Source organism: Paenibacillus xylanexedens, from assembly GCF_017874615.1.
Lineage (GTDB): Bacteria > Bacillota > Bacilli > Paenibacillales > Paenibacillaceae > Paenibacillus > Paenibacillus xylanexedens.
This window is the reverse complement of sequence record NZ_JAGIKV010000007.1, coordinates 1-230,686: the sequence shown is the minus strand read 5'-3', so window position 1 is coordinate 230,686 and position 230,686 is coordinate 1. Positions and strand designations below refer to the sequence as shown.

Below are 230,686 nucleotides of genomic sequence, written 5' to 3'. Positions count from 1 at the left end.
GCAGGGCTCGCATAATGACAACGGTTTGCTTTTGGCCTCCCGATAATTGCATAAATTGCTTGTTCAGATGTTCCGAGAAATCCAGATACGTACTTAATTTGTCAATCTGGTTTGAAATCTCTTGTTTGCTAAGTCCAGTAAGTCTTCCAAAGAATATCAAGTTCTCTCGAACAGTTAATCTCGCATAAGCAGAGCGTTCAGTATCTTGACCCACGTATCCGATTAATCTCCTGATGATGTTCGCATCGGTATCCAAATCGTAGCCGCCGATATTGACAATTCCGGAGTCCTTGGTCAACAGAGTCGCCAGAACTTTAATAAATGTTGTTTTACCTGAACCGTTGGTCCCCAGAATTGTGTGGATCTCACCCTTGCGAAGCTCAAAGGACATGTTATCTAACGCTAGGTGTTTACCATAGGACTTAGTTACGTTCTCAGCGGATAGTACCCTCACTTGTTCTCCCCCTTTATGTATTGCCTGTATTGCTGAATTCATGGAAGGGCGAATACGCTATTGCAGCGCATTTCGCCCCTAATGTAATCACTTTACGCCGACAGCTTCGTGTACCAGATACTCCGCCAGTTCGTAGTGATGTCCAGTATCATCAATGATATGATTCATCCACTGATTTCTTTCTTTAACAGGTAACTTTTTGGTTTCAAAGATGCCCTTGAGCAGTTCCAACGCTTCTATCATTTGCTCTTTTGAGGGTTTGTCCCCCGCATTTTCAACCTGCTCCTGAATTGCCTGGATTCGTTTGTAACGCTGAACAACACCTTGTTGATACTCTGCTTCATCCCAATTCTGGTTCGGTGTTGCCACTGCAATTGCTAAACATTTAGTTATGACTGTGGGTACTCCTTTTTTCTTCTTGCCATCCGATTGAAACATGCTGATCAATTTTTGACGTTCCGCTTTTTCGCCAAAGCAGAGCGAATTGATATCAGGACAGTTCGTTTTGGTCAATTTGTTCAGTACATTTTTGGGTCCCATTTCGATGGCAAGTGTGACACCAAAACGCTCAAGGTATTGAAGAATCCGTGTCCATTGCACAGGTTTGACCATCTGATCTGACAGCAATCCCGGAATTCGCTCCACATCACCATAAGGTTGACCTGTAACATTGGATAGTACCGGCCATTTGAACATATTGTACGAATACTTTGCCAGTTCTTGGCCGAGCCGCTCTGCATCTTCCGCCATCAGCGAACTATGAATGGGTGCACTCGACATTAGGGGAGTAACCTGACCATCGGCATCCAATACAGCTGCTTCGATCTCCTCCAGTACGTATTGATGACCGGATACGGCAGCTTGTGTTGGCGAATTATAACAGGAGACTACAGCTACACCCTGCTCGCCGCTGTATTGTTCACAGAGTTGCTCCACGATGGATGCGTCAATACCGTCCATAATGGTCATTGATCCTGTGCCCCGATCAATATGAATCTGCATCATTGCACCACGCAATTTGGTGATTCGAACAGCATCGGAAAATGTCATGGCGCCTGAACATACCAACGCCGAATATTCACCCATACTGTGACCTGCACAGAATTGTGGTCGAATCCCCACTTCTTCCATATACACTCTGAATGCCGCTACATTCGTTGCCAGAAGAGCAGGTTGCATGTTCTCATTCTGATTCAGTTCAGATAGACTTCCTTCAAAACATAGTTTTGCCAGATCCACACCTGCAACGTCACTCGCTTCCTCGTACGTTTGCTTGGCAATGCTATATTGATCATAGAAACTCTTTCCCATACCTACATACTGAGAACCTTGTCCCGGAAACAGCAGTGCTATTTTTTCCATGTCGTAACCTCCATTAATAGGGTTGGTGTATTAATTATTAATAATGTTCAGTTCCACATATGAAGGAATTTTCTGAATATAGCTCATGTCATGTTCAAAAATGACAAGGTCCTCTTCCTGATGGATTTCTTTGAATCCGCCAAATTTATAGGTCAGATACATCATCCGATTACGATCGGTCATTTTGAATTCAGCCCGTATCTTGACCCCGGCTTCTTTCGCCTGTTCCAGGATATAATTCATGAGAATCGTGCCTACCCCTCGTGACATTACACGGCAAGACATCAGCAGCAGCTTCACGGTCCAGTACTCCTCTTCCATCTCAAGCAAAGCGAGTCCAATTTTTCCATATGCTCCATACTTGTCTTCCAGTCCTGTAATGAGAAGTATGTGATTAGGAGATTGACTGAGTTGTTCCAGATCTTCATAGGAATAGGTATACCCTGTAGTGTTCAGCTGATGAGTCCGCACCGTCAACTCTTCTGCACGCTGCAGATCATCTCCCTTGAGGGGTGAAATCGTAAATGTCATGCCAAGTGAAGCCAAAAAGTCATCTTTGGGACCTGTGAATTCATCTTCCGCCTTATTACGGATCTCATCGCTTTTGTACATTAAACGGCGAAGTCTGGAGTCCTCCGTAATAAAACGGGGATTCATCATCTCCATGTCGGGAATGTCCAGGTACTGGGCAGCATCTATGCATCGAACTTCAGCATGCTCAAACTGTACCTCTTCCAGCTCAAACATCTGATCATCCACAAAAGCAACCGTATTCGCTCCAATATTAATGGAAGTTATGATGGATTGAATGGAGCTCGACTTGGAATTCCAGTGAATCTGGGGGTATAGGAAATACTCATGAATTCCGAATTCCTCAAGCTTCTCCATGGCTGTCTGATGGTCATTTTTACTGGCGATGGATTGCAGGACCCCACGCTCGTCCAGTGTCCGGATCACATCAATAATTCCTTCTCTCAAGACAACATTCTCATCTTCCAGCAGGACACCTTCCCAGATTGTATTATCCAGATCCCAGACGACCAGCTTCACCTTCTCTTGTTTTTGCTTGTCCATTACCGAACTTACCGATGGATCACCCATACCTGAACCCCTCCTTGGCATATTGTTCCAAACTATTGCTTCAAGCCCGTCAGGCAGTCTATGCTGTCTTTCGTTCAATCAGTTCATTAATCTTGTTCAAGGTACGGAAGTTGCTCAGATCCATATCCTGGGTCTCAATCCGAATGTTGAATTCTTTCTCCAGAAACATCACCATCTGCATCGCAAACAGGGAATTGGCAAAACCCAATTCAAAAATATCCTCATCATCCTGAATTTCACGTTTGCGATAGAAACGACTCAGAAATGTTTTTACTTTGACTTTGGACTCCATGCACAGTCACCTCGTATAATTTATAGTCGATACACTTACAGAATCACGTGCTCAAAGAAGCCTTGACCGCTTTTTGCTCCTAACAATCCGGCATCCACCATCTTGCGAAGCAAGGGACATACTCTGTATTTCGGGTCCTGATAACTCTCATAGAGTACATCCAATGAATGAACCACAGTATCCAAACCAATCAAATCCGCTGTGTGAAGCGGGCCCATCTTATGTCCGAAACATTTGACGAATATGTCATCAACCTCTTCCGGTGAAGCTACCTGATCCTGAACGACAAAGGCAGCTTCATTCATGAGCAGATGGGATATTCGATTAGATACAAAACCGGGAAGATCTTGTACCAGTATGGCTTCTTTGCCCATGGTATGGAGCAAGGATCTGGTCGCTTCAATCGTTGTCTCCGAAGTGTGATAACCCTGAATAGCTTCGACTACGGGCTTTAATGGGACCGGATTCATAAAATGTACACCGATGACCTTGTCAGGCCGTCTGGTGTTGGAACCAACTTTTGTAATCGAAATGCATGATGTATTGACCAAATAAATACAAGAATCGGGGCAATAGTTTTCAAGCTGTGCATAGACCTCTTTTTTCACATCCCATTGTTCAGGCACGTTCTCAATAATAAAATCAGCATCGCTGAGCGAATCGTAATGTGTCGTAAACTCCACACGCGAGAGCACAGTTTCCGGGTCTTCGGCCTCGGTATCCTTGTTGTAGAATCCCGAAAATCGGATATTGGTAAACAAGGCTGTTCTCGCCTGATCCAAAACTTCATCACTCACATCGATCAAAACCACGTTGTGCCGGGACTGGGCAAGGCTCTGCGCAACCCCTTTTCCCATGACGCCTGCTCCGATTACACCAACCTTCATTCCTATCAACGCCCCTCTGTGATCTGGCTAGAAATTGAAATTCACTTCTTCATCCACAACTTCATCCGTGATATCCGTGACACGATCAACTTCAATATCATAGATCAATGTATCCGGCTGCTCTGAAATTATCTCAAGAATTTTCACAAAATCTTTGGCGACATATTCAGCTGTGCTAGGCAAGAACAAGCTTGTATTATATTCCAGAATAAACTCGATCGTACCGTCCCGCTCAATCGCATCCAGTGCCAGATCAAACCTTGAAACTCCACTGTCATAATCGATTAATGTGCCTTTGAAAGCCTCAATCTCTCCGGTGTACATCCCAACATTTTGCAGTGCAAAATACACATCAAACAGCGGATTTCTGCTCGGATCACGTGTACTATTCACAAGCTGTACAATTCGGTCGAATTGACAGTCCTGATGCGCAAAAGCCGATAACGTACGCTGCTTCACGTCCAGAAGTAACTCCCTGAATGAGTCATCAGGCACAGGTTCGTTTCTCAGGACGATTGTATTCACAAACATGCCAATGGTGGCATCAAAGTTACCCTGTTGGCGACCCGTTACAGGTGAACCAATGAGTATATCACTCTGGTTCGTATATTTATGCAATAGGACATTTAAGGCGGATAAGAGCAACATGTATAGCGTGGTTCCTGTACGTGCTCCGAGCTTGCCTATACGAGTAGTGAGTACTCCGTCGGCATAAAAAGTCATTTTGGCTCCATCATAGGTTTTTCGATCAGGCCGTGAAAAGTCTGTTGGAAGTTGCAGTGTGGGCAATGGCCCCTTCAGCGTTTCCAGCCAGAAGGCTTCCTGTGATTCAATCGAATCCGATTGCTGATAATGGTTGCTCCACTCCGAGTAATCCCTGTACTGATAAGGAATATCAGGTAGAGGTGAACCACTGTACATTGACGTGATTTCGTGCATCATATTGTCCATCGACATACCATCTGTAACCAAGTGATGCACATCGAACATCAACAGATGACGACCGTCATCCAACGAACCGACAATCATGCGAATCAACGGTGCCGCTTCCAGATCAAACGGTCGGACAAACTGCTTCACTACATCTTCCACTGCTTCCGTTCCACGAATGACATCTGGCAACGTTTCGATCGAAAAATCCACGTTCTCGTGAATTCTCTGAATCGGCTCTCCTTGTTCCCAGTGAAATGATGTACGGAACGATTCATGGCGCTGAATCAGAGTGTTCATATAACCGTTCAACGTGAATGGGTCAAAATTCCCCTCCATAATCAACGCTTTGTTCAGGTTATAGCTGATGTTGTCCGGGTCCTGAGTGCAAAGGTAGAATATCCTTTTTTGAGCTGATGAAAGTGGATATTTTTCTTTGGCTTCTGCATGAGGGATAGACTGTTGTCCGACTGTTGCATTCTCCACATCGACCAGAGATTGCAGGTGAACTCCCAGTCCCCAGATCGTCGGATATTGCAGCACATCCGAGGGATTAACCTGTATCCCCGTTTCCCTGTATATATCCGATGCCATCTTGAGCCCAATAATGGAATCTCCACCATATTCGTAAAAATCATCATACAGATCCATTTCTGTCAGTCCCAAATGAAGTGACCAAATCCGGGATAACATCTGTTCCATGGCTGTATATTGACCATCATTGCGGCCGTGTAACAAGACTTCTTTGTTCAGCGTTGCCTTTCTCATCTCCACTTCAGCAATCACGCTGGCACTTTGATCCTGAATCGTGTTGTATACTTCCTCCGACATCATCATTGGCATGTCACCTACGTAGGCCATATATTCCGAATCATAATTCAGTTCGCCGATGATAGATCGAGGCACTTTACGCTGAAAAGCCTGGTCAAAGGCCTTTAATGCAGACTTTGTTAAAACAGACTTGAACACCATGTCATCATTTACGCCAAAATCTTTGGCCATCCCGGTCTCTTTCCAGGCCACCCAATTGATCGTTAACGTTCGTCCGCCCCTGCGATTGCGATACGCTGCATAAGCATCCAGATAACTATTCGCTGCTGAATAATCTCCTTGACCCGGAGAGCTGAATAATGTTGAAGTAGTTGAGAACAGAACAAGAAAATCCAGAGAGTCGTGGGCTGTTGCCTGATCCATATTCCAGGTTCCCTGGACTTTCGGAAGCAACACACGGTTAAAGGTCTCCGCATCCTTGGACGCAAGGAATCCTTCACCGGCTACCCCTGCTCCATGAACAATGCCATCCACTTTGCCGTACTGCTCTCTGATGTTCTCCATGAGTCTTGATACTTGTTGAAGATCACCTGTATCCACGCTGTAGAGACCTACTGTGGAACCTTTGTTCTCAATCGAATGTATCCATTTAATTTTGTTGCATTGCTCCAGATCCTTGTTATCCTCCAAAATGGCTGGCCATGTTTTCCGATCAGGGAAATCCGATCTGCCTGCAAGAATCAAGGTAACGTTGTGTCTGTTGGCAAAATGTTCTGCGAATGCTCGGCCAATGCCGCCCATTCCACCGGTGATGAGATAGACCCCCTGCTCCTTAATGGTTACATCAGAGAGCTCAGCTCCCAACAGATCTGTTTTCCTAAACTCTTCCACATATCGTTGACCCTTCCGATAAGCAGTGGAGTAGAAAACATCATCTGCATTCATTGCATTGAGCAAAATAGGAATAGCGGTGTCATCATCTATATCCATGACCTTGCATTCCAGCTGAGGATGCTCTTGTCCAATCGCTTTGCCCAGGCCAAACATCGTTGCATATTCAGGAGCAAGGTGCAATTCGTGGCCGCTAACTTCGTGAATGTACTGGGATAACAGCACAATGCGTATTCGATTTCGCAATCCTGCACCTGCAATGGCTTTTGTGAGGTAAAACAAGCTATGCACACCTCGGCATAAGGCATCCTCCAGTTCCTTCGGACTCTCGGGTGCTGTATGACCATTTATGGTAAAGGTGTGAATAATCTGATCTATTCTGTGGTTCTTCGTAGCGTTCAATAATTGCAGATACTGATCCTCAGAACCATCGATCTGATAATGAACCGGAGAGATCTTCGCATATGTTGCACCAAGAGTAACTTCAATTACATGTGCTCCACGTTCAGTAAGTTCCCGGGAGAGACTGTCACATAACGGAATTGTCCCCTTCAAAAGCAAGACGGTTTGCGGATTCGGAATGAGCCTCTCAGGATTAGTCGCTTCCACCCAGCCAATGGTGTAATGCATCGTTGGTTCTTCCTTCTGCACAACGGATGGTTGAACCGCAACTCGTTCGGGAATATCAATCCAGCAACGATTGCGCTCGTAAGGATACGTTGGAAGATGGAGCCGGAAGGTTTCCTCTTCTGCGTACAATCTTGACCAGTCAATATCGGCTCCCTGTGTATAAAGAATCGATATTTCCTCCAGGTGCTGATCTTCCCATCCATGCTCGTTAATGAGCTTCAGTACCCTATCTGCTTGCTCGTTTAATTCACGAAGTTTTTGTTCCGTCAATTCGCCAACACCTGGCTCCTTCGTCTCGGGAACCATTCGATGTTCAGATGCATAAGCAACGGGCGGTTTAATCTCGCTAAACGGGCATCCACGCAGCTTGTCCAATCGGGATACCAGCTCTTCTTTGTCTTTAAAAGCAATGGCGATACGCAACTTGTAGTGTCCTCTTCCCTGAGCGGCTGTTCCGCACAGGCTTAACAAATCCAGTTCATCGTAACTATCGAGATAATCACGATAAGCTGCGATCAATCTGGACAGAGAGTCTTTACTTTTGGCGGAAAGAGGCAGAATATAAGGTCTGCGTTCCTCTGCTTGGACAAATGTCTGTACCGGGGCCTCTTCCAGGATAACGTGACAATTGGTTCCACTAATCCCGAACGCGCTGATCCCACAACGTCGCGGTCCTTCCTCGGAATGCCAAGTACGAAGACGGGTATTCACAAAGACCGGTGAATTGGAAAATTCAATAATTCGATTAGGTCGATTAAAGAACAGTGTCGGAGGCAGCTTCTTCTCACGCAGCGCCATAACCGCCTTCACCAAACTAATCACTCCTGCAGCCTCCGAAGAATGCCCCAAGTTGGTCTTGATGGAACTCACCGCACAGAATTGCTTGCGATCTGTGTAGCTCGACAGTGCATCGGATATGCCCTTAATTTCAATCGGATCTCCCAATGTCGTGCCCGTGCCATGTGTTTCAATATAGGTGATTGTCTCCGGTTCGACTCCTGCATCCTCCAAAGCAGATATAATTACCTCTGTTTGAGATGCCGGATTAGGTGCCGTGATGCCTATTGAACTGCCATCCTGATTCACAGCCCCGCCTTTAATTACAGCATGGATCGAATCATGGTCATCCAATGCCTGCTGAAGTGATTTCAGCAGTACCACTGCAACCCCTTCTCCAATACCTGCTCCATCTGCTTCATCATCAAAAGCTTTGGAGCGATGATCTGTAGACTCGATGCCAAGTTTCATATTTTCATCATCCACCGGGCACAGGTTAATCTTGATTCCGCCAGCCAGTGCATAATCAATTTGTCCGCTACGAATAGCTTTGCAAGCCATGTCTACAGACACCAATGAAGATGAACAGGCCGTATCAATAACCATACTTGGACCCTTTAGATCCAATAAATATGAGATCCGGGCAGACATCATTGCTGTCAGATTACCCACCATGGAGCTTGATCCGCTCCCAGGATCAACTTCATATAAGAGACGTGCATACAGATCTCGCAAGGTTGCCGCATATCCCAGATATACGCCTGTTTTACTACCACTCAATCTGGTACCGCCATACCCTGCATCCTCAATTGCAGTCCACGCAGCTTCAAGAAATAATCGCTGATTGGGATCCATAAGACTTGCTTCCTTGGGTGATAACCGAAAGAAACCTGCATCAAACTTGTCTATGTCCTCCAGATACGCGTTCTCGTTGTATTTCATCTGTACAAGGTCATGACCTGTGAACGCAAAATGCTTGTCAATATCCACTTTTCTCGATTCCGGAAACGACCGAACCAGATCCGTGCCGTTGACGAGATGTTCCCATAGCTCCTCAGGTGTGGACGCAAGCGGCACATTCACAGCCATGCCGATAATCGCAATATCTCCATCTCGTTCCGCCGCAGTACGCTTCTTGAGATGCATCGCGGGAGAAGGATGCTGTTCCTCCTTCTTGTTTTTTCCACCGATAAATTTTGCGAGATGATGAACATTGGAGTATTCGAACAGGTCCGTAACATTAATGGCTCCTGGAAAAATCCGTTCAATCTCACTTTGAATTTTCATCAGCAGAATAGAGTCCGCACCTAGTTCAAAGAAGTTGTCGTGAATATCAATTTGATCAAAACCCAATATTTTTCTGCAACATTCGGCCACACGTTTTTCCGTATCACTAAACTCTTCGTTGAGATTTCCTGTCAGACTTACTTCTCCTGCTGGATTTGTCGTTACACTCTTTGCTTTGTTCGCTTTTTCCTGCTTCTTTTTTTCCTTGAATAGTTCAATTTGTGCAGTCAGCACAGGAGATAGCATCACCCCTGATTTTTCGAGCAGGAAGACTCCACCGTTCTCATAATTGAGATAACCTACAAGTGCTTTCGGTACATTATGGGATAACACCTGCTCAAACCCTTCAAGAGCCTTACCCGTTGGCAACGTCTTAAAAATGGTATCGATTGTGAAACCACCTTCAAGGGCCATGCCGGTTTCTTTCCAGGTCGTCCAGTTCACCACATGTGTCCTTCTGCCAAGCTTGTTCCGATATTCACCGTAGGCATCCAGATAAGCATTGGCTGCGGTATAATCTCCTTGAACGGCTCCGCTAAACATCGTTGCTACCGAAGAAAACAGAATAAAGAAGTCCAGATCATCCGAATGGGTAACTTCATCCAAAATACGTGTACCCATCACCTTCGGGTTGAAGATGCTTTTAAACTGGTCATCCGTACGATTCATCAATAAGTCGGATCTTCCGATTCCCGCACCATGGATAACCCCCCGGATCTTCCCATGACGTTGACGCAGCTCTTCTACAATTGGAACTACCTCTTCTTTTTTGGAAATGTCAGCGCTGTATATTTCAACGATAGCTCCCATATTTTCAATATCAAGAACTCCCTGAATCTTTCGGCATAACGACTGATCCTGCTGTGCTTCCAAAATTGCTTCCCATGTTCTCCGGGGTGGAAAGGCAGTACGATTAATCCAGGCCAGATGTACCTTGTCCCTGCCAGCCAAATATTTGGATACTTCAATCCCGATACCTCCAGCTCCACCAGACACAAGATATATCCCTTCTGAATGAAGAGCCGGAAATTGTCCATTGTTACTGTCCGACTCTGCAACAGGCTGGAATGTACCGAATGACTGAACATACCGTTTTCCGGCTCGAATGGCGGTAAGGAAGTGATCTGTTTTTCTGAAAACAGACTCTGCACTCCCCTTGCTCCATAGCATATCTTCCAGGTCGATAACTCGACATTGTATGTTCAGATGCTCCTTGCGTATGACCTTGGCAAGACCTTCTAGCGGTGCGAGCTCGGGTCTAAGAACCTGTTCTTTGCCTGTGACATGATGGACACATTGGGTCAAAATCACCATATCCATATCATAATCAATACCATGTCTGGTCAATGAACGAACCAGATACAGCAGGCTGTAAACGCCGCGTTCCTGTGATTCATTCAACTCCACCAGATTCTGAACAGAAGTGTCCGAAGCAAAGGTAGGTGCGTAGATGACCTGTGACCATGATTTTGAATCCAAAGCATTGACTAAAGAATCAAAATCGACCTCTTTTGAACCAATTCGAAAATCACTATCGTGTCTCTGTTCAAAGCAATCTCCCGGGCAAACCATAATGACGTCCTTACCCGATTGTTGCAAAAGCAATGCAAGGTCAGCCCCACCTTTGTCATCAGCCGTAAAGAGTACAACTCTCTCGCTTGAATGAACTTCGTTATCCTCGTACTCTCCCTGAAGCTCATGCCACGTGAGAGAAAACAATCCGTTGTCCTGGTGGACACTCTCTTCTGCAGGTCTGCTTCCCATGTCAATCCAGCATTTCTGTGGATCAAAGGGATAACCCGCCAGAGGTACGGTCTTCGTAGACTTGCCCTCATACAGACGCCACCAGTCCACGGATGCCCCTTGCACGTAAAGAGTACACAGGCGCCCCCAGTCGAATGTAGCCTCATTCATCTGGTTCAATTCATGCCGGACCTCTTCACTTAACGCACGAACGTTTTTCTGGGTAATATCATGTCCCCCTGAAACTTCCCGATTGTCGCTGATCAGTCGGTGTTCCCCATAATGAAACCAAGGTGCTGTGAACGTGTGAATGTCTCCAGATATAACCTGGGTCAACTTAATGCGCAAATCCTCCAAATGTTCAGCCAAAATGATCACTCGGTGAGCATAATGTCCGCGACATGCATTGGCTGTTCGACACACATCCAGTAATGAATACCTGTCGGAGAAGGCAGATACTCCGTCCAGATACTGTTTCATCAGAACTTGAATTCCATGATCTGATCCCGCAGACAACGTGAATGGATGAACACCCGTATGCCCATCATGCGTAACGGTCAAAGTGGCCTGTACAGGAGCTTCTTCCAGCACGATATGACAATTTGTTCCGCTCAAACCAAATGTACTTATCCCGCATCTACGCGGATCAGCACCTCGCTCCCACTCTCTTAACCTTGTATTGACATAGACGGGTGAATTCCCGAAATCAATATTCAGGTTTGGATAATTAAAATGAAGGGAAGGTGGGAGTTTCCGATGATACAATGATAAAAGTCCTTTGATCAGACTGGCCATACCTGCTGTTTCATACAGATGCCCAACATTGGTTTTCACCGAACCAATTGCACAAAATTGCTTTTTATTCGTATATTTTCGAAAAGCACGTTCCAGCCCCTGAATCTCGATAGGGTCACCCAGATTCGTTCCCGTTCCATGGGTTTCAATATAGGCCAGGGATTCCGGGTGGATGCCTGCTCGCTTCCACGCTTCCTCGATTACTTCGGATTGAGCAACCGGATTGGGGGCCGTGATGCCCATGGATGTTCCATCCTGATTCAAGGCGATGCCTTTAATGACACCATAGATGTGGTCTCCATCCTTCTGAGCCTGACGAAGCGGCTTCAAAATTACTGCAGCCACACCTTCACCCATACCGGACCCATCTGCTTCTTTATCAAAAGCTCTTGTCCGGTAGTCGGTGGATTCAATCCCAATCTTCAGAAAATCATTATCCACTGGCAAAATATCCAGCTTAACTCCTCCGGCAATCGCCATATTGCAATCCCCGTTCATCAGCGATTTACAAGCCAGATAAACGGATACTAACGAGGACGAACAAGCAGTATCCACTACCATGGTCGGTCCTTTTAGATTAAGCAGATACGAGATGCGGGTTGGAAGCATTGACGCGATATTTCCAGTCATCGCAATAGACAACTCTTCCGGGTTGGTATCCTTGATCATTTCCTTGTAGTTGTTGCTATTGGCAAATCCGGTAAAGACGCCGGTATTGCTTCCTGCAAGCCTTTGCCCGCCGTAACCGGCATCTTCGATGGCATGCCATGCCGTTTGCAAAAATAAACGATGACAAGGGTCCATCAGACTGGCCTCTTTTGGCGAGAGACGGAAGAACTTATAATCGAATTGATCCACTTCATCCAGAAAAGCACCATCCAGATATTGAAGGAATTCGTCTGAATATCCGCTTAGTCTGAGGTACTCATCCGTTACAGATTTTCGATCAGATGGATAATCACCTATGCAATCAATCCCCTGCTCAACAATGTGCCAGTATTCCTCCGGACGATTCGCATGGGGAAATTTAAGGCTCATGCCTATGACTGCTATATCCTCTTGATGATTTGCTTCTTCCTGCTTCAGCAGATTGATGACCTGAATCCCCGTCACTTTGTCAATTTTGCCGGAGGCTATGTTTTCAACAACATGTTTGTAGACTTTCTCCACAAGCTCACTCCCCTGGCCGTATTTCATCCAAACGATGAAGAATGTCTTCGACAGATACTTCCCCGTCCTGCAACTTGTCCAGCATATGGCTTAATGAGTCATTCCAATCTCCGTCCTGCTCTTCTGATGCGGATGTTATCGGTGCAGCTTGCAGGATATGTTGCTCATTGCCTGCAATGTAATTGCTGAGTTTGTCTACAGTTGTATATTCGAACAGATCTACCAGTTTGATCTTATTGGGGAAATGCCGATCCAATAACTCATGCATCTGGCCCAACATGATCGAATCTCCCCCTAATTCGAAGAAACTGTCATAAATATTGATTTCACCGAACCCTAGTACCGAACCGAAGATTTTGGCAATCAGATCCTCAGCATCGCTATATGCTCCTTCTCCTGTCCTGCCATCCAGAGTAACTTCTGCATAACCGGTCTGGTTCTGAGTTTCAGTAAACACAGTTTTCTCATCAGTAGCCAGGGATCTCAGGTCATCAGATAGTCTCACAGCAACACTTGACATCATGCCAAGCAATTTGCTTTCACGATTGATCTCGCCGACGATTACCCGATTCAAGGTCATTCCCATCGCACGATCCAGCCATTCAATGCCCTGCTCCGTAGGAATGGCAGAGAATACGCCATCCACATTGATGCCGTAACGAACGCCCATACCCGTATCTCTCCATGTGTTCCAATTCATAGTTAGTGTTCGTTTCCCGAGCTTGCTTCGATATGCAGCAAACGCATCCAGGTATGCATTGGCAGCAGCATAGTCCCCCTGGCCAGGAGCAGCAAACACCGAAGAGATCGTGGAGAAGAGCAGGAAGAAGTCAAGATTATCCTCAAGCGTGACCTGATCAAGCGCCCATGTTCCATGGACTTTGGGACCTATCACCGCTGAGAACTGTTCCTCCGTCTTGCGCATCAGCATGCCTTCACCAGGTACACCGGCACTGTGGACTACGCCACGAATGGAACCGTAGTTTTGTCGAAGTTCATCAAATACCTCACGTAGCCTATCCAGATGACCGATATCCACTTGATAAAATGAACATGACGTTCCCTTCTTCTCCAGATCCATCACCCGGTTTATCGTCTCGCACACTTCCCTGTCTCTGTTCTGATCAAGCCATTCAGTCCACTGGTCACGCGGCGGAAAAGGTGAACGGGCAAGCAAAGCAACATGTCCTGCTCCCTTGTCAGCCAAGTACTGGGCAACTTCCAGTCCAATGCCTTTCGTGCCGCCAGTAATCACGTATACACCGTCATTTTGAATTGCTGGCGCATGGCCGATCACCGTCGTATCGTCCAAAGTCTCGAACTGTTCCTCATAACGAGTACCTTCCCGGTAAGCAACAAGATACAAATCAGACTTTCGGCCGATCTCTTGTAACACATCTTCAGCAGAGACAACATCATCAACGTCCAGAAACTTGCAGGATATGCCCATCAATTCCTGACCTACAACTCGTCCCATTCCCATAAAAGGAGCTTGTTGTGGCTGAAGGACACGTTCATTGCCTGTCACTTCGTTCACATAATCAGATATCAGCGTAAGGCTCAGTCCGCGCTCATAACCCACATGTGCCAGTGCCTGTGTAAGATACATCAGGCTGCGAGCCCCACGTTGCTGGGTCACCTCTAATTGCTCGATACTCTCGGGAAATACTGCTTGTTCAGTCGTTGACATATGGATAATATGTGTGAATTGATACTCGGATTGAAGATCTGTTAACAAATCCTCGTACGCCTGTTTATTTGAATCAACGCCATACCATCCATCACCTGGAGTAGAATCCTTTTGAAGTCCAACCTCTACTCTTACAACCTTCCGACCCGCAGCTAGTAATCTCTCATAGATCGATGCCGAAAGAGCGGTTTTTCCTGTGAACAATAACACATCTCCAGATTCGGAGGACACCCATGATGTCCCATCGTTGGATGGCGTGTTAACCCAACGAATAACATGAAATGGTTGTTCCATACGTTCCACTTTTACAGGGGTGACGTCGGGTATGTCCAGCCAGTGTGTCTTACGCTCAAAAGCATACACCGGGAGCCGCACTTTACGAGGTGCCTGTCCATCATTCCATAATAATGGTGGCAAATCTGCGCCCGCCGAATACAACTCACTAATTTTGACCTGCATGGATTCGTCCCTGTACAGGCCGTCCCTCCACGCTAATGACACTTCTTGAATTTCGGCGTTCAAACTTTCCTTCTGAACCAGAGTTAGATCATCCGGACGTCTAATCCCATCCGTACCTGATACCAATCGGTGTTCTCCATAACGATAGAAAACCTTGCCGGTGTCACCCAGTTCTGACTCCCAAAAGTAGAGCCGGTTCAATTCATTCAAACGGGAAACAAGCTCCATTGTCGTATTCACTGCAAAAATTAATCGATGCGGATAATGACTGCGCCCAGCCTGGACCGTGTAACAAATATCCTGCAGATCCATTTGTAATAATTGCGGACCATATGCAACGTACCTCGTAACAAGTTGCTGCAAGCTCTCACGTGATTTGGCCGAAAGCATGAACAACTGTGGCCCACCGTGAGGATCATGGTCAGGCAGTTCTTTATGGGTATACTCTGCAGGTGGCTCTTCCAGCACAATATGGGCATTGGTTCCGCTCATGCCAAACGCACTGACGCCAGCTCGCCGCGGATGGCCTTCAACCTCCCACTTACGAGTAACGGTGTTGACGTATATGGCAGAATCGTAAAACGGGATATTTTCATTCGGTCGATTAAAGTGAATCGTTGCAGGCAATTCCTTGTTTTTAAGTGCCAACGCTACTTTGATCAACCCGACGATTCCCGCTGCCTCAAGCAGATGACCCATATTGGCTTTGACAGATCCAATCGCACAGAAATTTCGTTTGTCGGTGAACATACGGAATGCATTCGTCAAACTGTTTACTTCAATCGGATCCCCTAAAGGTGTACCCGTCCCGTGGGCTTCCACATAACCAATGGTCGCAGGATCAATGCCAGCATCATCCCATGCCTTGCGAATCACGTCTTCCTGAGCTGCAGGATTTGGTGCTGTCATCCCGGCAGAACTGCCATCCTGATTGGATGCTGATCCCTTAATGACCGCATAGATTTGGTCGCCATCCTGTTTAGCTTTTTCGAGTGGTTTGAGCATGATTACACCAATGCCTTCGCCAAATCCGGTTCCTTCCGATTCCTCATCAAATGCACGCGTGATTCCATCCATGGATTCCATGCCTATTCCCATACGTGTATTCGTGTGATGAATTGGCATGGTATGGATTTTAATCCCACCAGCTATAGCCATTTCACACTTGCCGCTACGAATCGATTGACATGCTGCATCTACAGCAACGAGGGAAGATGAACAGGCTGTGTCTACGACCATCGATGGCCCCTTCAAGTCCAGCATATAAGATACTCTTCCAGAGGTAACTGCTGCTGTGTTGCCCACCATAGCGCTGGATAGCAGAGTTGGATTGGTTTCATAAATGAGTCGTGAATACATATCGCGAATATTCGGCGAGTATCCAACAAATACCCCGGTATAACTTCCACTAATGTCATCTACACAACCGGCATCTTCAACTGCTTCCCAGCATGCCTGCAGGAAGAGACGCTGATGCGGGTCCATCAGGCTTGCTTCCTTGGGAGACAAACGGAAAAAGGTACTATCGAACTTATCAATCTCATCAATATACGACCCTTCCACAAGAGCAACGCTGCCCTCAGGAAACTGTTTATATCGAATATAGCGATCAATGGCATCCTTTCGTTCTGCAGACAATGCGGTCCTGCAATCCAACCCGTTACGAATATTGTCCCAGAATTCATCAGTGTTGTTGGCGTTAGGCAGTTTGACGGAAATGCCAATAATGGCTATGTCCTGTTCCGTTCCTTTCATCGTTGCATGATGTGTCATGTTGTTGCTTCCCTGGCGTTTATCTACCAGAAAACGGGCCAGTTTATAAACTGTTGCGTGCTCAAACAAATCCGTAATCATAAGTGAACCTGGATCAAGCAGTTCCAATCTGGCATGCATCGTTTTTAACAAGAGGGAATCGGCTCCCAGTTCAAAGAAATTTTCATGGATGTTAATTTCCTCGAAACCCAATACCTGTCTGCAAACATCAGCGACACGTCGTTCTGCTTCGGTGTAATCCTCTTTTTCTTTTCCCGTGAGGATCACCTGTCCCGTGCCATGTTGTGAAAGTGATCGGGTAGAAGCCATATCTGCTATAGACCTGATCGTAGACTTCAATCTCTTCAATCGTTCGAGCAAATGTGGAGCAACCCGAATCCCTGAACGTTCGAGTAAAGGAATGCCCCCACCATCTATGTTTAATTCCCCGATAATAACGCGGTCTACTTTTTGAGTAACAACGTCTGCGAGAGTATGGATCGCCTGTTCAGGCAAAATGGCCTTAAATATAGTATCCGCCGTAAAACCCGAACGTGCTGCCATTCCCCTCTCCCTCCAGGTCACCCAGTTAATGGCGAGTGTGTGAAGTCCCTGCTTGGTTCGTTGTGCAGCGAACGTATCCAAGTAGGCATTGGCTGCAACATAATCTCCCATAGTCAACGTGCTGAATGTTGTAGCAACAGAAGAACATAACAGCATAAAATCAGGCTGATCTTGTCGGGTAAGTTGATCAAGAAGCCATGTCCCTCTGATCTTGGGAGCCAACGTGCGCTTGACGTCATCTTCACTCTTCTGATCGGTAGACAGATCACTGCCCGTTCCTGCACAATGCACAATTCCACGTATAGAACCAAACGTTCTTCTGATATCATCCAACGTATGAGTAAGACGCATTTCATCAGATACATCTACGCTAAAATAAGTTACCATTGCTCCGAGACTTTCCATGGCATCTATTTCACGAATAATCTGCTGAACAGCAGGTTGGTCTTTCCCATTCTTACGAAGCATTGGCCATTGCTCTCTGTTGGGTAATTCAGTCCGTCCCAGTAGGACAATTCGTACCTTTGCCTGACCAGCCATCCATCTCCCAATCTCTGAACCTATCCCCCCTGCTCCACCCGTTATGATGTATACTCCATCTTCAACTAGTTGCCAGTCCCTATTTTCCTGAGTCTCTGTGTTCCATTCATCCAGCTGTTCAACATAACGAATCCCATTCCGATAGGCAAAATTCTCGTTGGAGATGCCTATACCACCAACCAACTCCGGAATAGATTCAAGTGAACTATGTTCATCTCTGTCAATGCACTGACAACGGATATGCGGATATTCCTTTCCTATAACCTTAGCCCAGCCGATCAAGGCAGCGTGCTCAGGATACAGTTCCACTTCGTCCCCAGTCACTTGATAAGCAGTTGTCGTAGCAATTGATATGTCTACAGGGCCAGACACTGCTCGCTGCACAAGGGATTTGACCAGTCTGAACAGACTCAGAGGACCCTCTATTTCCGCCTGAGAAAGATCCGCCAGATTATGCACCTGCTTTCTGGGCGTTGAACTCAGTAGATGAATAATCCGGGTTACATCATTGAAAGGCAGTGCACCAAGCAGGTGCTCATAAACATCTTCTGAAGAAAGTTGCACTAGACCTGAGAGTCCTTCCATAACGGCAACATCTCCGTCAAATGTCACGGATACCAGCTTTCGTCCCAGATTACGCAAGGTGGTTTCGAGCCTTTCGCCTTCAAGGTCCTTATCTTTTCGCAATATCAGGACGATCCCATCATCAATTGGCTGCTGCGCCTCATCGGGTTTGGGCGGTTCCAAAGAATCCGCGATCCAGCGTGTTCTATACATGCTCCGATACATGTCATCTGTCTGACGTTGATCCATGTCCGATTTCCAGTCCAGCCAGCATATGTTCGGTTCAAACTGGTATGACGGAAGTGGAATCCTGCGCACAGACTTTTCTCTGTATAGATCTTCCCAACTCACATCGGCTCCCTGAACATACAAATCACAAATGGCCTCCAACAGTACGGTCCTCGGGTGAAGATGCGCTTCCGAAATCAACCCCAGTGCCTTCTGGCCAAGTAGCTTGACCTCCTGCTCCGTTATCTCTCCCGTACTTCGCGTGGATTCCCCTGCACCCGCTGTTATAATCCGATGCATGCCTGTGCGTACTCCGTTTATCTCAAGATCAGGACCAAAATTTGCGTCTGATACAAGCTTCAATTTTCTTTCCAAATCCTTGCGATCACTGTAAGTGATCGCAAGCCTTTGAGTATAGTGCCCTCTTCCGGTATTAGCTGAAAATGATAGATCTGCCAGCGAAAGTTCAGGATCTGAAACGAGCAAGGCCTGATAGGCTTGCACCAGCTTTGTTAAGCTGGCAGCACTTTTGGCAGAGATCGTTAAAATTTGCATATCTGGGGTCACTGCGGTATCTGCCCTGTGATAACGTGGCGGCTCTTCAACTACAATGTGACTATTGGTTCCACTTAGACCAAACGCGCTGACACCACATCTGCGTGGAGCTCCTTCGGCATGCCATATTCTAGGGCGTATGTTGAGATAGACTGGAGAATCTTCAAAGTTGATTTTTGAGTTTTGACGCTGAAAATGAAGTGTGGGTGGCATCATGCCTTCACGCATTCCCATAATGACCTTGAAAAGCGAAGCCATGCCAGCTACACAATCCAAGTGGCCCACATTTGTCTTCACTGAACCGATAGCACAGAATTGTTTCTTATTCGTAAACTTTTGGAACGCTCTTCGAATGGCCTCAAACTCAATGGGATCTCCCATATCTGTCCCTGTGCCATGCGTTTCAATGTAATTTAGCGTCTCCGGGTTAATCCCCGCATTTTTCCATGCTTTCACCAGCAAATCTGTCTGTGAAGCGGTATTCGGCGCTGTGATGCCTACGGAAGTTCCATCCTGATTCACAGCACTTCCTTTAATTACTGCGTAAATATGGTCTCGATCCCTGAGTGCTTTGTTCAAAGGTTTGAGTATAATAGCGGCAGCGCCTTCACCCCAGACCGTCCCATCCGAATCTGCATCGAACGCCTTCACTTTGCCATCTGGCGCTTCCACACCAAGCTTGTTCCCTTCATCCAGGGGAAACAAACGTATCTTTACGCCACCAGCGACAGCCAGATCACAATCCCCGTTTCGAATGGCCTGGGACGCGAGATGGATGGCTACGAGAGAAGATGAACATGCTGTATCAAGACAAAGGCTCGGCCCCTTCAGATCCAGCAAATAAGAAATCCGGCTAGCCAGAATGGAGGCCAGATTACCTGGAACTGCGCTGGGATCTGCCTGAGGTTCCAAGTCAGTGATTAATCTTTTGTAGTCATATACTTCATCGTTACGAAACCCAACGTACACACCTGTGTTGCTTCCTTTAAGTTTCCCGCCTCCATATCCCGAATTCTCAATGGCGTGCCAGGCCGTTTCAAGAAACAACCGCTGATTGGGGTCCATGAGAGAAGCTTCACGAGGAGACAGGTTGAAGAAACGATAATCGAATCGGTCAATATGATTCAAAAACCCTGCTTTGGTATACGCGACCGACTCTCCCCGTGTCTTCATATAATAATCTGTGAAAGATTGTCGTTCTGCAGGAAAATCGCTGATACTGTCCACACCGTTAACCAGATTGCTCCAATATGCCTCGAGTTCCTCTGCACCAGGGAATCTGCCGGACATTCCAATAATGGCAATGTCCTTAGTCGAAACACTTTCGATATCGACCGATTCTGCCCCGGATTCCAGGAGATCATCCAGTTTAATACTTCCCATTAATCCTTTTCTCATTTTGCTCTCCTTTACAGTCGGCTTGAGATCATTCGAGTATCGGGTTCAGTAGTTTAAAGTAGAGTTGCAAGAGTGACTCGACCTTGCTCTTCCGCCATTTCATTGAACGGAATCCACATACAAAGTGTAGGCTTTCCTCCTGATGAACCACTTGTAACGTTAAGTCGTACAGTTCAGACACCGGCACTCCCGAAGCAACTGCACCAGCGTTATAGAACAAAGGTAATGTTCCTGTACCGGGCTCCTGCAAGAGGGTACTAACATGCTTGGTGTGGAATGTCTCCATGCCATCTTGATCCTTGGATTGATGGATAAGCTGGAATAATTCATTAAATTGTTCCAACGAGCCGAAGTCCAGATCAAATACTTGAATATAGTCGGACTGCCCAATGGCTGCATGCATACTCATCCGATCACTGTTGGATGTCTGTGCGAGAAGGTACGCAAAGCCCGCAAATAAAATATCATCCACCTCTACGTCCCACCTGCTGGCAGCATTCACCACACGATCATAGAGTTCTGCTGATAAGGCAAACTGCAACTCTTCTGTTTCGTTCGATGTTGAATCTTCTTCCACGAAATAATCCATGGACAAGGGAATGCGGGATCGTGATACATGGATTACATCCATCTCGTCCAACTGATTCTCGATAAATGCGGTAATATCCGAAATAGTTGGCAAATTAAACATGTCGGTTATTTTCACAATTCCCGGATATTGGTCATCAAGTCTGGCATGTGCTTTGATCATCAGAACAGAATCGCCGCCGATCTCAAAGAAATGCTGATTCACACCAATGTGAGCATTGCCAAGTACTTCGCTCCATATCTGTACCAATTGTTTCTCAATATCATTGGCGGGAGCCTTGTACTGGATCTGAGCCGTGTGTAGAGCTGTTGGTTCAGGTAGTGCATTACGATTGATCTTTCCATTCGCTGTTAGAGGGATGGCTTCCAACCGGATAAAGAAAGCAGGCACCATGTACTCCGGCAATCTGGATATCAGAAACTCTCGCAATTCAGCAATGGAAACTTCTTGATCAGAGACATAATAGGCACACAGATATTTTTTCTTTTGCTCGTTCTGCCTGTCCATTACATACACACGCTTCAAGGCGTGGTGCTGAATGAATATGGCTTCAATTTCACCAAGTTCCACGCGATGCCCCCTGATTTTGATCTGGTTGTCCTTTCTGCCCAAAAATTCAATGTATCCCTCTTTGCGCATGACGCCATGATCTCCCGTTCTATATAATCGACCAAGGAGCGGATGCTGAATGAATGCTTTCTCCGTTTTATCCAAGTCATTCACATATTGATTTGCAAGACCCACTCCGCCGATAAACATCTCACCTGGAACATCAACCGGACATCGACGCAGTTTATAATCGAGCACATGGAATGTTTGATTCGCCAACGGATACCCGTAAGGGATACTGTTCCACGCATCAGATATTGAATTAATAGGGTAATAAATGGACCAAATACTAGCCTCTGTTGCACCACCGAGACTCACAATGCTTGCATCAGGACACAGATTTCTGACTTTGCCCGGTAACGATAGAGGTATCCAGTCGCCGCTGAGCAGTATAAGACGAAGACTGCTTTGATGGTTACCCTCGTTTGTGATGTTTACTGCTCTTTCTATATCAGAACTTTGGACATTTAACTTAGCCAGCGGAGCGGTCTGTGCACCCAGGACTGCTACGGAACGTTCCGATAATAGGGAACGGTCAACAACCATTGGATTTTCGTCATAGGATACCGTTACGCTTGGACTTTGTCTGATATAATTTCTGCTGCTCCATTCTTCCGTAGAAGCCATTTCATCGTCTGGCTTCAATCCTGCTTCCACCGTGTGAAGCCAGATCTGATTTTCATTTAAATTGAATAACGGTTTTACTTTATCAAAAGGCATATCTCCGATCGAACACATCCCAATGCCCAGCATCTCTCCAACACTGTTTAGTGTGGATACCATAATTCCGGTATCAATAAGGGAGTATAAATAACCTTGCGCACCATATTTCGGCATGGTTGCTTCCGCGTTGTAAATGAAGAAAACAGTAAACGCTGAAGACTGATAAATGGACCTGTTCGTGTAATAGTGCATTTCATCTGAGAATGACTGGTTCCCATGAATAAGGCGTACCGTGTGATCCACTGGACTAAAGTAGTACAAGCCCGCCTCCATTCCCGCAACTCTTCCTTCCTTCACATACACAAACACATCTATCGGGTATAGTCCTCCCGCAGAAGGATAGTAATACCGAATTTCCTGTCCTTGATCATACTGACCCAGTACTCCCATCAGATCAGAGAACTGTTTCATGGTGACAGGCTGGTCCTCCTTAAAGGAACGATGAGAACGTCGCTTGGAGATGAAATCAGGATATTCAACACCACGCTCCAGTGAGACCTCAAGTGTGGTGTTCTCACCGAAATTACGATGCAACTGTATTTTTTTGAATGCCTCATATGCCTGTGCATCGTATGCCACCTTTTCGTCATACGGATTGCGGAATAACTGCGTCTGCTTCTTGAAAATTTCCGTTGGCTCCATAAGTCCGCTGACCAAAGCACGTTTGCGAATGAGCAGTTCCATGAGCGAATTCACTTCACTAGCAGGTACATTCCGGAAGAAAGAAGCAATCTCGGATTGCCGAATCCCCTTTTGTGCCAAGAAATACAGTTCAGGGAACATACCTGTTGCATATTCAGGGCATTTGAACTCATCCACGTAGATATGCTTTCCATCCATTCGCCACAGCGTGGAGAATGACCAGTGGTACACCGATTCTACTGACTCTTTCTCCACAGCCAGTTGGGTTGACGCCTGAATCTCTTCATCACTTGCCCAACGGTAGCTTCGTCCAGCATCGGATTCCAGTCGATCCATGAACATATCCATAATCGCTGGAACCGAATTCCAGATTGTAACCTGATGGCGATCAACGGCCTCTTTCATCATTCGGATATCTCTTTGGTCGGATACAATTACGAGAGCTGCACCCGAGGAAAGTGCACCGAACACGTCATATACGGATAAATCGAAACACATGGAAGATACGCCAAGCATGCGATCCTTCTCATGAATACCGAACTTTCTGTTCATATCCTGAATCGTATTCGTTACAGCCCCATGAGTAATGGCCACACCCTTCGGTCTACCCGTACTTCCCGAGGTATAGATTACATATGCAATGTCAGCAGGTGTTCCAGATGGCTCACCTTCGAGTAGAGGATAACCTGAAGCCGAGACCTGATCATAGGCATCCACGTCCAATACAATTCGGCAATCACTATTCTTAAGCATGTAAGCTTGCCGATCTTCTGGATAATCCGGATCAAGTGGTACATATGCCGCACCAGAACGAAGTATAGCCATTACATTTACAATGGTCTCCATGCGGCGCCTTGCTACAACGCCAACTCGATCCCCTCGCCCGATCTCCTGTTCAAGTAAATATCCTGCCAGTTGACCGGATCTTCGGTCCAGCTCCGAATACGTCATCCGCTCATCCTCAAACAACAATGCATCCTGATCTGGATAATGTTTGGCCATACGATCAAACAAATGTTGCAATGTTGTTGGCATGATATTTTCTTCTGATTGGTTATACCTTTCCAAAATGCTGCGATCGACTGAAGGAATGTCAGGCCCCGTAATCGTTTCTCCCGCAATTAGGCCATCCAGCAGTGCAATATATTGCGCAAACATCGTTTCGATCACCTGTTGGTCAAACAAGTCATCCACGTAATCCCAGGTTAGCGTTAGCTGCCCTCCCGCATCCGAAGCCTGATGATCCAGATATACCTGCGATGTTTGGCTGACCCCAGTTCGAACCTTTCCAATCAGTCCCTGGGTTGCTTCAGATGTCTCACGTTCATTAAAGATCATACTTGTGAAGACAATTGGCATTACGGTCTTGTTCCCCATTTGATGATGCTTGGAGAGATCACGTATGAATTCGATGCCTTCATAATGCCTGTGCTCCAGCGCCTCCAGTATACTGTTCTGAACATGGCGCACATGACCCATAAAATCATTCCCTGAAGTCATATCCACATCAATTAAAATCATGGAAGTAAAGTCCCCAATGATATCCTGTATGCTTGGGTTGAATGGATAACGATTGAAGACTGTCAGATTCAGTGCAATCTTCTGTTGATTGCTCCAGTACGATAAGATCTGGGCATAGGCTGCACAGAGAAGCGCTGAAGGTGTTAGCCCGTGTCCATTAGCAATTTTTTTCAATATCTCCCAACGCTGTGGTTCAAACACTTCATTAAGTCGCTTGAATTTTGGTTCGCTGATCTGTGCAGGATCTGTCTTCAATGGGAGTGCAGGTGCTGCTGGGAAATCCTCTACTCGGGCACGCCAGTATTGTTTGTCAGCCAGGTACGTATTCGATTTACGGAATTTATTGTAAGCAAGAATATAATCGCGGAATGTAAATGGATTAGGCTCCGGCTCAATCTCGGGATGATGATAGAATTTCAGTAGATCATTATTGAAGATCTGGATGCTTGCCCCATCAGCAATGAGCAGATCATATCCAAACAACAGCAGGTGTGTATCCTTAGATATTTTTTTCGCACGTATCTCAAATAATGGCCATTGCTCCAATTCAAAAATATGATGAGACATGCGTTCTCTTTCGGCTATGATCACCCGTTCCATCTCGTCAGGACTCAAACCGCTGATATCTTCAATATCCATCCGGTATACCGGTACATGTGGCAGGATTCGTTGCTCTCCGGTAGGCAGGATAATTGCCCGCAGCATAGGATGATGTTCAATCAGCTTGATTAGTGCTTCATTGAAGCGCTTCATCTCCAATTGAGTTTCGAATTCAAGGTACCCGTGTGTCGAAGTGCCTCCCATTTCAAAAGCCTGACTTCTTCCTGCGACATAAGCCATCTGTACCTCAGTCAGCGGGAATGGTCGGCCTTCAGGATCAGGGCATGGATCATGCTGCGGATAATGAATTGTTCCCACTGACTCTTCATTTTCCACAGAGCTCTCCAGCAGAGCCGCCAGTTCATAAATATCTCTCAGGGCCATAAATTCCTTGAAGCTGAGACGTTGATTGAATTCCTGCCCAATCCGATTCACCAGCTGCACCATTAGAATTGAATTGATCCCCATCTGGAAGAAGCTGTCGTGAGTTCCTATTCCATTCATACCAAATACCGATTCACAGAGTTCAATTAGCTTTTGCTCCGTTGGGCTTTCCGTTCCTGCAAGTGCACTGGACTGTTGTCCAAAGGTTGGTTCCGGTAACGCTTTCCGATCAATCTTTCCATTGGGTGTAAGTGGAAATTCAGGCAACTGGATTAAATGCTGAGGAACCATGTAATCCGGAAGTGCTTTTGCCAAAAGACGCTTCATCTCCAATTCGTCATAGCTGCGCTCCGCTGAGTAATAGGCTACCAGTACCTTTGTTCCTTGCATGTCCACTTTATCTATAACGACAGCCTGCTTCACGCTTGGAACTGTAGATAGTCGGCTTTCAATTTCTCCAAGTTCAACCCGATAACCCCTGATTTTCACTTGGGAATCCCGTCTCCCAAGGAATTCAATGTACCCTCCTCTTCGCAAGACTCCAAAATCACCTGTGCGGTATAAGCGTCCCCATTCCGGATGATTAAAAAATGCATTGTCGGTCCTCACTGGATCATTAAAGTATCCTTGAGCCAATCCTGCTCCACCGATACAGAGCTCACCAATGACATCGACTGGACTCAGGCAACCCGTGTAGTCAAGCGTATAGAATGTCTGATTCGCAAGTGGTCTTCCATAAGGAATGCTCTTCCAATCAGACTTGACAGTATCAATGGGATAATAGATAGACCAAATGGATGCCTCTGTCGCACCTCCCAAGCTGATAACCTGTGCCGAAGGAAAACGCCCATGTACTTGCTCTGGCAATTTCTTTGGTATCCAGTCCCCACTGAGCAGGATGAGTCTTAATTGTTCATTGGTTTGATCGGTTACGTAATCTGCCATCAGCTGCATAATGGCTGGAACTGAATTCCAGATGGTTACTTTATGCTGTTGTATCACGTCGTACATGTCATGAATATCACGCTGATCAGCAATGATCACAAGTGCTGCACCCGTCGCAAGTGCACCGAAAATATCATAGACTGACAGATCAAAGCACATTGAAGAGATACCAAGCATCCGATCTTGATCCGTGACTTCAAACTTCATATTGATATCCCGAATGGTATTCATTGCCGGGCCATGGGCAGTAGCTACCCCTTTTGGAGTTCCCGTGCTGCCAGACGTATAAATAATGTAGGCAAGATCGTCAGGTGCTGCGTTATTTTCCAGTGGCTCCACCGGCAATTCAGCCAGTCCCTCAAACGTATAAAATTCGGGTAATAACAGCATTTTGCAGTTACTATTTTGTAAAATGTATTGCTGACGATCTTCAGGATAATCGGGATCAACAGGCACGTATACCGCTCCTGCTTTGAGAATGCCGATGGTATTCACAATTGTCTCCATACCACGTTTGGCTAACAACCCCACCCGGTCTCCCCGTGTTATTCCTTGTTGCGTCAAGTAATGAGCGAGCTGATTGGAACGTTCATCCAGCTGTTGATAAGTCAATTGCTGATTACCGTAAATCAATGCTGTCTGATAAGGAGTCTTGGTCGCCTGCTCTATAAAAGACCCATGCAGTGTAGATATAGGAAATGATTGTGCTGTTGCATTAAATGCATTCCAGATGGCCTTATCCTGTTCGGGCAATTCTGGTACAAACTCGATATTCTCTTGCTCACACAGATGAGTAATTATCGCTGTATAATCATCGAACATGGCGGAAAGTGTATCGTAATGAAAAAGATCCTGAATATAGTCCCAGTTAATGGTCAGTCTCCCGCCAGTCTCCATTACCTGATTATCAAGGTAGACTTGAGAAGTCTGACTGATACCCATTTTCAGATCTCCGATATGCTGCCAGCTTCCGATGGCATCCACAAATAATGTGCTGGTATATACAATCGGCATAATGGCGGAAGTACCCGCTTCTCGATGACGGGCCAGTTCTCGAATGAACTCCACGCCGTCATAATGTCGATGTTCCAACATATTGAGCATGCCACTCTGCACGTCTCTTGCTTGTTCCCAAAAAGGCTTGTTTTTTTGTTCGTTAATTTCGAGCAACATGATGGATGTAAAATCACCGATAATTTGATTGGTTTCTTCATGAAATGGAAAGCGGTTGAACGCCGCCAGATTGATGGCAAGTCGATCCTGATTGCTCCAACGGGCCAAAACTCGAGCAAAGGCAGTACACAGAAGCGCGGAAGGTGTTACATTTTTTTGCTGCGCCTTATGCTTTAATTGCTCCCACGGATCTTGTTCCAATATCCAGCTTAGCCGTGAAAATTGCGGTTTCTTGATATGTCTGGGCTCCTGCTTCAGCGGAAGTGCTGGAGCGGAAGGAAATGTGTCCAACTGATCCATCCAGTACTTCTTGTCACGTGCGTACATCTCACCCTTTTTCAGTTCTCCGTATGCCATCATATAATCCTTGAACGAAAACTTGAGTACAGGAAGTTCCTTTTCCGGCTCACGGCAATAATGCACCAGGTCCTCTCCAAGGATCTGGATACTCGCACTATCACAGATCAGCAGATCATAACCGAATAACAGGTAATGCCGTGTATCATCTATTTTAAAAGCTTTGAATTCAAACAGCGGCCATTGGCTCGGTTCAAACACATGATGGGACATTCGATCCCGTTCCACCTCAATGTGTTTCCACTTTTCCTGCTCATTCAGATGGCACACATCAACGATTTCCAGTTGATAGTCTGGTACCTGTGGCAATATTCGTTGTATGCCCTCCGGCAATATGACCGCTCGCAGCATTGGATGGCGCTGAATCACTTTTTGCAATGCAGTCTGGAAATGCGTCATGTTCAATTTGGTTTCCAATTCCAGATAATAGTGAGTGGATGTTCCCCCCATCTCAAACCGCTCGTCTCGACCTAACAGATAAGCCATCTGTACTTCTGTCAAAGGGAAGTCCTCATACAAGGTCGCCGGTTCCGGCTCTTGCTGGGGATACTCGGATATCGCTCCGGTTTCCTTGAGTGCACCAATCAGATGAATTGCAAGCTTCGCCAGATTCATACCTTCAAAGAACGTGTGATAGTTTAGGTGAACATGGTAGCGTACCCGTATTTCAGTAATAATGCGCATCATTGATATTGAATCAACGCCGAGTTCAAACAAGTTGTCGTATACATCTAACCCGGTAAACCCGAGAACATGCCCCACCAGTTGAGCAAGTTCCTTCTCCGTAGTTGTATATATACCGTTATCTCGTCCGTGCAGTTCAACCTTCTGTTCATATTCAGTTCTCGTCAGCTGGTTGTTATGATAATTCAAATGATTACGTTCCTGTTGAATTCGAGCTGTCATGGCTTCCGAAAATTGGATAACCCTTGACGATTCTAGCAACGGTAGGAGTTCACTCGCATAATTGGGCTCACCGATCAACACTCGGCGTATACGACGGCTCAATACCATGTCAAAAGCACTGATCGCTTGATGAGTCGCTAACGTCTTGAATGCTGTATCCACATTCAGACCAAATCTGGCAGCCATCCCGGTTTCCTTCCAGGCAGGCCAGTTAATGGTTAGCGTTCGGCCCGATCCATTTGCACGGTAAGACGCAAAGCTATCCAGAAAACAGTTTGCAGCAACATAATCGCTCTGACCCGGTTCTCCTAACATGGATATGCCAGAAGAAAACATAACGAAGAAATCCAGTGGTTCCTGAGCTGTTACTTGATTCAAAACCCAGGTTCCCTGAACCTTCGGTCGCAGAACCTCTTGGAATGTAGTCTCTTCCTTACGGATAATCAAGCCATCATTGGCAACACCAGCGCTATTAATTACCCCATAGATTTGCCCATATTTTGTTCTCAACCTCTGCACAACCTGAGTCATCTGCTCCAGATCGGAGATGTCTGCACTGATTAATTCAACACTTGATCCTCCGGCTTCAAGCTCCATAATGGTTTTCAATCGTTCAATCATTTCTATGGATATTATCTTTGGATCTTCTTCTTGAATAAGCTTGTCCCACACAGTGCGATCAGGCATCGCCGTACGACTGATTAGTGCCAGACGAATGCAGCGTTCATCAGCCAGATGCTTCGCGAATTGCAAGCCAATTCCGCCTGTTCCACCAGCAATAAGATATAGACCGTTCTCACGAATAGTCACTTCCTCATGACTGGCTTCCAGAATATTGGCAATATCCAATTCTTCTACGTATGACTGATTATGTCGATACGCCACTTGGAAACGGTCATGGGAGCTATTCAATTCTGCATAGATCGTATCCGCATCGGTATCTGAGTCCACATCAATGAATCGGCAGGATATTTCCGGATACTCCTGTTCAATGACTTTCGCGAATCCGTTAAGCGTTGCATTCTCCGGTCTTACCTGATTTTCATAACCCGTAACTGCATTCGCTAGAGAGGATATGAATTGAAGCTGAAGTCCCTCTGTCATATGATGATGTAGAATCGCACGGGTCAAGTAGAATGCACTCTGAATTCCACGGTCCTGGCTTAACTTCAATTGTTCCTCGCTTTGTAAATAATCATCTGAATCATTCTCTGCCAGAGTAAACCCGTGAATAATACGGGTTAGCCCCTGACCCTTAATATCATCCAATAACTGAATGTAGTCACTTTCATCGCCACGAATCACATAGTGCGAATCATCATACTTCTCGTAACGATCCCCCCAGGCTACCTGAATGACTCGTGCTTCGGGCTCACGCTCTAATCGGACCGTCAGGGCAGCACTGACTTGATCGTTTCCGCGGAAGAGAAGTACGGTGCCTTTCATTTTTGAGACGACAGAATCTCGAGATACAGACGTGTATCGTTGCCATACAGCTTGATAAAACATGCCCTCTGCCTGTACCTTTTCCGATCTTCTGTTACGTTTTGGAATGTCGATCCAACATCTGTGCGTCTGAAATGCGTAGGATGGCAAACTGACCTTGAATACGCTCTGATTCGCATAAAGCGCTTCCCAGTCAGCATCGCCCCCAGAGACATAGAATGAAGCAGCCTGATGTAACGCATTGACGTCTTGCCGCCCACTGTTCATGAATTCTCCAAGAGCTTGTCCCAGCGATACGCTCATCTCATGCCTGGATGAGAGCGACATTCTGAATTCCTGATCCGCTGCCTCCTCATCTTGAACCAGCTTGTGAAAACCGGTATAGATGTGCGAACCATGTGAAGTACCAAATAGCTGTTTTGAACGCTCCAACTGGGTAAGTTTCTGATGCAAATCGATGTTGCTGTTCATTATGATTGCTACCCGATATGGAAATTTCCCTCTTCCCGTGTTGGCGGTATAACATATATCTTGTAATGTTGGCAGTTCATATTTTTCAAGAAAAAAGATATACTTACCGATCATCTGACGCAGCGATTCCTCAGTCTTGGCGGACAACGTCAGAATGGATGGATCTGTTACAGAAGTGTTCGCTTTATGCTCTGCAGTTGCCCGATCCGGTGCTTCCTCAAGCACTAGATGACAGTTGGTTCCCCCAATGCCAAAAGAGCTGATACCACACCGTCTTGGAGTTGTGCCATCCGTGGTCCACTCTCGCAGTGTAGTATTCACGTAAACGGGCGATCCACTGAAGTCAATGGCTCTATTTGGCTTTTCAAAGTTCAAGGTTGGAGGGAGTTTTTTATTTTTCAGCGCCAGAATTGCTTTAATTAAGCCAGCAGTTCCAGCTGCTTCGTACAGATGACCGATATTGGTTTTAACCGAACCGATCGCACAAAATTGTTTCTTGGAAGTATATTTCTTAAATGCATTCTGAATTCCCTTAATCTCAATGGGATCCCCCAATTCCGTCCCCGTACCATGCGGTTCGAAGTACGAGATCGTTTCGGGATCAATGTTACCGTCCTCCCACGCTTTTACAATTAACTCTGCCTGAGTGGACGGGTTCGGTACAGTCAATCCGCCAGAACTTCCATCCTGATTGACGGCCAAACCTTTAATTACCGCATAGATCTGATCACCATCACGCATTGCAGCGTCTAGTGGTTTCAGCAATAAAGCAGTGACTCCTTCGCCCATTCCCGCCCCATTTGCAGAATCATCAAATGTTTTGGTCCGGTAGTCTGGAGACTCCATCCCGATTTTCTCATTCTGATTCTCGCGTGTCATGAGATGAAGTTTCACACCGCCCGCAATTGCCATATCACATTCCTTGCTCCGGATAGCCTGGCATGCCATGGCGACAGCTACGAGCGAAGAGGAACACGCTGTATCAACAACAATACTGGGTCCCTTCAGATTCAGAAGATACGAGATTCGATTGGATAATATGGAAGCCAAATTGCCAACGATGGACAGTGCACTTGTCTGCATCGTTTCGGTAATATATCGCATATACATATCTTTGATATTGTTGGAAAAGCCCACATAGACACCTGTGTTGGTGCCCGATAATTTATCGTTACCGTATCCTGCATCCTCCATGGCATCCCATGCCGTCTCCATAAACAAACGCTGATTAACATCCGTTAAACTGGCTTCTTTGGGAGGCAAACGAAAGAATTCATGGTCGAATTGGTCAATATTGTCCAGGTACGCCGCTTCGTAATATTGAATATCTCCCTCAGGAATATCCATATAAGAGAGAATAGCATCCATATCCGATTTTCGTGTCTTGGGAATGGGACGTATGCAATCTACACCACTCTGGATATTATCCCAGTAGTCATCCAGTGTTTCCATATTGGGCAACTTGGCTGAAATACCGATGATGGCGATATCCTTGACGGGTTTCTTTTCCCCTTCTTTTAGCATTTTCACGATCTGAGCCGCCGTTGTTTTGTTCATCTTCTGGTCCTTGACACTCTCTACCAGGAGCTTCAGAATTTTCTCCACGCTTCACGTCCCCCTACATCTTTTGAAGGTTGATGATTGCTTCATCCAGATCCATTGCTCCACGTTCGATCTCATCGAACAGATTCTCAAGATCTGTATCCCGTTCCTCTTCGAAAGTTTCCTTTTGAGGAGACTGGTGAGTCTTCTGCTTTTCTGTGGTGCTCATATAAGTAGTTAGTCTGGAGATACTTGGATATTCAAACAGATCGGTCAGTATGAGTTTTCCAGGGTAAGTTTTGTCCAATTTCAAGAAAATCTGCTTAATCATAATAGAGTCTGCACCGAGTTCGAAAAAGCTGTCATGTACATTCATCTCTTTAATGCCTAAATATGGTCCAACTATATTCGCAATAGTCCGGTCCATCTCCACGCAAGATTCCAATTCAAGTTCATACTCTTCCGTTGGGATCTGAACAGAAGAAGCGGATTCCTTCTTCATTGATATTTGTTTTGCTCTCTCCGGCATTCTCATCCATTTTTGTAACCTTTGTCCGATGCTGGCATCAAGATGAAAGTGGTAGTTATTCAAAATGTTTAAATAGGGTGAATTCCAGTTCATTTCCCCCACCAGCAGACGGTCGGTCTGTTTTCCCATTATCTCGAACAATCGATCCAATGCCCACTCTTTGGGCATCGCTTTGAATAAGGTGTCAAAATCAAACCCGGCTCTGGAAGCCATGCCTACCTCTTTCCAGGTCGTCCAATTCAGCGTTATCGTACGCATTCCTTTGCGGTTCCGCATTGGGGCATAGGCATCCTGATATGCATTCGCGGCGGCATAAGCAGCCTGTCCAGTAGAACCGAATAACGTAGCGACGGACGAGAACATGACTAGAAAATCTGGCTGATCTTCGGCTGTCAGCTGATCCAGCAGATGAGCCCCCTTCACTTTCGGAGCCAGCATTGCTGTAAACTCTTCCTCAGTCATCTGGTCAGCATGCTGTGTACTCCCAACGCCTGCTGCATGGATGATGCCACGTATACAACCAAATCGACTTCTTAATTGTTCAATGGCTTGACTTAACTGATCCGCATCGGCAACATCAGCTCCAAGATACATCATCTGTCCGGCCCGTTTCTCCATATCAAGCAACCGAAGAAGCTTACTTTTTAGAACTGGTGAAGTATTTTTCGCATTTAGAATGATGTCCCAATTGTGACGTTTGGGCAGTGGCGTTCTTGCAATCAAAGCCAGATTCATACGTCCAAATGATAACAAGCGTTCAGCAATCTCCATCCCCAGACCACCAAGTCCACCTGTAATAATGTATACGCCGTCTTCTTTCCAGTTCATATCAACATCAGGCAAGGAACCCACATCAGCAGGGGCGAATTCAGCTTGATATGCTTGTCCATTTCTAATCGCCAAAGACTTCTTCTCCAACGGCCCCAAAATGTAACGCAAATACTGAGAGGTATCCCAATCTTGGTCAACATCTATACAGAAGCATTCGAGATTCTGAATCTCACGCTGTACCGTATGTCCGAAAGCCAGCATCGCCGAATTCTCCGGATACAGAACTTTCTCGTCACCCGTCACTTCATTAGCAAAGCTTGTCACCAAAATCATCTCAACCTGCTCTGCAAAGATGTGTGAGCATGCCTTGGTAAGTCTCCATACAGACATAAGACCTTTGTCCAGCGTGTTTTCCTTATTTTCTACATGGTCAAGTGATGCTATATGCACGATCCGATAGGGACCTCCAAAGGACACTTCCTGCAAAAGTTTGATATAATCACTCTCGTTATTTCGAATTACATATGTCTGTGCATCCTGTTGAAGGTAAGATGTTCCCAATATAGCTTCGATAACTGCTACTCCAGCTTCACGAATTTGGTTCACCAACTGGGTTGCATGTAGCTGTGTATCATCTCGTATTAATAAAACACGTTCAACATTATGGATGCTGGATGAGTTAGTCTTGCCGATCTCGCTCCAAGGCTTCCATGACAATGAATAATACATCGCTTCTTCCTCAGTCTGTACCGAATTATCGGGATGAGTATCAATCCAGCACTTACTCTCCTCAAATGAATATGTGGGCAAGCTCAACTTGTTATAGGTCACATCTGGATAGATTCTTGACCAATTGATCTGAGCACCGCCTTGATAATGTGTGCACAACTCCTCTAGCACGGTTGCTCTATCGCATCCTTCGATATGCCAGTTCGAGATAAGTTCTTCTGTAGTGAATAACTGATTCCTTTTCCTGAATGTATCTTGTTCATATTTACCGGTCTTGGGTTCTACAAGAAAGTCGTTTAAATGCTGCAGCAATTGATCCAACGAATTGACCACCCACACCGCTCGGTGTGCATGATGCTGTCTTCCAGTAGCTGCTGTGCAGCATACATCCCTCACATCGGCCTTCGGGTTCTCTTTGATCCACTTCACATATGATTGCACCTGACTGGAGAGATTTCCGGATGATACGCTGGAGATCAAAAAGGGATAATGGTCATCGCGCCCCAATTCCACTGATATGTTTGGAGCTTCTTCCAGTACAACATGACAATTGGTGCCGCTTAACCCAAATGAACTAACTCCACATCTTCGAGGAGTGGCCGCTCCTTCCCACTCTCTTGAAATGACATTGACATAGACTGGTGATTTATCAAATTCAAATTTTGGGTTTGGCTTATTAAAATGAAGTGTAGAGGGAATACGTTTGGATCTGAGTGCCATAATCGCCTTCAACAGACCCGCTAACCCTGCACTGTCGTATAAATGGCCCACATTGGACTTAACCGATCCTATCGCACAGAATTGTTTTTTGTCCGTAAATCTGCGAAAAGCCGATTGGATACCTTCCAGTTCAATCGGGTCCCCAATGAGTGTACCTGTTCCATGTGCTTCCAGATAGGAAAGACTCTCTGGATGAATTCCAGCATCACGCCAAGCATGAGTCAGTACTTTTTCATGAGCTACCGCATTGGGCGTTGTGATCCCTGCCGAATATCCATTCTGATTCACAGCTGTGCCTTTTATGACTGCATACACATGATCATGATCCCGCAATGCCTGTTCCACAGGTTTAAGTACAACACTTACTACACCCTCACCCATTCCCGATCCATCGGCATCTTCATCAAAGGTTCTTGTTGTTCCATCACTGGATTCAATACCGATTTTGTAATACTCTTTATCCAGTGGAATCATATTCAGCCTGATCCCTCCAGCGATAGCCATATCACAACTTCCTTCACGTAACGCACGTACTGCCATATCCAGAGCAACCAGCGAAGAAGAACATGCTGTATCTACAACCATAGCTGGCCCCGTCAGATTAAGTAGATACGCAATTCTCGCAGGAATGATAGACGAAAGGTTGCCTACGGTGGCGATTGGTAACATGTCCGGACTTAATTCCTCGACCATCTGTTTGTACTTGTAACCTTCTTGATCTCCGATTACACCCACATATACCCCTGTTGAACTTCCGGCCAAGCGGTCACCACCATAACCTGCATCCTCAACCGCACGCCATACCGTTTGCAAAAACAATCGTTGGACCGGACTCATCAGCTTGGCTTCCTGTGCACTCATACGGAAGAAGGAATAATCAAATTCATCGATTTCGTCCAGATAAGCTCCGTTCAAATAACGTACATGCTCCAATGAACCTTGCTTGTGAAGCAAGTATTGATCCAACTGGCCCTTTCGATGATTGGGCAATTCCCGTATGCAATCAATTCCATAATCAAGCATCTTCCAAAATTCATCCAGCGACTCTCCGGTCGGCAACTTTGCACCGATACCTATAACAGCTATATCATGTCTATTATACGTTGTTATATCCAGTTCATTAGTGGTATCCTGGTCATCTTCTTCTTCCCATTGCTCTCTGTCGAACAATTGATCAAGCATGGCCGTCCCCCTATGAAATCTCATTTCAATTCCGGTTGTACCAATAGTTGAAGTCCTCTCACATAATTGGCAATAAGACGCTTCACACGGCTCTGTTTTAATTTACGTCCATTAAAACGACAATTGCACTGCAGAATATCACCTTCGTCCGACACTAGGATAATCAGATCATAATAGTTCAGTACATCGTCCGATGCCTTGAACAGATGCTGTTCACCATATAAAGGAATAATTGCCCACTCCGTGCTGCTTGTTCTGATCTGGCTCATCTGCTCGACGGGAAACACTCGATCCGAAGGCGTGGTTATGATCTGTTGATGAACATTTTGAAAGAGCTCTTTCATTGTCTTGTATTGATCGAAATTCAATCGTACAGGTGTGATCATTCTCGCTGTACCATAGGATACGTGCATATCAATAGAGGGTTGTTCTGACAAAGTCTGTAACAAGTAAGCATACATAGCTGATGCCAATACATGAATACTGATCGCTTCAGATTGTGCAATCAGTCGCATATCCTGTACCAATGAAGCTGGGAGAGTGAATTGATACGACAAGGCTTCGTAACCTCGATCCGTATGGAAAAAGCTCCGATCCATCCGTACAGGCTCCAGTTCCACTCTGTCTTGTCTGATCAGATTCGCCCATGAGACAATAGAGGTATGTGAATACAAGCTGGAAATTGCCATTTTGTCTGGAAATGCATCATCGATTGCCTGATGAATCTGCGTTACTTTTAGCGAATCGAATCCAGCTTCAGCCAGGTTGTCCGTTACTCCGACATTCCTAAGTCCCGCTACGGACTCAACAATCTCAATCAGCTTTTGTTCGATATGATCACTGGCTGGTTGTACTTCTTTGATCTCCTGCATATGGCTTAATATGCTCTGAATGGATTGTTCCATTTCACTAAATTCTCCTGATTCGTACCGCTCCTGAAGCCTGTAACGTTGAAATTTTCCACTCGTCGTTTTAGGAATTTGCTTAATGGGTAGCACAGACTTGAGTTCAATCCCCATCCGCTGCTGAATATGTGCTTTGGCTTCTCCAACTCTTGGAACAAAAGATGGCAAGTCCTTTTTATACAGTACAAACATTACAACGCTTTCCGATCCTGTAAGTGGATTGGAGACACCACATACAGCGACTTTCCCCAGATCAAACTGCTCCAGCTCCTCCGTTACACGTTCAATATCATGCGGATATACGTTTTGACCATTGATGAAGATAATGTCCTTGGTTCTGCCCGTAATGACTATTGCGCCATCATTCATAAATCCAATATCTCCAGTACGAATCCATCCATCGGCTGTACTTGCTTTTTCCGTAGCTGCCGCATTGTTGTAATAACCGCTCGTAACACTCAATCCTTTAATTTGAATACTGCCCAGCACCAATTCCTCGACCGGCTTATCATAATCATCACATATTCGTACATCACAGTATTGAACCGGTTTGCCTACTTCCACAAAAGAAACAGCATGTTCTGAGCCCGGTTCAACTTCTATGAATGGTTTCCCGGTCACCAAATATCTTCTGTCCAGTACATAACAAGTCAAATCACCGACGTTACCAAAGGAAACACCAACGGTTGCTTCGGCCAAGCCGTACGCCGTCAGCATTGTATTGGAAGCCAGTCCATAAGGACTCATCGCCTCCAAAAATTTGAAACAAAGTGCCGGAGATATCGGCTCAGCACCGTTCATAATAAAACGTACCGAAGACAAATCGGTTGATGAAAAGGTTAGTGGATTATATGAATCCAGAAAATATTTATAAGCAAAATTCGGAGCATATAGTTGGGTGACACGGTGTTCAGAAGTTTTGGTTAACCATAATGTAGGGTGACGGATGAATAAGGAAGTCGGCATAATAAACTGTTGCAGACCTTGGAAGGTACTTGTAAGATGAAACGCAATCAGACCCATATCATGGGTCAGGGGTAACCAACTCAAAGAACGGTCGTTAGAGGAGATTTGGGTTGCTATATTCATAGCTTGTATATTTATCATGACATTGCGGTGTGTAATTACTACACCCTTGGTTTGTCCTGTAGAACCTGAAGAAAATTGGATAAAGGCTATGTCATCCGGCTGGATGCTAGCTTCAATTCCCTCAACAATAGGTTCCTCTCGTACGTTCGAGATGCCCTGTACTATAAAGATTCGGGCATGCATTTCGCGGACAACCTCTTCCAATCCATTCTTCCGGGCAAACTTGTCCAAGCTTTCCGTGAGATCCTGATCAGCAGCAATAAACGGATGGTTCAACGTTCTCCACACATTGTAAAGCTTCATTCTTTGCTCCTGATTTCCGCCTACGGTAATCGGAACCGGTATGATTTTTCCAAGCGTGCAAGCCCAAAAGGTGACAATAAACTCTTCTTCCGAGTTCAGTTGGAAGATCAATTCATTACCCGGCTGCATCCCAAATGCTTGAAGTTCTCCTAATCGGATTTTGGCTGATTGCAGAAGGGTTTGGTACGATACAACCTTTTCTTCTTTGCTGCCATTCAGAAAAGTAATACCTCTGTCTGTGACTGAACCAAGGGAGTTAAATAATTGAGCCAAGTTATCCATGCTCATAACTGGAACACACTCCTTGTCAACTAGATTACGTAAGGTTGCAGCTTTTCATTTATAATTCTCGTTGTTTCCTGAATATTTTCCTGGATATAGAAGTGCCCTCCATCCAATTTGACAATGTCACATTGTGAACCAGCGTACTTTTTCCATCCGATCAGATCGCTAGATTTCACTCGGGTATCGCTTCTGCCAGTTAACACGGTAATATCACTCTGAACCTTGAAAGGTTTAGGCTGAAAACGATAGAGTTCGACAATCCTGAAATCGGCTCTAAGTACAGGTGCAAATAACGAAAAGAGCTCTTTATTAGTAAAGACCTCATCCGACGTTCCACCCATGTTCTGAATCGTCTCTCTGAACTCTTCGTCTGGTAATGTGTGAATATTCTCATCCTTGAAAATATGGGGTGCACGATTGCCTGAAAGCATCATATGTTCAGGCAATTGTTTCGTTGACTGTGCAAGTCGGTAATATAGTTCGAGCGCCATCCAGCTTCCCATGCTATGTCCGAAAATAGCATAAGGCCCATGAATTAGTGAGGAAACCGTGGGGTAGATATCTTCAATCGCTTCTTCAAAGCTTTCATAGAATGGTTCCCCCACCCGAGCGCCTCTTCCTTTTAATTCGATCGGTATTACGTCAATAAAAGGGCTTAAAGATGATTTCCAGCGATGAAAAATCATGGCTGATCCACCTGCATGAGGCAAACAAAAAAGTTGAATTTTCTTCATTAGCCCTATCATTCCTCGTATTCTTATTTTTATCGTAATTTATCATTTTACGTAAAAAAATACAATATTTTCTGTGTTATTGAATACATTATGTAGATTGAATAGATAGGGGCAAATCTCCCTTGTTGCTTCTGAATTGATTGCGATGTTCGGTCGGACTTTTGCCTACTTTTTTCTTGTACATTGCACTAAATTGTGTACTAGAACTGTACCCTAGCTTCGTCGTAATTTCAGAGATTGGAAGATCCGTCTTGGTTACGTACTCCTGTGCCTTATCCACCCGAATCTGCTGAAGATACTTCAGTGGCGAAACATTGAAAACCTTAGAAAACAGATTACACAGATACACTGGATTATAACCAACCATATCCGCCAGAAATTGCAGAGTAATTGGCTTCTCATAATTGTTTTGGATATACTTGCATATCATGACCAAGTTCCGTTTGACCGAGTCCTCCCGATCCGTTTCCGGTCGCATCATATTAGCCAGATTCGTCTGATAGTAACTGGAGTATACTTCAAGAAAATCTCTTTCAGCTATTTCGATGTCCTCTCTACTCTCTACCGTTCGGTTCAACAGACTTACAGCAAGATCATAGTGTTTACTACCATTCTCACTTAATATGTGACAGCTTGGCAGTCGCTCAAGCAGATCCGATCCAAAAATAATACCTCTCATTTTCAGAACAGGTTTATCGTAGTTTTGCAGTCTTATTTTATTTGCCAGCAGCACAGCCCCTGCCTTAACCTGTACCGTTTTGCTAAACACACTGATTTCCAATGCATCCATAACCTCAAATATGGCAATCTGTCTTCTGAGAGACAAGTCAAATAGATGTTTTTTTTCACGGACGACCATATCATAAGAAACAACAGAACGTAGTTGGAAATCCATTATCGTTAACCTCCTGATTGTTTTTCGGACGGTTTTGACAAGTACTGTGCTATACATTCATTCCAAATCTTAATCTAAGTTGTATTAAATTTTTTAAGCTGATTACGAATGTAATCCAATAAATCTTTTTTCTCCTCAGGTGGTATCCACTCCGTTAGTCTGGCTGCAGCAATGGGAAGAACCCATCGGTGTATCTCGCGAATGTCCATGCCTGAGAGGGACAAGTAATACTCGATATACGCTTTACTCATCCTGCTTTTGATTATCTTCAGCAGAACTTTCATCATCAATGGAGCTCCTTTGGGCAAATTTCCGTATTTTAATAACACTAGCGTCCTTGCCACATCTGCTGCTGGACAGCCCGATGCGCCTGTCATCCAGTCTATGATCCAGGATTCTTTGCCTGTAATCACATTATTGGGATGGAAATCCCCATGACATAGAGATCTGCCTTCCGGCAAACTATGTACATAGTCCATAATCTGTTGCTTCTCAATGTCCGATAGATCACTTGCGCTTGATATATTCTTCTCTAATACAGTCTTATGCTTTTGTTGAATCCGTTCACCCGATTGCTGGTGTATTTGATGATGAAGTGCTGCCATCTGCCTTGCTCTGCGCTCAATGGACCATGGTTTAATAATCATCTCTTCCAAAAGTGTCCTTCCACTAGCCAACTCAAATATGATACCTTTACGATTATTGATCGTCACCATATCAATTGTTTGTGGGCATTTAACTCCAAGTTCCAAAACGATTCGAGTATTATCAAACTCATGCTGAATCGCTTCCGCAGAGAAATCTTCTCTGAAAAGTTTCAAAATTGAAGTTTCACCATGTCTGAATATTTCCGCTGTCTGTCCCTGCCCAATCCGTTTCAATCCTAATCAACTCCGTATCTTTCCTAAATCAATTATGGTAAAACATCAAAGAACCTAATGATCAAGCCCTTTTTTCATAGCATAATGAATGATCCTGCCTAATGCAAAAAAAGGGCTCTTCCTTAGGTCCTGCAATGCAAAATCTAAACGTTTCGATTCGCGCTATCCTTAACTTTTTCTGCTTTATTTGAACGTCTTATTTCACGGCGGTGTGTTACAACCTCCTGTGTTGCGATTAAAATTTCATGCATTTGAGTCGTGCCTTCGATAATCTCATTGATTCGGGCATCCCGATAATATCTCTCTACGGGATAGTCTCGATGGCAACCATTGGCACCATGAATCTGCACCGCATCACTGGCAACTTTATTCACCATGGTTGAAGCAAAATATTTGGCAGTCCAAGTTTCCATAATGCTCTCTGGATCACCCACATCTCTTAAATATCCTGCTCTGTAACACAGCATCCGTGCCGCTTTCATATTCACTGACATTTCAGTGATCATTTTTTGTATCATTTGATTCTCGCGTATAGCTCTTCCGAATTGGATTCTGGAATTGGCATAATGTACCGATGCATCCAGACACGCCTTGGCTAAACCGACACAGCCACAAGCGATTGTGTATCTTCCATAATCCAGACAAGGTAAAGCAACATGTGATAACCCTGTACCGACTTGACCCAGGAGGTTTTCCTTGGGAATACGACAAGAATCCATTTTCAGTTCAGCAATCATCGATGCTCTCGCTCCAAGCAACCCGCTCATAGGTTCAACGCTAAACCCAATGGAATCTCTCTCCACGATAAACGCTGTCGGCTTGTTCTCACATTGGGCAAGAATCAAAAATACGTCTGCAAGCTGCCCCATGGTTATCCATTTTTTATGACCGTTAAGTATGTATTCGTCTCCGTCTAATACGGCCGTTGTTTCAATGCTTTTGGCATCGCTTCCAACACTCGGTTCTGTCAATCCGAATGAACCCAAAGTTGTCCCCGTAGCTAATGCAGGCAACCAGTACTGTCTTTGTTGCTCCGTTCCCCAACGCAAGATCGCTAAACCCACCATCCCCTGAACGGTTAACAAACTTCTGACAGAGGAGCACCCACGTCCAACCTCTTCGTTAAGAATCCCGATAGTGATATTGTCCAGTTCCATCCCGCCATATTCTTTTGGCAACATGGAGCCCAGATAACCAGCCTCTGTTATTTTCGCAAGGAGTTCCGGGTGAATTCGTTCTTCGCTGTCATTTAAACTAGCATATGGAATAATCTCGCTGTCTACAAAATCCTTGAATTGTTCCTGCCACATCAATTGCTCCGCATTCAGTTCAACTTTCATCACATATCACTCCTGATTTTGAGGTTATAAGTCCAATAAACGGAACTCGATGCTGTGATTGTCTGATATGAGCTTGTGTCGTCATTTTCCCTTTATGACTCATTGGGAATCTCATAATTGATGCACTTACGCAAACTGTCTTTCAGATGTTGCAATGTTGTGAAGTTCTCCAATTCAAGATACTCATCGTCCATCTCAATATTGAATTCGTTCTCCAAGGCAATGATCAGTTTAATAAATGAAATGGAGTTTAATCCAAGAACTCTTAAATCCTCATCCAACGCACTTACATCCAGCTTTTGTTCAGAAAACATTTCCACGACCTGATAGAAATGAATATCAAACTGATCATAAGCCACAGGATATTCTTGCAAAAAGATTCCTCCTCCATATGAGACATGTAATCTTTGAAAATCCATTTTTGTGACACCATTTCTGTGATCAGAATCTGTTCGAACGTTTGCCTAAGAGTATAGGAATAGGAACAAAAAAAGTCCTACATTTTGTAAATATTCCATATATTCTCTGACTTCGATACTATCATAATCTTCCTGAGTCAAGCAATCACTATTGCCATGTATTCACAAATATTTAATAGGTTTCCACCTTCGAGATGATATCCCTATCTTGCGACAAGGATTCATTCTCTCCAAGGCGCTTTGACATAAATACATCGACCTCATCTTCACTGTCCAATATAAATCCAAATCGTTCATACAATCGCCGAGCAGGGCTTCCCTGCAAAACATTTAAAATAATCCGTTTCCCCTGAACTTCATCCTGTTCCAGCAGCATGTTTAGTACCTGAGTTCCTATTCTCTGGCCTTGATAATCGGGATGTATATAGAAATGTTCCAATAGATATGCCTCAGACTTGGGCTTCAACGCTACACAACCTACCATTGAACCCTCCACTTCAATAATCTGTGTCTGGGCAGGTTTGAATGTATTCCGGAAACGTTCACGCACCTTCACATCATCGTATCTTCCCAGTCTGGTTAGATCATCGTATAATACCAAGGCTCGCAAATCAGCGAGTTGCTCTTGATCTGCCTGTACAGCTTGACGCATTGTTATTGGGTTCATTTGTTGAATTCCTTTCCAGTGGAGACACGTTAATTTTTGAATGTCATATCGCACTATAGAACACTAAAAATCATACCTTTGGCAGCTCACTTGAGCAACACCGGATTTTAGAACGCACTATTTTTTTTCAAACCTATTGAACTCCTCAAAAAAATAAAAAAGCCCAAAAAGGACGGTGCAGTCTTGCTTATACCAATAAGCGAACCCGCAGCCATCCCTTCCGGGATGTAGATTATTTAAGAGAACTATGAAACATGTGAAGCTTGTGCTGTATGTTGCAATGCTTCCAGACCCAATGCTAGCGAACCACATAGGCCTGCATGCTGGCCCAATCCGGGCTGCACAATATATTGGTCGATATGTTGCGTGATTGGGGTTGCATTTACATAACCATTGAGATTCCGGACTACCTGCTCCCGGATCATAGGAAACAGATGATCTTGCTGCATCACACCACCGCCCAGGATGATCTTCTGCGGCGAATGAAGCAAGATGGCCGTAGTAATCGACTCCGCAATGTAAAAGGATTCGATCTCCCACGCCGGATGATCTGCCGGCAATTCACTGCCAGGGATCTGCCAGCGAGCTTCAATGGCTGGACCTGCTGCCATTCCCTCCAGGCAATCGCCATGATATGGGCATAATCCGGCAAAGTGATCGTCTGGATGGCGTCTTGTGCGAATATGTCCACCCTCGGGATGTAACAATCCGTGTACTCGTTTGCCCCCTGCCACAAGTCCGACCCCAACTCCTGTACCAATCGTGTAATAAACACAGTTGTCCAGTCCTTGCGCCGCTCCCCACGTTGCTTCACCGAGCGCGGCAGCATTCACATCCGTATCCCATCCAAAAGGAACCGGAAATTCATGCTTCAAGGTTCCAACCACATTACAGTTTCCCCACCCAGGCTTAGGTGTGGTCGTAATATAACCATAGGTGGGACTATCCGGTTGCAGATCAATCGGACCAAAGGAGCCGACCCCTATGGCTTCCACATCTTTATCCCTGAAATAGTCGATCACCTTGGCAAGAGTGGTCTCCGGATGTTCTGTTGGAAAGCTGATCCGATCTTCAATCTGTCCATGCTCATTACCTACACCACATACAAACTTCGTTCCGCCCGCTTCTATGGCTCCAATACGCATCGTTTTGGGCTCCTTTCCTTCATTACAATTAACCTTTAGCCTTGGTTGGTGATATCTCATAAATATGAAGTGAAGAGAAGACCAGATCGGTATTTTCCGCATGAGCAGAGATGCCTTGGCAATCCGCATCCGGATAGATCAGATCCGTAATAACGGCCTGACCATCATTTGCAAATACCTCAACAGATGAATGATCTACAAATATACGCAAACTTTGATTTCCGTTCACTTCTTTTAACTCAGCTGTATGACGGCTCAGGAAAAGTTCATGAAAATTGCCGATGCCCGATCGACTACGATCAACGTACACTTCACTTCGGATCGAGTCTACACCAACGACCGTCTCGTGATTTGCACCGCTTCTTAGCGCAAAATGGAACGACTGATCCTGAGCCCACTCTGCATCGATCTCATAGTTCACGAGTTGCAAAGCGTTCAACTGCTCACTCACTTGCTGAATCGAAGCATCCTGTAAGGACAATACTGGCGTACGGGCTTGCTCAAGTTCACGTGCAGGACGTTGAATCAATATAACTTCTCCCGCTCTTGTCTCCAGTGTCAACTCCCGGGCAATGGTCATTGCTCCACGGTAATTATTGGTTGGCGTCTGATTGGCATACATCCAGTTGCTCATCCAGCCGATAATGAGGCGTCTTCCATCTTCCTCAGGAACGTCAGACCAACTAACTCCTGCGTAGTTATCCCGACCATAATCAATCCAGCGAACCGTATGGGATGCCTCGTCTGGGACAAATGTAGTTCCATCAAAATCTCCGGTAAAATATTGTGTTCTGGAGCCTTCAATAAAAGCAGGATCTGCACCGATGCTAACGAGCATCACCCATTTCTCCTGCCCTGATTCTCCATCCACTGCAAGCGGGAACAGGTCGGGGCATTCCCATACGCCATCGTGTGAACCAATCCCGGCGCCAAATTCACTTCCTAGCGTCCAATCCTTCAGATTGGGGGAACGATACAGACATACCGTTTGACCACAAGCGATAATCATAACCCACTCCTTGGTCTGCTCATGCCAGAACACTTTGGGATCACGGAAATCAACAAAGGACTCATGCTTTAATACCGGATTACCCTCGTACTTAGTCCAGGTTCTGCCGTTGTCTTTGCTATACGCCAGACTCTGGGTTTGTATGGCATCATGGTTTTTAACTTCAAGATGATGGGTGAAAATAGCAACCAATCCTGGCTCACCCTCAAAGAATCCGGTCGTATTATTCCAATCCACTACGGCGCTTCCCGAGAATATAGTGCCATTCTCATCGGGGAGTAAAGCTATCGGAAGTTCCTCCCAGGAGATCAGGTCCCGGCTCACTGCATGACCCCAATGCATGGGGCCCCATTTGGTTCCATGTGGGTGATGCTGATAGAACAAGTGATACTCCCCATTGAAAAACACCATGCCGTTCGGGTCGTTCATCCACTTCTCTTTCGGCGAAAAATGGTATTCATTTCTGTAATCTTGTTTAAGAATTGTCGACATTATGGTTTCTCCTCCGTACTTTTCTTTATTTGTTATTACGGTCATATCCCGCTTGTTTAATCTGTAGCCATTCTTGCAATCCAAGGCGATCCAGCTCTTTCAAGTAAGCATCCCATTCCTGATCTACTTTCCCGTTTTGATACCATTCTGTACGCAGACGTAACACGTAGGCGAAGAGATCGGTCTCAATCGTGGACAATCGATCCAGTTCATCAATGGAGAAGAACACACTTGGATATACATTCTCCGCTTTCATATGCGGAACCATTACCTTGTCGAGAAGTTCCATCCGCCAAGCCGCATCTTCCGGTTTGGTTGTGTATTTGTCATAATAACTGTCGAGAATGGCCAATGGTCCTGCGATACTGGTTTTTTGTCTGAGTTCCACAGGTGCAGATCCTTCCAGCGGAAGATGCTTCAGCATCCCTTTGGCTTCATCGAATTCAAAAATATTTTGCTGACTCTCGTCTCCATAGGTACCCCAGTTGTTCTGCACAGATTGGAGCGGATCATACAGTTGGTCTACCCACTTCGCTGTGGATTCCAGGTTTTTATTGCTGCTGGTAATGACCATGCGACCACGATCAAGCCCAATTCCGTTTGTTCTTGTGACATTGACCTCTCCGTTAGGCCCGGCAACCGGAGGCAGAACATCATACGTATCATTCATGCCTGTAATGTTAGCCTTATCCCAGGTGAAGTACATGCCGTACTTGTTGTCCTTGCCTTTCGCCAGGTACGTGTTCCAATCCTGCTGATACGACTCCACATCCACGAGACCTTCCTGAACCAATTCATGAATGTATTTAACCGCTTCCTTGTAGCCTTCATCAGCTGCCGTGAAGACCACTTTCCCATCATTGGTTACCACGGTATGATCCCAGTTCTCTCCGAGTCCAAATGCCGCAAAGAGAAATGTCAGATCTTCTCCGCCCGGTTTGTTAATGAAAGATAACGGAATTTCGTCGGCCTTACCATTGCCGTTTGGATCTTGAGTTTTGAACGCGATCAATACTTCTTTCAGTTCTTCGGTTGTCGTTGGCATCTTCAGTCCAAGCTTGTTCAACCATTCCATATTAATCCAGGGTAAGTTATCCACTGCCTGAATCCGTTGTTTGCCACTTCCGAGTTCTTCAATCCATGGGAATGAATAAATATGTCCGTCTGGAGCCGTGATCATGCTCTTGTATTCGGGAGCTTCCTCCAGCACCTTTTTCAGATTGGGCATGTGTTGTTCAATCATGTCCTCAAGCGGAATGATCGCCCCGTCCTTCGCCAGTTTCAGGAGATCATAGTCCCCGTAACCTGCATCAAAAATGGCATCCGGCAAATCACCGCTGGCAACCGCCAGATTTCTTTTTTCTGCAAACACATCACTCGTATAGTTCTTCCAGTTGATATGCACATTGGTTTTCTCTTCGAGTCGCTTGTTAATCAGCTTGTCGTTCGGATCAGCGGGAGCCAGCGGAGAGCTCTGTGTTATAAAATTCAATGTCACCTTGCCATCAGGGGATTGCGCCTCACTTGCCGCGCCTCCTCCACCTCCGCCACAGGCGGTTAGAAAGAGCATTGCAGATAACATGGAAATGGATGCCGTTGTAACGGCTTTTTTGGACTTGTTCACTTTTTTCATAATAATGACCTCCATGAGTTGGATTGGATCAACTTACTGTATCGCAGGCTGTTCACTATTTGAGGGAACCGACCATGACACCTTTTTCGAAATACTTCTGGAAAAACGGGTACATGATGATGAGTGGCAGACTCGAAATGACAATCGCTGAGTATTTAATCATCTCGGAGAGCCGTTTCAGTTCTGCCATCGCGAGCTGATCACTGATCATGCCCGGTGCAGCCTGATTCTGAATTAGAATGGAACGCAGAACGAGCTGTAACGGATGCAGGTTCGGATTATCGAGATAGATCATTGCATCAAAATAGGAATTCCATTGCCCAACGAACGCATAAAGTGCGAGTACAAAAATGATCGGTTTCGACAACGGAATGACGATCTGGAAGAAAATCTTCATCTCAGAGGCGCCATCCACGTTTGCAGCTTCTTTCAGTTCTCGAGGGACTCCTTTGAAAAAGGTTCTGGAGAGAATGATGTTCCAAACGTTAACGGCTCCAGGGATAATGATCGCCCACACCGTATCCAGCATGCCGAGATTACGTATGAGTAGATAAGTAGGGATTAATCCCCCGCCGAAGAACATGGTAATGATAAAGATAATCATGAAAAATCCACGTCCCGCGAGCCTATCATCCGACAATGCATAACCTGCAAATATGGATACGGTCACGGTGATCAGTGCAAAAGAAACCGAGTACAATACCGCATTTGCAAACCCCCGGATCATGGCTGGATTGGACAAGATCATCTGATATCCGTCCAGACTCCAGTCCGATACATTAAAGGACAGTCCACGATTCAGTAGCACCGTGGGGTCCATGAATGAGGCGATAACAATATAAATCAGGGGAACAACCACAACCAGTACAGCACAGGTGAGAAAGATGGCATTGAGTGTGAGGATCAACCGATCCATTCCCGTGTGTTTAACAACCATGGATAATACTCCTTTCCTAATAGAGGCCTTCGCCTTCATTCAATTTCTTCACGATCAGATTCACCGTCACCAGCAAAATCACATTGATAACCGAGTTGAACAATCCAACTGCCGCAGAATAAGCGTAATCTCCAGACTGTAACCCCACCTTGTAGACATACGTGGCAATAATCTCGGAGGAAGGCAGGTTCATGGACGTCTGCATCAGATAGGCCTTCTCAAATCCAATGGACATAATCCCGCCAGCTGCAAGGATAAAGACGATGGCCATAATCGGACGAATCGTTGGAAGGTCAATGTGGCGAATACGCTGAAGGAGATTGGCTCCATCCAGATTAGCCGCATTGTGAAGCTCCGGATCAACATTGGCCAAAGCCGCGACGTATATAATGGAAGCCCAGCCCGCTCCGGTCCAGATATCGGACAAAATGTAGATCCAGCGGAAATATTCCGGTTCAGACATAAACATGATTGGCTGACCTGTAATCCATGTAGCTAATTGATTAACCGGCCCTGTCGGTGAGAGGAAGATGAACAGCATACCCACAACAACAACAACCGAGATGAAATTGGGTGCGTACAGAAACAATTGAATATTTTTCTTGATGCCAGCTTTGCGTACCTGATTCAGCATGAGTGCCAGTAAAATGGGCACCGGGAAACTGAATATCAATCCCAAAAAGCTGAGTTTAAGCGTATTCATTAAAATGATATCGAAATTGGGTGAAGCTATAAATTTCTCAAAATGCTTCAGTCCTACCCAATCACTGCCCATGATGCCTTTGATCGGACTGAAATCCTTAAACGCAATGATGGCTCCGTACATCGGAATGTACTTGAAGATAAGAGTCAAAATTAAGGCTGGTGCAAGCAACATATATAAAAAGTAATTTTTTTTGAGCTGCTGTAACCTATGACCGCTTGTCGTCCTCACTTTCAGTACCCTTCCTTCGCCCTTTTTGCTGTCGGCTATGTTATCCAACACGATACCCCCGTTCATTCTAGAAGTTGACAATTGTTTTCAGTAAGGGCTTTCAATATTTACAATTGCCTATTTAATAATTTACAATTTATCAGGTTTCAACGGATTTAGTCAATACATTTTGTAAAAAAACATTTGTGCATTTGATCATTTTATCTTTGCGTTAATGTAACTAAAGAGGATTAAATTTGCATATATACAGCACTGAATCGTTAATACCCGCATAGATATTTCTATATTATTACTGTAATAGATCATCATTGTTACACTAGTCAACGAAACTTCTGGAACAATTATGAAAATAGAATTCGACTATCTAAATGTAAATGCAATTGTGCATTTGTAAAACAGAGATTGCTATTTGTCCCGTTCTATTATACATTTGACTTAGAGAAGAATATGGATAACTATTGAGGATTAGAGGTGAAGCATTAGATGGCAAAGGAAAAAGTCACGATACAAGACATTGCTGATGCTTTGGGGATCTCCAGGAATACGGCTTCCAAAGCATTAAATGATAGCGGAAACATCCCGGATGAAACCCGAAATCGTGTAATTAAAAAAGCAATTGAACTTAAATATAAACAGTTTGCCTATATGGACAATGAGCATGTTCTAACCAAGGCTCCGGGCAATATCGCCCTGTTAACTGAAAACCTGCCTAATACATCTCACTTTGGTTCGTTGTTAATCAGTGGTTTGGAGAAAAGAATCAGTGCGGAGGGATACAATCTCTCGATTCATATCGTGCGTGAAGACGATCAAGATACACTTACACTTCCCAACAATTTTGATATAGCCAAAGTAGACGGCATCATTTGCATTGAATTATTTGATCTGGAATATACACAGCTGATTACCGATCTGGGCATTCCCACCATCTTTATCGATTGCGCTTCCAACATATGTTATCCCGAATTCCAAGCAGATCTGCTACTCATGGAGAATGAACATAGCATCTATCAGTTAACCACAAAATTAATTGAGAGCGGCTACACAAGTATTGGATTCGTCGGAGATTACAATCACTGCAAGAGCTTTAATGAACGATGGGTTGGATATCAGCGTGCTATGCTGGAGGCGGGGTTGCAGGTCGACCTGTCCCATTGCATCGTAGATAATGATCGCCTGTGTTTCTCCAAGCCAGGATGGTTGAACCAGCGAGTGGCAGAGCTGGCCTCCCTACCTTCCGCTTACGTATGTGCTAATGACTTCATTGCAGTTGATCTGATCAGGGCGTTAAAAGACAGAAATGTCGCTGTGCCACAGGATATTGCAATATGCGGATTCGATAATGCACCCCAATCTCGAATTATTGAGCCAGCATTAACGACGGTTCATATTTATAGCAATGAGATGGGCATTAAGACTGCGGAGATGCTGTTATCCCGGATTAATAGCCCGACACAGCCGTATCAGGTCTCACACATTGTGACCAAACCCATCATCAGGGAGTCCACACCAGCAATCATGGCCGATCATTCTCAGATGGTTCATAGTTCTGCAAAATAAAAAAACGTATGTCTCACGAGTAACAACTCGTGAAACATACGTTTTTTTGTGGTTTCGATTTGGTTGGATGAAAACTCTATCCTATCCATCGCGGCCTAGATAAAAATCATCTCGTGATTAGATCTCTTTCAAAATGCCTTTTACAAGTCCGATAAAGGTTGTTTTCACTTGCGCAGCCACTTCAATAACTTCATCATGACTTAACGGCTGATCCAGAATACCACAGGCCATATTGGTCAGACAGGAAATGCCTAGTACCTTCATACCGCCATGAATGGCAACAATGGCTTCAGGTACTGTGGACATCCCCACTGCATCCGCACCCATCGTACGAATCATGCGAATCTCCGCTGGTGTCTCATATGCCGGGCCACTCCACCATGCATAGACACCTTGCTGCAGGCCAACATTCTGCTCTTCTGCAACCTTAAGGGCAATGCTGCGCAATTCGCGATTGTATACCTGTGATACGTCTGGGAAACGAACACCCAGTTCAGCATTATTCGGTCCCATCAACGGGTTATTGCCTACCAGGTTAATATGATCTGTAATGAGCATCAGTTGACCCGGCTCAAAGCTTGTGTTGATGGCTCCGCAGGCATTGGTGATAAGCAATTGCTCGACACCCAGCGCCTTCATGATCCGAACGGGGAAAGTCACTTCGTCCAATGTAAAACCTTCATAATAATGAAGGCGGCCTTTCATCGCTACAACCGTTTTGCCCATGAGTTCACCAATAACCAATTCATTGGCATGGCCGATAGCCTCCGATTGAGCGAAATACGGAATATCTGTATACGGGATAACGGTCGCATTTTCAATCTCGTCCGCGAGCGCTCCCAGTCCCGAACCCAGAATCATGCCTACGGCAGGTTTGGTATGGATTCGGTTTAATATGTAATCTCTTGCTTCCTGAATATGTGCGGATTGATGCATAATGATATCCTCCTGATGATCTGAAGTGATTTAACGAAAACTGAGTTAATGAGGTGTTACTCATCAAGTGTAATGAACAATGGTCATGATGTAAATGGAAGCTGTTCTATATACAATAAAAAAACGACCCTATGCTCCAGAATCGTTTAAAAACATGGACATGTCCTAATCCAATGTATATTTGTTTCTACTTTTCATGTAATCGATTGTCATGAACAGCAACAGCATCAATGTTGCAAACATCAGCGGTTTGGCCAAAGTACCTTCTTCAAAGATATAATAACTAAATATAAAATTTCCGGAAAAAGTAATTAAATAGTTTCGGATGCAATCCATCTTCTCATCTCATTTCAGGAAAGAATTTGGTTCACCATTTCTTCAACCCTATCACAAAATTCCATTTTGTACCATATTTTTATCATCCACACAAATCAACGCCTCAATCACGAACGAGATAACCGTACTGTATAATCTATATTGAGTACAGCAAAAAATCGGCCACATCGTGACCGATTCTCTCCACTTCCCTGATGTTCAGGACATAGGGTTAATGATACGCCAAAATGATTCCTTAGGCTGCAACTGCTGATCAAAAACAAAGGGCCAATTTTTGCGTCCGCGTACCGGGAAATGGTCTAACCAGGTATAATTGTCCGCTACTCCCCAGAACGTCACAGAGGTAATGGATGATTTATACTCACGGAACAAATTAAAGATTTCTTCATATCGACGCTCCTGTAGCTCAGCCATCTCCGAAGTTGGCGCGGTGAGGTCCGTTCGACGATCCTCATGACGAAACACGGACATATCCAGCTCCGTAACATGCAACTGCACATCCAGTGAAGCATAACGCTCAATAGCCATTCGGATCTCCTCAATTGAAGGACCATGAATATTCCAATGCCCCTGCAACCCAATCCCGTGTACAGGCGCTCCCTTGTCCAGCAAAGAACGAACCAGATTGTAGATTTTCTCCCGTTTGACCGGATCCGTCTCATTGTAGTCATTATAGAAAAGAAGGGCATTCGGATCAGCTTCATGAGCCATACTGAACGCTTGCAGCAAATAATCTTCCCCCACCAGCTCTAACCACTTCGTGTCCCGCATGAACAGGTCGGTCTTATCTTCAACAGCTTCATTGACGACATCCCACGCATATATTTGCCCCTTATACCGACCTACTACCGTATCAATATGTTGCTTCAAGCGAGATAATACCAGCTCTCTGGAAGCGGGAGCACCTGAGGTATCCTCAAAGACCCATTTTGATGTTTGATTATGCCAGACCAAAGTATGTCCGCGAACCCCAATCCCTTGGGCAGCAGCAAAATCAACAATTTTATCCGCCGCCTCAAATGTATAACGATCCTCTTCCGGGTGAATTTCTTCAAATTTCATCTGATTTTCAGCCGTGATACTATTGAAGTGTTTGGCGATAAATTCCCCTTCGGACTGCAACATTCTGGTATGTACAGCAGCACCTATTTTAAACGTATTAGCGTACGCAGCATGTAGTGATGGAATTTCGGTTGACATTTACAATTCCTCCCTGCCATTTTCTATCCATCATATCGTTTGTTGAATACGCTTACAATGAACAAATTATACTTCTTGCCCCTCATATTTAACTATTTATGATCCCGGGCCCTGTTCACGCAACAAAAAACACCTCCACGTATGTTCCACTGCTCATCGCAACAGAACATTCCTCGGAAGGTGTTTGTGATCGTGATGGTTATTTAAATCATCTCATATACAAGAGGATATGAAGCGTTACAGCTTGTCTACCTGTAACAAGGTCACCTGTTTCACGGTGCATGCCGGGTTAATTTGCTCCTCGGACAGAATGTTCAGCTTGATGAGGCTTTTCAGCTTATGGCTGTCTACCTTGGACAACAATCGCCAGATGTCCGGGTCTGGAAGAGAAGCATACAGCTTCTGATCATCGTATTCCTTCCGGTTCTGAAGCACTGTTTTCACGATGTAACCACCAACCTGCGTCTCATACACCCCTTGTTCTGCACAATACGCGACAATCTCATCTCGTAGTACAGACAACTGCTGCTCAATATCTTTTTGCTGCTGTTTCAGTTCAAAGTAAGTTTGCACTTTTTGCTCCATATCGATCACGCTCCTCTACTATCATAGGTATGCGAGGATCGATAGTTTAGGACTGGCTGTTTATATTATTTGAAAAACGCTGCCTTACTATGGGTTAATCGTATACTGTTGTCATTGTATATCCTCGTATTACGATTACAGCAGATTCTCATGCAAATATGGATTATGGACAGCCATGTTGTGAACCCTTTCCATTACATTTGACCCCATGGGTACATCGCCAACGCGCCTTAACAGAATCCAGCGAAGACAAGCTACAGCTTCAAAAATCTGTTCCTCTTCCAGCGTGTACGTATAACTTGCAGAACGTGCAAATTGAGCGTGATATATCTCGCCATAACTTTCCCCATTATAGACGGTGATCAGAAACACAGACCATGCCAGATCGTACCTTGGATCACCATATTGCCCATTAGTCCAATCGATGATGGTGTAATCGTCGTCCATCTCAAGAATGTTTCCCAGATTATAATCGCCATGAATCAAGCGATCCTGTCTGATCTGGACCTGCTGAATCAAGTTTGCCAGAAGATCATTTATATCGTCATGTAACTCAATTTGTGGAAAAAAGTATTGAACAAAATCGTACCTGAATATGTATTCTTCATCTGCTCCAGTACCCACTTCATTCACCGGATAACGATGGACCTCCATTAATCGCTCAGCCAAATGTGTCAGTTTGGTTGGTGTTAATTGGTTAACCGGCTTTCCATCATAGCTCGTTAACAGCACTTGATTCTCTTGCTCGTCTAATCCCCAACCGTAGGGTTTGGAAACGCGAATTCCACTTTGATAAAGCTTGGACAATAATCGATATTGTTTGGCGATATCCGGTTTAGAATCCTTGTCCCAGACTTTCAATACGTACCGCTGATCTTCCATTTCGATTCTCATCACACTCGCTTCCAGTCCGGGTGGCAAGGGAATGATCTGATACTCCTGTTCCATCACCTGCTGAATACGTTCATCCAGTTCTACCCAATTCACCTGGCTAAGTTGAATCGTCATCGTTCTCCTCCTTCCATGATACACAAGATTAGATTATAATCGTTTATCAAATACCTTCTGCCATTTCTTCTCTTCATATCCGATAGCTATATAAAACCGATGTGCAGATTCCCTTTTCCCGTTACAACGTACCCGAATGTTATCAAAGCCGTTAACCCGAGCCCATTCCTCGCATTCGCTCATGATTATCTTACCAATCCCCATCCCTTGATGAATCCCATCCACAACTAGTCCACCAATCTCGGCAAAAGATGGACTCTCAATGGAGTGCCTTCCCTGTATATGCCCCCAGCCTACAACCCCCGAATCAATCTCAGCCACACATACATAATGGTCTGGTAAGGAAGAGAGACGAGTTAATCTCTCCTTGATTTCTTCAGTTGTGCTGACATAACCCAGTTGATGGGATAATTGGCTCATCACTTCGCCATCCTCAATCGTAGCTCTCCTGCAATGAATCATACTTCTCCTCCGTTCATTCATCTCATACCGCTATCTCCCTGTTAGTCAGGTATAATAAGTCCTTTGCCAATGACATTGGCGGATACTGGCTGTTTGCCCAATTCTCTGGCCCATACCGACAGCTGGCCCATATGGTGAATCTCATGGGCGATCACATGTCGCATAACTTCTCCCCATGAATATGTACTGGTCTTGCCAGCTGAGCGATGATCAATATAAGCTCTTTTTTCCATACTCGAGTCCCATGCTGTAACAAATACCTCCACATCAGGACGTAACTTACGATCGAATCGCCTTACCGCCTCAAGATTCTGGTAGTTTGCAAAATCTTCCGCATCATCCGGTTTGCCCTGAAGTAACTGAACCCAGCTCCACTCTACATCAATGATATGAAATAATGTTTGTAATATGTTGCCTACTCCGCCCATGCGAGGCCGAAGCAATTCTTCAAGCGGTACATCCTCACACCACACATACCATTGCTCACGCACCATCCAGTTATAACGAAAGAATGTTTCCATTGGTATATTCCCCTATATCGGCTATATTTTTCAGAGAGATTTGATTAATTCTGTATGGGCAAAGGTATCCTCCGAATGTTCAAGATCACCATAAATTCTACTAATCTGATTGAATCCGGATTTGATCCAGAAGCGTAATGCAGTCCAATTTTTGAGCGCTACGTTGATTCGAATTTCCTTGTAACCAAGTTCGGAAAAGTGACGCGTCAACGCCTGAATTAATTCTTGTCCATATCCCTGCTTCTGGATCTCGCTCTGGATATATAAAAATTCGAGATAGATTGAATCCTCGGAGGGATACCCATGGTACACACTTAACAAACCAATATAGCGGTCATCCTCATTCGTGCGAATGGATTGAATTCGATAATTCTCCAGCCTGCCTCCCGGCGGAAGGTGGCCTTCTTCAAAACATTCTTTCACATAATTCCGATCATGCTCTTGTCCATCCCATTGATGCAAGTACCGACTGGTCTCATATATGGACTCGAGTTCAGGAATATCGGATTCTTCCACATTCGAGATAATAAGTCGGTCTGACTTCCATTCTACTGGAAGTTGTTTCATCGTAATCACTCCGTCTTGATATTCTAAATAAATTAAACTATTGAATATTTACACTGGCCACTCCGATGACAGAACAACCTTCCGATCGCTGTTATCCCCAGATTTTTTTGATTCATTTTATAATGGGAAACTCCGGGGATAAAGGCGAACACTTCGCTTCTTCAGGTTTTTTCTGTCCTCTCCGTTCCGTGTAAATATTCTGTTGAATTTATTTAGTTAATTTCTTTTTTATATACAAGATTACATGAATTCCTGCATAAATAAACAGGACATTGAACAAATATAGAAGTACATTTAAATAGATACCAGATATAAACCAGATTGTTCCATCCGAGTTGGCATAATGATAATCCGTAAAGAATCGGAGCGGGAAACCATACTCTGTTCGGAGCGGTCCATCTTCAGTATGTAAAGTTCCAGGAATACATAGGATGGCTATTACAGCAAGCCAGGCTGATAGATTCATTATTCTTTTGTTAATCGTCAATACATCTCCCCCTTATTCAACACTAACGGTATCTTCACCAAACAATACTATGCTCATCTCTGTGCTTATCACTTGATTTCTCGAGATCGGCTTATTGGGATCAGGGTTACTCGTGATTAAAAATACAGAAACAGGATTGCCGCACCTATGAAAAACCAGAATCGCCTACGTTTTCCTAGCATTACAGCGCATTCTCCGTATCCACCACATTGGCAAACAGTCTCAGTACCGTATTGTGATGTGCAATAATCTGCTCTGCTTGAAGCGTCTTTGAATTCCATGTGCTGTGCGCATCTTGAACCAGATTGACCATGTAACCCAGACTGAACGCTCTGCGGCAAGTCGTGTCTACACATACCTCAGTCTGCATACCCGTGAGAATCAACTCCGTCACGCCATCTTCTTGCAATTTCAGATGCAGATTGGTTTTGTGAAACGAATCCGGTGTCTCTTTTTCGATAACGAGGTCACCAGCTATAGGTGCAATGGACGGATGGATGTCCCACCCCAGAGTTCCTCGTTCCAGTGGACTGCCTGACCCTTCGCTGTGCTGGATATATATGATGGAATGGCCTGCTTCACGGGCCCTGGCAATTAACACCTGGATCTTCTGAAGCAATCGTTCCCCCTGATAGACGGGATCTGCTTCATCAAACATCGCTACCTGTACGTCAATGATTAGAAGTGCACAATGCGTTGTCATCTTGCTTTCCTCCTGACAAATCAATTTAATTCAAATCTTTCTTCTTCGTACCTTTAACAAAACTTCCAATCCCATATCAATCAGTACAAATAGGATAGCGGCAAGAACGCCAAATAAGGTCAGAACTAACGTCTCTTTGAAATCCAAGATTGCTTCTCCTGCGCCCATGACCAGATAATAGATGTACATGCCTAAAACTCCAGCACATGCATAGCCTAATATCCTCGTACTTAGATACAACACATGATTAGGGAATTGTATTCGGCTGAGCAGATAGTCTAGCAATATCGATAAAGGTAGCCCAATCAATACGATCAGGGGAGTCGCGTATACCAGATAAATAAGAATGTAAAAATCAAAACTATAGGATTCATTCATCGATATGATACTTGCAGCCAAAGTAAAACCAATGATGGTTAGAACGGTTGTCATCAGCTTTCTTCCCATGTTCATCTCATCACTCCAATACAGTTATCTCTATTCATTGGATGTGCTCATGCGTCAGATTTTGCCGGCTGCCATCCGATTTCTTGAGACCAACGATGTGCTCTCTTTAATATGCTCCACACCATTGGCCCTTTTCCTTCAACATATTTGGGACGCTCATCTTTATACAATGACATGAGTCTGTGCTTTTCTTCTGCATAGTTCAAACAATCTTCTGGATGCTCCCTTAAATAGTCTCTGAACAGCAAGGTCATCTGCTCGGAGAAACTGCCTGCCTGTCTAACGTGTATATGTATCCTTCTGCTTCCGGGCTCTTCACGAAAGTAACGTTTAGTCTTATCTGGATTTTCTGCTCTGAATACAAATCCGACTGTTTCGATCTCATGTTTGTAGTCCAACAGATTCTCATGATTAGAAACAGATATTTGTATATCTATGATGGGTTTGGCATCTATTCCAACAATTGAAGTGGACCCAACATGGTCAATCCGCACGGCCTTTTTTCCTAACGCTTCTCTTAATTTCGAACCCGTTTCGAGAAACAAATCACGCCATGCCGGGTCATACTTTGCGATTCTCCATTGATCCTCCATACAACTCCTCCTTGTTATCCAATCAAGCTATATAATTAAATAACACGTTCTTTTAACCTTTTGTTACATGTAGATTATTTAGTGATGCCATATAGATAACAGCAGCTTTTTCCAAGTTTAAATCTCTGTCGGCATTTATTAATATATCTATATTTTTACACAAATTAAAAAAAAGAGAAGGACCCTTAGGCCCTTCCCTTAACTTCTCAGTGATAATCACACTTGAAATTTGTAAACTCAGCTGAAGTATCTTGCCCGCTCGCGTATAACCCAATAAGTACGCCTGTAAAACCTCCTGCCACCTCCGAGGATAGGTATCTCGTCTGTGCCGTGCCTAGCAGAATCTCTTCACCATCTGTTTGAAACAGGAAACTGTAGCGTTCCTGACTTGAGCGGATCACCAGCGTTGCATGCTGTTTATTTCCCAGATCCACTTCATGTTCTCTCGATTTGATATCACCGATATTTAGACGCTCGATCACCTTATAACCGTCCTGTTGCCCACGAATAGCCACTTCATAATGATGATTCTCATCCATGTAGATCGTGATCCCGGCTTCTCCACTCGTCAGACTGACATCGACTGAAATTGTTGCATTAAAATCTTTTTGACGTAACCCAATGAACGTTGGGGATGCCGGAACGTCCAGCGTTACATCGGTTCCTGTTAGCGTAAGCTTATCTGATTCAAGCTGATAATGCTCTGCATTTGGATGACGAAGATAACACCAGTCGAGGTTCCAGTCTGTATTTGCAAACGTATAAGTCTTCTTATCCTGCTGGATCACCGTATCTGGGATACGATTGGTCTCAAAACTCGTCAGCGTTGTGCCTTCATGCCCGGCTGTAAACCATCCGTCTTCACCAAACGTAATTGGAGTCAGAAATACTTCTCGACCCAGATGATGGTACGTAGCCCATCTGCCGATCTGTCGGAATCCCAAGTGGAAGAGCCACCAGTTCCCCAGATCATCCTGAACCAGATCACCATGCCCCACACCCTGGAGCTCATACCCGCCCAGATTACGGTTGGTTAGAACCGGATTGTGCGCATAGGCTTCGAACGGTCCTGAGTATGAATTTCCCCGGGCATACGTTACCATGTGACCATATTCGGTGCCGCCTTCAGCTGCAAGCAGGTAATAATAACCGTTCATTTTATAGAGATGCGGACTTTCCAGATATCGTCCACCTGTTCCGTTCCATATCGAACGACTCGGGGTCAGTTTGCGGCCAGTTTCAATCTCAAGCTCACACTGGACAATTCCGCCAACGCCTTCATCATCCACGCCATTACTCATAAACAATGTTTTTCCATCTTCAAAATACAAATCCGGATCAATTCCGCCTTGATCCACATAGATAGGCTCAGACCATTCTCCGTAAATATTATCCGTCCAGACATAGAAATTCTGATGCGTCGTATCATTCGTTGTGACCATGTAAAAACGCCCGTCATTATGCCTGATGGTTGGGGCAAATACACCCCCGGAGCTGTTCACCGTCTCGAGCTGAATCTGGCTTTTACGAGTCAGGCAGTGACCAATCTGCTTCCAATTCAGCAGATCCTTGCTTTCAAAGAGCGGTGCGCCCGGAAAATATTGAAAAGAACTGCACACCATATAGTATGTATCGTGCACCTTAATCACACTAGGGTCTGGATAAAAACCTTTTACAACAGGGTTATTGTATTTCATTACTCCACTCCACCTCTTATTATAAAATTCACAAATATAAGAATTCAACTTCGTAACAACTAAAAAAATTAAACACCATTGAGTGTAAACTTGCAATGAATTTGGATTGCATCTTGGAGTTAATTTTATTAAATTAATATATATGTGATTTTAGGAGATTGAGGGTAGGGAGTTGTACAGATGATTAAAGCAAATGGGGAACCCCAGTTCCTTCCTTTATATGAGGCACTTGCAAGCGAAGTCAGATGGAGAATCATGGATATGATTGCAGATCGCGAAATGAATGTGAAGGATATTGCCGCAGCCTTAGAGCTTAGCCCCTCTATTGTCACGATGCATATTCGCAAACTGGAGGATGTGGGTCTAATTGGGAGCAGGCGAGTTCGGATCAACGGAGGGACGCACAAATTATGTTACCTCAAGCAAGATCAGATTGAGATCGAGCTGCCATCCGCAAGCCAAACTTCACGAACCAGAGAGCAGACAATATCCGTAGGACACTATACTGCTTTTGATATCCACCCCACCTGTGGGCTAGGGACACTTGAGAAAGAAATCGGTGTATGGGATGATCCGCGTTACTTCCTTGATCCTGAACGTGTTCACGCCGCTATCTTGTGGTTTGGGAAGGGCTATGTTGAATATAAAACACCCAACTTTGTCCTTCCTGACCAGACAACCGATGCTATTGAAATTTCGATGGAACTGGCGTCTGAAGCTCCGGGATTGCGAGATCATTGGCCTTCCGATATTCGTTTCACCTTCAATGGCATTTCACTTGGAACGTGGACAAGCCCTGCCGACTTTGGCAGAGCAGCACGCGGCAAATATACACCAGAATGGTGGCATCGTAATGTGAATCAGTATGGTTTATTGAAGACCATTCGTATTGATGGTTCCGGTACCTATATGGATGGTGAGTCGATGTCAGACATTACTCTCGCGGATATTAAGCTTAGCGAACCGTTCTGGACGCTACGCTTCACAGTTGACGAGGAAAGCCCCAACGTAGGGGGATTAACGATCTATGGTGCCGGTTTTGGTAACCATGATCAGGATATTGTTATTCGTGTATTGGGTTAAAGTGGCTAGCTGCGCTGCACAAGAATCCTCCCTTTCCTGACCTACAGGAGAGGGAGGCATCCGAAAATGCTGCTCCTCAGCTAATTTTGAAGCACAAGCCTAATCAATCTTTACCTTCGCTCTTTCAACAGTTCCTTAATCTCCCTTAACTCTGATAATATTTCTTTGGTGTGCTGGCTATTTTTGGAGTTATCTATTCCAACTTTCACAACATAAATACCGAGGAACAGATACACCACCAACATAATGATCATTCCCATGACATCTCTCCTTTCCAAAGTAGCAGCACATTGCTACGAACGTTCACTGTCCTCTCTTTCCAACTGATTTCCATGGAATGCCTTCAAAATAAAAGCCCGATCCGGAACGTTCAACCGTTCATACGATTGTAGATACTCTCTATTGTCATATGGAACGCCAATGAATTTCACATTCAGTTTGCCCTCTTGGAGATCCACGATCCCGTATCTGGCAATAGCAAGATCGTTACAGCCTAAAGCGCCCGGATTCATATATACTCTTTGATCTGTCTTATAATAATGAAGAATATGATAATGACCAAAACAAACCAAATCATGGGCCGTCCCCTGATATATTGCATCCAATTTGGTTCCGGATGGTTCTTTATCGATGACATCCAGCTTGTCGTTGTTCATATGATAGTGAGTCAAAAGGAACCGATGTCCTTCTACCTCTTTTTCAACAAATTTCGGTAGAGCTTGTATTCTCTTGATCGATTCTGCACTTAGATGTTGACCAATCCATTCGTGATGTTCGGCTATGCCTTTATGCCCTTCTAATGGCCCCTTATTTTGGAGCAAACTCAATACGGCCTCTTCGTGATTCCCTGAGATCGCTATCATATTTTTACGACTGTACAACATCTCGATTACTTCATTGGAGTAAGGGCCAATACCGATCATATCCCCCAAGCAAAATGTATGCTCAATGTCTTCTCTGGAATCGATATCAGCCAATACCGCTTGAAGCGCAGGAAAATTCCCATGAATATCGGTTAAGATGGCAACCTTCATTGTGATTCCTCCTCAGGAATATACATCGTCTGAATCTCCTGCACACCCGGAATAAAGCCCAGATTCAGATACACGGACTCCGCATCATTTCCTTGCATCACATACAATCGCAGCACGGGATACTGACCCTTAAGCGCATTCAAAGCTCTCTGTAACATCAGTGTAGCAAGCCCTCTTCCTCTATATGCCGGCCGAACCCCTATGCTATATACGGCAGCCTGATTATCCTGCAGACAAAGACGACAGTTGGCAATAAGCTGCCCCGTTTCCTTATCGTATACAAGTGTAGATGCCTGAGTTAGAATCTCATTCGTATAATTAGGGTCATCATTTGGAATAAAATCTGCAAGCGTGGTATGTTTTCTTCGTGTAGCTTCAAGACTTCCTGCAAAACTCTCCAGGTCACATTGAGCAATCTCATCTTCATTCACATATTTTCTATTGCCGGTTTCACTTTCAATAATCTCTGGACTCTTCACGGTTACCCTGCTGTCCCATTCGATTTCAAAATGATCTGTAGGCCGCTGCATCCAGCGACATCTGAACTCTACTGGCCAGAATCCAGCTCTTGCGTATAGATCAACTTGGTCTGGAAGAATCTCAAAGGTCAGAATGCGTTTGGTGCGATCCGACCACTGTAATAATTTATGCTTCAGAAGCTTCAATACCTCAAAGCACTGCTGGAATGGCGGGACAAAAAACAAATGATACATCCGGTTAGGCTCCATTCTCACGCCACCTATTTTGCTTTCCCCCTTGTAAATCCAGTAGGCACTGATCTTGGAAGAACTGAACTCTTCTTCCCTGAAAAATCCGACATAACGCATATCATAATAAACCGTGCAATATAATCCCCATTCGGCAAAATCAGCTTTGCGAATCGAATATTCATCCGACAGATCATATTGAAGAATATCTGTAGACCACTCAGTTAAACCCATACGTAATTCCTCCTCAGTTTTAATTCAATGGCAAGCAATCAAATCATTTTTCTATACGCCACCCCGTGAACATGAATTAACACATGCTGTGCCTCCATACGTTCGAAGAAATCCAACATGTCCTTAAACGGATTCTCGAAATACGAAGACTACCAAGGAAAACCTCTAATGTCTGCCCTGTTTCTGTATTCTTGAACATACAATGCTCGCCGTGAACATCAAAATACCAATTTCCCGTTAATTCTTCTTCTCCGTAGATTACATCCGCATTGGTCAGCAAATGGTACGCACCTTCGAGAATTTCCGTCCGATCAGGCTGATCGGTTTCCAATATCAGTTGGTCGATCAATTGCCGCGCGATTCTTTGGTACATATCCATCACAGCCAATAATTCTTCCGTGATTTCCTGCGTTATCACCTTCATAATTTCAGATCCTTTGCCCTTTCAAATGAAGATGAACTGTTAGACCTTGCGGTTAGCAAAGATACGATAACGTAGCCAAAAAGTTGAACCGTAAATACAATGACGACAAACTCAACCATTATGCTGTTCGCTGCATTAAAATCATTCACAAGATCCACAAAGATCTTCCCAGGTCGGGATAATACATCCCACGAATTCCACCGATTAAATCTACCAATGTAGACCCCTATACTGCTCAATAGCAAAATAACACCGACAACCATCATACTAATGTACCTATTAACTAATTTGTTTAACATGCCATGGATTTGAATGATCGAACAAGTCGAGAGCAGCAATCCGATGATCGCTACGGCAAACGTCAAGGTGAGTCCATACCAAAAATCAATATTAACCCAAAATCTAACCTCCCCTTGAGCATCAAAATATCTGAATGAATGCAGAATCTCCGTAAAAAGATAGGCCGCATTGGGCAGAAAAAAGAGCCATACTCCACACATCAGCCCCATACATATCATGCACGTTGTGGTTAATTTCTTATTGAATATGTATCTAATGCAGGATGAGATGATGAATGGTACCCATGCCAGGAACATATCCCAACTTAAAAATCGATACATATTCGTATCTGTTTGGGCACGTAAATACATCACAACACCTAGACAACAAAGAGTAGCCACGAGCAAGGTAACGATGAGTCGGAGATCTTGAACTGGATGTTTGTTATCTTTCATTTCTTTGCTTCTACTTCCTTTTCCTTGATGAATGTTATAAGTTATAAATACTTTTTAAATGCCTTGCTGGATTCTCCGTTGTACCCCAATTTCGTATAAAAGTGATGTGCTTCGTTTCTGGATGATCCGCTCGTAAGAAACAACTTCACACAATTTTTCTGCTCACATACATGCTCTATATGTTTCATCAATTCAGATCCATATCCCTTGCTCTGCACATGTTCCGTAATGATAACCCGCTCAACTACGCCGAATGGTCTATTTTCCACCAAAGCATCCAGACAAATATGTAAATGAGCCGTTCCGATTACCTGATCACCCAGTTCATACACGAACAAGAAACTGTTTGGGTTATTCCGAACTTCTTCAATCCGTTCTGCCAGTACCTTCGTGTTTAAGTTGTTCGGCAATAATTCTGTATACAGCCTTTCAATAACCGCTGCATCCCTAGCTTCTGCCTCTCTTATCATCAAGCTTGCCCTCCCTGTTACCTCACTTGATAACTTAAAATGATATCACCGTTGTCTTCAAACTCACCCGTTTCTTGAAACCCGCAACGCTTATACAGCGCATTTGCCGCAATGTTATGCGGAACATGGGATACCCTGATTTGCTGGCAGTCACTTCTCTCTTGCAACATACGAATCACTTCTTGAATAGCAAGTTTACCGTAACCCTTCCCCTGGTACTTCTCGTCAATCATGAAGCGCAGAATCCAGTAATACCCGTCATTGTAGATCTCGTTATCAAATAAAATAAAACCAACCATCTGATCCTCTGCCAAAATGCCGTATGGTTTGGACGTAATCTCCTTCGTCGCATGAATCAATGAATCTGCATTGCTTGCGACCAAATCCAGCTGATCTTCCCGTGGTTTAAGGTAGATGCACATAAGTTCATTTTCTTTGGTTATAGGTTGTAACGTCACTTGCTCTATATCCACAATCATCTCTCCTTGCAGCTTATTTACTAAATTTTCTTGATTAACATAATCTCCAGAGGTTGTGTATCCAGCAACAGAGCCCCTGCATCAACATACCCCAGCTTTCGATAGAAATGTTGGGCATGTTCGTCTGATTGTGTTGAAGTCATCACCGTATCGAAGCCTTGTTGCTTCATTAAATTTTCCCAGTGATGCACCACTTTTTTTCCATATCCGCCGTTTCGATAGGGTTCATCAATCCAGATCATATTCATGAAGGGAAGGTTGTCCCAAAAGTAACCGTACCTCATCCATCCAACTCTTGATCCCTCTTCCTCGTCCCATAGGATGAATACTTCTTTCTCACTAATCTTCGTTTTCACAAGTGGCTGATGGATATGCCGATCTCTTTCAATGATATAGTCGTAGTCAGCTTCCGTTGCATACTCAATCTTCATTTGTATTACTCCCTTCATTAACTACGTCCATCATAACCCAGAATGTGGTATATGCGAACAGTTCTTTCCTCTTTTTCTCCCATGCCAAAAAACCACGGTTTCCCGTGGCTTCACCCGCTCTATTTTCCTCAATCCGCTGTTGATCCGCTGATCAATTGCCCCTTGTACCATACGGCCTGCCGCGCAGATCGCCGTGCAACGGCTTCCGCCGAACAACTCGCATGCACCAATACAAAACTCGCGGTGTCGCCTACCTTCGGCCAGACTTGTTCCCCTTGTGAATCCAGCGGTGTAATACCCCCTGTTACCCATGCCAAAGATTGAGACAAGGACAGTTCGTCACTATATCCGTACAGTTCTGCGAATCGTCCCGCTTTCTCAAGCATATCCCCATTACCAAAAGGAGACCAATGATCCGTCAGGCTGTCTGTGGCCAGCTTCACATTCACGCCCATACGGTGGAGCATGGGAAGAGGCATCATCGTTCTGCCAATGGGCACCGTGGAAGCAATGCTCATCCCGAGCGAGGCCATTCGCTGCGCCATGTCTTCTGCTTCCTGCTGCTCTGCGCGGGCGAACCAGAACGCATGACTTACCGTAACTTTACCCTGAAGCCCTGCTGCTTCGGTCAGATTCGCGAGCTCCAGCAGCGTTTGTTTGCCAGCCTGCCCGCCATCATGCAGATGAATATCTATGCCCGCCTGGTGCTGAACAGCCAGTTCAACCATGGCGTTCAGTGATTTCTCGATCTGTTCGTCCACCGTATGAGGATCAAGTCCGCCCACATGTGTTGCCCCTTCCTTCATCGCTTGGCCCATAAGCTCCACTGAATGGGAGCGAAGCAGTCCATGCTGCGGGAAAGCCACGATCTCCGAAGAGATTTTGCCCGTAAATGATTCCAGAGCCTGCCGCGTCGCTTCCAGTCTTTTCAAGCCACTGACGGGTTCAATATTGCAATGACTACGTACATGAGTCGAGCCGTACCCCTGGATCAAGGTCAGAATACTCTCCGCTTGACGCTTCGCATTTGGTAGCAACTTGGGCAACAGAACCTTCTCTTCTTCAATACGTTCGAAAATACTGGAGATACGTTTAACCGCTGTCCACGGCCCATCGTAGTACGTTTTATCCAGATGAATATGTGCCTCCTCGAACGAAGGCAGCAGCAGAAGTCCCTTGCCATCTACTTGTGGGAGATCGCTAGACAGCGGGTTGTTTCCTTCCACAATCTCCGCAAGCACTCCATCTTCAATCCGCAGATGAGCGGGGCTTGTCCGTGTCCCCGTCACCTGTTCCCCCTCCCGAACATACCCCCGCTCCACAGTCACGTTTGTTAACCAATAAGCCTGCTTCATTATGTCATCCCTCTTTTCTTACCCGGCATTACGTCCCCCGGATCCTGATTGTTAATCTATGATCCATGGTACCATACGGTTTCACCGGGCAAAAACACGTAAAACGTTGGTGTTCCATATGCGGAACGTTTGTATTACGCTACCTTAATACATGCAAAAAAACAGGCACAATGAAGTGCCTGCCCTGTCCATATCACCTTAATCTTCTATGTTCCCTCTTCCATTAAAAATGAAACCGCGCATGCCCTCCATCGGTCACGCCTTCAATCTGTTCGATATCCAGCAGTCTGCGCTTCATCTCCAAACCTCCCCGGAACCCGGTCAGCTTGCGATTAGCCCCAATAATGCGGTGGCAGGGTAGCAGAACCGGAATTGGATTGGCCCCATTTGCAGCACCAACCGCTCGCACAGCCGATGGTCTTCCAATCGCAGCAGCTATATCACCATAGGTCCGAATTTCACCGTAAGGCACACGCCCTAGCTCTCTCCATACCTCCTGCTGGAAGTTCGTTCCGATCAAGTCCAGTGGGATTGCATCTGTATAAGCCATCGGTTCCCCTGCAAAATAGGACTGCAACCAGTCCATCATACCTGTCCGTTTCAGAGCAGGTTCGTTCTCTTCCAGTTCCACGCCAGGTGCAACTTTCTGTATCCAGCCATTCCAGTCCTCCAGTGTTTCGTTGGGCATGACCACTCGGCACAATCCCTGTTCCGTAGCGAGCAGCACCCATGGACGACCGTCCAACTGCATCGTAGTGTACATCAACTTTTTTCTCATTCGTTTACCGCCCTCTCCCTGGTGGAATGCTTAATGCTAGAACTAGGAGGTAACCTGCTTCTTCACCTTACGTTTCATACTGCGGATCATCTGCTTGCTCTCCGGATCAACGCGATAAGACTCCGTGATTTTCTGAAGTGCCTTATTATACGTAAAATCGTCCAAGGTATTATGCTTCAGATAGCGCATGGTCACTTCAGGTTGTTTCACATAAGCCATTGAGATGGCCCAAGCAACTGCCATTTTCACATAATACGCCTCGTGCCTAATCTGATCCAATGCGGATAGAACCTGATCGATATATCTCTCATCCAGATAAAAATTCAACAGCATTACCACACCAAACCGGATCTCATATTCCTGCTCTGATCTCAGATAGGGCTGCAAGAACGCCCACATGGGCTCCGAATGAACCTTCGTATATTTCAGTCCCGCACAGAAGCTGTCACACACCGACCAGTTGTCAATCTTCGGTACAAATGTTTCAATTACCTTTAACAGTTCGTCCAGATCTGCCTGTACATGTCCAATGACCATCGCTTGCAACATCACTTCTTCAAAATATTCATCCTCTGCCGTTTCCAGATACGTGCGCCAGTCCCCGGCGGCAAGTTGCTTGGCAATTTTTCGTAAGGCTGGCAACCTTACACCAAGTACATTCGTGATGTTGGGGATAAGTGCAGCCGAGAATTTCTGATATTCCAGCTCAACCATGCTGAGCAATTGTGTTCTGATATCTACTTCCACTAGCGCATGTCCTCCTTGTCTGTTGCTGTACAACAAGTATATCCTTGCAGCGGCTTTTTGTAAGCCTATATCGAATGTTTGAGCAAGATTACAATATCATTTTGGGACTCTCATTTTTTCTCCATTTGTTTAATTCCCAACCCATTTCGTTTAAAAATATGAAGCTGACCGAATAGAAAGGAGTGTCGATATGAACGGACCTCATACCAAGAAAGATTTCTCTGTGGAGGAGATCACCGAACAACTCGTGCAACATGTACAATCCCGGAACCTTCCCGATTTCTATAAATTGGTGAAAGAACTGCATCCCTACGACCTCTCACTTGTATATAAAAAGTTCCCTGAAGAAGAAACCAATCGGTTTCTTCTCCTGTTCAAACCTGATGCTCTGGCGGATCTCGCCGAGACCTTGAAGCTGCACGAACAGATTCAACTGTTTGAACGACTTGGGCCGGAACGAACACTTGAAGTCATGCAGCAGATGGACAAAAGTGATCTGATCCGGTTCATGCACGATTTACCCGCCAAACGCAGAGAAGAATTGCTGTCCAACATGAACCTGGATCACTCTGCCATTATCCGATCCGTGCTTAATTATCCGCCGGAGACGGCAGGACGCATCATGACAGATCAATATCGGACCCTGCTCGCTCATGAGACAGCCAAGGAAGCCTTACGACAATCGCAAGGTACCATGCATATTTCAGCCTCCAGTTATCTCTATGTAACCGATAATGAAGGCAAACTGGTCGGTGTCGTGAGTTATCGATCCCTCGCCTTGGCTGACGATAAGACCCAGGTTGAAGAACTGATGACCCGGCGGGTGATCCATGCAACGGTGGATATGGACCAGGAAGAAGCAGCACAGCTTCTGCAGCGTTATGAGTTCATTGCACTTCCGGTGGTGGATGAAAATCACAGGTTATGCGGTATCATTCAGATGGATGATGTCATCGATATTATTATGGATGAAGCCAGTGAAGATTTGGCCAAGATGGGGGGCGGTAGCAAGGATATCGACTTTGATACCAAACCACTCGTGGCCGTCAGACGCAGACTTCCCTGGCTCATCCTATTACTGTTCATCGGCCTAATCTCGGGAAGTATCGTGGATTATTTCGAGGATACACTGAATCAGGTGGTGGCACTTGCTTTCTTCATGCCCATGATCGCCGGTATGACCGGTAACACAGGAACGCAGTCTCTGGCTGTTGTGGTACGCGGACTGATCGGACGCAAACTCGACAAAGCCACCGTACTCGCACTGATTGGTCGGGAGATCAAGGTAGGCACCATGATTGGCTTGGTATGTGGATTGCTGATCACTGTCATCGCTTATTTCTGGCAAGGAGACTGGCTGCTGGGCGCGATTATTGGGGTATCTCTGTTCCTCACTCTTGTCATTGGTACACTGACCGGTACATGCATCCCGCTTCTACTTAGTCGTTTCAAAGTCGACCCAGCTGTTGCCTCTGGCCCGTTAATCACCACATTGAATGATATCTTGTCCCTGTTTATCTATTTTGGAATCGCCACACGTTTCCTCGATGCCTTGATGTAAATGAGTTGAGCATACAGCAAAACAGACCTGATCCTGAGATCAAGGTCTGTTTTTTCATTTTATCCAGTGTTACGCTGATCTTTTATTTTTATTATAGATATCAAACGCTACCGCGAGCAGCAGTACCAATCCCTTAATCCCCTGCTGCCAGTCAATACCGAGACCAATCAGGGACATCCCGTTATTCAGCACACCCATAACCAAACCACCGATGATGGCACCAAATACCGTACCTATGCCCCCTGAAGCGGAAGCACCACCGATAAAGCAGGCTGCAATGGCATCCAGCTCGAAGTTGGTACCTGCTCTTGGTGTAGCCGCATTCAGACGTGCGGCGAAGATCAACCCGGATACCGCGGCAAGTGTACCCATGTTCACGAAAACCCAGAAAGTTACCTTTTTTGTTTTGACTCCGGACAGACCTGCGGCCTTCTCATTACCTCCAAGCGCATACACATGCCGTCCCATGACAGTACGATTCATAACGAAGGAGTACACAACGATCAGGACAAACAGCAGCACCAGAATATTCGGAATACCTGCATAACTTGCGAGTACAAACGTAAACAGATTCGTCACGACAGCCACCACAATCAACTTGAGCAAGAACAGTCCCTGTGACACGACCTCGAATCCATATTTTCGCTGGGAACGGCGTTCCCGCAGTTCATTGACGATGTACCAGACGGTGAGCACAAGACCCACAATGATAGATACCAGACCGAAGCCTGAGAATTGAATGTCCGCCAGGAAGCCAGAGCTTATTTTCTGGAAACCACCCGGAAAAGGAGAGATCGATTGCCCCTCCAGGACAATCATCGTCAAGCCGCGGAACAGCAGCATACCTGCCAGCGTCACGATAAATGCCGGAATCCGTACATACGCGATCCAGAAGCCTTGCCATGCACCGATCAAAGCGCCAACCAGCAAAGAAGCGATGACTGCAAGCCAAGCCGGAAGCTGCCAATCAACCATCATAATCGCGGCAACAGCACCAACAAAGGCTGCAATGGAACCAACAGACAGGTCAATATGCCCGGTAATGATGACCAGCACCATTCCGATCGCCAGTACCAAAATGTAACTGTTCTGCAAAATCAAATTTGTAATATTAATCGGCTTAAGCAACAGCCCGCCTGTAAGTACCTCGAACAAAAGCATAATCACTACCAGGGCAATAATCATGCCGTATTGACGGATATTATTTTTGAACAGCTTTGTTATCATTTCCATGCTTGCCGCCTCCAGACTTGGTCATATATCTCATCAACGTTTCCTGCGATGCTTGCTCCCGGCTGACTTCACCGGTGATTCGCCCGGCATTCATCACATAGATCCGGTCACACAGGCCAAGAACCTCCGGAAGCTCGGATGAGATTACCAGTACACCCTTGCCTTCAGCAGCAAGCCGATGAATAATCGTATAGATTTCGAATTTCGCTCCCACATCAATACCGCGGGTAGGTTCATCCAGGATAAGAATATCTGGTCCGGCAAAAATCCATTTGCTGAGCACCACTTTTTGCTGGTTGCCTCCACTCAGATTACCGGTCTTCTGCAAAATACTTGGTGCTTTGATATTCATGCTTTTCTTCATCTCTTCCGCTACCAGCACTTCTTCGCGCTCGTTTACTACCGCGTTTCGCGTCAGCTTGCTCAGACCCGTTAAGGAAATATTACGCTTGATGTCATCCATCAGAATGAGTCCGTATTCCTTGCGGTCTTCTGTCACGTAAGCAAAGCCATTCTGAATGGCCTCCGTGACGGTATTGTTGTGGATCGGTTTACCATTCTTAATGAGTTGCCCCGAAATATTCCGGCCATAGGATTTGCCAAAGATACTCATGGCAAGCTCGGTACGCCCAGCGCCCATCAGCCCGGCAATACCTACAATCTCACCACGTCTGATATTCATATGGATCTGATCCAGTACTTTCCGCTCGGCATGATGTTCGTGATATACCGTCCAGTCCTTTACCTCAAGGATAACTTCACCTATGGTGGCATGACGCTCCGGATAACGGCTGGTGAGATCACGTCCTACCATTCCGCTAATAATCCGGTCCTCGGTCACTTTTTCCTTCTTCATATCCAACGTCTCAATTGTCTTGCCATCCCGTAAAATAGTCACCGAATCGGATACCTTGGATACCTCATTCAGCTTGTGTGAGATCAGGATACAGGCGATGCCCTGTTTCTTGAATTCCAGCATCAATTGCAGCAGATTTTCACTGTCGTCCTCGTTCAGCGCAGCGGTTGGCTCATCCAGAATAAGCAGCCGAACCTTTTTGGAGAGCGCTTTCGCAATTTCGACCAGTTGCTGCTTGCCTACCCCGATGCTGGATACCAGCGTGTTTGGATTTTCGCTCAGTCCCACCTTCGAGAGCAACTCCCGTGTACCTACAAAAGTTTCCTTCCAGTTGACAATTCCTCTGCTGGCACGCTCATTGCCCAGATATATATTTTCCGCGATTGAAAGGTAGGGGATCAGGGCCAACTCCTGATGGATAATGACGATTCCCAGATCCTCGCTCTGCTTGATATCCTTGAACTCACAATTTTTGCCCTGAAATAAAATGTCGCCTTCATACGTGCCATGTGGATATACACCACTCAGTACCTTCATCAACGTAGATTTACCTGCGCCATTTTCACCACATATGGAATGAATTTCGCCTTCACGGACTTTCAGATTGACATTTTCCAGCGCTTTGACGCCAGGAAAGGTTTTGGTGATGTTTTTCATTTCCAGAATGATTCCGGCCATGGGATGTGCTCCTTTCATTTATTATTTCAGTCCGATTTCTTCCTTCGTGTAATACTGTGTACCAACGATATCCTGCTCCACATTTGTACGGTCCACCGAGATGGGATCCAAGAGATACGCCGGAACAACCTCAATTCCGTTGTTATATGATGTTGTATCATTAACTTCCGCCTGTTTTCCTTGCAAAATACTATTGGCCATCTCTACCGTCTTCTCCGCTAGCTTCCGTGTATCCTTGAACACCGTCTGCGTCTGTTCCCCGGCCACAATGGACTTAATCGAGGCAAGTTCGGCATCCTGTCCTGTAATAACGGGCAGCGGTTTGTTCGAAGTACCGTAACCAATCCCTTTCAAGGATGAGATGATACCAATACTGATTCCATCATAAGGAGATAATACTGCATCCAGATTATCACCCGAGTAATAAGCACTCAGCAGGTTATCCATCCGTGACTGGGCCAATGCACCGTCCCAGCGCAAGGTTGCAATCTGGGCCATCGCCATCTGCTTGCTCCGTACCACCAGTTTGCCGGAATCGATGTACGGCTTCAGCACAGACATCGCACCGTCAAAGAAGAAATAGGCGTTATTATCATCAGGAGAGCCACCAAACAGCTCCATGTTATACGGTCCTTTTCCAGCCTTGAGCCCAAGCTTTTGTTCGATGTAGGAGGCTTGAAGCACACCCACCTTAAAATTGTCGAACGTGGCGTAATAGGTCAAATAGGGCGTATTGCGAATAAGCCGATCATACGAGATCACTTGTATCCCTTCGTTATGCGCCTTCTTGATTACATCCGTTAATGTGTTGCCATCCACGGACGCGATGACCATCACATCCACACCTTTGGTGATCATGTTTTCAATCTGCGAAATCTGATTCTCGACCACATCCTCAGCATACTGAAGATCGGTTTTGTACCCCTGCTCCTGAAACAGACGGACCATGTTCTCCCCGTCTCCCACCCATCGTTCTGATGATTTGGTTGGCATTGATATACCGACATATCCCTTTTCCTTGCTGCCTGGCCCACTCTCTGCCAGATTGCAGGCCGAGAGCATCAAGGTCATCACCAGAAGCCAGATGAGCATTGCTCCTTTTTTCATATGAAGTTCCCCCTTTCCTCACGTCAACCGGTTCTGAATGAGTTATAAGATAACGCTTACAATGCATGTAGTGCATCCTGTTGCTTGCTGTTCCTATCTGAGACCAATGGTAGCATTGGAGAAGCCGTAAGGTCTTTGCACGTTTTGAACCTTTTTTATAAAAATTTAACTTTTGATGGAAACGCTTGAAGTACAAGTGTGATCCATGAGATACCATTCCACAGTCAAAAAAAAGGACATGCTCCACTTCGCTTCACACGAAGTAGAACACATCCATCTCATTCATCACACATCTAAATGATCAAGTATTGCGGTTATATCTGTTGAGGTAAGTCTTTTGATTGTCCTCATATGCTACATACTACATTCGATTCACTGAAGGACGATAAGCCGTCCCTCCGTCTTTTCGATACTGCGCAGGCGAAATGCCCATTGTTTTCTTAAATGCAGTGCTGAAATAATGCTGGGTATCATAACCTACACGCTCAGCGATGGTGTGGATCGGCAGTGTTGTTGAGTCCAACAGCTGTATAGCCTTGCGAATGCGAGCATGGGTGACAAGTGTGACAAAGGAATCATTCAGCTCTTTCTTCAGCACACGGCTAAGATATACGGCAGATACTTGTAGACGGGAAGCGAGCGATTCCAGGGTCAGTTCCCGCTCGGCATATTCTTCGTGAATAAGTTGTCTTGCCCGGCGAACCAGAGGGGACAACTGCACTTCCCCGTATACCCGTTCACGGCAAAGACGGTACGTATCCGACGTTTCTTCCAGTGTCCCTGCATGTGTCGCCACATGAGCATGAATGGCAATATTCAGGCAAGAACTAATCTGCTGTTCCAGAAGGGACTCTATTTCTTCAGGGGCTTCCTGCCACAGACACATGCCGATCAAGCCGCTTACGTCCCGAAACAGGACATGTGGCACGTCCCCCAGCAGTTCACTAATTATATTTTCCACTGCAAACAGAAACAACTGACGATCATTCTCTCTCAGTATCGTCTGACGAGCTTCAGCGGCAGGCCAGCGTACGATCCCGATCTGCACAGGTGGGACGGCGGGCAGCCGTAAAAACACAAGCTGCTCCGTCAGATCCCTCCCTTCAGCCTGCCCCTCCAGCCACTCCAGCATAAATCGCTGGCGAAGCAACGGGATATTACGTTCAATCTGATGAGCTGCCTGTTGTACATATGCCGTTCTCTGGTGCTCTTCAGTAAGTCGCTGATGCAATCGCTCAAGTGCAGCATATAATTGTTCTGCTTGCACAGGTTTTAAGATGTAATCCTCTACGCCAAGACGAACCGCCTCCTGCGCATATGCAAATTCATCATGTCCCGAGATGATCAGGTAACGACAGCCCGGGCACTTCTGCTGAAGGGCACGGATTAGTTCGATTCCGTTCAGGAATGGCATATTCATATCGACGAGAACAATATCCACACCCAGATCAGCCGCGCGTTCCAGCGCTTCCTCGCCATCTTCGGCTTCACCTACAACCTCCATCCCGAGAGTTGTCCAGTCAATTGCATCTCGAATCCCCTCACGAATGATCGGTTCATCATCAGCGATGAGCACGCGGAATTTCTTCGCCACATGGCTATCCGGCTTAATCTCCATTACTGTGGTCGATGCGGATGTCTCATCTGTTTCAGTGGAAGTTGTCACGGTCGATTTCATGAATTTTCCCATTCACTCTCCTGCCTCTCTTCGTTATTGATTTGCTTGGTTGGTGGGAGCTCTCGCATCAACGGATGAATGATGGTCACACTCGTTCCTTCCCCTTCCTGGCTATCCAGTTCAATTCCGTACTCATCACCAAAGGACAGCCGAAGACGGGCTTGCACGTTCAACATTCCATAACTTTTACCTGTTATCCCCGGCGAAGACGCTTCCAAACTTGCCAAAGGAGCTTCGAGCAGATGCTGCATCTCGGCAAGCCGTTCGTTGGACATGCCTGCTCCATTATCCTGAACGGTCAGCAGCAGTCTGTTATGTTCCAATCTGGCCTCCACCCTAATGTGTCCCGGCCCACGCCTGCCCTTGATTCCATGATAAATTGCATTCTCTATTAGCGGCTGAAGCAGTAGCTTTAACACAAAAAGGTCCCGCATTTCCTCTGGAATATTCAATGTATACTGAAGACGATCGCGGTATCGTGTCTGCTGAATTTGCAGATAGCTGGTCATATGCTCAATCTCCGAATGCAGCGGAATGTAATCCTGTCCTTTACTAAGCCCTATGCGAAATAATCGAGATAACGCGCCAACCATGCCGGACACATCTTCTGCACCCTCTTTGCGTGCCATCCAATGAATCGTATCCAAGGTATTGTACAAAAAGTGTGGTTTGATATGCTCCTGCAAACTTCGCATTTCAGCGTCGCGTTTCTGCCGCTCCCGCAATTCATTAAGTGATATAAGTTGTCTGATCTGTGCCAGCATTCGGTTATAACTGTTGCCAAGCATGCCAATCTCATCAGCCCTATCGCTCCAGCGGCCTGGTCTGAGATTGCCGGTCTCCGCCCTGCGCATGTAGGACATGAGCCGGAAAATGGGCTGAGCAATGGAACGGGAGAACCATAAAGAGGCGCTCAGGCCAAACAAACACACTACAAATACAAAGCTAACCACGTAAAACTGGATTTGGCGTACTTCGGATATCGAGTCTCTTGTGGGAAATACCCCTACCGTTCTCCAACCCGTAAAGGTAGACAACTGATACATGAATAATAACGTTCCACCTTCTGTATCGGCGGTAAATGTTCCACTCTCACCGGAGGGGAACCAGTCTGTGGGAATGTGTTCTATTAGCGGGTGCTCCGGCTTGTATACACTTTGACCTTCTGCATCCGTCACCATCACATAACCGGATTTCCCCAAGGTTACATTACGGGCAGCCTGAGAGACGGACCTTAGTTTAAGATCAATCATAATAACCCCCCGCACACGCCCTGACGCTTCATCCGTTATGGAACGTGCAACCGATACAATCTCATCATCCTTGTACCGTACATGTGTCGTGAGATTACGCTCTTTCGGCTGACCCAATACCATGAAGATGCCCGGATTGGCCGAAGCTTTTTGATACCAATTTTCCTGAATCAGGCTCTGTTCCGTTCGGGGATACATCTCGTTGCTAATATAGTCACCACTTCCATTGACAAGAACAATCCCGGCGATTTCAGGATACAACGTTGTGAATCCCTGCAAGGTTTGTTTGATGCCATATAACCGATTTCGCTCCGTTTCGGCATGGGTGTCCATGTTCATCGGTTCGATGCCGGCATCATCATTCAGTGGCATTTTGTCGTTCAAAAAAGCATCAATCTCCGGGTCAAATGCAATCAGATAGGTCATGTTTTGCAAATTCTCCATTTTGCTGTTAAGAGCTTCATTCACTTTGCCAATCAGTTGCATGGTATGCCCTTCAACCTGTCGTTCAACAACCCGCTCCACCGTCCAGTTCACAAGCAACCCAAGCCCTACGGAAGGTACAATGGCGAATAACAGAAAAAGCAGCATCAGCTGGTACCGAAGGGGCATATTACGCAAGCGTAAACGCCGAATCCCGTTCCTGAAAGTGGAGAGAATTGTTTTCCTGCTCCAAGGCCTTGAACTCTTGAGATCTCCCTTGTTATTTGGCATAGTAATCATCCACATCCGAGCGTGTCACCACAGAGATCCCTGTGTCCACCATCACGGGAAGTGGCGCATTTTCACCGGATGAGGATGGGGCAGGAACCGTTAATTGGTGATGCAGATGGAACAAATATTGGAGTGACCAATATCCCATATTCCAGGTTCCCTGTGCAATTGTAGCTGAGATCGTACCGTTCTTGATCATATCCAATGTAGTCTTATTTGTATCAAACGAAATAATCTGCAAAGGGTGTCTGTCACTGGCAGTTTGAACGGCTTCCCCCGCTCCTGCCCCTCCAGTAGCTTCAGTCACAAAAATACCCGACAGCTCGGGATGTTCCTTCATCATTCTGATTGTTTCGTCTCTGGATACCATCGCATCACCGTGTCCGTCTGCAACTTCAACAATCTTCATGGAAGGGTATCTCTCCTTGATCGTATCGCGGAAGCCCTTCGTGCGCTCTTCATGATTTTGTTGTCCGGGCAAGGTTAATACCGCGACCTCTCCCTCACGACCCAGCAGTTCAGCCATTTTATCGGCAGCCATTACACCCGACTTGTAATTATCTGTCCCAAGAAAAGAATAGGCCTGGCTATCGGGTGCATCCGCGTCAAATAATACAACAGGGATATCTGCGTCGATTGCCTTGTTAATCGCTGGAACTAACGATTGAGGATCGATTGCAGATATAGCAATGCCTGCGGGCTTGCGAGCGATAGCCTGCTCGATTACCATGGTCTGCTCCTTCGCATCATACCGGGTAGCCCCGCGATATTCTACGGTCACGCCAAGCGCATCCGCGGCATCCTCGAAACCTTTGAGCGGGCTCTTCCAATACTCCAGCCCGGACTGGAATGTAATCATGATATACGTCTCTCCGATATCACCGCGCAGCCCCCGGTCCTCCCAAGAACTGTTTACCTGACTGGTGTATTCAAACCTCAATACATACAACGCAAATGCTGAGATTAGCAAAATGTAAACAAGTAGCATTTTTTTCATTCCGTTCACTTCCTCAAGTCGTCTGATCACCTTGTACTTCGTTTAAATTGTAAACGCAATCATTCAAAAAGAAAACTCCCCTTAGTTTTTATAAGCAAGCTCCTGTTGCCAACCGTGTACCTGCTGCAATAATGTACTATATGGTTTCTCCCTCTGGACGTATGATCATGAAACTAAACTACAACCAGAGGAGAGCATCATCATGAATCTCGCATCTTTTTTAATCTACTGTATTGTCGTTACGTTCACCCCTGGCCCCAGCAATATCGTAATTCTTTCTTCCGTACAACAGGTTGGGGCGCGTCAAACGATGCAATATGTGTGGGGAGCTACGCTGGCATTTGGTCTGCTGCTTACCGCATCAGCTTTTCTTAATCATCTTCTTGCGGGAGTGTTACCCGGAATTCTGAAGGTGATGCAGATTGTCGGCGGCCTGTACATGGTGTATCTGGCGTACCAGATCTATAAGATGGGTACCACCGAGGATGCACCGAAACAAGTTACCGGATTCTGGAACGGTTTTATCATGCAATTTGTGAACCCAAAGGTGGTTTTGTTTACTTTCACTGTCATTCCAAGTTATGTATTGCCCTTTTATCAAAGTTCATTCTCATCGTTTCTGTTCGTGGTGTTAATTACCTTCATTGGATTTCTGGCCTATTCCAGTTGGGTTGTTTTTGGCACGGTTTTCAAAATGTTGCTGAATCGCCACCAAAAATTACTGAGTATTCTCATGGCACTTTTTTTGTTATACTCAGCCATTATAGTATCCGGATTAATCTAAAGCTTGGGAGGTGTGCTGCATGGAACGGTTTAACTATAAAAAGTCGCAAGACGTGCTGGCACTATCCGCTAGCTTTACTGATTTTGCATACAAAAAACATTGCCATGAAGAGTATGCGGTCGGCGTAACCCTGCGTGGCATTCAACAATACAACCTGGACGGACAATATCAGGCCTCTCACCAAAATGGTGTCATGTTGTTCAACCGCGAACAGTCTCATGATGGAAGCTCCTATGATAAGGCTGGCATTGACTATGTGATGCTGTATTTGAAGCCGGATTTGGTAGAGGAGATTATAGGTAAAAAGGAATTGCGTTTTGGAAGTCCCATCGTCTATGACCCCGAGCTTGCACGTAACATTCTGATGCTGAACGATGCCGTTCAACTCAGACAGAACGAAGCCGAGTGCAGCGAACGGGTCTTCGATCTGGTTCACCTTCTGGCTCAGAAGGAAATGGACACCAAGCTCTGGTTGCCTCAGGACAACCTGGTCCGTAAAGCCAAGGAAATCATGTTTTGCAGCACCGAAGATGTGCTCAAGCTGGACAACCTAAGCTCTGAATTTGGCATGTCCAAGTTTCAATTTATCCGTGAATTCAAAGCACAAGCAGGCATATCCCCCTACCAGTTTTTCTTAAACTGCAAGGTGGAGCGTGCCCGTCAATCCATCGAAATGCAGAAGGACGTCTATGCTGCTGTTGCCGATTGCGGATTCGTCGATCTGACCCATCTGAATCGACATTTCAAACGGGTATTTGGTGTCACAGCTTATGAATACATGTTGCAGCTGAACTAGTTCCATCGGATCGATAATCTCGACTCCAATTGGATACAATTTTGACGCCACTCCTGAAAATCCCCGTATAGAACGTCAATGTTTCTTAACGTTCTGTACGGGGAATAGCTTTTTTTTCCGTTGGGCAATCAGATTCTTTTCTTTCGTCTCCAGAGCCACAGTACTGCCAATGCTGCTAATAAAATGACTCCGCCATATAAGATGAGATAGAAAGGCACAGTTCGCCCACCACCATCATTGGTTTCTCCAAAATCTTCTTTACTTACAAGCTTTCCCGCACCCAGCAATTTCAGATCGTCTCCGGCTTGTTCAATTGGAACATTGCGACTGCACAGATTCGTATGAAGCTTATGATCCACTTCATATTGATAAGCATAGATCAGGTAGGACTGATTCTTTTCAAATTGAATGCCACAGGATTCAGATCCACCGTCACTCGCGAGGATTTTCATCTTTTTGGCATTAACCCCCTTCCATGCAGTATCTACATCAAAGGTATACTCTCTTAATAAGCCATCATGCTTCGACTGTTGAGAACGTCCCTTCTTCACCACTTCTCCTGTAAATATAGTTGTGTTTGTCTTCAATCTCTCTTGAACATCACTCTCGACACAACTGCAAGCATAAACTTTCTCTCTGGGAAATAGAGCTAACCCAGACGTAACCAAAAGTAAGATCAACATGCACATCACCAAACGTCGTTTCATTCCGACCGCTCCCCTCCTACATTCTCTGCTTGAATAAACGTTGTTAAGGTTACATATTTTTATTGCTGCTATATTTATTGTAAAATTATAGCACAATACAAATATCGTTATGTCCGAGATACGCAAAGACACAACATACGAAATCAACCATCACGGAGGAACTCAACATTTGATACACAACTGGAAAAAGAATATCTCCTTCCCGCTGCTCGTTGCAGCGTTATGCATGATCGCCTTTATAAGCATCGCCCTGTCCATCAGCGACAACCAAATTCATCGATTTGATGATACCTTAATCGGCTGGATTCAGGGGTTGGAATCCCCTGGTATGACACAATTCATGCACCTTTTCACCTGGATCGGCAGCGAAATGCCAGTGGTCTTCATTACCATCATCGCCATGATTGTGTTATACATTTTCCTGCGACACAAACGCGAACTGCTCTTCCTGGCTTGTGTGCTCGCAGGTTCAACCCTGTTAAATGCATTGCTCAAGCTGGTATTCCAGCGTGCCAGACCTACCATTAACCGGATCATTGAAGTGAGCGGCTACAGCTTCCCCAGTGGGCATTCTATGGCAGCATTTAGCCTGTACGGTGGACTGGCCTTTCTAATCTGGAAACATGTACCCACCGTCACCGGACGTGTGCTGATGATTGTTGCCAGCGCCGTATTTATACTGACCATTGGTATAAGTCGTATCTACTTGGGGGTGCATTATCCAAGTGATATCGTCGGCGGATACTTCTTGAGTGGTTGCTGGCTCTCCACATGTATATGGTTTTACCGGCGTCATTTGGAGCGCATGTCCCAACTGCAAAGCAGAAGGCTGGCATAGGCGGCCCGCTATTGAACTACACATAAAAATACCCGGCTTTCCTTAACTGAAGGATAGCCGGGTATTTCTATATTCATATATCGTAGTCCTGAACTCGTTCAGGACCACATGGACCGCTTGTCCCTTTTAAGGGAACAGGCGGCTGGTTTTTTTCACGCCAATTTATAGCTCTTCACCATTGGATTCGATGACTTTTTTGTACCAGTGGAAACTCTTCTTCGGTGTTCTGCTCAAGTCTCCGTTTCCGTCGTTGTCCTTGTTGACATGAATGAAGCCATAACGCTTCTTCATCTCTCCAGTGGATGCACTAACCAGGTCGATACATCCCCACATGGTGTAGGCAATCAGATCTACGCCGTCAGCTACCGCTTCTTTCATCTGTTCAATGTGACCTTTCAGATAATCAATGCGATAGTCATCTTGAATGGAGCCGTCTTCCTCTACCACATCGACAGCGCCCAGACCGTTCTCAACCACCATCAATGGAATCTGATAACGATCATACAGATGATTCAGTGTGTAACGCAGTCCTTTTGGATCGATCTGCCAACCCCAGTCGGAAGCTTCGAGATATGGATTTTTGATACCGCCCAGCAGATTACCTTCTGCTCTCTCGAGAGACTCGTCCGCACTTTCCACCAAAGACATATAATAACTGAAGGAATAGAAGTCTACGCAGCCTTCAAGCAAAGTCTGCTCGTCTCCCGGTTGCATCTCAATCTGGATACCTTCTTCGGCGAAGAAACGTTTGGCGAATCCAGGGTATGCTCCACGAACCTGTACATCACCGCAGATCATATTGGAGATTTGGTCTTTCTTCTGTGCAAGCAACATGTCGTCCGGGTTACATGTGTTTGGATAGGTGGTCATGAAAGCGACCATACAGCCGATCTGGAAATCAGGGTTAATCTCATGTCCCAGCTTCACCGCTTTGGCACTCGCGACGAATTGGTGATGTAACGCCTGGAAACGAGTCTGTGGATCATCCACTCCGTCGACCAGTGTCTCTTTGCCTTCAAACAGAATACCTGCAGCCATATATGCACCCATTGGCATCGTCAGACAGTTGATCTCGTTGAACGTCAGCCAGTATTTGACCTGATCCTTGTATCGGTTGAACAGGGTTGTACAATAACGGATATAACAGTCGATGACTTCACGGGAAGCCCAGCCATTATACTTCTGTGTCAGACCGAATGGCGTTTCGTAATGGGAGATCGTTACGAGCGGCTCAATATTGTATTTTTTCAACTCGGCAAAAACATTATCGTAGAACTGCAATCCCTCTTCGTTTGGCTCCAGTTCGTAACCGTTCGGATAGATCCGGGACCAGTTGATGGACATGCGGAACATTTTGAAGCCCATCTCTGCCATCATGGCAATATCTTCTTTGTAATGTCCGTAAAAATCAACCGCTTCATGGCTCGGATAATACGTGCCCTCTTCCAGTACAGGTGTAATCCGGCGTGGAATCGTGTGGGTTCCCCCTGTCATCATGTCAGACGTGCTTGGCCCCTTGCCACCTTGGTTCCATCCACCCTCAAATTGATTGGCAGCCGTTGCGCCACCCCAGTAAAATCCTTCTTTCATTGTCATGACCAGTTCCTCCTTCATATCTCAACAAGACTATATAACCAGTGTACCATCCATACCCTGACACCTATTGTCATGGTATAATCAGAGCATGGAAAATAACCGACTATTTCGAATGTTGCTTTTGTTATTGGAGAAAAAGAAAGCCACTGCACCCGAACTCGCCCGTTTGTTCGAGATTTCTGTACGTACGGTGTACCGCGATATCGACCGGCTGAGCGCTGCGGGCATTCCTGTCTATACGACGACCGGCAAGCATGGCGGCATTCATCTGATGGACAACTATGTCATGGACAGATCCCTGCTGTCGGAAGAAGACCAGAACGAAATTTTGATGGGACTCTATAGCGTCAGTGCGATCCCACACCTTAATAGTGCCCATATGCTGCAACGCCTGACCGCCCTGTTTGATCACAAGCTGGATTGGATCGAATTCAATTTCTCACCATGGGGCAGCATCCCCCTGCAAGAGAGAGAACTGTTCAATCAGGTGAAACAAGCCATATTAACGAATCAACTGATTACGTTTCATTATGTTAATTCGGATGGTGAGGAAAGCATGCCGACTGTGGAGCCACAGAAGCTTATTTTCAAAAACAGTACATGGTACTTCAAAGGGTATATTCATGATGATCCTGAGCGGAAAGAATTCGAGACATTTAAGATGAAACGGATCACCCAATTGACTTTTCTGGCGAGAAAACACGATCACTCTGTTACTGCCGGATCAAACGACCCTGAATCAGAGGCAGCCATCACCTTGACCCCTCTGACACTCTCGTTCTCCAGCAACATCGCATACCGAGTGTATGATTTTTTCGAACCATCCCTCATTAAAAAAGAGCCTGATGGCAGGCTCCGTGTGTCTCTCGAACTGAATGTAGGGGAATGGCTCTACTCCTTCCTGCTGTCGTTTGGTTCCGAACTGACCGTAATCGAGCCTGTTCATGTTGGACAGGAATTACTCAGACGTCATATCAAAGCCGTTGAACATTTGCAGAACAAACTTCCCAACAATGAATGATATAATATAGGCCTATACAACTTTTGATCACAGCTGACTCTCCGTCATCCATCTGACCGAAGGAGGTTTATCCATGCAAGACATTAGACGCAACAATGTAGAACGTTTTAAAGGTTTTGGTACGTTATACGATCAGAACCGACCAGCTGCTCCCACTGAAGTGGTGGATATTCTAACGACATATCTTGGCAGCACACCGCGTATGGTCGCAGATATTGGCTGTGGCACCGGCTTATCCTCGTGGATCTGGCTTAATGAGGCAGAACGTATCATCGGCTTTGAACCCAGCGATGACATGAGGTCTGTAGCAGAATCCAAGTGGGAATCTGCCGGCAAGCCGGATAACCTTCGGTTCGTGTCCGGCTTGTCTCACGACCTCGGACTACCAGATGGCAGTGTCGATGTGCTGACCTGCTCGCAATCATTTCACTGGATGGAGCCGCAACCCACACTACGCGAGTTTGCACGTGTACTTCGTACAGGGGGCATATTTGCAGCCTACGATTGCGACTGGCCGCCAATGTTAGACTGGCAGTTAGAACAAGCCTATCTGCAGCTGAATAAGGAAGCAGATCAACGAGCAGCCAATCTGGCTCCCCAGGATAGTCAGGCACACAAATGGAGCAAGGATGGGCATTTGCAGCAGATTCAGGAGTCTGGCCTGTTCCGATATGTTCGTGAAATCGTGTTTCATCACCACGAGACATTCACTGCCGATCGATATGTCAATCTAGCCCTGAGCCAAGGCGGCCTGCAAACGGCGTTGAAGCTCGGAGCGGATGATCTATTAACAGCTGCTGACGAGTTCAGAGCGCTGGCTAATCGTGTTTTTGACGGACAATCCAGAAAAGTACTCTTTTCTTATCGCATGCGCCTTGGTATTGTCTGAAAGCAGTACATTGCTTGCATCTCTCGTACATACCAAATGAAATAGGGAGGTCCTACACGTCATAAACTTGACCTGTAGGACCTCCTTTTTGTCTACATCCTCAGGAAGAGAATAAGTCACTTAATTGTCGCTCCTGTACATTCAATGCCAACACCAATTTTGTTGGGTCTTGTCTTGAATAAATGACGTTAATGATATGACCTTGCTGAACCTGCGGCAGCACAGATGACAAAATTTCTTTTTGCGTTGTCACATTGAAGGTTTCACCGTCCGTCTTTGTTATGCTGAGTTTGAGCTGAAGTTTGATCTTATTACTGCCTCCACTCCCAAGTGGAGTGACATCAAGGATCTTGGCCATTGCTTTTTCCCCTGTTCTTGCAATATCCATCATTTCAGGTGATACCCCTTGCTGTACCATCTTTTCATCCAGCAATTGCTGCATATCTTCCTGTGACAGTTGCCCTTTCAGATCAAGCCCTACCTTGCGCTCATCCTTTACGGAAACCACTAATGGAATGAAACTGCCCGGCTGAAACTGTGCCATGGAGGTCAGCGGAATGACGGTTTTCATCTCGGTATCATATTTCTCTCGCCCTTTAAGCGAAACTGTCAGACCCAATCGAACCTCCGGTTGTTCATTAATATACGTGCCCGTCTGTTGTATAGTCTTAATGACCCCAACTGCTGGTAACCCTGTCTTCACTCGACCTACGCCAAAAATATTGCTCAAAATCGCAGGAACAAAGATCAGTGCAAACCCCGCAAAGATTGCCGGAGTATACCACCATGTCTGCATAATCATAAACGGATCATTCCACAGCTGCTGTGCCAGAAATGGGGAGAACCCCACTCCGAACACTGTTAATACTCCAATGAATCTCAGGAATCCCACCATATGATCCACCCTCTCATAATACTTCTATTAATATATCTATTTATCGTTGTTATACGTATTATCTAATTGAATTATTACTGTCTTATAACCAAATACCTTCTAGATGGACAACAGCCCCATGTAGATCAGCTCGGACGGATTTGCTGGATTCTGACCTAATCCCACCCGATCTCCAACTCGCGGAATCTGCATTTTGGACACCAGTGTCTCCAATGTTCGCTGATACTGGTTACCGTTTGTCTCTGTCACATCCAATACAAGCACAACAATCGGATCAAAGTTGATCAGTTTGCCTGTATCGGTGATCGTCACCACCGTTGCTGTTGCCGTCAATGGAAGTGAACCACTCGCCGCCAATTGTGCCTGCTTTGCCGAATCCAGACTTTGGTTGATCGCCTCCCGATGTTCCTTTGATACAAAGCCTTTCATCATCATGCCAGTGAGTCCTTTATTCATCATTTTATCCGCTTTGGCAATCGCATCTTCCTGTTTGTTTTTTTTACCGAACCATCCCATAATGAGCACCTCATTTATTTTATTTGTTTTTTATTTATAGTTAAATTATAAACACCGCGGCTTGTCCTTGAATACCCTTCTGGCGGCATACAAAAAAAACGAAAAATCCGGCAATTGAATCACCGAATAATCGTTTCTTGGGTAAGAAATTATGCTAATTCCGCAAAAAAAGATCTGCTAATCCGATCTTCATTTCACAATTGGCGGCCATATTTTGTGCCAAGTGCTTTGGCAATGCACAAAATCATGCCAAAAACAGTGGGATTTAACCCATAAGTCTTTCAAAATACACACTTTTTCAACCTTTTACACTGAGTGAGTGCTCCCCTAGAATCAGCCCCTACCGCTGAAACGTTTGATCGCTTCCTCGGTCACTGGCTGGAAGAGGTTAATGAGATTGCCGTCAGGATCACGGAAAAGCACAGCACGATTCCCCCACGGCATCGTGGTCGGTTCCTTTACCCACTCATCCACAAACGGCTTCAAGCGCTCGTATTCGGCATCGACATCGTGGACGCGGAACTCGAGGATGACAGTGTGATTGTCGGCCGCCACTGCAGAACCAATGCCAAACAGTGGCACCGTCTGGGAGTGGCCAATCGCCAGGGTGCACGATGGCAAAACAAGTTCAGCAAAGACAGGCGCGGGGCGTACCGCCGAAACACCCATGACTTTCTCATAAAACTCGACAAGACGATCCACATCGTCGGTAATGATGCGTACAGAAGCAAAATACATAAAATACCATCCTTTCTGTTATATAATAAAATACCATATCATTTTTCGGGTCAGAATCGGCCTTCCATCCCTTTATGTTTACTTAATTGATAATAAAATAACGCTACTGACAACGGTATGTCAGTAGCGTTATTCAACATTTTTTGGTGGTTTATTCCTTAATGCTTCAAAGAACAACCAACTCATGATTGACGTTTATCAGAAGGGCATTCTCAATTCTATTTTTTCTTTTATCCTTCTGATTAACACCTTTTATTACTAGAATTACTTTTAATCCAGTCTATTTTTTGCGTAACAGATATACCAGCTTTCGATAATACATGGCCGCTTCCTTGTATTTCCGCTGATCTTCAGACACCACGGCCATCCCTTCATATAACGGTTCAAGCCGCATGACATGCTGCGCGGATTCAAAATAAGGCAGACAGGCAAGCGCCCGCTCCATGAAAACTTCGCGATCTCCATGAGCAAGAGCCAGATGGCTGTGGTAGAAGGTTGCGCTCATCTGCTGGTCCTGTGTTGTTGCACATTTCAAGAGTTGATCTACACTTTGCGCGAGCACGCCCCAGTTCTTCCGTGCCAGAGCTACTTCGCATCGATACACACTGACGAGCGGCTGCATCGCGAGTTGAGTTTCTTCCGTTTCCTGCTGCAATAGCGATTCAAATCGTTCAATCTCCGCCTGTGCCTGATCCAGTTCACCTGTCATCGTCAGCATGACAATCCGATTATTGGCAATCGCCGTCACCAGATCACCCTGGTTGCCAGCATACACGAGGTTTGCCTCCGCCATGGTTAATGCCGAGAGCGCCTCCTGAACCAGCCCCATTGCGAAGCAATAACCACTATATGCCACATATAACCCGGACAACCGATGGAACATCCGCTGATCATATACATGACGCATCGTAAGCTCGAATACCTGTTTTGCCTCTTCATACTGTTTGACCTGGATGTAGGCCTCCATCTTGATATTTTGCACAGACAGCCAGAATTCACTGCCAGGAAGCGCCAGCTCACTGAGCCTGGTTGCATGAGTTAATACATCCACAAAGGCCATTTTGGAGCGATAATATTGTATTTTATAGAATAAAAGTGCCTTGACTAACGGACGCGGCAGATCAATATCGTCTGGACGACCGTATTTCTCCAGGTAAAAATTGAGGTAGGACGTATGTATATATTCATGAGCCGTTACATCGTTTAATTGCTGATAATAGACCGCCTTCATCAAGGCCGTTGTCAGCTCGACGGTCAACGTGTCATCCCGATCTGCCAGTGCATGCACCGTATCTTCGGATATCGCCGAGGCTGGAACAGACATTTGTTCGAAAATAACCTCTGCCCGTTCAATTGTTTCCTCGTCCTGAGCCGCAGCCTTTAGAATATAGGAAGGGGATACCCCAAGACGCCCGGCGATGGCTTCTGCCAAGTCCTCAGGGAGCGGATAACGATCCGCCAGGATATTGGCAAAGTGGGCCTGCGTGACCAGACCTTCCACAAGGTCTTTACGCGAGATCTGTTTTCTCTTGCTTAGCAGTTCAATTCGTTCCTTCAGCATGGTATCCCTGTCCTTTCTATCCTAACAAGCGAGTACATTCTATTCACATCATCGCAAAATTGGAGATATAACGCTACCCTTCCGACAAAATCAAACGAAACGGTTTCCGTTTCCGAGGTAATTGTTTTACAATAAGGAGGTATGTATACGAGCATTTTATCGAAATGCTGAAACATGAGCTGAATATGAAAGGATGCAAATAAATGATTATTAAACCAAGAACACGTGGTTTTATTTGTACCACTTCCCATCCTGTAGGTTGCGCTGCGCAAGTGCAGGAACAGATTGATTATGTGAAATCCCAGCCGGAACTGAAAGGACCGCGTAATGTACTTGTGATCGGTGCTTCCACCGGATACGGTCTGGCTTCACGCGTTGTCTCTGCTTTTGGAGCGGGAGCGAATACAATCGGCATTTACCGTCCGAGCAGTTCCACAGAGAAACGTACAGCTTCAGCAGGTTGGTACAACTCCGCTGCATTCGAAAAAGCCGCTGAGGAAGCAGGTCTCAAGTCGTACAGCATTACAGGTGATGCATTCGCAAACGAAACAAGAGACAAAGCCGTTGAACTGATTCGCAGTGAACTCGGTCAAGTGGATCTGGTTGTATACAGCGTAGCCTCGGCACGCCGTACCGATCCGAACACGGGTGAAGTATTCAACTCTGTGCTGAAGCCTATCGGACAATCCTACACGAATAAAACAGTAAACTTCCACACAGGCGAAATCAGCTCCGTTACCCTTGAGCCGGCAAACGAAGAGGAAATTCGTCAGACGGTAACTGTTATGGGTGGAGATGATTGGGAACTGTGGATGGATGCCCTGCAACAAGGCGGCGTGCTTGCCGATGATGCAACAACCATCGCTTTCTCTTATATCGGTCCTGAACTTACGCATGCCATTTATCGTGATGGTTCCATCGGTCAGGCCAAGAATCATCTGGAAGCAACTGCACACAAGCTGAATGATCGTCTAAGTGCCAAAGGTGGACGTGCGTACTTAACTGTAGCCAAGGCGCTGGTGACTCAATCCAGTTCTGCGATTCCAGTCGTGCCGCTGTACATCTCAGCATTGTACAAAGTCATGAAAGAAAAAGGCTTGCATGAAGGATGCATCGAGCAATTGCAACGTCTGTTCGCTGATCGCTTGTATGCGGGAGGAGAAGTTCCAACCGATGCCGAAGGCCGTATTCGCATTGACGATTGGGAGATGAGAGCTGACGTTCAGGAAGAAGTGGCGAAGCTCTGGAATGAGTTGACCACAGAGAACATCTACGATCTGTCTGATCTGGAAGGTTACCGTCGCGAATTCTTCCAGCTGTTTGGTTTTGAAACCGATGGTGTAGATTATGAAGCAGATGTTGATCCCAACGTTGAAGTACTTCATTTGGTAAACTAAAGAAGTTTCGGCGTGGACGTGAGCTTAGGTTTTCGTTAGAGCTAACTGCGGATGTCATGCTAAAGATATGATTTTAAAACAATGAAGGAGGAGCCAATTGGCCAATGTCATTAAGTTTAGCTCAAAGACAAGACTGAGAATAAAATGAAATCTGAAACGGCATGGGAAAAAGTCCCGTGTCGTTTGTTTTTTTGTGAATGCAAGGAAAAAAGTGTACAGCAAACAAACGGATGGAGGATCCGCTTAAAAAAGTGTTCATACGAACCGAATTTATGCTACTCTGTAGACGAAGCTAACCGATGATTTATAACGTATTTTGCGCGTATTCTGCTGCCCTGGTCGAATGGGTCGAATCGGCAAAACGTTTTTGCTAATCAGTGCTTCAACATCGGGCGGGGGGTCATCGTCTCTTGAGCGCAGGAAATGTCTACACACATGAACGGCAACCGTGAAGTTGACTTGGTAGTGGTACTGTTTAGCTTTTTGGGAAATGACGACGTGCGAGGTCATCATTTCTGCAAAATTGTACATGATCATTCTTGCAAAAATCTCTTGGATGACGGACTCTCGTCTCTTTGCGTGAAAATGGGTCAGACCGACGGTGTATTTTAATGCCCTGAACGAGGTTTCAATTCCCCACCGCATGTTATAGATGGACCTGAGTTCATCGGGTGGGAAATCTGCGTCAGATAGATTCGTAATAACGGTCTCATAAACTCCATTAGGCAGGACAAACCGAACGACTCGAAAAGATATGGGGTAGTACAAATGCTCCTTCAAATCTAAGAAATCAAAGGTAGACTTCGAAGGGACGAACTTGTACATTTCGGGATGAGCTTTGACCTCTTTAGTTTGTTTTTTAGTAAGCACTAGATGAACCTCCTGATCAAACGAACCGCTATCGGGTAAACGCAAGCCCGAGAGAATACCACTGGAGGCCAGATCTTTTACTCGAATAACATAGCTCCACCCTTTGCGTTCAATATGTGCGAAATTGTTGTAACTTTCATAACCTCGATCGGCAATGACAATGGTTTTTCCCTCGATGCAGGAACGGTCAACCATGTCCCCTAACGCTTTTCTCTCATTACTTAATCTTCGCGGTTGAACAATCGCATCCACGTAAAGTCTGTTGCAAAGGTCATAGGTGGCGTTTAAGTGCAGGAGATTATAGCCTCTTGCTTCCGGTTGACTTTGAAAATAGGTGTCGGTATCCGCAGGGTCAGTGGCGAAATGCAAATCCGAACCGTCAATGGCGAGTAACCGATACCCTCGGTATTTCTTGAGATCCGTAACCGATTGCGTAAATTCTTGAAACAAATATGCCATGGCAGACGGCAAGATTTTATTTCTCTGTTGGACAAAAGCAGAAGAAGTGGCCGTATTTACATCATAGCCCTGTGATTCCAAGAGTTCCTTGTATAAACTGTTTCCGCCCATAGAGATCAGTAGTTGCATAACCGTTTCAAAGGGTAACTTTTTCTTGCGGGTAAAATCTTTTTCAGGATTTTTGACATAAGGTGCTGGTGCAACTGACATTTCTCGTATGAGGGAAGTCAGTTTTTCTTTTAGCAAATTCGCATATTCATTCATTGGCGTAACCCCCTCGTTTTTCAAGGGCTTCGCCACACCTTTTCACCTGCTTGTCAAGTTTTTTTTCTTATTTTCACAATAAAAAAAGCAGGCTATCTTTTCGATAACCTGCTCTTTTTATTGATTTTTGGTCCTGCGCCTTAACTTAATGACATTGAGCCAGAGGGCCCCTCCTTTTTTGTCCTTTTTAATTCCGCTCAACAATTCCAATTTCCGTATCCATACACATTCTTTCATGTATCCCCTAATCAAATTGATTTAAGCAGCTTTTTCAGCTCTTTTGGTACCGTCTTCTCGATAGTAATGGAACGCGCTCCATGCATGGACGCAAAAAATTGAAGCCCCTCCCGAAAATCCGTAATCCATTCCTCCACAGGTGGAGCAGTCTCTTCCATCGATAACAAACGAACGGTAAGTACTCCAGTTTTGCGATCAAGTCGTGGGTCCATACGTCCAATCAACCGATCACCGTGAAGAATAGGCATGGCATAATAACCGTAGGTTCTTTTCACCTCTGGCGTATAAATCTCCCATTTATAATGAAAATCGAATAAATCAACAATACGTTCTCTTCTCCATAACAGGTTGTCCAGTGGCGGCAGGAAACGTACTGGGCCTGACGGATCATAGTGTGGCTCTTCCCTTTCCATATGCATTAGCAAATCCTCATCTTCAGCACGAATATAATAAGGCGTGGCCACGTCCTCCACCTTAAGCGGGATCATTCGCCCATCTGACACACGGGCAGCAATATCGGCGCGTCGTTCAGCCGCTGTAGATTTTAGCCAACCCAGACGGGGATCACGGGCATCTACAACACGATACGCATGAATGTATTTATCCAGCAGAGCCTGTCTCTGGGCAAATAAATCGATGTCTTCTTTTATCGTAATTACCTGTTGCTGCAACTCAGATTCAGTAATATGAAAGTAACGTTCATTCCCCTGCCTCGCCACCACACGAATCACAGCGGAGTCTAACAGTAAATTCAGAGCAAGTGTGGTATCCTTCGTCTTTGGCACATCTGCACTGTCCCAATAACCACTTACCCGCTCAACAGCACGGAAGGCTCTTGAAGGTAAAGGTCCTTCCTCCTTCAAACGCTGTAACACATGCTGCACAGTTTTCTCCAGACCTTGCAAAGACGGAGCCAGACGCTCCCTTAATCGGGCACGCACAGGTTCAAAGAGAGCATAATCCTCGATTGGAATGACACAAGCAGCATTTGCAAAATATTCAAACACCTTGTGATCACTCAGCAGTGTATTTAAGCTGTCAGCAGTATAACCAGGGTCACGAGCCCCCAGCACCAAATGCTGGTTTCCGGTTACAGCAGCCACAGGATCGATCTGCACGCAACCAAGGGAGCGAATCAAACTCAAAACTTGGTCGGGTCCCGAATGTAAGGAAACTGCGGGCCAACGTCCAAGTAAAGCTTGCGTTTGCAGCAAAAAACGCCGAACGATTTTTTATTCATGTGCAGCGCTGTTGTCATATGTATAGGTTCTTCCCTTCATTTAGTGTACAACCAGAGAAAGAATTTTATCGTAACTTACCCAGCAATCCGTTCCTCATAGACAAAATAAAAAGAAGCACCACCATCCTGGATGATCTGCTTCTTGTGTTTGACCTTTTGCAATTTTTCCTGTTTCGTAGGCATGAGCCGTACATGCTGGGATAACGCACCATAATCTCCGTTAACTCTTCGGCTCTGTTCCGAGCACCACTTACCTGACTGCTCTGCTTTGCGTAATGCTTTTTGTGTTTGTGTACGTGCCATAATCGGATTACACACTCCTTTGGTTGATATACACTCAATATATCATGTGCAGCTACGCAAGTGAAGGTGCTTCCTACTGGAATGAGATGTACATCATTAAAAAGGCTTCCACCTAAGATCTTAGCGGGATTGCCGCTTTCGCCGGGACTGCCACGTCTCGATTGGTTCATGATCATCTTCTTCGATCAGTTCCAATGCTTCTTCCACTCTTCTCGCTTTGAATAAAAGGATTAATTCCATCAGGTCTTCCCGGTCCAGCAGCTTCACTCCATTAACCGCTGCAAGCGTCCGACAGGCTTCGGTGTAACGGGCGGACGTTAATACAATCGACCGGTCGGCTTCATAATAACGCATGGATGTATAAATCTCCTGCACTGCACTCAATCCTACGGGATGGTTCGCACCATATCGCTTCGCTTGTATCACACTTCGTCTGCCGAGTCTATCGACAAACACCAGGTCTGCCCCAAAATCCCGGCTGCTCGTCGTCTTATGAACCTCGTCATATCCGAGTTGCTCGAATAAATGATAGAGATATAATTCAAATTCCGAACCATCCTCCATCTTGTCGATGTCCTTTATTGTGATCTTACGAGGATTGGCTTCACTTCGGATCCGCTGCCCACGCCCGATAACCCGCCGAATAATCCAGGCCAGCAGCAACAATATGATGATACATCCAATGACCCATAGGGTCACATTTTCACTCCAGTTCATAGCTATTCTCCTTGTTTCATTTCCTATGTTCTATCCAACGTCTTACGAAGATATGGCTTGTCACCGCACTAAATATATCAGACTTCCACCTTCATCGAAAGAAGATGAATTCCCTGTAACCGTTATACTTCACCAAACATAGTTAGTTCGATAAACCAATGATAAAAGGTTACAGTGTGTTCGGTTGAATTCAGCTTGACTTTAATGGTAAAATTCAACAATCGGTTCTGTTTTGAACCGAAGAAGAAAGGTGGTTTATCACTTGCATACAAAACACAAGTCCAAAACATGGGCTGCCCTCATTCTCAGCGGCATGCTCCTCTTCACCATGAATACAACAGGTTACGCCGCTGCTTCAACCGAATCCATGCCCAAACCGGCGTGGACGTCATCTTCCCTAATGTTATCTGAGGCTAATACAGAGAAAGATGTCCTGATCAAGGGAATCCATGCCGTGCCATCCAAAAACCTTGTATATGTACATGCCTCCCAGCCCGTGACCAAAACAAGCAGCAAAACAACACTCGATTGGCAACTGGACTCTCTTCAAGCATTCGATGCTACAACTGGACAATTGAAGTGGAATACGATATTCCATGAGAAAAGTGGTCCTTATACCACCTACTCTGATTCGGTATATGCCAGCAACGGTACAGCTTATGTGTATATGGAATATTCAGACAAAACCAAAAAATTGTACTCATTCAATACATCCGGTAAAACCAATTGGGTCAAAACGGTGAATTCACCTGCAAGCATATCCCTATTGGATAACGATACGCTGATGGTTGCTTCAAGTCAGGGCGTGCAATCAAATGGTTCGGTTCGCTCCGCCATCTCGTTATATGACAAAAAGGGCAAGCTGATTACCGAAAAAACCATCAACGGTAACGTGCTTAAGGCTGACCATGGTCGAATTGTAGTGGATGCCAGTAAACAAACCAAGGTAGGCAACTTCTGGCAGCAAGCTGCTAATCCCAAAGTAGAGATCTATGATCGTACGTTGAATCGTCTGTCCTTCTACCAATTCCCTGCCAATGCAAATACATTAGGAGATGGTGGCGGTGAATCGCTGGCCATTCTGGACGATGGTTCCATCCTTATGCGTGCCAATGTCGAGAACACCGGTAACCGACTTATGGGCTTTGGCACCGATGGCAAGCTTGCTTGGGGACGTGCCATTGCTGGTGATGCCTACATTCAGACGGCTGGCAACGGTTATACAGTCTTTACAGGGCAGAAGCTGGAGCTGTACACGATGAAAGGCAAAGTGACTGAGCGTACATTCAAGGACGCACAGCCTGCACTTATGCGTGTTGACCCGACACAGGATGGTCAGTATCAGCTTGATTTTGCCAAAACAGGATACATTCTTAATCCACAGACGCTGGAAGACGTGCATATCTACACTACCAGTGCCTCGGTTCCTTCATTAGAAGGTGTTTCAACCTATGTCGATGATGTCATCTATTCCATGAACGATGAGACATTGTCCAAATATGTACTGAAGTCCAATTCTGCAAAATAACAAAAGAGTCTTTCTGGCTCTTTATCGTATACCAATGAACCGAACGAAATACTCGATCTAATAATAAGCCGGGAGAGTTCCATAAGGAGCTCTCCCGGCTTATTGCATTGGCAGGATAGAATCATCCTATTTCCAATTCTCGTCTATAAATTCGTCCCGTCCGGATAACTCACGGTCTTCCTTATAATGTTTCTCGTTTTTCTTGTGGTAATCCTGATGATAATCTTCAGCCGGATAGAATACAGCTGCATCCCGAATTTCCGTAACAATCGGTTGACTGAATCGTCCGCTGGCTGCCAGTTCCTGTTTGGACTGTTCTGCAAGCTCACGTTGACGTTCATTATGCACAAAGATCGCCGTACGATACTGTGTCCCCCGATCCTGGAACTGGCCTCCGTAATCCGTCGGATCAATCTGAGGCCAGTACAGCTCCAGCAGTCGTTCATAAGGGAATACATCCGGATCAAATGTAATTTCAACCACTTCGACATGACCGGTCTCCCCGGTTTTGATCTGTTCATATGTTGGATTCTCGACGTGGCCGCCAGCATAACCTGATATAATGCCATGAATGCCCGGTTGTTCTTCAAACGGTGTAACCATACACCAGAAACATCCGCCGGCGAATGTAGCTTTTTCCATTCCTTTCATCCCCTCTTATCTAAACTATCTATAGAAACTGATGCTAAGTTACGCATACATTCTTATATTTTAGAACAACAAGAGGTTGATTGAAAGCCATCGTTATGGCTCTCAATCAACCTCTTCATTGGTAATGCATTTGGCTGACAACTAATTCAAGAAATTATCTTGATTAAGTTACCCGCGACTACGTCCCATCGAACGGAAGATCAAGCTTACGATAGCTACAAGAACGATCGCACCGATCAATGCAGGTACAATGTAGAATCCGCCCATCTCAGGACCCATATCGCCCAAGATTACTCCACCTAACCATCCACCGATAAAACCAGCAATGATGTTACCAATAACACCACCTGGGATGTCACGACCAACGATCAAACCTGCCAACCATCCAATGATACCACCGATAATTAATGACCATAACCAACCCATATCATTCACCTCTAATTAAAGTTTTTGTTGTTGTCTGTCTACTATTAACCGCTACAGAAGCATTTAAACAATTGGCATAAAAATTTTTGCATATTACCTTTGTTCGATGCATCTTTCTCTGCAAAACAAGCCTTAGTCAGGTATGGAAACAGATCGCGTTACTTTCCGGCATCTCACCAGCTCAGGGCTGCGTTATGTACCTCCCGAAAGTCATTGTATGTTAGAGCAGACAAGGTTAGTATCACCAATTGAGGTAGGATTATTTATAAAATTGCGTCATATTATAAGATTGATGGGTTAGGTCTGATCAATAAAAGCCTGTACGACCCTTACCCGGCTGCGCCAACCAAGTATGTTTATGGCTCTTGTCCAGCTCGCCACGCATCGACTGAATGACTTTCACTATGTCTGTCTGTCCATTCTGATGCCATTCCAGCGCAGCGCTCACATACAACTCACCTAGCTGCGCAAGAGAGAACGTGTCGGTCAGACGAGCTGCTTCAATTGTTCCTTCTTCACCAGCAAATATGGTGAAGCCCCGCTGCCGCAAATATTGCAGGCGCAGCGCTTCATCTGGCAACGGAATTTCGTAAGCTCGGTCAAACCGTCCGGCACGGTTCATGAGGCCAGGATCTATTTTCTCCGGATAATTCGTTGTCCCGATCAAGAAAATCCCTTCTTTTGACGTAGCTCCATCCAGTGTATTCAGGAAAAAGGAACGGACTTCATCCGGCATCGAATCGATGTCCTCAATGATCAGTACCATCGGTGCCAACCGCTTGGCAGCCTCGAACACTTCACGCACCGATTCACTGTTGGTATACTCCGTAATCTGCCAATACGCAGCCGGTCCCGGAATACTTCCCGCAATGGATTTCACCAACGTGGTCTTGCCATTCCCCGGATGCCCATACAATAAAATGCCCCGTTTGTACGGGATATCATAATCTCTGTAGAAGGAACGATCCGCTTCGAAAAACTGATCCAGCGAGCGGAAAATATCCTGCTTGATCTGTGCCGAGAGAACAACATCCTCTCTGCCCACGGAGCGAGTGATGGATTCCACATGACGATCGCTGCCATTGCGGGCATCGGTGTAAACCGTTACTTTTTTCATATTTTGCTGACGTTCCCGTTCCCGGACACTTCCCAGAAATTGCTTCATCTCCTCATCACCGACGGCAAAGACAAAATCTTCACTGTAGATCCCGTTATCTCGGAAAAATGGAACCCTCACAAGCGCAACGCCCCATTTCGGATAGGCAAATACGTTGTTGCGAATGGAGTAATGGACACCATAAGTCGGCACATCGCCATCATCGTCGTAATGCAAAGTCTGAAGCTCCAGATCCTCGAATATACGGGCTACCAATTCCACTTCGTCACTGCCATTTTGCAGGTCTTCCCGGAGTAACTCCCAATATTCATTGTTCGGGTCAGAACTGGCATACAGCTTGTATTCAACTCCATAGCGCTGATGGAGCGCCTCACTGATTCCACGAATCAGCCTTGAGTAGATGGCGTACCCTTCCACTCGAATTCGGGTATCATGTTGTTCGTCATAGGTATAGATCGCCTGGGTTGGATCTGTTTGTTGTTCGTTTATTGTCATTATTTCGCTCCCTTTACCGCTACAAGCGGTTTGCATTTGGCTACAACTTGAGCCAGGCCTGCGCCGGTAACACTGTCTATAATTTCATCAACATTTTTATAAGCCTGAGGTGATTCATCAATAATGGATTCAAGTGAGCGTTGATTTACCACGATCTCATCCTCTGTACCCACACCCAGTGCCGTAGCAAAATCTTCCACGGTAATCAATCGTTTCGTTGCCGTCCGTGAACGGATACGACCCGCACCGTGACATATTGAATAATAATTATCAGCACCCTGCGGCTGACCTACCATGATATATGAAGCAGTTCCCATGGAACCGGGAATAAGCGCCGGATGCCCTGTTGCCAGATAAGGCTTTGGATTGTCCGAGTGACCTGCTGGCAACGCACGTGTCGCCCCTTTGCGATGCACAAAAACGGAACCTTGGTCTGCGTGAGATTCCTCCCAGGCATAGTTGTGCATCAGATCGTATAACGTACGAAATTCACATTTGGAGCCAAACACATCCCGGAATGCTTCGCGAATAGCATACGCAATCAGGTGCCGATTGACAACAGCGTAATTCAATGCAGAATACATCATGTTCACATAATGACGACCTTCCGCATGCTCAAGTGGAGCAAATACCAGTCTGGGATCGGATGTACCCAGGTTAAGCCGCTGCATGACTTTCGCAATCGCTGACGAACTCGTCTTACTTACATAACCACCCCATGCACGAGAGCCGGAATGAATCATGACCACGACCTGTCCATCATACAATCCCCAAGCTTCGGCGATTTCACGATTCTCTTCAGCGATCTCAATCGCCTGGATCTCGGCAAAATGATTCCCCCCACCCAGTGTTCCGAGCTGACGATGCGAACGATGCCACGTCATATCAGGAACGTGATTTAACACATGCTCATCGTAACTGAATTTACTGCTTTCCACATGTGTCATCGCGGTTGATTTTTTCGGTGTATAGCTGTCTGGAATATACTTTTTGGGTAAACCATGTAGCCCTTTACGAACGATATGCTCCAGTCTGATATCCGAATAATGACCTCGCTGGTTCGCCTCCATCGGCAATACTTTTTCAATGGCCTTGACGAGCTTGCGGCGGAGCTTAATGTCTTTCAATTCGTCCTTATGCAAGTTCGTCATATGCACTCGCATGCCACAGCCGATGTCACTGCCCACGATGGAGGGAGAAACGTATCCGCTCTGCGCATCCCACATGGCTGTCGTTCCAATGCACGTACCTACACCGACGTGTACGTCTGGCGTGTAACTCATATAAGAGATTCCCGGAATCTGCAGATTATTGTTGGCCATCTCGAATATTTTGTAATCAAGCGAGGAGAAGAGCTGTTGCGCCGCATATACGGTTAGATCACCTGCAGGCAATTTCACTTCATGTCGGTAGTCACCTGCTAATTCGTTCTGCTTGGTAAATAAATTAAACTCTGTATTCATAAAAGTGTATTATTCCTTCCTGTACGTTCAGCAAATTCGGTTTGCTGCATCTGTAAAATAAAACTAAAAAAAGCCATAGGCTAATCGCCCATGACTTCTACTGAATGACAATAACGGAGAACAGAACAGCATAAACATGCTGTGTGTCTGTCATCCATCGCTATAATATAAGCGAAGAATGCATATCGATTAAAACCCGCTAAACGATATGCCTATCCCCTATGTCGACCGTATGAGGCCAATGAAACGATGAGCCGGATATGCTATTATGTCTACGTTTCGCCCTGTTTGAATCAAATCATAACCAAGCATCATGTCTCTCGGCCTCCCTTCGTTAATGTTAGTCTTATATTAAGGGGACTAGAATTCATGTGTCAACCCTTTTCTTGGAAATTGAACCATGATGCATATTTCATATGCAACAAAAACAGGAGATTGTCCTAGGACAATCTCCTGTTTTCTAAATAATAATGATGTTGTTAGCGTAACATGATTATTACACTCCTGCTTGTTTTTCCAGCTCTTCAACCGGATTTTCGTCTTCTTTTTCAGGAACTTTGGAAGACAGGAACCAACCACATACCGCAATGGTGATCAGTACAATATAGAATCCGAATTTCCAAATTTTATTTTCCGGGAAATGCTCATCCAGAACACCCAATGAAGGGTGTGCGAGTGTAATAACTGCCAGCTTAACCCCTACCCAACCTACGATGACAAAAGCCGCAACTTCAAGCCCTGGACGGGAATGAAGCAATTTCACAAAGTATGTGGCTGCAAAACGCATGATCACAAGCCCGATGAATCCACCGAGGAAGATAACGATAAACTGTCCACCGTCAAGTCCGCCGATTGGAGGCAATCCACTTGGTGGCAACGCCACGGCCAAAGCAACAGCAGCCAGAATGGAATCGACTGCAAATGCGATATCCGCTACTTCAACCTTGAAAACGGTCATCCAGAAACCGGATTGTTTTTTCGGTTTCTTAGGCGTTGAATCCGCTGCTTCATCTGTTTTGTTGCGACTACCCAGTATCTTTTTAACGATGTGGTTAATCGAAATATACAGGAGATACAGGGCACCGATCGCTTGTACTTGCCATACATCGACGAGGAAAGAGATCAGGAACAATGAACCTAAACGGAAAACAAATGCACCCATCAGACCATAGAACAACGCTTTTTTGCGCTTATCTTCAGGCAAGTGTTTAACCATAATTGCGAGTACCAATGCATTATCTGCTGCGAGTAATCCTTCAAGGACCACTAAGACAGCAAGCACCCACCCATATTCTAATAATAATGAAACATCCAACATTGACTCCTCCTTAATATTCTTATGATGTACAAAAAAAAGGACCTTTACCATCACTGGTAAGGTCCTTTTATATCCACAAAAAGAGACCTTTACCGAGCATGAAAACTTGGTAAAGGTCTCGCTAACAACAAAATTGCTGCCAATAAAGCCGGGGATATGATCCCGAATTGACGACTTTACTGTAAAAGCTACTCCCCTTTAACAGGAATATGTAGTTTTAGTTGGAACGGGTTGTTTAACCTGTACTCATCATATTTCATAATGTTAAATAAAGTCAAGCTTTATTTAGTTGACGATACAGCTTACGGAATACGACAACATCGTAGATCATATTCCCCAGTGGAATGAAAGAAACAAAGAACAGAGCAATTGGACGGCGCAGACGCCACTTCTGTGAGGTGTACATAGTCACCATAAATAACAAGTACATTAAAAACAAAAAACCGTACAGATTTCCAAACCATGTGACAGCCTGCGGCATAACCCCAGCATCTCTCAACGGAAAAGCAACAAACAGTAGCAACACGTACGAAATGCCCTGCAACCACAACATCAGCCGGAAGCGCCCCAGCGTAGAATGTAACATTATTTTCCTCCTGCTTTTATACATGTAACGAATTCAATTGTTCCCGTACAGTATATCACAAAAGCTGAATATCTCGCTTAGTGCCATGCAGCAGATTATTCCTGCACGCTTATATGGGTGGTTCACCTACCATTTCGCAGGAGCCAAATGCTTTAACTTCTCATAAGATATATGACGAAGATTGTTACAGATGTCGGACAAGGAGGAGCCTGATCATGAAAATAGCTATGGTTGCACCCGAGAAATTGCCTTTGCCCGGTAATGGTTCCGTGGAAATCTGTATCCTGGGCATCGCTCGTGAACTAGCCCATCGCCATCAGGTGACCATTATAAGTCGTCAAATGCAAGGTCTCGCCGCCACAGAACAGATCGATGGGATCACCATCCAACGTGTCCCTGCAACGAGTCCTGTCAGGTACACCAAAGCAGTCATACGTTTGTTATCCCAACAACCCTATGATGTAATTCAAGTGGATAACAGGCCACGAAGTATGGCGACCATCAAACGAGCTTTTCCACGCACACCTGTCGTACTTTACCTTCACTCGTTAACGTTTGCTCAGCCCGGACCTTCCAAACTCACATTAATGAAAAAAGCTGATTGGATTGCCGTCAACAGTCATTCCCTGCGACAAAGGTTAGGCCGCAGATTTCCGTTGGTAAAACACCGGATGAGTGTTGTTCCATTGGGTGCAGATCTAAGCCGCTTCAGACCTGTTGAATCCAGCGAAGAACAGATTCATCTGCGTACACAATTTGGAGTAACTAAACCATTCTCTATTCTGTATGTCGGCAGGCTAATCCCTGGAAAAGGTGTAGACGTATTAATTCGTGCGACTGCCCTCCTTCAGCAACAGATGCCTGTTCAACTGCTTGTTGCAGGCAAAGGACCTCCGTATTACATGCGTAAACTTCGCGAACTTGCCCATAAACAAAAAGTCCATGTTTCCTTCCGTGGTCAGATAAACCATGAGCATATCGATCAGTTGTATCGGGCAGTCGATTGTCTGGTCTGTCCGTCTCAAGAACATGAAGCTTTTGGCCTGGTTAATGTTGAGGCGATGGCTTCAGGATTACCCGTCATTGCTTCCGATAACGGAGGTATTCGTGAGATTATTGAATCAGGTATCAATGGATACCTTGTCACCGCTTATAAGCGTCCCCAACGTTTCGCCTCTTACCTGTACAAACTTGCAAGCAATCCCACTTTTGCCGAGAAGTTAGGAAAGGCTGGCCGAGACAGCGCAAGGACACATTTCAGTTGGGCCAGAACAGCCATGCATCTGGAAGCGACCTATACAAGGCTCATCCGTAAATGAGCCTTCTTCTGTTACGATGATCAAGCTTTTTCACGAAATTGCCATCCCTTAATCAAAGAATCCATCTGCGGAACAGGAATGTGACTCATCTCAATTAACTCCATAATAACCATATCTCTCATCATGAATCGTACTTTGGCACACGTTAATTGATGAAATACATCGTAGAATGCCGTCCCGGTCCAACATCCATGAGGTACGACCAGCGGATCATTAACGATATAACCTACGGCTCCAATCGGGGGAATAACAACCTTAATCGCTTGATAATCCAAACGATTATCTGGATCTTTAACGAGATACACGGTATCCCCCACATGTAAAGCCTGTAGGTCCATCCCATACATAGCTGCGAATAATTTGGTGCTCATATTACCTGCTCCTTTTCCTGTATTTCTCCATGATTAAAATTTTTACAAAGATACATCGGTTTCATAATGTTCCAACCACTCGACAAGTTGCCTGCGTATCTCTCTACGAAACTCACGAGGTTCAAGTACCTCTGCCTCGGCCCCAAATTGATACAACCATTTCAAAAATTCTCTGCTGCTATTCAGTGTCACTTCAAATAACAATCCCCCATCCGACATATTCGTCATTCGCGGGCGAACAAACATTTCTTCTTCTTTTATGTAGGGGGCCACTTTCTCAGAGAATCTTACCTTGAAATGGATATTTTCGTCGCCACGGTCAATAGACCATGTGTTCTTCATGTACTGCGTTATGTTGAAATCACCCTTGTCGAAACCGGCATTTGTTCGTGTCACATCCAAAAAACGGCTGATCCGAAACAATCGAACTTTTTGCAGCAAATGGCAGTATCCGATCAAATAAAAACGTTGATCACGTGGAATGAGATAATAGGGATTGATATCCCGAACTGTGATCTCATTTCTTGTCAGCGTATGATATTGAGTACGAATGGTTTGCTGGCTTAGAATAGCTTCGATGATGGGAATCAGCAAATTAGGGTCCTTTCCTTCCTCACGATAAGCTGGCGTGCCCATCCGAATAATTCCCGCAATATTCTCTACAATGTCACTGTTTCTTGATTTTAATTTGGTATGAGCCGACATGACCTTGTCAAAAGCTGAATCGAACTCAGCAGGTAACTTGGAGGTATCAACTACGGACGGGAGCAAGGAGAAGACCATTGCTTCCTGTTCAGTAAAATCTAATGGATACAACGCAAACTCACCAATAAATCGGTAACCTTTGCCGTATCCTTCATTCATAATCGGGGCGACCCTATCCAAAATCCGGAGATCACGATAAATCGTGCGTACAGTCGTACCGCATTTCAGCGCCAATTCCTTGGCCGAAATTCCAGGATTTGCTTGTATAGCCTGAAGTATACGCAGCAGACGAATTAATTTCTCTGTCATGTAGTTTCTCCCCTTCGATATTTTATCGGCAAGGAAAACTAGTTCCTTTAGTACAGAACTAAATCTTTAGTCCCAATTTTATTTTCGCAATTTCACCATTTTTGTATAGTCCAATTGCACTTTTACCCCCTTTTAATATACATTCTCTTACTTGCTTGCGTAAAACATTAACCCAAAAGGCCTCAAACCTAAGCCTGAAAGCCTATACAATTTTCTAAAATAATACAAAAAAAGCCCTGATCTCTACAAAGAGTCAAAGCTTTTCTCGGAATTACTGGTTATGCAACTGTAATAATTGATTCATCACATTCGCCATATGCTCACAGAGTTCAGCAATGTCCCCCATCTGGTCTTCATTCACACTGCGGTCAAAATAAACGTGAGCCGTGACGTTATACATGATTGGCTGTTCATCAAAGATATATCGGATGTTCTGGCACATCCTCTGCTCAGGCCAGCTCTTCTGTAATATCCGACGAATAACCGGGCACTGCTTCTCAGGCTCCTTCACAACCATACCAAACCGTAGTTCCAAACGGCAACCCGGATGCGCACCAGGCGTCTCCAAGATCTCCGCTGCAAGCTCCTCAAGGGAACTGCTTAATACGACCTCTCCTGTTACTTCCGGGCGATCCCTAAGACAGAATAGTAATGTGAACTCTCTGGACATCACAGCCATCTCCAGCTGATCTTTACGCCCCGTAATCTGAATACGTTCATCCAGGTTATCCATATCATAGAGATAATTCTCAAATCCGACTTTCAGATTGTCATACACCGTTGGATCAAACATTGAAATAAACCTACTTTCTAACCCTTTAACATGTATTGTAGTACATTCTCATTTTTCATGCGACCATCGAAATCTCTTGTCCTGGAAATATAAAAAGCCCAGTCACTGGGACTGGGCTTCGGCTAAGCATGGGATCTGCTGAGATCCCTGAGTTTCGCTTATTCTTCTGCAGCTTTTTCTTCAGCTGCCGGTTCAGCTTCCTCAGCAGAAGCCGTTGGCTCTTCCTCTGCCGCTTGTGGCGGCATGACGGAAGCGATGATGGACTCAGGTGATGTTATGAGTGTCAAACCTTTATCCAGCTTGATATCCGCAGCAGTCAAACGATCGCCAATATCCAATCCACTAACATCCACTTCAATGGAGGTTGGCAGATCCGCAGGCAATCCTTCTACTTCCAGCTGTGTCTCCTGTGTCTGGAATACACCGCCAGCTTTCGAGCCGGCCGCTGTTCCCTGGAAGTCGATCGATACACTTACGCTGATCGGCTTGTTCTTGGAAATTTGCAAAAAGTCTACGTGCAGCAAACGTCCGTTACGCTCTTGCTGATCCTTGATCAGCACCGGAACCGTTTTACCGCCCTCCACATTCAGATTGAACATTTCGGAGCGGCCTGTGCGTGCCACTTTCAGCATTTCTTTTTCATCTACATGTATTGAAGCACCTTCAAGTCCCGGGCCGTAAACGACTGCGGGAACTCGTCCGCCTTGTCTTAACAGGCGCAGTGCTGCACCTTTCTTTTCCGTTCTTGGCGTTGCTGTAAGTTGAGCCATTTTTCCGTTGGATTTCATGATTGAACATCCTCCTTCAAGGGATCACTACATTATATTTGTTGGAAAGCGCTAAAGCGTCGCTTATAGACCATAATGGTCTTTTTTCCTTTGGCCGAATCGTGGGCCATATCTATATTTACCCCAATGATAGAGGATCTCAAACACGAAACAGGACAATTAATTATTTTTTGGCAAGTTATGCGGCTTATAATCAGACCAAAAAAGCAGTCGGAATCTCTTCCAACTGCTGATTTATCAAGGTTTTGACGAACTACATTCGACGTTATAAATAAAGAAACTATGCGCTATTACGATCCTCTGTTTTTTCGCTTTCACGAATGATCTTCATCTCGTCTGATCCGCTACGGACAATAATGTGTACATCCTCGTCTTCAGGTACAATGTCCACGTAACGGTCTCCGCACGTATCTTTAGCTTCCCATTCGTTCAATCGAATGATCAATCCCAGGTGATGCAGACCCGGAGCAACGCGGAAGCGGGCTTCGGCGGCATTTCCGACTTGTTCCAGCCGTACTGCTCCGTCCTCCATACCTGTGCCCCATACCCAGACATCCCAACCTTCATAATGCTGGTCTTCCCGTTCGTATCGAAGCGTGACGGTTCGCGAAATCTGTTTATGAATCGTTACGCCAAGCGTTGCCCGGATTCCTCCAGCTTCAGCAATGATATGGGTTGCTCCAGGTGTCATCGCACGTACGATCCCTGCGGCACTCACCGCTGCAAGTTCTGGATGAGAAGAGCTCCAGCGTATATTCGAATCCTGAAGCGGCTGACCGAATTGATCCAGAACCAAGGCACGGAAGCGACTGATTCGAGTCATGTACATGACAGGTTCGCCCACAATTTCAATTCGTTCAGCATGACGATAATTCACTTGTAACATACAGCTTGCCGTTATGTCCCCACAGTGGACTGTAATCGAAGCTTCCCCTCGTTCCAGTGCATGGATTGTTCCATCAGGCTGGATCTGAATAATATCCGGATCAGAAGAAGTCCAGGTAACTGGAGCTTTTTCTACCACATTGCCAATACTGTCCCGTACGATCGCTCGTAGTTGAGTGGTCTCCTTCGGACTATATACCTGGCGAGGAAAACTAATCTCCACTGTTGATGGTTCAGCGCCTCCAGCATGCTCTGTGTCATACAGTACCATTAAAGACCATCGTTCTACCTGAACAGTACCACGAACAGTCTCGATCAGGTCTGTGCCTGCCTGATGATCATTGACTACAACATGCCAGTCCCCTTCCCTCAGGTCAACATGCTGCTCATGTTCCGTTCCGTTATAGATGACCATAATCTGATTCCAGGTGTCCTGATTCGCACCATTCTGAAGTATAAAGGCAACTACATTGCCATCCGCACGAATAACACGAAGGTGATTTCGTACCTGTTCAGCATCAATCATACGAAAAGCGGGATGTGTTCGCCGCAAATGAATAAGACCACGATAGTAGTCAAACACCGGTCTGAAGCGTGATTTGTTGGCCCATGTGATGGCGTTCACCGCATCCCCGCTCCGATAACTGTTATGATCACCGGCTTTGGATCTGAGCATCTCATCCCCTGAATGCAGAAACGGAATTCCCTGAGAAGTAAGCAGAATGCCGGAGGACAGTAACGAGCGACGAACCATCTCATGATTCAAAACATCATCTGCATCCACATACCGATATGGATCTGCTGCTTTTACCGCCGACTCAGCACTTCCGCCTCCCACCGGCTGTCCGTCCTTCCATACGGGAAAACCTAATTCATGTCTGAGGTTCATTGTTGTTGCAATTTTATCCCACAGATTGAGATTGTCATGGGCAGTTACATAATTGACAACTTCCACAGGTGAAGATGTGAAATCATCCAGTGCTCCTGCTAATCCCCTGATAAGCTCATATTCCTGCCCTCCGGCACCCGTGACAAACCCTCTGCCACTGCCATCACTATCGCCCTTGATTGCACTGCGAAAATGATCATTAAATACAGCAAACCCCTGACCTCGCTGGGTTCCTTTTAATGTTTTGCGGTCCAAAGGTGAATCTCCACCCATCCAGGGTTCCCCATAGATCAGAAACGCCGGATCGATCTGCTCCCGCAATTCGCGTGTCAATTCATTCATCGTTTCCGTATCAATCAGGGCCATAAGGTCAAATCGAAATCCGTCCACATGATATTCTTCTGCCCAATATCGGAGAGAATCCAAAATATATTTTCGCACCATTGGACGTTCTGTTGCCAATTCATTGCCTACACCAGAACCATTACTGAGGGTACCATCCTCCCGATAACGGTAATAATAGCCTGGTACAACCCGTTCAAAAGGTCCCTCTTCCACGCTATACGTATGATTATAGACAACATCAAGTACAACGCGAATGCCTTGTCTGTGCAGCGATTGAACGAGTGATTTGAGCTCCCGGATGCGAACTGCAGGATCACGAGGATCTGTCGCATACGAACCTTCGGGAACGTTATAATGCTGGGGATCATACCCCCAGTTGTATGGTGCTCTGACATTTGAACCCACATCTGCTGTAGCGAGTTCATTCACCGTCTGATAATCCGCCACAGGCAGAAGATGTACATGAGTGACTCCCAGTTCGGCAAGATGGTCTACACCAATACTATTGCCTGCTCTATCCGTCAGACCGGATGCTGTGAATGCCAGATATTTTCCCTTATACGGAATATCTGCATGTGGATCCGAGGAGAAATCACGCACATGCAACTCATATAACACGGCATCGACAGGACGCAGAAAAGCAGGTTTGACATCCAGGTCCCAATCGACTGGATTGGTGGTCTCCGGATCTATAATAGCCGTTCGTTGCCCATTAGCTGTTACCGCTCTGGCATAAGGATCGACAACCACTTCAATCTGCTGATTATCATGGATAATTCGGTACATATAATAATGTCCTGCCCAATCGCCGCTGAGCTTCAGACTCCATATTCCGTCCGCATCGCGCGTCAAAGTATGTTCCTGCCCATTTTCATGATCTTGTACTTTACCACTATCGTTGTAATGCCCTTCATCTTCAAAAACCAATATATAAACCTGCTGTGCCATAGGTGCCCACAATTTAAAAGTACTTGCTGCACGAGTATATGTTAAGCCAAGATCGTTGCCTTCGTAACGAAAAGAAATCCATTCCGGCATCGTTCCCACCGCCTTTATATCCATTGATTTCGTGTTGTCCCGATGTTACGGAGCAGGACGTGTTTTGTCAACCCGGGGTTGTCTGTACTCATCATATCGGTCCAATTTGCGTATTCAATTAGCAATCGCTTTCAAAATATAGGATATGAAAACAAGCGCCATAGATTGACAGCATTTGTACCTGTCCTGACAAAAAAAGTTTGGAATATACAAGAATATAATGCAGGATGTCATTTGGTTGAGATTCAAAATGTACTAACCGGTGCACAGCATAAAAGAAGGTCGAGACATGACAATGTATAGCCCTGCGACCAAGGCAATGGTTTCTGACGCATCAACAAATCCCCCTTTCTTACGGGAAAGGGGGATTTGTTTTATCTCAATTTATTTGATTAGATTTGATTGGATATCTTGAACGTGTCCTTGTTAGCTATTTTACTAATGGTTTGTTGGACGCTTCATTTCTTGGCAAGCATTGTGGCGATCAGGACTTCGAATACATCACTGTTATGGATAGCGCATTCACATTTACCTGTCCGTCATGTTTGGTACGTATCGTATCAACGCCTGCTTGTCCTTTTTCTACAACCACATTCCATGTCCCTGTCGGAACAGAGATATCGCGGTTTTCTTTTGCCGCATTATAGATCACAACAATGCGTTCCCACGAATCGCTGGCTGCTGTACCGTTCAGTTCATACGCCAGTAGCCCATTACCTTTTTCGATTAGACGAACATGCTTCTCGATCTCTTCCCGTGTACGAAACCGAAATACTGGATGCTCTCGCCGAAGACGGATCAGCCCCCGATAATAATCAAACACCGGCTTGAACAGCTTCTTTTGCTCCCAATGTATGGCATTGACCACGTCTCCACTCTGGTGGCTGTTGGCGTCCCCATATTTGCTGCGAAGCAGCTCATCTCCAGCCGCGATCAGGGGAACACCCTGGGAGGTTAGAACGATACCATTGGCAAGCAGACAACGCCTAACGGTCTCATTCTCCAGAATATGTTCCGAATCGATCTGCAGGTAAGGCTTAGTCTTCTCTACTGCCTCTTCCACACTCTGGCATCCACGAATACTTCCATCCTCGTCATAGGTGAGGAAATTCAAGGTATCGTGGAGTCCTTGTGTACGTGCGACTTTGTCCCACAGGTTGAGATTATCATGCACTGTTACATAGTTAATTGTCTCGGATGGACCATCCGTAAAATCCTGAATGGCTCCCCGGACGCCAGTCCACAATTCGTCTTCTTTCCCGTCCGCACCCGTCGCAAATCCCGTACCCATCCCATCACTGTCTCCCTTGATCACTCCGCGGAAATTATCGTTAAACACAGCAAAACCCGCCCCGCGCTGCGTTCCTTTTAGGGTCATATCATCTCCAAGCGGCGAATCCAGTGCGCCCCATGGTTCACCATATAACAATATGGAAGGTGACACTTCGGTGTGTAATTCCGCTGCAAGCTGTTTCATCGTAGTTGTGTCGATCAGACCCAACAGGTCAAATCGAAAACCGTCCACATGGTACTCCTCTGCCCAGTAACGGACCGAGTCGATGATAAACTTGCGAACCATGGTGCGTTCAGTAGCCACCTCATTGCCCGTACCTGAACCATTGCTATAGGTCCCATTGGCGTTTTGACGATAGTAGTACCCTGGTACAAGTTTTTCAAAAGAGCTGCCTGCTGTATTAAACGTATGATTATATACCACATCCATAATGACACCTATTCCCTTGTTATGAAGGGCAAGCACCATTGATTTGAACTCACGAATTCGTGTCTCCGGATCATCTGCACGTGATGCATAGGAACCTTCCGGGACATTGTAATGGAGCGGATCATATCCCCAGTTATAGTTGGAGCCATCAGACGTATCAACATCTACTCCGGATTCATCCACCGTCGCAAAATCAAATACAGGCAGCAGATGCACATGGGTAATCCCTAGTTCAACCAAATGATCGATCCCCAGTGTGTTGCCCTCCGAATCACGCAGACCCGTCTCGGTAAAAGCCATGTATTTGCCTTTATTCGTTATGCCAGATGATGGGTGAATAGAAAAATCACGTACATGCAGTTCGTACAGGACTGCATCTACAGGACTGGTCAATTCCGGGCGAATGTCCTCACTCCATCCCTTCGGATGTGTCTGCTCCAGTCTCACAATTACACCCATTTCTCCATTCATGGTCACTGCTCGTGCGTAGGGGTCTACAGCATGGGTTGAATGTCCATCTTCGAAAGTAGGCTTGTACATGTAACGGTAGCTACTTAAATCACCCTCCAGTTCCAGAGCCCAGATGCCTTGTTCTTTCTTTTGCATAGGCAACGCCTGCTGTTTCCGTTGATTGGGCTCTTCCTCCGGGCTCCCCCCTGTCAAAGGTGGGTACAGAAGTAGTTCCATCTGAACGGCTAACGGTGACCAGACTTTAAAGTGACAGGTTTGCGCTTCTAATGTGACACCTAAATCTCTTCCTTTGTATGTATCTTCTGAAATCAATAGTTCCTGCTTATCCTCTTCAATCATATGTGTTGTTCCCCTCTCGTTGAGAAAATTGATGAATATGGATGGTACGAGTGCTCCTTACCCTTTATACCCGTTCTGCTGCCCAGCCATAATCCAAATCACGCAAAAGAAGACAAACGTCATGTGGATTCACATCACGCCTGCCTTCTTTAGAGGTAAAACGATGTTTCTCTAATGTGGTACCTGGGATTGAAAATCATTACGGCTGGATTGATCCGCGTGGTACAAAACCACGTCCCCATCTTGCATCAGCCAGCTTCTCCCCTGACCATCTACCGGGCTGTTATCAAAACCTTCCATTTGCCATTGATTCATCAACGGTGCATGAATATATTGCAGATGCGGTGCACTCGTATTGCCACTGCGCAATGTTTCGATATTGAAGTTAACCACAATGTAACCGTCCCTCAGAAATACCATTGTCTTCTCATCCAACTGGTTTAGTCTGGCAAGTGACTCGAGATCGGTTCCTTTGGGTACTGCATATACATCTGCTGGCAAGCTATATTCCCCATACCAGCGCTGAATCGCTGCATTCGCCCGATCCACATTAACACTGGAGGGAATATCTGTTTTTGGGCCAATGAGTGTACGGATCTGTGAAGGAAGAATCATCCAGTCATAACGACCTACCCACGTTTTATGATGAGAGGTCTGATCCACGAAACGAACCATATGTTCCGCCATTGTACCCTGATTGCGTTCCTCCTCTGACAGTTCATAAGTATACTGATAACGCGCTGTATCACCTAACTCCGTACCCGGTACATTCCGCAACCGTGAGTTCAGCACAACAAAGCGTTTTTCTAAATCTTGTACCGATCCGATACGAATGAGTCGTTCCTGTCCTCGATGGTAGTATAAATCCACTTCTTGCCGGGTGGTGCCATCTTTACTCACAAAAGAGAACGTCGGCGTAATTCGGATACCATCCTGTTTCCCAAACATATTACCCTTGGTTTTCAGATCAAACTTGAAATGGTAACCCGTCTTCACTGCAGCATTTCGGAACCCCTGTACCGGATGACTACCGGGACGAATAGGCAGGACATAGGGAGCCAAATTACCTCGGGGATCTCCGTCTATACTGTTTCCTCCGGTCCAGTAGCTCACACCCGTTGGTTCCGGGCTGCCCATCCGCTTGCGGAACACATTCTCCCAAATGTAATCTGAAATATCAGTGATGTGAAAATCATACAATCGTCCGATAACCTCTACAGCAACGGTATCTGCTGCGACATGATGAGTCAGATTGGTGTTGGCATCCTGTTGTTCTGTGAAGTTTGCAGGTGCATTTTCGGCGATATTTCTAAACTCAACCTGGTAATTCCCTTCATCTACCCATACAGGAAGATAAAAAGGGGTGTCCAACTGATTTACCGGAATATCCACCCATGTCATGGCCGGAATAAACTGACTTCTGGCACCGTTATAGACATCGAATGGGAAACGAACCTGTTTGATCCGGAAATATTTCGCATAATCATGGTTTCCATAACCAGGGTAACTCGCTACATCCAGATGCTGCCCTGAAGTTGGGATGCGTACAATAAACGGACGCTCTAAAATAAGTGCAGCTCTGGTCGGATCAGGTGTAGTCTTCTGATTATGCGGCTGATCGTCTGACACCCAGGCATAGTTCACAACTGGAGTATGTACTGTCACCGAGTTGATGCCCAGAATGGGGAACTTCTGATCCTGTTCTCCGTTAACATTGCCAGGGAGAAGTCCATACGTTATCTCACCCGTGGTCGGCTGGTTAGCTTTGTTCATCAATGTGTTCTTGATCGTCAGACGGTTCTGGTACAGAACATCGTCTCCGATCATGCCAGGCTGCGGGATCGTCCCAGGTCTTGGAGCGGTTTTGGTCACAGGAGCAGGATTCATAATTGTCGCTCCATTAAAGGTTACCTTGTCGTTATTAACGGTGTTCTCTCTAACCTCCGCTTCAGCTTCAGATTGAAACAATGACGTTTCATCTGGCGTAGAGGGTTCAGTAGAACCACCCGGAACCCCTTGGATGCCAAGATCAATTTCTCGACATGGCGCAGGTTTCACATGATTGGTAACCGTAGTATCCATAGCCGATTGTAAAGTCGGTGCTGTATATGCATTGGGCGTCAGGGTAACTGTGTCACCATAACCGCCTAGCGCATAGTTAGATACCTTGGCCTCATTTAACTTGTATACCTCCAGGTTATCGATCTGCCAATAGCTATATGCCCGTGTTACTTGCATGGTTTTATCCCCAGGCACATCACGTTCTCTGGGCTGAGGAGGTGTCCCTGGATCACCCTCACCACTAGAGGCTCTTCCCGGGATCGTCCAGGTTTTATGATAAACCCTTTTCACTTTAACGGTGTAAGTCACCGTTCCTGTCATGTTAACCCAACGGTGCTGAAACAGATATTCCTGGGCCAAGACATTGGCATAGAGATCTTCCGAAGTTGGAATACCACGGGTAACATCGAACTTCTCAGATCCCCGATCGTCTGCCTTCAGCACACCTCGAACAGACGGGTCCATAACCGATGCTTCAATAACCGTGCCTCTACTAGGTGGGCTGATGGTCACAGAGCAAGTATTCGCAGGGTCGCCCCCCGGATCGCCATCATTACCACCTTCTCCATTATCCGTGCAGTCCTTCACCTCAAGCACCTGAGTCCCTTGTTCATCCAGTTGCTGAGCAGAATCAAGAAAATGAGCTTTTATGGTAGTGCTACCCACGATCCCTTTTGTCGTGATTTTGCCATCAGCACCGATCGTGGCTATAGTCGGATTCGAGCTCTGCCACGTCAATTTGGGATGAGCCGTCAGTTTATGAACAGAGCGATCCGGTTTGGTTAGAACTGCTTCCGCCTGTAGTGGTGTTGTATTGGCTTTACAAGCATTCGGCAGATTTACAACGAGTCCTGGCTCAGACGTGACTGTTATGGTGGCAGTATCTGAGATCAGATATGTACCATTGTTCCAGATCGCACGCACAGTGACCGTGCCTGGACTCTCGGCCGTTAACATCCCTGTTTTGAGCTCTATACTCGCAATCGTCTCGTCAGAAGAAAACCATTTGATCTCCGCTTCCCTTCGCGATACGTCAATGCCCTCACCAAAAGCTGTCGCACCATAACCTTTCGTCTTCACCTTGGCTTCCATCTGCTGAGTTTGACCTATGGTAAGGGTAGAATCTGGGGTTACATCGATTTCTTTTTCTTCGTGAATCTTACCTTCCCAGAAGATGCTAACAGGGGTGTGGTATACCATCTTATATTTGGGTTTATTGCCTGGCCTAGTCCCATAAGGTTCCCTTTCAAAGAACTCAAACCCTTTGCCAGTATATGTTCTAAGATCCGCATTTTTTTCACTTGTAACTCTTGGACTACCTATTCCTTCATAACTATTTACCTGCTGATATTTTACACCATCAGGATCGTTCTTTAACTTAATATCAGTTACCATTTCCTTATCAATTCCTATACCTCTATATTGCTTCCAACTTAGTGGCGGCCATCTACTCATATCAACATTATCAGGAATTTCTGTTTTTACAGGGTATGCATCATAATCAGTTCCTCCGTTATCCACATCTTTGTGTGTGCCTTGATATTCTGCCCTAAATTCTCCTGAATCAAGTTGATACCAGTAAACTCCCGGTGTTCCTTGAGTTGGGTTTGCATCAATTGTTACTGCTGGCCCTTTCATGGATTTGGAACCATATTGTTCTTCTACGGCATTAGCTTTAAGAGTATCAAAAGTGCAGTAATAGACTGGTAATATCATAAATATAATTACTAAGATTCTATATAAACTTTTTAAACCACCTAATAGATAACGTTTAATATTAAATTTAAACACCACCAAAAGTTCTATTGATAGATTTGAACTTCTTTACCAGCATCATTCTTCAACATATATCCTCCCTTTACAGGATCCAGAGTATGTGATGACCAAAATTTGGTAGATACCCCTTGCTTCAACATTGCGTTTGAATCGTCTGGTAAAGTAATAAACCCTTTTTCTTTCAAATAGCTCACGTTAAATAATCGTTGAATTGGAATAGCTATATTATCATTCGCTCTAGCAATAGTTAAAAGATTTGACTTATCAAGTTTTGAAGTAAACGTTATCTCAGCGTAGGTAGAGAAGCGCCCCTTTTGTGCCCTAGTCAAGTTATTTTGATCTACAAATAACGTGGCGTATAGTCCCTTGGGCTTAGTCCCTCGGGTATCCACTACGATAAATCTATGGTACCTTACGACCCCCACATTATTTTTCAACGTGTACTCTGTGTTAACTATATCTCCGAAGTTACCTTTAATATATTTGTAATTTGATACTGTCGTTAAATTCGTCCCCGTCGTGCCGACCTCTCTCATCTCATTCAGGTCACTGTACTTCCCGGCATCCGTGCCCTCCACGTCCATATAACGCAGCAAAATGGCTGATACTTCTGCACGAGTGGTGGAATCCGCTGGTTTTAATGTGCCATCCTGGAAGCCACCTACAATGCCTGTCCCACGAACGAGAGCAAGATACGGAATCTGCTCAGCACGAATGGTGCCACGGTTTACTTCCGGTGTGGGAAGCAGCGTATTTTTTGTATCGTTAAAAGCATCCTGGAAGCTGCTCCCGGACTTAATCAGCCCAGTGGCAATCCATTTCATCATCTCGTAACGCGTTAGCTCCGCATTCGGATTGAACCCTTTGGCGTAATCGCCAGCATTAATGAATCCTTGTCCGACAAGCTGGCTAACCGCCGCTTCAGACCAATGTCCCTTGAGATCAGCAAAGGGATTCTGCCCCTGAACCTTCTCTAGTTCAGTCGCGCGGGCGAGTATTGTCGCATATTCCCCACGCGTGATTTTGCCATTGGGACGAAATGTTCCGTCCTGGTAACCAGAGATCAGGTTTTTTTCATACGCTTTGGCAATCGTTGCTTGAGCCCAGTGGCCCTTGATATCCTTGAACTTGCTAAGGGCCGTGTCACTTGTTCCAGATGCAGCTATCGCTGTTGGGGTCAGATGTACGGCTCCAACGTTCAATAGTGTTCCTGCCAATACAGCTGTCGTTACCAACCCGACGATCCAAACATTCCGTTTTTTCTTCTTCTCGTGTCCTTCAATCTGCTTCTTCAATCTACTCACGCTCCTATGTACCTTAGTATGGGGATGCTTTACTTGGACAACCTAGTCACTTCTCTTCATAACCAAAACCTAAATTTGACATAATAATCAATATTCTACCATGTTGTACTAGGCTATTGGTATTATTTTTCGTCCATCCCCATCACTTCAAGGTGTGCGCCCCTCCTTCCATAAACCCACTTCATTCGCCTAATACACAAAAAAAGGCCATGAATCCGCAGATTCATAGCCTTATGCTTTAAGGGTGTGGTCTTTCTTATGATATTGGAAAAATGAACTCACTCATAGAATAAACCATATCATTCCATTTGATCAACCTTTTTTTATTTCACCCAGCTTTACTTTCCGTTCAATTCCTTGTAGGATGCTTCGAGTTCCGTGATCAATTGATCACCACCGGCTTTTCTCCAGCTTGCGATTTCCTGCTCCCAACCTGCGTCATCGATTTTACCCATAATGTACTTCGTCTGCGCATCCCAGATCATCTGATCCAACTCCTGACCACGCTCGGTATAGATCGCCGAAGACAATGTGAGTGCCGGATTAGCGATGGCGTATTGCTCATTCTCACGCGCCATCTTCGTGCCTTTCATACCAATGGGAACATCGACCAGTTCAGGTACATTATAACCTTCAATGCTTAACAAATTATCCCGATATGGCTTCACTTCACGCTGATAAGAGTCAAAATCTTTGAGTTCGGTTTTCCCATCCGCAGTCTTGGTGTAGTGCACATCGAGCAATCCACGGAGCTGCAACGCGCTTAATTCCTCATCCATCAACTGGTCCAGGAACGTGAGCACCTGCTTCAATTGCTCCTCATCCGTTACGGATGCCTTCGGGATGACCAGCATTCCGTAGTTTCCTGGCTCGCCGGCGATTCGAATGCCGTCGGTTCCCTGGAACGGAGCCACATCAATTTCTCCATCCGGAGCGTTAGGTGTAAGCCGCTGCTGAGAGGACTTTCCGTTCTGAGCCACACCGTTAAGCTTCATGCCAACTAGGCCGGAATCCATTTTTTTGTCCGCATCGGAAGGGTCCAGAGCAGGGAAATCACTATTAATCAGTCCCTCGCTGAACAGTCGCTTGAAGAGTTTCATTGTATCCACATATTCGGTAGTCAAGAACTCCGGAGTCAATTTCCCGGCATCATCCACTCCCCATTTGTTAACGCCGCCAATACTTACAGCAATCCGCGTCAGCGGGGAAGAGACACCCTCATTATACTTTTTAAATAGCAGTGCACCGTACGTATCTTCCTTACCATTCCCGTCCGGGTCATCCTTACGAATGGAGCGCATCACTTCATACCAGTCATCCAGCTTTTTGGGTATATCCAGCTTCAACGTATCGAACCAGTCCTTGCGATATACGATCGCAGTCCGGCCAATATCCCGGAAGTTCGGAATACCGTAGACCTTGCCTTCAATTTTGATATTGTTAAAATAAGCCTCGGATTGGGCAGACAGGTTTTTATAATCCTTCAGGTACGGCCCCAGTTCCCAGAACAGTCCCGTTTTGGCGGCATTAAACGTTGTCGGTACATAATTCACACGCATAATGGTCGGCATCTCGCCTGAAGCAACCATAACATTCACCTTATCATCAAAAGCAGACTGCGGAATCCACTGTACATTGACATCCGTATTTGTATATTCCTCAATCTTCTTTTCAATCCCGTTCTCCTTGGCCGGTATATCTCCTACCTGCATTAAAGAGATGGAAATGGGAAGTTTACCTTCCCCTGCAGCAGGTGCTTTTTCTCCCCCGCAACCTGCAAGCAATCCAGCGGACATTGCACCAATTACAACGATTCCGCCTAAACGGGACATTGGACCTTTTGGACTCATGAACCATCTCTCCTTTTGGATAAGGTTATGTACACAGACCACTCCGATGACAGAACAACCTTCAGATCGCTGTTATCCCCAGATTTTTTGATTCCCTTTTAATAAAGGGGAAAATCCGGGGATAAGCCTATGCTTCCGATGCAGCTTTCTTTCAGAAAGCTTTTAGGCGAACGCTTCGCTTCCTCAAGTTATTTCTGTCCTCTCCGTTCTCATGTACATGTTAGTTGGACTTGTAAAGTTCAATCTCCACTCCCGCCAAAATGAACGGAGCGACCGATTTCGGATCATTGATCCGAATGGACTCGGTCACATAATACTCGTATGAACCATCACGATACGGGCTTCCTCCAAGACCGGCTCCGCCGTTACACTGCGTCAAGGACAGCACGCCTTCACGGTCCGTTTGCAGCAGATGCTGTAGCAGACCCTGATACCCTTTTTCCGCAACCGCTTTGAACTTGCCACTCAGATATCCTTTACGCACACCTTTGGCCAATGCATAGACAAACATTGAGGTCCCGGAAGCCTCCAGATAGTTCCGCTCACGTCCCGGTTGATCCAACAAATGTGGCCATAGTCCGGTCTGCTGATCCTGCACATGCACTAGTGCGTTTGCTACGCGTTCGAAGATACCCACAATCTGCCCACGCTGCGGATGATCTACCGGCAGGTGATCCAAGGTATCCACAACCGCCATCACATACCAGCCCATCGCCCGACTCCAGACATGTGGTGAACATCCCGTCTCACCCGAACTCCAGCGCTGCTCTTTGCTCTCATCCCAGGCATGGTACAAGAGACCGCTACGCGGATCACGTGTACGTTGCTCCACCAGCAAGAGCTGCAGAGCCGCCTTGTCGAACCACTTCTCTTCACCCGTCACTGCGCCATATTGAGTCAGATACGGAGTAGCCATGTACAATCCATCCAGCCACATCTGGAATGGGTAAATCTTTTTATGCCAGAACCCGCCTTCACTCGTATGTGGCTGTCCCTTAAGCTGAATCATAAGCAACTCCGCAGCTTTGCGATACTTCTCTTCTCCCGTTTTCTCGTGCAACAGGAACAGTGATTTCCCCTGATTGATCTGATCCAGATTATATTCCTCGATCGTATAGGAGCGAATGGAGCCATCTTCCTGAACAAAATGATCCATCAGCTCACGGATGTAGTCAAAATACTTTTGCTCCCCCGTGTACGTATACAGCTCCTCCAAAGCTTTCAGCAAGCAGCCGTTCTCATAATGCCACGTGGAGTACAGCTCATGGTTGCGATAACTTTCCATGAATTGCTGTGCCATGCGCGCCGATGTGAGTTGCAGTGTTTCCTTCATGATCAAGCCTCCGCTTCCGGCTCTTTATTGAGCCTGTTTTTTATAATCTTCGGCATATTCCTCACGAATCTTGTTTCCACCCGCATTGCCCCAATTCTCGATTTCCTTTTCCCAGCCACTTTGATCGATCTTGCCCATAATGTATTTCGTCTGTGCATCGGCAATTACCTGATCCAGATCTGCCCCGCGGTCACCATACGTTGGAGAATATAAAGTCAGCGCGGGGTTTGGCACAGCGTGCTCCGCCAGTTCCTTGGCAAGTGCCGTACCTTTTTCACCCAGTTCGGTATCCTTCAATCTCGGCACGTTATACCCTTCGACATAAGGAAGGTTGTCACGGTAAGGCTTCACTTCACGCTGGAATGCATCGAAGTCACTCATCTCCACCTGATCTTCGCCCACTTTGGTGTAATGTTTGTCTTCCATACCACGCATCAACAGGGTCGCCATCTCAGGGTCCATCAGTTTATCCAGGAAGGAGAGCAGGTTCTTGAGTTCTTCTTCCGATTTCACCGTTGATTTAGGGAATGCCAGAATGCCGGAGTTACCCGTCTGTCCTGCAACACGATCTCCGTTCGCTCCAAGCAAACCAGCGATGTCTACTACACCATCCGGATTGTTTTTGGACAGACGCTCTTGCTGACTTTTTCCGTTCTGCGCAACACCAACACGGATACCGACAACACCGGAATCATACTTTTTCTCCGCTTCCGTTGAGTCGAATACGGCAAAATCTTGGTTTAGCAGTTTCTCATCGTACAAACGTTTCAGCAGATCCAGCACCTGCATATATTCCGGTGTCATGAATTCCGGCGTGAAGCTGCCATCATCCTCGACCTTCCACTTGTTAGGTGCACCAAAACTTACGCCAAGGCGCGTCGTGAAGGAATATTGATCCTCATTATATTTTTTGAAAAGCATCAGTCCAAACGTATTATCCTGACCATCTCCATCCGGATCGGAGGTTGCCAGTGTTTTGATCGTTTCATACCATTCATCCGGTGTAGCTGGCACCTTGAGATTCAGCTTCTCGAACCAGTCCTTGCGGTAGATCACTGTAGCCCGCGCAATATCGGAGAATACAGGAACCCCGTAAATTTTGCCTTCTACCTTGATGTTGTCAAAAAAACGCTCGTTCTGTGCCGACAGATTTTTGTAATCTTTCAGCAAAGGTCCCACTTCCCAGAACACGTCATTACGCATCGCGCTGGTCACCGTTGGGTTATATTGCACCTTCACAATTTTCGGCATATCACTTGAAGCAATCATCACGTTGATTTTGTCATTATAGGCCGAAGCCGGAATCCACTGGATATCCAGTTTGGTATTGGTATACGCTTCAATTTTTTGCTGAACTTCATTGCCTTTGCTTGGCACATCACCCACCTGTGCAATGGCTATAGACACATTTTGTACGCCGCCCTCGGCAGCCTGACTCTCATCTGATCCGCATCCTGCCAGCAAACCTGTCACCAGTGCCAGTGTGCTCAAGACAGCTACGGCTTTCTTTTTTGTTGCTTTCATAACATGAAAACCTCCCTTTTTTTATGCAGTCATAGTGAACTGACTTTGAACCATGTGCCGACTCAACCTTTCACCGAACCCAGCATCACTCCTTTTGCAAAGTGCTTTTGCAGGAATGGATATACCAGCATAATCGGGATCGTGGAGAACACGATAACGGCCATGCGAATGGTCAGCGGCTGGATCTCGGTCTCTTCGATACTCGTGTCTCCGATTCGGCTCTGTGCCAGAATAACAATTTCACGTAGCCAGACTTGGACAGGCCACTTCTCACTATCGTTGATATAGATAACAGCGCTGAAGAAACTGTTCCAGTGGGCCACCGCGTAAAAGAGTGAAAATGTCGCCATGGCTGGCATGGACAACGGCAGTACAATCCGGAACAATACGCTGACATCGTTACATCCATCAATTTTGGCTGCATCCTCCAGTTCATCGGGAATGGCCTGGAAGAAATTTTTGAGTACGATCAAGTTAAATGCACTAATAGCGGTAGGTAGCATCAGCGACCATAACGTATCCGTCAGGTGTAAGGATTTCACGACAAAGTATGTTGGAATCATTCCGCCACTGAAGAGCATCGTGAACAATACACCCACCAAAATGGGCTGGCGTCCACGCAAATATCTTCTGGAGAGCGGATATGCCATAAGTGACGTAAACAGCAGGTTAATGAAGGTACCGATCACCGTAATATAGACCGATACACCCAGACTGCGAATCAAGGTATCTGTAGAGAAAATGTAACGGTACGCAGCCAGAGAGAACTCTTTTGGAAAAAGAATGAATCCTCCCTTAGCCACTTCATGCGGACTGGTAAACGAGACGGCCAAAATATACATGAACGGGATGACCGTCACGATTCCAATCAACAGCAGCAAGCCGTGATTGAGAAAATCAAAGATCCGGTTGCCCCACGTTTTATCCTGTTGCATCTTAATGTTCACTCCTGTCTGGTGAAGAACGTCTGCTCCCGAGGGTTAGTAGACGCCTTCCTCCCCGAATTTTTTGGCCAGCGTATTGGCACCAAGAACAAGCGCCAGCCCGACAACCGATTTGAACAACCCGACAGCAGCACTATAACTGTACTGTGCCTGGGTAAGACCCTTTGTGTACACGTAGGTATCGAATACCTCGCCCACATCCCGGTTTGTCGGAGTTAGCATCAGGAAGATCTGTTCAAAGCCTGTATCCAGGAAATTTCCCAGACGCAGAATGAGCAAAATGACGATTGTACTGCGAATGGCCGGCAACGTAATGTGCCAGGTTTGGCGCCACCGATTGGCACCATCAATCCGTGCAGCTTCATAGAGCTGTGTATCAACACCGGAAAGCGCCGCCAGGAAGATAATTGTGCCCCAACCAACTTCTTTCCAGATGGATTGTCCAACAATCATCGTTCGGAACCATCCGGGTTCAAGCAGGAACGCCACTTTTTGTCCAGTCAGGTTATAGAGCAATTCATTAATCGCACCACCCTCGGTTGTGAACAGCATGTAGAACACACCGACAACAACAACCCAGGAAACAAAGTGTGGAACATAGACGAGCGTTTGTACAAATCGTTTGAACCGTTCACGGCGAACTTCATTCATCATGAGTGCCAGTACAATCGGCAGTGGGAAGAAGAACACAATGTTATAAATGGCAAGCAAAAACGTATTCCGAAATAATGTCCAGAACTGCGGTTCTCCGAAGAAACGCTGGAAATGTTTGAACCCTACCCAGTCACTTCCCAAGATGCCCTTGTAAGGCGTGTAATCCTGAAAAGCCATCGTGATACCATACATGGGTATGTATTTGAAAATTACAAAGTAAAGCACACCCGGTATCAACATGATATACAGCCACCGGTTTTTGATAATGTCTCTCCACAGCAGGTTTTTGTCACTGCGGGTAGCGGGCCGTGTTCGAGCCGCCGTTTCGGCTTTCATATTGTCTTCCTCCCCACATTGGAAACGATTACAAAATATCACTTCCTGAATTCATGTCTTCATTGTGGAGGATAAACGAATGACTGGCTATCGTCTCGTTTTAGCCTTTTGTTTTTCCTTATGTAGCAAGGGTTTAGCTCATTTATATCACAGAGTTCAAAGGCGCAATGAACTGCTTTCAACCTCTATATTCCTGTCTTAACTTCATGGAGAAAAGTGGTCTTCTTCCTTCATCCGAACATAAAAAAGCCTGCCTGCCATGGCGGGCAGAGCAGGTTTGTTTTATCGCTGCTGCTCCCGGTACTTGCCGGGGGTTGTTCCTGTGATTTTGCGAAACGTACGGATAAATGCGGTTGGATTGGTATAGTTTAATTTCTCGGCAATCTCCGATATTTTAAGATTTGTTGTTTGCAGCCATGTCTTCGCTTTTTCCATACGATACTCTGCGAGATATTCCGTAAAATTGACTCCAGCTTCCTTCTTGAATACCCGACTTAGGTAAACAGGGTGAAAATTAAGCTCAGCGGCACAGGCTTCCAGCGACAATTCACGATCATAACGTTCCTCGATCAAACGAATCATACGTCTCGCAATATTCATGTATTGGGATTCTTCCTGCTCTCGCCAGAAACGAATGACGGGCAGGAACAGCCGCTTGCGGAACCAATTGGTCATTTCGTCCAATGTGGACAACTTCAGCAAATGTGACATGGATGCTTTTTCACCCAGTACTTCGGCTACATCCCCGCCTTGTTCCTGCACAAGCTGATATACACGAGACAATAACTGAACCATAATGACGGGGTATTCACTGAAATGAAGCTTCTTGTCTGCAAGCAGTCCCAAATATTGCTTAAAGTAGGTGTCCGTCTTCTCTTCATCTCCTTGCTTGAGCGCAGACGCGAGCTGATCCTCGATCATACGTAACTGGGTATACAACGCGGCCTCCATCTGACCACGTGGCTGAATATCTTCGTAATGCAAAATAATACGGCTGCCCAGACTGACCCGGCCTTGCAGAGCCTCGCGGCTCTCCTGAACCGCTCTTGGCGTATCTCCGATACAAGCGTAGGAACGACTGATGCCGATACTTACGGGCAGATTCAGATAAGTTACGACACGTTCACGAATCCAGTCTGCCTGGGTATGCATCCATTCCTTCAGCTGCACCTCATCCGTCAGTTCGGAGGCAAGTACGGTGACCTGAGCATCATCCAGCATGACCGGGGTGAACCGAACTGCCGAAGGAAGGAGCTCACCTACCATATTGTTGACAGCAAACAGCAGCAGATCGCGATCCTGTTCCTCATATCGGGTCCCTTCCAAGGTATCGATCTGGAGCATGAGTACGCCAAGACTCGTCCACCCTGTCGGGAAATCGTACAATTCTCCCTGATATCTGAAATCCTCTTCCGAGATTTTGCCTGTTAGCAGTTTGGTCATAAAAAACTCCTGGAGGTGCACATGCTGCCCCTTCATCTGCTCACGCATCGTTTTCTCCGAACTGAACAAGGTTGACAATTGCTCCTCAATATAGATAAATTCATCCTGACGGCGTCCTGACGGAGTAACTGGAGAATCCAGCCCCTTCGTAAATTGCAGCAGTCTGGAGATCGGTGAGTACATCCGCCGACTGCCGTATATGGCGAACAATCCCGTTACACATAACATGACCAGTGTAGCGATACCGGTAACCAATGCAATTTTCTGTGACTGGGCTGTAATCTGTCCAAGAGATACAACGGACACGTATAACCAGCCGTTGAGCGGAGATTGCCTATAACTAACCGCCACTTGGTTACCTTCCACCTCCGCACTGAAGAAACCCTCTGGCTGGCCTGTCGTTTGCACCATTTCATGAATTTCCTTATTCAGTGCGTCATATTTCCCGCCTTGCTGCATATCGTTCAGAAAATACTTCTGCTCCCGATCCAGAACGTACATATCTCCAGAATTCGTATTTCGGCTCAAGTAGGTACTCAGTTCCGTATCGGCGATATCAATCACAAGAAATCCCTTCGGTTTCACATTGGTTGGTATCATCGGGATTTTGAATACCATACTGACCACATTATCCGATGATATAAGAGCAGGTGCCTGTTCGGGTGTTAGTTCACCCATACCTGCTGACACAGGTACACTTTCTTTCGCTGAACTGGCATTCTGAGTGACCCAGAACAGGCTGTTGGTATAACTTAGGTAGGAGCCAATTCGGTCTCGAATGCTGAAATCATCCAATTTGCCAAAAGAACGCATCGAAACAACCCAATCTTCATCCAGATTAACCAGATAGGCTTGGTCAATGTTCGTAACCGCTTGCAAGTTGTTAAAACCGGATGTCAGATCACGAATCTCCTGAAATTCGCTGCTGTCCAGGGGTTTCTTCATCGCTTGTAGTACCAGAGGCGAATTGACATACTGGATGGATGATAATTGCAGGCTGCGCAGAACTTGTTCTACCCGCATTTGGGTCTGATGTAATATCTGAAGATTGCTCTCACGCACTTTCTGTTCAATGTCACGTGATGCAATCGTATACGAGACCGAACCAATAACAATGACCGGAAGGGCTCCGAGGATCAGGGTAAAGCAGAGCAAACGCAGTAAATACTTCGGCAAGAAGAGCATCCTCCTTTATATGTATGTTTATTAAATTAAATCGCTTTCATTGGATTATTTTACTATTGTTATTTTAAAACCCATTCTTATTCAAGTCCACTCATTTATTCTAAGGTTGACTTTAAACCAAATTCCAGTTTATATTGGTTGCATATTCCTCAATCAAAGGAGAGATTTTTAATGTCGGTGAATGTTCTTAACTAACCAAGTTTAATATTCAGGAGTTTGGCCTTTCATTGCGCTTGTGCCCGTATGGCATACGTGTATTTCATGATGTGCCAGATCCCTGTACTTAGTTAAGAACAGCGGATATCATAAATCGCCTCCGGGATTGTAATTGTCCGGGTCTATTTCCGCGCTGTGTTCAGCGCGGATTTTTTAATATAGACCTGTAGTGGACTTTGCTTTCCCATACGTTTAGGGCGGAGAATGACGTTTGTTCATTCTCCGCCCTTTTTGCGTTTTCCAGGAATATGTTTCAGCGCGTCAACTGAAATCCCAATTCAATTCAAGGAGAGATTACGTATGAATGAGAACACTTTAAACAGTTTGGGCTATCCACAAATTCAAAAAAACGTTGCAGACTGCGCCCTGTCTTATCTGGGCAAACGTTATGCCAGAGAACTAAAACCGATGGTAGATGCTCACCTGATTCAGATTCGCCTGGAAGAAACAGCAGAAGCGGCTGCGTTGATTCGCTTCGGGGCCAGTATCCCCCTCCCTTCACTCGACGGCATGGAAACCATTATGGATCTGCTTGGCACCGGTTATCTATTCAGTGAACGTGACTTCAGTCATCTCGCTCAGTTCCTGCGGAGCTGTGCACAACTCATGAAATATATGGAGGGCAAATCTGGGGCCGCTCCCACCGTTAGTCGCTATGCAGCATCCATGATTCTGATCGAACCTTTGCTGAGTGAGATCGAGCGCTGCATCCATAGTGGACGCATTCAGGATCAAGCGAGCAAAGAACTCATTAGAATTCGTAAAAAAATGACGGTGAATGAGGAACGCATGAAACGAAAGCTTGATTCTCTGGTGAGCAAACATCGCTCCATTATGCAGGAGCATGTCATCAGCCAACGCGGAGGAAGAACGGTTCTGTCCATTAAGAAAGAGTTCCGTAAACAGGTGAAAGGCAGTGTACTGGATGAATCCGGGAGTGGGCAAACCGTATATATCGAACCTGTTGAATTAGTAAGTTTACAGATGGAATTGGCCGCTCTACAAGCGGAGGAGTCCCGAGAGGAGATGAGAATTCTCGGTGATTTAACCTCCCTGACCGAATCGTATAGCCGTGAAATCGCCCTGAACACCGAAACGGTAGGTGTGCTGGATTTCCTGTTTGCCAAAGCCAAATATGCGGCCACCATGGACGGATGCACCGTTCGAGTCAATACTCAGGGCCACATCAGTCTTCAACGTGCACGTCATCCGTTCATGGGTTCTTCCATGGTTCCCCTTGATTTTGCAATCGGCAGAACGTACTCGTCGCTCATTATTACGGGCCCGAATACCGGGGGTAAAACGGTCGCACTCAAAACACTAGGTTTGCTAACCCTGATGATGCAATCCGGTCTGCTTATTCCCGTGGAGGAGGGTGGCGAGATGGCCGTTTATAACGAGGTAGCGGTTGATATTGGTGACGGGCAGAGTTTGGAACAAGCGCTCAGTACATTTTCCGCACATATTCGCAATATGATTGGCATACTGGAACAGGCCAATCCGTCAACTCTGGTGCTCATTGATGAGATGGCTTCCGGCACAGATCCCGGTGAAGGTGTTGGACTTTCTATCGCAATGCTAGAGGAACTACACAGCCGCGGAGCAACCGTTGTGGCGACAACCCATTTTGGTGAAATCAAACATTTTGCTGCGGCCACGCCAGGATTCGAAAATGCCCGTATGGAATTTGACACCGTTTCTCTCCAGCCGCTGTATCGATTGCGTATCGGAGAAGCTGGTGAGAGCTATGCTTATTCCATCGCATTAAAGCTGGGCATGCCACAACGAATTATCGAGCGATCCAAGTCCCTGTCCGATCAAAGTATTTCAAGAGATCGTATATTAGGGTTCACGTCACCTCCTTTGGAAACTCCAGTCCTGACGCCTGATCGTGCCGTTACAGTATCGGACAGCCCAGTAGAGTTGTCCAAACGAGATAAGTGGAAGCAACCAAAAGATTCATTAGGTCTCCACAAAAAGACAACAACCAGAGAGTCGGATTCTCCTGCTCCTGCCAAAACTTTTCGCAAAGGAGACCGGGTGTATGCGGCCTATCTTAATCAGTCGGGCATCGTCTGTGATGTCGAGGATAGCCGTGGAAATATCGGGGTCATGCTGCGAGGACGCAAAGTCAAAATCCATAAGAAACGCCTGACTCTGCATATATCTGCCAATGAGCTTTATCCGGGTGACGATTATGATTTGGACATTGTGCTAGAAACAAAGGAAAATCGTAAGAAACGTAAATTGATGGGACGCAAACATGTGGAAGGCCTACAGATCGAATTACCGCCTGAAGAATAGCCGATGGGAGAAACAGATGTGGTGAAATGGAAGTCATATTTACAGAGTGAAATCCATAATCACCGGCACATTTCTGTTATACTGGGACCAGTATGTTTAACTTCAGCTCGTAGCTATTACACAGGGAGGGAAGAACTGAATGTCTGCAGAACAAGACGATCAAGAGCACATCCATATCGATGTTCTTGTCTGCCCATTATGCGGGGAAGCTAATCGCTGTTCCTATGCCGCAGGACATCCCCATTCGGAATGCTGGTGTAACCGGGCTACTTTCCCCGAAGGTGTATTTGACCGCATTCCGGCAGAGCAGCGCCGAAAATCGTGCATATGTCAACGTTGTTTGGACGAGTATGCCAATAAACGTCAACCAAAAGAAGAGCCACACAGTTAACAACTGTATGGCTCTTCTTCATTATGCCTCATCTATACTGTTAGCTGGCTACCACTGTTCTTACATTTGGTTATACTGGGCAACAGCCTGTTCAAGCACCGGATGATGCTCATCCATGGACGTATAATGGTGGAGCGCAGCTACAATCCCCTTCTGGCGGATCATGTCCTGTAGTTCAACTGCTTCCGGATCATCGGAGACATCGAACTTGCAGGCTGCTGCCATGCCCATAGCCAGATAGGTCGTTTCGCTTCCATCCGCATATGCCTGAAGGGCCGGGCGAACCAGACGATCATTCGGAGACAACTTGCGCAGCGGGGAACGACCAACACGAGTAACCTCATCGGTGAGATACGGGTTGACAAACCGTCCCAATATTTTGACAATATACTGCTCATGCTCTTCCGGGTTGAATGCAAAACGCTTCACTAGAACTTTTCCAGTTTCCTGCAAAGCGCCGTAGACAATGGATTTCACCTTTTCATCAGCAATAGCCTTCTGAATCGTGTCATACCCGTGCACATTACCGATGTACGCAGCAACGCAGTGTCCTGTATTAACAGTGAACAGCTTCCGTTCGATATACGGCTCCAGATCATCGACATATACAATGCCCTCAACCGGTTTGAATGCAGGAGCCATCTGGGAACGATCCACCACCCACTCGTAAAAAGGCTCCACCTGTACATGCAACGGGTCTTCATGATGCTGAATAGGCACAATCCGGTCTACGGCCGAGTCTGGAAAATAGACATACTGATCTGCAAGGGAACGTACTTCTTCATTGAGCAGAGCATATACATGCTCTTTCAATTGCGTACTGGCTCCAATGGCGTTCTCGCAAGCGATAATGTGAAGAGGGTTTTGAGCAGGACCGGAATTCAGTCTTTTCTCAAGTCCTTTCGCAATGCCTGGTGCAATATGCTTTAGTACTCCTACACCCACTGCGGTTGTAATCAGATCAGCTTTCACCACGGTTTGGGCAACCGTCTCCAGCTGGGTTCCATCGATTGCATTTACACCTGTGACGGTCTCCTGATCCTTGCTCTCGTTAGCCAATTCCACTGTATATTGTCCCCGTTGCTGGAGAGCCGTTACCAAGGTCTGATTCACGTCGGAGAAAACCACCTCATACCCTGCACGGGAGAGAATCAACCCGATAAATCCGCGTCCGATGTTACCTGCGCCAAAGTGTAGGGCCTTCATAGCTCCATTTCACTTTCCAGAATAGCAATAACTTCTTCGGCTGTTTTCGCCAGACGCAGGGCCTCCATATTCTCATCCTCAGCACAGATCACCGCGATGCTAGTCAAGATCTCCATATGTTCCCCGCCTTGAGCCGCGATACCAATCACCATATAGGCTTTTTCTTCGCCAAAATCAACACCTTGTGGATACTGAATGACAGAGATACCTGTAGATAAAATGAAAGCTTTGGATTCCTTTGTACCATGCGGAATAGCCAAGCCGTTCCCTACATAGGTCGAGACAATCTCTTCACGTTCAATCATCTTCTCAATGTAATCAGCGGTAATATGTCCCGCATCCTTTAGAATCTGTCCTGCCATACGAATCGCTTCGTATTTGTCCTGAGCCGTCGCATTCATGATGACTTTATCTGTTGTTAACATACTCATAATGGTTGACCTCCAATTTCGGTTTTACTGCGATAAAATCCAACCAGTTCCTGGGACAGGTAATGAATGAGTTCATCCCTGATACCCTTTTCCAGCAATGTAACCATCTCTTCCTGTAATAACAGGGCGCTGATCTCACTGAGAACTTCCAGGCTTTCCTTGGATAATTCTCGGGGACCGAGCATCAAGAGGACATGGGTAACTCCTGCCGGATCATCCGGCGTACGAAGGAGTGGCTCTGTAAGCTGAAACAAGCTAATGGATGGCCTGTAAATTCCCTCACTGCGTGTATGAAACAGCGCAAGTCTTGTACCGGGAATCTTCTGACTCCCCACTGCCTCACGTGCCTCCAACCGTTTTGCGATCTCCTCCGGTTCCTTCAGCACACCAGATCCATGGAGTACGTTGCACATCGCATATACGGTTTTATAGAAACCGATATCTTGGTTATCCAGCGGATACACCTGAAACTTGCCAATAATTCGGACGATTTCAACTAAAATAGCTTCCATTCCATCAGGGTCCGAGTACCGACTTGTGGTCTGAATCTCTGCTTCACGGGGCTTATTATGCTGTCGTTGTAACGTTGTTGTTCGGATAAAATGACGCAGACGTTCGCTCTCTTCTGCCGTAAGCAATGGACTCACTTTGTAATACTGATGCTCATCCATGGGCAGATCGACAGTGGATAATACCAGATCATATTGATCTGTAGGTATCCGGGCAGCTTCATACCAGGACACGCTATCCATGATTCGAATCTCGGGAATCTCCTTGGATAATCGGCTGGAAAGCATACGTGATGATCCAATTCCGCTTGTACACACGATGATCGCCCTGATCTCCCGTTTCAATGCACGTAACCTCTCGATGGAAGCTCCAAAGTGCATAACCAAGAAACCAATTTCCTCATCCGGAACGTCTGTGCCTGGCCAAGCTTGCCCCACAGATTTTTTGACATCTTCAAAAAGTGAATCATAATCCTTGCGAATCTGCTGCAGTAGCGGATTACGAATCATCTGTTGTCCTTCAATTCGCTCCATGACAGGTTGCATATGACCAAGCAAACCTTCACGAAGCAAACGATCCTCATGAAAGGCGTAATGCGTTCTCGCCTGCATCTGATCAATCAGTGAATGTACCCTGTCCAGTAAAATCAAATCGTCTATTGGCAACAGCCGCGAAGAGTGAATCCGCTGCTCTGTCTCAACTAATAGTCTGTGAAAATAAGCTTGCTCATCTGGGGAGAATGTGAGCCCCAGCTGGGTGGATAATACACCACACAAGCGGGAAGCCATATAAGGTGGAACCTTCATCTCATCCTGCTCTGCAACTGCATCTCCCATGTTCTCTTGTGGAGACATACGGCCAATGCCAAAGCCTTTACGAATACGTACAACCGCTACGGATAATTGAATCAGCAATTTCATGTATTGGCGTTCCGGGATGTTCTCCAACCATTCGATGTCTGGTTGCCATAATGCATTTTCGACCGTAAGCACATCACCGTGTCCGATCATATCCAACAGTTTTTGGTTTACGATGGAGCCTCCCTGTTCTGGCTGTCTTCCGAACAGGTCGGACTCATCCAAAAATTCGAGAGCAAGTGCAGCTATGGCTGTGCGATGAATCGTCTCACTTCCGTTAATCTTGACTCCATATCCACGTCTGCGAACCAGCTTCAGTCCCGCCTGACGAATCCGTGACTCCAGATCGTCCAGATCCGTGGTTACGGTGGATACGGTCACTTTCAGATCGGAAGCCAAGGCGAGTAACTTTACAGGCTCCGGTTCATCCAGCAGGATGCAAAGCATGAAGAGCTTACGCTCTTCTGGCGTAAACTCTACATATTCTTTACCCTCTAGTTGCTGGCGCAATACAGCCAGATCATCGGAACCGGCATCGATTCGGATACCGGTTCCTGATTTTTTTTCCAGCTTCATGCCCAAAGGTTCAAGCCATTGTTCAATCATTTGCAGCTCCCGGTGAACCGTTCGGGTACTGACCTTTACTTCAACGGCGATTTCGCCAGCAGTTACTTCATGTGGATGCTCTAGCAAGAACTCCACGATTTCACGTTGTCTTTTGGTAATACTCATATCTCAGCCTCCGGCTCAGGGAAAACGAATGCGTGCAATTACTTCAGACGTTCAACGAGCGCATCGTATTCCGGGCTTTTTAGGAAGTTGTCGATGGATATATGTTCTGCGTTCGGCGCAACGGAGCGGGCACGATCGGTTAATACTTGTTGTGTGATGACCACATCTGCATCCGGCGGGATATCACTGATAGCCGTATTGGTCACCGTAACGTCAATCCCCTCTGCCTTCATCTTCTTGCGTAGAATGGAAGCACCCATGGCACTCGACCCCATGCCTGCATCACAGGAGAAGACAATCTTCTTCACATCTGTTTTCACTGTAGAAGAAGCCATATCAGTGGCTCTCTCTGCTTCACGATGATTAGCCGTAATGCCAGCGTTTGGCACGGTTCCTTGACTCTTCATGTCTTTCATCCGACTGGATGCGGACTCCAGATCTTCGTCCTTTTGTTTACCCGTTTTCAGTAACACTGCTGCAACCAGGAAAGAAACGACGGCTGCTACAAGCACCCCTGCGAGCATCGGCATGTATCCACCTTTTGGTGTTAAGAGGAAATACGCGATAATACTACCCGGTGATGGTGCTGAAACAAGCCCTGCTCCGGTAAGCATGAATGTTAATGTACCGGCTACGCCACCCGCGATTGCGGCAAGAATCAGAATTGGTCTCATCAGAATGTAAGGGAAGTAGATCTCATGAATTCCCCCGAAGAAATGAATGATAACGGCACCTGGTGCAGAAGATTTGGCCATTCCGCGTCCGAAGAAACAGTAAGCAAGCAAGATACCAAGTCCCGGACCCGGGTTCGATTCAAGCATGTATAATACGGATTGCCCTAATTCTCTTGCTTGATCTGTTGCAATTGGTGTCAGAATTCCGTGGTTGATCGCATTGTTCAGGAACAATACTTTACCTGGTTCAATGATTAGGTTGACCAGCGGCAGCAAACCAAGATTCATTAAACCTTGTACCCCGGCAGATAATACTTTGCTAATCGCTTCTACAGCAGGCCCGATGCCCAGTAGCGCAAAAATCCCCAAGATCCCGCCAATAATACCGGCCGAGAAGTTGTTAACCAGCATTTCAAATCCGGCTCTAATTTTACCTTCAATGGATTTATCGAACTTTTTGATAATCCATGCTGCCAGAGGTCCAGCAATCATGGCCCCGAGGAACATCGGGATATCACTACCCACGATGACCCCGATGGTCATAATGGCACCCACGACACCACCACGCTGACCATGCACCATCGTACCCCCGGTGTAACCAATTAACAGTGGCAGCAAATATTTGATCATCGGATCGACTAGCTGTGCAAGCGTCTCGTTAGGGAACCAGCCTGTTGGAATGAACAGAGCCGTAATTAATCCCCAGGCGATGAACGCGCCCATATTCGGCATGACCATACCACTCAGGAATCGGCCAAAACGCTGAACACCTACCCGTAGGCCACCTTTGGAATTGGACGATTGGTCCAAATTACTCATTGTATTATCCTCCTTGGATCAAGTGATTATGATTTATGAAAGGGGTATCATTTCTCCCCTGCTGTAATCCTAAGCGAGAATGCTCTCCTGTTCAATCAAATGAAAGCGTACTTTCGTCATGAACAATGATGACAACATTAGGTTATGTAATCGTTTTAATTGATGCATAATGGCTGAACCCATTGGTACACAAGGCTTTTCTTGCCTATGACTTTTATCATATCCAGAATCATTTTCCAACCTATAGCTTGGTCCATTCAGGTGATTTACATCCACAATCTGCTCAAATCCACATTCAAAACCATTCTTGGAAAGCACAAAAAACCTGTGCAAGCATCAGGCTCACACAGGTCGAAACAATATGAAGCTCATTTCATTTGATTATAAAATATATGTTAATAAGTACAAGTTCGTTGATACTATTCTTCCGTATGTTTCCGATACGCGTCTGCATTCATCAATGAAGACAATGCTGCTGTCAGATCTCCCTCAACACGGATCTCAATCATCCAACCTTCCTCGTAAGGAGAGCTGTTCACAAGTTCAGGGGAGTCCTGCAAAGAATCATTGACTGCAATAATTGAACCTGTGACGGGAGAGAACAAGTCCGAAACCGTTTTGACCGATTCGATCGTTCCAATGCTGTCTTCTGCTTTTACATTAGTTTCAAGGTCAGGCAATTCCACAAACACAATGTCACCCAGCTGATGCTGTGCGAACTCGGTAATGCCAATACGTACAGTATCCTCCCCTACGGTTTGCACCCATTCGTGCTCTTCACTGTACAGGAAATCACTTTTCAATTCGCTCATCGATATCCGCCTCGCTTTTCATTAATGAGTACATGCGTTCTTTGACCTTAACCTTTTTCCCAGAACATAGCGTATGATATTTATGAATCAAATGTCAAGATACCTCACAATTTATTTGCTGAACACCTCTAAATCATGTAACCGGATTACACTCTTTCTTCATATACTGGTTAATATTAGAATAGTAAGCGTAGTCTTTATAAATACACGAACAATAACATAAAAATTAAATTAAACATTCGGTTTTTAATCATTATATATGACATCGTTCTTGACATCAGTAGTGGATTCACGTTTTAATGAGAGGAGTAAATGTGTTTATTGGACTATGTTATACCCGCGGATGAATGTAAAGGGAGAGATTACCCGTGACACCCGATTCGGGATGTACATGAGGTAACGCCGAAGGAGTAAACCACCGATAAGCAGGGGCGAATCTCTCAGGCAAAAGGACTTTTACGGGACGCAACTCTGGAGAGCATCTATTCGCCCTGTGCGGGCGTTATGATCACCCAAGGGGAAACCTGCTGCACAACGCAGCGGGGTAACTCTCAGGTACAAGGGACAGAGCCTTAGAATACAGCGTGCTACTTGGCATGCCGATTCTTTGGCCTGTCCTTTTCCTTTTTCCCAAAAAACGAAAAACAGGATGTAGAACGGCGCTGCCATAGCTGCCCTTACCATACTTATGTGATGAAAATATCTAGCTGAAAATTTAAAAACACCCTGGTTCATTGATCCACGATTGTATATCCGGCCGGATGACGGCCTATGACGAGGTGATTTGATGTCCGATTTGCTTAGAACACCACTCTTCCCACTATATCAGCAATACGAAGGCGTACGGTGCATTGATTTTGGAGGCTGGGAGCTTCCGGTACAATTTAGCGGAATCCAGAAAGAACATGAAGCGGTACGCGAGCGTGCTGGACTGTTCGATGTATCCCATATGGGCGAATTCACGGTACAGGGTGAGCAGGCTGAAGCTTTTTTGCAACAAATGATGACCAATGATGTGACCACGCTGGTTCCCGGTCAAGCCCAGTACACCCTGATGTGTTATCCAGATGGCGGTGTGGTGGATGATCTGCTCGTGTATAAGCTGGAAGATCAGCATTATATGCTTGTGGTTAACGCCTCCAACATCGATAAGGATTGGACGTGGCTGCAAGAGCACTTGATCCCCGGCGTAAGCATGACCAACGATTCGGAGCAAACGGCGCTGCTCGCCTTGCAAGGTCCACTGGCTTTAGACATTATCGGGAAAGTTACAGATACGGATGTATCCACGATTGAACCGTTTCGTTTTGTGCAGGATGCTGAAGTCTGTGGAGTAAAATTACTGTTGTCCCGTACTGGTTATACCGGTGAAGATGGCTTTGAACTATATGTTCCTGCAGATCAGGCCGCTGTGGTATGGAATGGATTAATGCAAGCCGGTGAAGGTTACGGACTCGTACCGACAGGACTTGGTGCCCGGGATACACTGCGCTTTGAAGCAAAGCTCCCTCTGTATGGACAGGAATTGTCGGCAACTATCTCTCCACTCGAAGCTGGCGTAGGTATGTTTGTGAAGCTGAATGCCGGACCTTTTATCGGACACGAAGCCTTGTTACAGCAAAAAACTGACGGGCCCGCCCGCAAACTGGTCGGCATCGAAGTGTTGGAGCGCGGTATTCCCCGCCCCCACTATCCGATTTACGCCGAAGGCGTACAGATTGGTGAAGTGACAACAGGCACACAATCACCTACATTGAAGCGTAATCTGGGGCTTGCCCTCATCGACAGCAAATACGCTGCGCTGGGAACCCCGCTTGAGATTGAGATCCGCGGCAAGAAACTAAAAGCCGAGGTCGTAAAGACCCCTTTTCATAAACGGACACGTACGTCGAAGACACCTACTCAAGGAGCTGATCAAGCATGAGCAAGCACCGTTACATTCCCATGACTGAGCAAGATCAGAGCGCCATGCTCGCAACCATCGGTGTGGATACGCTGGAGGATCTGTTTCAGGACATTCCGCAGGAGATTCGTTATCAGGGCGAGCTGCCCGTATCCTCCAAACTTGATGAATATGCGCTGACACGTCACATGTCCAAACAAGCTGGCGCCAACGCCAATTTTGAAACACACGCCAGCTTCCTCGGCGCAGGTATATACGATCATCATGTTCCTTCCGTCATCAATCATGTCATTTCCCGTTCCGAGTTCTACACCGCCTACACACCTTATCAGCCTGAGATCAGTCAAGGTGAACTACAGGCCATTTTCGAATTTCAATCCTACATCTGTGAATTAACCGGTATGGCTGTAGCCAATGCCAGCATGTATGACGGTGCAACGGCTTTTGCAGAAGCAGGTAATCTGGCCGCAGCGGCAACACGTCGCAAACAGCTCATCGTATCCCGTACCGTTCATCCGGAAGCTCGTCAGGTATTGCAGGCTTACGCACACGGACTCCGTCTGGAGATTGTCGAGATTGGTTATAAGGATGGCGTCACTGACTGGGATGCCCTGCAAACCGCCATATCGGATGATACGGCAGCGGTCATGATCCAGAGTCCGAACTTCTTCGGTGCCGTGGAAAATGTAAAGCAAGCCGCTGACCTCGTGCATGCGCACAAGGGCCTGCTCGTCGTAAGTGCCAACCCGCTATCGCTGGGTCTGCTGGAAGCCCCAGGCAAGCTGGGTGCCGACATCGTTGTTGGCGATGCGCAGCCCCTCGGCATCGCCGCTTCACTCGGCGGTCCCACATGCGGATATTTCGCCGTATCCCAGCCTCATATGCGCCGAATTCCTGGCCGAATTGTAGGCCAGACAACCGATCGCAACGGCAAACGTGGTTTTGTACTCACACTGCAAGCACGTGAACAGCATATCCGCCGCGAAAAGGCGACATCCAACATCTGTTCCAACCAAGCTTTGCTTGCACTCAGCGCATCTGTGTATATGTCCATCATGGGTAAACAGGGCATGATCGATGTCGCGGATCTGAATTTGCAAAAGAGTCATTACACCCTCAATACATTAACTGCGATTCCTGGAGTTAGCCTTACTTTTAATGCACCAACATTTAATGAATTTGTGATTAAGCTTCCTGAAGGAACCGACGTGGATGCCCTTCAGTTGAAATTGCTGGATGCAGGCTTTATTGGTGGCTACGAACTCGGACGTGATTATCCAGAGCTTGCCGGACATATGCTGATTGCTGTTACGGAACGGCGCACTAAGGAAGAGATTGACGAATTCGCACGAGCATTGGAGGGATCGCTGTGACTCAGGAAACGACGACGACAACGACAACATCGATACATGGACAATCGGAAACAGGTACCTCTGTCTCCACTTCGGCTCAACCTGAGACGGATACAACATTTAGTGCACAGACCTTATCTCCTGCTCCGGAACAAACATTGATTTTTGAACTCAGTAGTCCTGGACGTGTCGCTTATTCCTTGCCAGAATGTGACGTTCCTCGTCAGGCTGCCGATACGTTGATTCCCCGGGAAATGCTCCGTTCGGAAGCAGCGGCACTGCCGGAAGTGTTCGAGGTAGATGTTATTCGACACTATACTGCGCTATCCCGTCGCAATTTCGGTGTAGATAACGGATTCTATCCACTGGGCTCTTGTACGATGAAATACAATCCAAAGATTAATGAGGACGTGGCCCGTTACAACGGCTTCGCCAAAATCCATCCGTACCAGCATGAATCCAGCATTCAAGGTGCACTTGAACTGTTATATACGTTGCAAAACGACCTTGCAGGTCTGACAGGTATGGACGCTGTGACCCTGCAACCAGCAGCTGGTGCCCATGGAGAATGGACTGGACTTATGATGATTCGTGCCTACCACGAAGGTCGTGGCGAACAACGTACCAAAGTCATCGTGCCCGATTCCTCTCATGGTACCAACCCGGCAAGTGCTACCGTTGCAGGATTTGAAACTGTGACGATTCCATCCCGTGCAGACGGACTGGTCGATCTGGACGCACTCCGTGCAGCCGTTGGTTCGGATACAGCAGCATTGATGCTGACAAACCCGAATACACTTGGTTTGTTCGAGAAAGACATTCAGGAGATTGCATCCATCGTACATCAGGCTGGTGGCTTGCTGTACTACGATGGCGCGAACTCCAATGCCATTATGGGCATTACCCGTCCGGGTGATATGGGCTTTGACGTGGTGCATCTGAACTTGCACAAAACAATGAGTACGCCTCATGGCGGTGGTGGACCTGGCGCCGGACCAGTGGGCGTGAAGAGTCGTTTAGTTCCGTTCCTGCCTAAGCCGATGGTGATCAAAAATGATGACGGTATGTATGCATTCGATCGTGAGGGCGATCAATCCATTGGCCGGGTGAAAGCCTACTATGGCAACTTCGGTATTCTGGTACGTGCCTATGCCTACATTCGCACCTATGGACCGGAAGGCTTGCGCCGTGTCTCTGAATGTGCGGTACTGAATGCCAACTATATGATGGCCCGTCTCGCACCTCACTACGAGATTCCGTATCCGGGTGTATGCAAACATGAATTTGTCATGTCTGGTCGAGGGTTGAAGCAATACGGTGTGCGCACACTTGATGTTGCCAAGCGATTGCTTGATTTTGGATATCACCCGCCTACGGTGTACTTCCCGCTCAACGTGGAGGAATGCATCATGATCGAGCCGACAGAAACCGAAAGTAAAGAAACGCTGGATGGATTCATTGATACGATGATACGGATTGCCAAAGAAGCGGAAGAGAGACCTGAATTGGTACTCAACGCACCTTATGGCACACCGGTTACTCGACTCGATGAGACTACCGCGGCACGCAAACCTGTACTGAATTGTGCTTGCAGTTAATCAAATCATTGTTAACACAAAAAGCTCATGCTGATATTCCAATCAGCATGAGCTTTTCTTGTTGCCTTCCCGGTTTACTGATGCCACTCTTACAGCTCACCATCCTCATGCTAGAGCATGTCTCAAACGTAAGGCAAGCGATGCTCCGACGTATGCCAGCGTACAGGTCTGAGGTCTGGAAGCCCAGACTTTCGGATGCCTGAAACGGATCGTACCAAGCCAGAAGATGTTCTAACGAATCCAGGAAGTCTTATTTGGCCTCCAGGTTCACTTTTTCAATTCTTAGGAACATCAGACACGTTATTTCTCTAAACTCCCTCACAAAAATGCTAAAAATGTCTGTTTATTCCGACATAGCGTGCCTCAGGTTCTTTAGATTTCTGTGAGTGCTTCAAATTCCGGAATAAGATGTCTCAGATTCCTTAACACTGAGCACCTACGTATAATGCTCAAAGTTTACCCCCCAGTACTAATCTCTTAGCTTTCCTCTCTTAGTTCTCTGCACTTTCGCTTATGAAGTACGCATTCTCGTACTGAAGAACGCATCTGACAATTCAGAATACAGCACGCTTGCTTGCTTTAGCCACATTCAAGCGCCCTCCAGTTCTCAGATCGAGGTTTGAAGACAGTTCGATTACATACTAGACATACTAGAGTCCGATTCAAAATGTCCTGTTTATAGCAAAAAAAGCCGATATCCACAATGAATCGCGGATACCGGCAAAATCGCTACATCAATGCAGCTCATGATCGGAAAAAGAAAAAAACCTCAAATCCGGAGGAAACCCCGGCAAAATTACGCTTGAATGCTTTGAACCAATTCAACGACTTGTTCAGCCGTTTGCATATCCAGAGCTTTAGCAGCCAGTTCCTGCATATCCGCACGGGACAGCTTGGTGATCTGACTACGAGCTGGCAGAATGGATGTTGCACTCATGCTGAACTCATCCAATCCAAGACCGAGCAGCAATGGAATTGCTGTTTCGTCTCCTGCCATCTCACCGCACATGCCAACCCATTTGCCTTCACGATGCGCTGCATCGATAACCATTTTAACCAAACGCAAAATGGCCGGGTTGTAAGGTTGATACAGATAAGCCACTCGTTCGTTCATACGGTCAGCAGCCATTGTGTATTGAATCAGATCGTTTGTTCCGATACTGAAGAAATCCACTTCTTTGGCAAATTGATCCGCCAGAACTGCAGTCGAAGGAATTTCGACCATGATTCCGAGTTGAATGCTGTCAGAAACAGCAACACCTTCAGCAACCAGCTTCTCTTTCTCTTCGAGCAAGACAGCTTTTGCTTCACGGAATTCACCGAGTGTTGCGATCATTGGGAACATGACACGCAGGTTTCCATGTACGCTTGCACGCAGCAATGCACGCAATTGTGTACGGAAGATATCCAGACGGTCCAGACACAGACGAACTGCGCGGAAGCCGAGGAATGGATTCATTTCTTTTGGCAGATCCAGGTATGGAAGCTCTTTGTCTCCACCGATGTCCAGTGTACGAACAACGACAGGTTTGCCTTCCATTTTTTCCAGTACCGCTTTGTAAGCATTATACTGAATGTCTTCGGAAGGAAGCTTGTCTCTGCCCATGTAAAGGAACTCGGTACGATACAGGCCTACAGCCTCGCCGCCGTTTTCCAGAACACCCGTTACATCATTTGGTGTACCGATGTTGGCTGCAAGTTCAACATGAACGTTGTCCACCGTTACCGTTGGCTCATCACGAAGTTTTCTCCACTCTGCACGTTGTGCATCATACTGTTCCTGTTTGGCACGGTATTCAGCAATAACTTCATCAGTAGGGTTAACCAGTACGTGACCATCTAGACCGTCAACAATAATCATATCGCCTTGTTTCGCTTGAGCCAAGATGTCCTTGGTTCCAACAACAGCCGGAATTTCAAGAGAGCGAGCCATAATTGCCGAGTGAGAAGTACGTCCACCAATGTTAGTTGCAAAACCTTTAACAAATTGGCGATTCAATTGAGCCGTGTCGGAAGGTGTTAAATCCTCCGCAAGCACGATCACTTCTTCATTGATCTCAGCTGGACTCATGAAGTCGATACCAAGCAAGTGATTTAGCACACGTTTGGTAACGTCACGCATATCTGCAGCACGTTCCTGCAGGTATGCACTCTTCATGTTCTCAAACATAGAGATAAATTGCGATGCCGTTTCGTTCAAAGCAAATTCTGCATTGATCATGTCATCCGTAATTCTAGCTTTAACCGGATCAATCAGTTCCGGGTCATTCAAAATGAGCAAATGCGAAGCAAAAATTTCAGCTTTTTTCTCGCCAAGCTCTTGTAAAGTACGCTCTTTGATCGCCTCAAGCTCAGCCTGGGATTTACCCAGAGCTGAGTCGAGTTTCGCGATCTCTGCGTCAACGTCGTTAATTTGGCGTTTTTCTACAGAGTAGTCAGGATGCTCCAAGATAAACGCCTTGGCGATAGCAATACCCGCCGAAGCCGCGATCCCGGAGACATTAAGCATTAATTTCGCCCAACCCTTCGTTAACCATAACGTCAGTCAAAGCTTGCAGAGCTTCAGCTTCGCCTTCGCCATCAACGATGATGCTGATCGTGTCGCCTTGTTCCAATCCGAGGGAAAGAACACCCAGAATGGATTTCAAAGTTACTTTTTTACCGTTAGCTTCTGCAAAGGATTCTGCACCTTTGAATTTGTTTGCTGTATTAACCAGGGCTGTCGCCGGACGTGCGTGGATACCATCTTCGTCTGTAATTCTGAATGTTTGTTGCATTACAATCATCTCACTTTCAGTAGTTTGGTTTAGGCATTGCATATATTTACACTTGCTTGCCATCGTCGTAACACTTCTTATTTTATCTCAATGATTGGCTGTTCGCCAACTTTCAGCACTCCACTCTTCTTCAGAGTTACTGTGGAGCCCTCTGGCAGGTTAGTGAAAATAACTGGTGAAATGATCGAAGGAGCGTTTGCTTTGACATACTCCAGATCCACTTCCATAATCGGCTGACCTGCCGATACCAGATCACCTTCCTGTACCAGTACGTTAAAGCCTTGACCTTTCAGCTTCACCGTATTAACACCTATATGAACAAGCACTTCCTTGCCACCATCGGACATGATGCCCACCGCATGTTTGCTTGGAAATACATTAAACACTTTACCATACACAGGAGAAGTTATCGTACCATCATGTGGCAAAATTGCGAACCCATCACCTGTCATTTTTTCAGCAAAGACTGGATCAGGTACGTTTGTAATGTCCAGCAATTCACCATTAACTGGCATGACGATATCCTCAGCAACAATGCGCTCGCCTTGCTCACCTTGTGCCTTCTCCTCTTCAGGAGTTGGTTTGGCAGCTGCTGGCGTTGGTGCTGGTGTTCGTCCTGCAATAATATCCTGCATTTGAGATTTGATCGTGTCGGAACGTGTTCCGAAGATGGCTTGAACATTATTACCCACTTCAAGTACACCAGATGCACCCAATTGTTTCAAACGATCTTTTTTCACATTGGATTTCTCATTAACTTCAATCCGCAAACGAGTAATACAAGCGTCCAAATGTTTGATATTTTCCTTGCCACCGAAAGCTTCGAGAATGTTATGTGGCAGGTCATCCGTTGAACCAGAGCCTCCGCCAGATTCGGTTTCAGGCGTTGCATCCTCTCGTCCTGGTGTTTTGAGATTGAATTTGCGAATGATAAATCTGAATCCGAAGTAATAGATCACCGCAAGAATCAATCCGACAATAATAACGTCCCACCAAGGTGTACGGTTCGGGATAATACCGAAGATCAGGAAGTCAATGAACCCACCGGAGAAGGTCATACCGATCTTGACGCCAAGAATCTGCATGGTCATGAAAGACAAGCCTGCAAAGATACAGTGTACTGCAAACAAGATTGGTGCTACGAACAGGAACGAGAACTCAAGCGGCTCTGTAATCCCTGTCAGGAACGAGGTCAGCGCAGCTGAACCCATGATCCCTGCAACATACTTTTTGTGTTCCGGTCTTGCTTCATGGTACATCGCAAGTGCCGCTGCTGGCAAACCGAACATCATGAACGGGAATTTACCAACTTGGAATGTTCCTGCTGTGAGAGCAACGCCATCACGTAACTGGCTGAAGAAAATCTTCTGATCCCCACGAATAACATCTCCGGCTTTATTCACATACTCACCAAACTCAAACCAGAATGGGGAGTAGAAAATGTGATGCAAGCCGAATGGAATCAATGACCGTTCCACAACTCCAAAGATGAACGCCGACAAGGTCGGACTTGTATCTACCATGAAGTGAGATATGGAATTCAGTCCATTTTGAATCGGAGGCCAGATAATCACAAGAAGCAACCCGATTACAAGGGATACTACCGATGTGATAATCGGTACAAATCGTTTACCTGCAAAGAAACCGAGGTAAGACGGCAGTTCGATTTTGAAAAATCGATTGTAACACAGCGCGGCGGCAATACCTATGATTATACCTCCGAACACGCCTGTACTTAATGTTGGGATACCCAAGATGCTGGCATAACCCGGTACTTCACCGATCATTGCCGGAGTAACCCCTACTGCGGTACCCAGTGTGACGTTCATGACCAGATAACCGATGATTGCTGCGAGACCTGCAACCCCTTCGCCACCGGCCAATCCGACGGCTACACCGACGGCGAACAGCAATGCCAGATTATCGAATACGATCTGACCTGCGTTCATCATAATTGTTGCGATCGAGTTCACCCAAGGGGTGTCGAGCGCCGTTACATATTGCAAGAAATCTGGATTAACCAACATGTTACCGATTCCAAGTAGCAAACCTGCCGCAGGTAGAATGGCTACAGGCAACATGAGAGCTTTACCTACTCTTTGCAATACACCAAAAAGCTTTTTGAACATCGCGTCGTTTCTCCCTTTCGTCTAATTTATATGTTGTGATGCAAGCAAGGGAACACAAAAAAAGGCATGAATTAATAAAGTAAACTGTGCCAACCTTGGGGTATAGCATACCCTGTACAAGGAAAGAACAATCACACTTTAATTAACTCATGCCTGATCGAGTCAGTAACACGTCGCTTATGTTTATTCAGTTGCTTGATTACGGAAACCATTGTAGCACCAGTTCTAATCTATTGCAAGCCTTTACACCAAAAAAATAAATTCCACATTCCATCACTGGCATGATCTCACTTATTCTCTTCTTCCTTCCGCTGATTCAGCCTTTGCAGATGAATGGTCAGATAACCTACCTCTGCAGGATAAACCGGCAGTTTCAGTCTTTTCTCCATTACTTTGGTCAGTTTCCATGCAAGCGAGTACATTTCGGGATACTCTAACTTAAGTAGGGAATCCAACTTATGAAGCTCTTCCACTTTGTCTCCACGGCGAACACGCTCAAGGGCAAAACGAAGATGCGTCAGCAAACGAGAGTAATCCAGCGATTCCGTTTCAAACGAATAATCGAGTTGATCAGACACCAGGTTCACCAAATCAGTGATCAATTGTGAATGTTCACGTACCTGGGATATATTTTGATTGGTCATTGCGCTATAGATATGGAGGGCAACAAAACCAATCTCATCCATCCCCAGATCTACACCCATTTTCTCTTTGATCATACGAACAGCGTATTCTCCCATTCGATATTCTTCAGGATAAATCTCGCGGGTTTCATATAAAAATGGATTTTGTATGATAATGCCCTGCTCCTTGCGTTTTAACGCGAAAGAAATATGATCGGTTAATGCAATATGGATATGTTCATTCAGAGGAACGTCCGTACGCTCTGCAATATACGTAATAACTTCGTTAATAATCTCGATCAGTGCTTCATCCACCTGTGGAAGAAGCTGTTTGTACTGCTCTTGCTCCTGCTGGTTTTTCAAAATGAACATTTTCTCCACAGCCATCAATGGAATGTGATCACTCGGTTTTCGGTTAAAGCCAATACCTTTACCAATAACAACGACTTCCCCGTGTTCTGGATGCTGTGCAATGATTACATTATTATTTAGCGCTTTATCTACATGCAAGCTGCTCATTGTTTGCACCTCTTTTTCACACCATCTTAGGTGTGATTAAGTCACACCCTGTTACGAACGAAAAGACACCCGGAGCGGGCAAACCGCGCCGGACGTCTCGCTTAAAAAGTAACAAAAATTCGTCTTAAGGTCAATAGAGCAACCATGCAAGATTCGAAGTGCTTCTTACTCGTCAACTCCAGCTCTTTCCACAATCTTGTCGATTATAGAAGGAGTTGTAACAGCCTCGCTCTGTTGAATGGCAACTGGCGCAGGTGTTTTAGACTTCGTAAGGCCTTTAATCAGCTGCTCTACATCGATGCCGGATACACTTTTGAGCATCTCTGGAGCGGTCGCCATAAGTTCGGTAACATAGTTACTCACTCGCGTGGCACCTTCTCCTTTACCTGTATCTACCACCGTCAGTTTATCAATGGATGCAATTGGCTCTGCAATTTTGCCAGCCAGTTCAGGCAACATTTTGACAATGATATCGAGTACAGCTGCTTCGCCAAACTTCTGGAACGCTTCGGCCAGTTTTTCTTTTGCTTCTGCTTCTGCAAGACCACGCAAACGAATAACTTCTGCATCTGCTGTACCTTTGGCAAGTTCCGCATCCGCCATGGCCTGACCTTCAAGTCGCTTCTGTTCAGCTGTTGCTTTGGCATGTGTTTCGATGGAGTACTGTACCGCATCGGCTTCACGCATTCTTTTGGCTTTATCCGCTTCTGCCGCCTGCTCTACCGCATAACGATCCGCTTCTGCCTTTTTCTTCACTTCGGCATCGTATTGCTTCTCACGTACGACGATTTCTTTTTCCTGGAGATCGATCTCACGTTCTTTACGAACGAGTTCAACCTTCATTTCTTCTTCCACCACGATCTGTCTCGCACGCGCTTCATGGATATGGTACGCCTGATCGGCTTCCGCTTTGGCTGTATCCTGATCCCGCTTAAACGTGGCTACTTTCAGTTCCTTCTCTTTGGCTGCCTCGGCGATATTGGTATCACGCAGCAACTCCGCTTTTTGACCCTGTTCTTCCGCATTGGCTTTCTGAATACGCGCATCACGCATCGCTTCCGCTTCAGCAATCTCGGCATCCCGCTTCACAGCAGCAATTCTCGGTTTACCGAGCGCATCCAGGTAGCCCTGTTTGTCACGAACATCCTTGATGGTAAATGAAACAATTTGCAGGCCCATTTTCTTCAGATCTCTAGCTGCTACACCTTGAACCTCTTGCGCAAACCGATCCCGGTTCCGATATACTTCTTCCACCGTCATTGTACCGAGGATGGCCCGCAAATGCCCCTCCAGTACCTCCTGTGCTTCGCTTCTCAGCGCTTCTACAGGTTTACCGATGAATTGCTCAGCTGCCGTAGCAACGTCTTCTACAGCGCCTCCAACCTTGATAATAGCTACACCGTCAGCAATAACCGGAACCCCTTGCTCCGTGTACACTTCGGGTGTGGAGACATCCAGCTTGTGGGACAATAAGGAGATAAACTCGGATTGCTGGAATATCGGCAGGATAAATGCACCGCCACCACGAACAATTTTAATTTTCCGCCCAGAATCATCATCGGAGATATTTTTGCTACCCAGAAATGATCCCGTAACGATCATTGCCTCATCCGGTCCAACCGTTTTGTATCTCGCCCAGAAAGCCAAACCTAAAATTAGAATGACTCCGACTACAACTATGGGAATCAACAAAACATCCCAATCTAAATTTTCCATTCCACATCTCTCCCCTTATTCATTCATAATGAGTGCTTAGACTACTTAGGTGATAAGAATACTTTATAAATCTTTAAGTACATTTTCATCCCATTCCGACACACGCAGTACACCATCTACAACATCCACTACGACAACACGGGCTCCCGCCGCAATGGGGAGGTGTTCAAAACTGGATGCCGTTTGAATCGTACTACCGGATGCAAAACGAATCATTACTTCGCCAAAACCTTTTTCCGGCACCGGAATGGTAATTTCCCCAATTTTCCCAGATAACTCTTTCATCGAAAATGCAATCGAGACATCGCTGTTACGCATCGGTTTGATATATGCGAAGAATACCAGCATAGCTGCAGCAATACCTATAAGCAGGGATAATATTAGACCCGACATCGCACTTAATGAACTATAACGTGTTAACATAATGCCTGCCCCACCGAAGGTTGTAATGGAGCCAGCTAACACAACAGGTTTGAAAAAATCAAGACCTGGCATTTCGAAGGCTCCGTCCAGCAAGCCGTCAATCAAGTCACCCAGCACAAGGCTGACAACCGCAAATATGGCTCCTCCGATCAGACACCCCCAATAAATTGTCTCCATCCCCTGTTCCTCCTCTCTCTGCCGCAAATTCATCCTAACTGGGCATTCCACATGTAAATAAATACGTAGCTAACATCAAAATGTTTCAAAATCTTTCCTCAAATGTATTCTGAACCCGATAATGGGTATTATCACGACTTTCTGTTCTTCTTGCTTCATGTTCCTCCATCATTCACGTGTACAGCCCGAATACATGAAAAAACCGCAAGCCCCCATGTAAGGAGACTTGCGGTTATTGGACAACAGATGTGTCCTTTCACTTTGCAGTGATTATAGAATTACAGAGAAGCCTTGTAGATGGATACAACATCTTCCCGTTGCAGTTTCTTGAAATTACCGAATGGGCCAAACAGCATCGCTTTGTCTGCCATTACGTCGATCTGGCTATCATCGATATCGTAATCAGCCAAACGGTTAGGTGCACCAATGGATGTCCAGAATTTGCTGAGCGCATCGATACCTTCTTCGGCAATCTGTCTGTCAGACTTGCCTTCTGGATTCACTTCAAATACATTAATTGCCAGACGTTTGAATCGATCCACATTCACATCCAGGTTATGTTTCATCCAGTGTGGGAACAAGATTGCAAGTCCACCGCCGTGTGGGATATCATACACTGCGGAAACCGCATGTTCAATATTATGTGTTGCCCAATCTCCTGCGAGACCCATATTTAGCACGCCATTCAGTGCCATTGTTCCGCAATACAGAATTGTTTCGCGCAGTTCATAGTTCTCCAGGTCTTCAACCAGACGTGGCGCTGCTTCCATGACAGTACGCAGAATCGTCTCACAGAAGCCGAGTTGAACCGGTGTATTGGCATCCAGATGGAAGTAATGCTCCAATACGTGGGACATCATATCCACCATGCCGTATACCGTTTGGTCCAGCGGAACAGTGTATGTATTCACTGGATCCAGGATAGAGAATGCAGGGAATGAGTATGCGCTACCCCAGCCCAATTTTTCTTGTGTATCCTGATTCGTAATAACCGAACCGGAGTTCATCTCCGAACCAGTTGCCGCCATGGTCAATACGGTACCGAGTGGAAGAGCGTCCTGTGCAACGGCTTTGCGCTGAGCAAAATCCCACATATCGCCATCATATTTGGCACCTACAGCAATAGCTTTGGAGCAGTCCAGTACACTGCCGCCACCTACAGCGAGGATCAGGTCGATGTTATTTGTTTTACAGAGGTCTACCCCTTTATGCACCGTAGAAAGACGTGGGTTAGGTTCCACACCTGCCAGTTCAGTCACTTCTGCTCCAGCTTCCTTAAGCAAACCGATCACTTGATCGTACAGACCACTGCGTTTGATACTGCCGCCACCATATACAAGCAGAACCCGTTTACCGTATTTCGGCACTTCTGTCTTTAATGCTTCCAGTTGTCCTTTGCCGAAAATCAGCCGGGTTGGATTATAGAATTGGAAAGATCTCATATCTATTGTCGCCTCCAATGGAGTTTAGTATTTTTGTGCAACTCCAATTATAGTACCCTGTTTATAGAAAAACAAATCGATAGTCACTCACTTTATAACAACCCGTTAATCTCCAAATGAGCTCGAAACATCTCGCTCGATGAAGGCAAATTCTCAGAATCCACCCATGTTTCTGAAGCCCATAATCCAGCCTGTTTAAATGCCCGCGGACAATGGATAAAGCATTCTTCCACATCGACTATGACAGCCGCACCTATGGTTTTACCACTCCAGCCCATACTGGCGATGAATTCCTCATCCTTGGTAATGGATGCTGTGCCATTAATACGCAGCACTTCATTCATACCCGGAATCAAAAAGAGCATACCAATACCAGGGTTCGACAACATGTTCAACAACGAGTCTATCCGCCGATTGCCTGGGCGTTCGGGATAAACGAGACGATATGTATCATAGACTTTCACAAATCCCGCTCCATCACCCCGAGGTGACACATCACTTTTTCCATCACGATCGGAGGTGGAGAGGAAAAATAATGGTGACATGGATATAAAGTTCTGAACATGTGAATCCACAAATGAAATTGCCTTGTTACGCACATGTTCATGTGGTTCACCCACCATGTCTTGCAATTCCTCAGCATCTGTAATCAACGGAATATTCAGCGCCTGCTTTTCCAAATCATTAACCCCATTTCCTCAATTCATCATGGTACTCTAGGACTTCACTCCATTATAACTGGCCCGGAAGCTCATTCCAATGCGCACAAACAACCAAGAGCACCCGCTCCTGGTTGGGCGAGTGCTCTTGGTTGTTGATTACTATTCAGTGTATCCCATGCTGCTTACAAAACGACGGAAAGCCTGGCGTCCTGCTTCATCATATTTGTAGACACCTGCATGCTCCAGAATCTCGGCAAATTTCAAGCCAACTTCCTGTTGTACAATGGCAACGGCTTGTTCTTTGTCCAGTTTAGGACCAAACCGTTCAATCAATTCTTCCGCCCAGCCCAGATGTTTGTTCAACACATGATCAGAAGCTTTGGCAGATTCAGCAAGTTTGGCATCTCCAGCGAGGATATCCGCGATACTGTCCAGCTCTTCTTTCAAACGACCTGGCAGGATGGCAAGCCCCATCACTTCGATCAGACCAATGTTTTCTTTCTTCAGATGGTGCATTTCACGGTGCGGATGGAAAATGCCTTCTGGATGCACATCATTCGTACGGTTGTTACGCAATACAAGATCCATCTCATAACCACCGTCTGCACTACGACGAACGATTGGTGTTACCGTATTGTGTGGTACTTGCTCCCCGTCTACTTCACTGAACGCTTCGATATCCACAGTTGAATCACTGTAGACCTTCCACGCTTCATATACGGCGTTACCCGCTTCAAGCAACTCTGCAGGATCGTGTGAAGCCAGACGCATTACGGACATTGGCCATTTAACGAGACTCAATGTAAGTCCAGGTGCATCCGCATGGCGGAAGACCGCCTCTGGCTGTGCATTTTGAATCGCGAATGTATGACGTCCACCCTGGAAATGGTCATGTGTCAGAATCGACCCACCTACAATCGGCAGATCCGCGTTAGATCCGATAAAGTAATGCGGGTACTCCCCGACAAACGCAAGTAGTCTGCGCAGTGTATCTTTGGTCAGCTTCATCGGCACATGATCATGATGGAAAATGATGCAGTGCTCGTTGTAGTACACATACGGCGAGTATTGGAACAACCAAGGTTCGCTGTTAAGTTCCAGCGGAATGACTCTCAGATTCTGACGAGCCGGGTGATTCACCCGACCAGCGTAACCTACATTTTCACGACACAGCTGGCATTTAGGATATACCGGAGGCGGAAGCAATTTCGCCATGGCAATCTCTTTTGGACTTTTCTCCGGTTTTGACAGGTTGATAGTAATCTCCATGTCTCCATAGGCCGTGTCCTGTGTCCAGTAGACGTTCTTCGAGATCCGATCCATCCGGATGTAGTTGGAGTTAATCGACAAGTCATAGAATTGAGATGTGGCCGCCTCAATGCCTTCCGTCTGCTCCGTGTGGCGGAATGCGCGTACCACTTCAGATGGGCGTGCCATCAAATGACCCATGATTTTGGCATCCAGCAAATCACGGAATGTATCGCTATTTTCAGGAATGAGTCCAATTGTGAATCCATAATCGATCAACGTATCCAGCATCGCCTGTGGGCCATCGGGCACAGTTGTGTCCAACTCACCGGCATAAGGCTCTGAGAATCCGAATTGTTCCAGCAGAAGGTTGCGGCTATAATCCCAATCCGCTTCCTCGATTAATTGTTTCTGCAAGGCAAATGCAACCAGACGTTCAATGGCATGCAGTGCTTCCTGCTGCTCCGGTGTCCGCTCTGTGGCACCTGCTGCAATATGAGTCTGTGACATAAGGTGTTCGCCTCCTAGTTTTTTCCGTAGCCGTCAGGACGTGATTGGTGCCAGCTCCAAGCGCTTTGAATAACATCTTCCAGATTGGTCCATTTTGGATTCCAGCCCAGGACAGATCTTGCTTTTGCAGATGAAGCTACCAGCACAGCCGGATCACCTGCACGACGTGGTTCCTGTACAACCGGAATATCGAGGCCAGTCACTTTTTTAGCTGTTTCGATCACTTGTTTTACCGAGAATCCTGTACCGTTACCCAGGTTGAACACATTACTGTTCTCACCTTTGCGAAGATAATCTACTGCACGCAGATGTGCATCAGCCAAGTCGCTCACGTGGATATAGTCGCGGATACATGTGCCATCTTCTGTTGCATAGTCATCACCAAACACGGCGATGTGCGGACGTTGTTTCAAAGCCGTTTGCAGCACCAGTGGTATCAGGTGACTCTCTGGTTGGTGATCTTCACCAATTTTACCGCTATCATGAGCACCGGCTGCATTGAAGTAACGCAGGGAAACGTATTTGATATCCTGAACTTTATCGAACCATGACATCATGCGCTCCATCATCAGCTTCGTTTCACCATATACGTTGGTTGGCTCTGTACGATCGCTTTCTTCGATTGGCACTTTCTCAGGCTCACCGTAAGTAGCTGCTGTAGAAGAGAAGACGATGCGGCGTACGTCCGCTGCATTCATCGCTTCCAACAGACAGAGTGTTCCAAACACGTTGTTGTCATAATATTTAACTGGGTCTTTCATACTCTCGCCTACGAGTGAGTTAGCCGCAAAGTGAATGACTGCATCGATTGAATTCTCAGCGAACAGCTTCGCCAGAATTTCTTTGTCACGCAGATCCCCTTCATACAACTTACCGCCGAGCAACGCTTCACGATGCCCTGTCTGCAAGTTATCCAGTACAACAACCTCTTCTCCACGTTCCAACAATGCTGCTACCGTATGAGATCCAATATACCCTGCTCCACCTGTCACCAAAATTGCCATTTTACTTCGCCTCCTTCAATTCTTTAACACCGTCACCTACACCGCACACATAAAAATCACCTTTGAGACGGGTACGCGCTTCATATGCAGCGCCCACTTCACTTACAAAACGCTCGACATCATCTTCATGCACAAGTGATACGGTACAACCGCCAAATCCTGCGCCAGTCATCCGGGCACCAAGCGTGCCTGGAATCCGCTGAGCTTCCTCAACCATAACGTCCAGCTCATCACAGCTTACTTCGTACAAGTCGCGAAGCGATTCATGAGAAGCGTTCATCAGCTTGCCGAAGGATTCCAGATCATTGATCCGCAATGCCTCCACCGATGCGAGCACACGAGCGTTCTCTTCCACGACATGCTGTGCACGCTGTCTTACTTTCTCATCCTTGATCTGATCCTGTAGTGTTACGAACTGCTCTGGCGTCAATTGAGCCAGGTAATTCAGTGCAGGCAGCTGTTCCTTCAAGATGGCAAGTGCCTGCTCGCATTGGGAGCGACGTTCATTGTAAGCCGAATCCACCAGACCCCGGCGTTTGTTTGTGTTACCGATGACCAATTTGTAGGAGCCTGTACGGAAAGGAACCTTTTCGTACTCCAGTGTGTCACACATCAGCAGGATCGCGTGATCCTGCGCACCGTTTGCGACAGCGAACTGATCCATGATTCCACAGTTGACGCCTACGAACTCATTTTCCGCTTTCTGGGACAGAAGCGCCAGTTGAACCGTATCAATATCCGATACACCCTCCAGAGACTGAATCGCGAATCCGGTGAGTACCTCCAGAGATGCAGATGATGAAAGTCCTGCCCCGTTCGGAATCTCCCCGTGGTACAGGAAGTCGTAGCCTTTTGTTACATTCACACCTTTGCCTTGCAATTCAACCATGACACCAACAGGATAGTCGGTCCATTCTCCGGTTTTTTCCTTACCGATGGAGGAAGTGTCTAGAACCCCTTCATAAGACATGTTCGTGGAAGCTAGTTGCAACTTGTTGTCCTGACGCTCACGAATGATCAAAGTTGTTCCGAATTCAAGTGCTGCCGGAAGCACGTATCCACCGTTATAGTCAATGTGCTCACCGATCAGATTCACACGCCCAGGGGCATGAAATACACGGATGTCCGCTCCACTCTCTCCGTACTTCTCAATAAACTTTTGTTTCAATTCAGTTACGTTCACTGCTGGTGCACCTCGCCTCGTTGTTGTGGTTTTCTTAATGTTATTATATAAGAAAGCGGTGCCTCTTGTAATGCAACCATGTGTGTTTCATATGGATAAATGTGACCTTAAGACGTATAATGATCGGAGCATCCCGGAAAGAAGGAAACGACCATGTCAGATCAATCCAACCCCAAGAAAGAATCCCTTGCATCTTATAACGAAAAAATACAGGAATCACCTTCCGGTAAAAGTGGAGCACTCAGTTATTCGGTTGCCTCCAATCCGGTCTATTATGAACAAGGCGCACTGCATGTCCTGTTTGCCGGAGCAAGCCAGACCCTACCGGGTCACGCCCTCGGTCCTAAATTGTTTGATTATTATCTGCTGCATTATGTAGAAAAAGGGGCGGGTACGTTCCGTACCGAACTGCACACCTACGAGTTATCCGCAGGTGATTGTTTCCTTATTCATCCCGGGCAACTGGTAAGTTACCAGTCTCACGCCCGCAACCCATGGCAATATCGCTGGATTGCCTTCACAGGCAGCCAGGCTGGCCAACATACCGAGGAAGCCGGGTTCCGCCCGGAGAAGTCCGTTTTTCATGCTGGACCATCCTGTGGAATATCCGATTGGCTATCCGTGATGCAGGATGCTTTTGCGGAGCGCAAAGAAAGCTCCCATTTCACATCACTGGGTACGTTATATATGATTCTAGCCGAAGCACAGAATCACCTTTCGCAGGGCCAAACCTTAATTCCAGGTGAATCCTCCATCCGACGTACGGTGAAACAAATGATTCAATATATGTCTACCCAGTATGCCTATCCTGTCTCCATTGAACAAATGTCTGCGAGTCTTGGTTACAACCGTGCGTATCTATCCCGTATTTTCAAACAGGAAACCGGTCTTTCCCCAGTTACCTATCTGCTAAAATTACGGATCGACAAGTCGCGCCAACTCCTGAGAGAACGCCCGGATTTGTCCATCGAACAGGTATCTGCATCGGTTGGACTGCCAGACGCGCTATATTTCTCCAAACAGTTCAAACGATTTCACGGTGAAGCGCCCAGCTTGTATCGAGAGAAAATACTGTCCCGTCCACTACATCAGGGTTTACAGAAGAATACTCAACAAATCAAACGGTGAGCAACACAACGGACGGAACACGTACGACAAAAAAAGGTGCATTCCGCCATTATGGCTAAGATGCACCTTTTGCACTTTATTTATTTGTCATCAGGCTCCGGAGACAGGATGGATTCAATCCGTTCCAATTCCTCTGTAGAGAAATCCAATTGGCTGAGTGCAGCTACATTCTCTTCAATCTGGGAAGGACGACTTGCGCCAATCAGCGCAGAAGTTACCCTGCCATTACGCAGCACCCATGAGAGTGAAAATTGGGCCAAACTCTGACCACGGGCTGCTGCAATCTGGTTCAGCGCACGCACTTTGCGGAGCGTCTCTGGAGAGATGTTGTTTTCATTCAGGAAAACCGACGGCCCTTTGGCACGTGAGTCTTCCGGGATACCATTCAAGTATTTGTTCGTGAGCACACCTTGTGCCAATGGACAGAATGCAATACTGCCTGTTCCATACTCATCCAGCACGTCCTGCAAACCATCTTCAATCCAGCGGTCCAGCAGCGAGTATTTCGGTTGATGGATTAACAATGGCGTACCCAGACCTTTCAGAATTTCGGCAGCCTGTCTCGTCTGCTCTGCGGGATAGTTGGAGATCCCTACATAAAGGGCTTTGCCCGAGCGAACAATATGATCCAGTGCCATCATCGTTTCTTCCAAAGGTGTTTCGGGATCATAACGATGTGAATAGAAAATATCCACATAATCCAGGCCCATACGCTTCAAGCTCTGATTCAGACTGGATACCAGATTTTTGCGTGAACCCCACTCTCCATACGGCCCGGGCCACATATAATACCCCGCTTTGGTGGAGATCACCAGTTCATCCCGATAAGGTTTCAGATCCTGGGCCAGTACCTGTCCAAATAACTGCTCTGCCGAACCTGCCGGTGGGCCATAGTTGTTGGCAAGATCAAAATGTGTAATGCCCAGATCAAATGATCGGGTAATCATATTACGGCCATTCTCAGCGTTATTGATACCGCCAAAATTATGCCACAGCCCCAGTGAAATCGCTGGCAGTTTCAAACCTGAACGTCCAACGCGGTTATATTTCATCGTTTCATAGCGAGTATCGCTTGCTACGTAGACCATTATGAATCCCTTCTTTCCCCAGGTTCCGCCTCTTGTATCCGGTCTATACCGGAGAATGCGGTTATTCAGTCCATACGTTCAACCAAGAAGCTGGTCCACATTATTCATTACCTCACCAATCGGCTCTGTAATCAGCAAATCAGCCCTGCTGTCGTAAGCGGTAGGTGTAGCGTTGAGCAGAACGGTATGTTTTCCCTGAAAATACGTAATTAACTGGGCCGCCGGATATACCGTCAGTGACGTGCCTCCCACGAGTAACAGATCTGCAGAAGACAGTGCATCAATGGAACGATACAATGTCGTCTGATCCAGCTCCTCTTCGTACAGCACCACATCCGGCTTGATCACACCACCACATGTGGTACAGTGAGGTACGGTATCTTGGGATTGTATAATTTCATGCAGCGTATAAAACTGTTTGCAATCCATGCAGGCATTACGATGAACTGAGCCGTGAAGCTCAAAGACATTACTGCTGCCTGCCTTCTGATGCAGCCCATCAATATTTTGCGTGATGACTGCCTGAAGTTTCCCCTCCTGCTCCAGACGGGCCAGCAATCGATGACACCCATTCGGTTCCGCATCTGGATGAAGCATTTTGCCACGATAAAAATCATAAAAAATATCGGCATGTTGATCAAAAAAATGTCGGCTTAACAACTCTTCCGGTGGATAAGGCGAATGCTGCTCCGTCTGATACAGACCCGCAGCCGAGCGGAAGTCGGGAATCCCGCTTTCCGTTGAAGTTCCGGCCCCTCCGAAAAAAACAATCCGGGAGCTTTCCTGAATCCATGCAGCCAGTTGTTCTGTTGCGTTCATCCTCTCTCCTCCTTTTATATAGTTCATTCTGGCTAGGCTAACTTATTAAGTAACGCTTATCTCATTATAATGACGAATAATGGCATGGGCATCAACCAGATGAGATCCTTGATCTAACTGCGGACAGTAACCGAGCGTATAGGATACCTCTGCGTGCCGCCCCATCTGCATATCCCCATTGCTGTCTCCAATTACAACTGCCTCGGCAGGATCGATATGTAATTCACGGCAAGCCAAGAGTGCTGCTTCTCCATCTGGTTTGCCCTGGGTCACCCGATCACAGCCCACAATGGAGGTGAAAAAGGAACGAATCCCCATCCAATCCAGATGTGTTTCTGCTGCCGCTGTACTGTCTGAAGTGACGACTGCCAGAGGTATGTCTGCTGCCCTGCAACTCTGTAAGAAAGCAAGTAATCCTGGCATCGGTTCAGCCGATTTGCGCTCTCTTACCGATTTCATGGCTACACTTGAAAATTGGCGTATCGTTGTGATCGCTTCATTCCATGGCATGCCTGCTGCATATAACTGCCCGGCAAGCAATCCCGTGCACTCATCCACAGTCGCAATGGCAAGTGGACCTTGCAGATCATAGCCGACAATGTGACCTTCTGCATTATGAATAGTGCCCAGAACGTGCTCCAGTTCAACCGTAAATGAAGCTCCAAGCTCATTCATACGTACTTGTAACTGACTCAGCAACGACTCTGCCCACGGCCCCCATAGCTGGAGGAATTCCAGCAGTGTTCCATCTTTATCGAACAGGATCCCTTTACATGGGATCTGCACTCCATTCACTTGAAGCATGGTCATCCATATCACCTCCATCAAGTTATGCTATAAATGCATTCAACCCTTAATGCAGTATAATCAAAACCTACTTGATGGTACTTAACCAAGCCAGTACCGTCTTGACCGTCTGATTCAGCTGTTCTTCTCCACTCACTTCCGCCTCGCCATCTCCTTTTTGATGACCATAATCACCGAACTGGGCGTGGTTACCACCTTCAATGGTGTAATATAAGGTGTCTTCTGGAAGATACATCCGTCCATTCTGATACTTCGTAGCATTCACGACTTCATCTTTAGTACCCAGAATAGATAAAGCAGGTATTCCAAGTGACTTTACGCTTCCTTTTTCATCCGGGTAAGATGCCAAGAAGAAGATCCCGTGAAGTGCATCTGGATGTGCGGCTACATAACGTGCAGCCATCGACCCGCCGAGAGAGTGTCCACCCATAACAAATTGTTCTTCTGGATATGCGGCCAGAATCTCATCTGCCAAGTTTGGCTTAAGCACTGCCAGGTTAACTGGCATCTTGGCAATAATCGTGTGATGACCCGCAGCAGCCAGCTCATGCGCAAGTGGTGCATAACTTTCCGGTTTTACCAGTCCACCAGGATAGAAAAGTACACTTTTCCCCGTCGGTTTGTCTGGCACAAAATCAATCCAGTTCTCTTGTTCACTCACCGTCACCGGATTGGCTGTTTCCATGGCTGTTTGAGCTGTTTCTTGGGGACCGTATGATGTGAATAATTTCCACGCAACAAATCCACATCCAATGACAATGAGCGCCAGAAGTACGAGCAGGAATTTCCCGATGCCCCTCTTCTTGCGCCCTGTATTATACCGATTTCTCAACATTAATCACCTTTCTTCACTTCCGCAGGTGCCGCGGCTCACAGAATTGGGAGCCTTCGTCCATCAGGCTCCCCTCTTCTACGAATTAAAAATATTATTCAGCCTTGGCCTTGCGGTAAGCATCCATATATTGTTCAGCTTTGCGACGGACATGACTCAGGTCACCCGTCTTCACAGCTTCCGCTGTCAAGTCGGAGCCGATCCCTACAGCGACTGCTCCACCCTTGATCCAATCCCCCAGATTAGACAAGGATACCCCGCCAGTTGGCATAAAATTCGCCTGCGGCATAGGGCCCTTCATCGTTTTGATAATCGAAGGATCATACAGATTACCCGGGAACAACTTCACAATGTCCACGCCAAGTTCCAATGCGCGTTGAACGTCAGCAATCGTCATCACACCAGGCAGAATCGGAATTCGATACAGGTTGCAGATCTGCACGGTATCCGGGTTCAGGGAAGGTCCGACTACAAACTCGGCACCTGACATGATGGCCGCTCTTGCCGTTTGCGGTTCAAGCACCGTTCCCGCACCAATAATCGCGAATTTCTCTGGATCTTGTGTGTTCCAATGGTATACACGGCTTAATTTTTCAATGGCTTTGAGTGCACTGGGTACTGTCATCGTAATCTCGATAACTTTAATGCCACCCGCAATCGCTTGCTCGGCCATGGCAATGACTTGATCCGCAGAATCTGCACGCAGAACTGCCACAACCCCATTGTCCGTAATTTTTTGTAACAGCTGAAGCTTCTTCATTTCATTCTCTCCCTTGTCAATGTGGTGGTTGTGTATACAAGCCTTACATTTAAGAACGAAGATGAGCCATATATGATGTCAGCAGCGACTAGCGCTCAACATGGGCAACGTTGTTCAGCTTGGCCTCGACCTGCCCCCACGTCGGGAGCGCCTCCCAATCGCCAACAGCCTGTATAACCATGGAACCGGTCAAATTGCCGAGACGGGTTGCTTCCTGCGGGGAGTATCCTTTTAACAAACCCGATAAAAATCCCGCGCAGAAACCATCTCCTGCTCCTACCGTATCCAGAACATTATCCGCCTTAAAGTACGGAACTTCCGTTAGGGTACCATTCGCCAATACGTAGGTCAAATCAGGGCCACCCTTCACGATGCACACAGCATTCATGGCAGATAAACGCTCAAGTACTTTTTGATCATTTTCTTCGTTATATAGAAGTTTCATCTCGTCCAGACCCGGTAAAAAGTAGTCCGCCAGTTCAGCTAAACGCAGTATAACTGGACGGGCCTCATCCGCTGACCATAGTTTGAGACGCAGATTTGGATCAAAGCTTACTTTCACCCCTGCCTGTTTGGCAATATGTATGGCAGCCTCTACCGTAGCAAGTCCGGACGGGCTTATCGCTGCCGTTATACCCGTAACATGCAATATCTTCGCCCCGGCAATATAGTCGGGATCCAGATCATCAGGTGTAATCGCACTTGCAGCAGATAGCTTCCTATAATAATGCACCGAGGCTTTCCCGGAAGCGTTCTCACGAATCATCAAACCAGTGGGCTCGTCATCACTTAAACGTACTCGGGATACATCTACGCCTTCACCGCGAATGGCTTTCAGAATCATACTGCCCATCGGATCATTGCCCAAACGTCCAAACCAACCACTGGTATGCCCCAGGCGGGATACGCCAATAGCCAGATTGCTCTCAGCACCCCCGAAAGACTTGTCCAGTGTGGCTGCATATTCCAGCCCTCTTGTATCCTTGGCGGTCAGCAAACCCATACTCTCCCCAAACGTAATAATTTCCGGGCTTGGATAGGGACTCGTTGACATGATTTCTTCCCCCCTTATAGTTACATTCCCTCATCTTCTTTTTCTATTGTCATCCTCTATGCAACCGTTGTCAATCCCGAAGCGTTCATTTTGTTGTCACAGCTTTGAGAAAAGATAACGCTTACCGATGTGAATTAAATCACAATAGATAATGAACATCCATATTACCCTTATTACAGATGCAAATGACCTTGCAAACAGGGTCTATAAGGGGGCTACACCATGAAAAATCAGACACTGATCCGGGATGATCAGGAATCTTTCTTTTACAATCTGCGCTTTATGCTTATCGTCTGTGTCCTTACTGGTAATGCACTTGAACCACTCATCACACGTTTTGCAGGAGCAGAAGCTCTGTTCCTGTGGATATATACGTTTCACATGCCACTCTTTGTATGGGTAACCGGGTATTTTGCGACACACTCACTTCAGGGTGCATCTGGGCGAAATGTCCTGAAGCAGATTGCACTACAGTATGTACTGTTTCAGTCCTTATACGCATTGATGGACTTTACCGTATTTCACACCCCCCATATGCGGCTATCCTTCTTTGCACCTTACTTGCTGTTATGGTTTCTCGCGAGTCATTTCTGTTGGCGACTGTTGCTTCGTCTGACGATTTCCTGGAAACCGATATATCGGCTGATTGGATCGATTGCGCTCGGTGTAATTGCCGGGTATTTGCCCATCGACGGGTTCTGGCTCAGCTTCAGCCGTACGTTTGTATTTTTGCCGTTTTTTGTCATCGGTTATGACTATGGAGCAACCATCCGTTCACGTTTATTATCCGGTTGGGGGCGAAAAACCGCAGCCATTCTCTCTGCTGCACTGTTGGTATGGATCGGGTATGGGGGTTTGAATATTTCAACCGGATGGTTACTCGGCAGCATGACGTACGCCGAACTGGGTCACCACGAATGGTATGCCGGCATCTTCCGGGTAGGTGTATACTTGCTGGAAATCGCATCGGCAGCATTGTTCTTGGCTTGGGTACCTTCCTTGACTTCCAGACTGACGGACCTTGGACGACGCACACTCTATGTGTTCCTGCTGCACGGGTTTCTCGTTCGTCTCGCGATCTGGTCTGGAGTCTACAGTTATATGGGAAACTCGGCGTATATTCCAGTCATACTTGTCATTGCCATACTCTTCGCAGTCACACTGGCTCTGCCGGCTGTACGTCACACGTTCAAACCCATAATTGAACCGGATATATCCCGCTTTTCTTTCAATCGGCATGAGGTGTTCAAACGGTCGGCCTAATGCTCTGACGGATCTCTTCACCATCGATTCTATCTTGGTGTGTTGTTTCAGGCTGGAAATAAGGTGGTAAATTAGGGGTACGCGCTACAAAAAACAACTTATCGTTGTAAGGAGTGATTTGTAATGGCACGTCAACCGACGTCAGAACGCAAGATGAGCCGTGAGGAAGCTGGCAGATTAGGTGGCAAAGCGACTTCCAAGAACCATGATCGAAGCTTCTACCAGATGATTGGAAAAAAGGGTGGAGAAGCGACTTCAGATGCCCATGACACTGACTTTTACAAGCAGATTGGTCGCAAGGGCGGCGAAGCAACCTCCGAAACTCATAATAAGGAATTCTATCGTGAGATTGGACGCAAAGGCGGAACAAACTAATGAATTCCGCTTGCCACATCGAAACATGATCATAGCTTTCCCGCAAATCAAGAAGTCTAATTCCATGAAAATGGTTTGAGGCTTCTTTCTATTGATTGTAGAAATATGACGACGGTTGTGATAGACTCAATAGAAAAACTGGGTGTTCACGGGTTTAAAGCAGCAAAGAATTTCACAAACTACGGGGAGCTCGACACCGGCTTGCCGGTCCTTTTTTTTAGAGTACGGATGAAATTAAACGACAGATGCACTGCCATTTACTTTTCCATTCATGTTGCTCAATATTATATATTTGGGGGGAATACACCATGTCAGCCAAGAAGATGCGTTCCGATATGATCAAAAAAGGTTTTGACCGTGCACCACACCGGAGTTTGCTCCGCGCAGCGGGCGTTAAAGAAGAGGATTTCGGCAAGCCGTTTATTGCCGTATGTAACTCATACATCGATATCGTGCCCGGCCACGTCCACCTTCAGGAATTCGGTAAAATTGTAAAGGATGCTATTCGTGAAGCCGGTGGCGTTCCATTCGAATTCAACACCATCGGAGTAGATGATGGTATTGCCATGGGACACATTGGTATGCGTTACTCGCTGCCAAGCCGTGACATTATCGCGGATTCCGTGGAAACCGTTGTATCTGCACACTGGTTCGACGGCATGGTATGTATCCCGAACTGTGACAAAATCACACCAGGCATGATGATGGGTGCGCTTCGCGTAAACATCCCTACCCTGTTCGTAAGTGGTGGACCAATGAAAGCTGGTCGTGACAGCAATGGTAAAGCTCTTTCCCTGACTTCCGTATTCGAAGGTGTAGGGGCTTACCAAGCAGGTAAAATTGATGATAAGAGCTTGCTTGAACTTGAACAGTTCGGCTGTCCAACATGTGGATCATGTTCCGGTATGTTTACGGCAAACTCCATGAACTGTCTGGCTGAAGCGATGGGACTGGCTATGCCAGGTAACGGAACCATTCTTGCCGTTGCTCCTGAGCGTCGTGAGTTTGTTAAACAATCTGCTACCCAATTGATGGAACTCATCAAATTGGACTTGAAACCACGTGATATCGTAACTGTAGAAGCGATCGATAACGCGTTTGCACTGGATATGGCGATGGGCGGATCTACGAATACAGTACTGCACACGCTGGCACTGGCTCATGAAGCAGGTATCGAGTATCCAATCGAACGTATTAATGAAGTAGCGAACCGCGTTCCGCATCTGGCGAAACTTGCACCTGCTTCCGATCTTCACATCGAAGACGTTCACAATGCAGGCGGCGTAAGCGCAGTGCTGAACGAATTGCTCAAGAAACCAGGCGCAATTCATGGTGACTGCATTACGGTAACAGGTAAAACAATCCGTGAGAACGTTGAAGGAAAAGAAATTCAGGATACAAATGTCATTCACCATCTGGATAACCCGCATTCCGAAAAAGGCGGCCTAGCTGTATTGTTTGGTAACCTTGCACCACAAGGCGCTATCATCAAAGTTGGTGCAGTTGATGCTTCGGTTGGCGGATACCACAAAGGTCCTGCCATCTGCTTTGACTCCCAGGAGCAAGCGCTCGAAGGTATTGCTAACGGCAAAGTTAAAGAAGGACATGTTGTTGTTATCCGTTATGAAGGACCAAAAGGCGGACCAGGTATGCCTGAGATGCTGGCTCCTACTTCCCAGATCGTAGGTATGGGATTGGGTGCCAAAGTTGGTCTGATCACCGATGGACGCTTCTCTGGCGCATCCCGCGGAATCAGTATCGGACATATTTCTCCGGAAGCAGCTGAAGGTGGTCCAATCGCCTTTGTTGAAGAAGGAGACATCATTGAGCTGGATCTGAACAACCGTATCATCGAATTGCACATCAGTGACGAAGAGTTTGAACATCGTCGCGCAGGTTGGAAAGGCTTTGAACCGAAAGTAAAAACCGGTTACCTGGCTCGTTATTCCAAACTGGTTACCAATGCAAGCAACGGTGGCGTACTGAGTATCTAATTCACTAATAAATAAAGGGTTGCTCTTCTGCCAAATCTGGCGAAGGGCAACCCTTTTCTTTTGCTGGTTGGTGTGATCAGTCCGTTTAATTCTGCTCTGGAAGTAACTCTTTTTCAATTAACAGCGAGCCATCTCTCGACTCTTCTACCGTTGCTGCTACCTGCGTCGTATGTTGACCGTAACGTTCAAGCAGTACATCCAGCGGCATGGCAATCATCTTGGGTACCAATTGTTCTGTACGCTGTTTCAGACGTTTGGTTCCTGCCGGATGGATCACACTCAACAGCAGCTTCAAGTATACTTTGGATGCAGCACTGAACGGCCCAGGGGGTAGGTCTTGTATGGTAAATCCGAATTTTTCCGGACCTCTGTTAATCATGCTCACACCGTATATCGCCTTGGCAGAGCGTAACTCAGGTTCGAGTGCCACCATGCGTGCCAAATCCGGCAATTGCTGTTCCATCGTCCGAATCATGCGAATAGCCAAATGCATACTGGAACGTGAAGTCACCCCAAGTTCAAACAACTTCTGATTGTCAAAATGCAGTTCAATGACCGGATCTCCGTTTTGAATGACATGACCATCACTCATCTCCATTCGTGCTCCGTGATATACACGGGATCGAAAGTGCAGCATTGGATCTTCTGGCGAAGCCGTCCGCAGATGATATACCCAGTGGAACAACTTCTCCCAACCCAGCCACAAGGCCACAACGAGTCGTTTCCATAACTTCAACGTTGTCTGTGGTTGATTCTTGTTCTGAGATTCGCTCACTGTGATACCTCCCATCAACGTATCGACGCGTACGCTTTGCAGGCCTAGTCGTTCAGCTTCCTGCAAGACGACTTCCAGCGCCTGAAGCATCTGCTCCGGCGCGTGTGCATCAGCACCAAGGGTCGTTCCTCGATCATGCAGCAGCATGACTTCACCGCCTCTCAGTTCCTTCAGCATCCGTTCGGTCAATCTCTGGGCACCTACTCTGCTTCTCCAGTCTTCAAACATGGAGGACCACAGTACAATCTTTCGTTCTTTCTTGCTGAAAAAATCAAACAAATTCATAATTCCCCACGGTGGACGATAATAACAAGTCTTCACGCCGGTTACTTCATGGATGATCTGACCTGTTCGCTGAATCTGATCTCGAACGGTACGTGGCCGCATGAGCCAGTTCGTCTTGTGAATATAATTATGAATGCCAATAAGATGGCCTTCGTCATGTATACGCTGAATGAGTTCAGGATGACTCGCAGCATGTTCTCCAACGACAAAAAATGTTGCTTTTGCTTGATACTGACGGAGCAGATCGAGCAGTCTAGGCGTATAGTGTGGATCTGGCCCATCGTCAAACGTTAATGCAAATTGTGTATCACTTTTTCCCCGTCTGAATACACGAAACCCGAAAAACCTGCTAATCAAACTTGGAATAAAGGCGTAAAAAGATGAAAGATACAATAACCACAGTAGAATACTCTGAAGTATCGTTGTCATGTTGCAAGCTCCCCACTTCTCCTGCTGAATTACGGTGCACTATGGCACTATCTAAAATAAACCGCCTTTAATTTTATCATAGTTCAGACTTTTCTTGAATCCTGTTTTCCCAAAAAGATAGCTATCGTGTACAATAAATACAATCTAATTATTGCCATCAAAAGGAGCCATGTCCATGCTACCGCTTTACAAAAAATACGGGCGAACTGTCTTTGACATCGCATTGCTCGTATTAACCGTGTATGTGATCATGTACGGTTTCAGTCAATTATACCATGTGGCTGCACCGGTCTTTCTATCATTCATTGTGTATTGGATGATTGAACCGCTGGCCAAATTTTTACATCGCAAAGGATTGCCCAAGACACTTGGAGCCGCCATCTCCGTCTTGTTGTTTCTTGCATTAATTGTCGCTGCCTTTTTTGGGGTAGGCTTGATTATCATTTCACAAATTTCCAATCTTCAAGATAATTTTCCCGTATACATTGAAATGATACAACGTGAATTCACCAATCTGGTTCTATTCATTCAGGACAAGTCAGACGCTCTCCCTGATGGAGTTATGGAAAAAGCGAATGATTATTTTGCAACCCTGACCGGGTTCCTGTCCAAATGGGTAACTAGCGGCGCGCAATTCGTTGTAGGTTTCCTCAGTTCATTCTCTTCGTTTATTACGAACTTCGGAATTGCGATTATTCTGGCATTTTTCCTCAGTATCGAGATTGAATCCTGGCGCAAGTTCGCCCGTGCGAAAACGCCCAAAACATTAAAGTTAGCTATTGAATTCATGCGTAATCACGTGTTCAAGACGATCCGCTCATATCTGAAGGCACAGTTGATCATGATGCTCATTACGTTTGTATTGATTTATGCAGGTTTGTTGATTTTGGGAACCTCTAACGCCTTTACCATTGCAGCAGTCTGTGCGGTCTTTGATCTGGTGCCACTGCTTGGTGTTCCTGTTGTGTTTATTCCATGGATCGTCTACTTATTCATTATAGGCAATAGTAGCCTGGCGATTGGCCTGATTGTCATTCTGGCAGTGACGATGCTGACACGACAATTGCTGGAACCGAAAATATCGGGTAACTCGATTGGTGTATCTTCGGCGTACTTGATGCTTTCGTTTATGCTGATCTCCCTTTCGATCTTTGGCCTGGCTGGTGTAGTGTTATCTCCAGTGCTTCTGATCCTTCTGAAAGAACTGTTACAACAAGGGTACCTGCAAAAGTGGATTCACCTGCCAAAAGATGAATTTGAATCCTCTCCATTGGTCATGGACCCACCCGTTAATAAGGCCTCATCGAGTTCTGCCGAGTCTACTGTACACCGTCCCATTCCTGCGAAGGATCATGAGGACTCCGCCAAATAGTCCATCACCTTCCTGAAGAGAGCCGTCGCCTGATGTTGGCTGTCAGGAGAGACATTTTGGACAAGAACAGCTACAGCATATTTGGGTTGTTCTACCGGTCCATAACCAATGAACCATTGATTGTTGCGCTTCTCTCCATGTTTCTGTACTTGAGCTGTACCTGATTTCCCTGCAACATGCCACCGCGCACGCTGCAGGGATTTTCCTGTTCCCTCACGGACTACCTTATTCATCCAGGATAACAGTTTATGCGCTGTTGCGGGAGCAATCTGTCCTGATGCTGAAGGCGAATCATGCAAGGGCATCTCCAGCATGGTGCCACCATCCGCATATCGAATGCGCTTAACGAGACGTGGGGCACTAACCTTTCCATCATGTAACAGTGTAACGATCAGATTGGCAGCTTGCAGAGGTGTAACCAAGACATCCCGCTGACCAATTGCGGTCTGTATTTTCGCACCTTCATCAGCAGAAGAAACAGCCTCTGTTCTCACACGCCCGTGATCCTCATGATCAAAGTGTCGTAACACAGGTATTCCTGCCATCTGCTTCCCCTCCCAGCCAATCGGACGCGCGAGTCCCAGACGATCAGCCGTGTTCTCCAGTTGTTCCATACTCAGCCTGCGCGCCGTTTCCGCAAATACGATGTTGCAAGACTCAGCGAATCCTTGCTCCAGATTCAAGTCTCCATGCCCGTGCTCCTTCCAGCAAGACAGCCCATATCTTCCGTACTCACCACCGCAATGGAATTCTTCTCCGTTAGAAACCGCATGATACTCCAAAGCAGCAGCCGCAGTGACAATTTTGAAAATGGAACCCGGTACGGCTCCCTGTACTGCACGATTCCCCCAGGCCGATTCTTTAGGGTCCACATGTTGTGGCTGATAGAAAGGGCGGGAGATCATGGCGCGAACATCTGCGTTAGCGGCATCTAACACAACAATGGCCCCTTCTTGTAATCCAGATTCTTGCGTCAACTCCTCCAAACCACGCTGTAACTCAGCATCCACTGTGGTTTCTACACGTAAAGGATAATGGCTATTGGTCGGTGCAATGACGTGCGGCTGAATATTAGGGATAATCTCTCCACCACCCGAGACCATGCGTGATACAAGCGTAGGGCCAATTCCCCTTAACAGCGGCTCAAGTGTCCTCTCCAGTCCCGCTGCCCCTGATTTCATAGCAAATGGCTGTTTTACTTCATCCTCATGCCCAGTTAGAACTTTGGAGGACTCAGGCTGTTCAGCCAGATAACCCATCCACTGCATTCCTGTATGCCCCTGAAGGTACCTTGTCATCATCGGATAGATGCCAGCTCCTTGCAGGTGCAAACTACGTAGGTGCTCCACCTGAGCCGCGTTCAAATGAACAGGCTGATGTGTACCTGCTGTCCAGAAATGAGGAATACTTTCCTGATTCCATTCCTTCTTCAATTGATCCGGATCGGTATGTAATATAGCTGCCAACTGTATCATCTCGGAGCCTTCTAATGCCCCTTGCTTGCGTAATTTCTCTAATGGACTTGCCTGTGGAAAAAGAACCAGTCCCCACTGCAGCTTACCGGTCAACGCCTCCCCCTTGTAATCCGTAAATTGTCCCCGCCCCGGGTCAAGCATCACCCCGCGTTCACGCTGCAATACAGACATTTCACGTACCGTTCGGTGAAATCCAGGCATCGTCTGATTCACCTGAACAATCTGGACCCATCCCAATCGTAATATAAGCAATCCAAAGACAAGAGTTAGAAGAATACAAGTTATAAAGATTCGCCGTTTCGCAAGGAGATGCATCCCAACCTCACCTTTTGTCGTTTTGACATATTATTGCTGATATGGCTTGGAATTATCCGGTAAACAAAAAGAAAACCTGTCCCATGTACGGGACAGATTCTCCTCATTTCAACCTTGGCTTGTTACACCGTAAAGCGTGACAAGGTTTCTTTCAGTTCAGTAGACACATTCTCCAGTTTGCCAGACAGATTAACCAGCTGGTTACTGATATTTTGCTGTTCACTGCTCAAGGAAGCTACTTCTTGGGACGTTGCAGAAGATTCTTCAGCTACAGCGCTGACATTGCTCATGGCTTCAGACAACGTACCTTGGGATTTGTTTAAATCTCCAATAGAACCTGTCACCATGCCCAGACGTTCCACAAATGCACCCATCTGTTCCTGTACGGAAGCAAAGATGACGTTGGTATCTTTAACCGCATCCATCTGTTCCTTGAATAACGGATAAGCTGCTGACAACGCATCCACGGTCTCATTCATTTCAGTCATGATTTTGTCTGTAATCTCTCCAACCATCTCAATGGATTGTCTGGATTGAGCCGCGAGCTGACGAACCTCATCAGCCACCACCATGAATCCGCGTCCGGCTGCACCGGCACGTGCTGCTTCAATGGTTGCATTCAGGGAAAGAATATTTGTCTGTTTCGTTATGTTTTGCAGCACTTCAAGCACTTTCAGAACAGAAGACGTGCTCTCTTTCAGCGAATCAACCTTATTCACCAGTGCACCAATCATTTCTTCTGTCTTCTGCGTTTTGGTCATCAACTGATTCAGATGTTGTGTTCCTGTCTGACTGGACTTCTCTACATGACGAGCAGAATCACCCATCTGTTCATTAGCAGCGATTACACTCTGCATCTGACGAGAGATATTGTCAGTTAATTCATTGCCACGTTCCGCTTCGGTTGCCAAACTGCCTGCACCGCCTGCGATCTCCTCTGTAGCTACGGCGATCTCCGAAGCAGATACAGCCGTTTTCTTGGATGCACTGCTCAGCTCAGAGGCCGTATCCAATACTTCCTGCGCAGAACGATTGGTTTGTTCAACCAGCTTAGTAATCTGCTCCATCATCAGATTGAAGGCAGTCGAGAGCTGACCAATTTCATCCTGGGAGCTATATGGTGTACGAACTTTAAGATTACCTTTCGCACCTTCCTGCATCAGGTCTTTCAATTTGCCGAGTGGACGAGCGATCATACGCACCATCCAGATCCCGATCAATACTGCAATCCCCGCATCAACCAGTGCCATCCACAGGGTCAGAGTCAGAATGCCTTTTGCGTCCTGAACCAAAACAGAGGTAGGTATCATACCAACCAGTTTCCAATTGGATGTATCCATCGTACTGTATACAGCCAGCATTTCCGTAGATTTGCCATCTACCGTATACTCCGTATTCGTGCTACCTGCTGGTTCGGTCAACTCTTTGACAAATGCAAGCTCTGTATCTTGTCCTGTACGATCCGAGATAGAGGATGCAACGACTTTATTATCCGGAGCAATCAGTTGAAGAATAGCTCCTGGCCCCAGATCAAGCGATTTCAATTGTTCCTCCAAAACTTCCAGTTTCAGTTCAATAACCAGAACATACGACTGAGTGGTCCCCTGCAAGTTTTTCATGGAACGTGCAATTTTAAACGTTGGCGTTGAGCCATCTTCTTTGACCTCTGTTGGAAGCCAGCGATAACCGCCCGCCTCAATTAACTCACTGTACCATGCTTCCTGGCGAATGCTGCCCATGGATGAACTGTTGCTGCCGGTACCCATAATGGACTTTGTATCGTCCGTAGGCACTAAATAAATCGCTTCCATAGATTTATTTGTAAATGCAACATTGGACAGTTGCTTGTTGATTGAACTTGAGTTCACGAATGTATCATACGCAGTCAAATTCGTATCTGACATTTTTTGTAGCAAGGACTGCATTTCCGGATCAAAGAAAATCTGTGTGGATGTATCGACAAACCGCTCCAAAATGATGTCCATTTTTTGCTTGGTCTGATCAATGGTCTCCTGATTGGCACGCGAAGCATTTTTCTCTATCGTACCTTTGGCCTTCGAATAGGATAATAGACCTAAACTCACTACAAAAATCATAATTGCCGCAAAAAAGATCAAGAACAGTTTAACCCCTACGGATTTAACCGGATTTGCCTTCTTAATCTGTTGGAAAGAAGACCCTCCAAGGTTTTTCCAATCCCGGTTTTTAAATTGTTTCTTCACCCAATCAGTCTTGAGCCAGCCCAGCTTGAGCTTGCTGCGGTCAATCTTAAACAATCTTTTGCCATTACCTGTCGTTTTGCTTTTGACTACTTTTTCTTTCTTCACTTTCTGAACCTTCTCAGGATTAACCTGCTCGACTTTTGTCACTTGCTCCCCACTGTCTTTCTGCTTCTTTTGAACCAATCCCATTCACCTGCCAGTAATTTACTTGTTAGATTTTTCTTTCTCTCCCCTATAAATATGTAGTATTCGACAGTTTTCTTCGTTCCCCTTTCACTTTCCAGAAATATTTTACAACTTTATTCCTATTTTTCTATAAAAAAAAGACCCCCATCTGCCGATATACGGAGGTCCCCATGTAAATTTCATAACACTATTTTGTTAAATCGTAATACAATATTGACACATTGTAGGTATTTGAGCCTACTTCTTTTTTCTCATCATATCGAAGTACGAAACCGGTTGATCTACCTTCATTTTAATCAGTTGCAACGGGTGACGAGCAGCATCTAGAACATTGCCCTCTTCATCCTGTATTTCGCCGACCACCTGTTTGAAAAAGTGACCTCCCGGACCGAAAAATTCGATTTCCTGTCCTGGTTTGAAGTGATTGCGCTGTTGAATGGTTGCCATTCCTGTGACAGCATCATACCCCATGACCAAGCCAGCGAAGTCAAAAGGTACAGCCTTTTCTTCCGGTTCATAGATATGATCTTCATGGTCTGGTGTATCATAGAAAAAGCCGGTATTGAGCGGGCGATTTGCCGCTTTGTTCATTTCTTCAACCCACTCAGGTTTCAGAACATAGTTGTCCGGGTCGGCCATATAAGCGTCAATGGCTTGACGGTATACGTTAACCACAGTTGCCACGTAGTGGATAGATTTCATACGTCCTTCGATCTTGAAACTGTCCACACCCACATCAATCAACTCTGGGATATGACCAATCATGCACAGATCCTTAGATCCCATGGAGAATGAATTATCCTGTTCCTGGAACAGAGGAAGCTGGTTCTCACCCAGTTTGAATGGCGCAGGTGCCTTCATCTGCATGTCCTCTTCGCTGACCCACACCGTATCTTCTCTCGCATCCTCGAACAGATCATACTTCCAGCGACAAGACTGGCAACAGCCACCCCGGTTGGAGTCCCGATCCGTAAAATGGTTGGAGAGCACACAACGTCCGGAATACGAGGAACACATCGCCCCATGAATAAAGGCTTCAATTTCGATATCCACATTGGCCTTGATCTCTTCAATCTCTTCAAAGCTGGTCTCACGTCCGAGAACAACACGTGGAAGTCCTTCATCTTTCCAGAACTTCACGGCTTGCCAGTTGAGTGTGGATTGTTGAGTACTTAGATGTACCTCAAGGCCTGGCACAGCACGAAGAGCTACTTCAATGATAGCCGGATCGGCTACGATGATCGCAGAGATCCCCGCATTATAGAGGTTTTGCAGGTACGTTTCGATACCCTCAACATCCTCATTATGTGCATAGATGTTCGTCGCTACGAACACTTTGGCTCCATACTTTTTGGCAAACTCCACACCTTCACGCATCTCTTCAAAGCTGAAGTTATCCGCGTTGGAACGCAGTCCATAGGCCTGTCCACCGATATATACGGCATCTGCACCGTAATGGATCGCAAATTTCAGTTTTTCCAGATTACCCGCCGGAGCTAGCAGCTCCGGTTTGTCCAGACGGTTACGTTTCCCCGAGAACTTCCGCTGTACCGCCACTGTTTCCATTCTGTTCACCTCATCTATTAATACACTTGTTCTTTATAGAAAAATCCAAACGACAATTCACGTTCAGGGTCCTGTAACTTCCGCACCTCAGCGAGCCACTCTTCAGAAAAAGCATATGCATCGGCATCGGCTACATAACTGTCAATCGCTGTCCGATATGCACGTACAACAGCTTCGTTGTAGGTAAGTGATTTTAACATACCTTCAATTTTGAAACTGTGCACACCCGCCTCCATCAACAGATGAAGATCTTCGAGGATACATATATCCTCTGAGCTCATAATGTGTGTACCGTTAATATCCTCATAGATCGGGAATTTCTCATCCCGGCGTTCAGCCTCGATCAGGAACAATCCCCGTTCTTTGCCCAGATGTCCCTCAACCGGCCGTCCTTGATGAGCCATGTAACTTTGCACCAGACTGCGCTTGGAATGATAAATATTCGTCATGCCATGCACCTGAACCTGAGCTTCCACCTTCAGAAAAGGAACCATTTCCGTCAACTCGTCCATATTCAACTCTCGGGCAAGTACAACGCGACTCGCTCCCTTGGTTCCCCAATAGTTGGCCGTCGCATAGTTCGTTGAAGTCATCTCCGCATTCCAGTGCAGCTTCACATGTGGAGCGTATTCCTTCATGGTGGCCTGCACGGATGGATCATTAAACTCCACACCATCAATACCGATTCTGCCAAGTGATTGAACATATTCAGGCAATTCTTTCAACAGTTCGTTGGACATCAGATTAGTCATGGATACATACACACGCGCCTGATGTTTGGCTGCAATGGCAACCACCTCTGCTGTCTCTTCCACGCTAAAGCTGCCTGGTAGACGCATGCCGAATCGATCATCTCCAATGACCAGAGCATCTGCTCCAGCCTGGAGCAGCACTTCTGCCTCTTTCACATTCGCTGCTGTAACGAGCAGTTCATGTTTCTTACTCATATAATCCCCTCCGCTTATTGCGCAGCCTTACTTTTGGCTATATTTTGCTGGTGTTCCTTATACGTTTTGGCAAATAGATGTCCAGACGAGCCATCCTTTTTTGTCACATAGAACAGATACTCCGAAGCTTCCGGATTTAGCGCTGCCTCAATGGACGGAAGACTTGGACTGGCAATCGGACCGGGTGGCAAGCCTTTGTTCAGGTACGTATTATAGGGACTTTTCACCTTTAGATCCTTGAAAAACAATCGTTCCTTCGGTCTGTCGAGCAGATATTGCACGGTAGCATCAATCTCCAGCTTCATATCTTGATTGATCCGATTGTAGATTACACCTGCAACCAGAGCACGTTCCTCATCCACCACAACTTCTTTCTCCACGAGTGATGCAATCGTCAGCAGTTCATGCAGAGAAAGGTTCTTTTCCTGAAGCTTGGCTTCCAAATCAGGAATGGAATTAATCTTAGTCTGGAATTCTTCCAGCATCCGTTGCATCACATCATGTGTGGAACTTCCCTTTTTCAGCTCATACGTCTCCGGGAATAGATACCCTTCCAATACGTAGCGAAGTTCTTCATCCACTGGAATATCTTTGATGATATCTACATCGAAGGCCGAAGGATCATTGGCCAGCTTAATGAATTCATCCCGATCTACAACATGCTCATAAGAAAGCTTACCCGCCATTTGCAGAACGTTATAACCCTCTGGAATCGTAAATTTCACCATTTCTTCCGGTATAACTTCCCCACTACTCAGCTTGCTAACAATCTCATCATATGTCACGCCAGGATTCATAGAATATGTACCCGCCATGAAATTTGAACCTAGTTTCTTCCACTTTAAATACCCTTTGAAGGTTAACCCACTTCGGATGAGGCCTTCTTCTTGAAGCTGATCCGCGATTTTCGAAGTTCCCGATCCGCTCTTAATCTCGAATACGACTGGTTCTGTAGAAGCTTCCACAGGACGCATCATACTCCATACGTATCCACCTGCGCCTCCGGCAAGAACTACAATGATAAGCAGTATGACTACAATTGCTTTCCCTTTCAAAAAAGAAACAACTCCTTTACACAACCAAAAAGAGCGGACTTCTCCGCCCTCCCGGTTTCTTCAATTTGAAGCTGATTTAATCTTCGTCTATCGGGAGTGTACACTCATCATACAATTCCGAGATGTTCTCCCACTCATCATCATCGTCGATCGTAACTAACTCCGGCATGATCTGGTCTTCACTTCCAGGTGATACCCGCAGAAGTTCAACCTCGTCATAAGGTCGCAACGAACTGCGGAGCACCGCGTACTGCTGACCGTTCACTTCGAACTCAGCCAACAAGTCATACGGTTGTGATTTACCGTTCTCTTCTTCGAGCTCAACATGAGCACCGAATGCCAGACGCAGTGAATCTGTCCATTTCAGGTCTTTGCGGCTATATTCCGTCATTTAGTTCGCTTCCTCTTCATCTTCAGCAAGAAATGTATTAAACGTCTCCTCGACGATATCCCACTCGGCATCATCTTGGATGACGAAAAGTTTAATATCGTCGCCCTCTTCTTCATAACGGAATGCATATACATCCGTTTCGCCATCTTCAGGTTCAACCGGAGCAACCATCATGTACTTGGCCTCCGAACCGTCTACTTCAAACTTCATGATGACTTCAAATTCCTCTTCATTACCCTCGTCATCCGCAATGTAAATAATTTCCGCTTCTTCTTCCATACCCAGTTGATCTTCAGCCATTGTTGATCCCCCTCACCTTCTACTATTGGCATCCAAATAATTTTGCAAAATCAAGCTTGCGGCCATTTTGTCCACAACTTGCTTGCGTTTTTTCCGACTGACATCCGCTTCAATCAGCGTACGTTCTGCTGCCATGGTTGTCAGCCGTTCATCCCAAAGGTGAACAGGTAAATTCAGTTCATCCCGCAGGCGATCGGCAAAAGCAATGCATATCTCACCGCGCGGTCCTACGGTGCCGTTCATGTTTTTGGGAAGTCCGACTACGATCTCACTAATCTCATGCTCACGCACAAGATCGGCAATCCGAGTGAACTCACCTTCATCACGGCGGCGTTCAAGTACTTCCAATCCCTGGGCAGTCCAACCGAAGACGTCACTCGCGGCAACTCCGATTCTTCGGTCCCCATAGTCCAAACCTAATATTTTCATCCATGCTCTCCCATCCTGGGGCCTGCTCAGGTCGATTACAAATAATCGCCTTCTCAAGCTTCAGGCTGTCTTCTGTCGGTTCATTTCCCGCTGCCTGCAAGGCTGCAACACAGCGGAAGCGGCGTACATTACCGGTGATTGGCCAGATAGGAACGTACAAGCTCTTCAATCAGCTCATCGCGCTCCTTTTTACGGACCAGACTACGTGCGTTGTTGTGACGAGGAATGTATGCCGGGTCTCCAGAAATCAGATACCCAACAATCTGGTTGATCGGATTATACTCCTTATCGACCAATGCATCATATACCGTGAGAAGAATCTCTTTGGATGATGCTTCCTGTTCGTCACCTTTCACATTAAATTTAACCGTCTTATCCATGGAGTCCATTGATGACACCTCGCTCCTGCATGAACATGGGGACCATGTCCTGCCGAATTGATTTCTGTTTATATAATAACATATTCTGACTGCCACAAGTAAACAAAGGATAAGGCAATTGTGTTTTTTGCTTGTCCTTTACTGGCTTCAGCATATTGCATCATTCGATTCCACACGCTCTCGGGTACAAAAAATAAACGAACAGAACCATTTCGATTTATTTTTTGACGATTGAAAGCCACTCAATGGATTTATGCATTATGCCCGCTAACCAGCGAAACCGCCAGTTTCAGCGCTTCATCCAGCTTGGTCGCATCCTTACCTCCGGCTTGCGCCATATCTGGACGTCCACCACCGCCACCGCCGCATACTGCTGCGACTTCTTTGACGATTTTGCCTGCGTGTAATCCTTGTTTTACTTGTTCAGCAGGTACTGCTACAACAAAATTCACTTTGCCGTCCGCTGGAGCACCCAATACGAGTACCGCGTTAGGCAATTTTACTTTCAACTCATCTGCCACTGTACGCAGCGCATCCATGTTCGGAGCATCTACGCGTGCTGCCAGCAATTGTGTATTTCCTGCTTGTACCACTTGATCGGTCAATTGACCCGCTTCCATAGCACTCAGCTTGCTTTGCAGGGATTCAGTCTCTCTGGCTGCTTCTTTCAGTTGTTGGTTCAGACCTTCAATCCGTTTAGGTACATCAGCCACATTTGCTTTGAGCAGTGCTGCTGATTGTTTAAGCAGTTCCAACTGGCTTTCCACATACAGATATGCGCCGCGGCCAGTTACAGCTTCGATCCGGCGTACGCCGGATCCAATTCCGCTCTCGCTCACCAGTTTGAAGATTCCAATCTCTGAAGTATTATTTACGTGACAGCCGCCACAAAGTTCCAAACTGTAGTCTCCGACTTGAACGACACGTACAATATCTCCATATTTTTCGCCAAACAGGGCCATTGCCCCCATTTCTTTGGCTTCATCAATAGCTTTCAGCTCGATGTTCACGTTCAGACGATTCCAGATCTGTTCGTTCACTTGACGCTCAATTTCTGTCAACTCTTCCGGCGTAATGCTGCCGAAGTGAGAGAAGTCAAACCGTAGACGCTGTGGCTCTACGAGCGATCCTGCCTGGTTTACGTGTGTGCCGAGCACATCTTTGAGTGCCTTGTGCAGCAAGTGGGTTGCTGTATGGTTTTTGATAATGTCGCCACGTTTCGCTGAGTCTACTTCGGCGTTGATCACATCACCTACACGCAGTTCACCAGACTCCACAGTCACCAGATGTACATGTTGTCCGAGTGGAGCTTTGAACAAACCTTGTACTTTTGCTGTTACACTAGCACCTCGCAGCAAGCCCTGATCACTCACTTGACCCCCACTTTCCGCGTAGAACGGAGTCTTGTCCAGAACAACCTGACACGTCTGTCCTTCGCCTACAGATTCAACAAGGGCGTCACCAGCTACGATGGCTACCACTTTTGCTTCCGTCAACAGGTCAGTATAACCAACAAACTCGCTTTTAACCTCCAGATCAGCAAGTGGTCCGCCTTGAACTTTCATGCTCTCGTTCTCTTGACGCCCAGCACGTCCAAGCTCACGTTGTTTCTGCATGGAAGCATCAAAACCTTCACGGTCCACAGTCAGACCATGCTCTGCTGCATAATCTTCTGTCAGGTCAAACGGGAAACCGTACGTATCATACAGCTTGAAAGCTTCAGGTCCGCTAATAACGGTGCGTCCTTCTGATTTGGCTGTGCCGCTGATATCAGCCAGAATAGCCAGACCATCTGTTAGAGTTTCGTGGAAACGCTCTTCCTCGGTTTTGATTACTTTGGCGATGAACTCCTGTTTGTCTACTACCTCAGGGTAGTACATGCCCATCACTTCACCAACGGTTGTTGTCAATTCATACAGGAATGGACGGTCAAGTCCAAGTACTTTTCCATAACGAACTGCACGGCGAAGCAAGCGGCGGATGACATATCCACGTCCTTCATTACTTGGCAGAACGCCATCACCTACTGCAAAGGCAACCGTACGGATATGATCGGCAATGACTTTCAGTGCAACATCAATCTCTACGCTGTCGTTATATTTCACATCCGCAAGAGCGGCTGTTCTTTGAATCATCGGTTGGAACAGGTCTGTGTCGAAGTTGGAGTCCACATTTTGCAGAATGGAAGCAAAACGCTCCAAACCTGCACCTGTATCAATATTTTTGTTAGGAAGCGGTGTGTAGCTGCCGTCCTTGTTATGGTTGAACTGGGAGAATACCAGGTTCCATACTTCCAGATAACGTTCGTTTTCCCCACCTGGATACATTTCAGGATCACTCATGTCGTTTCCGTAAGCTTCGCCGCGGTCATAGAAGATCTCGGTACAAGGTCCACATGGGCCTTCGCCGATATCCCAGAAGTTTTCATCCAATTTGATGATACGTTCAGCAGGCAGTCCCACTTTTTCGTTCCACAGTTTGAAAGCTTCTTCATCTTCCGGATATACCGTTACGGAAAGACGTTCCGGATCGAAACCGATCCACTCTTTGCTGGTCAAGAACTCCCATGCCCATGTAACCGTCTCTTCCTTGAAGTAATCTCCAATAGAGAAATTGCCGAGCATTTCAAAGAACGTATGGTGACGACGCGTTTTGCCGACATTCTCAATATCATTGGTACGGATACATTTTTGGGAGTTCGCTAGACGCGGGTTCTCCGGCTTCTCACGTCCGTCAAAATATGGTTTGAGCGGTGCCATACCTGCATTGATCCACAAAAGGGAAGGATCGTTGTGAGGCACGAGCGATGCGCTCGGCTCGATTTTGTGACCTTTACTTGCAAAAAACTCTATCCATTTGGACCGGATTTCACTGGCTTTCATACTGGATGCCCCCATTAAATTATAATAGTCCGTTGCGTATTCGCTCCGGTTGGTCAACATTGTTTTTGTAAAAATAAACACAAAAAACGCCCCTGAATAATCAGGGACGATGTCATCGCGGTACCACCCTGGTTATTGCTGTTCATCCCTTGCTGCATGGATAAACAAACAATCTCCTCGTTCATGCGAAATAACGGTCGCTCCCGGCAGGGTTATCCTGCACTCCGAAATCAGCTTTCTGCCGCTTCATCTTTCAAGACTCTTCCAGCCATCAGTTCAGGCTCACCCTGATCCGATGAAGTCTATTCTCTGAGGAAAGGAACCCTCGGCGTACTTTATTTCATCATCGATTTCATGTTCTCAACATACACACTCATTATATCGGTAGCACAAGCGGGTGTCAACGCGGCCTCGTTGATGTTTTAGCCCTACTAATTAGTCGGTCCTTCGTTTGATGTAATAGGCGAAAAAGTGTTGCACAATCACCTTCAGCACGGCAAAAACGGGTACTGCCAGAATTAAACCTACAATGCCTGCCAATTCACCTCCGACGAGCAGTGCAAATATAATCGACAGTGGATGCAGATGCAACGTACGTCCCACCACCTGAGGAGAAATAACATTACTCTCCAACACCTGGCACAGTGTGTTCACAATGACAACAAGTAGTACCATTTTAAACGATACGGTTGATGCCATGACCACAGCAGGAGCAGCGCCGAGAAACGGCCCCAAGTAGGGCACAATGTTAAACACAGCTACAATGCTTGCAAGCAGCAGGGCATACGGCATATCAATGACGATATAACCAATGTAGGCAAAGATACCAACAATGACACAGACAATAAACTGTCCCCGAATGTAGTTCCCCAGTGCAGTATCGATCTCTTTCATCACCGAGACAATCGCTTTACGACGTGAACGCGGAAGATACGCCACAATGGTGCGTTCAAACACCTCAAAGTCTTTTAACATATAAAAGATCAGAAATGGCACGATAAACACATTGAATAACACATTAATGGTCGCCCCGATATTGTCCATAAGCACGGCAATTCCCTGAGTTAGTCGATCCTCCATCTGAAAAAACCAACTGTTCATGCCTGTTCGCACACTTGGCGGCATTAATTTGTGATCCATATTGTTCATCAGGCTCTGGGCACGCATGGACAGTTCCGGCATATGCTCGTTGAGTTCCCCCAGCTGTTCAATCAAAACTGGAATGACATTCATTAGAATGACACCAAGGCAGGTCAGGAAAAAGGCATATATGAGTAGTACCGCAATCGTACGCGGCACCTTGCGCCCTCCCAGCATGCTGACAATCGGATTAAGTACATAGGATATGATAAGGGCTACGATAAAGGGCGCCAGCACTGTTTTTAAGAAAGCATATATGTGAAGCAGTAAAGGCCGTAGCATCCATATAAAGTACAGAATAATCAATCCGAGCAACAGCCAGATCGCGTAACGGAACAGCTTGTTTTTGGTTAATTGCTCCACTTGCATCTCTCCTTTTGGACTGGCTCTGAGAGTCAGTATATGTAGGAAAGGTAATATTTATTAACACAGCGCAGAAGTGGAAAGGAGCAATCCGAACATTTTTTCTTAAACCCAAAAAACGCCTCCTTCATCAGAGAAGGAAGCGCATTTTGCAGTATAGGTTAGCATATAATCAACCATACACCAGCCGAACCACTATGTAACCGCATCTATATACATCTGCCAACAAGTAACGACAGCCTCTCATGACAGACATTGTCATGAAACCGCATATAGAGGAAGTTATCCTGCTTATTAAGAAGAAGCGTGAAGATGAGGGAAGTCTTGCGGCAGCTCGTCCCCGAAAAAGAGATCATCCAGGGAGCTCAGCGTACCGTCTTCTTCCACCTGATATACAGACATTTTCTCACCGTTCACCGTTAATTCGATAAAGCATCCCCAGCAATAAAACTGGTGGGAACCAATTTTCCCGATATCTTTGGAACTACAGTTTGGACATTTCATATTCGTTCACCTATCCATTAACAGAATGAATGGCATTTTCCAAGCGTTGTTCACTCAGAGACGGCACCATAATGGCACTTTCCCCGATGGACATATCGCTTGTACATGGCAGCCATTTGCGGCCCTCGATCAGATCGGACACAAAACCGTCCGTAATTTCAATCCCTATTATTGTATTTCCCAACTCTTGGTCAAAATAAACATCGGAGACACGCCCGAGCAGCAAACCTTCTTCGGTGAGCACGGACATCTCCTTCAATTTAGACCGACCGAGGAGGTACGTGTATTTTATGTCGTCGGCTCCCGTCTTGCGGACAGCCTGTTGATTACGGATCATGACGGCATCTTCGCCGTAGGCAACGATATCTTGCCACTGCACGATTTTGACATGATTGGTAAACAGACCTTTGTTCTCAAGCTCAATGCCTTCGATCTCCCAATCATCATTCACAATGAAATCCTGGATTTTACCGACCTGCTTCCCGTCCTCAACATCAAAAACGGCAAGTCCGATCATTTCCTGAAGCTTCATCGCTGGGTCCCCCTCATCTTCTTATCATTAAATAGACGCGGCGCTATTGCTAGGTATGCCCAAAGTTGATGAGTGGCAATCAGACGCCGATCATCAAAACCGCTTCTATCCAACCGATGAAATGGAACTTCTTCCCTCCTTCTGTTCCATGTGTAAAGTTCCCCTTAGGGTCTATTACGCAGTCGTCCAAGAATGGTTCCAATTTTTTCGGCGGTTATCATGATTTCTTCCGTAGTATTACCCAATCCCCAGCTAAATCGAATCGCAGAGTGTAAAAATGTTTCAGGCAATTTCATCGCTTTGAGCACATGAGAGACTTCAAGTGAACCGGAAGTGCAGGCAGAACCGCTTGCAACAGCAATCCCTTCCATATCCAGATTCATTAACATTGTCTCTGTGGACACTTCCGGAAAGCTGATATTCAGGATGTTTGGCAGCGTATGGTCCGGGTGTCCATTCACGTGAAAATGCTCCGTCCCCACATGAATTTCAAGCTGTTGCAACAAAAGCTTCCGCAATGCCAAATCATGCTGACGATGCATCTCCGTATGTACTGATGCAATCTTGAGAGCCTCTGCAAATCCGGTAATACCTGCGATATTTTCCGTACCAGCGCGACGCTGACGCTCTTGCAGGCCACCATGAGCTCTAGCTTCCAGCACAATACCTCGCCGTACATAAAGTGCACCCACGCCCTGAGGTCCGTTGATTTTATGCGCAGAGAAGCTGATCAGATCCACAGGCAGTTCCTTACAGGAAATATTCTGGCTGCCCAGAGCCTGAACTGCATCGGTATGGAAAAGGATATTATGCTGACGTGCAAGCTCACCCACCTCACGGATCGGCTGAATCGTGCCTACTTCATTGTTGGCATACATCATGGTAATCAGCACCGTATCCGGCCGAATGGCCTCTTGCAACTCATCCAGATTTATTCGTCCATGACGATCCACAGATAGATAGGTTACTTCATAACCTTGCCGCTCCAATTCCTGACACGTATGCAAGACAGCATGGTGCTCAATTGCGGTCGTAATGACGTGTTTCCCCTTATCCTGTCTGGATGAGACTGCACCGAAAATGGCCAGATTGTCGCTCTCCGTGCCGCCTCCGGTGAATACCAATTCGTCCGGGAAACAGCCCAAAGACGCCGCAATGACATCCCTTGCTCCGCTGACAGTCCGTTTGGCCTCACGCCCAAAGGCATGGATACTTGATGCATTGCCAAATTGTCCTGTCATGACGTTCATCATCGCTTCTGCGACTTGTGGATGCATAGGTGTCGATGCGGCGTGATCCAAATAAATTCGTTTCATTTATCTTCACCCCGTTATATGTTAAATTATCTTATTTTTCTGTTATGGCATGGATAAAGCCCCCAAATGGGGGCTCAAGTATGTTACCATGTCATGCTCATCGCAGTCATTGTTAAATATAAAACATGTAGCTATCTTTTTTGTCCTGATCCTGGAAGGTAATCAGGTCTTTCAGTGTTGTGGAATCCAACACTTCCGCAATCCCGTCACGAATACGCAACCACAGATCACGTTTCGCCGGATCATCTTCCTCTGTGAAATCTACTGGAGAGATTGGCCCTTCCAGTACACGGATTACATCGCCTGCAGTTACGGTTGCAGGATCACCCGCAAGGATATAACCGCCGTAAGCACCTCTAATGCTCTTCACCAGTCCTGCATTACGCAGTGGAGCGATCAGTTGCTCCAGGTAATGCTCCGAAAGCTGGTTGCGCTCAGCAATGCTTTTAAGTGATGTAGGGCCTTCGCCTATTCTGGCAGCAAGCTCCATCATGATTGTGAGGCCGTAACGGCCTTTTGTCGATATTTTCAAAGGAGTCACCTCTTTCAATTTTCAGAAACAATTGGAAACTTTATATTTAATCCTATGGTCCATGACCGTATGTTTCAAGATCTGTCCACAGCGGAGAAGCATAGAAATTAGAATAAATCTTCTAATCCTCCGTATTCCGATCATAACCCTCAGCTAATGTTAACATATCTGCATGCTTTATGGAAAAGAAAGATTGACGATATTCCAAAATGTGCGTCTGTGGTGGACACTATCCAAAATTGGCCGGGTGTATCGTATCTTGAGTCCGGTTATGCTAGAATAAGAAACGAAACACATTTATATATAGAAATGGTGATAACGATGTCCAAAACAATTGAAAATACACGGGTCGTCGTTGGCATGTCCGGAGGTGTCGATTCTTCCGTTACCGCACTGTTGCTGAAAGAGCAAGGGTACGATGTCATCGGCATTTTCATGAAAAACTGGGATGACACCGACGAGTTCGGCCACTGTACCGCTGAAGAAGATTCAGAGGATGTACGCCGCGTATGTGAACAGATCGGCATTCCTTACTACACTGTCAACTTCGAGAAAGAATATTTTGATAAAGTATTTACCTATTTCCTTGATGAATATAAGTCGGGCCGCACGCCAAATCCGGATGTCATGTGTAATCGTGAGATCAAATTTGGTGAATTCCTGAACAAAGCTCTGGATCTCGGCGCAGATTATGTAGCTACAGGACACTATGCTCGCCTGATTGAAGAAGATGGCACACTCAAGTTGCTTCGTGGTGTGGACAACAATAAGGATCAGACCTATTTCCTTAACGCACTCAATCAGAACCAGCTGTCCAAAGCCATGTTCCCGATTGGTCATCTGCCCAAACCGGAAGTACGCAAAATCGCAGAAGCGGCTGGTTTGTATACTGCCAAGAAAAAAGACAGCACAGGTGTCTGCTTCATCGGTGAGCGTAATTTCAAAGAGTTCCTGAGTAACTATCTGCCTGCCAAAGGCGGAGACATGGTTGATATCGCAACCGGTGAAGTCAAAGGTCGTCACGACGGTCTGATGTACTACACACTTGGACAGCGCCAAGGTCTTGGCATTGGTGGTTCCGGCAATGGTGAACCCTGGTTCGTTGCAGACAAGAACCTGGAGAAGAATCAACTGCTTGTTGTTCAGGGCGATGCCCATGCAAGCCTGTACTCCACTGGTCTTACCGCAACGGGTGTGAACTGGATTGCCGGTACAGAGCACATGCCTAATGTGCCATACCGTTGTACTGCCAAGTTCCGCTATCGTCAGCCGGATCAAAGTGTAACATTGACCTGGCAGGAAGATGGAAGTGTGGATGTACAATTTGACCAGCAGCAAAAAGCCATTACACCAGGACAAGCCGTTGTTTTCTACGACGGAGAGGTCTGCCTGGGTGGGGGTACGATCGATCAGGTGCAAAAAGTGCCTGTACCCGCGATGCAATAATAGAGCTTGTCCATTAAAATGCAGATTATACACAATACCGTGTATCCCTATTAAAAAAGCCGTCTTTCATGTATACCATGAAGGATGGCTTTTTTCCTGCTTATTTTTGCAAAAAAATTAAAAATAGTTCGTTATGCAGTCAACCAGACTCCTGCCCAGGCAGCCAACACCCCAACTACAACCGAACTGACAACGTAGAGCGCCGCGCTTGCGTATCGTTGTCGACCCAGAAGTCCTAACGTCTCATAACCAAACGTAGAGAACGTCGTGTACGCACCGCAAAATCCGGTTCCCCACATCACCCAGATTCCATCTGAGATCATTGTAGATTGGTGCCACCCGTATAACAACCCAAGCAGCAGTGAACCACTGATGTTGATGATCCATGTTCCCCATGGAAAAGCCGTTCCCAGCAAGCCAGAGACCCATTTTCCCAGACTGTAACGCAGTACCGCACCCAGCACACCTGCAAAACCAATCCACAGGATCATGAGGCATCACCCTCTTGTCTTGGTGCTCCCAACATACGCTGTCCATGGCTTATTCCCAGCGCACAGAGCAACAATCCTGCCAACAGACTTACGATCATATAAATAGCGGCACTGATCCATTCGCCCCCTTCGGATAAACGAACAATATCCAGTGTATACGTGGAAAATGTCGTAAATGCGCCAGTAAAACCTGTACCAATCGCCAGTCGAAGTTGTGGTGTTATTTTGCCTGGAACAGCTATGGTAAAGAACCAACCCAAAAAAAGGCTGCCAATCGCATTGATTAACAGCACCGCCCAAGGGAACCCCCCATGGACAGTGGGTATCGCTAACTGTATGGCATATCGGGTTAATGTACCGAGAAATCCACCCGCCCCTATATACAAAAGCTCTTTCATGTTGTGTGCATCTCCCGAGTGATCTGTCTGTCTTACAGTTCTCTGCGCCGCTGTTGGTTCAGCCTGATCTTCGATTCGTTGCCTTGCTCCGTTGCCTCATAGAATACTCTCCGTGAGAGTTGCTTTGGCAAATATTCTTGCTTCACATAATGCCCAGGGTAATTGTGCGGATATTGATAGCCCTCATGTCCGAGCTTCAAGGCACCCGAGTAATGCGTATCTCGCAAGTGAAGCGGAACTTCTGCCGATTTTACCTCATCAATCGCGTTCATGGCTTTGGAAATGGCGGTGTACACCGCATTGGATTTTGGACTTTCGACCGCAAACAGTATCGCTTGTGCAATGTTCAGCTTGGCTTCGGGCCAGCCGTTATTTCGGTACGCATCAAGTGCTCCAATCGCCTGAGTCATGGCTTGCGGGTTCGCAAGTCCAATATCTTCACTGCTCGCTGCAATCAGACGCCGAATGAAGGTCATCGGGTCCATGCCGAGCTTCTCCACCGCGTATAGAAACCAGAACAGCGCCGCATCACTGGAACCCCGAATACTCTTGTGAAATGCAGACAACACATCATACTGTGTGGATTCATCCGCCTTCACAATGGGGCGCCGAATAGACTCTTCAGCTACACTAAGCGTAATATGAATGGACCCATCCTTCTCCGGTGGCGTGGTCAACGCAGCCAGTTCAAGCGCGTTAAGCGCACGCCGAATATCTCCGTTGGCCATCGTTGCAATATGCTCAAGCGCTTCGTCGTCCGCATGCAGTTCCATGAACCCCAGACCTTTGTCCGTATCACTCAATGCTCTGCGCATCGCAATAAGCGAATGCTCCTTGTTCAGTGATTCTAGCTGGAACAGGGTGGATCGACTCATCAAGGCTCCATTGACATAATGAAAGGGATTCTCTGTTGTCGCGCCGATAAAAATAATCGTGCCCTTCTCTACCGCTGGCAATAGCGCATCCTGACGTGAACTGTTAAACCGATGTACCTCGTCGAGGAACAAAATGGTTTTCGTTCCATACAGCTGTTTGTTCGTTTGCGCCTGTTCGATGACCTCACGCACATCCTTGACGGAAGCTTCCACCGCATTCAGACGTACAAACTGTCCTTGCGTTTGCTGGGAAATAATATGTGCCAAGGTAGTCTTGCCACATCCCGGCGGGCCGTATAACAAGATTGACGAAATCTGATCAGCCTCGATGGCGCGCCGGAGTAATTTCCCCGGTCCAATAATATGTTCCTGTCCAATATATTCATCCAGATGCTCTGGCCGCAAGCGGTCCGCGAGCAGTCTAGCTTGTGGTTTTGAGTCCTGTTGAAACGAAAATAAATCCATTGCTCATCACTTCCTTAACGGATTGCCTTGCCTTGATTACAATTATACCTCTGATGGTTCTCCACTCTCTATCATATCATACTCTCGCGGTAACATAGCCATAAATGCATGAAGTGCACTGCTGACAAAGGCATCCTTGCGAGTAATAAAATGAGTCATCATGCGATTCATACCTACGGGGAGTGTATGCGTGCGCAGTAATCCATTTTTGATCTGATGCCTAATCACAATCTCTGGTAACAAGGAAATTCCCATGCCGGACGTAACCCCACTAATAATCGCTTCAAGGGTTCCAAATTCCATAATCACTGGGCGGGTAACACCACCCACTTCTAACCATTCCTCCAAAACCTGACGATAGGAACACCCCATGCTGTAGACAAGAATGGGTTTACTCTTAAGATCTTCATCCGTAGGACCCATACCAGAATAGACAACAAATAGTTCCTCATCAAATACGGGAATAGAAACGATGTCAGGGTGATCACAGGGACAGCCTATAAATGCTCCCTCCAATTCATACCCAATCACTTGATCCATAAGCATCTGCGAATTACCAGTAACCAGTGACAAGGAGACATCTGGATACTGTTTATAATATCTGACGAAAAGTTCAGGTAGTCGCACAGCCGCCGCGGTTTGTGTAGACCCTATTCGCATTGGACCCGATGGTGTGCTCGTCGCCCGAAGCGCCTTGGAAGCATCATTCAGCAAACCAATAATTTTATCTGCATAGGTCAGCAGCATCTCTCCGGCTGGAGATAACGTCATGCCTCGGTTATGACGAATGAACAACGTTGTACCTACTTCTGCTTCCAGATGCCGGATTCGTGCCGTTACGTTGGATTGAACATACCCCAGTTTAGAAGCAGCTTTGGTCAGATTCCCTTCCTGTGCAACACACTGAAATATTCTAAGATCCCCGCTCTCCATGGTCCCTCCACTCTGACATCATTCAAAATGATATCTGCTTCATTACCAATCATTATACTTCATGTGTAAACCGGACTACAATTCATATAGATCCCAAACCAGTCATCTGACTGGATGATGATAAGGAGTGTTCACATGACATACTGGAAAAACAGAATGACCGGACAGCTAATTATTGTAGATAGCGGACAGACGTTATGAGCACCATTCATGATAAAGATACCCGAAGCATAAAACCCTTGAAGTATACCATCTTGATCATTTTGACAACGTTAATCATGGGTACTTCTTTTCCAGTTGGCAAGATCGGCATGTTATATGCCCCACCTTTCCTGCTCATGGGCATACGTTATATACTGGCAGGTGGCTTGATGGCCTTGTTCCTTCGTAAACGTCCTTTGCCTACTGGATGGCAGTCTTGGTTGAGAATAATCCTTATTGGCCTGTTCCAATCCGCAGGAGTGATGGGCTGCGCCTACTACAGCATGAACTGGATTACATCCGGTGAATCCGCCATTATTACGTTTACCAATCCGCTACTGGTCATTATCCTCAGTGCTCTCTTATATAGAGTGACCTACCGTTTCAGTCAGTGGATCGGTGTTATACTCGGTTTCATCGGGATAATGTTAACTTTTGGGTGGCAGATGAGCTTTAGCCCCGGAACTTGGATTGGATTTGGTGGAGCGATCTCCTTTGCCGTGTCCACATTGCTCATCAAACGCTGGGGTGATGGCTACGATACTTTTGTCTTAACTGCCTATCAGATGCTCGCTGGAGGTGCTGCGCTTCTTCTACTGAGCGTATGGACTGAACAGCCTCACTTTATGGTCAATACCACCTCGGTTATGGCGCTGCTCTGGTTAACGCTTGTTTGCTCCATCATTCAGTTCTCACTCTGGTTTTATCTGCTTCAGAATAGTGACCCAGCCCAAACCAGTTCGTATCTGTTTCTGGCACCGTTCTTTGGTGTATTATCGAGTTGGATTTTACTAGGAGAACACGTTCAGTGGTTTGCATTGGCAGGTGGTTTATTCATTGGTGTTGGCATATTCCTGGTGAACCGTCGCTCATCCAGAATGAAAAGTAGAGTAACATAACTTGAACTTCTTCATCGTTCTTCCTTGGAAGATTAATCATTTCTCGCACAAAAGCAAAAAAGGCATGCGCTTATGGGACTCTCCATAAACGTCATGCCTTTTTCTGTATAAATAAACTTTATCTATCCAAGCTCTGGCCAACCCTGAATGGTTACGGACTCGCCATCGGGATTATGTGTTGCAGCCGCATAGATCGGCAGTTCACCGTCATGGAACAACCACAATTCGTGCAAGGCCCGTGTACAACCAACGTACAACAGCTTTGCATCACCTGCATTTGGCAAATAATGCTTCTGGTCTACGTCTGCCACAATAACGGCATCAAACTCCAACCCTTTGGACAGATAGACCGGTAAAACAGAGTGTCCACCCGTGTACTGCTTTTTGCCACCATCGATCAGGTTTAGATCCCAGCCTGCGGCCTGTAGTTCACGGTGAAGTACCTCTGCTTCATGCAGTGTACGGGTCAGGATGGAGACGGTTCGGTAGTCTTTGACCGTTAACACCTTCAAAGCCTGCTCCAGACTCTCCGTCCGCCCTTCGCCTCCATAAGCCAACGTCCGAACCGGATCACCACTACGGAAAACAGGAATCGCCGTAATCCCGCTCTTGACGCCCCGTTCTAGAATCGTATTGGCATAATCGATAATTTCCATCGTTGAACGATAACTTCGGGTCAATGCAAAGTATGCATTCTGTTCCTCGGGAAATAAAGAACTCATCTCTTCCCACGCATGAACACCACGGTACTCATGAATCCCTTGGGACAAGTCACCCAGTATGGTGAAGGAATGCCCTTTGACGAAACGATCCAATAACGCCACATGGAAAGGTGAAAAGTCCTGGGCTTCATCGATCACAATATGGTCGAATCGCTCCGAACCCTCAATATCATGGACCAATGTATGAATGTATACCAATGCAGGCAGGTCCTCTTCACGGACGATATCCTGTTTCAGATCTGCTGCGGTTTGTTTCATGACTGGTTTTGGAATCAGCCCGCTGAGCGAGGCTGGCACAGAGCCACCCTTTGTAGCTTTGAACAGCTGTTTGTATAACGTAAGAGGCTCATATTGAGGCCATTTTTTGGCATAAGCTTTCTCACGAGTAGACGCTTTTTTCTTGCGTTCTTTGCGCACAGCTTCTGGCATCGGTTTCTTAAGTTCCATCTCAATCCAGCGGTGAACCCGCGCCATGACCCGTTCTTTGCGTTTGGCCAGTGGATAATGCTTATATTCCTCACCGAACCAGTTCTCGATCTCCGTCTTGCTGAGCACCTTACCATCCCATGGATTGAAGTCCATATCCGGTACGGAATCTTCTTCCATGCCCGAGAGCCACTCTCGAATAAGCTCCATGAAACGGATGGATCCTTTGTAACGTCCAGGTACATCATCATTCAATTCAGGTCGTGCATCTGGAGTTTCAAACCATGTGTTCAATGTATCCGACGTATTCGCCAAAGGCATATCAAGCCCCAGCAGGTTCATCGCCCAATCCGGGAATGTCCGTTGCTGGATATCACCTACTCCAAGTTCCGGAAGCACATCCGAGATGTAATCCAGGAACATGTGGTTAGGTGCAAAAATAACCATTTTCTCTGCAGATACCTGCTCCTTATACTGATATAGCAAAAAGGCAAGCCGATGCAGGGCAACCGTTGTTTTCCCTGATCCGGCTACACCCTGAATGATCAATGCGGTGTTTCTCGCCGCACGAATAATCAGATCCTGCTCCGCTTGAATCGTAGATACGATATCACGCAGTTTGTTATCCTTGTTCTCTCCCAGACGATAAACGAGGAATTCATCAGATACCGCTGGCTGGTCGCTGTCACGGTTATATGTATCCGCCACACGTTCCAATATCCGCTGCCGAATGACAACGTTTCGTTTCAGATATACGAGACCTTCAATAAGCCCTTCCGGGGCTTCGTACGTAGCGGAGGCTTCCCCTCCCGTAAATGAGTAAAACAGGCTTGCGACAGGAGCACGCCAGTCGATGACGAGCGGATGCTCTCCCACCTCTTCGCGGTCTACGCCAATTTTGCCAATATACAGCGGTTTCCGTGCACCACTGCCCTGTTCTTCGAAATCCAAGCGTCCGAAATAGGGTTGCTGCGCGCTCTTGGACAAGGCGGTGCGACGCTCTTCGCGTCCAGCTTCCAGCACTTGTTCTGTGAAGTCGTGGCCGGTGTATACCGGAATGTTCTGCAGTCGTTCCAGCTGACTATCCACTTCCTCCATCGTTCGCTCTAACCTGTACTCTTCTTCTTGATAGGCACTTTGAAAGCTGTCTGACATGTTTCAGTTACCTCCTAAGAATATGTTTTGCTCTGCATCGCCTAGATCTGGCAATACAAAAGGATACTTACTATATCACATAGGGCAATTGAAAGCCACATCCGTTTTTGTAGGCTTACTTTTGTAATATATGAGGCTCATCTGAATTGATAATTAATGATGGCACTGACAAGCGCACAACAACCAAACAGAATAAACCACCAGGCCCACTTGTTTCTGGCCAGCCTGCGCCTGCTGTTTAATGCGCCGTAAATCCCGATTAGCAGTACGATGGTGGAAAAACTAATCCCTACAATCCAACCAGCCATTATACCTACCGCCCCCTTTGTTTTCAGTACACACGAACAGTCTCTCATTTCCTGGATTTTAGATGAAAAGCTCCTCCTCGAATATCCACTTGGAATTCACTTTTTCCACTTTTGTGTATTAGACAGTTGCTGTCCCCATGAAGGGGAGTCAAATCAAATTCACTTTTTAATGCTCCTGATCTTTCTTTAAGTATAATTTGGAAACCTTCGTTATCTGGGATGGAAACCACTGCCTTTGCCCCTGTGGATACGGAATGTAATTTCTCTGGCATCTTGAGACAGTCCATATTTAATTTTCTGCCTATTGTGGTAATTTGTAAATGATTAAACTCCCCTGATATGTCGATCTTGGCTGAACTGGATTGAAGATTGAATTTATCTGCACTAAGGTGCTGCCCTTTCACTATCGATGCCAATGCGCACAGTTCAAGCTCATCCATCCTCCCTGATAGGTCTACACTACCTGAGGTGATCTTACATTGACAGCGAGTGGCCAGAAGCCGATTCAACCGGAGTTGTCCTCCTGTGGAGTTTAGTAAAATACGATCAAAAACCCGATCAGGAAGCTGAATCTCCAATGCTGTTCTAGCAATATTTATTCCAACGAGGCCTCTCCTTTTTCTCCCGTCCACAATGCTTAAGGTATCCCCTCGTATGTTAACTTGCATCAGCCTTCGCTTGGAAAAGCACGCATCCGCATATTGCATAACGTGAATCAGTTCATCCACACTCGGAAGAACTCTGATATCTCCTGACAACCAATTTAACTGTATATCATGAATGGGTTGATCAATGTCTATGCTCTTGCATATGGCAAGCTCACCACTTTTCAACATCTTTTCCCTCTCCATTTCAAACAATCATGTATATGTTTATTCCGCCTCCGTATACCCTCCCGTGCTGGCATGGCGATTCGTAATTCGCTGAATGAGCTGTTCGCTAACGATATCTGCTCCCAAGAGCTTCATCATGTGTTGCAAAAACTTAAGCCTTTCCAATGTCTGCTCCTGATCTCTGCCAAAAAGAAGAGGGTTAATCCAGATATTAACGAGCAGCATGAAGATTTCAGCACACTCCAGCGGATATTCGACTGAAATGGACCCATCTTCCTTGCCTTGTTCCATAATATTGGAAATAATTCGTGCATCCTTCAGAACACCTTTTCTGATCCCTCCAAGAACAAACTGCGGATTCTTGATCTGAGTGCTTAGAACCTGATCAATTGAGTTGGACTGAATTCCAGGATCAACGATAATATTTTCCAAAATACTGATGAGCTTCTGCCTGGCATTCGGAGCATGCGTGTTCTGGATGAGTTCCATAAACATGTCTTCTGCCCGCCCAAGCTCCTTCTCCATCACAGCACTAAGGATATCCTCCTTGGATTTGAAATGATGATATATTGCACCTTTGGACATACCTAATTCATCTATAATGTCTTGAATACTGGTCTTTTCATATCCCTTTTCGGTAAACATTTGAGTTGAGACAGTCAGAATCAGGTCCAGTGTCTGCTCAGGATATTTATTTCTGGCCATAAGTTCCTCCTTATACATACCAACGGTCGGTATCTATAATATAGAGTATGTTGGTCTTACTGTAAATATGAGGAATTTAAAGGATGAGCAAAAAGGATCTCCGTTGAAATACCTCATGGGTATTTCAATGGAGATCCTGCATTAATGAGAATTACTCTTCGTTTTGTACTGTAGTTGCATTGCCTTCCTGTGCCACAAACTGTTTCTGCGCTAATTCACGGTATACCGGATGATTGCTAATTAATTCCGTATGAGTTCCTGTTCCGGTAACATGCCCATGCTCCAATACAACAATCTGATCGGAATCCACCACTGTGGACAATCGGTGCGCGATCACGATCGTAGTTCTTCCTTCCATCAGATTGGACAATGCTTGCTGTACTTCATACTCCGAGGTGCTGTCCAGACTGGATGTCGCTTCATCCAACATAAGAATATCCGGACTGCGCAGTAAGGCACGAGCAATAGCAATCCGCTGACGTTGGCCCCCAGATAACTTGATTCCCCTCTCGCCCACTTCCGTGTCATAGCCCTGTGGTAGCTTGTCGATAAAGTCGGCAGAATAGGCCATCTCAGCAGCTCGCCGGATCTCATCCATCGTGGCCTCACGACCTAATCCGTACGTGATGTTGTCTTTGATCGTACCCGCCATAAGTGGACTTTCCTGAGATACATACCCAATCTTGCTGCGCCAGGAGGCCAAAGAATAATCTGTTATGGCTTGTCCCCCATATGAAATATGGCCTGAATCGGGCATATAAAACTGCTCCATCAAAGAGAACAGTGTTGATTTGCCGCTACCGCTTGGACCGACAATGGCTGTCACTTTTTGTGTAGGTACCGTCAAATTGATTCCGTGCAACACTTCCTCACCTGTAACATAGGAAAAATGTACATCATGGAATGCAATCGTCTCATTTCCTTTTGGCGCTACCTTAGTGCTGTCATGTGGCTCTTCCTCATCGGCAAGGATAGCTTGTATGCGCTCCGTTGCACCTACGACTTTTTGCAAACGAGAGTATAACGTCGTGAATTGTCCCATTGGCATAATGACCTGGAACAACAGTAAAATGAACGCAACCAGTTCACCAGGCGACAACAGTCCAGACGCTACGCGCATTCCCCCCACACCCAGAATAACGACTAGAACGGCAGTCATGACAAATGTAAACAAAGGACCGATCAGAGCAAGAATGCGCGCTTCCTGCAAGCCAAAAGCAAACATTTTACGAATCCGGGAATCTCCTGCTTCCACTTCCTGTTTCTCCGTTCCGTAAGCTTTCACCAAGCGGATCTCGCCAATAACCTGACTGAGCACAGACGTAAGACCTGCCATCTCATCCTGCTGCTTCTTGGAGATCTTGTACATTTTCTTCCCGACCGGCAACAGGATCAACATCGTAAGCGGCACCAGACTCAGAATAATGAGCGACATCACCCAATCCAAGTAAAATAGTAACGCCACGCCACCCACAACAGCGACGATGTTGGACACAAAGGAAACCAGATAATCTGCGATCAACGTCATGATCTGGCTTGTATCATTCGTAATCCGGCTCATGGTATCGCCTGTCCGATTGCGATCAAAATACGGCATTCGTAGCGACAATACCTTATTCCACAGCTTGGTACGAAGCGTTGCGACCACGCGTTGTCCGGCGTAATTTAACATATAAATGCTAATACCCGAGGCAATCGCCTGAATCACAAATGCCCCCAGCAATAACAAAATAACAGATTTGTTCAGTGCCGAAGTGGTTAGTCCATCAATCAGACCTTTGGTCATCAATGGCACGATCAGTCCGGCTGTTGTTTGAATCAGGGTTAAGATGAGGGCCAGAATCAGGATCAGTTTTGGCGGATTCGTGGAAGCGATGAGCTTGACGAAATCCTTAAATCCCTTTTTTCCTACCTTCGGTTCATTCTGCCCTGTTTGTTGCTGCTCTTCCATTCCCGTTCCTCCCGTTCTCCATCTGCTCACCAGAGATCATACGTATGAACTTACATGACGTTGCCTTTTGTTGTATAACACAGCTTTACAAGATACCATGTAACACAAAATTGGCTAAAAAGAGGATGGAAATGCCATACATGACCACAGGTACCTGTTTACCTTGACCTGCTGCCAGCTTCGCTAAGGGATAGGCAATAAATCCAAACGCCATACCGTCCACGATGCTATATGTAAATGGAATCATGACCATGATCAGAAATGCCGGGAATGCCTCTGTAAAGTCACCAAAATCCATATCCTTCACACCTTGCACCATCAGGCCACCAATAATGATCAAAATGGGCGCAATTGCACTGTCCGGGATGTAACCGAGTAGCGGAATGAAGAAGAAAGTAGCCCCGAATAACACGGCTGTAACGAGTGGAGTCAAACCTGTGCGACCGCCTGCTGCAATTCCGGCTGTAGTCTCGGCTGCAGCAACTGGAGGACTACTTCCGAATACGCCTGCCAATACGGTACTAATGGATAGTGCGCGTAGACTTCCTTTGAACCGCTCTGGACGACCAATCATCTGTGTCTGAGCGGTAATTAATCCGATATTTTCGAACACCACAATTAGCAGTAGCAAAAATACCGCGATCCAAAACGCGACATCAGCCAGCTTCATCAAAGACAATTCGCCAAACAACCCACCGTATTGACGCAGCGCATCCATCGCTGATACGGATTCACCCGGGTTCACTGCACCAAGTACATAGGCAAGACCTGTCCCGACCAGAATACTGATCAGAAGTCCACCCTGTACGTTACGTATAAATAAAATCAAGGCAAGCACCAGCGTAACGCAGGCTGTAATGACATTCGGATCATTGAAATGCCCAATCGCGACAAACGTAGTTTGGTGTGCGATGACGATTCCACTTTTTTGCAAACCGATAAATGTCAGAAACAAACCAATCCCGACCGTAATACCATGCTGCAGATTTTTCGGGATCGCTTCGCTGATCATTTTGTATAGTGACGTAAACGCAACAATGGCAAAAAGTATACCTGTAACGGTCACAACGGCCAGCGCTTCTTGCCAGCTTAATTTCATGGAATGTACAAGTGTATACGTAAAAAATGCATTAATCCCCATTCCGGGTACCACGATAATCGGTGATTTTCCGCCAAATGCCATGAGCAAACAGCCTGCAATGGATGTCAGCAAGGTTCCAACCATGGCCGCCTGCAAGGGCATCCCGGCATCGGAAAGAATTGTAGCATTGACCATAACGATATAGACCACGGCAAAATAGGAAATGGCTCCCGCCACAACTTCCTTTTTCCACTGGTCTCCTGGCTCCATGCCAAGACGTCTGGTCATCCATCCGTGTTTCATTTCGTTCTATTCCCCTCTCTTTAGCCGCAAATTCTTTATGTATGTATCATCATTTCGCGCAGCAGTGAATATCATACACGGTTTTGACTTTGAAGTACATGACGTAACTCTGACATTTATCTAGGAATACAGTTCGGCTATCATAGAAGATTGGACGTCCCATCCGCTCCTCTCTTGCGAAGTATGATCATACAAAAAAGCGCAGATGCCTTATCAGCATCCACGCTTCTTCAGTTGGCAGCAAATTACTGCTGCTCGTTCTCTGCAATTTCTAACAAATCCTTAATCGCAACACTGACCATAATCAGTCCGGCTACGGGAGGCACAAATGAGTTACTCGCAGGTGGCTGTTTAGCCTTACGAATTTCCGGAGCATTCTCGGGAACGATTTTCTGTGTTACGTCCTCGCGCGGTTTCATCGGCTTTTCAGTCGAGAAGACCACTTTCACACCTTTTTTGATGCCGTCTTTACGAAGTGTCGTACGTACAACACGGGCAATCGGGTCCATGGTCGTTTTCGAAATATCCGCAACCTGGAATTTCGTTGGATCCATTTTATTCGCCGCACCCATGCTGGAAATCATCGGAATTTTACGTTTCAGGCACTCTTTAATGAGATGGATTTTGTAGATAATCGTGTCGGATGCATCCAGCACATAATCCAGTTCATATTTGAACAATTCCTCATACGTCTCTTCCGTGTAAAACATATTCAGGGCAATCGCATCACATTCCGGATTGATCAGTTTCACACGTTCCACCATCAGATCCGCTTTTTTCTGCCCTACTGTCGTGGTCAGCGCATGAATCTGGCGGTTAATGTTGGTGATGTCCACTACGTCTTTATCAATCAGGATGATGCGCCCAACGCCGCTACGGGCAAGAGCTTCTACAGCAATTCCACCTACGCCGCCAATACCGAGCACAGCGACTGTACTATTCTTCAATGTGTCCAGACCTTCAGGTCCGATCGCAAGTTCTGTTCTTGAAAATTGATGGAGCATTGAGAATCGATGCCTCCTTTATTTCTTTTCCGCTACCGGTTTACGGGCTACGCGGATATGAAGTTGTTCCAATTGTGAGTCATCCACTTCGGAAGGTGCATTCATGAGCAGATCCGTTGCACTTGCCGTTTTCGGGAAGGCAATCGTTTCACGCAGATTCGTGCGGCCCGCCAGCAACATCACGAGGCGGTCCAGACCAAAGGCAATACCACCATGCGGTGGAGTTCCATATTCGAAAGCTTCCAACAAATAGCCGAATTTCTCATTCGCTACTTCTGTAGAGAGTCCAAGGGCAGCAAACATTTTCTCCTGAACATCACGTTTGTAGATACGCATCGAACCGCCACCTACTTCATAACCATTGAGAACAAGGTCATAGGCTTGAGCGCGGATTGCACCTGGATCTGTGTCAAACAGATGTACATCTTCGTCTTTTGGACGAGTGAACGGATGGTGTTCTGCCACATAACGTTTCGCATCTTCATCATATCCGAGGAGTGGGAAGTCCACAACCCAAGCAAATTTGAATTTGCTGTCATCGATCAGTCCAAGTTGACGGCCGATTTTCAGACGCAGTGCGCCCAGAACGTCAGCAACCACTTTTTTCGTGTCTGCGGAGAAGAGCAACAAGTCGCCATCTTCAGCACCAGTGCGCTCTTTGACAGCTTCGATTTCTTCAGGCGTGAAGAACTTCACGATTGGCCCTTTGAACTCGCCGTCTTTCACTTGAATCCAAGCCAGACCTTTCGCACCGTAACGTGCAGCAAATGGTCCGAGATCATCGATCTCTTTACGACTCCATGTGCCACAGCCTTTAGCGTTCAGCACTTTCACTTCTCCACCTTTTTCGATGACAGAAGCAAATACTTTCACACCACTGTTTGCTACGATATCGTTCATTTCAACCAGTTCCATACCAAAGCGCAGATCTGGTTTGTCTGAACCGTATTTACCCATTGCATCTGCATACGTAACCCGTTGGAAAGGCAGTTCCAGCTCAATTCCTTTGGTTTCACGTAGCAATTTGGCCATCAGTTCTTCCATCATTGGCAGCAGGTCATCCTGTTGCAAGAAAGAAGTCTCGATGTCGACTTGAGTGAATTCTGGTTGACGGTCTGCACGCAGATCCTCATCCCGGAAACAACGAGCGATCTGATAATAACGTTCAACGCCACCCACCATCAGCAACTGTTTGTAGATTTGTGGGGATTGTGGCAAGGCGAAGAATTCACCTTCATGCACACGGCTCGGTACGAGATAATCACGCGCACCTTCCGGGGAGCTCTTGGTCAGGATTGGTGTTTCCACTTCAACGAACTCTTCTCCATCCAGGTAGTCACGGAACACTTTGGATGCTTTGGAACGCAGTTTCAATGTTTCAAACATTTCCGGACGACGCAGGTCCAGGTAACGATATTTCAAACGAAGGGATTCATCAACTTCAACACCATCTTCAATGAAGAATGGAGGTGTTTTAGCTGCGTTCAGCACTTCGATTTCTGTAATTTGAACTTCAATTTCGCCAGTAGGCAGGTTTTTATTAACTGTTTCAGCATCACGTTTAACAACTTTACCCGTTACAGCGATAACATACTCGCTACGTACGCGATCTGCGATTTGCAGCGCTTCACCGGAATAAGCCGGGTTAAAGACAACTTGTACAATCCCGCTGCGATCACGCAGGTCGATGAATAGTACGCCCCCCAAGTCACGGCGGGTCTGAACCCAACCGTTCAATGTTACTGTTTCACCGATGTGTGCGGGTGTTAATGCGCCGCAATGATGACTTCTTTTCATAACCAAACTCCTCATTATGTGAATTTCCGTTCTGTATGGGCAGTTAGTACCTGCTCTTCAACAGTCCGGTTACGTGTAGACCATGTATTCGAAAAGGCATGTTACCTCTGGCTCGCCAACCTCCGCTTAGTCGAAAATGTTGGTGAACCTCAGCATTTTTGCCGGATCAATTGTTTTACTTGAATGTTTAAGATTTAATGTCACACTTCGTGCTTATTTACCTTCGCGAATTGTCGCTACCAGATCATCAAGCTTCACGGTTTGTTGCTCACCCGTATTCATCGACTTGAGGGCGATCTCACCACGCTCTAGCTCGTCATCACCAAGGATGGCGGTATAGCGGGATTTGAAACGGTCAGCTGATTTCATCTGTGCTTTCATCTTGCGGCCCAGATAATCACGTTCACCAGACAGTCCAGACTGACGAAGTTTGAACAATAGACGGTTTACTTCACGATCAGCAGCCTCTCCCAGAGCAACAAAGTACACATCCAGTGGAGCCAGCGTAGTAAGCTCAATATTTTGGTGCTCCAGAATCAGTTGAATGCGTTCCAGACCAATACCGAAGCCGATGCCCGGCTGATCAGGTCCGCCGATATCTCCAACCAGACCATTGTAACGACCACCGCCGCCAACCGTATCTATTGCTCCAATACCTTGGGCTTTTAATTCAAACGCAGTCAGTGTGTAATAATCCAAGCCCCGTACCAGACGATTGTTCACAGCATAATCCACTCCGAAATCATCCAGGTATGCCTGAAGCTTGGCAAAGTGATTCAAGGACTCTTCATCCAGGCTATCCAGTATGGACGGTGCCCCTACGAATTTGTCCTGATCGACTTTGCAGTCGAGTACACGCAGCGGATTACGCTCCATGCGGGACTGACAGTCCTTGCACAGGCTGTCTTTCATCGGTCTGAGGAACCCAAGTAACGTCTCGCGGTATTCTGCACGGCTGGTTGAGTTACCAACGGAGTTGATCTCCACTTTGACATCCTTCAAACCGAGCTCTACACACAACTGGTATCCAAGTGCGATTACTTCGGCATCAATCGCCGGGTCCAGCGCACCGATGGCTTCTACACCAAACTGGTGGAACTGACGCTGACGGCCTGCCTGCGGACGCTCGTACCGGAACATCGGACCGATGTAATAGAGCTTGCTCACATCTGGTTCGCCGTAGATTTTATTCTCTACATACGCACGGACAACACCCGCTGTTCCCTCCGGACGAAGAGTCATGCTGCGATTGCCTTTGTCATCAAAGGTATACATTTCTTTCTCAACGATATCGGTAGTCTCTCCTACACCGCGTACAAATAAAGAAGTCTGTTCGAAGATCGGTGTACGAATCTCACGGTAATTAAACCGTCGACACAGATCTCTTGCTTTTTCTTCTACGTACTGCCATTTCTCGACAACTCCAGGCAGTAAGTCCTGCGTTCCAGTCGGTTTTTGAAAAGCCATCTTGATCCCTCCAGCATTGATTTTTCTATATAACAAAAAAATCCCTCGCCCTGTCGCTGTTTATACAGCAAACAAAGGGACGAGAGATTGTGTAATATACATTCACCCGTGGTACCACCCACATTCCGGAAACCTGACACTTTAGCCGTTCAGGTGATCTCTGATGATTCAAGATTGCATACAGCACCCTGATCAAGCAGATATTCCGCTCTACGTGTAACGCACGTCCTGCGCAGGCCGGCTACTGGTCAACAGATCATCTCTGCTGTGTTCGCCGTCTGTTCTCGGGGAAGTCATTCGTCCGCTCATCAAGAGAATCCTTACAGCCTGGGGATTCCTCTCTGGTCATGTGGGCACGGAGTACTTGGTCCCGTCATCAAATCAGTAATATTTTTAAATAGTATTATTTTATCATCATTACTTTTTCTGATTGTAATGAACCGCAGTGCTAAAGTCAAGGGTTAACACGAAAAGATAGCTCTAAAAATTTTGCTCACACGCTGCACCGGATGGGGGAGTGACAGAAATCACGGATAATAGAAGCTGGATTCATCATATGAATTCCAACTTCTATTCGCTTCTTATTCCTCTATTGTTGCAGCATCCACTTCAACAGATCCGGCGCGCTCGCCCATAAACGGGAATGCATAATGACATATTCAATCGCTTCGTCGGAGTCGCCCATTCCGACAAAATCAGGGAGGTTATGCGGCAGCCGTTTCAAACCCAACAGGTAATCAGGCACATGTTTGTTCACACCCCGCGCCACACGGTACAGCATTTTGAGCTGGGAGGTGATTCCGTTTTTCTTATACTCCAGAATGATCTTGTCATAGGCAAAGGCCGTTGCGGCGTCACCTCTTCCATACTCCTCCAGCAATTGCTCTGCCTGATCCAACTGGTTACTGTACAAATACACAGCCGCGAGCAGGTAACGTGCTCCGGTATTGTCTTCCGTGTTAAGCTCCAGAATATGCTCCAGGATCTGTGCTGCTTCTTTCGTATCTCCGCCAAACCAGCAGGATTCGGCATAACTTTTGCATATCCGGATATAGGGACGAGTCTCATGAAGCCCCCAGAAGTCCCCTTTGTTCTCCTCAAAGAACAGTTCGCCCAGTTCACGTTTGCCAGCAGCGATTCCTTCCTTGAGGTAAGATCGTGCATCATTCTCATTGTCCGATTCCTCAGCCAAAATGAGATATGCATCAGAGCTGTCAGGATACATCTCCAGCGCTGTTTCCGCCAGATGTACTCTCCGTTTGGAAGAGCTCGCTTCCCTCGCCTTAGACAGCAGAGCCTGTGCTTTGTCTTTCGATGTGCCTGGACCGTTCAGCATCAATAGCTCGTCCGTTTCACCGCCCATGCCGTATTCTTCGATGTAACTATTCATCTCCTTAACCTTCCGGGAGATCGTGCCTGTCGTTACCTCATATTTATCAGCCAGCTCAGCCTTTGAGACATTGAAGCCGTATTCCTCGGACAGCAAATACTCAATTGCAGCAGAGAACGAGCCTGTCTTCTTCACAGTAGGGCGGGTCTGACGGGAGTAGCCGTTCCATAGCACCAGAGCTTCCAAAATTACCTCTGGCTCGTATTGGCTCCTCATGTTCTCAATAGTCTGCAGGGCCAGCTGTTCGTGAGCCGGATGCTCCCATTTCAAATCGCTTGCCACCATCTTTTTCAGCTTGGTCAAGGTCAGTTTGCTCTCAGGCTGAATGGAGGCTTCCCGAACCGGTTGCTCCGTTGATATTATCCCCAGTATGGATTCTACTGCAGAGGACTCCTTGTTCAGACAACATTTCTTATATTTTTTCCCACTACCGCATGGGCATAAATCATTTCTTCCAACCTTACTCAAAACTAATTCCCCCTTAAATCTGTCTCTAGCCATTCGCATGAGAACTCTGTTGCTTTAGCATTGTAGGTGTCATTTCTCAAACGAGGCATTCTATATAACTTTCAAATTCCATCGATCAAGCAGAAACGGCTGCCCCTTACTTAAATAAAAAGGCGGGGCCATTTCAGCGATTATATGCTCATCTGGAATATGACGGATCACTCTGGCGATGAGTTCCTCATACTCTCTGTCATAGAATTGGATTCGCCTAAACCCAATCACTGGAGCTAGATTTACCGTCCAATGTAGCCCAACTATGAAAACAATCGCTGTAGAATATATAAACCCATCTCTCTATTCTAGCAAAAATTGAATAAAGGGGTAAGCTCTGCCCAAAACATACACATTCTCAGCTCAAAAAAAATAGCCTGCACACGGTGTGCAGGCTCAAAGGATATATAAAAAAAGGGGGTCATGTGTGTTATTATAAGCCCACTATGTTAAAGGCTTATGTATCTAATATTACAGTAATATTACAAAAATGATAGCGCTTTATAAATTAGTTTTTTAATATCCTCCTGATTAAAAAGCCCTTGCACATCACTCGACTGTGTGGTCGAGCAGTGCAAGGGCCAAGAAGTATCTACACGTTAATTCAAATCTTCCACATAGGCATGGTTGGAACGAAGCTTATGAACAATCTCGTCATAATCCTCATCCCTTACTTTGGCAGACAGAACATAATGCAGATCATCATAATCGGCCGAAGACACATCTGCAGCATTCAGCAGGTCTCCATCCTCATTCACTCTGTTACGAGTATCCCGTTCTGCATCACGGTCCACATTGGCTACCACAGGTATCACATTTTCGCTGGCTGGAACACCAGGGGCTGCACCTACACCCATTGCTCCGTTGGTGCCTACGCCACCTGCTGTATTATAAGGCACCAGTGGCACCATAACACGCGTGTCTCTACCTATCGCACTATCAAGTTGACCTACTTCCAAATGCTCTGTACGGAACGTCTGAAGTGAAGTTCTTGCTCCCTCTGCCTCGTCCTCGGTTCGAAAATACGCCTGAATATGTTTTGTCATGTCAAACCCTCCTTTTTCGGAATGAAATGCAACGTGAAGTTTGTAAACGTCACGATGTAACGTAGTTAAGATACATCAATGTATGTCAGTTGTACTGGCTGAAGTTATATAACTTTTAGCAGTTCACGTACAAACGCTGGCTCATCTTCAGGTGTTCGGGATGTAATATAGTTTCCATCCACAACAGCCTCATGATCCTTGAACTCTGCTCCTGCGTTTACCATATCATCCTTAAGTGGTGGATAGGATGTAATGGTACGGCCTTTCAACAGACCGGCACTAGCCAAAATTTGCGGACCATGACAGATCGCAGCAATTGGTTTCTTCGCACTGTTGATCTCGGTGACAAACTTCAAGATGTGCGCATCACTTCGCAAATTCTCAGGGGATGATCCACCAGGAATCACGACTGCATCATAATCTGAAGCGGATGCATCACCAATCGCCTTATCTGTGGTATAGGAGGCCTTTCCTCCTTTACCTTTAAGGGTCTCACCGGCTTTTAATCCGATAATCTCCACTTCATGTCCAGCTTTTTTTACTTCGTCATACGGGACCTGCATCTCCGAATCTTCAAAGTCATTCGCCAATAAAAAAGCAACTTTACTCATAACGTATGTTCTCCTTTCCGTGTTCGAACTTTCTTTATAAAATCGGGTCTTGCAGTACATTGGCACTTCGTTGTGCCTCGTTTTGTTATTACCCTCATCAGAGCAATTTATAACAATTCAATGTAATTTCATTTTGTAACGAAGTCGTCAAACGAATACTTAAAAAGTTCTACTCACGACAAAAAGTCCTGATTCGGGAAGGAATCAGGACTTTTTCAGAATCTGTATAATCCAAATATCGGATGTTTATATCCCGGTGTAAACATTCAAGATCGCGGAAGATGACTCTGCTTCCCTTTGTCCGAATCCTGAAGTGCCCAGATCGTTGCAACATACTCAGCAGCCGAACGGGCAAGGTGTAATGATTCATACAGGGTGCCAGGGAGTAACAAAGGTTCTGAACGGGTACGTGTTTCTTTCGCAGATTGGCGCATAATTGGATGGATACTCCTTTGATCATGAAATAGTCATCAACGAATTATCCCTCATTATGGCCTGAACCCCATGAAATTATGCACGTGGTTCCTGACGAACCGGACTTTCAAGCATCAAAGTCACGGGTCCCCAGTTGGTAAATGTTACATCCATCATCGCTCCGAAACGACCGGTTTCAACCTGAATACCTTTATCCCGTAGTAGTTGATTAAACGTTTCATATAACAGTTCTGCCGCTTCAGGTCGGGCCGCAGCCGCAAAGCTTGGACGCTTTCCTTTGTGACAATCTCCGTACAGGGTGAACTGGGAAACAGACAATACAGCACCGCCTACATCAAGCAGACTGAGATTCATCTTCTCCTGATCATCCTCAAATATCCGCAACCCACTAACTTTGTCAGCCAGATACTGGGCATCCTTCTCGGTATCCTCATGGGTAATGCCTACGAGCAGCATTAATCCGGATTCGATCTTACCTGTCAGCTCGTCTCCCACGGTCACCTGAGCCTCTTTACAGCGTTGTACAAGCACCCTCATCTTACAGGCTCCTTACTGCATAATCCGATGCACCGAATAAACATCTTTCACACGTTTGATCCGTTCTACAACGGATTGCAGATGATCCGTATTACGAATCAGAATTGTGACGTGCACCAATGCTAATTTATTTTTATCTGTCCGTCCTGTAACGGCAGATATATTGGTTTTACTTTCAGATACAGCCTGAAGTACCTCATTGAGCAAGCCATTCCGATCATGGCCTGTAATCTCAATATCCACACTGTAACTTGCTTCGATATTCTCTTCCCACTCGACCTCAATAACACGTGCTGCTTCTTCACCGTCTGCACTTGTCGGAATATTCGGACAGTCACTACGGTGTACGGAAACGCCGCGTCCGCGTGTAACGTATCCGATAATGTCATCCCCAGGTACAGGATTACAGCAACGTGCGAATCGAACAAGCAGATTATCGATGCCTTTAACACGAATACCGTTGGTTGGTCGATTTCTGCGCTCAGGCGCAGGTTTCAGTTCGCGCATCTCGGAATTTAATTCCAGCAAACTGGACTCTTCCTGCTCTTTACGCAGTTTTTCGGTTGCTTTGGTTACAATCTGTGCAGCAGTAATCCCACCGAATCCAACAGCCGCAAGCATGTCATCTATATCGTTAAACGCATATTTTTTGGCAGCTTCCATCAACTTGTCATCCGTCATCCACATAGAAGGATCAAGCCCCATGCGTTTCAGTTCACGCTCACAGCTCTCCCGACCTTTTTCAACGTTTTCTTCACGGCGTTCCTTCTTGAACCATTGCTTGATCTTCGCTCGTGCATGAGAAGATTTCGCAATTTTCATCCAGTCCTGGCTCGGTCCGTAAGAATGTTTGGACGTCAAAATTTCGATGATATCACCTGTCTTCAGATGATAATCAAGCGGAACAATCCGACCGTTCACTTTGGCACCAATGGTCCGATTACCAACCTCCGTATGGATGCGATAAGCAAAATCCAAAGGTACAGAGCCGATCGGCAATTCGATGACTTCTCCTTTTGGCGTAAATACAAATACCAGATCCGAGAAGAAATCCATTTTGAGTGACTCTACGAATTCTGATGCATCTTGTGCTTCGTTTTGAAGTTCAAGAATTTCACGGAAGAACGTAATCTTGTCTTCAAAATGATTTCCGTTCGCAGCGCCTTCTTTGTAGGCCCAGTGGGCAGCAATACCAAATTCAGCAGTCCGGTGCATATCCCATGTCCGGATCTGTACTTCCGTTGGTTCGCCATTGGGACCAACTACCGTTGTATGCAGCGATTGATACATGTTCGCCTTTGGCATCGCAATGTAGTCTTTAAAGCGTCCAGGCATCGGTTTCCATAACGTGTGTATAATTCCCAGGGTAGCATAACAATCCTTGATATTATCCACAATAATACGAATGGCAAGCAGATCGTAAATTTCGTTAAACTGCTTGTTTTTGGTGGTCATTTTCTTGAACACGCTGTAGATATGTTTCGGGCGGCCCGAAAGGTCTGCCTGAATTCCCATCTCATCGAGCTTGTTCGTAATTCCATCCATAACCGTATCAATATATTGCTCCCGTTCTGCACGTTTTTTGTGCATCAGGTTTGCAATTCGGTAATACTGCTGCGGATTCAAATAACGGAGGGCGATGTCCTCCATTTCCCATTTGATTGCAGAGATACCCAAACGGTTTGCAATCGGACAGAAAATTTCCAGCGTCTCATATGAAATCCGGCGCTGGCTTTCTTCCGACTGAAACTTGAGTGTCCGCATATTATGCAGACGGTCAGCCAATTTAATCACGATGACACGGATGTCCTGCGCCATGGCGATGAACATTTTGCGGTAGTTCTCGTTCTGCTGTTCTTCCTTGGAGCGAAACTGAATACGTTCCAGTTTCGTCAAGCCGTCAACAAGCATGGCACACGTATTGCCGAAATGATTGCGGATCTCTTCAAGTGAGACCGTAGTATCCTCTACTACATCATGAAGAAGCGCTGCTATTATGGAGATGGTGTCCATCTGCATGTTCACAACAATGTCGGCAACCGCAAGCGGATGCAGAATATACGGTTCTCCCGATTTTCGCGTCTGTCCATGGTGGGCCTGATCAGCAAATTCGTAAGCTTCTCGTATGCGCACCAGATCGGGTTCTTTGATATATGCCCCGGCCTTCTCGAGTAATTGCTCTATGCCCATTCTGATCTGTTCCGTGTCCTTTCTATACCAAATGGAACCCGTGACAGTGCTGCAACACAGGTTCCCCGTAAAAGTAATTTCCTATAATTATGACGCTTCGCCCGTTTCCCGTCAACTGCTGACGAATAAGAGCGCTTATCCAATTTTTATATAGGTGATCTGAATTACTTCTAACCCGTTTCCCTATGACTCACAGGGGATTGGATGTATTTCTTAATTCTTATGTATTATTGCCGTTATTTGCTGAAATAGAAGGAAAATTCATGAAAATATAAATTCCATCGCTCTGCTGCGTCAAAATGTTATTGCTTAATTAAGAGAAACTCTGTAATCTATTGAAAGTTTGTGTTTCGAAAAAGGAGATGAAATTCATTGCAACGCGAAATTCAGGTTAACCAAAAGATGCCACTTGGCTCAGGTTCACTGCTTAGCCTTCAGCATTTGTTCGCCATGTTTGGCAGCACAGTGCTTGTACCGAACCTGTTCGGTGTTGATCCAAGTATGATCCTGCTGATGAACGGAATTGGAACATTGTTGTACATACTGATGTGTAAAGGAAAGATCCCTGCATATCTCGGGTCCAGTTTTGCCTTTATTGCTCCTGTCACAATGGTATTAAAAGAAAATCCAGAGAACGGTTACTCCATGGCACTTGGCGCCTTTATCATAACAGGTATTGTTTTCTGCCTCGTGGCCCTCATTATTAAATATGCTGGTACCGGATGGATTAACGTAGTCTTCCCACCAGCGGTTATGGGTGCCATCGTTGCTCTGATCGGTCTGGAGCTTGTACCCGTGGCTGCAGGAATGGCAGGTCTGATTAATCCAGATATCCTTAAATATCCCAACTGGGTACCTCAAGCCAAACCCATTATTCTATCCATGGTCACATTGGGAATCACAGTAATTGGTGCAGTAACGTTCCGTGGATTCCCCAAAATCATTCATATTCTAATCGGTATCGTAGTGGGTTATATCCTTGGCTATTCTATGGGTCTGGTTGATAAAGCCGCTATTGGAAACGCTGATTTCATCACACTGCCAACCGTAACAACGCCTACATTTGACTGGTCCGTTATTTTCACCATTTTACCTGTAGCACTTGTTGTTATCGTAGAACATATTGGACATTTGCTTGTAACGAGCAGCATTGTAGGCAAAGACCTGTCGAAAGACCCTGGCCTTCATCGTTCCCTGCTTGGTAACGGAGTCTCCACCATCCTGTCCGGGTTTGTAGGATCAACTCCCAATACAACTTATGGTGAGAACATCGGTGTAATGGCCCTGACTCGCGTATACTCCACATATGTCATTGGAGGCGCAGCGGTTATTGCAATCGTACTCTCCTTCTCAGGAACATTCTCGGCACTTGTAGCTAACATTCCTGTGCCTGTTATGGGTGGTGTATCCCTGCTTCTGTTCGGGGTTATTGCGGCATCCGGTCTGCGTATTCTGGTTGAACAGAAAGTCGATTTTGCCAAACCAACCAATCTGCTGCTTACTACACTTGTACTGGTCATCGGACTGAGTGGTACAGAAGTTATCTTCTACGGCGTTCATCTGAAAGGGATGGCACTGGCAACCATCGTCGGAATCCTGATGAGCTTGTTGTTCAAACTGTTTGAAGTGCTGGGTTGGTTGAATGACGATTCGCGTAAACAGCCTATCACTGAAAAAACACCAGATTAATTCCATCTCATATACATCAAAAGGCCTGTTCTCTCCAACCTTAACGGATGGAGAGAACAGGCCTTTTCGCAATCATTAATGCTGTATATTATTTCCCGGGAAAAGGGAAAAGCAATTCAGGTTTTAATCACAACATTCCAAGTGGAGATTTTAAACTTAGTAGTTCATCAATGTGAATACATCGATTTTCTCAGGCAATTTAGCACGACCGTTCAGATCAGACAGCTCGATCAGGAAGGCAGCACCGACAACGTTCCCACCCAATTGTTCAATCAAGTTGATGGAAGTTGCAATCGTTCCACCCGTTGCGAGCAGATCATCTGCGATCAGGACATTTTGACCTTTTTCAATCGCATCTGTGTGCATCGCGAGTGTATCCTTGCCATACTCGAGATCATAACCAACTTCAATCGTCTCTCCAGGCAGTTTTCCACTTTTACGAATCGGAGCAAAACCGACACCAAGAGCGTATGCCAGAGGGGCGCCCACAACGAAACCACGTGCTTCAGGTCCAGCAATGACGTCAATTTTGAGATCAGAAACCATCACTTTCAGTTCATTGATCGCCTTGCGGTACATTTCTCCATCTTTCAACAATGTTGTAATGTCCTTAAAGCTGATTCCCGGTTGTGGAAAGTCAGGGATGACACGAATATAATCTTTAAAATCCAAAATAATCTCCTCCTAAAATAAATACACAAACTTCCATCTAAGATACGCCCTTCATCCGGGATATCATCCATTGTGTCAGTTGCGGTGTGGCTGCATCCAGCATCACCTGTTCTATCTCGGCCATATTTTCGAGCGCCTGATAGTGACGTGAAGCGGTTAGTTCACGCTTAGGGGGGTTATCCACAAACGCAATTTTGCCGTTATCACGGGAAATGAAGGATAACTCTTCAAATACATCCAACATCATCGTAATCATGCGCGGTGAACAACCACACTGACGACTGAGCACAGGAGTAATCTCTTGTTCCTCCACGGGTTCAGCTTTCCATTTCAACACCTGCATATAAATACGCTTAAAGAGTTCTCTGGAAGGCATCTGAAGGCGATCTCGGCGGTTGCCTGATCCGTGCAGAAGGATGATATTCTCAGCTCCACTGAACAAAGCCAGCATGGCATTAAGTTGTTCCGGGGTTTCCGGCGTATCAAACACAAATAACGTCCGGACTTGTTCCTGTCCATAATGCTGTGCAGCAGCATTACACGGAAATAAACCGACCTTTCTATCATATACCCAAAGGCAAGGTTCATACAATGAATTTCCCTCGGAAACATCTGTTTCTTTCCGAACAATAGCACCAACAGAACCAGATTTATATCGCAGATGCACCTCAAGTGAGCTCAAGAAATGCTTCATCGCATTTAATGGCTCGGCATTACCGCGCAAATCAAACACTTGCACCTGAGGAACATGAATGTCCTGAAGCATCAATTGAGGTTTTCTCATCCCATTCCATTCATTGATGGACAGTTCTCCCATCACATCAATAACAGAACCTGGGAGAAGAAACTCTGCTAACGCTCCCTTGCCAAAAGCGACGGTTTCCAGTTGCTGACCATCCTGTTCCAGAACCAGTTTCAGATGGCGTTTCTCTCGTCCCATCGTTCTCGTTTCCTTCACAGTCACACTTCTCAACACAAACCGTGGCGAAGGATTGCTCATCCCGAAAGGCTGCAATCTGTCAATCTCCTGGATCACTTTCAGCGGAACATCACTGATTCTGCATTCATCATCCGCAAGACGTTGAGGTACAAAGTCCTCTTCAGTCAACACAGATGCAGCAAACTCATTCAAACCAGCCTCAAGTTCTTCCATCTGATCCCGATGCAAGGTCATACCTGCTGCAGCAGGATGTCCCCCGTAATGGTCCATAGTGTGTTTATTGACTGTGAGTGCCTCATAGATATCCAAGCCCTCAATGGAGCGCGCAGAACCCTTGCAGACACCACTCTCTGGATCGATGCCAAGGATAAGTGTAGGTCGGTAATAACGCTCCAGCAATTTGGAAGCCACAATACCAACCACTCCGACGTTCCAGCCCTCCCCAGCCAATACGATTACATCTGGAACGGATCCTGAACGAAGCTGTATTTTTTGTTCCAACTGTGCCGTTGCTTCTTGTAATATGCCCTCTACGACTTGCTGCCGCTCCCGATTCAATAGATCAAGCTGGCCCGCAAGCGTATGAGCTTCATCCAGATTCTTGGTGGTGAGAAGCGACACCGCTCTTCCCGCATGATCCAAACGTCCACTGGCATTAATACGCGGTGCCATAGCAAAGGCAATATTAATCGAAGTCACCTGACTCTGATCCACACCACTGATTTCCAGCAATGCACTTACACCGGGAAGACGTGAACCACGCATGGATTCTATTCCATAACTGACGATAACCCGATTTTCCCCTTCCAAAGGCATCAGATCGGCAACCGTGCCGATGGCGGCAATCTCCATCCATTCGCCGGGCACTTCCCCGATTAATGCCTGAGCGAGCTTCAAGGCTACTCCCGCACCTGCCAAACCTTTAAAAGGATACGGGCATCCTGGAAGTTTCGGATTGATAAGTGTAAAGGCTTCGGGCAAAATTTCAGGCGGCTCGTGGTGATCTGTCACAATGACTTCGATGCCCAGCGTTGTCGCATAGGCAATCTGTTCAACAGCACTGATTCCGGTGTCCACGGTAATAATCAATGAAACGCCTTGTTGATGAGCCCAATCCAACGCATGGTTGTGTAACCCATACCCTTCATTCGAGCGATGAGGGATATATATATCGTACGAAGCCCCAAGGTGACGCATCAAATGGATCATCAGCGATGTACTGGATACGCCATCAGCGTCATAATCCCCGTAGATTAAAATGTGTTCTTCCCGCTCCAAAGCCAGCTTGATTCGAGGCACAGCTTCATTCATGCCGAGTAGCAGATAGGGATCATGCATCTGATTCAGATCAGGATGCAAAAAACGTTCTGCCTCCTTCTCATTGTGCACTCCTCGACTCACAAGCAAACGTCCAACAAGGGGTGAAACGGAAAGCGCCTGCGAGAGTCCCGCAGCCGCCTCCAAATCGATATTCGGTGTATTCCACCGGTATTGCGAATAAAGCAATGATAACGCTCCTTTCCTGATCTACTGGACCCGTGCTTCACTACTGAATTAATGTCGCTTCGTGATCGGGCAGTTCATGATTGGATTTATAAGGATAACCTGGATCATAAGGTATCGCTTGAATCTGTACTTCTTTCACATGACTGAAACGGGTTAGCAGTAGTGTCTTGGCCCGATTCGCAATCTCCTGTGCTTCCAGTATTGAGATTCTCGGATTCACACTAATGACCAGTTCAATCGTAACGTCATGTTCCTGTTCACGTGCAACCAAATGTTCAATGGTAATGATGCCATACACCCGCTGTACAGTCTCTTTGAAATCTGAGGCTTCTTCCTGCTCCAGTTCCTGAACGAGTGAACCATACACCGTGTCCACAATCATTCGGTAACCCTTGTGAAGCACAAAACAGGAAGCGATCAACGCAGCCGTGGGGTCCAGGTAGAGCAACATGCTCAAACCCGTCTCTTCACCAGCCATTGATCCAATAACTCCGATTAACACGGTGAGCGAGCAATAGAGTGCACGGCGATGTTGCTGTGCATAGGCCAGCGCCTGAGACTGGTTTCGTTTACGGAAATATCTGTACTGAAATTGAAAAATCGCTTCTTTCACAGCCAGAGCTGCAACAGCCACCAAAAGTACCGACTTGCCGGGTGCTTCCGGTTCACTTCCGGAGAGACTACCCAATGCGGAGATGGCAAGCTGTAATCCACCCATGAGGATCAGCACAGATAACAATACTGAGATTCCGGGTCTAGCCACACGTGAATGTTCTTTAAACCGTCCCCTGCGAGCCTTGCTCTTATCGCGTACAGACTTGGAGGGAAAGAGACCAGCCAGGGCAGAACCAGCTTCAGAAGCAGAATACAAGCCGTCAGCGAGCAATGATTTGCTGTTTGCCATATAACCGACTCCCGCTTTGATCACCGCAAGTACCATATTACCAGCAATACCGCTCCATGTGGCAGCCTGGGCAGATGGGATATGTTCTCTGGTCATGAATATTCCCCCTTAATTCTGTACATAAAGTTGCAAAACCGCGCCTGGCAGACGCGGCTTCACAATAAGATGTTTAGTTAGTTTCTTTAGCTACTGTTTTTGGCTTGTTAACTTGTTTACCTTTGAGCGTAAACCATAATGGAGCTGCAATAAAGATTGAAGAATAGGCACCGAAGAATGTTCCTATAACCATCGCCAGAGAGAACATACGAATCGACTCTCCGCCAAAAATAAACAAACAGAGTGAAGCGATAAATACAGTAAATGTTGTATTCAGCGAGCGAGTCATCGTTTGGGCTAAACTATGATTCACCACTTCACGCAAATCAGCTTTCGTTGATTTTTTGGCGAAACGCAGATTCTCCCGAATCCGGTCAAAGATAACGATGGTATCGTTGATCGAGAACCCGACAATGGTTAGTACCGCCGTAATAAAGGTCAGATTCACTTCAAGGCGGAATATAGAAAATACACTTATAACCACAAAGGCATCATGGAATATGGAAACAACCGCCGCCAAAGCGAACCGCCATTCAAATCGAATCGCCACATAAATCATGATCCCGATACTTGCAATAAGTACCGCATAAATGGCGTTGCGTTCAAGTTCCTTTGCCATTTCTGGATCAACGGTATTCACTTCATAGGAAGCCGTTGCATCTAGTTTGGTAAATTCTTGCTTGAACTTGCTTTCCTGATTTTCATCCAGTACGTTCGAGAACCGAATGTTAACCCGATCCGATCCGGTTGTGATCTGAACCTCACTTGTGTCAACACCCAGTTCATTCACAATTGGATTGATCTGTTCCGTTGTAAATGCTTTGGATACCGTAATATCCACATTTGATCCTGAACGGAAATCAACGGCATAGTTCAATCCAAGCGAAAGCACACTGATAATCCCTACTACAGTTAAAATGATCGAGAAGATATAGGCAATCTTACTACCTTTAATATAATCAAAATTCCAATTAAAGCGCACGAATTTCACTCTCCTTCACTCCGAAGTACTTAGGCTTCTTCAACACGTTAGCCCGTACGAGCAGGGTCAACAGGAAGCGGGAGAAGAAAATATTCGTGATGATACTGGTGACAATATCAAAGATCAGCACGAGTGCAAAACCTTTAACCGCACCTGTACCCAGGAAGAACATAACAGCGGCCGCAATAATGGTAGTGACATTGGAGTCAATGATTGTCCGGAAGGAATGTTTACCACCCGCTTTAACCGATGACAAGATCGACTTGCCAGTGCGCATTTCTTCTTTAATCCGTTCGTACGTGATGATATTGGCATCGACCGCCATCCCTATACCCAGGATAAACGCCGCAATACCTGGAAGGGTAAGTACGAATTCTCCCATATAGAAGATCGCAAGTACCAGCCACGTATGTGTGATCAAGGCAAAACTCGCAATAATACCAGGAATGCGATAAAGCCCAATCATGAACACTAGAATAATAACGGAACCAATCAACCCCGCTTTAATGGTCTGATCCAGAGAAAGCTTACCCAGTGTTGCACCAACACTTTGTGAATACTTCTCTGTAAGTTTCAGTGGCAATGCACCCAGGTTAATGGTGTCACGAAGCTGGTTTGCTTCGTCACGTGTGTAAGCACCCGAAATCTGAGCGGAACCATCTGTCAACTGTTGTCTAACGGTTGGAGCAGAGAGCAGTTCATCGTCCAAATAAATCGCGAGAGGTTGTCCGATCAAACGTTTGGTGATCTCGGAAAATTTGGCTTTGTCTTTCACTTGAATGTCAATCATCGGCTCATTCAATTGAGTGAACACAACTTTGGCTGCATTCTCAACAAATTCATTTCCGCGAAGCTCAATTTTGGTGTATTCGCCTTCCTTGTCGTTCTCTGCTTTACTACGGAAGGTCAAAACAGCAGGTTCTTTCATTTTGGCTCTAACTTCAGCCTCATCCGTAACCCCTGCCAACTTCAATCGAATCCGGTTGCTTCCTTCAGTGGTTACCTCCGGTTCGCTTGTTCCGAGCGCATTGGCGCGGCTTTCAAGGCTTTTGGCCGTTTGCACCAAAGATGCTTTGGTGACTTGTTGACCTGCTTCGAGCGGCTCTGCTTCATATAAGATCTCGTAGCCTCCCTTTAAATCAAGGCCCAAGCGTATATTTTTGAGCAGTTCCGGGCTTGTTCCCACCATTACCCCTGTGGTGACAAGCACGACCAGAATGAAACTGATAATTCTTTTCATGCCGTTCCTAGATCCCCTTTCGTTCTCAATATTCCTATTATAGCGATGCCGTAAAAAGCAGTCAATTTTCAACAAAAAAGATCCCTTTCGTCTAGAAAGAGGACCCCCGGTATGCAGACACGGTCATAAAGTTCATAAAGCTTGTTGCTTTCAGTGACAAAATGTCGTTCACCAGCTGGTGAAGCGGTGGAATGCCCTGTTTTTCATATTTATGACTGACGCAATTCCAGACATCTTTGCTGGTGACATATTCGTAACCGACAAGCCTTAATTCCTCCGCTTTGCTACGGCAGAGCATCTCTATTGACTGTTCCAACTCCACATCATTCATTTCTTCCAACGGGGAGCCTCCCTTCGTACATCCAAGCCTTTATGCGGCATCAATATTACATGATTCGACTTCGCCTGATCATATTCCTTCTTGCTGATTATGGTTCTTTTTGTTAATTGTGTCCAAGTTGTCATGAGAAGATAAAGGACTGGCATAGGATGAAGAACAACGGCTTTGTCCCGTTTATGTTGATAGCCTGTACTTTCAACCGGGAAAGAGGGGTAGTCTTGAAGAAACAGACATTTATTCAGGGGGCCATGATCCTGCTCGCGGCAGGCATAATTAATCGAATACTTGGTTTCATTCCGCGCATTGCGCTGCCACGAGTCATCGGTGCAGAAGGTGTTGGCATCTACCAATTGAGCTATCCCTTTTTTATCGTACTGGTGACATTAATTACGGGTGGTATTCCGCTCGCCGTAGCCAAGCTCGTAGCCGAAGCTAATACCGGTGCCAATCGTTATTCTCCCCAGCGAATCCTGCAAGTAAGCTTAAGCTTTACGTTGACCCTTGGTGTTGTATTCATGTTTTTGTGCATCCTACTTGCACCCTGGGTTACCAAGTACGTGCTCACTGATGAGCGGGTGTACCATACGTTCGTTAGTATGAGCCCCATGATTGCCATTATCGCCGTATCTGCTGTCTACAGAGGGTACTTCCAAGGCAAGCAAAATATGATGCCTACTGCCATTTCATCCATTGTTGAAACCATCATTCGTATCGTCTGTGTCATTTGGTTTGCCTGGCTTCTCCTCCCCCACGGTATTGCCCAAGCTGCTGCTGGTGCCATGCTGGGAGCGCTCGTTGGAGAATTCGGCGGTATGCTTGTACTCTTGTGGAAGTATAACAGGCAGAAGAAAGAGTTACCGCTCGCTAAGCAGCATAACATGTCCAATCTCACAGTTCTGAAAGAAACGGGTACTCCACAGCCCGGATTAATCCGGCGTTTGCTTGCAATCTCTATTCCTGTTACAGCAGGCCGATTGGTTGGCTCCTTATCCTATTTGGCCGAAACCATCGTTACTGCCCAGAGTCTGGCTCTGGCAGGCATATCCAAAGGGCTCGCTACAGCACAATATGGTGCACTACAAGGTATGATTATTCCTCTGTTGCTGCTGCCGGGGGCACTAACCTCATCGCTTGCAACATCACTTGTGCCTTCACTGTCTGAAGCTTCTGCTCAGGGAGATCGCGCACTGATTCACAAAAGAATGCATCAGGCCTTACGTTTGGCACTTGTGACAGGTGCTCCGTTTTCTGTGTTTATGTATGTGCTTGCCGAACCGATGTGTCTTGTTCTGTATAATGATGCATCGATCGGAAGCATGCTGAAGCTCATGGCTCCTTTTGCTTTATTCATTTATATTCAAGCTCCTCTTCAAGCTGCATTACAAGCTCTTGACCGTCCCGGTAAAGCATTAATAAATACGTTTATCGGTGCTGTTATCAAAATCACATTGATTTTAACGCTTGCTTCCCGGCCTGAATATGGCATCTTCGGTGCAGTCATCGCCATCTGTGTGAATTCTACGGTAGTTACCCTGTTACATGCCCAAAGCGTACGTAGCCTGCTACAGTTCCGCTTCAAAATGATGGATTGGGTCAAGACGGGTGCAGGAATGTTTATCATGGGAGCAGCGACCCTACTCGTATACGAAGAGACTGCCATGATATTGCCTTTTTGGGTGAGGATGCTTCTCGCTCCTTTTGTCGGGCTTATCGTGTATTTCATCGTCATGGGCTGGACCAAAATGATTGACTTTCATGATCTGTCCCGTGCTCCTTTGATTGGTTCATGGTTCAAGCGCCGCTCAGGCAAATGATTTTCATTTTTTATCATCTTTTGGACTGACATATATCTTCCCATTGTGGTCAATGGAGCATATAAATACATCCTTGAAATCCATAATTCCGTTATGTTGAATTTGATTTTTTAGCCAAAATCTCGTTTTCTGGATGATCTCCAGATTCTGATCCTGAACCTTTCCGTCCATAATTAAGGGGAGTGGGAGACCTTCATATTTGATATTTGGAAATCCGTCAATCTGGTTTTTTCCCGTTTTGGATTTACTGGAAGAAGAATCTTCTGAGTCAGAACCGGAAGAATTGCTGTCGTTAGAAGTATTCTCATCCTTGGGAAAAACGGTCAGCTTGCCTGTGGTCTCCAAAATGGCGAAATCAACCTCACCGATACTGTCAACATTCTGTTCACGGAGTTGTTGTAATAGATCATCCAAGTTATATCGTTGCTTCCGCATCTCATCTCGGAGAAGAACACCTTTGGAGATCAAAACAGTAGGTTTGCCATCAATCATCAGGCGAAGACGCCGACTTTTAAGACCAATAAAGGCCATCCCGATCTGTACGATGATCAAGGTAAGCATGGGGGCAATCCCATAAGAGAGTGGTTTATCAATATCTTCAATGACAAAAGCAGCCATTTCAGCAAGCATGATGGACACAACAAGATCAAACATGGATAGCTTACCAATCTCACGTTTACCCATAACCCTCATTGCACAGTACACCAGAAAATACATGAGAATGGTTCGAAAGATATGTGATCCGACATCTGGGAAGTTCACAACAGGGGTCCTCCTTCGAAACTGAGTTTTTAACAGTTAGCTGGGTAGTGTAATCCCTATTTTGACCTGAACCTTACATGCTCATGCAGAAATAATCCGTTCATTTAATGGAAAACAGTTCATAAGTCCGAAGGCTTGACCATACACTGTATTAACTTATAACTTGTACAAGGGGGTTGCTTCATGCAATTGATCCGCCGCTTGGTTTCGTTTCGAGTGTCCAATCCGATTCTGTCAGGCCTCTGTCAGGCTTTTGTATGGATGTTTATCGGGGCATTTATTCTCTCCTTGTTTCTCTGGATGAGCGGAATGCGGGAACAGGACCTCTCGTTGTATACCTATGTTGTTCATGGCTTGTCATTATTGGTTGGTGGTTTTGTCGCAGGCAAACGTTCTGGTGAAAAAGGATGGTACTACGGAGGCATTACCGGAATCGTATATGGACTCCTTGTGCTGTTGATCGGATTTCTCGCGCTGGATGCTTCGTTTAATTGGAAAGATAGTTTACAACTGCTTAGCGCTTTCTTCATTTCAGCTCTCGGTGGCATGTTCGGTGTTAATACGCATCGCTCCTAGCTGACTGGTAAAGAACATCGACCTTTCCTCATAAATCAAAAAAAGAGAACCGGATCTCCAAGGAGTTCCGGTTCTCTACTAGGGAATACGCCACAAACGCATCCTCGTTATTCTATGTTACAGTAACTATTCAACAGCGGTATCACGAGCTACAGCCGTGCTGATTGCATTACGGTCAAATGTAAGCTTAGTTACATCGTTTACACGCAATACAACCACATCGTCCGTAATCTCAGCGATCGTACCGTGAAGACCACCAATCGTTACAATTTTATCGCCCTTTTTCAATTGGCTCAGCATCGAATTCCGTTGCTTTTGCTTTTTGTTCTGTGGACGAATCATCAAGAAGTAGAAAATCGCAACCATGAGTACCAAAGGTACAATCAAAGATACGATTCCACCGCCTTGCGCTCCTGCTAGAGTCATTCCCTGGAACATTCAAACTCCCCCTTATCGACTATACATACAGATATTTCTTGTTACGCCGGTTTCCTCAAAAACTCAATCAGAAACCTTTGTCATTGTCATGAAGACCATATTGATCGAAAAATTCATCCCGGAAATCAAGCAAACGATCTTCCATAATAGCTTTACGTACATTACGCATTAAATTCTGCAAGAAATGAAGATTATGGATCGTTGTCAAACGCAGGCCAAATGTTTCATCTGCTTTGATCAAATGACGCAGATAAGCTCTGGAATAGTTGCGACAAGTGTAGCAATCACATTCAGGATCTAATGGTCCAAAATCGGTTGCAAACTTGGCATTACGAATTACCAGACGTCCTTGACTGGTCATCGTTGTTCCGTTACGGGCAATCCGAGTAGGCAGAACACAATCGAACATGTCCACTCCACGAATAGATCCCTCAATCAACGCATCGGGCGAACCTACCCCCATCAAATAACGTGGTTTATTGGACGGCAACAAAGGTAACGTGTAATCCAATACACCATACATCAAATGTTTCGGTTCTCCAACACTCAGTCCACCAATAGCATACCCCGGGAAATCCATGGAAGTCAAATCTGCGGCGCTCTGACGGCGAAGATCTTCATGCATGCCTCCCTGTACGATGGCAAACAGACCTTGGTCATGTGGACGAGCGTGACTTTCGAGACAACGTTCTGCCCAACGGCTTGTTCTTTCGAGTGATTTTTTGACATATTCATATTCAGCCGGATACGGTGGGCATTCGTCAAACGCCATCATAATATCGGAGCCAAGTGCATTCTGGATTTCCATCGCCACTTCAGGAGAAAGAAACTTTTTATCTCCATTCAGATGAGAACGGAAGTTAACGCCTTCTTCCGTAATTTTGCGCATCTCACTAAGAGAAAACACTTGGAATCCGCCACTGTCCGTCAAAATTGGACGATCCCAGTTCATGAATTTGTGCAATCCGCCAGCTTCACGGATGATTTCATGTCCTGGTCTTAGAAACAGGTGATAGGTATTACTCAAAATAATCTGAGCATCCATTTCTTTCAATTCTTCAGGGCTCATTGTTTTGACAGTCGCCTGTGTACCTACAGGCATAAAGGTTGGTGTCTCAATAATACCGTGAGGTGTATGTACACGTCCCAGACGTGCACCGGATTGTTTACAAGTTTTGATATGTTCATACGTAATTGCTGCCATTGGTTTTAATCATCCTCTAAAAGTTAATCGTTATACCGTTATACTAATATATCAACATGGCATCGCCGAAGCTGAAGAACCGGTATTGCTCTTGGATGGCTTCCTCATATGCCTGCATAATATGTTCCCTGCCTGCAAGTGCACTAACCAACATAACCAACGTGGATTTCGGAAGATGAAAATTCGTAAGCATCCCATCGATCACTTTGAAGGAATAGCCCGGATAGATGAAAATGCTGGTCCATCCGCTACTCGCTTGCAGTATTCCATTTTCAAATTTGCTGCCTACCGTTTCCAAAGTCCGGCAGCTCGTAGTCCCAACCGCAAAAACACGGTGTCCATTCGCTTTGGTCTGGTTAATCAGGTCTGCTGTTTCTTGTGACAAGGAGTAATACTCCTCATGCATGACATGATCTTCAACAACGTCAACCGACATTGGTCTGAATGTTCCCAGTCCTACATGAAGCGTGATGAAGGCCACATTAACACCTTTGGCACGAATCTGATCCAACAATTCATCCGTAAAGTGCAGTCCCGCTGTAGGTGCAGCCGCCGATCCTTCATGCTTGGCATACACGGTCTGATACCGTTCGCGGTCATCCAATGTCTCCTTGATATAAGGTGGCAACGGCATCTCACCCAGACGGTCCAGAATCTCTTGAAAGATTCCATCATACGTAAACGTAAGCGTACGTGCCCCCATCTCGCCCTCTTCTTCAATGATTGCCTTCAGTTCCTCACCGAATACGATGACCGAACCGGCTTTCAGCTTTTTACCCGGCTTAACCAGTGCTTCCCACTTGTCGCCTTCCACATTTTTGAGCAATAACACTTCCGCTTTTGCTCCGGTATCTTCTTTTGTACCGAACAGGCGGGCTGGTAGAACACGTGTATCATTCAGAATCAATGTATCGCCGGGATTCAGAAAATCGATAATATCGGGAAACGTCTGATGATTAATCTCACCACTATCTTTGTTCAAGGTAAGCAAACGGGATGCCGTGCGATCAAGCAACGGCGTCTGTGCTATCAATTGCTCTGGTAATTCAAAATCATATAAGTTCACATTCATTTAGTTTCATTCCTTAACAATAGTCGCATTTTGATAATAGTGTTTCAATATTGCCTGGTAATCATACCCTTCATCTGCCATGCCTTTGGCTCCCCATTGGGACAAGCCCAGTCCGTGGCCATTGCCCTGACCGATGAACGTGAAGGTCTGACCCTGCGTCACCGCTCTCGCTTGACCATCACCACTCATAACCACAAGTGCATTACCGGATGATGTTCCTGCGCCAGAAGAAGACAATACAGAGGCACCATTTGAGCCGGTTTTACTGGCTGTTTTGCCGTCAGCGCCTAATACAGTATAACTTCCGGTCCCTGCAATATCAAATAAAGTGCTCGGTAATCCACCGAGCGCAGAGCGGTATGTATCGGCATATTTCACCGTCATAGCCTGTCCATTGGCAGTGACTTCAAGTGCTCTTCCGGAAGGTCCGCGCTTGGTCACTTCCAAGGTTGAGATTGAAGCAGGAACAGACGCTGTTGTTTTACCCTGAAGAGATTTAACCAACTGTGCAGACGTGAAAGGTCCTCTCACCCAAGCATAATCGTTGGATTGAGCCACTTTTGCCAGTACAACAGCTTCGTTGCCTGGATTCATTTTGGCTACAGGTTCAACGGTGGATTGAATTAACGGAACGGCGCGCACATTGGTATTCTGAGCCGTTACCGTCACTTTTGCCAGTCCTGCATTGGTCTTGGTCGTTAATTCTTTGATGTTGTCCTCACGAATGTACCCGCTAACGCCTGTACCCAGCAGCACATGGTACCACGTATGTAATCCTGCCTGGGCTGATGTATCTCCTGAGCTAACCACATTGGTGAACACACCTGCTCCGCCGTTCCATACCTCAGAAGGATGAGCCGTCTGGCCGCCAGCATTGGAGGAGAATACAGCTTCAATGATTTTCCCACCGCTCTTGACCACTTCTCCAGCAGTTGCATCCACTGCACTGGTTACTTTATCGTTCTCCGAACCAATCCCGTTATAGGCTTGGCTGAGCGTTGTATCCACGACATTCGCAATTTTGAAACGTTCACCCTGTTGAAGCGCGTAGGATCGCGCAGCTACGGCTTGAACTTTCAGAGCTTCAGCAGGCCAGGAGGAATACACCTCTGCCCCTACGACAGAGTACAGGTATTGCTCCAGTGGAACAACGTTGACCAACGCCAGATCACCACTTACGATGCTAATTTCCATATCTCCACGATACGTACGCTGAGAACGTTCCACTACTTTGATACCATTGCCATTCCCTTGTACCAATGCTTTGGATCCAGTACCTGCAATGGTGTAATGCGGAGCTGTTTTGAGTGCATCCGTACTTAATCCTGCATCCTGACGGATGATGAGTCCTGCATTATTGTTGACAGGTGAAAGGCTTACCCCTGGAGCTTTGGCTTCCACACTGTTCTTCAATGCGGTTAATTCCGCATCCGTTGAAGCTTCACCCACCCATACCGCGTATGCTTGGCTTACCCCACTCAGTTGAAGGACTGGATAGACACTGCTAACTCCTGCTGATAAAAGGTTGGCTTGTGCTGCCTCTGCTTCCTGAATCGAACCATAGGTTCCAGCAGACAGGCGTTTACTTCCCGTTACAGCTGGCTTTTGACCAGCCAATTGAGCTGCTGCTACCTTTTGTACCCGTGTAACAGCTTGTCCAGCCAGTGCCTCTGTTGCATAGTTGCCTGTGTAGAGCTGATATATCGTATTTCCATTCAAAGAGGTTGTGAACAGCAACGGCTTATCCGCGGTTGCCTGCAACAATTTTGCTGCTGCAGATGCTGCCTTAAAATCCGCTGTTTCCAACACCTTCACTCGGAATCCATCTGCACTGAAACGGACTTGTCCTGCCGGAAGGCTTACATTTTCGCCACTCTCCGATTGGATGCTCCATTGTCCCGTCGATTCAAGCGTAATGAGTGGTGTAGTTGATTTATACGTACTACCCAGATTCGCAAACATGGCTACCCGGATCGTCTGTCCATCATTTCCTGCTGCATACGCGGGCACTTGCAAACAACCCACTGTCAAAAGAGCTGCCGCCAGTACCTTCAATCGACGACTCCACTTCTTCGTTCGTATTGCTTTTCCCACAAATCAGACTCCTCTCCATGCATTTCTTTCACTTTATATCGGGTTAACACGTGATTATTTCAATGTTTATGATAAATGTTCAAATGAGCATGCTCAACAGGTTCGATTATTTCCCATCTCTTGGTGGAACAGGAAGACCCAAATGATGATAGGCGAGATCTGTCACGATCCTGCCCCTTGGTGTACGCTGAATCATACCAATCTGAAGCAGATATGGTTCATAGACATCCTCGATGGTCTGACTTTCTTCACCGATTGTAGCGGCAATTGTATCTAGGCCTACCGGGCCTCCCCGGAAGCTGTTGATCATAGATTTGAGCATCTTATGATCGATATCGTCCAGTCCACGCGGATCTATCTGGAGACGTTGCAGCGCTTCTTCCGCCAGTGTCTGCGTTATAATCCCATCCCCACGTACCTGTGCAAAGTCGCGTACTCGTTTGAGCAAACGGTTCGCGATCCTTGGTGTCCCACGTGAGCGTAATGCAATCTCTTCAGCAGCATCTCCCACAATTTCCACACCCAAAATTTCTGTAGATCGTGAGACGATGTAAGCCAGCTCATCAACCGTATAGAATTCCAAGCGACTGATAACACCAAAGCGGTCTCGAAGTGGCGCAGACAGCAAGCCAGCACGCGTTGTAGCCCCAATCAGAGTGAATGGCGGCAGATCCAGCCGAACGGAACGTGCACTTGGACCTTTACCAATCATAATATCTAATGCCGAATCTTCCATAGCAGGGTACATGACTTCTTCAACCGTACGATGCAAACGATGAATCTCATCAATAAACAAGACATCGCCTTCCTGCAGATTGGTTAACAATGCTGCAAGATCACCCGGGCGTTCAATGGCCGGGCCTGACGTAGTTCGTAAATTAACACCCAATTCGTTGGCAATAATGTTTGCAAGTGTTGTTTTACCAAGTCCAGGTGGTCCATATAACAAAACGTGATCCAATGCCTCATTACGAAATTTAGCAGCTTCAATATATATCTTTAAATTTTCCTTCACCTGATTTTGCCCGATATATTCATTCAGATACCGGGGACGAAGACTCAACTCAACATTTTGGTCCTCCATCATCAGGTTCGCAGAAATAATCCGATCATCCATGTTCATCCCTACCTTTTTTTGCAGGCTACAGCTATATTATATTATGCAATTTGTATTATCCCGTAAACAGCATTTGCAGCGCCTTTTTCATCAACACATCAACGGAATCTGCTGTAGTAACATCCTTTTTCAATTTGAGCCACACTTTATCAAGCTCACTGTCAGTATACCCAAGTGCCTTGAGACCTTCACGTGCCTCATCCCAGGCTGAACCACTTCCCGACTCTTCCGATGGAGGAGCGAACAAACCTGTTGCATACGTTGCCGCGCCAAAACTGTCCAGCTTATCCTTGAGATCAAGAATCATGCGTTGTGCAGTCTTCTTGCCGATGCCTGGCAATTTGGTCAAGAACGTAAGATTCTCCTGGTAAATCGCCGTAACCACATGTTCTGGTGTACCCCCAGCGAGTATGCCCAGCGCTACTTTTGGACCAATACCAGATACTTCAATCAGTTTACGGAACAAACGTTGCTCATCCCGTGTCACAAATCCAAACAGCAACATTGCATCCTCACGCACATGATGGTGAGTGTACACGGTAATTTCTCCTTCTTGCTTCGCAAACACAAATGGATTCGGACAGAATACGCGATACCCTACACCATGAACATCCAGCACAATATAATCATTCTCTACATGAATGAACTGTCCTCTTAGAAAATCAATCATTTTCGCAATACCTCATTCAACTTGGAATTTAATGTATAAGAGTGTGCATGGCACACGGCTACTGCCAATGCATCCGCTACGTCATCCGGTTTAGGAACGACCTGAAGACGCAAGAACATTTTGACCATCTCCTGTACTTGCTTCTTCTCCGCCTTACCGTACCCCACAACAGCCTGCTTGATCTGCATTGGCGTATATTCTGCAATAGGCAAACCCTTCTGTGCCGCAGCGAGAACCATGACGCCTCTAGCCTGACTCACAGACATCGCTGTTGTAACGTTACGATTGAAAAAAAGTTTCTCGAGCGCTACTGCGTCCGGTTTGTATTTATCAATCAATTGCACCATACCTTCATATACGTGAAGCAACCGTTCCTCTTCAGGGGTATGAGCTTCCGTCTGAATACATCCATATTGTACGGGTACCACCTTACTGCCGATTTTATCCACAAAACCAAAACCAACAATCGCAATCCCCGGGTCAATTCCCAAAAAACGCAAAACCATCTCTCCCTCACAAAAGCGAACATATGTATCGTTCATTTCATTATAACAAAAGATAGACCCTGCGGCAGGAAAAACTTTGTCTAACTGATTACTCGTCTTTATTCGCGGATTTTTTACTTGTTTATTCGTATTTTCAACTATTTTAGTATAAACGACAAAAAGGACATCTCTTCGATGTCCTCCGTAACATTCCACATATTTTGGGGTCTATCACTTCGTTTCGCAAACCACCAATGCTATTGCTATTGTCCACCATCTTTTCAGTACTTCAGCAGCTTAATACTGTAAATGAGGACAATTGGATTACCCGCCATTGCGGATTAAATGATGATCCTCATCCACTGCATAGTCACTGAACGTAGAGATTACGCTATCATACTCATCCTTGTCCTGAACCCGAATGCCCTGCTGCAATTGCTCCAGTACTCCTTCAGGCAAAGAACTCTCCAACGTTCCCACATCCAACTGAAAGAACGTACGAATGACCTTCTCTTCTGCTGGCTTACCCTCGTACAAATTAAGATTACCTACAGCATCTATGCTGATATACGCCTGCTGTTTACAGAGCGGTGAAAGGTCATCTACACTTTGCTTCAGACGCAGTTCATCTGATGTTCCAACGGTAGCATCCCATTCCGGATGTTGAGCCAGCAGCATCTTCAATTGTGGTCTAGCCATCTTGCCTAACTGCTCTGTCTCCACTCCGCAGATGTACTGTGTTTCCAAAACCACACTCGTTAAATGATCCGGATCAGCATCAAGTTGCTCTACTAACGCCTGAATCTCCTGTTCAGATCTTGTTTCCTGCGTAACAGGGCCCATCACACTCGTTGCCTCACTGAAATTAGTCGTCAGCAAACGCTCAATCGCCGATGAGATGGACAACCCGCTGTAAGCCAATATCGTAACTGCAAGCAAAGCTGCCGTCATCCATACTGTTCGTTTCCACCTTCGCCAACGTCTCTTGAATTGTTTTCTGAAGTTAAACGTGTTCACATGAACCCCTTCTATCACTTTTTAAACCTATTGTGACCTAAAGATTGAGGCTTTATGCACAACTAACTTATCGTCTGAAGAGGGAACCCGCATGTGTTATGTGTGATGTTAGAGAATCTGTCATAGTTAATATCGAATCTGCATTTATAGAATCTTATAAAGATAAATATAAAAAAAACACTATCTATAATTAAATAGTGTTTTTTAGAGATCGGGATGACACGATTTGAACATGCGACCCCCTGGTCCCAAACCAGGTGCTCTACCAAGCTGAGCTACATCCCGTTATATATACCGGCGAGAGGACTCGAACCTCCACGGTTTCCCACTCGATTTTGAGTCGAGCGCGTCTGCCATTCCGCCACGCCGGCAAATTTGAAGTTATAATGGCGCGCCCTGAGAGATTCGAACTCCCGGCCTTTTGATTCGTAGTCAAACGCTCTATCCAGCTGAGCTAAGGGCGCAAAATAATGGAGCGGAAGACGGGAATCGAACCCGCGACCCTCGCCTTGGCAAGGCGATGCTCTACCGCTGAGCCACTTCCGCATACGGTATTAATAAATATAAAAATGGCGGAACCGACGGGATTCGAACCCGCGATCTCCTGCGTGACAGGCAGGCATGTTAGGCCAACTACACCACGGTTCCAGATCACTTTCTCAAAGGAAAGTATAATTGCGGGGGCAGGATTTGAACCTGCGGCCTTCGGGTTATGAGCCCGACGAGCTACCGGGCTGCTCCACCCCGCGTCGTTATAAAATTTATATGGTGGAGGCTGAGGGGATCGAACCCCCGACCCTCTGCTTGTAAGGCAGATGCTCTCCCAGCTGAGCTAAGCCTCCATAATATGACCCGTAGGGGATTCGAACCCCTGTTACCTCCGTGAAAGGGAGGTGTCTTAACCCCTTGACCAACGGGCCTTACTGGCTCCCCGAACAGGGCTCGAACCTGTGACAACTCGATTAACAGTCGAGTGCTCTACCAACTGAGCTATCAGGGAATAATATGCATTTGCATTGCAAATGCAATTCATCGTACAACATCAACATGCAGATCCTGTTTTCTATGTATGATGAAAGAGTTCGCTTGGCGGCGTCCTACTCTCCCAGGACCCTGCGGTCCAAGTACCATCGGCGCTAGAGGGCTTAACGGTCGTGTTCGGGATGGGTACGTGTGGAACCCCTCCGCCATCGCCACCAAACGCATAGCTTAGCTTACATTTCAGAGTGTTATTCTCTGAAAACTAGATTCGAAACGAAATATGCGATTTAGAACTTGCTATTGGATAAGCCCTCGACCGATTAGTACTGGTCAGCTCCATGCATTGCTGCACTTCCACCCCCAGCCTATCTACCTCGTCGTCTTCAA

176 protein-coding genes, 9 tRNA genes, 2 rRNA genes, 1 pseudogene and 2 riboswitches (1 of these 190 cut by a window edge) are annotated in these 230,686 nt (G+C 46.2%); of the genes and pseudogenes, 26 read left to right on the top strand and 162 right to left on the bottom strand.

Translation table 11 applies throughout. The features are described from left to right. From J2Z28_RS11680 to J2Z28_RS11580, 21 genes are all read right to left on the bottom strand, one after another. On the bottom strand, positions 1-454 hold the 5' portion of the coding sequence (locus tag J2Z28_RS11680) for an ABC transporter ATP-binding protein (protein ID WP_017686951.1). Its footprint begins 527 nt before the window's first position; the window shows 454 of its 981 coding nt (coding positions 1-454); the start codon lies at positions 452-454; its stop codon lies off the left edge, out of view. An 87-nt stretch (positions 455-541) separates the two neighbouring features. Beyond that, a complete protein-coding gene (gene fabD / locus J2Z28_RS11675) occupies positions 542-1,816 on the bottom strand; it encodes an ACP S-malonyltransferase (protein ID WP_211082610.1) in 1,275 nt (424 codons plus the stop codon). Positions 1,817-1,846: 30 nt separating this feature from the next. Next, complete coding sequence (locus J2Z28_RS11670; RefSeq protein ID WP_017686949.1) at positions 1,847-2,917, bottom strand: HAD-IIIC family phosphatase; 1,071 nt, start codon at positions 2,915-2,917, stop codon at positions 1,847-1,849. 58 nt (positions 2,918-2,975) lie between these two features. After that, the gene (locus J2Z28_RS11665; RefSeq protein ID WP_017686948.1) at positions 2,976-3,209 is read right to left on the bottom strand and encodes an acyl carrier protein; all 234 of its coding nucleotides are present in this window, start codon (positions 3,207-3,209) and stop codon (positions 2,976-2,978) included. 35 nt (positions 3,210-3,244) lie between these two features. Continuing rightward, positions 3,245-4,096, bottom strand: coding sequence for a 3-hydroxyacyl-CoA dehydrogenase family protein (locus J2Z28_RS11660; RefSeq protein ID WP_017686947.1), 852 nt, complete (start codon positions 4,094-4,096; stop codon positions 3,245-3,247). Positions 4,097-4,123: 27 nt separating this feature from the next. Beyond that, on the bottom strand, positions 4,124-13,090 hold the full coding sequence (locus J2Z28_RS11655) for an SDR family NAD(P)-dependent oxidoreductase (RefSeq protein ID WP_211082609.1): 8,967 nt from the start codon (positions 13,088-13,090) through the stop codon (positions 4,124-4,126). 4 nt (positions 13,091-13,094) lie between these two features. Further along, positions 13,095-20,840 carry an SDR family NAD(P)-dependent oxidoreductase gene (locus tag J2Z28_RS11650; protein ID WP_211082608.1) on the bottom strand — a complete coding sequence of 2,582 codons (7,746 nt, stop codon included), beginning with the start codon at positions 20,838-20,840 and terminating at the stop codon, positions 13,095-13,097. 28 nt (positions 20,841-20,868) lie between these two features. Beyond that, the gene (locus J2Z28_RS11645; RefSeq protein ID WP_211082607.1) at positions 20,869-32,811 is read right to left on the bottom strand and encodes a non-ribosomal peptide synthetase; all 11,943 of its coding nucleotides are present in this window, start codon (positions 32,809-32,811) and stop codon (positions 20,869-20,871) included. A gap of 13 nt (positions 32,812-32,824) precedes the next feature. Continuing rightward, complete coding sequence (locus tag J2Z28_RS11640) at positions 32,825-36,679, bottom strand: type I polyketide synthase (RefSeq protein ID WP_211082606.1); 3,855 nt, start codon at positions 36,677-36,679, stop codon at positions 32,825-32,827. Between the two features lie 20 nt (positions 36,680-36,699). Beyond that, complete coding sequence (locus tag J2Z28_RS11635) at positions 36,700-39,264, bottom strand: non-ribosomal peptide synthetase (protein ID WP_211082605.1); 2,565 nt, start codon at positions 39,262-39,264, stop codon at positions 36,700-36,702. 23 nt (positions 39,265-39,287) lie between these two features. Further along, on the bottom strand, positions 39,288-39,995 hold the full coding sequence (locus tag J2Z28_RS11630; RefSeq protein ID WP_211082604.1) for a thioesterase II family protein: 708 nt from the start codon (positions 39,993-39,995) through the stop codon (positions 39,288-39,290). 88 nt (positions 39,996-40,083) lie between these two features. Next, positions 40,084-40,890: a helix-turn-helix domain-containing protein gene (locus J2Z28_RS11625; RefSeq protein ID WP_053061648.1), complete on the bottom strand. Its 807-nt coding sequence runs from the start codon at positions 40,888-40,890 to the stop codon at positions 40,084-40,086. A 74-nt stretch (positions 40,891-40,964) separates the two neighbouring features. Then, complete coding sequence (locus J2Z28_RS11620; RefSeq protein ID WP_211082603.1) at positions 40,965-41,771, bottom strand: phosphotransferase family protein; 807 nt, start codon at positions 41,769-41,771, stop codon at positions 40,965-40,967. A 143-nt stretch (positions 41,772-41,914) separates the two neighbouring features. After that, the gene (locus tag J2Z28_RS11615; RefSeq protein ID WP_100529147.1) at positions 41,915-43,111 is read right to left on the bottom strand and encodes an acyl-CoA dehydrogenase family protein; all 1,197 of its coding nucleotides are present in this window, start codon (positions 43,109-43,111) and stop codon (positions 41,915-41,917) included. A 92-nt stretch (positions 43,112-43,203) separates the two neighbouring features. Continuing rightward, a complete protein-coding gene (locus tag J2Z28_RS11610; protein WP_076252870.1) occupies positions 43,204-43,485 on the bottom strand; it encodes an acyl carrier protein in 282 nt (93 codons plus the stop codon). 217 nt (positions 43,486-43,702) lie between these two features. Continuing rightward, the gene (locus J2Z28_RS11605; protein WP_211082602.1) at positions 43,703-44,197 is read right to left on the bottom strand and encodes a GNAT family N-acetyltransferase; all 495 of its coding nucleotides are present in this window, start codon (positions 44,195-44,197) and stop codon (positions 43,703-43,705) included. A 245-nt stretch (positions 44,198-44,442) separates the two neighbouring features. Next, complete coding sequence (locus J2Z28_RS11600; protein ID WP_211082601.1) at positions 44,443-45,342, bottom strand: ROK family protein; 900 nt, start codon at positions 45,340-45,342, stop codon at positions 44,443-44,445. A gap of 28 nt (positions 45,343-45,370) precedes the next feature. Then, on the bottom strand, positions 45,371-46,843 hold the full coding sequence (locus J2Z28_RS11595; protein WP_211082600.1) for a glycoside hydrolase family 32 protein: 1,473 nt from the start codon (positions 46,841-46,843) through the stop codon (positions 45,371-45,373). A 25-nt stretch (positions 46,844-46,868) separates the two neighbouring features. Next, a complete protein-coding gene (locus J2Z28_RS11590) occupies positions 46,869-48,476 on the bottom strand; it encodes an ABC transporter substrate-binding protein (RefSeq protein ID WP_211082599.1) in 1,608 nt (535 codons plus the stop codon). 55 nt (positions 48,477-48,531) lie between these two features. Further along, positions 48,532-49,413, bottom strand: coding sequence for a carbohydrate ABC transporter permease (locus tag J2Z28_RS11585; RefSeq protein ID WP_036617174.1), 882 nt, complete (start codon positions 49,411-49,413; stop codon positions 48,532-48,534). A 16-nt stretch (positions 49,414-49,429) separates the two neighbouring features. Next, positions 49,430-50,290 carry an ABC transporter permease gene (locus tag J2Z28_RS11580; RefSeq protein WP_244988247.1) on the bottom strand — a complete coding sequence of 287 codons (861 nt, stop codon included), beginning with the start codon at positions 50,288-50,290 and terminating at the stop codon, positions 49,430-49,432. 540 nt (positions 50,291-50,830) lie between these two features. Between J2Z28_RS11580 and J2Z28_RS11575 the strand changes: the two genes are divergently transcribed. Then, positions 50,831-51,907, top strand: coding sequence for a LacI family DNA-binding transcriptional regulator (locus J2Z28_RS11575; protein ID WP_091020284.1), 1,077 nt, complete (start codon positions 50,831-50,833; stop codon positions 51,905-51,907). Between the two features lie 117 nt (positions 51,908-52,024). On the opposite strand, the gene J2Z28_RS11570 is transcribed toward J2Z28_RS11575, so the two are convergent. From J2Z28_RS11570 to J2Z28_RS11520, 11 genes are all read right to left on the bottom strand, one after another. Next, positions 52,025-52,843 carry a purine-nucleoside phosphorylase gene (locus J2Z28_RS11570; RefSeq protein ID WP_036617166.1) on the bottom strand — a complete coding sequence of 273 codons (819 nt, stop codon included), beginning with the start codon at positions 52,841-52,843 and terminating at the stop codon, positions 52,025-52,027. 534 nt (positions 52,844-53,377) lie between these two features. Continuing rightward, on the bottom strand, positions 53,378-54,379 hold the full coding sequence (locus J2Z28_RS11565; protein WP_211082598.1) for an endo-1,4-beta-xylanase: 1,002 nt from the start codon (positions 54,377-54,379) through the stop codon (positions 53,378-53,380). 237 nt (positions 54,380-54,616) lie between these two features. After that, a complete protein-coding gene (locus tag J2Z28_RS11560; protein ID WP_211082597.1) occupies positions 54,617-54,964 on the bottom strand; it encodes a hypothetical protein in 348 nt (115 codons plus the stop codon). A 135-nt stretch (positions 54,965-55,099) separates the two neighbouring features. Continuing rightward, entirely contained in the window at positions 55,100-55,972 is an 873-nt protein-coding gene (locus J2Z28_RS11555) for an aminoglycoside phosphotransferase family protein (protein ID WP_211082596.1), read from the bottom strand. Between the two features lie 33 nt (positions 55,973-56,005). Then, positions 56,006-56,434, bottom strand: coding sequence for a GNAT family N-acetyltransferase (locus tag J2Z28_RS11550; protein WP_211082595.1), 429 nt, complete (start codon positions 56,432-56,434; stop codon positions 56,006-56,008). Between the two features lie 41 nt (positions 56,435-56,475). After that, on the bottom strand, positions 56,476-56,955 hold the full coding sequence (locus tag J2Z28_RS11545; RefSeq protein ID WP_211082594.1) for a DinB family protein: 480 nt from the start codon (positions 56,953-56,955) through the stop codon (positions 56,476-56,478). 30 nt (positions 56,956-56,985) lie between these two features. Next, complete coding sequence (locus J2Z28_RS11540; protein WP_211082593.1) at positions 56,986-57,522, bottom strand: GNAT family N-acetyltransferase; 537 nt, start codon at positions 57,520-57,522, stop codon at positions 56,986-56,988. 668 nt (positions 57,523-58,190) lie between these two features. Beyond that, positions 58,191-58,712: a cysteine hydrolase family protein gene (locus J2Z28_RS11535; RefSeq protein WP_211082592.1), complete on the bottom strand. Its 522-nt coding sequence runs from the start codon at positions 58,710-58,712 to the stop codon at positions 58,191-58,193. A 30-nt stretch (positions 58,713-58,742) separates the two neighbouring features. Then, positions 58,743-59,165 carry a hypothetical protein gene (locus tag J2Z28_RS11530; protein ID WP_211082591.1) on the bottom strand — a complete coding sequence of 141 codons (423 nt, stop codon included), beginning with the start codon at positions 59,163-59,165 and terminating at the stop codon, positions 58,743-58,745. Between the two features lie 41 nt (positions 59,166-59,206). Further along, positions 59,207-59,752: a GrpB family protein gene (locus J2Z28_RS11525; protein WP_211082590.1), complete on the bottom strand. Its 546-nt coding sequence runs from the start codon at positions 59,750-59,752 to the stop codon at positions 59,207-59,209. Positions 59,753-59,958: 206 nt separating this feature from the next. Continuing rightward, positions 59,959-61,449, bottom strand: coding sequence for a glycoside hydrolase family 43 protein (locus tag J2Z28_RS11520; protein WP_211082589.1), 1,491 nt, complete (start codon positions 61,447-61,449; stop codon positions 59,959-59,961). A gap of 180 nt (positions 61,450-61,629) precedes the next feature. Here J2Z28_RS11520 and J2Z28_RS11515 point away from each other — a divergent pair, with 180 nt between their 5' ends. Continuing rightward, on the top strand, positions 61,630-62,532 hold the full coding sequence (locus J2Z28_RS11515; RefSeq protein WP_211082588.1) for an ArsR/SmtB family transcription factor: 903 nt from the start codon (positions 61,630-61,632) through the stop codon (positions 62,530-62,532). A gap of 110 nt (positions 62,533-62,642) precedes the next feature. Here J2Z28_RS11515 and J2Z28_RS11510 read toward each other — a convergent pair whose 3' ends face one another. From J2Z28_RS11510 to J2Z28_RS11460, 11 genes are all read right to left on the bottom strand, one after another. Continuing rightward, on the bottom strand, positions 62,643-62,792 hold the full coding sequence (locus J2Z28_RS11510; RefSeq protein WP_165980251.1) for a hypothetical protein: 150 nt from the start codon (positions 62,790-62,792) through the stop codon (positions 62,643-62,645). A gap of 33 nt (positions 62,793-62,825) precedes the next feature. Continuing rightward, a complete protein-coding gene (locus J2Z28_RS11505; RefSeq protein ID WP_211082587.1) occupies positions 62,826-63,566 on the bottom strand; it encodes a metallophosphoesterase family protein in 741 nt (246 codons plus the stop codon). Next, complete coding sequence (locus tag J2Z28_RS11500; RefSeq protein ID WP_211082586.1) at positions 63,563-64,507, bottom strand: GNAT family N-acetyltransferase; 945 nt, start codon at positions 64,505-64,507, stop codon at positions 63,563-63,565. Before J2Z28_RS11500 ends, J2Z28_RS11505 begins: the two co-directional genes overlap by 4 nt. A 76-nt stretch (positions 64,508-64,583) precedes the next feature. Further along, positions 64,584-64,931: a hypothetical protein gene (locus J2Z28_RS11495; protein ID WP_244988237.1), complete on the bottom strand. Its 348-nt coding sequence runs from the start codon at positions 64,929-64,931 to the stop codon at positions 64,584-64,586. Further along, positions 64,928-65,665: a DUF1361 domain-containing protein gene (locus J2Z28_RS11490; protein WP_211082585.1), complete on the bottom strand. Its 738-nt coding sequence runs from the start codon at positions 65,663-65,665 to the stop codon at positions 64,928-64,930. The genes J2Z28_RS11495 and J2Z28_RS11490 overlap by 4 nt, the downstream gene beginning before the upstream one ends. A 41-nt stretch (positions 65,666-65,706) precedes the next feature. Continuing rightward, on the bottom strand, positions 65,707-66,135 hold the full coding sequence (locus J2Z28_RS11485) for a GNAT family N-acetyltransferase (protein WP_211082584.1): 429 nt from the start codon (positions 66,133-66,135) through the stop codon (positions 65,707-65,709). Between the two features lie 17 nt (positions 66,136-66,152). Beyond that, positions 66,153-66,608 carry a GNAT family N-acetyltransferase gene (locus J2Z28_RS11480; RefSeq protein WP_211082583.1) on the bottom strand — a complete coding sequence of 152 codons (456 nt, stop codon included), beginning with the start codon at positions 66,606-66,608 and terminating at the stop codon, positions 66,153-66,155. 26 nt (positions 66,609-66,634) lie between these two features. Next, complete coding sequence (locus J2Z28_RS11475; RefSeq protein ID WP_211082582.1) at positions 66,635-67,045, bottom strand: GNAT family N-acetyltransferase; 411 nt, start codon at positions 67,043-67,045, stop codon at positions 66,635-66,637. A gap of 128 nt (positions 67,046-67,173) precedes the next feature. Further along, positions 67,174-68,400: an amidohydrolase gene (locus J2Z28_RS11470; protein ID WP_211082581.1), complete on the bottom strand. Its 1,227-nt coding sequence runs from the start codon at positions 68,398-68,400 to the stop codon at positions 67,174-67,176. A 223-nt stretch (positions 68,401-68,623) separates the two neighbouring features. Beyond that, positions 68,624-69,178, bottom strand: a complete 555-nt coding sequence (locus tag J2Z28_RS11465) for a methylated-DNA--[protein]-cysteine S-methyltransferase (protein WP_211082580.1) — start codon at positions 69,176-69,178, stop codon at positions 68,624-68,626. Between the two features lie 42 nt (positions 69,179-69,220). Beyond that, positions 69,221-69,925 (bottom strand): DNA alkylation repair protein, encoded by a 705-nt coding sequence (locus tag J2Z28_RS11460; RefSeq protein WP_211082579.1) that lies wholly within the window; start codon positions 69,923-69,925, stop codon positions 69,221-69,223. 190 nt (positions 69,926-70,115) lie between these two features. Here J2Z28_RS11460 and mgtE point away from each other — a divergent pair, with 190 nt between their 5' ends. Next, positions 70,116-71,486 carry a magnesium transporter gene (mgtE, locus tag J2Z28_RS11455; RefSeq protein ID WP_211082578.1) on the top strand — a complete coding sequence of 457 codons (1,371 nt, stop codon included), beginning with the start codon at positions 70,116-70,118 and terminating at the stop codon, positions 71,484-71,486. A gap of 69 nt (positions 71,487-71,555) precedes the next feature. Here the strand turns inward: mgtE and mmsB are convergent, their stop codons facing one another. From mmsB to J2Z28_RS11425, 6 genes are all read right to left on the bottom strand, one after another. Beyond that, positions 71,556-72,719 carry a multiple monosaccharide ABC transporter permease gene (gene mmsB / locus J2Z28_RS11450; protein ID WP_036674453.1) on the bottom strand — a complete coding sequence of 388 codons (1,164 nt, stop codon included), beginning with the start codon at positions 72,717-72,719 and terminating at the stop codon, positions 71,556-71,558. Beyond that, entirely contained in the window at positions 72,688-74,253 is a 1,566-nt protein-coding gene (gene mmsA, locus J2Z28_RS11445) for a multiple monosaccharide ABC transporter ATP-binding protein (RefSeq protein ID WP_017686902.1), read from the bottom strand. Before mmsA ends, mmsB begins: the two co-directional genes overlap by 32 nt. Positions 74,254-74,274: 21 nt before the next feature. Further along, positions 74,275-75,360, bottom strand: coding sequence for a multiple monosaccharide ABC transporter substrate-binding protein (chvE, locus tag J2Z28_RS11440; RefSeq protein WP_211082577.1), 1,086 nt, complete (start codon positions 75,358-75,360; stop codon positions 74,275-74,277). A gap of 361 nt (positions 75,361-75,721) precedes the next feature. After that, a complete protein-coding gene (locus tag J2Z28_RS11435) occupies positions 75,722-77,026 on the bottom strand; it encodes a response regulator (protein ID WP_415841464.1) in 1,305 nt (434 codons plus the stop codon). Between the two features lie 8 nt (positions 77,027-77,034). Further along, the gene (locus J2Z28_RS11430; protein ID WP_211082685.1) at positions 77,035-78,903 is read right to left on the bottom strand and encodes a cache domain-containing sensor histidine kinase; all 1,869 of its coding nucleotides are present in this window, start codon (positions 78,901-78,903) and stop codon (positions 77,035-77,037) included. A gap of 91 nt (positions 78,904-78,994) precedes the next feature. Further along, positions 78,995-80,002: a substrate-binding domain-containing protein gene (locus J2Z28_RS11425; RefSeq protein ID WP_211082576.1), complete on the bottom strand. Its 1,008-nt coding sequence runs from the start codon at positions 80,000-80,002 to the stop codon at positions 78,995-78,997. A 202-nt stretch (positions 80,003-80,204) separates the two neighbouring features. Between J2Z28_RS11425 and J2Z28_RS11420 the strand changes: the two genes are divergently transcribed. Both J2Z28_RS11420 and J2Z28_RS11415 read left to right on the top strand, forming a co-directional pair. Next, the gene (locus J2Z28_RS11420) at positions 80,205-80,786 is read left to right on the top strand and encodes a LysE family translocator (protein ID WP_211082575.1); all 582 of its coding nucleotides are present in this window, start codon (positions 80,205-80,207) and stop codon (positions 80,784-80,786) included. Positions 80,787-80,805: 19 nt separating this feature from the next. Next, entirely contained in the window at positions 80,806-81,582 is a 777-nt protein-coding gene (locus tag J2Z28_RS11415) for an AraC family transcriptional regulator (RefSeq protein WP_211082574.1), read from the top strand. A 128-nt stretch (positions 81,583-81,710) separates the two neighbouring features. On the opposite strand, the gene J2Z28_RS11410 is transcribed toward J2Z28_RS11415, so the two are convergent. After that, positions 81,711-82,289: a hypothetical protein gene (locus J2Z28_RS11410; protein WP_211082573.1), complete on the bottom strand. Its 579-nt coding sequence runs from the start codon at positions 82,287-82,289 to the stop codon at positions 81,711-81,713. Positions 82,290-82,458: 169 nt separating this feature from the next. Between J2Z28_RS11410 and J2Z28_RS11405 the strand changes: the two genes are divergently transcribed. Then, complete coding sequence (locus J2Z28_RS11405; protein WP_243391443.1) at positions 82,459-83,127, top strand: phosphatase PAP2 family protein; 669 nt, start codon at positions 82,459-82,461, stop codon at positions 83,125-83,127. Positions 83,128-83,289: 162 nt separating this feature from the next. Here the strand turns inward: J2Z28_RS11405 and J2Z28_RS11400 are convergent, their stop codons facing one another. Next, positions 83,290-84,723 (bottom strand): glycoside hydrolase family 1 protein, encoded by a 1,434-nt coding sequence (locus tag J2Z28_RS11400; RefSeq protein WP_280530817.1) that lies wholly within the window; start codon positions 84,721-84,723, stop codon positions 83,290-83,292. Positions 84,724-84,811: 88 nt separating this feature from the next. Between J2Z28_RS11400 and J2Z28_RS11395 the strand changes: the two genes are divergently transcribed. Then, the gene (locus J2Z28_RS11395; protein WP_244988236.1) at positions 84,812-85,744 is read left to right on the top strand and encodes a helix-turn-helix transcriptional regulator; all 933 of its coding nucleotides are present in this window, start codon (positions 84,812-84,814) and stop codon (positions 85,742-85,744) included. 73 nt (positions 85,745-85,817) lie between these two features. Next, positions 85,818-86,633, top strand: coding sequence for a class I SAM-dependent methyltransferase (locus J2Z28_RS11390; RefSeq protein ID WP_211082571.1), 816 nt, complete (start codon positions 85,818-85,820; stop codon positions 86,631-86,633). A 100-nt stretch (positions 86,634-86,733) separates the two neighbouring features. Here J2Z28_RS11390 and J2Z28_RS11385 read toward each other — a convergent pair whose 3' ends face one another. From J2Z28_RS11385 to J2Z28_RS11370, 4 genes are all read right to left on the bottom strand, one after another. Beyond that, a complete protein-coding gene (locus J2Z28_RS11385; RefSeq protein WP_342357493.1) occupies positions 86,734-87,492 on the bottom strand; it encodes a hypothetical protein in 759 nt (252 codons plus the stop codon). A 135-nt stretch (positions 87,493-87,627) separates the two neighbouring features. Continuing rightward, positions 87,628-88,044: a hypothetical protein gene (locus tag J2Z28_RS11380; protein ID WP_211082569.1), complete on the bottom strand. Its 417-nt coding sequence runs from the start codon at positions 88,042-88,044 to the stop codon at positions 87,628-87,630. A gap of 333 nt (positions 88,045-88,377) precedes the next feature. Then, on the bottom strand, positions 88,378-88,782 hold the full coding sequence (locus J2Z28_RS11375; RefSeq protein ID WP_211082568.1) for a VOC family protein: 405 nt from the start codon (positions 88,780-88,782) through the stop codon (positions 88,378-88,380). A 280-nt stretch (positions 88,783-89,062) separates the two neighbouring features. Continuing rightward, positions 89,063-90,343, bottom strand: a complete 1,281-nt coding sequence (locus J2Z28_RS11370) for an XRE family transcriptional regulator (RefSeq protein WP_211082567.1) — start codon at positions 90,341-90,343, stop codon at positions 89,063-89,065. Between the two features lie 203 nt (positions 90,344-90,546). On the opposite strand from J2Z28_RS11370, the gene fabV reads away from it, so the two are divergent. Next, on the top strand, positions 90,547-91,740 hold the full coding sequence (gene fabV, locus J2Z28_RS11365) for an enoyl-ACP reductase FabV (protein WP_211082566.1): 1,194 nt from the start codon (positions 90,547-90,549) through the stop codon (positions 91,738-91,740). A 270-nt stretch (positions 91,741-92,010) separates the two neighbouring features. Here fabV and J2Z28_RS11360 read toward each other — a convergent pair whose 3' ends face one another. From J2Z28_RS11360 to J2Z28_RS11345, 4 genes are all read right to left on the bottom strand, one after another. Beyond that, complete coding sequence (locus J2Z28_RS11360) at positions 92,011-93,333, bottom strand: IS4 family transposase (protein ID WP_211082565.1); 1,323 nt, start codon at positions 93,331-93,333, stop codon at positions 92,011-92,013. Positions 93,334-93,581: 248 nt separating this feature from the next. Next, positions 93,582-94,715 carry a DNA glycosylase AlkZ-like family protein gene (locus J2Z28_RS11355; protein ID WP_244988235.1) on the bottom strand — a complete coding sequence of 378 codons (1,134 nt, stop codon included), beginning with the start codon at positions 94,713-94,715 and terminating at the stop codon, positions 93,582-93,584. A gap of 170 nt (positions 94,716-94,885) precedes the next feature. Beyond that, positions 94,886-95,113 carry a hypothetical protein gene (locus J2Z28_RS11350; protein ID WP_211082564.1) on the bottom strand — a complete coding sequence of 76 codons (228 nt, stop codon included), beginning with the start codon at positions 95,111-95,113 and terminating at the stop codon, positions 94,886-94,888. A 120-nt stretch (positions 95,114-95,233) separates the two neighbouring features. Continuing rightward, the gene (locus J2Z28_RS11345) at positions 95,234-95,830 is read right to left on the bottom strand and encodes a restriction endonuclease (protein WP_211082563.1); all 597 of its coding nucleotides are present in this window, start codon (positions 95,828-95,830) and stop codon (positions 95,234-95,236) included. Between the two features lie 262 nt (positions 95,831-96,092). Here J2Z28_RS11345 and J2Z28_RS11340 point away from each other — a divergent pair, with 262 nt between their 5' ends. Then, a complete protein-coding gene (locus tag J2Z28_RS11340) occupies positions 96,093-97,358 on the top strand; it encodes a PQQ-binding-like beta-propeller repeat protein (protein ID WP_211082562.1) in 1,266 nt (421 codons plus the stop codon). A 126-nt stretch (positions 97,359-97,484) separates the two neighbouring features. Here the strand turns inward: J2Z28_RS11340 and msrA are convergent, their stop codons facing one another. From msrA to J2Z28_RS11310, 6 genes are all read right to left on the bottom strand, one after another. After that, entirely contained in the window at positions 97,485-98,000 is a 516-nt protein-coding gene (gene msrA, locus J2Z28_RS11335) for a peptide-methionine (S)-S-oxide reductase MsrA (protein WP_211082561.1), read from the bottom strand. Positions 98,001-98,177: 177 nt separating this feature from the next. After that, a complete protein-coding gene (locus J2Z28_RS11330) occupies positions 98,178-98,435 on the bottom strand; it encodes a GlsB/YeaQ/YmgE family stress response membrane protein (protein WP_017686880.1) in 258 nt (85 codons plus the stop codon). 307 nt (positions 98,436-98,742) lie between these two features. Then, entirely contained in the window at positions 98,743-100,047 is a 1,305-nt protein-coding gene (locus J2Z28_RS11325) for an ATP-binding protein (RefSeq protein WP_211082560.1), read from the bottom strand. After that, the gene (locus J2Z28_RS11320; protein WP_244988234.1) at positions 100,047-101,510 is read right to left on the bottom strand and encodes an RtcB family protein; all 1,464 of its coding nucleotides are present in this window, start codon (positions 101,508-101,510) and stop codon (positions 100,047-100,049) included. Before J2Z28_RS11320 ends, J2Z28_RS11325 begins: the two co-directional genes overlap by 1 nt. Positions 101,511-102,006: 496 nt before the next feature. After that, on the bottom strand, positions 102,007-102,825 hold the full coding sequence (locus J2Z28_RS11315; RefSeq protein WP_211082680.1) for a TerC family protein: 819 nt from the start codon (positions 102,823-102,825) through the stop codon (positions 102,007-102,009). Positions 102,826-103,102: 277 nt separating this feature from the next. Continuing rightward, a complete protein-coding gene (locus J2Z28_RS11310) occupies positions 103,103-103,414 on the bottom strand; it encodes a DUF3817 domain-containing protein (protein ID WP_036617062.1) in 312 nt (103 codons plus the stop codon). 215 nt (positions 103,415-103,629) lie between these two features. On the opposite strand from J2Z28_RS11310, the gene J2Z28_RS11305 reads away from it, so the two are divergent. Further along, entirely contained in the window at positions 103,630-104,733 is a 1,104-nt protein-coding gene (locus tag J2Z28_RS11305; RefSeq protein WP_211082559.1) for a glycosyltransferase family 4 protein, read from the top strand. A gap of 20 nt (positions 104,734-104,753) precedes the next feature. Here the strand turns inward: J2Z28_RS11305 and J2Z28_RS11300 are convergent, their stop codons facing one another. The 14 genes from J2Z28_RS11300 to J2Z28_RS11235 form a co-directional block, all read right to left on the bottom strand. Further along, positions 104,754-105,104 carry a DNA-binding protein gene (locus J2Z28_RS11300; protein WP_211082558.1) on the bottom strand — a complete coding sequence of 117 codons (351 nt, stop codon included), beginning with the start codon at positions 105,102-105,104 and terminating at the stop codon, positions 104,754-104,756. 42 nt (positions 105,105-105,146) lie between these two features. Next, positions 105,147-106,118: a helix-turn-helix transcriptional regulator gene (locus J2Z28_RS11295; RefSeq protein WP_211082557.1), complete on the bottom strand. Its 972-nt coding sequence runs from the start codon at positions 106,116-106,118 to the stop codon at positions 105,147-105,149. A 271-nt stretch (positions 106,119-106,389) separates the two neighbouring features. Further along, positions 106,390-106,911, bottom strand: a complete 522-nt coding sequence (locus J2Z28_RS11290) for a hypothetical protein (RefSeq protein ID WP_211082556.1) — start codon at positions 106,909-106,911, stop codon at positions 106,390-106,392. Between the two features lie 158 nt (positions 106,912-107,069). After that, a complete protein-coding gene (locus J2Z28_RS11285; protein ID WP_211082555.1) occupies positions 107,070-107,699 on the bottom strand; it encodes a 50S ribosomal protein L25 in 630 nt (209 codons plus the stop codon). Positions 107,700-107,979: 280 nt separating this feature from the next. Continuing rightward, on the bottom strand, positions 107,980-110,856 hold the full coding sequence (pulA, locus tag J2Z28_RS11280) for a type I pullulanase (RefSeq protein ID WP_211082554.1): 2,877 nt from the start codon (positions 110,854-110,856) through the stop codon (positions 107,980-107,982). Between the two features lie 484 nt (positions 110,857-111,340). Next, a complete protein-coding gene (gene pulA, locus J2Z28_RS11275) occupies positions 111,341-113,389 on the bottom strand; it encodes a type I pullulanase (RefSeq protein WP_211082553.1) in 2,049 nt (682 codons plus the stop codon). A gap of 171 nt (positions 113,390-113,560) precedes the next feature. Continuing rightward, the gene (locus tag J2Z28_RS11270; RefSeq protein ID WP_244988233.1) at positions 113,561-116,845 is read right to left on the bottom strand and encodes a DUF5704 domain-containing protein; all 3,285 of its coding nucleotides are present in this window, start codon (positions 116,843-116,845) and stop codon (positions 113,561-113,563) included. 407 nt (positions 116,846-117,252) lie between these two features. After that, a complete protein-coding gene (locus J2Z28_RS11265; protein WP_483406962.1) occupies positions 117,253-118,530 on the bottom strand; it encodes an S-layer homology domain-containing protein in 1,278 nt (425 codons plus the stop codon). Positions 118,531-118,868: 338 nt separating this feature from the next. Beyond that, complete coding sequence (locus J2Z28_RS11260; protein ID WP_211082550.1) at positions 118,869-120,380, bottom strand: extracellular solute-binding protein; 1,512 nt, start codon at positions 120,378-120,380, stop codon at positions 118,869-118,871. A gap of 220 nt (positions 120,381-120,600) precedes the next feature. Further along, positions 120,601-121,713: a glycoside hydrolase family 88/105 protein gene (locus tag J2Z28_RS11255; RefSeq protein ID WP_211082549.1), complete on the bottom strand. Its 1,113-nt coding sequence runs from the start codon at positions 121,711-121,713 to the stop codon at positions 120,601-120,603. A gap of 24 nt (positions 121,714-121,737) precedes the next feature. Beyond that, a complete protein-coding gene (locus J2Z28_RS11250) occupies positions 121,738-123,237 on the bottom strand; it encodes an extracellular solute-binding protein (RefSeq protein ID WP_211082548.1) in 1,500 nt (499 codons plus the stop codon). Between the two features lie 62 nt (positions 123,238-123,299). Then, positions 123,300-124,172, bottom strand: coding sequence for a carbohydrate ABC transporter permease (locus J2Z28_RS11245; protein WP_211082547.1), 873 nt, complete (start codon positions 124,170-124,172; stop codon positions 123,300-123,302). 45 nt (positions 124,173-124,217) lie between these two features. Beyond that, a complete protein-coding gene (locus J2Z28_RS11240) occupies positions 124,218-125,171 on the bottom strand; it encodes an ABC transporter permease (protein WP_017686861.1) in 954 nt (317 codons plus the stop codon). Positions 125,172-125,453: 282 nt separating this feature from the next. Continuing rightward, the gene (locus J2Z28_RS11235; protein ID WP_211082546.1) at positions 125,454-127,790 is read right to left on the bottom strand and encodes a helix-turn-helix domain-containing protein; all 2,337 of its coding nucleotides are present in this window, start codon (positions 127,788-127,790) and stop codon (positions 125,454-125,456) included. Between the two features lie 525 nt (positions 127,791-128,315). On the opposite strand from J2Z28_RS11235, the gene J2Z28_RS11230 reads away from it, so the two are divergent. Continuing rightward, the gene (locus J2Z28_RS11230; RefSeq protein ID WP_211082545.1) at positions 128,316-130,319 is read left to right on the top strand and encodes an endonuclease MutS2; all 2,004 of its coding nucleotides are present in this window, start codon (positions 128,316-128,318) and stop codon (positions 130,317-130,319) included. A gap of 139 nt (positions 130,320-130,458) precedes the next feature. Further along, the gene (locus J2Z28_RS11225; RefSeq protein ID WP_211082544.1) at positions 130,459-130,710 is read left to right on the top strand and encodes a cysteine-rich CWC family protein; all 252 of its coding nucleotides are present in this window, start codon (positions 130,459-130,461) and stop codon (positions 130,708-130,710) included. Positions 130,711-130,770: 60 nt separating this feature from the next. On the opposite strand, the gene J2Z28_RS11220 is transcribed toward J2Z28_RS11225, so the two are convergent. The 5 genes from J2Z28_RS11220 to gcvH all read right to left on the bottom strand — a co-directional run bounded on the left by J2Z28_RS11220 (position 130,771) and on the right by gcvH (position 136,751). Continuing rightward, the gene (locus tag J2Z28_RS11220; RefSeq protein ID WP_211082543.1) at positions 130,771-131,916 is read right to left on the bottom strand and encodes a mannitol-1-phosphate 5-dehydrogenase; all 1,146 of its coding nucleotides are present in this window, start codon (positions 131,914-131,916) and stop codon (positions 130,771-130,773) included. Beyond that, positions 131,913-132,347, bottom strand: a complete 435-nt coding sequence (locus J2Z28_RS11215; protein ID WP_017686856.1) for a PTS mannitol transporter subunit IIA — start codon at positions 132,345-132,347, stop codon at positions 131,913-131,915. The genes J2Z28_RS11220 and J2Z28_RS11215 overlap by 4 nt, the downstream gene beginning before the upstream one ends. Then, positions 132,344-134,446, bottom strand: coding sequence for a BglG family transcription antiterminator (locus J2Z28_RS11210; protein ID WP_211082542.1), 2,103 nt, complete (start codon positions 134,444-134,446; stop codon positions 132,344-132,346). Before J2Z28_RS11210 ends, J2Z28_RS11215 begins: the two co-directional genes overlap by 4 nt. 38 nt (positions 134,447-134,484) lie before the next feature. Next, positions 134,485-135,939, bottom strand: coding sequence for a PTS mannitol transporter subunit IIBC (locus tag J2Z28_RS11205; RefSeq protein ID WP_211082541.1), 1,455 nt, complete (start codon positions 135,937-135,939; stop codon positions 134,485-134,487). Between the two features lie 419 nt (positions 135,940-136,358). Beyond that, entirely contained in the window at positions 136,359-136,751 is a 393-nt protein-coding gene (gene gcvH / locus J2Z28_RS11200) for a glycine cleavage system protein GcvH (protein WP_211082540.1), read from the bottom strand. A 343-nt stretch (positions 136,752-137,094) separates the two neighbouring features. Beyond that, positions 137,095-137,217: riboswitch (glycine riboswitch) on the top strand. 3 nt (positions 137,218-137,220) lie between these two features. Continuing rightward, positions 137,221-137,321, top strand: a riboswitch (glycine riboswitch). 217 nt (positions 137,322-137,538) lie between these two features. Here gcvH and gcvT point away from each other — a divergent pair. The 3 genes from gcvT (at position 137,539) to gcvPB (ending at position 141,604) form a co-directional block, all read left to right on the top strand. Continuing rightward, a complete protein-coding gene (gene gcvT, locus J2Z28_RS11195; protein ID WP_211082539.1) occupies positions 137,539-138,675 on the top strand; it encodes a glycine cleavage system aminomethyltransferase GcvT in 1,137 nt (378 codons plus the stop codon). Then, positions 138,672-140,027, top strand: coding sequence for an aminomethyl-transferring glycine dehydrogenase subunit GcvPA (gene gcvPA / locus J2Z28_RS11190; protein WP_211082538.1), 1,356 nt, complete (start codon positions 138,672-138,674; stop codon positions 140,025-140,027). The genes gcvT and gcvPA overlap by 4 nt, the downstream gene beginning before the upstream one ends. Positions 140,028-140,164: 137 nt before the next feature. Continuing rightward, positions 140,165-141,604, top strand: coding sequence for an aminomethyl-transferring glycine dehydrogenase subunit GcvPB (gcvPB, locus tag J2Z28_RS11185; RefSeq protein ID WP_211082679.1), 1,440 nt, complete (start codon positions 140,165-140,167; stop codon positions 141,602-141,604). A gap of 796 nt (positions 141,605-142,400) precedes the next feature. Here gcvPB and ptsP read toward each other — a convergent pair. From ptsP to J2Z28_RS11130, 11 genes are all read right to left on the bottom strand, one after another. Beyond that, entirely contained in the window at positions 142,401-144,113 is a 1,713-nt protein-coding gene (ptsP, locus tag J2Z28_RS11180; protein ID WP_211082537.1) for a phosphoenolpyruvate--protein phosphotransferase, read from the bottom strand. Beyond that, positions 144,106-144,381 carry an HPr family phosphocarrier protein gene (locus J2Z28_RS11175; protein ID WP_017686848.1) on the bottom strand — a complete coding sequence of 92 codons (276 nt, stop codon included), beginning with the start codon at positions 144,379-144,381 and terminating at the stop codon, positions 144,106-144,108. The genes ptsP and J2Z28_RS11175 overlap by 8 nt, the downstream gene beginning before the upstream one ends. 77 nt (positions 144,382-144,458) lie before the next feature. Continuing rightward, positions 144,459-146,510 (bottom strand): glucose-specific PTS transporter subunit IIBC, encoded by a 2,052-nt coding sequence (gene ptsG, locus J2Z28_RS11170; RefSeq protein ID WP_211082536.1) that lies wholly within the window; start codon positions 146,508-146,510, stop codon positions 144,459-144,461. 287 nt (positions 146,511-146,797) lie between these two features. Continuing rightward, a complete protein-coding gene (gene glcT / locus J2Z28_RS11165) occupies positions 146,798-147,652 on the bottom strand; it encodes a glucose PTS transporter transcription antiterminator GlcT (RefSeq protein ID WP_211082535.1) in 855 nt (284 codons plus the stop codon). Between the two features lie 165 nt (positions 147,653-147,817). Further along, a complete protein-coding gene (locus tag J2Z28_RS11160; protein ID WP_211082534.1) occupies positions 147,818-149,368 on the bottom strand; it encodes a flotillin lipid rafts scaffold protein FloT in 1,551 nt (516 codons plus the stop codon). A gap of 63 nt (positions 149,369-149,431) precedes the next feature. Then, positions 149,432-149,968 (bottom strand): NfeD family membrane protein, encoded by a 537-nt coding sequence (locus J2Z28_RS11155; RefSeq protein WP_017686844.1) that lies wholly within the window; start codon positions 149,966-149,968, stop codon positions 149,432-149,434. A gap of 278 nt (positions 149,969-150,246) precedes the next feature. After that, entirely contained in the window at positions 150,247-151,410 is a 1,164-nt protein-coding gene (locus J2Z28_RS11150) for an iron-containing alcohol dehydrogenase (RefSeq protein ID WP_047844049.1), read from the bottom strand. Positions 151,411-151,502: 92 nt separating this feature from the next. Beyond that, positions 151,503-152,090: an MSMEG_1061 family FMN-dependent PPOX-type flavoprotein gene (locus tag J2Z28_RS11145; protein ID WP_244988232.1), complete on the bottom strand. Its 588-nt coding sequence runs from the start codon at positions 152,088-152,090 to the stop codon at positions 151,503-151,505. Positions 152,091-152,231: 141 nt separating this feature from the next. Continuing rightward, positions 152,232-153,830, bottom strand: a complete 1,599-nt coding sequence (locus tag J2Z28_RS11140) for a UDP-glucose--hexose-1-phosphate uridylyltransferase (RefSeq protein WP_211082533.1) — start codon at positions 153,828-153,830, stop codon at positions 152,232-152,234. A gap of 14 nt (positions 153,831-153,844) precedes the next feature. Beyond that, on the bottom strand, positions 153,845-154,834 hold the full coding sequence (gene galE / locus J2Z28_RS11135; protein WP_211082532.1) for a UDP-glucose 4-epimerase GalE: 990 nt from the start codon (positions 154,832-154,834) through the stop codon (positions 153,845-153,847). A 1-nt stretch (position 154,835) separates the two neighbouring features. Then, positions 154,836-156,017 (bottom strand): galactokinase, encoded by a 1,182-nt coding sequence (locus tag J2Z28_RS11130; RefSeq protein ID WP_211082531.1) that lies wholly within the window; start codon positions 156,015-156,017, stop codon positions 154,836-154,838. A gap of 153 nt (positions 156,018-156,170) precedes the next feature. Between J2Z28_RS11130 and J2Z28_RS11125 the strand changes: the two genes are divergently transcribed. Beyond that, entirely contained in the window at positions 156,171-157,145 is a 975-nt protein-coding gene (locus J2Z28_RS11125) for an AraC family transcriptional regulator (RefSeq protein WP_244988231.1), read from the top strand. Positions 157,146-157,225: 80 nt separating this feature from the next. Here the strand turns inward: J2Z28_RS11125 and mgrA are convergent, their stop codons facing one another. The 6 genes from mgrA to J2Z28_RS11095 all read right to left on the bottom strand — a co-directional run bounded on the left by mgrA (position 157,226) and on the right by J2Z28_RS11095 (position 162,505). Further along, positions 157,226-158,233 (bottom strand): L-glyceraldehyde 3-phosphate reductase, encoded by a 1,008-nt coding sequence (gene mgrA, locus J2Z28_RS11120; protein ID WP_036616991.1) that lies wholly within the window; start codon positions 158,231-158,233, stop codon positions 157,226-157,228. Positions 158,234-158,311: 78 nt separating this feature from the next. Further along, a complete protein-coding gene (locus J2Z28_RS11115; protein WP_211082530.1) occupies positions 158,312-159,052 on the bottom strand; it encodes an NAD-dependent protein deacylase in 741 nt (246 codons plus the stop codon). Between the two features lie 45 nt (positions 159,053-159,097). After that, positions 159,098-159,862 (bottom strand): HAD family hydrolase, encoded by a 765-nt coding sequence (locus J2Z28_RS11110; protein ID WP_211082529.1) that lies wholly within the window; start codon positions 159,860-159,862, stop codon positions 159,098-159,100. Between the two features lie 64 nt (positions 159,863-159,926). Next, positions 159,927-160,694 (bottom strand): alpha/beta fold hydrolase, encoded by a 768-nt coding sequence (locus J2Z28_RS11105; protein WP_211082528.1) that lies wholly within the window; start codon positions 160,692-160,694, stop codon positions 159,927-159,929. 91 nt (positions 160,695-160,785) lie between these two features. Further along, entirely contained in the window at positions 160,786-161,451 is a 666-nt protein-coding gene (locus J2Z28_RS11100; protein WP_047844056.1) for a bifunctional 2-keto-4-hydroxyglutarate aldolase/2-keto-3-deoxy-6-phosphogluconate aldolase, read from the bottom strand. An 88-nt stretch (positions 161,452-161,539) separates the two neighbouring features. Then, a complete protein-coding gene (locus J2Z28_RS11095) occupies positions 161,540-162,505 on the bottom strand; it encodes a sugar kinase (protein WP_211082527.1) in 966 nt (321 codons plus the stop codon). Positions 162,506-162,727: 222 nt separating this feature from the next. On the opposite strand from J2Z28_RS11095, the gene J2Z28_RS11090 reads away from it, so the two are divergent. From J2Z28_RS11090 to ilvD, 3 genes and pseudogenes are all read left to right on the top strand, one after another. Then, positions 162,728-163,768, top strand: a complete 1,041-nt coding sequence (locus tag J2Z28_RS11090; RefSeq protein ID WP_211082526.1) for an acyltransferase family protein — start codon at positions 162,728-162,730, stop codon at positions 163,766-163,768. 123 nt (positions 163,769-163,891) lie between these two features. Beyond that, positions 163,892-164,134 (top strand): annotated as a pseudogene (locus tag J2Z28_RS11085) (KGG domain-containing protein); the annotation flags it as partial. A 317-nt stretch (positions 164,135-164,451) separates the two neighbouring features. Next, entirely contained in the window at positions 164,452-166,137 is a 1,686-nt protein-coding gene (gene ilvD, locus J2Z28_RS11080; RefSeq protein WP_211082524.1) for a dihydroxy-acid dehydratase, read from the top strand. Between the two features lie 85 nt (positions 166,138-166,222). On the opposite strand, the gene J2Z28_RS11075 is transcribed toward ilvD, so the two are convergent. Further along, entirely contained in the window at positions 166,223-167,626 is a 1,404-nt protein-coding gene (locus J2Z28_RS11075; RefSeq protein WP_211082523.1) for a polysaccharide deacetylase family protein, read from the bottom strand. Between the two features lie 175 nt (positions 167,627-167,801). Here J2Z28_RS11075 and J2Z28_RS11070 point away from each other — a divergent pair, with 175 nt between their 5' ends. Continuing rightward, positions 167,802-168,998 carry an AI-2E family transporter gene (locus J2Z28_RS11070; protein ID WP_211082522.1) on the top strand — a complete coding sequence of 399 codons (1,197 nt, stop codon included), beginning with the start codon at positions 167,802-167,804 and terminating at the stop codon, positions 168,996-168,998. Here J2Z28_RS11070 and J2Z28_RS11065 read toward each other — a convergent pair. The 15 genes from J2Z28_RS11065 to cymR all read right to left on the bottom strand — a co-directional run bounded on the left by J2Z28_RS11065 (position 168,977) and on the right by cymR (position 185,533). Then, positions 168,977-170,674 (bottom strand): peptidoglycan D,D-transpeptidase FtsI family protein, encoded by a 1,698-nt coding sequence (locus J2Z28_RS11065; RefSeq protein WP_244988230.1) that lies wholly within the window; start codon positions 170,672-170,674, stop codon positions 168,977-168,979. The two genes, J2Z28_RS11070 and J2Z28_RS11065, sit on opposite strands and share 22 nt — an antisense overlap. A 236-nt stretch (positions 170,675-170,910) precedes the next feature. Then, the gene (locus tag J2Z28_RS11060) at positions 170,911-173,199 is read right to left on the bottom strand and encodes a methyl-accepting chemotaxis protein (protein WP_244988229.1); all 2,289 of its coding nucleotides are present in this window, start codon (positions 173,197-173,199) and stop codon (positions 170,911-170,913) included. Between the two features lie 234 nt (positions 173,200-173,433). Further along, complete coding sequence (locus J2Z28_RS11055; RefSeq protein ID WP_211082519.1) at positions 173,434-174,762, bottom strand: peptidase U32 family protein; 1,329 nt, start codon at positions 174,760-174,762, stop codon at positions 173,434-173,436. Between the two features lie 17 nt (positions 174,763-174,779). Then, positions 174,780-175,709, bottom strand: coding sequence for a peptidase U32 family protein (locus J2Z28_RS11050; protein ID WP_211082518.1), 930 nt, complete (start codon positions 175,707-175,709; stop codon positions 174,780-174,782). Between the two features lie 14 nt (positions 175,710-175,723). Then, positions 175,724-176,764: an endolytic transglycosylase MltG gene (gene mltG, locus J2Z28_RS11045; RefSeq protein WP_244988228.1), complete on the bottom strand. Its 1,041-nt coding sequence runs from the start codon at positions 176,762-176,764 to the stop codon at positions 175,724-175,726. 76 nt (positions 176,765-176,840) lie between these two features. Then, on the bottom strand, positions 176,841-177,155 hold the full coding sequence (locus J2Z28_RS11040; RefSeq protein WP_047844066.1) for a DUF1292 domain-containing protein: 315 nt from the start codon (positions 177,153-177,155) through the stop codon (positions 176,841-176,843). Continuing rightward, complete coding sequence (locus tag J2Z28_RS11035) at positions 177,156-177,455, bottom strand: DUF1292 domain-containing protein (protein WP_017686820.1); 300 nt, start codon at positions 177,453-177,455, stop codon at positions 177,156-177,158. It lies immediately after the preceding gene. 12 nt (positions 177,456-177,467) lie between these two features. Continuing rightward, a complete protein-coding gene (gene ruvX, locus J2Z28_RS11030; protein ID WP_211082517.1) occupies positions 177,468-177,884 on the bottom strand; it encodes a Holliday junction resolvase RuvX in 417 nt (138 codons plus the stop codon). A 128-nt stretch (positions 177,885-178,012) separates the two neighbouring features. Beyond that, positions 178,013-178,273, bottom strand: a complete 261-nt coding sequence (locus tag J2Z28_RS11025; RefSeq protein WP_036616950.1) for an IreB family regulatory phosphoprotein — start codon at positions 178,271-178,273, stop codon at positions 178,013-178,015. Between the two features lie 242 nt (positions 178,274-178,515). Next, positions 178,516-181,146: an alanine--tRNA ligase gene (gene alaS, locus J2Z28_RS11020; RefSeq protein WP_211082516.1), complete on the bottom strand. Its 2,631-nt coding sequence runs from the start codon at positions 181,144-181,146 to the stop codon at positions 178,516-178,518. Between the two features lie 435 nt (positions 181,147-181,581). Beyond that, on the bottom strand, positions 181,582-182,649 hold the full coding sequence (locus tag J2Z28_RS11015) for an AI-2E family transporter (protein ID WP_211082515.1): 1,068 nt from the start codon (positions 182,647-182,649) through the stop codon (positions 181,582-181,584). A 294-nt stretch (positions 182,650-182,943) separates the two neighbouring features. Beyond that, complete coding sequence (locus J2Z28_RS11010) at positions 182,944-183,153, bottom strand: hypothetical protein (protein ID WP_017686815.1); 210 nt, start codon at positions 183,151-183,153, stop codon at positions 182,944-182,946. 10 nt (positions 183,154-183,163) lie between these two features. Next, on the bottom strand, positions 183,164-183,685 hold the full coding sequence (locus tag J2Z28_RS11005) for a PRC-barrel domain-containing protein (RefSeq protein ID WP_017686814.1): 522 nt from the start codon (positions 183,683-183,685) through the stop codon (positions 183,164-183,166). 164 nt (positions 183,686-183,849) lie between these two features. Further along, positions 183,850-185,001 (bottom strand): cysteine desulfurase family protein, encoded by a 1,152-nt coding sequence (locus J2Z28_RS11000; protein WP_211082514.1) that lies wholly within the window; start codon positions 184,999-185,001, stop codon positions 183,850-183,852. A gap of 112 nt (positions 185,002-185,113) precedes the next feature. Then, complete coding sequence (gene cymR / locus J2Z28_RS10995) at positions 185,114-185,533, bottom strand: cysteine metabolism transcriptional regulator CymR (protein ID WP_017686811.1); 420 nt, start codon at positions 185,531-185,533, stop codon at positions 185,114-185,116. A gap of 321 nt (positions 185,534-185,854) precedes the next feature. On the opposite strand from cymR, the gene mnmA reads away from it, so the two are divergent. Continuing rightward, positions 185,855-186,979, top strand: coding sequence for a tRNA 2-thiouridine(34) synthase MnmA (mnmA, locus tag J2Z28_RS10990; RefSeq protein WP_211082513.1), 1,125 nt, complete (start codon positions 185,855-185,857; stop codon positions 186,977-186,979). Positions 186,980-187,110: 131 nt separating this feature from the next. Here the strand turns inward: mnmA and crcB (J2Z28_RS10985) are convergent, their stop codons facing one another. The 4 genes from crcB (J2Z28_RS10985) to J2Z28_RS10970 are packed head-to-tail and all read right to left on the bottom strand — an operon-like array spanning position 187,111 to position 190,141. After that, the gene (crcB, locus tag J2Z28_RS10985; RefSeq protein ID WP_211082512.1) at positions 187,111-187,470 is read right to left on the bottom strand and encodes a fluoride efflux transporter CrcB; all 360 of its coding nucleotides are present in this window, start codon (positions 187,468-187,470) and stop codon (positions 187,111-187,113) included. Continuing rightward, positions 187,467-187,868, bottom strand: coding sequence for a fluoride efflux transporter CrcB (gene crcB / locus J2Z28_RS10980; RefSeq protein WP_211082511.1), 402 nt, complete (start codon positions 187,866-187,868; stop codon positions 187,467-187,469). Before crcB (J2Z28_RS10980) ends, crcB (J2Z28_RS10985) begins: the two co-directional genes overlap by 4 nt. 32 nt (positions 187,869-187,900) lie before the next feature. Next, positions 187,901-189,208, bottom strand: a complete 1,308-nt coding sequence (locus J2Z28_RS10975; protein ID WP_211082510.1) for a replication-associated recombination protein A — start codon at positions 189,206-189,208, stop codon at positions 187,901-187,903. 42 nt (positions 189,209-189,250) lie between these two features. After that, the gene (locus tag J2Z28_RS10970) at positions 189,251-190,141 is read right to left on the bottom strand and encodes a LysR family transcriptional regulator (protein WP_047844075.1); all 891 of its coding nucleotides are present in this window, start codon (positions 190,139-190,141) and stop codon (positions 189,251-189,253) included. A 197-nt stretch (positions 190,142-190,338) separates the two neighbouring features. Between J2Z28_RS10970 and J2Z28_RS10965 the strand changes: the two genes are divergently transcribed. Beyond that, a complete protein-coding gene (locus J2Z28_RS10965) occupies positions 190,339-191,241 on the top strand; it encodes a DMT family transporter (RefSeq protein ID WP_211082509.1) in 903 nt (300 codons plus the stop codon). Between the two features lie 122 nt (positions 191,242-191,363). On the opposite strand, the gene J2Z28_RS10960 is transcribed toward J2Z28_RS10965, so the two are convergent. The 15 genes from J2Z28_RS10960 to J2Z28_RS10890 form a co-directional block, all read right to left on the bottom strand. Continuing rightward, the gene (locus J2Z28_RS10960; protein WP_211082508.1) at positions 191,364-193,544 is read right to left on the bottom strand and encodes a HelD family protein; all 2,181 of its coding nucleotides are present in this window, start codon (positions 193,542-193,544) and stop codon (positions 191,364-191,366) included. 137 nt (positions 193,545-193,681) lie between these two features. Continuing rightward, on the bottom strand, positions 193,682-193,852 hold the full coding sequence (locus J2Z28_RS10955; protein WP_164783408.1) for a hypothetical protein: 171 nt from the start codon (positions 193,850-193,852) through the stop codon (positions 193,682-193,684). Between the two features lie 44 nt (positions 193,853-193,896). Beyond that, positions 193,897-194,688, bottom strand: coding sequence for a DUF4097 family beta strand repeat-containing protein (locus J2Z28_RS10950; RefSeq protein ID WP_211082507.1), 792 nt, complete (start codon positions 194,686-194,688; stop codon positions 193,897-193,899). Positions 194,689-194,724: 36 nt separating this feature from the next. After that, positions 194,725-195,390: a TetR/AcrR family transcriptional regulator gene (locus J2Z28_RS10945; RefSeq protein WP_211082506.1), complete on the bottom strand. Its 666-nt coding sequence runs from the start codon at positions 195,388-195,390 to the stop codon at positions 194,725-194,727. A 151-nt stretch (positions 195,391-195,541) separates the two neighbouring features. Beyond that, positions 195,542-197,341 carry an ABC transporter ATP-binding protein gene (locus tag J2Z28_RS10940; RefSeq protein WP_211082505.1) on the bottom strand — a complete coding sequence of 600 codons (1,800 nt, stop codon included), beginning with the start codon at positions 197,339-197,341 and terminating at the stop codon, positions 195,542-195,544. An 85-nt stretch (positions 197,342-197,426) separates the two neighbouring features. After that, positions 197,427-198,725, bottom strand: coding sequence for an NCS2 family permease (locus tag J2Z28_RS10935; protein WP_211082504.1), 1,299 nt, complete (start codon positions 198,723-198,725; stop codon positions 197,427-197,429). A gap of 245 nt (positions 198,726-198,970) precedes the next feature. Continuing rightward, the gene (locus tag J2Z28_RS10930) at positions 198,971-199,729 is read right to left on the bottom strand and encodes a tRNA threonylcarbamoyladenosine dehydratase (protein WP_017686791.1); all 759 of its coding nucleotides are present in this window, start codon (positions 199,727-199,729) and stop codon (positions 198,971-198,973) included. Between the two features lie 18 nt (positions 199,730-199,747). After that, positions 199,748-201,526: an aspartate--tRNA ligase gene (gene aspS / locus J2Z28_RS10925; RefSeq protein WP_211082503.1), complete on the bottom strand. Its 1,779-nt coding sequence runs from the start codon at positions 201,524-201,526 to the stop codon at positions 199,748-199,750. A gap of 213 nt (positions 201,527-201,739) precedes the next feature. Further along, positions 201,740-202,993 (bottom strand): histidine--tRNA ligase, encoded by a 1,254-nt coding sequence (hisS, locus tag J2Z28_RS10920; RefSeq protein ID WP_211082502.1) that lies wholly within the window; start codon positions 202,991-202,993, stop codon positions 201,740-201,742. A 589-nt stretch (positions 202,994-203,582) separates the two neighbouring features. Beyond that, positions 203,583-204,851 (bottom strand): SEC-C metal-binding domain-containing protein, encoded by a 1,269-nt coding sequence (locus J2Z28_RS10915; RefSeq protein WP_211082501.1) that lies wholly within the window; start codon positions 204,849-204,851, stop codon positions 203,583-203,585. Between the two features lie 629 nt (positions 204,852-205,480). Beyond that, the gene (locus J2Z28_RS10910) at positions 205,481-205,927 is read right to left on the bottom strand and encodes a hypothetical protein (RefSeq protein WP_211082500.1); all 447 of its coding nucleotides are present in this window, start codon (positions 205,925-205,927) and stop codon (positions 205,481-205,483) included. Positions 205,928-206,031: 104 nt separating this feature from the next. Further along, the gene (locus J2Z28_RS10905; protein WP_036616900.1) at positions 206,032-206,538 is read right to left on the bottom strand and encodes a type 1 glutamine amidotransferase domain-containing protein; all 507 of its coding nucleotides are present in this window, start codon (positions 206,536-206,538) and stop codon (positions 206,032-206,034) included. A 266-nt stretch (positions 206,539-206,804) separates the two neighbouring features. Beyond that, positions 206,805-206,972 carry a hypothetical protein gene (locus J2Z28_RS10900; RefSeq protein WP_211082499.1) on the bottom strand — a complete coding sequence of 56 codons (168 nt, stop codon included), beginning with the start codon at positions 206,970-206,972 and terminating at the stop codon, positions 206,805-206,807. Between the two features lie 76 nt (positions 206,973-207,048). After that, a complete protein-coding gene (gene dtd, locus J2Z28_RS10895; RefSeq protein WP_211082498.1) occupies positions 207,049-207,510 on the bottom strand; it encodes a D-aminoacyl-tRNA deacylase in 462 nt (153 codons plus the stop codon). Between the two features lie 12 nt (positions 207,511-207,522). Beyond that, positions 207,523-209,700, bottom strand: coding sequence for a RelA/SpoT family protein (locus tag J2Z28_RS10890; protein ID WP_211082497.1), 2,178 nt, complete (start codon positions 209,698-209,700; stop codon positions 207,523-207,525). A 372-nt stretch (positions 209,701-210,072) separates the two neighbouring features. On the opposite strand from J2Z28_RS10890, the gene uraA reads away from it, so the two are divergent. Beyond that, complete coding sequence (gene uraA / locus J2Z28_RS10885; RefSeq protein WP_211082496.1) at positions 210,073-211,389, top strand: uracil permease; 1,317 nt, start codon at positions 210,073-210,075, stop codon at positions 211,387-211,389. Between the two features lie 156 nt (positions 211,390-211,545). On the opposite strand, the gene J2Z28_RS10880 is transcribed toward uraA, so the two are convergent. The 6 genes from J2Z28_RS10880 to J2Z28_RS10855 form a co-directional block, all read right to left on the bottom strand. Continuing rightward, positions 211,546-212,061 (bottom strand): adenine phosphoribosyltransferase, encoded by a 516-nt coding sequence (locus J2Z28_RS10880; RefSeq protein WP_047844084.1) that lies wholly within the window; start codon positions 212,059-212,061, stop codon positions 211,546-211,548. Between the two features lie 37 nt (positions 212,062-212,098). Then, positions 212,099-214,507 carry a single-stranded-DNA-specific exonuclease RecJ gene (gene recJ / locus J2Z28_RS10875; protein ID WP_211082495.1) on the bottom strand — a complete coding sequence of 803 codons (2,409 nt, stop codon included), beginning with the start codon at positions 214,505-214,507 and terminating at the stop codon, positions 212,099-212,101. Positions 214,508-214,547: 40 nt separating this feature from the next. Then, the gene (locus J2Z28_RS10870; protein WP_017686778.1) at positions 214,548-215,507 is read right to left on the bottom strand and encodes a cation diffusion facilitator family transporter; all 960 of its coding nucleotides are present in this window, start codon (positions 215,505-215,507) and stop codon (positions 214,548-214,550) included. A gap of 73 nt (positions 215,508-215,580) precedes the next feature. Next, positions 215,581-216,489 carry a protein translocase subunit SecF gene (gene secF / locus J2Z28_RS10865; protein WP_211082494.1) on the bottom strand — a complete coding sequence of 303 codons (909 nt, stop codon included), beginning with the start codon at positions 216,487-216,489 and terminating at the stop codon, positions 215,581-215,583. Continuing rightward, positions 216,479-217,729 carry a protein translocase subunit SecD gene (secD, locus tag J2Z28_RS10860; RefSeq protein WP_211082493.1) on the bottom strand — a complete coding sequence of 417 codons (1,251 nt, stop codon included), beginning with the start codon at positions 217,727-217,729 and terminating at the stop codon, positions 216,479-216,481. Before secD ends, secF begins: the two co-directional genes overlap by 11 nt. 91 nt (positions 217,730-217,820) lie before the next feature. After that, positions 217,821-218,060: a post-transcriptional regulator gene (locus tag J2Z28_RS10855; protein ID WP_036617497.1), complete on the bottom strand. Its 240-nt coding sequence runs from the start codon at positions 218,058-218,060 to the stop codon at positions 217,821-217,823. A gap of 227 nt (positions 218,061-218,287) precedes the next feature. Between J2Z28_RS10855 and spoVB the strand changes: the two genes are divergently transcribed. After that, entirely contained in the window at positions 218,288-219,883 is a 1,596-nt protein-coding gene (gene spoVB / locus J2Z28_RS10850) for a stage V sporulation protein B (protein WP_211082492.1), read from the top strand. 3 nt (positions 219,884-219,886) lie between these two features. Here the strand turns inward: spoVB and J2Z28_RS10845 are convergent, their stop codons facing one another. Further along, entirely contained in the window at positions 219,887-220,600 is a 714-nt protein-coding gene (locus tag J2Z28_RS10845) for a YetF domain-containing protein (protein ID WP_211082675.1), read from the bottom strand. A 228-nt stretch (positions 220,601-220,828) separates the two neighbouring features. Here J2Z28_RS10845 and J2Z28_RS10840 point away from each other — a divergent pair, with 228 nt between their 5' ends. Next, complete coding sequence (locus J2Z28_RS10840; RefSeq protein ID WP_036616878.1) at positions 220,829-221,221, top strand: TIGR04086 family membrane protein; 393 nt, start codon at positions 220,829-220,831, stop codon at positions 221,219-221,221. Positions 221,222-221,347: 126 nt separating this feature from the next. Here the strand turns inward: J2Z28_RS10840 and yajC are convergent, their stop codons facing one another. From yajC to J2Z28_RS10745, 19 genes are all read right to left on the bottom strand, one after another. After that, the gene (gene yajC, locus J2Z28_RS10835) at positions 221,348-221,659 is read right to left on the bottom strand and encodes a preprotein translocase subunit YajC (RefSeq protein ID WP_074096232.1); all 312 of its coding nucleotides are present in this window, start codon (positions 221,657-221,659) and stop codon (positions 221,348-221,350) included. Positions 221,660-221,726: 67 nt separating this feature from the next. Continuing rightward, a complete protein-coding gene (gene tgt / locus J2Z28_RS10830) occupies positions 221,727-222,863 on the bottom strand; it encodes a tRNA guanosine(34) transglycosylase Tgt (protein ID WP_017686770.1) in 1,137 nt (378 codons plus the stop codon). Between the two features lie 43 nt (positions 222,864-222,906). Continuing rightward, a complete protein-coding gene (gene queA, locus J2Z28_RS10825) occupies positions 222,907-223,935 on the bottom strand; it encodes a tRNA preQ1(34) S-adenosylmethionine ribosyltransferase-isomerase QueA (RefSeq protein WP_100529054.1) in 1,029 nt (342 codons plus the stop codon). 6 nt (positions 223,936-223,941) lie between these two features. Further along, the gene (locus J2Z28_RS10820; RefSeq protein WP_211082491.1) at positions 223,942-226,029 is read right to left on the bottom strand and encodes a SpoIID/LytB domain-containing protein; all 2,088 of its coding nucleotides are present in this window, start codon (positions 226,027-226,029) and stop codon (positions 223,942-223,944) included. Positions 226,030-226,135: 106 nt separating this feature from the next. Further along, positions 226,136-227,146 (bottom strand): Holliday junction branch migration DNA helicase RuvB, encoded by a 1,011-nt coding sequence (ruvB, locus tag J2Z28_RS10815; protein ID WP_017686767.1) that lies wholly within the window; start codon positions 227,144-227,146, stop codon positions 226,136-226,138. A gap of 55 nt (positions 227,147-227,201) precedes the next feature. Further along, complete coding sequence (gene ruvA, locus J2Z28_RS10810; protein ID WP_211082490.1) at positions 227,202-227,816, bottom strand: Holliday junction branch migration protein RuvA; 615 nt, start codon at positions 227,814-227,816, stop codon at positions 227,202-227,204. Further along, positions 227,813-228,316 (bottom strand): crossover junction endodeoxyribonuclease RuvC, encoded by a 504-nt coding sequence (gene ruvC, locus J2Z28_RS10805; RefSeq protein WP_017686765.1) that lies wholly within the window; start codon positions 228,314-228,316, stop codon positions 227,813-227,815. The genes ruvA and ruvC overlap by 4 nt, the downstream gene beginning before the upstream one ends. A 309-nt stretch (positions 228,317-228,625) precedes the next feature. Further along, complete coding sequence (locus J2Z28_RS31655) at positions 228,626-229,318, bottom strand: BofC C-terminal domain-containing protein (protein WP_211082489.1); 693 nt, start codon at positions 229,316-229,318, stop codon at positions 228,626-228,628. A gap of 211 nt (positions 229,319-229,529) precedes the next feature. Beyond that, positions 229,530-229,603: transfer RNA gene (locus J2Z28_RS10795), tRNA-Pro, on the bottom strand. 7 nt (positions 229,604-229,610) lie between these two features. Continuing rightward, positions 229,611-229,689: transfer RNA gene (locus J2Z28_RS10790), tRNA-Leu, on the bottom strand. 16 nt (positions 229,690-229,705) lie between these two features. Further along, a tRNA-Arg gene (locus J2Z28_RS10785) sits at positions 229,706-229,782 on the bottom strand. A 7-nt stretch (positions 229,783-229,789) separates the two neighbouring features. Then, positions 229,790-229,864, bottom strand: a tRNA-Gly gene (locus tag J2Z28_RS10780). 24 nt (positions 229,865-229,888) lie between these two features. Beyond that, positions 229,889-229,966, bottom strand: a tRNA-Asp gene (locus J2Z28_RS10775). Positions 229,967-229,993: 27 nt separating this feature from the next. After that, positions 229,994-230,067 (bottom strand) — tRNA-Met (locus J2Z28_RS10770). A 17-nt stretch (positions 230,068-230,084) separates the two neighbouring features. Then, positions 230,085-230,160 (bottom strand) — tRNA-Val (locus tag J2Z28_RS10765). 6 nt (positions 230,161-230,166) lie between these two features. Further along, positions 230,167-230,238: transfer RNA gene (locus J2Z28_RS10760), tRNA-Glu, on the bottom strand. Positions 230,239-230,242: 4 nt separating this feature from the next. Further along, a tRNA-Asn gene (locus tag J2Z28_RS10755) sits at positions 230,243-230,318 on the bottom strand. 84 nt (positions 230,319-230,402) lie between these two features. After that, positions 230,403-230,519 (bottom strand): 5S ribosomal RNA (gene rrf, locus J2Z28_RS10750). A gap of 80 nt (positions 230,520-230,599) precedes the next feature. Then, positions 230,600-230,686, bottom strand: a 23S ribosomal RNA gene (locus J2Z28_RS10745); the annotation flags it as partial.

Excerpts from the sequence above, each read along its gene's own strand:
- fabD (WP_211082610.1), bottom strand. The coding sequence starts at position 1,816 with ATGGAAAAAATAGCACTGCTGTTTCCGGGACAAGGTTCTCAGTATGTA.
- J2Z28_RS11670 (WP_017686949.1), bottom strand. The coding sequence starts at position 2,917 with ATGGGTGATCCATCGGTAAGTTCGGTAATGGACAAGCAAAAACAAGAG.
- J2Z28_RS11665 (WP_017686948.1), bottom strand. The coding sequence starts at position 3,209 with ATGGAGTCCAAAGTCAAAGTAAAAACATTTCTGAGTCGTTTCTATCGC.
- J2Z28_RS11660 (WP_017686947.1), bottom strand. The coding sequence starts at position 4,096 with ATGAAGGTTGGTGTAATCGGAGCAGGCGTCATGGGAAAAGGGGTTGCG.
- J2Z28_RS11650 (WP_211082608.1), bottom strand. The coding sequence starts at position 20,840 with ATGAGAAAAGGATTAATGGGAAGTATTAAACTGGATGATCTCCTGGAA.
- J2Z28_RS11640 (WP_211082606.1), bottom strand. The coding sequence starts at position 36,679 with ATGCTTGATCAATTGTTCGACAGAGAGCAATGGGAAGAAGAAGATGAC.
- J2Z28_RS11635 (WP_211082605.1), bottom strand. The coding sequence starts at position 39,264 with ATGAGCATGGATAACTTGGCTCAATTATTTAACTCCCTTGGTTCAGTC.
- J2Z28_RS11630 (WP_211082604.1), bottom strand. The coding sequence starts at position 39,995 with ATGAAGAAAATTCAACTTTTTTGTTTGCCTCATGCAGGTGGATCAGCC.
- J2Z28_RS11625 (WP_053061648.1), bottom strand. The coding sequence starts at position 40,890 with ATGGATTTCCAACTACGTTCTGTTGTTTCTTATGATATGGTCGTCCGT.
- J2Z28_RS11615 (WP_100529147.1), bottom strand. The coding sequence starts at position 43,111 with ATGAAAGTTGAACTGAATGCGGAGCAATTGATGTGGCAGGAACAATTC.
- J2Z28_RS11605 (WP_211082602.1), bottom strand. The coding sequence starts at position 44,197 with ATGAACCCAATAACAATGCGTCAAGCTGTACAGGCAGATCAAGAGCAA.
- J2Z28_RS11600 (WP_211082601.1), bottom strand. The coding sequence starts at position 45,342 with ATGCGTATTGGAGCCATAGAAGCGGGCGGAACGAAGTTTGTATGTGGT.
- J2Z28_RS11595 (WP_211082600.1), bottom strand. The coding sequence starts at position 46,843 with ATGTCGACAATTCTTAAACAAGATTACAGAAATGAATACCATTTTTCG.
- J2Z28_RS11590 (WP_211082599.1), bottom strand. The coding sequence starts at position 48,476 with ATGAAAAAAGTGAACAAGTCCAAAAAAGCCGTTACAACGGCATCCATT.
- J2Z28_RS11585 (WP_036617174.1), bottom strand. The coding sequence starts at position 49,413 with ATGGTTGTTAAACACACGGGAATGGATCGGTTGATCCTCACACTCAAT.
- J2Z28_RS11580 (WP_244988247.1), bottom strand. The coding sequence starts at position 50,290 with ATGTTGCTTGCACCAGCCTTAATTTTGACTCTTATCTTCAAGTACATT.
- J2Z28_RS11575 (WP_091020284.1), top strand. The coding sequence starts at position 50,831 with ATGGCAAAGGAAAAAGTCACGATACAAGACATTGCTGATGCTTTGGGG.
- J2Z28_RS11570 (WP_036617166.1), bottom strand. The coding sequence starts at position 52,843 with ATGCATCAATCCGCACATATTCAGGAAGCAAGAGATTACATATTAAAC.
- J2Z28_RS11565 (WP_211082598.1), bottom strand. The coding sequence starts at position 54,379 with ATGTCAACCGAAATTCCATCACTACATGCTGCGTACGCTAATACGTTT.
- J2Z28_RS11560 (WP_211082597.1), bottom strand. The coding sequence starts at position 54,964 with ATGGAGCAAAAAGTGCAAACTTACTTTGAACTGAAACAGCAGCAAAAA.
- J2Z28_RS11555 (WP_211082596.1), bottom strand. The coding sequence starts at position 55,972 with ATGACGATTCAACTTAGCCAGGTGAATTGGGTAGAACTGGATGAACGT.
- J2Z28_RS11550 (WP_211082595.1), bottom strand. The coding sequence starts at position 56,434 with ATGATTCATTGCAGGAGAGCTACGATTGAGGATGGCGAAGTGATGAGC.
- J2Z28_RS11545 (WP_211082594.1), bottom strand. The coding sequence starts at position 56,955 with ATGGAAACATTCTTTCGTTATAACTGGATGGTGCGTGAGCAATGGTAT.
- J2Z28_RS11540 (WP_211082593.1), bottom strand. The coding sequence starts at position 57,522 with ATGAAACAACTTCCAGTAGAATGGAAGTCAGACCGACTTATTATCTCG.
- J2Z28_RS11535 (WP_211082592.1), bottom strand. The coding sequence starts at position 58,712 with ATGACAACGCATTGTGCACTTCTAATCATTGACGTACAGGTAGCGATG.
- J2Z28_RS11530 (WP_211082591.1), bottom strand. The coding sequence starts at position 59,165 with ATGAACATGGGAAGAAAGCTGATGACAACCGTTCTAACCATCATTGGT.
- J2Z28_RS11525 (WP_211082590.1), bottom strand. The coding sequence starts at position 59,752 with ATGGAGGATCAATGGAGAATCGCAAAGTATGACCCGGCATGGCGTGAT.
- J2Z28_RS11520 (WP_211082589.1), bottom strand. The coding sequence starts at position 61,449 with ATGAAATACAATAACCCTGTTGTAAAAGGTTTTTATCCAGACCCTAGT.
- J2Z28_RS11515 (WP_211082588.1), top strand. The coding sequence starts at position 61,630 with ATGATTAAAGCAAATGGGGAACCCCAGTTCCTTCCTTTATATGAGGCA.
- J2Z28_RS11510 (WP_165980251.1), bottom strand. The coding sequence starts at position 62,792 with ATGGGAATGATCATTATGTTGGTGGTGTATCTGTTCCTCGGTATTTAT.
- J2Z28_RS11505 (WP_211082587.1), bottom strand. The coding sequence starts at position 63,566 with ATGAAGGTTGCCATCTTAACCGATATTCATGGGAATTTTCCTGCGCTT.
- J2Z28_RS11500 (WP_211082586.1), bottom strand. The coding sequence starts at position 64,507 with ATGGGTTTAACTGAGTGGTCTACAGATATTCTTCAATATGATCTGTCG.
- J2Z28_RS11495 (WP_244988237.1), bottom strand. The coding sequence starts at position 64,931 with ATGAAGGTGATAACGCAGGAAATCACGGAAGAATTATTGGCTGTGATG.
- J2Z28_RS11490 (WP_211082585.1), bottom strand. The coding sequence starts at position 65,665 with ATGAAAGATAACAAACATCCAGTTCAAGATCTCCGACTCATCGTTACC.
- J2Z28_RS11485 (WP_211082584.1), bottom strand. The coding sequence starts at position 66,135 with ATGATAAGAGAGGCAGAAGCTAGGGATGCAGCGGTTATTGAAAGGCTG.
- J2Z28_RS11475 (WP_211082582.1), bottom strand. The coding sequence starts at position 67,045 with ATGAAGATTGAGTATGCAACGGAAGCTGACTACGACTATATCATTGAA.
- J2Z28_RS11470 (WP_211082581.1), bottom strand. The coding sequence starts at position 68,400 with ATGAAGCAGGCTTATTGGTTAACAAACGTGACTGTGGAGCGGGGGTAT.
- J2Z28_RS11465 (WP_211082580.1), bottom strand. The coding sequence starts at position 69,178 with ATGAGAAAAAAGTTGATGTACACTACGATGCAGTTGGACGGTCGTCCA.
- mgtE (WP_211082578.1), top strand. The coding sequence starts at position 70,116 with ATGAACGGACCTCATACCAAGAAAGATTTCTCTGTGGAGGAGATCACC.
- mmsB (WP_036674453.1), bottom strand. The coding sequence starts at position 72,719 with ATGGAAATGATAACAAAGCTGTTCAAAAATAATATCCGTCAATACGGC.
- mmsA (WP_017686902.1), bottom strand. The coding sequence starts at position 74,253 with ATGGCCGGAATCATTCTGGAAATGAAAAACATCACCAAAACCTTTCCT.
- chvE (WP_211082577.1), bottom strand. The coding sequence starts at position 75,360 with ATGAAAAAAGGAGCAATGCTCATCTGGCTTCTGGTGATGACCTTGATG.
- J2Z28_RS11430 (WP_211082685.1), bottom strand. The coding sequence starts at position 78,903 with ATGCCCCTTCGGTACCAGCTGATGCTGCTTTTTCTGTTATTCGCCATT.
- J2Z28_RS11425 (WP_211082576.1), bottom strand. The coding sequence starts at position 80,002 with ATGAAAAAAATGCTACTTGTTTACATTTTGCTAATCTCAGCATTTGCG.
- J2Z28_RS11420 (WP_211082575.1), top strand. The coding sequence starts at position 80,205 with ATGAATCTCGCATCTTTTTTAATCTACTGTATTGTCGTTACGTTCACC.
- J2Z28_RS11415 (WP_211082574.1), top strand. The coding sequence starts at position 80,806 with ATGGAACGGTTTAACTATAAAAAGTCGCAAGACGTGCTGGCACTATCC.
- J2Z28_RS11410 (WP_211082573.1), bottom strand. The coding sequence starts at position 82,289 with ATGAAACGACGTTTGGTGATGTGCATGTTGATCTTACTTTTGGTTACG.
- J2Z28_RS11400 (WP_280530817.1), bottom strand. The coding sequence starts at position 84,723 with ATGACAATGAAAGAAGGATTTTACTGGGGTGGCGCAACGGCTGCCAAT.
- J2Z28_RS11395 (WP_244988236.1), top strand. The coding sequence starts at position 84,812 with ATGGAAAATAACCGACTATTTCGAATGTTGCTTTTGTTATTGGAGAAA.
- J2Z28_RS11390 (WP_211082571.1), top strand. The coding sequence starts at position 85,818 with ATGCAAGACATTAGACGCAACAATGTAGAACGTTTTAAAGGTTTTGGT.
- J2Z28_RS11380 (WP_211082569.1), bottom strand. The coding sequence starts at position 88,044 with ATGGGATGGTTCGGTAAAAAAAACAAACAGGAAGATGCGATTGCCAAA.
- J2Z28_RS11375 (WP_211082568.1), bottom strand. The coding sequence starts at position 88,782 with ATGTATTTTGCTTCTGTACGCATCATTACCGACGATGTGGATCGTCTT.
- J2Z28_RS11370 (WP_211082567.1), bottom strand. The coding sequence starts at position 90,343 with ATGCTGAAGGAACGAATTGAACTGCTAAGCAAGAGAAAACAGATCTCG.
- fabV (WP_211082566.1), top strand. The coding sequence starts at position 90,547 with ATGATTATTAAACCAAGAACACGTGGTTTTATTTGTACCACTTCCCAT.
- J2Z28_RS11360 (WP_211082565.1), bottom strand. The coding sequence starts at position 93,333 with ATGAATGAATATGCGAATTTGCTAAAAGAAAAACTGACTTCCCTCATA.
- J2Z28_RS11350 (WP_211082564.1), bottom strand. The coding sequence starts at position 95,113 with ATGGCACGTACACAAACACAAAAAGCATTACGCAAAGCAGAGCAGTCA.
- J2Z28_RS11345 (WP_211082563.1), bottom strand. The coding sequence starts at position 95,830 with ATGAACTGGAGTGAAAATGTGACCCTATGGGTCATTGGATGTATCATC.
- msrA (WP_211082561.1), bottom strand. The coding sequence starts at position 98,000 with ATGGAAAAAGCTACATTCGCCGGCGGATGTTTCTGGTGTATGGTTACA.
- J2Z28_RS11330 (WP_017686880.1), bottom strand. The coding sequence starts at position 98,435 with ATGGGTTGGTTATGGTCATTAATTATCGGTGGTATCATTGGATGGTTG.
- J2Z28_RS11325 (WP_211082560.1), bottom strand. The coding sequence starts at position 100,047 with ATGACAATAAACGAACAACAAACAGATCCAACCCAGGCGATCTATACC.
- J2Z28_RS11320 (WP_244988234.1), bottom strand. The coding sequence starts at position 101,510 with ATGAATACAGAGTTTAATTTATTTACCAAGCAGAACGAATTAGCAGGT.
- J2Z28_RS11310 (WP_036617062.1), bottom strand. The coding sequence starts at position 103,414 with ATGTTACATTCTACGCTGGGGCGCTTCCGGCTGATGTTGTGGTTGCAG.
- J2Z28_RS11305 (WP_211082559.1), top strand. The coding sequence starts at position 103,630 with ATGAAAATAGCTATGGTTGCACCCGAGAAATTGCCTTTGCCCGGTAAT.
- J2Z28_RS11300 (WP_211082558.1), bottom strand. The coding sequence starts at position 105,104 with ATGAGCACCAAATTATTCGCAGCTATGTATGGGATGGACCTACAGGCT.
- J2Z28_RS11295 (WP_211082557.1), bottom strand. The coding sequence starts at position 106,118 with ATGACAGAGAAATTAATTCGTCTGCTGCGTATACTTCAGGCTATACAA.
- J2Z28_RS11290 (WP_211082556.1), bottom strand. The coding sequence starts at position 106,911 with ATGTTTGATCCAACGGTGTATGACAATCTGAAAGTCGGATTTGAGAAT.
- J2Z28_RS11285 (WP_211082555.1), bottom strand. The coding sequence starts at position 107,699 with ATGAAATCCAACGGAAAAATGGCTCAACTTACAGCAACGCCAAGAACG.
- pulA (WP_211082554.1), bottom strand. The coding sequence starts at position 110,856 with ATGCCGGAATGGATTTCTTTTCGTTACGAAGGCAACGATCTTGGCTTA.
- pulA (WP_211082553.1), bottom strand. The coding sequence starts at position 113,389 with ATGATTGAAGAGGATAAGCAGGAACTATTGATTTCAGAAGATACATAC.
- J2Z28_RS11270 (WP_244988233.1), bottom strand. The coding sequence starts at position 116,845 with ATGGTAACTGATATTAAGTTAAAGAACGATCCTGATGGTGTAAAATAT.
- J2Z28_RS11260 (WP_211082550.1), bottom strand. The coding sequence starts at position 120,380 with ATGAGTCCAAAAGGTCCAATGTCCCGTTTAGGCGGAATCGTTGTAATT.
- J2Z28_RS11255 (WP_211082549.1), bottom strand. The coding sequence starts at position 121,713 with ATGAAGGAAACACTGCAACTCACATCGGCGCGCATGGCACAGCAATTC.
- J2Z28_RS11250 (WP_211082548.1), bottom strand. The coding sequence starts at position 123,237 with ATGAAAGCAACAAAAAAGAAAGCCGTAGCTGTCTTGAGCACACTGGCA.
- J2Z28_RS11245 (WP_211082547.1), bottom strand. The coding sequence starts at position 124,172 with ATGCAACAGGATAAAACGTGGGGCAACCGGATCTTTGATTTTCTCAAT.
- J2Z28_RS11240 (WP_017686861.1), bottom strand. The coding sequence starts at position 125,171 with ATGAAAGCCGAAACGGCGGCTCGAACACGGCCCGCTACCCGCAGTGAC.
- J2Z28_RS11230 (WP_211082545.1), top strand. The coding sequence starts at position 128,316 with ATGAATGAGAACACTTTAAACAGTTTGGGCTATCCACAAATTCAAAAA.
- J2Z28_RS11225 (WP_211082544.1), top strand. The coding sequence starts at position 130,459 with ATGTCTGCAGAACAAGACGATCAAGAGCACATCCATATCGATGTTCTT.
- J2Z28_RS11220 (WP_211082543.1), bottom strand. The coding sequence starts at position 131,916 with ATGAAGGCCCTACACTTTGGCGCAGGTAACATCGGACGCGGATTTATC.
- J2Z28_RS11215 (WP_017686856.1), bottom strand. The coding sequence starts at position 132,347 with ATGAGTATGTTAACAACAGATAAAGTCATCATGAATGCGACGGCTCAG.
- J2Z28_RS11210 (WP_211082542.1), bottom strand. The coding sequence starts at position 134,446 with ATGAGTATTACCAAAAGACAACGTGAAATCGTGGAGTTCTTGCTAGAG.
- J2Z28_RS11205 (WP_211082541.1), bottom strand. The coding sequence starts at position 135,939 with ATGAGTAATTTGGACCAATCGTCCAATTCCAAAGGTGGCCTACGGGTA.
- gcvH (WP_211082540.1), bottom strand. The coding sequence starts at position 136,751 with ATGAGCGAATTGAAAAGTGATTTCCTGTACAGTGAAGAGCACGAATGG.
- gcvT (WP_211082539.1), top strand. The coding sequence starts at position 137,539 with ATGTCCGATTTGCTTAGAACACCACTCTTCCCACTATATCAGCAATAC.
- gcvPA (WP_211082538.1), top strand. The coding sequence starts at position 138,672 with ATGAGCAAGCACCGTTACATTCCCATGACTGAGCAAGATCAGAGCGCC.
- ptsP (WP_211082537.1), bottom strand. The coding sequence starts at position 144,113 with ATGCTTAATGTCTCCGGGATCGCGGCTTCGGCGGGTATTGCTATCGCC.
- J2Z28_RS11175 (WP_017686848.1), bottom strand. The coding sequence starts at position 144,381 with ATGCAACAAACATTCAGAATTACAGACGAAGATGGTATCCACGCACGT.
- ptsG (WP_211082536.1), bottom strand. The coding sequence starts at position 146,510 with ATGTTCAAAAAGCTTTTTGGTGTATTGCAAAGAGTAGGTAAAGCTCTC.
- glcT (WP_211082535.1), bottom strand. The coding sequence starts at position 147,652 with ATGAGCAGCTTGCATGTAGATAAAGCGCTAAATAATAATGTAATCATT.
- J2Z28_RS11160 (WP_211082534.1), bottom strand. The coding sequence starts at position 149,368 with ATGGAAAATTTAGATTGGGATGTTTTGTTGATTCCCATAGTTGTAGTC.
- J2Z28_RS11155 (WP_017686844.1), bottom strand. The coding sequence starts at position 149,968 with ATGGAGACAATTTATTGGGGGTGTCTGATCGGAGGAGCCATATTTGCG.
- J2Z28_RS11150 (WP_047844049.1), bottom strand. The coding sequence starts at position 151,410 with ATGAGATCTTTCCAATTCTATAATCCAACCCGGCTGATTTTCGGCAAA.
- J2Z28_RS11140 (WP_211082533.1), bottom strand. The coding sequence starts at position 153,830 with ATGTCACAGACTCATATTGCAGCAGGTGCCACAGAGCGGACACCGGAG.
- galE (WP_211082532.1), bottom strand. The coding sequence starts at position 154,834 with ATGGCAATTTTGGTGACAGGTGGAGCAGGGTATATTGGATCTCATACG.
- J2Z28_RS11125 (WP_244988231.1), top strand. The coding sequence starts at position 156,171 with ATGTCAGATCAATCCAACCCCAAGAAAGAATCCCTTGCATCTTATAAC.
- mgrA (WP_036616991.1), bottom strand. The coding sequence starts at position 158,233 with ATGGTCTACGTAGCAAGCGATACTCGCTATGAAACGATGAAATATAAC.
- J2Z28_RS11115 (WP_211082530.1), bottom strand. The coding sequence starts at position 159,052 with ATGAACGCAACAGAACAACTGGCTGCATGGATTCAGGAAAGCTCCCGG.
- J2Z28_RS11110 (WP_211082529.1), bottom strand. The coding sequence starts at position 159,862 with ATGACCATGCTTCAAGTGAATGGAGTGCAGATCCCATGTAAAGGGATC.
- J2Z28_RS11105 (WP_211082528.1), bottom strand. The coding sequence starts at position 160,694 with ATGTTGAGAAATCGGTATAATACAGGGCGCAAGAAGAGGGGCATCGGG.
- J2Z28_RS11100 (WP_047844056.1), bottom strand. The coding sequence starts at position 161,451 with ATGAAGAAGCTTCAGCTGTTACAAAAAATTACGGACAATGGGGTTGTG.
- J2Z28_RS11095 (WP_211082527.1), bottom strand. The coding sequence starts at position 162,505 with ATGTCAACGAGTCCCTATCCAAGCCCGGAAATTATTACGTTTGGGGAG.
- J2Z28_RS11090 (WP_211082526.1), top strand. The coding sequence starts at position 162,728 with ATGAAAAATCAGACACTGATCCGGGATGATCAGGAATCTTTCTTTTAC.
- ilvD (WP_211082524.1), top strand. The coding sequence starts at position 164,452 with ATGTCAGCCAAGAAGATGCGTTCCGATATGATCAAAAAAGGTTTTGAC.
- J2Z28_RS11075 (WP_211082523.1), bottom strand. The coding sequence starts at position 167,626 with ATGACAACGATACTTCAGAGTATTCTACTGTGGTTATTGTATCTTTCA.
- J2Z28_RS11070 (WP_211082522.1), top strand. The coding sequence starts at position 167,802 with ATGCTACCGCTTTACAAAAAATACGGGCGAACTGTCTTTGACATCGCA.
- J2Z28_RS11065 (WP_244988230.1), bottom strand. The coding sequence starts at position 170,674 with ATGCCTGGATTTCACCGAACGGTACGTGAAATGTCTGTATTGCAGCGT.
- J2Z28_RS11060 (WP_244988229.1), bottom strand. The coding sequence starts at position 173,199 with ATGGGATTGGTTCAAAAGAAGCAGAAAGACAGTGGGGAGCAAGTGACA.
- J2Z28_RS11055 (WP_211082519.1), bottom strand. The coding sequence starts at position 174,762 with ATGGAAACAGTGGCGGTACAGCGGAAGTTCTCGGGGAAACGTAACCGT.
- J2Z28_RS11050 (WP_211082518.1), bottom strand. The coding sequence starts at position 175,709 with ATGAGTAAGAAACATGAACTGCTCGTTACAGCAGCGAATGTGAAAGAG.
- J2Z28_RS11040 (WP_047844066.1), bottom strand. The coding sequence starts at position 177,155 with ATGACGGAATATAGCCGCAAAGACCTGAAATGGACAGATTCACTGCGT.
- J2Z28_RS11035 (WP_017686820.1), bottom strand. The coding sequence starts at position 177,455 with ATGGCTGAAGATCAACTGGGTATGGAAGAAGAAGCGGAAATTATTTAC.
- ruvX (WP_211082517.1), bottom strand. The coding sequence starts at position 177,884 with ATGAAAATATTAGGTTTGGACTATGGGGACCGAAGAATCGGAGTTGCC.
- J2Z28_RS11025 (WP_036616950.1), bottom strand. The coding sequence starts at position 178,273 with ATGGACTCCATGGATAAGACGGTTAAATTTAATGTGAAAGGTGACGAA.
- alaS (WP_211082516.1), bottom strand. The coding sequence starts at position 181,146 with ATGAAAGCCAGTGAAATCCGGTCCAAATGGATAGAGTTTTTTGCAAGT.
- J2Z28_RS11010 (WP_017686815.1), bottom strand. The coding sequence starts at position 183,153 with ATGAAATGTCCAAACTGTAGTTCCAAAGATATCGGGAAAATTGGTTCC.
- J2Z28_RS11005 (WP_017686814.1), bottom strand. The coding sequence starts at position 183,685 with ATGAAGCTTCAGGAAATGATCGGACTTGCCGTTTTTGATGTTGAGGAC.
- J2Z28_RS11000 (WP_211082514.1), bottom strand. The coding sequence starts at position 185,001 with ATGAAACGAATTTATTTGGATCACGCCGCATCGACACCTATGCATCCA.
- mnmA (WP_211082513.1), top strand. The coding sequence starts at position 185,855 with ATGTCCAAAACAATTGAAAATACACGGGTCGTCGTTGGCATGTCCGGA.
- crcB (WP_211082512.1), bottom strand. The coding sequence starts at position 187,470 with ATGATCCTGTGGATTGGTTTTGCAGGTGTGCTGGGTGCGGTACTGCGT.
- crcB (WP_211082511.1), bottom strand. The coding sequence starts at position 187,868 with ATGAAAGAGCTTTTGTATATAGGGGCGGGTGGATTTCTCGGTACATTA.
- J2Z28_RS10975 (WP_211082510.1), bottom strand. The coding sequence starts at position 189,208 with ATGGATTTATTTTCGTTTCAACAGGACTCAAAACCACAAGCTAGACTG.
- J2Z28_RS10970 (WP_047844075.1), bottom strand. The coding sequence starts at position 190,141 with ATGGAGAGCGGGGATCTTAGAATATTTCAGTGTGTTGCACAGGAAGGG.
- J2Z28_RS10965 (WP_211082509.1), top strand. The coding sequence starts at position 190,339 with ATGAGCACCATTCATGATAAAGATACCCGAAGCATAAAACCCTTGAAG.
- J2Z28_RS10960 (WP_211082508.1), bottom strand. The coding sequence starts at position 193,544 with ATGTCAGACAGCTTTCAAAGTGCCTATCAAGAAGAAGAGTACAGGTTA.
- J2Z28_RS10955 (WP_164783408.1), bottom strand. The coding sequence starts at position 193,852 with ATGGCTGGTTGGATTGTAGGGATTAGTTTTTCCACCATCGTACTGCTA.
- J2Z28_RS10950 (WP_211082507.1), bottom strand. The coding sequence starts at position 194,688 with ATGTTGAAAAGTGGTGAGCTTGCCATATGCAAGAGCATAGACATTGAT.
- J2Z28_RS10945 (WP_211082506.1), bottom strand. The coding sequence starts at position 195,390 with ATGGCCAGAAATAAATATCCTGAGCAGACACTGGACCTGATTCTGACT.
- J2Z28_RS10940 (WP_211082505.1), bottom strand. The coding sequence starts at position 197,341 with ATGGAAGAGCAGCAACAAACAGGGCAGAATGAACCGAAGGTAGGAAAA.
- J2Z28_RS10935 (WP_211082504.1), bottom strand. The coding sequence starts at position 198,725 with ATGAAACACGGATGGATGACCAGACGTCTTGGCATGGAGCCAGGAGAC.
- J2Z28_RS10930 (WP_017686791.1), bottom strand. The coding sequence starts at position 199,729 with ATGCTCCATCAATTTTCAAGAACAGAACTTGCGATCGGACCTGAAGGT.
- aspS (WP_211082503.1), bottom strand. The coding sequence starts at position 201,526 with ATGAAAAGAAGTCATCATTGCGGCGCATTAACACCCGCACACATCGGT.
- hisS (WP_211082502.1), bottom strand. The coding sequence starts at position 202,993 with ATGGCTTTTCAAAAACCGACTGGAACGCAGGACTTACTGCCTGGAGTT.
- J2Z28_RS10910 (WP_211082500.1), bottom strand. The coding sequence starts at position 205,927 with ATGACAAAACATATTCAGGCGTATTTTCGAACCGAGGACGAGGCAGAG.
- J2Z28_RS10905 (WP_036616900.1), bottom strand. The coding sequence starts at position 206,538 with ATGAGTAAAGTTGCTTTTTTATTGGCGAATGACTTTGAAGATTCGGAG.
- J2Z28_RS10900 (WP_211082499.1), bottom strand. The coding sequence starts at position 206,972 with ATGCGCCAATCTGCGAAAGAAACACGTACCCGTTCAGAACCTTTGTTA.
- dtd (WP_211082498.1), bottom strand. The coding sequence starts at position 207,510 with ATGAGGGTGCTTGTACAACGCTGTAAAGAGGCTCAGGTGACCGTGGGA.
- J2Z28_RS10890 (WP_211082497.1), bottom strand. The coding sequence starts at position 209,700 with ATGGGCATAGAGCAATTACTCGAGAAGGCCGGGGCATATATCAAAGAA.
- J2Z28_RS10870 (WP_017686778.1), bottom strand. The coding sequence starts at position 215,507 with ATGACCAGAGAACATATCCCATCTGCCCAGGCTGCCACATGGAGCGGT.
- secD (WP_211082493.1), bottom strand. The coding sequence starts at position 217,729 with ATGAAAAGAATTATCAGTTTCATTCTGGTCGTGCTTGTCACCACAGGG.
- J2Z28_RS10855 (WP_036617497.1), bottom strand. The coding sequence starts at position 218,060 with ATGAATGATGTGGAGTTGGAACAGTCAATAGAGATGCTCTGCCGTAGC.
- J2Z28_RS10845 (WP_211082675.1), bottom strand. The coding sequence starts at position 220,600 with ATGTATTTTCTGGTGTACTGTGCAATGAGGGTTATGGGTAAACGTGAG.
- J2Z28_RS10840 (WP_036616878.1), top strand. The coding sequence starts at position 220,829 with ATGCAATTGATCCGCCGCTTGGTTTCGTTTCGAGTGTCCAATCCGATT.
- yajC (WP_074096232.1), bottom strand. The coding sequence starts at position 221,659 with ATGTTCCAGGGAATGACTCTAGCAGGAGCGCAAGGCGGTGGAATCGTA.
- tgt (WP_017686770.1), bottom strand. The coding sequence starts at position 222,863 with ATGGCAGCAATTACGTATGAACATATCAAAACTTGTAAACAATCCGGT.
- queA (WP_100529054.1), bottom strand. The coding sequence starts at position 223,935 with ATGAATGTGAACTTATATGATTTTGAATTACCAGAGCAATTGATAGCA.
- ruvB (WP_017686767.1), bottom strand. The coding sequence starts at position 227,146 with ATGGATGATCGGATTATTTCTGCGAACCTGATGATGGAGGACCAAAAT.
- ruvA (WP_211082490.1), bottom strand. The coding sequence starts at position 227,816 with ATGATTGATTTTCTAAGAGGACAGTTCATTCATGTAGAGAATGATTAT.